The 221737-nt window shown below is 68.7% G+C and carries 225 protein-coding genes, 2 tRNA genes and 1 pseudogene (1 of these 228 cut by a window edge); 104 read left to right on the top strand and 124 right to left on the bottom strand.

Features of this window, described 5'->3' with window-relative positions:
* Positions 1 to 1195: DUF92 domain-containing protein (locus tag GRX01_RS00005; protein WP_321167834.1), on the bottom strand; the 1195-nt coding region annotated here is incomplete at its 3' end.
* A gap of 147 nt (positions 1196 to 1342) precedes the next feature.
* Here GRX01_RS00005 and GRX01_RS00010 point away from each other — a divergent pair.
* A complete protein-coding gene (locus tag GRX01_RS00010) occupies positions 1343 to 1951 on the top strand; it encodes an undecaprenyl diphosphate synthase family protein (RefSeq protein WP_321167835.1) in 609 nt (202 codons plus the stop codon).
* 36 nt (positions 1952 to 1987) lie between these two features.
* On the opposite strand, the gene uppS is transcribed toward GRX01_RS00010, so the two are convergent.
* The 3 genes from uppS to cofG form a co-directional block, all read right to left on the bottom strand.
* Complete coding sequence (gene uppS / locus GRX01_RS00015; protein WP_159663197.1) at positions 1988 to 2923, bottom strand: polyprenyl diphosphate synthase; 936 nt, start codon at positions 2921 to 2923, stop codon at positions 1988 to 1990.
* Between the two features lie 88 nt (positions 2924 to 3011).
* Positions 3012 to 3950 (bottom strand): mechanosensitive ion channel family protein, encoded by a 939-nt coding sequence (locus tag GRX01_RS00020; RefSeq protein WP_159662159.1) that lies wholly within the window; start codon positions 3948 to 3950, stop codon positions 3012 to 3014.
* A gap of 132 nt (positions 3951 to 4082) precedes the next feature.
* On the bottom strand, positions 4083 to 5228 hold the full coding sequence (gene cofG, locus GRX01_RS00025; RefSeq protein WP_321167836.1) for a 7,8-didemethyl-8-hydroxy-5-deazariboflavin synthase subunit CofG: 1146 nt from the start codon (positions 5226 to 5228) through the stop codon (positions 4083 to 4085).
* Positions 5229 to 5376: 148 nt separating this feature from the next.
* Here cofG and GRX01_RS00030 point away from each other — a divergent pair, with 148 nt between their 5' ends.
* Entirely contained in the window at positions 5377 to 6045 is a 669-nt protein-coding gene (locus GRX01_RS00030; protein WP_159662163.1) for an alpha/beta hydrolase, read from the top strand.
* Between the two features lie 60 nt (positions 6046 to 6105).
* On the opposite strand, the gene cofC is transcribed toward GRX01_RS00030, so the two are convergent.
* The 4 genes from cofC to GRX01_RS00050 all read right to left on the bottom strand — a co-directional run bounded on the left by cofC (position 6106) and on the right by GRX01_RS00050 (position 9995).
* Positions 6106 to 6756: a 2-phospho-L-lactate guanylyltransferase gene (gene cofC / locus GRX01_RS00035; protein ID WP_321167837.1), complete on the bottom strand. Its 651-nt coding sequence runs from the start codon at positions 6754 to 6756 to the stop codon at positions 6106 to 6108.
* Positions 6757 to 6776: 20 nt separating this feature from the next.
* Positions 6777 to 7568: a hypothetical protein gene (locus tag GRX01_RS00040; RefSeq protein ID WP_159662165.1), complete on the bottom strand. Its 792-nt coding sequence runs from the start codon at positions 7566 to 7568 to the stop codon at positions 6777 to 6779.
* Complete coding sequence (locus GRX01_RS00045) at positions 7537 to 8718, bottom strand: tubulin/FtsZ family protein (RefSeq protein WP_159662167.1); 1182 nt, start codon at positions 8716 to 8718, stop codon at positions 7537 to 7539. The genes GRX01_RS00040 and GRX01_RS00045 overlap by 32 nt, the downstream gene beginning before the upstream one ends.
* 341 nt (positions 8719 to 9059) lie before the next feature.
* The gene (locus GRX01_RS00050) at positions 9060 to 9995 is read right to left on the bottom strand and encodes a complex I NDUFA9 subunit family protein (protein WP_159662169.1); all 936 of its coding nucleotides are present in this window, start codon (positions 9993 to 9995) and stop codon (positions 9060 to 9062) included.
* A 269-nt stretch (positions 9996 to 10264) separates the two neighbouring features.
* Between GRX01_RS00050 and GRX01_RS00055 the strand changes: the two genes are divergently transcribed.
* The 5 genes from GRX01_RS00055 to GRX01_RS00075 all read left to right on the top strand — a co-directional run bounded on the left by GRX01_RS00055 (position 10265) and on the right by GRX01_RS00075 (position 15159).
* Positions 10265 to 11947 carry a CTP synthase gene (locus GRX01_RS00055; protein ID WP_159662171.1) on the top strand — a complete coding sequence of 561 codons (1683 nt, stop codon included), beginning with the start codon at positions 10265 to 10267 and terminating at the stop codon, positions 11945 to 11947.
* Positions 11947 to 12864, top strand: a complete 918-nt coding sequence (guaA, locus tag GRX01_RS00060; RefSeq protein WP_159662173.1) for a glutamine-hydrolyzing GMP synthase — start codon at positions 11947 to 11949, stop codon at positions 12862 to 12864. The genes GRX01_RS00055 and guaA overlap by 1 nt, the downstream gene beginning before the upstream one ends.
* Positions 12865 to 13037: 173 nt before the next feature.
* Positions 13038 to 13373 carry a DUF7126 family protein gene (locus GRX01_RS00065; RefSeq protein WP_159662175.1) on the top strand — a complete coding sequence of 112 codons (336 nt, stop codon included), beginning with the start codon at positions 13038 to 13040 and terminating at the stop codon, positions 13371 to 13373.
* A gap of 240 nt (positions 13374 to 13613) precedes the next feature.
* A complete protein-coding gene (locus tag GRX01_RS00070; protein ID WP_159662177.1) occupies positions 13614 to 14462 on the top strand; it encodes a hypothetical protein in 849 nt (282 codons plus the stop codon).
* A 361-nt stretch (positions 14463 to 14823) separates the two neighbouring features.
* Positions 14824 to 15159 carry a cupin domain-containing protein gene (locus tag GRX01_RS00075; RefSeq protein WP_159662179.1) on the top strand — a complete coding sequence of 112 codons (336 nt, stop codon included), beginning with the start codon at positions 14824 to 14826 and terminating at the stop codon, positions 15157 to 15159.
* 162 nt (positions 15160 to 15321) lie between these two features.
* Here GRX01_RS00075 and GRX01_RS00080 read toward each other — a convergent pair whose 3' ends face one another.
* From GRX01_RS00080 to GRX01_RS00090, 3 genes are all read right to left on the bottom strand, one after another.
* The gene (locus tag GRX01_RS00080) at positions 15322 to 15696 is read right to left on the bottom strand and encodes a 30S ribosomal protein S8e (protein ID WP_159662181.1); all 375 of its coding nucleotides are present in this window, start codon (positions 15694 to 15696) and stop codon (positions 15322 to 15324) included.
* 154 nt (positions 15697 to 15850) lie between these two features.
* On the bottom strand, positions 15851 to 16543 hold the full coding sequence (gene radB, locus GRX01_RS00085; protein ID WP_321167838.1) for a DNA repair and recombination protein RadB: 693 nt from the start codon (positions 16541 to 16543) through the stop codon (positions 15851 to 15853).
* Positions 16544 to 16599: 56 nt separating this feature from the next.
* A complete protein-coding gene (locus GRX01_RS00090) occupies positions 16600 to 19041 on the bottom strand; it encodes a methyl-accepting chemotaxis protein (protein ID WP_159662185.1) in 2442 nt (813 codons plus the stop codon).
* A 119-nt stretch (positions 19042 to 19160) separates the two neighbouring features.
* On the opposite strand from GRX01_RS00090, the gene GRX01_RS00095 reads away from it, so the two are divergent.
* Positions 19161 to 19901 carry a hypothetical protein gene (locus GRX01_RS00095; protein WP_159662187.1) on the top strand — a complete coding sequence of 247 codons (741 nt, stop codon included), beginning with the start codon at positions 19161 to 19163 and terminating at the stop codon, positions 19899 to 19901.
* 77 nt (positions 19902 to 19978) lie between these two features.
* Here GRX01_RS00095 and GRX01_RS00100 read toward each other — a convergent pair whose 3' ends face one another.
* Together GRX01_RS00100 and larC are read right to left on the bottom strand one after the other, a co-directional pair.
* Entirely contained in the window at positions 19979 to 20146 is a 168-nt protein-coding gene (locus tag GRX01_RS00100) for a hypothetical protein (RefSeq protein ID WP_159662189.1), read from the bottom strand.
* The gene (gene larC, locus GRX01_RS00105; protein ID WP_159662191.1) at positions 20143 to 21609 is read right to left on the bottom strand and encodes a nickel pincer cofactor biosynthesis protein LarC; all 1467 of its coding nucleotides are present in this window, start codon (positions 21607 to 21609) and stop codon (positions 20143 to 20145) included. The genes GRX01_RS00100 and larC overlap by 4 nt, the downstream gene beginning before the upstream one ends.
* 273 nt (positions 21610 to 21882) lie before the next feature.
* Between larC and GRX01_RS00110 the strand changes: the two genes are divergently transcribed.
* Positions 21883 to 24108 carry a CDC48 family AAA ATPase gene (locus GRX01_RS00110; protein ID WP_159662193.1) on the top strand — a complete coding sequence of 742 codons (2226 nt, stop codon included), beginning with the start codon at positions 21883 to 21885 and terminating at the stop codon, positions 24106 to 24108.
* Between the two features lie 120 nt (positions 24109 to 24228).
* Here GRX01_RS00110 and GRX01_RS00115 read toward each other — a convergent pair whose 3' ends face one another.
* The 6 genes from GRX01_RS00115 to phoU form a co-directional block, all read right to left on the bottom strand.
* Entirely contained in the window at positions 24229 to 24519 is a 291-nt protein-coding gene (locus GRX01_RS00115; protein ID WP_201289457.1) for a hypothetical protein, read from the bottom strand.
* Between the two features lie 12 nt (positions 24520 to 24531).
* The gene (locus GRX01_RS00120; protein ID WP_159662197.1) at positions 24532 to 24804 is read right to left on the bottom strand and encodes a winged helix-turn-helix domain-containing protein; all 273 of its coding nucleotides are present in this window, start codon (positions 24802 to 24804) and stop codon (positions 24532 to 24534) included.
* A 40-nt stretch (positions 24805 to 24844) separates the two neighbouring features.
* A complete protein-coding gene (locus GRX01_RS00125) occupies positions 24845 to 26332 on the bottom strand; it encodes a molybdopterin-dependent oxidoreductase (protein ID WP_159662199.1) in 1488 nt (495 codons plus the stop codon).
* A gap of 183 nt (positions 26333 to 26515) precedes the next feature.
* Entirely contained in the window at positions 26516 to 26875 is a 360-nt protein-coding gene (locus GRX01_RS00130) for a hypothetical protein (RefSeq protein WP_159662201.1), read from the bottom strand.
* Positions 26876 to 27078: 203 nt separating this feature from the next.
* Entirely contained in the window at positions 27079 to 27396 is a 318-nt protein-coding gene (locus GRX01_RS00135) for an RPA12/RPB9/RPC11 RNA polymerase family protein (protein WP_159662203.1), read from the bottom strand.
* A 183-nt stretch (positions 27397 to 27579) separates the two neighbouring features.
* Positions 27580 to 28251 (bottom strand): phosphate signaling complex protein PhoU, encoded by a 672-nt coding sequence (gene phoU, locus GRX01_RS00140; RefSeq protein ID WP_159662205.1) that lies wholly within the window; start codon positions 28249 to 28251, stop codon positions 27580 to 27582.
* Positions 28252 to 28398: 147 nt separating this feature from the next.
* On the opposite strand from phoU, the gene GRX01_RS00145 reads away from it, so the two are divergent.
* Complete coding sequence (locus GRX01_RS00145) at positions 28399 to 29484, top strand: hypothetical protein (protein WP_159662207.1); 1086 nt, start codon at positions 28399 to 28401, stop codon at positions 29482 to 29484.
* 99 nt (positions 29485 to 29583) lie between these two features.
* On the opposite strand, the gene pstB is transcribed toward GRX01_RS00145, so the two are convergent.
* The 4 genes from pstB to GRX01_RS00165 form a co-directional block, all read right to left on the bottom strand.
* A complete protein-coding gene (pstB, locus tag GRX01_RS00150) occupies positions 29584 to 30474 on the bottom strand; it encodes a phosphate ABC transporter ATP-binding protein PstB (protein ID WP_159662209.1) in 891 nt (296 codons plus the stop codon).
* 9 nt (positions 30475 to 30483) lie between these two features.
* Positions 30484 to 32139 carry a phosphate ABC transporter permease PstA gene (pstA, locus tag GRX01_RS00155; RefSeq protein ID WP_159662211.1) on the bottom strand — a complete coding sequence of 552 codons (1656 nt, stop codon included), beginning with the start codon at positions 32137 to 32139 and terminating at the stop codon, positions 30484 to 30486.
* 1 nt (position 32140) lies between these two features.
* The gene (gene pstC, locus GRX01_RS00160; RefSeq protein WP_159662213.1) at positions 32141 to 33100 is read right to left on the bottom strand and encodes a phosphate ABC transporter permease subunit PstC; all 960 of its coding nucleotides are present in this window, start codon (positions 33098 to 33100) and stop codon (positions 32141 to 32143) included.
* Positions 33101 to 33169: 69 nt separating this feature from the next.
* Positions 33170 to 34189, bottom strand: a complete 1020-nt coding sequence (locus GRX01_RS00165) for a PstS family phosphate ABC transporter substrate-binding protein (protein WP_159662215.1) — start codon at positions 34187 to 34189, stop codon at positions 33170 to 33172.
* A 283-nt stretch (positions 34190 to 34472) separates the two neighbouring features.
* On the opposite strand from GRX01_RS00165, the gene GRX01_RS00170 reads away from it, so the two are divergent.
* Positions 34473 to 35534: a phosphate uptake regulator PhoU gene (locus tag GRX01_RS00170; RefSeq protein WP_159662217.1), complete on the top strand. Its 1062-nt coding sequence runs from the start codon at positions 34473 to 34475 to the stop codon at positions 35532 to 35534.
* Between the two features lie 88 nt (positions 35535 to 35622).
* Here GRX01_RS00170 and GRX01_RS00175 read toward each other — a convergent pair whose 3' ends face one another.
* The 3 genes from GRX01_RS00175 to GRX01_RS00185 all read right to left on the bottom strand — a co-directional run bounded on the left by GRX01_RS00175 (position 35623) and on the right by GRX01_RS00185 (position 39257).
* Positions 35623 to 37590 carry a molybdopterin biosynthesis protein gene (locus tag GRX01_RS00175; RefSeq protein WP_159662219.1) on the bottom strand — a complete coding sequence of 656 codons (1968 nt, stop codon included), beginning with the start codon at positions 37588 to 37590 and terminating at the stop codon, positions 35623 to 35625.
* Entirely contained in the window at positions 37587 to 38876 is a 1290-nt protein-coding gene (locus GRX01_RS00180; protein WP_159662221.1) for a molybdopterin molybdotransferase MoeA, read from the bottom strand. The genes GRX01_RS00175 and GRX01_RS00180 overlap by 4 nt, the downstream gene beginning before the upstream one ends.
* A 135-nt stretch (positions 38877 to 39011) precedes the next feature.
* On the bottom strand, positions 39012 to 39257 hold the full coding sequence (locus GRX01_RS00185) for a hypothetical protein (RefSeq protein WP_159662223.1): 246 nt from the start codon (positions 39255 to 39257) through the stop codon (positions 39012 to 39014).
* 107 nt (positions 39258 to 39364) lie between these two features.
* On the opposite strand from GRX01_RS00185, the gene GRX01_RS00190 reads away from it, so the two are divergent.
* Together GRX01_RS00190 and GRX01_RS00195 are read left to right on the top strand one after the other, a co-directional pair.
* Positions 39365 to 39727: an Hsp20/alpha crystallin family protein gene (locus GRX01_RS00190; protein WP_159662225.1), complete on the top strand. Its 363-nt coding sequence runs from the start codon at positions 39365 to 39367 to the stop codon at positions 39725 to 39727.
* A 5-nt stretch (positions 39728 to 39732) separates the two neighbouring features.
* Positions 39733 to 41595: an ABC1 kinase family protein gene (locus tag GRX01_RS00195; protein WP_394351347.1), complete on the top strand. Its 1863-nt coding sequence runs from the start codon at positions 39733 to 39735 to the stop codon at positions 41593 to 41595.
* Positions 41596 to 41635: 40 nt separating this feature from the next.
* Here GRX01_RS00195 and GRX01_RS00200 read toward each other — a convergent pair whose 3' ends face one another.
* The 3 genes from GRX01_RS00200 to GRX01_RS00210 form a co-directional block, all read right to left on the bottom strand.
* Positions 41636 to 42538 (bottom strand): alpha/beta fold hydrolase, encoded by a 903-nt coding sequence (locus GRX01_RS00200; RefSeq protein ID WP_159662227.1) that lies wholly within the window; start codon positions 42536 to 42538, stop codon positions 41636 to 41638.
* Between the two features lie 126 nt (positions 42539 to 42664).
* A complete protein-coding gene (locus GRX01_RS00205) occupies positions 42665 to 43072 on the bottom strand; it encodes a hypothetical protein (RefSeq protein WP_159662229.1) in 408 nt (135 codons plus the stop codon).
* Positions 43062 to 44102, bottom strand: coding sequence for a zinc-binding dehydrogenase (locus GRX01_RS00210; RefSeq protein WP_159662231.1), 1041 nt, complete (start codon positions 44100 to 44102; stop codon positions 43062 to 43064). Before GRX01_RS00210 ends, GRX01_RS00205 begins: the two co-directional genes overlap by 11 nt.
* A gap of 141 nt (positions 44103 to 44243) precedes the next feature.
* Between GRX01_RS00210 and GRX01_RS00215 the strand changes: the two genes are divergently transcribed.
* From GRX01_RS00215 to GRX01_RS00280, 14 genes are all read left to right on the top strand, one after another.
* A complete protein-coding gene (locus GRX01_RS00215) occupies positions 44244 to 44645 on the top strand; it encodes a hypothetical protein (RefSeq protein WP_159662233.1) in 402 nt (133 codons plus the stop codon).
* Entirely contained in the window at positions 44642 to 45076 is a 435-nt protein-coding gene (locus GRX01_RS00220) for a DUF2178 domain-containing protein (protein ID WP_159662235.1), read from the top strand. Before GRX01_RS00215 ends, GRX01_RS00220 begins: the two co-directional genes overlap by 4 nt.
* Entirely contained in the window at positions 45073 to 45279 is a 207-nt protein-coding gene (locus GRX01_RS00225) for a helix-turn-helix transcriptional regulator (protein WP_159662237.1), read from the top strand. The genes GRX01_RS00220 and GRX01_RS00225 overlap by 4 nt, the downstream gene beginning before the upstream one ends.
* A 72-nt stretch (positions 45280 to 45351) precedes the next feature.
* A complete protein-coding gene (locus GRX01_RS00230; RefSeq protein ID WP_159662239.1) occupies positions 45352 to 45813 on the top strand; it encodes a hypothetical protein in 462 nt (153 codons plus the stop codon).
* Between the two features lie 45 nt (positions 45814 to 45858).
* The gene (locus tag GRX01_RS00235; RefSeq protein WP_159662241.1) at positions 45859 to 46494 is read left to right on the top strand and encodes a MogA/MoaB family molybdenum cofactor biosynthesis protein; all 636 of its coding nucleotides are present in this window, start codon (positions 45859 to 45861) and stop codon (positions 46492 to 46494) included.
* A gap of 399 nt (positions 46495 to 46893) precedes the next feature.
* Complete coding sequence (locus GRX01_RS00240) at positions 46894 to 47727, top strand: helix-turn-helix transcriptional regulator (protein WP_159662243.1); 834 nt, start codon at positions 46894 to 46896, stop codon at positions 47725 to 47727.
* A gap of 121 nt (positions 47728 to 47848) precedes the next feature.
* The gene (cmk, locus tag GRX01_RS00245) at positions 47849 to 48427 is read left to right on the top strand and encodes a (d)CMP kinase (protein WP_159662245.1); all 579 of its coding nucleotides are present in this window, start codon (positions 47849 to 47851) and stop codon (positions 48425 to 48427) included.
* Positions 48427 to 49329, top strand: coding sequence for an RNA-guided pseudouridylation complex pseudouridine synthase subunit Cbf5 (locus GRX01_RS00250; RefSeq protein WP_321167879.1), 903 nt, complete (start codon positions 48427 to 48429; stop codon positions 49327 to 49329). Before cmk ends, GRX01_RS00250 begins: the two co-directional genes overlap by 1 nt.
* A 103-nt stretch (positions 49330 to 49432) precedes the next feature.
* Positions 49433 to 50536: a succinylglutamate desuccinylase/aspartoacylase family protein gene (locus GRX01_RS00255; protein ID WP_321167839.1), complete on the top strand. Its 1104-nt coding sequence runs from the start codon at positions 49433 to 49435 to the stop codon at positions 50534 to 50536.
* A gap of 110 nt (positions 50537 to 50646) precedes the next feature.
* Positions 50647 to 50880 (top strand): hypothetical protein, encoded by a 234-nt coding sequence (locus GRX01_RS00260; RefSeq protein WP_159662249.1) that lies wholly within the window; start codon positions 50647 to 50649, stop codon positions 50878 to 50880.
* 66 nt (positions 50881 to 50946) lie between these two features.
* Positions 50947 to 51017 (top strand) — tRNA-Pro (locus GRX01_RS00265).
* Between the two features lie 147 nt (positions 51018 to 51164).
* Positions 51165 to 51347, top strand: coding sequence for a DUF7563 family protein (locus tag GRX01_RS19670; protein ID WP_449271445.1), 183 nt, complete (start codon positions 51165 to 51167; stop codon positions 51345 to 51347).
* The gene (locus tag GRX01_RS00275) at positions 51344 to 51484 is read left to right on the top strand and encodes a hypothetical protein (RefSeq protein WP_159662253.1); all 141 of its coding nucleotides are present in this window, start codon (positions 51344 to 51346) and stop codon (positions 51482 to 51484) included. The genes GRX01_RS19670 and GRX01_RS00275 overlap by 4 nt, the downstream gene beginning before the upstream one ends.
* A complete protein-coding gene (locus GRX01_RS00280) occupies positions 51481 to 53154 on the top strand; it encodes a helix-turn-helix domain-containing protein (protein WP_201289458.1) in 1674 nt (557 codons plus the stop codon). The genes GRX01_RS00275 and GRX01_RS00280 overlap by 4 nt, the downstream gene beginning before the upstream one ends.
* Before the next feature lie 417 nt (positions 53155 to 53571).
* Here the strand turns inward: GRX01_RS00280 and GRX01_RS00285 are convergent, their stop codons facing one another.
* On the bottom strand, positions 53572 to 53832 hold the full coding sequence (locus tag GRX01_RS00285) for a hypothetical protein (protein WP_159662255.1): 261 nt from the start codon (positions 53830 to 53832) through the stop codon (positions 53572 to 53574).
* A gap of 58 nt (positions 53833 to 53890) precedes the next feature.
* On the opposite strand from GRX01_RS00285, the gene GRX01_RS00290 reads away from it, so the two are divergent.
* The gene (locus GRX01_RS00290; protein ID WP_159662257.1) at positions 53891 to 54040 is read left to right on the top strand and encodes a hypothetical protein; all 150 of its coding nucleotides are present in this window, start codon (positions 53891 to 53893) and stop codon (positions 54038 to 54040) included.
* A 717-nt stretch (positions 54041 to 54757) separates the two neighbouring features.
* Here GRX01_RS00290 and GRX01_RS00295 read toward each other — a convergent pair.
* From GRX01_RS00295 to GRX01_RS00330, 8 genes are all read right to left on the bottom strand, one after another.
* Positions 54758 to 55138: a hypothetical protein gene (locus tag GRX01_RS00295; RefSeq protein ID WP_159662259.1), complete on the bottom strand. Its 381-nt coding sequence runs from the start codon at positions 55136 to 55138 to the stop codon at positions 54758 to 54760.
* 175 nt (positions 55139 to 55313) lie between these two features.
* Entirely contained in the window at positions 55314 to 56486 is a 1173-nt protein-coding gene (locus GRX01_RS00300; RefSeq protein WP_159662261.1) for a hypothetical protein, read from the bottom strand.
* On the bottom strand, positions 56483 to 57313 hold the full coding sequence (locus GRX01_RS00305; protein ID WP_159662263.1) for a hypothetical protein: 831 nt from the start codon (positions 57311 to 57313) through the stop codon (positions 56483 to 56485). The genes GRX01_RS00300 and GRX01_RS00305 overlap by 4 nt, the downstream gene beginning before the upstream one ends.
* 2 nt (positions 57314 to 57315) lie before the next feature.
* Positions 57316 to 57915 carry a hypothetical protein gene (locus GRX01_RS00310; RefSeq protein WP_159662265.1) on the bottom strand — a complete coding sequence of 200 codons (600 nt, stop codon included), beginning with the start codon at positions 57913 to 57915 and terminating at the stop codon, positions 57316 to 57318.
* Positions 57916 to 57946: 31 nt separating this feature from the next.
* On the bottom strand, positions 57947 to 59695 hold the full coding sequence (locus GRX01_RS00315) for a hypothetical protein (RefSeq protein ID WP_159662267.1): 1749 nt from the start codon (positions 59693 to 59695) through the stop codon (positions 57947 to 57949).
* A 4-nt stretch (positions 59696 to 59699) separates the two neighbouring features.
* Positions 59700 to 60215 carry a hypothetical protein gene (locus GRX01_RS00320; RefSeq protein ID WP_159662269.1) on the bottom strand — a complete coding sequence of 172 codons (516 nt, stop codon included), beginning with the start codon at positions 60213 to 60215 and terminating at the stop codon, positions 59700 to 59702.
* Positions 60212 to 60448 (bottom strand): DUF378 domain-containing protein, encoded by a 237-nt coding sequence (locus GRX01_RS00325; RefSeq protein WP_159662271.1) that lies wholly within the window; start codon positions 60446 to 60448, stop codon positions 60212 to 60214. Before GRX01_RS00325 ends, GRX01_RS00320 begins: the two co-directional genes overlap by 4 nt.
* Positions 60448 to 60861 (bottom strand): hypothetical protein, encoded by a 414-nt coding sequence (locus GRX01_RS00330; RefSeq protein WP_159662273.1) that lies wholly within the window; start codon positions 60859 to 60861, stop codon positions 60448 to 60450. The genes GRX01_RS00325 and GRX01_RS00330 overlap by 1 nt, the downstream gene beginning before the upstream one ends.
* Before the next feature lie 255 nt (positions 60862 to 61116).
* Between GRX01_RS00330 and GRX01_RS00335 the strand changes: the two genes are divergently transcribed.
* Positions 61117 to 61398: a hypothetical protein gene (locus GRX01_RS00335; protein WP_159662275.1), complete on the top strand. Its 282-nt coding sequence runs from the start codon at positions 61117 to 61119 to the stop codon at positions 61396 to 61398.
* A 417-nt stretch (positions 61399 to 61815) separates the two neighbouring features.
* Here GRX01_RS00335 and GRX01_RS00340 read toward each other — a convergent pair whose 3' ends face one another.
* On the bottom strand, positions 61816 to 63381 hold the full coding sequence (locus GRX01_RS00340; protein WP_159662277.1) for an outer membrane protein assembly factor BamB family protein: 1566 nt from the start codon (positions 63379 to 63381) through the stop codon (positions 61816 to 61818).
* Between the two features lie 354 nt (positions 63382 to 63735).
* On the bottom strand, positions 63736 to 63999 hold the full coding sequence (locus tag GRX01_RS00345; RefSeq protein WP_159662279.1) for a DUF7386 family protein: 264 nt from the start codon (positions 63997 to 63999) through the stop codon (positions 63736 to 63738).
* 381 nt (positions 64000 to 64380) lie between these two features.
* Here GRX01_RS00345 and GRX01_RS00350 point away from each other — a divergent pair, with 381 nt between their 5' ends.
* Both GRX01_RS00350 and GRX01_RS00355 read left to right on the top strand, forming a co-directional pair.
* Positions 64381 to 66273 carry an ATP-dependent nuclease gene (locus GRX01_RS00350; protein ID WP_159662281.1) on the top strand — a complete coding sequence of 631 codons (1893 nt, stop codon included), beginning with the start codon at positions 64381 to 64383 and terminating at the stop codon, positions 66271 to 66273.
* Positions 66273 to 68219 carry an ATP-binding protein gene (locus tag GRX01_RS00355; RefSeq protein ID WP_159662283.1) on the top strand — a complete coding sequence of 649 codons (1947 nt, stop codon included), beginning with the start codon at positions 66273 to 66275 and terminating at the stop codon, positions 68217 to 68219. Before GRX01_RS00350 ends, GRX01_RS00355 begins: the two co-directional genes overlap by 1 nt.
* On the opposite strand, the gene GRX01_RS00360 is transcribed toward GRX01_RS00355, so the two are convergent.
* Positions 68203 to 69465, bottom strand: coding sequence for a DNA cytosine methyltransferase (locus GRX01_RS00360; protein WP_159662285.1), 1263 nt, complete (start codon positions 69463 to 69465; stop codon positions 68203 to 68205). The two genes, GRX01_RS00355 and GRX01_RS00360, sit on opposite strands and share 17 nt — an antisense overlap.
* A 147-nt stretch (positions 69466 to 69612) precedes the next feature.
* Here GRX01_RS00360 and GRX01_RS00365 point away from each other — a divergent pair, with 147 nt between their 5' ends.
* Positions 69613 to 70077: a hypothetical protein gene (locus tag GRX01_RS00365; RefSeq protein ID WP_159662287.1), complete on the top strand. Its 465-nt coding sequence runs from the start codon at positions 69613 to 69615 to the stop codon at positions 70075 to 70077.
* A complete protein-coding gene (locus tag GRX01_RS00370) occupies positions 70062 to 71081 on the top strand; it encodes a Cdc6/Cdc18 family protein (protein WP_159662289.1) in 1020 nt (339 codons plus the stop codon). Before GRX01_RS00365 ends, GRX01_RS00370 begins: the two co-directional genes overlap by 16 nt.
* 49 nt (positions 71082 to 71130) lie before the next feature.
* Here the strand turns inward: GRX01_RS00370 and GRX01_RS00375 are convergent, their stop codons facing one another.
* Positions 71131 to 72036, bottom strand: coding sequence for an HNH endonuclease (locus GRX01_RS00375; protein WP_159662291.1), 906 nt, complete (start codon positions 72034 to 72036; stop codon positions 71131 to 71133).
* A gap of 290 nt (positions 72037 to 72326) precedes the next feature.
* Here GRX01_RS00375 and GRX01_RS00380 point away from each other — a divergent pair, with 290 nt between their 5' ends.
* Positions 72327 to 72578: a hypothetical protein gene (locus GRX01_RS00380; RefSeq protein WP_159662293.1), complete on the top strand. Its 252-nt coding sequence runs from the start codon at positions 72327 to 72329 to the stop codon at positions 72576 to 72578.
* Between the two features lie 108 nt (positions 72579 to 72686).
* Here the strand turns inward: GRX01_RS00380 and GRX01_RS00385 are convergent, their stop codons facing one another.
* Entirely contained in the window at positions 72687 to 72944 is a 258-nt protein-coding gene (locus GRX01_RS00385) for a winged-helix domain-containing protein (protein ID WP_159662295.1), read from the bottom strand.
* A 263-nt stretch (positions 72945 to 73207) separates the two neighbouring features.
* Here GRX01_RS00385 and GRX01_RS00390 point away from each other — a divergent pair, with 263 nt between their 5' ends.
* From GRX01_RS00390 to GRX01_RS00415, 6 genes are all read left to right on the top strand, one after another.
* Positions 73208 to 73453 (top strand): hypothetical protein, encoded by a 246-nt coding sequence (locus tag GRX01_RS00390; protein WP_159662297.1) that lies wholly within the window; start codon positions 73208 to 73210, stop codon positions 73451 to 73453.
* On the top strand, positions 73450 to 73995 hold the full coding sequence (locus GRX01_RS19020; protein WP_233740794.1) for a hypothetical protein: 546 nt from the start codon (positions 73450 to 73452) through the stop codon (positions 73993 to 73995). Before GRX01_RS00390 ends, GRX01_RS19020 begins: the two co-directional genes overlap by 4 nt.
* On the top strand, positions 73992 to 75035 hold the full coding sequence (locus GRX01_RS00400; protein ID WP_159662299.1) for a tyrosine-type recombinase/integrase: 1044 nt from the start codon (positions 73992 to 73994) through the stop codon (positions 75033 to 75035). The genes GRX01_RS19020 and GRX01_RS00400 overlap by 4 nt, the downstream gene beginning before the upstream one ends.
* 359 nt (positions 75036 to 75394) lie before the next feature.
* Entirely contained in the window at positions 75395 to 75799 is a 405-nt protein-coding gene (locus tag GRX01_RS00405) for a type IV pilin (protein WP_159662301.1), read from the top strand.
* A gap of 167 nt (positions 75800 to 75966) precedes the next feature.
* A complete protein-coding gene (locus tag GRX01_RS00410) occupies positions 75967 to 78480 on the top strand; it encodes a DUF262 domain-containing protein (protein ID WP_159662303.1) in 2514 nt (837 codons plus the stop codon).
* 67 nt (positions 78481 to 78547) lie between these two features.
* Positions 78548 to 79768 (top strand): lycopene cyclase domain-containing protein, encoded by a 1221-nt coding sequence (locus tag GRX01_RS00415; protein ID WP_159662305.1) that lies wholly within the window; start codon positions 78548 to 78550, stop codon positions 79766 to 79768.
* A gap of 48 nt (positions 79769 to 79816) precedes the next feature.
* On the opposite strand, the gene GRX01_RS00420 is transcribed toward GRX01_RS00415, so the two are convergent.
* Positions 79817 to 80689 (bottom strand): class I SAM-dependent methyltransferase, encoded by an 873-nt coding sequence (locus GRX01_RS00420; protein ID WP_159662307.1) that lies wholly within the window; start codon positions 80687 to 80689, stop codon positions 79817 to 79819.
* Positions 80690 to 80785: 96 nt separating this feature from the next.
* Positions 80786 to 82591, bottom strand: a complete 1806-nt coding sequence (ilvD, locus tag GRX01_RS00425) for a dihydroxy-acid dehydratase (protein ID WP_159662309.1) — start codon at positions 82589 to 82591, stop codon at positions 80786 to 80788.
* 258 nt (positions 82592 to 82849) lie between these two features.
* Between ilvD and GRX01_RS00430 the strand changes: the two genes are divergently transcribed.
* Positions 82850 to 84682, top strand: coding sequence for a histidine kinase N-terminal 7TM domain-containing protein (locus GRX01_RS00430; RefSeq protein ID WP_159662311.1), 1833 nt, complete (start codon positions 82850 to 82852; stop codon positions 84680 to 84682).
* A gap of 81 nt (positions 84683 to 84763) precedes the next feature.
* Here GRX01_RS00430 and GRX01_RS00435 read toward each other — a convergent pair whose 3' ends face one another.
* Both GRX01_RS00435 and GRX01_RS00440 read right to left on the bottom strand, forming a co-directional pair.
* Positions 84764 to 85660, bottom strand: a complete 897-nt coding sequence (locus tag GRX01_RS00435; RefSeq protein WP_159662313.1) for an alpha/beta fold hydrolase — start codon at positions 85658 to 85660, stop codon at positions 84764 to 84766.
* A 108-nt stretch (positions 85661 to 85768) separates the two neighbouring features.
* A complete protein-coding gene (locus tag GRX01_RS00440) occupies positions 85769 to 88942 on the bottom strand; it encodes an adenosylcobalamin-dependent ribonucleoside-diphosphate reductase (protein ID WP_159662315.1) in 3174 nt (1057 codons plus the stop codon).
* Positions 88943 to 89459: 517 nt separating this feature from the next.
* Between GRX01_RS00440 and GRX01_RS00445 the strand changes: the two genes are divergently transcribed.
* From GRX01_RS00445 to GRX01_RS00465, 5 genes are all read left to right on the top strand, one after another.
* Positions 89460 to 89669: a hypothetical protein gene (locus tag GRX01_RS00445; protein WP_159662317.1), complete on the top strand. Its 210-nt coding sequence runs from the start codon at positions 89460 to 89462 to the stop codon at positions 89667 to 89669.
* 121 nt (positions 89670 to 89790) lie between these two features.
* The gene (locus tag GRX01_RS00450; RefSeq protein ID WP_159662319.1) at positions 89791 to 91407 is read left to right on the top strand and encodes a sensor histidine kinase; all 1617 of its coding nucleotides are present in this window, start codon (positions 89791 to 89793) and stop codon (positions 91405 to 91407) included.
* Positions 91408 to 91493: 86 nt separating this feature from the next.
* Positions 91494 to 92108 (top strand): dTMP kinase, encoded by a 615-nt coding sequence (gene tmk / locus GRX01_RS00455; protein ID WP_159662321.1) that lies wholly within the window; start codon positions 91494 to 91496, stop codon positions 92106 to 92108.
* A 59-nt stretch (positions 92109 to 92167) separates the two neighbouring features.
* Positions 92168 to 93046, top strand: coding sequence for a DUF7537 family lipoprotein (locus GRX01_RS00460; RefSeq protein WP_159662323.1), 879 nt, complete (start codon positions 92168 to 92170; stop codon positions 93044 to 93046).
* A gap of 88 nt (positions 93047 to 93134) precedes the next feature.
* Positions 93135 to 93998 carry a DUF7537 family lipoprotein gene (locus tag GRX01_RS00465; protein ID WP_159662325.1) on the top strand — a complete coding sequence of 288 codons (864 nt, stop codon included), beginning with the start codon at positions 93135 to 93137 and terminating at the stop codon, positions 93996 to 93998.
* A gap of 79 nt (positions 93999 to 94077) precedes the next feature.
* Here GRX01_RS00465 and GRX01_RS00470 read toward each other — a convergent pair whose 3' ends face one another.
* A complete protein-coding gene (locus GRX01_RS00470; RefSeq protein ID WP_159662327.1) occupies positions 94078 to 94395 on the bottom strand; it encodes a hypothetical protein in 318 nt (105 codons plus the stop codon).
* 127 nt (positions 94396 to 94522) lie between these two features.
* Between GRX01_RS00470 and GRX01_RS00475 the strand changes: the two genes are divergently transcribed.
* Positions 94523 to 95572, top strand: a complete 1050-nt coding sequence (locus tag GRX01_RS00475) for a thiamine pyrophosphate-dependent enzyme (protein ID WP_321167880.1) — start codon at positions 94523 to 94525, stop codon at positions 95570 to 95572.
* Positions 95573 to 95662: 90 nt separating this feature from the next.
* Here the strand turns inward: GRX01_RS00475 and GRX01_RS00480 are convergent, their stop codons facing one another.
* The gene (locus GRX01_RS00480) at positions 95663 to 95899 is read right to left on the bottom strand and encodes an Lrp/AsnC family transcriptional regulator (RefSeq protein WP_159662331.1); all 237 of its coding nucleotides are present in this window, start codon (positions 95897 to 95899) and stop codon (positions 95663 to 95665) included.
* Between the two features lie 83 nt (positions 95900 to 95982).
* Between GRX01_RS00480 and GRX01_RS00485 the strand changes: the two genes are divergently transcribed.
* Complete coding sequence (locus GRX01_RS00485) at positions 95983 to 96687, top strand: potassium channel family protein (RefSeq protein ID WP_159662333.1); 705 nt, start codon at positions 95983 to 95985, stop codon at positions 96685 to 96687.
* The gene (locus GRX01_RS00490) at positions 96688 to 96918 is read left to right on the top strand and encodes an Lrp/AsnC family transcriptional regulator (protein WP_159662335.1); all 231 of its coding nucleotides are present in this window, start codon (positions 96688 to 96690) and stop codon (positions 96916 to 96918) included. It begins immediately after the preceding gene.
* Positions 96919 to 96972: 54 nt separating this feature from the next.
* On the opposite strand, the gene GRX01_RS00495 is transcribed toward GRX01_RS00490, so the two are convergent.
* Positions 96973 to 97497: a DUF5813 family protein gene (locus GRX01_RS00495; RefSeq protein ID WP_159662337.1), complete on the bottom strand. Its 525-nt coding sequence runs from the start codon at positions 97495 to 97497 to the stop codon at positions 96973 to 96975.
* A 191-nt stretch (positions 97498 to 97688) separates the two neighbouring features.
* On the opposite strand from GRX01_RS00495, the gene GRX01_RS00500 reads away from it, so the two are divergent.
* Complete coding sequence (locus GRX01_RS00500) at positions 97689 to 98942, top strand: carboxylate--amine ligase (RefSeq protein ID WP_159662339.1); 1254 nt, start codon at positions 97689 to 97691, stop codon at positions 98940 to 98942.
* A gap of 142 nt (positions 98943 to 99084) precedes the next feature.
* On the opposite strand, the gene GRX01_RS00505 is transcribed toward GRX01_RS00500, so the two are convergent.
* The 3 genes from GRX01_RS00505 to GRX01_RS00515 form a co-directional block, all read right to left on the bottom strand.
* Positions 99085 to 99441, bottom strand: coding sequence for a response regulator (locus GRX01_RS00505; protein WP_159662341.1), 357 nt, complete (start codon positions 99439 to 99441; stop codon positions 99085 to 99087).
* A 160-nt stretch (positions 99442 to 99601) separates the two neighbouring features.
* Positions 99602 to 100507, bottom strand: coding sequence for a Vms1/Ankzf1 family peptidyl-tRNA hydrolase (locus GRX01_RS00510; protein WP_159662343.1), 906 nt, complete (start codon positions 100505 to 100507; stop codon positions 99602 to 99604).
* An 85-nt stretch (positions 100508 to 100592) separates the two neighbouring features.
* Positions 100593 to 100967, bottom strand: a complete 375-nt coding sequence (locus GRX01_RS00515; RefSeq protein ID WP_159662345.1) for a DUF5802 family protein — start codon at positions 100965 to 100967, stop codon at positions 100593 to 100595.
* Between the two features lie 242 nt (positions 100968 to 101209).
* Here GRX01_RS00515 and GRX01_RS00520 point away from each other — a divergent pair, with 242 nt between their 5' ends.
* Complete coding sequence (locus GRX01_RS00520) at positions 101210 to 102016, top strand: aldo/keto reductase (RefSeq protein WP_159662347.1); 807 nt, start codon at positions 101210 to 101212, stop codon at positions 102014 to 102016.
* A 141-nt stretch (positions 102017 to 102157) separates the two neighbouring features.
* A complete protein-coding gene (locus GRX01_RS00525; protein ID WP_159662349.1) occupies positions 102158 to 102397 on the top strand; it encodes a hypothetical protein in 240 nt (79 codons plus the stop codon).
* A 37-nt stretch (positions 102398 to 102434) separates the two neighbouring features.
* On the opposite strand, the gene ppc is transcribed toward GRX01_RS00525, so the two are convergent.
* Positions 102435 to 105134, bottom strand: coding sequence for a phosphoenolpyruvate carboxylase (ppc, locus tag GRX01_RS00530; protein WP_159662351.1), 2700 nt, complete (start codon positions 105132 to 105134; stop codon positions 102435 to 102437).
* A gap of 440 nt (positions 105135 to 105574) precedes the next feature.
* Here ppc and GRX01_RS00535 point away from each other — a divergent pair, with 440 nt between their 5' ends.
* The 9 genes from GRX01_RS00535 (at position 105575) to GRX01_RS00575 (ending at position 116574) form a co-directional block, all read left to right on the top strand.
* Positions 105575 to 106465, top strand: coding sequence for a Rieske 2Fe-2S domain-containing protein (locus tag GRX01_RS00535; RefSeq protein WP_159662353.1), 891 nt, complete (start codon positions 105575 to 105577; stop codon positions 106463 to 106465).
* A gap of 126 nt (positions 106466 to 106591) precedes the next feature.
* A complete protein-coding gene (locus GRX01_RS00540) occupies positions 106592 to 106969 on the top strand; it encodes a hypothetical protein (protein ID WP_159662355.1) in 378 nt (125 codons plus the stop codon).
* Positions 106970 to 107128: 159 nt separating this feature from the next.
* Positions 107129 to 108121, top strand: coding sequence for an anthranilate phosphoribosyltransferase (trpD, locus tag GRX01_RS00545; protein ID WP_394351363.1), 993 nt, complete (start codon positions 107129 to 107131; stop codon positions 108119 to 108121).
* The gene (locus GRX01_RS00550) at positions 108121 to 108780 is read left to right on the top strand and encodes a phosphoribosylanthranilate isomerase (protein WP_159662359.1); all 660 of its coding nucleotides are present in this window, start codon (positions 108121 to 108123) and stop codon (positions 108778 to 108780) included. Before trpD ends, GRX01_RS00550 begins: the two co-directional genes overlap by 1 nt.
* Positions 108777 to 110573: an anthranilate synthase component I gene (trpE, locus tag GRX01_RS00555; RefSeq protein ID WP_321167840.1), complete on the top strand. Its 1797-nt coding sequence runs from the start codon at positions 108777 to 108779 to the stop codon at positions 110571 to 110573. The genes GRX01_RS00550 and trpE overlap by 4 nt, the downstream gene beginning before the upstream one ends.
* Positions 110570 to 111208 carry an anthranilate synthase component II gene (trpG, locus tag GRX01_RS00560; RefSeq protein WP_321167841.1) on the top strand — a complete coding sequence of 213 codons (639 nt, stop codon included), beginning with the start codon at positions 110570 to 110572 and terminating at the stop codon, positions 111206 to 111208. The genes trpE and trpG overlap by 4 nt, the downstream gene beginning before the upstream one ends.
* 175 nt (positions 111209 to 111383) lie before the next feature.
* Positions 111384 to 113867 (top strand): DUF5059 domain-containing protein, encoded by a 2484-nt coding sequence (locus tag GRX01_RS00565; RefSeq protein ID WP_159662361.1) that lies wholly within the window; start codon positions 111384 to 111386, stop codon positions 113865 to 113867.
* Positions 113868 to 113920: 53 nt separating this feature from the next.
* Positions 113921 to 115222 carry a hypothetical protein gene (locus tag GRX01_RS00570; RefSeq protein ID WP_159662363.1) on the top strand — a complete coding sequence of 434 codons (1302 nt, stop codon included), beginning with the start codon at positions 113921 to 113923 and terminating at the stop codon, positions 115220 to 115222.
* Between the two features lie 92 nt (positions 115223 to 115314).
* On the top strand, positions 115315 to 116574 hold the full coding sequence (locus GRX01_RS00575; protein ID WP_159662376.1) for a magnesium transporter: 1260 nt from the start codon (positions 115315 to 115317) through the stop codon (positions 116572 to 116574).
* A 108-nt stretch (positions 116575 to 116682) separates the two neighbouring features.
* Here the strand turns inward: GRX01_RS00575 and GRX01_RS00580 are convergent, their stop codons facing one another.
* Positions 116683 to 117234 carry a peptidylprolyl isomerase gene (locus tag GRX01_RS00580; protein WP_201289459.1) on the bottom strand — a complete coding sequence of 184 codons (552 nt, stop codon included), beginning with the start codon at positions 117232 to 117234 and terminating at the stop codon, positions 116683 to 116685.
* 150 nt (positions 117235 to 117384) lie between these two features.
* Between GRX01_RS00580 and GRX01_RS00585 the strand changes: the two genes are divergently transcribed.
* Positions 117385 to 118389 (top strand): succinylglutamate desuccinylase/aspartoacylase family protein, encoded by a 1005-nt coding sequence (locus GRX01_RS00585; protein WP_159662379.1) that lies wholly within the window; start codon positions 117385 to 117387, stop codon positions 118387 to 118389.
* Positions 118390 to 118438: 49 nt separating this feature from the next.
* On the opposite strand, the gene GRX01_RS00590 is transcribed toward GRX01_RS00585, so the two are convergent.
* On the bottom strand, positions 118439 to 118963 hold the full coding sequence (locus GRX01_RS00590; protein ID WP_159662381.1) for a hypothetical protein: 525 nt from the start codon (positions 118961 to 118963) through the stop codon (positions 118439 to 118441).
* A 200-nt stretch (positions 118964 to 119163) separates the two neighbouring features.
* Entirely contained in the window at positions 119164 to 120258 is a 1095-nt protein-coding gene (locus tag GRX01_RS00595) for an anthranilate phosphoribosyltransferase (protein WP_159662383.1), read from the bottom strand.
* Positions 120259 to 120364: 106 nt separating this feature from the next.
* Between GRX01_RS00595 and ahbB (GRX01_RS00600) the strand changes: the two genes are divergently transcribed.
* A complete protein-coding gene (gene ahbB / locus GRX01_RS00600; protein WP_159662385.1) occupies positions 120365 to 121441 on the top strand; it encodes a siroheme decarboxylase subunit beta in 1077 nt (358 codons plus the stop codon).
* Between the two features lie 18 nt (positions 121442 to 121459).
* On the opposite strand, the gene GRX01_RS00605 is transcribed toward ahbB (GRX01_RS00600), so the two are convergent.
* The 4 genes from GRX01_RS00605 to GRX01_RS19540 all read right to left on the bottom strand — a co-directional run bounded on the left by GRX01_RS00605 (position 121460) and on the right by GRX01_RS19540 (position 125035).
* On the bottom strand, positions 121460 to 122515 hold the full coding sequence (locus GRX01_RS00605) for a dipeptide epimerase (RefSeq protein WP_159662387.1): 1056 nt from the start codon (positions 122513 to 122515) through the stop codon (positions 121460 to 121462).
* Positions 122515 to 123537 (bottom strand): DUF1611 domain-containing protein, encoded by a 1023-nt coding sequence (locus GRX01_RS00610; protein ID WP_159662389.1) that lies wholly within the window; start codon positions 123535 to 123537, stop codon positions 122515 to 122517. Before GRX01_RS00610 ends, GRX01_RS00605 begins: the two co-directional genes overlap by 1 nt.
* 488 nt (positions 123538 to 124025) lie before the next feature.
* Complete coding sequence (locus GRX01_RS00615) at positions 124026 to 124295, bottom strand: HalOD1 output domain-containing protein (RefSeq protein WP_159662391.1); 270 nt, start codon at positions 124293 to 124295, stop codon at positions 124026 to 124028.
* A 446-nt stretch (positions 124296 to 124741) separates the two neighbouring features.
* Complete coding sequence (locus tag GRX01_RS19540; protein WP_159662393.1) at positions 124742 to 125035, bottom strand: UPF0058 family protein; 294 nt, start codon at positions 125033 to 125035, stop codon at positions 124742 to 124744.
* Between the two features lie 451 nt (positions 125036 to 125486).
* Between GRX01_RS19540 and GRX01_RS00625 the strand changes: the two genes are divergently transcribed.
* The gene (locus GRX01_RS00625; protein WP_159662395.1) at positions 125487 to 126839 is read left to right on the top strand and encodes an LLM class flavin-dependent oxidoreductase; all 1353 of its coding nucleotides are present in this window, start codon (positions 125487 to 125489) and stop codon (positions 126837 to 126839) included.
* A 319-nt stretch (positions 126840 to 127158) separates the two neighbouring features.
* Here the strand turns inward: GRX01_RS00625 and GRX01_RS00630 are convergent, their stop codons facing one another.
* Positions 127159 to 127347 (bottom strand): hypothetical protein, encoded by a 189-nt coding sequence (locus GRX01_RS00630; protein ID WP_159662397.1) that lies wholly within the window; start codon positions 127345 to 127347, stop codon positions 127159 to 127161.
* A gap of 68 nt (positions 127348 to 127415) precedes the next feature.
* Between GRX01_RS00630 and GRX01_RS00635 the strand changes: the two genes are divergently transcribed.
* The 3 genes from GRX01_RS00635 to GRX01_RS00645 all read left to right on the top strand — a co-directional run bounded on the left by GRX01_RS00635 (position 127416) and on the right by GRX01_RS00645 (position 129760).
* Positions 127416 to 127553: a hypothetical protein gene (locus tag GRX01_RS00635; protein ID WP_159662399.1), complete on the top strand. Its 138-nt coding sequence runs from the start codon at positions 127416 to 127418 to the stop codon at positions 127551 to 127553.
* 364 nt (positions 127554 to 127917) lie between these two features.
* Entirely contained in the window at positions 127918 to 129213 is a 1296-nt protein-coding gene (locus GRX01_RS00640) for a phosphoribosylamine--glycine ligase (RefSeq protein WP_159662401.1), read from the top strand.
* A 61-nt stretch (positions 129214 to 129274) separates the two neighbouring features.
* Positions 129275 to 129760, top strand: a complete 486-nt coding sequence (locus GRX01_RS00645; protein WP_159662403.1) for a hypothetical protein — start codon at positions 129275 to 129277, stop codon at positions 129758 to 129760.
* Between the two features lie 9 nt (positions 129761 to 129769).
* On the opposite strand, the gene GRX01_RS00650 is transcribed toward GRX01_RS00645, so the two are convergent.
* Complete coding sequence (locus GRX01_RS00650; protein WP_159662405.1) at positions 129770 to 131491, bottom strand: isocitrate/isopropylmalate family dehydrogenase; 1722 nt, start codon at positions 131489 to 131491, stop codon at positions 129770 to 129772.
* A gap of 295 nt (positions 131492 to 131786) precedes the next feature.
* Positions 131787 to 131871, bottom strand: a tRNA-Leu gene (locus GRX01_RS00655).
* A gap of 134 nt (positions 131872 to 132005) precedes the next feature.
* Here GRX01_RS00655 and GRX01_RS00660 point away from each other — a divergent pair.
* Positions 132006 to 133652, top strand: a complete 1647-nt coding sequence (locus tag GRX01_RS00660) for an ABC transporter substrate-binding protein (RefSeq protein ID WP_321167842.1) — start codon at positions 132006 to 132008, stop codon at positions 133650 to 133652.
* 6 nt (positions 133653 to 133658) lie between these two features.
* On the opposite strand, the gene GRX01_RS00665 is transcribed toward GRX01_RS00660, so the two are convergent.
* The 3 genes from GRX01_RS00665 to GRX01_RS00675 all read right to left on the bottom strand — a co-directional run bounded on the left by GRX01_RS00665 (position 133659) and on the right by GRX01_RS00675 (position 136083).
* Positions 133659 to 134000, bottom strand: a complete 342-nt coding sequence (locus GRX01_RS00665) for a ferredoxin (RefSeq protein WP_159662407.1) — start codon at positions 133998 to 134000, stop codon at positions 133659 to 133661.
* 60 nt (positions 134001 to 134060) lie between these two features.
* Positions 134061 to 135092, bottom strand: a complete 1032-nt coding sequence (locus GRX01_RS00670) for a hypothetical protein (RefSeq protein ID WP_159662409.1) — start codon at positions 135090 to 135092, stop codon at positions 134061 to 134063.
* A 160-nt stretch (positions 135093 to 135252) separates the two neighbouring features.
* Positions 135253 to 136083: a PspA/IM30 family protein gene (locus GRX01_RS00675; RefSeq protein ID WP_159662411.1), complete on the bottom strand. Its 831-nt coding sequence runs from the start codon at positions 136081 to 136083 to the stop codon at positions 135253 to 135255.
* Positions 136084 to 136173: 90 nt separating this feature from the next.
* Between GRX01_RS00675 and GRX01_RS00680 the strand changes: the two genes are divergently transcribed.
* Positions 136174 to 136800, top strand: coding sequence for a dienelactone hydrolase family protein (locus tag GRX01_RS00680; RefSeq protein WP_159662413.1), 627 nt, complete (start codon positions 136174 to 136176; stop codon positions 136798 to 136800).
* Here the strand turns inward: GRX01_RS00680 and GRX01_RS00685 are convergent.
* From GRX01_RS00685 to GRX01_RS00710, 6 genes are all read right to left on the bottom strand, one after another.
* Positions 136783 to 137199, bottom strand: coding sequence for a hypothetical protein (locus tag GRX01_RS00685; protein ID WP_159662415.1), 417 nt, complete (start codon positions 137197 to 137199; stop codon positions 136783 to 136785). The two genes, GRX01_RS00680 and GRX01_RS00685, sit on opposite strands and share 18 nt — an antisense overlap.
* Positions 137200 to 137235: 36 nt before the next feature.
* Positions 137236 to 137559, bottom strand: coding sequence for a transcription factor S (locus tag GRX01_RS00690; protein WP_159662417.1), 324 nt, complete (start codon positions 137557 to 137559; stop codon positions 137236 to 137238).
* A gap of 32 nt (positions 137560 to 137591) precedes the next feature.
* On the bottom strand, positions 137592 to 138347 hold the full coding sequence (locus GRX01_RS00695) for a hypothetical protein (protein WP_159662419.1): 756 nt from the start codon (positions 138345 to 138347) through the stop codon (positions 137592 to 137594).
* Positions 138340 to 139194 (bottom strand): CopG family transcriptional regulator, encoded by an 855-nt coding sequence (locus tag GRX01_RS00700; protein ID WP_159662421.1) that lies wholly within the window; start codon positions 139192 to 139194, stop codon positions 138340 to 138342. The genes GRX01_RS00695 and GRX01_RS00700 overlap by 8 nt, the downstream gene beginning before the upstream one ends.
* Before the next feature lie 102 nt (positions 139195 to 139296).
* Positions 139297 to 140133 (bottom strand): RAD55 family ATPase, encoded by an 837-nt coding sequence (locus tag GRX01_RS00705; RefSeq protein WP_159662423.1) that lies wholly within the window; start codon positions 140131 to 140133, stop codon positions 139297 to 139299.
* A 24-nt stretch (positions 140134 to 140157) separates the two neighbouring features.
* A complete protein-coding gene (locus GRX01_RS00710) occupies positions 140158 to 141180 on the bottom strand; it encodes a beta-ribofuranosylaminobenzene 5'-phosphate synthase family protein (protein WP_159662425.1) in 1023 nt (340 codons plus the stop codon).
* Between the two features lie 305 nt (positions 141181 to 141485).
* Here GRX01_RS00710 and GRX01_RS00715 point away from each other — a divergent pair, with 305 nt between their 5' ends.
* From GRX01_RS00715 to GRX01_RS00730, 4 genes are read left to right on the top strand one after another with little or no spacing between them, the layout of a single operon-like run.
* Positions 141486 to 142139: an HAD family hydrolase gene (locus GRX01_RS00715; protein WP_159662427.1), complete on the top strand. Its 654-nt coding sequence runs from the start codon at positions 141486 to 141488 to the stop codon at positions 142137 to 142139.
* A gap of 37 nt (positions 142140 to 142176) precedes the next feature.
* Entirely contained in the window at positions 142177 to 142974 is a 798-nt protein-coding gene (locus tag GRX01_RS00720; protein ID WP_321167843.1) for an aldo/keto reductase, read from the top strand.
* Positions 142975 to 143014: 40 nt separating this feature from the next.
* The gene (gene msrB, locus GRX01_RS00725; RefSeq protein WP_159662429.1) at positions 143015 to 143431 is read left to right on the top strand and encodes a peptide-methionine (R)-S-oxide reductase MsrB; all 417 of its coding nucleotides are present in this window, start codon (positions 143015 to 143017) and stop codon (positions 143429 to 143431) included.
* A gap of 48 nt (positions 143432 to 143479) precedes the next feature.
* Positions 143480 to 144451 (top strand): D-2-hydroxyacid dehydrogenase, encoded by a 972-nt coding sequence (locus GRX01_RS00730; RefSeq protein ID WP_159662431.1) that lies wholly within the window; start codon positions 143480 to 143482, stop codon positions 144449 to 144451.
* A 75-nt stretch (positions 144452 to 144526) separates the two neighbouring features.
* Here the strand turns inward: GRX01_RS00730 and GRX01_RS00735 are convergent, their stop codons facing one another.
* On the bottom strand, positions 144527 to 144772 hold the full coding sequence (locus tag GRX01_RS00735) for a DUF7385 family protein (protein WP_159662433.1): 246 nt from the start codon (positions 144770 to 144772) through the stop codon (positions 144527 to 144529).
* A 158-nt stretch (positions 144773 to 144930) separates the two neighbouring features.
* On the bottom strand, positions 144931 to 145545 hold the full coding sequence (locus GRX01_RS00740) for a translation initiation factor IF-2 subunit beta (RefSeq protein WP_159662435.1): 615 nt from the start codon (positions 145543 to 145545) through the stop codon (positions 144931 to 144933).
* A gap of 290 nt (positions 145546 to 145835) precedes the next feature.
* On the opposite strand from GRX01_RS00740, the gene GRX01_RS00745 reads away from it, so the two are divergent.
* The 3 genes from GRX01_RS00745 (at position 145836) to GRX01_RS00755 (ending at position 149636) form a co-directional block, all read left to right on the top strand.
* Complete coding sequence (locus GRX01_RS00745) at positions 145836 to 147035, top strand: redox-regulated ATPase YchF (protein WP_159662437.1); 1200 nt, start codon at positions 145836 to 145838, stop codon at positions 147033 to 147035.
* 229 nt (positions 147036 to 147264) lie between these two features.
* On the top strand, positions 147265 to 148380 hold the full coding sequence (locus GRX01_RS00750; RefSeq protein ID WP_159662439.1) for a DUF4397 domain-containing protein: 1116 nt from the start codon (positions 147265 to 147267) through the stop codon (positions 148378 to 148380).
* Between the two features lie 305 nt (positions 148381 to 148685).
* Positions 148686 to 149636, top strand: coding sequence for a DUF4397 domain-containing protein (locus GRX01_RS00755; protein ID WP_159662441.1), 951 nt, complete (start codon positions 148686 to 148688; stop codon positions 149634 to 149636).
* Positions 149637 to 149842: 206 nt separating this feature from the next.
* Here GRX01_RS00755 and GRX01_RS00760 read toward each other — a convergent pair whose 3' ends face one another.
* Complete coding sequence (locus tag GRX01_RS00760; protein ID WP_113275558.1) at positions 149843 to 150037, bottom strand: cold-shock protein; 195 nt, start codon at positions 150035 to 150037, stop codon at positions 149843 to 149845.
* Between the two features lie 342 nt (positions 150038 to 150379).
* Here GRX01_RS00760 and GRX01_RS00765 point away from each other — a divergent pair, with 342 nt between their 5' ends.
* The gene (locus tag GRX01_RS00765; protein WP_159662443.1) at positions 150380 to 151198 is read left to right on the top strand and encodes an enoyl-CoA hydratase/isomerase family protein; all 819 of its coding nucleotides are present in this window, start codon (positions 150380 to 150382) and stop codon (positions 151196 to 151198) included.
* Between the two features lie 95 nt (positions 151199 to 151293).
* Here the strand turns inward: GRX01_RS00765 and GRX01_RS00770 are convergent, their stop codons facing one another.
* The 3 genes from GRX01_RS00770 to GRX01_RS00780 all read right to left on the bottom strand — a co-directional run bounded on the left by GRX01_RS00770 (position 151294) and on the right by GRX01_RS00780 (position 153714).
* Complete coding sequence (locus GRX01_RS00770; RefSeq protein WP_159662444.1) at positions 151294 to 151956, bottom strand: glycerophosphodiester phosphodiesterase; 663 nt, start codon at positions 151954 to 151956, stop codon at positions 151294 to 151296.
* A 79-nt stretch (positions 151957 to 152035) separates the two neighbouring features.
* Positions 152036 to 152725 (bottom strand): NTP transferase domain-containing protein, encoded by a 690-nt coding sequence (locus GRX01_RS00775; RefSeq protein WP_159662446.1) that lies wholly within the window; start codon positions 152723 to 152725, stop codon positions 152036 to 152038.
* Positions 152713 to 153714 (bottom strand): CDP-glycerol glycerophosphotransferase family protein, encoded by a 1002-nt coding sequence (locus GRX01_RS00780; RefSeq protein WP_159662448.1) that lies wholly within the window; start codon positions 153712 to 153714, stop codon positions 152713 to 152715. Before GRX01_RS00780 ends, GRX01_RS00775 begins: the two co-directional genes overlap by 13 nt.
* A 671-nt stretch (positions 153715 to 154385) precedes the next feature.
* On the opposite strand from GRX01_RS00780, the gene GRX01_RS00785 reads away from it, so the two are divergent.
* Both GRX01_RS00785 and GRX01_RS00790 read left to right on the top strand, forming a co-directional pair.
* The gene (locus tag GRX01_RS00785; protein WP_159662450.1) at positions 154386 to 156137 is read left to right on the top strand and encodes a spermidine synthase; all 1752 of its coding nucleotides are present in this window, start codon (positions 154386 to 154388) and stop codon (positions 156135 to 156137) included.
* A 123-nt stretch (positions 156138 to 156260) separates the two neighbouring features.
* Positions 156261 to 157523, top strand: a complete 1263-nt coding sequence (locus tag GRX01_RS00790; RefSeq protein WP_201289460.1) for a carboxylate--amine ligase — start codon at positions 156261 to 156263, stop codon at positions 157521 to 157523.
* Between the two features lie 235 nt (positions 157524 to 157758).
* On the opposite strand, the gene GRX01_RS00795 is transcribed toward GRX01_RS00790, so the two are convergent.
* From GRX01_RS00795 to GRX01_RS00810, 4 genes are all read right to left on the bottom strand, one after another.
* Complete coding sequence (locus GRX01_RS00795; protein WP_159662452.1) at positions 157759 to 158823, bottom strand: deoxyhypusine synthase; 1065 nt, start codon at positions 158821 to 158823, stop codon at positions 157759 to 157761.
* Between the two features lie 119 nt (positions 158824 to 158942).
* The gene (locus GRX01_RS00800; RefSeq protein WP_159662464.1) at positions 158943 to 159710 is read right to left on the bottom strand and encodes a Nif3-like dinuclear metal center hexameric protein; all 768 of its coding nucleotides are present in this window, start codon (positions 159708 to 159710) and stop codon (positions 158943 to 158945) included.
* A gap of 99 nt (positions 159711 to 159809) precedes the next feature.
* Positions 159810 to 160700: an arginase family protein gene (locus GRX01_RS00805; RefSeq protein WP_159662466.1), complete on the bottom strand. Its 891-nt coding sequence runs from the start codon at positions 160698 to 160700 to the stop codon at positions 159810 to 159812.
* 4 nt (positions 160701 to 160704) lie between these two features.
* The gene (locus GRX01_RS00810; RefSeq protein WP_159662468.1) at positions 160705 to 161082 is read right to left on the bottom strand and encodes a translation initiation factor IF-5A; all 378 of its coding nucleotides are present in this window, start codon (positions 161080 to 161082) and stop codon (positions 160705 to 160707) included.
* 131 nt (positions 161083 to 161213) lie between these two features.
* Between GRX01_RS00810 and GRX01_RS00815 the strand changes: the two genes are divergently transcribed.
* Positions 161214 to 161663, top strand: a complete 450-nt coding sequence (locus tag GRX01_RS00815) for a hypothetical protein (protein ID WP_159662470.1) — start codon at positions 161214 to 161216, stop codon at positions 161661 to 161663.
* A 45-nt stretch (positions 161664 to 161708) separates the two neighbouring features.
* Here the strand turns inward: GRX01_RS00815 and GRX01_RS00820 are convergent, their stop codons facing one another.
* The 4 genes from GRX01_RS00820 to GRX01_RS00835 all read right to left on the bottom strand — a co-directional run bounded on the left by GRX01_RS00820 (position 161709) and on the right by GRX01_RS00835 (position 164634).
* Positions 161709 to 162479, bottom strand: coding sequence for an SDR family NAD(P)-dependent oxidoreductase (locus tag GRX01_RS00820; protein WP_159662472.1), 771 nt, complete (start codon positions 162477 to 162479; stop codon positions 161709 to 161711).
* A 23-nt stretch (positions 162480 to 162502) separates the two neighbouring features.
* Complete coding sequence (locus GRX01_RS00825; protein WP_159662474.1) at positions 162503 to 162970, bottom strand: desampylase; 468 nt, start codon at positions 162968 to 162970, stop codon at positions 162503 to 162505.
* 17 nt (positions 162971 to 162987) lie between these two features.
* Positions 162988 to 163581 (bottom strand): NUDIX hydrolase, encoded by a 594-nt coding sequence (locus GRX01_RS00830; protein ID WP_159662476.1) that lies wholly within the window; start codon positions 163579 to 163581, stop codon positions 162988 to 162990.
* A 102-nt stretch (positions 163582 to 163683) separates the two neighbouring features.
* Positions 163684 to 164634: a diacylglycerol/lipid kinase family protein gene (locus GRX01_RS00835; RefSeq protein ID WP_159662478.1), complete on the bottom strand. Its 951-nt coding sequence runs from the start codon at positions 164632 to 164634 to the stop codon at positions 163684 to 163686.
* Between the two features lie 13 nt (positions 164635 to 164647).
* On the opposite strand from GRX01_RS00835, the gene GRX01_RS00840 reads away from it, so the two are divergent.
* Positions 164648 to 165385 (top strand): PHP domain-containing protein, encoded by a 738-nt coding sequence (locus GRX01_RS00840; protein ID WP_321167844.1) that lies wholly within the window; start codon positions 164648 to 164650, stop codon positions 165383 to 165385.
* A gap of 52 nt (positions 165386 to 165437) precedes the next feature.
* On the opposite strand, the gene GRX01_RS00845 is transcribed toward GRX01_RS00840, so the two are convergent.
* On the bottom strand, positions 165438 to 165851 hold the full coding sequence (locus GRX01_RS00845; RefSeq protein ID WP_159662482.1) for an Lrp/AsnC family transcriptional regulator: 414 nt from the start codon (positions 165849 to 165851) through the stop codon (positions 165438 to 165440).
* Positions 165852 to 165948: 97 nt separating this feature from the next.
* Between GRX01_RS00845 and carA the strand changes: the two genes are divergently transcribed.
* Together carA and GRX01_RS00855 are read left to right on the top strand one after the other, a co-directional pair.
* Complete coding sequence (gene carA / locus GRX01_RS00850) at positions 165949 to 167016, top strand: glutamine-hydrolyzing carbamoyl-phosphate synthase small subunit (RefSeq protein WP_159662493.1); 1068 nt, start codon at positions 165949 to 165951, stop codon at positions 167014 to 167016.
* 90 nt (positions 167017 to 167106) lie between these two features.
* The gene (locus tag GRX01_RS00855) at positions 167107 to 168963 is read left to right on the top strand and encodes a Rieske (2Fe-2S) protein (RefSeq protein ID WP_159662495.1); all 1857 of its coding nucleotides are present in this window, start codon (positions 167107 to 167109) and stop codon (positions 168961 to 168963) included.
* A gap of 22 nt (positions 168964 to 168985) precedes the next feature.
* Here the strand turns inward: GRX01_RS00855 and GRX01_RS00860 are convergent, their stop codons facing one another.
* From GRX01_RS00860 to ahbB (GRX01_RS00890), 7 genes are all read right to left on the bottom strand, one after another.
* Entirely contained in the window at positions 168986 to 169717 is a 732-nt protein-coding gene (locus GRX01_RS00860) for an HAD family hydrolase (RefSeq protein WP_159662497.1), read from the bottom strand.
* A 69-nt stretch (positions 169718 to 169786) separates the two neighbouring features.
* A complete protein-coding gene (gene lwrS, locus GRX01_RS00865; protein WP_159662499.1) occupies positions 169787 to 170173 on the bottom strand; it encodes an LWR-salt protein in 387 nt (128 codons plus the stop codon).
* Positions 170174 to 170185: 12 nt separating this feature from the next.
* The gene (locus GRX01_RS00870) at positions 170186 to 170470 is read right to left on the bottom strand and encodes a 4a-hydroxytetrahydrobiopterin dehydratase (RefSeq protein ID WP_321167845.1); all 285 of its coding nucleotides are present in this window, start codon (positions 170468 to 170470) and stop codon (positions 170186 to 170188) included.
* A 190-nt stretch (positions 170471 to 170660) separates the two neighbouring features.
* Positions 170661 to 171578 (bottom strand): DUF7260 family protein, encoded by a 918-nt coding sequence (locus tag GRX01_RS00875; RefSeq protein WP_159662503.1) that lies wholly within the window; start codon positions 171576 to 171578, stop codon positions 170661 to 170663.
* A 97-nt stretch (positions 171579 to 171675) separates the two neighbouring features.
* Complete coding sequence (gene hemA, locus GRX01_RS00880) at positions 171676 to 173007, bottom strand: glutamyl-tRNA reductase (protein ID WP_159662505.1); 1332 nt, start codon at positions 173005 to 173007, stop codon at positions 171676 to 171678.
* Positions 173000 to 173638 (bottom strand): precorrin-2 dehydrogenase/sirohydrochlorin ferrochelatase family protein, encoded by a 639-nt coding sequence (locus GRX01_RS00885; protein ID WP_321167846.1) that lies wholly within the window; start codon positions 173636 to 173638, stop codon positions 173000 to 173002. Before GRX01_RS00885 ends, hemA begins: the two co-directional genes overlap by 8 nt.
* 172 nt (positions 173639 to 173810) lie before the next feature.
* A complete protein-coding gene (gene ahbB, locus GRX01_RS00890) occupies positions 173811 to 174905 on the bottom strand; it encodes a siroheme decarboxylase subunit beta (protein ID WP_159662507.1) in 1095 nt (364 codons plus the stop codon).
* A gap of 200 nt (positions 174906 to 175105) precedes the next feature.
* Between ahbB (GRX01_RS00890) and GRX01_RS00895 the strand changes: the two genes are divergently transcribed.
* Positions 175106 to 176452, top strand: coding sequence for a twin-arginine translocation signal domain-containing protein (locus GRX01_RS00895; RefSeq protein ID WP_159662509.1), 1347 nt, complete (start codon positions 175106 to 175108; stop codon positions 176450 to 176452).
* A 36-nt stretch (positions 176453 to 176488) separates the two neighbouring features.
* On the opposite strand, the gene GRX01_RS00900 is transcribed toward GRX01_RS00895, so the two are convergent.
* Positions 176489 to 176887: a DUF5778 family protein gene (locus GRX01_RS00900; protein WP_159662511.1), complete on the bottom strand. Its 399-nt coding sequence runs from the start codon at positions 176885 to 176887 to the stop codon at positions 176489 to 176491.
* Between the two features lie 215 nt (positions 176888 to 177102).
* Between GRX01_RS00900 and GRX01_RS00905 the strand changes: the two are divergent.
* The 5 genes and pseudogenes from GRX01_RS00905 to GRX01_RS00930 all read left to right on the top strand — a co-directional run.
* Positions 177103 to 177378: pseudogene (locus tag GRX01_RS00905) on the top strand (ubiquitin-like small modifier protein 1); the annotation flags it as partial.
* A gap of 308 nt (positions 177379 to 177686) precedes the next feature.
* Positions 177687 to 178208, top strand: a complete 522-nt coding sequence (locus GRX01_RS00915) for a hypothetical protein (RefSeq protein WP_201289461.1) — start codon at positions 177687 to 177689, stop codon at positions 178206 to 178208.
* A 114-nt stretch (positions 178209 to 178322) separates the two neighbouring features.
* Positions 178323 to 179084 (top strand): AzlC family ABC transporter permease, encoded by a 762-nt coding sequence (locus GRX01_RS00920; RefSeq protein WP_159662513.1) that lies wholly within the window; start codon positions 178323 to 178325, stop codon positions 179082 to 179084.
* Positions 179084 to 179419, top strand: coding sequence for an AzlD domain-containing protein (locus GRX01_RS00925; protein WP_159662515.1), 336 nt, complete (start codon positions 179084 to 179086; stop codon positions 179417 to 179419). The genes GRX01_RS00920 and GRX01_RS00925 overlap by 1 nt, the downstream gene beginning before the upstream one ends.
* Before the next feature lie 96 nt (positions 179420 to 179515).
* A complete protein-coding gene (locus GRX01_RS00930) occupies positions 179516 to 180793 on the top strand; it encodes an MFS transporter (protein ID WP_159662517.1) in 1278 nt (425 codons plus the stop codon).
* Here the strand turns inward: GRX01_RS00930 and GRX01_RS00935 are convergent.
* Together GRX01_RS00935 and GRX01_RS00940 are read right to left on the bottom strand one after the other, a co-directional pair.
* Positions 180740 to 181120 (bottom strand): hypothetical protein, encoded by a 381-nt coding sequence (locus GRX01_RS00935; protein ID WP_159662519.1) that lies wholly within the window; start codon positions 181118 to 181120, stop codon positions 180740 to 180742. The two genes, GRX01_RS00930 and GRX01_RS00935, sit on opposite strands and share 54 nt — an antisense overlap.
* Positions 181121 to 181509: 389 nt before the next feature.
* Positions 181510 to 183438, bottom strand: coding sequence for an aldehyde ferredoxin oxidoreductase family protein (locus GRX01_RS00940; protein WP_159662521.1), 1929 nt, complete (start codon positions 183436 to 183438; stop codon positions 181510 to 181512).
* 139 nt (positions 183439 to 183577) lie between these two features.
* On the opposite strand from GRX01_RS00940, the gene GRX01_RS00945 reads away from it, so the two are divergent.
* From GRX01_RS00945 to GRX01_RS00955, 3 genes are all read left to right on the top strand, one after another.
* On the top strand, positions 183578 to 184015 hold the full coding sequence (locus tag GRX01_RS00945) for a VanZ family protein (protein WP_159662523.1): 438 nt from the start codon (positions 183578 to 183580) through the stop codon (positions 184013 to 184015).
* A 38-nt stretch (positions 184016 to 184053) separates the two neighbouring features.
* Entirely contained in the window at positions 184054 to 185130 is a 1077-nt protein-coding gene (locus tag GRX01_RS00950; protein WP_159662525.1) for an archaeosine biosynthesis radical SAM protein RaSEA, read from the top strand.
* Between the two features lie 245 nt (positions 185131 to 185375).
* On the top strand, positions 185376 to 185555 hold the full coding sequence (locus tag GRX01_RS00955) for a hypothetical protein (RefSeq protein WP_159662527.1): 180 nt from the start codon (positions 185376 to 185378) through the stop codon (positions 185553 to 185555).
* 322 nt (positions 185556 to 185877) lie between these two features.
* On the opposite strand, the gene purQ is transcribed toward GRX01_RS00955, so the two are convergent.
* Both purQ and purS read right to left on the bottom strand, forming a co-directional pair.
* Entirely contained in the window at positions 185878 to 186555 is a 678-nt protein-coding gene (gene purQ, locus GRX01_RS00960; RefSeq protein ID WP_321167847.1) for a phosphoribosylformylglycinamidine synthase I, read from the bottom strand.
* Between the two features lie 58 nt (positions 186556 to 186613).
* Positions 186614 to 186868 (bottom strand): phosphoribosylformylglycinamidine synthase subunit PurS, encoded by a 255-nt coding sequence (purS, locus tag GRX01_RS00965; RefSeq protein WP_159662529.1) that lies wholly within the window; start codon positions 186866 to 186868, stop codon positions 186614 to 186616.
* 122 nt (positions 186869 to 186990) lie between these two features.
* Here purS and GRX01_RS00970 point away from each other — a divergent pair, with 122 nt between their 5' ends.
* Entirely contained in the window at positions 186991 to 187911 is a 921-nt protein-coding gene (locus GRX01_RS00970) for a formyltetrahydrofolate deformylase (protein WP_159662531.1), read from the top strand.
* 101 nt (positions 187912 to 188012) lie between these two features.
* Here GRX01_RS00970 and GRX01_RS00975 read toward each other — a convergent pair whose 3' ends face one another.
* Both GRX01_RS00975 and GRX01_RS00980 read right to left on the bottom strand, forming a co-directional pair.
* On the bottom strand, positions 188013 to 189032 hold the full coding sequence (locus GRX01_RS00975; protein ID WP_159662533.1) for a phosphoribosylaminoimidazolesuccinocarboxamide synthase: 1020 nt from the start codon (positions 189030 to 189032) through the stop codon (positions 188013 to 188015).
* A gap of 103 nt (positions 189033 to 189135) precedes the next feature.
* Complete coding sequence (locus GRX01_RS00980; RefSeq protein ID WP_159662535.1) at positions 189136 to 190551, bottom strand: FAD-binding oxidoreductase; 1416 nt, start codon at positions 190549 to 190551, stop codon at positions 189136 to 189138.
* 96 nt (positions 190552 to 190647) lie between these two features.
* Here GRX01_RS00980 and cofH point away from each other — a divergent pair, with 96 nt between their 5' ends.
* On the top strand, positions 190648 to 192054 hold the full coding sequence (gene cofH / locus GRX01_RS00985; RefSeq protein ID WP_159662537.1) for a 7,8-didemethyl-8-hydroxy-5-deazariboflavin synthase subunit CofH: 1407 nt from the start codon (positions 190648 to 190650) through the stop codon (positions 192052 to 192054).
* Positions 192055 to 192222: 168 nt separating this feature from the next.
* Here the strand turns inward: cofH and GRX01_RS00990 are convergent, their stop codons facing one another.
* The 3 genes from GRX01_RS00990 to GRX01_RS01000 form a co-directional block, all read right to left on the bottom strand.
* The gene (locus GRX01_RS00990) at positions 192223 to 192612 is read right to left on the bottom strand and encodes a hypothetical protein (RefSeq protein ID WP_159662539.1); all 390 of its coding nucleotides are present in this window, start codon (positions 192610 to 192612) and stop codon (positions 192223 to 192225) included.
* A 124-nt stretch (positions 192613 to 192736) separates the two neighbouring features.
* On the bottom strand, positions 192737 to 192895 hold the full coding sequence (locus tag GRX01_RS00995; RefSeq protein ID WP_159662541.1) for a hypothetical protein: 159 nt from the start codon (positions 192893 to 192895) through the stop codon (positions 192737 to 192739).
* Positions 192896 to 192933: 38 nt separating this feature from the next.
* Positions 192934 to 193119 carry a hypothetical protein gene (locus tag GRX01_RS01000; RefSeq protein ID WP_159662543.1) on the bottom strand — a complete coding sequence of 62 codons (186 nt, stop codon included), beginning with the start codon at positions 193117 to 193119 and terminating at the stop codon, positions 192934 to 192936.
* A gap of 130 nt (positions 193120 to 193249) precedes the next feature.
* On the opposite strand from GRX01_RS01000, the gene GRX01_RS01005 reads away from it, so the two are divergent.
* Positions 193250 to 193654: a hypothetical protein gene (locus GRX01_RS01005; protein ID WP_159662545.1), complete on the top strand. Its 405-nt coding sequence runs from the start codon at positions 193250 to 193252 to the stop codon at positions 193652 to 193654.
* Between the two features lie 242 nt (positions 193655 to 193896).
* On the opposite strand, the gene GRX01_RS01010 is transcribed toward GRX01_RS01005, so the two are convergent.
* Genes GRX01_RS01010 through GRX01_RS01025 form a run of 4 tightly spaced genes read right to left on the bottom strand, consistent with a single transcriptional unit; the run spans position 193897 to position 199303 of the window.
* Positions 193897 to 194904 carry a cytochrome b/b6 domain-containing protein gene (locus GRX01_RS01010; RefSeq protein WP_159662547.1) on the bottom strand — a complete coding sequence of 336 codons (1008 nt, stop codon included), beginning with the start codon at positions 194902 to 194904 and terminating at the stop codon, positions 193897 to 193899.
* A complete protein-coding gene (locus GRX01_RS01015) occupies positions 194901 to 195338 on the bottom strand; it encodes a hypothetical protein (RefSeq protein ID WP_201289462.1) in 438 nt (145 codons plus the stop codon). Before GRX01_RS01015 ends, GRX01_RS01010 begins: the two co-directional genes overlap by 4 nt.
* On the bottom strand, positions 195335 to 195997 hold the full coding sequence (locus tag GRX01_RS01020) for a 4Fe-4S dicluster domain-containing protein (RefSeq protein WP_159663219.1): 663 nt from the start codon (positions 195995 to 195997) through the stop codon (positions 195335 to 195337). Before GRX01_RS01020 ends, GRX01_RS01015 begins: the two co-directional genes overlap by 4 nt.
* Before the next feature lie 36 nt (positions 195998 to 196033).
* Positions 196034 to 199303 (bottom strand): formate dehydrogenase subunit alpha, encoded by a 3270-nt coding sequence (locus GRX01_RS01025; RefSeq protein ID WP_159662549.1) that lies wholly within the window; start codon positions 199301 to 199303, stop codon positions 196034 to 196036.
* A gap of 195 nt (positions 199304 to 199498) precedes the next feature.
* On the opposite strand from GRX01_RS01025, the gene GRX01_RS01030 reads away from it, so the two are divergent.
* Both GRX01_RS01030 and GRX01_RS01035 read left to right on the top strand, forming a co-directional pair.
* Entirely contained in the window at positions 199499 to 201649 is a 2151-nt protein-coding gene (locus tag GRX01_RS01030; protein ID WP_159662551.1) for a hydrogenase iron-sulfur subunit, read from the top strand.
* A 37-nt stretch (positions 201650 to 201686) separates the two neighbouring features.
* Positions 201687 to 202319 carry a TorD/DmsD family molecular chaperone gene (locus tag GRX01_RS01035; protein ID WP_159662553.1) on the top strand — a complete coding sequence of 211 codons (633 nt, stop codon included), beginning with the start codon at positions 201687 to 201689 and terminating at the stop codon, positions 202317 to 202319.
* A gap of 68 nt (positions 202320 to 202387) precedes the next feature.
* Here GRX01_RS01035 and GRX01_RS01040 read toward each other — a convergent pair whose 3' ends face one another.
* The 3 genes from GRX01_RS01040 to GRX01_RS01050 are packed head-to-tail and all read right to left on the bottom strand — an operon-like array spanning position 202388 to position 203136.
* Positions 202388 to 202690, bottom strand: a complete 303-nt coding sequence (locus tag GRX01_RS01040; protein ID WP_159662555.1) for a hypothetical protein — start codon at positions 202688 to 202690, stop codon at positions 202388 to 202390.
* Entirely contained in the window at positions 202683 to 203003 is a 321-nt protein-coding gene (locus GRX01_RS01045) for a hypothetical protein (RefSeq protein WP_201289464.1), read from the bottom strand. Before GRX01_RS01045 ends, GRX01_RS01040 begins: the two co-directional genes overlap by 8 nt.
* Positions 202996 to 203136 carry a hypothetical protein gene (locus GRX01_RS01050; protein WP_159662557.1) on the bottom strand — a complete coding sequence of 47 codons (141 nt, stop codon included), beginning with the start codon at positions 203134 to 203136 and terminating at the stop codon, positions 202996 to 202998. The genes GRX01_RS01045 and GRX01_RS01050 overlap by 8 nt, the downstream gene beginning before the upstream one ends.
* 128 nt (positions 203137 to 203264) lie before the next feature.
* Here GRX01_RS01050 and GRX01_RS01055 point away from each other — a divergent pair, with 128 nt between their 5' ends.
* Positions 203265 to 204458 (top strand): DUF7405 family protein, encoded by a 1194-nt coding sequence (locus tag GRX01_RS01055; RefSeq protein ID WP_159662559.1) that lies wholly within the window; start codon positions 203265 to 203267, stop codon positions 204456 to 204458.
* 61 nt (positions 204459 to 204519) lie between these two features.
* Here the strand turns inward: GRX01_RS01055 and GRX01_RS18705 are convergent, their stop codons facing one another.
* From GRX01_RS18705 to GRX01_RS01080, 7 genes are all read right to left on the bottom strand, one after another.
* Positions 204520 to 204675, bottom strand: a complete 156-nt coding sequence (locus GRX01_RS18705; RefSeq protein ID WP_201289465.1) for a hypothetical protein — start codon at positions 204673 to 204675, stop codon at positions 204520 to 204522.
* 107 nt (positions 204676 to 204782) lie between these two features.
* The gene (locus GRX01_RS01060; protein ID WP_159662561.1) at positions 204783 to 204950 is read right to left on the bottom strand and encodes a hypothetical protein; all 168 of its coding nucleotides are present in this window, start codon (positions 204948 to 204950) and stop codon (positions 204783 to 204785) included.
* Positions 204951 to 205075: 125 nt separating this feature from the next.
* A complete protein-coding gene (locus GRX01_RS01065; protein ID WP_159662563.1) occupies positions 205076 to 205423 on the bottom strand; it encodes a hypothetical protein in 348 nt (115 codons plus the stop codon).
* Entirely contained in the window at positions 205423 to 205560 is a 138-nt protein-coding gene (locus GRX01_RS18710) for a hypothetical protein (protein ID WP_201289466.1), read from the bottom strand. Before GRX01_RS18710 ends, GRX01_RS01065 begins: the two co-directional genes overlap by 1 nt.
* A gap of 75 nt (positions 205561 to 205635) precedes the next feature.
* The gene (locus GRX01_RS01070; RefSeq protein ID WP_159662565.1) at positions 205636 to 205902 is read right to left on the bottom strand and encodes a hypothetical protein; all 267 of its coding nucleotides are present in this window, start codon (positions 205900 to 205902) and stop codon (positions 205636 to 205638) included.
* A gap of 73 nt (positions 205903 to 205975) precedes the next feature.
* A complete protein-coding gene (locus GRX01_RS01075; protein ID WP_201289467.1) occupies positions 205976 to 206899 on the bottom strand; it encodes a DUF7124 domain-containing protein in 924 nt (307 codons plus the stop codon).
* Positions 206900 to 206910: 11 nt separating this feature from the next.
* Complete coding sequence (locus GRX01_RS01080) at positions 206911 to 208674, bottom strand: aldehyde ferredoxin oxidoreductase family protein (protein WP_159662567.1); 1764 nt, start codon at positions 208672 to 208674, stop codon at positions 206911 to 206913.
* A 110-nt stretch (positions 208675 to 208784) separates the two neighbouring features.
* Here GRX01_RS01080 and mobA point away from each other — a divergent pair, with 110 nt between their 5' ends.
* Complete coding sequence (mobA, locus tag GRX01_RS01085; RefSeq protein ID WP_159662569.1) at positions 208785 to 209504, top strand: molybdenum cofactor guanylyltransferase; 720 nt, start codon at positions 208785 to 208787, stop codon at positions 209502 to 209504.
* On the opposite strand, the gene yqeC is transcribed toward mobA, so the two are convergent.
* The 3 genes from yqeC to GRX01_RS01095 form a co-directional block, all read right to left on the bottom strand.
* Positions 209505 to 210254, bottom strand: a complete 750-nt coding sequence (gene yqeC / locus GRX01_RS01090; RefSeq protein WP_321167882.1) for a selenium cofactor biosynthesis protein YqeC — start codon at positions 210252 to 210254, stop codon at positions 209505 to 209507. It abuts the gene before it with no gap.
* An 11-nt stretch (positions 210255 to 210265) separates the two neighbouring features.
* On the bottom strand, positions 210266 to 210727 hold the full coding sequence (locus tag GRX01_RS18715) for a hypothetical protein (RefSeq protein ID WP_201289488.1): 462 nt from the start codon (positions 210725 to 210727) through the stop codon (positions 210266 to 210268).
* Positions 210728 to 210911: 184 nt separating this feature from the next.
* Positions 210912 to 211433, bottom strand: coding sequence for a redoxin domain-containing protein (locus GRX01_RS01095; protein ID WP_159662571.1), 522 nt, complete (start codon positions 211431 to 211433; stop codon positions 210912 to 210914).
* Between the two features lie 302 nt (positions 211434 to 211735).
* Here GRX01_RS01095 and GRX01_RS01100 point away from each other — a divergent pair, with 302 nt between their 5' ends.
* The gene (locus tag GRX01_RS01100) at positions 211736 to 212752 is read left to right on the top strand and encodes a sensor histidine kinase (RefSeq protein ID WP_159662573.1); all 1017 of its coding nucleotides are present in this window, start codon (positions 211736 to 211738) and stop codon (positions 212750 to 212752) included.
* 68 nt (positions 212753 to 212820) lie between these two features.
* Here GRX01_RS01100 and GRX01_RS01105 read toward each other — a convergent pair whose 3' ends face one another.
* A complete protein-coding gene (locus tag GRX01_RS01105; protein ID WP_159662575.1) occupies positions 212821 to 214617 on the bottom strand; it encodes a hydantoinase B/oxoprolinase family protein in 1797 nt (598 codons plus the stop codon).
* Complete coding sequence (locus GRX01_RS01110) at positions 214614 to 216677, bottom strand: hydantoinase/oxoprolinase family protein (RefSeq protein ID WP_159662577.1); 2064 nt, start codon at positions 216675 to 216677, stop codon at positions 214614 to 214616. The genes GRX01_RS01105 and GRX01_RS01110 overlap by 4 nt, the downstream gene beginning before the upstream one ends.
* A gap of 101 nt (positions 216678 to 216778) precedes the next feature.
* Here GRX01_RS01110 and GRX01_RS01115 point away from each other — a divergent pair, with 101 nt between their 5' ends.
* The 4 genes from GRX01_RS01115 to GRX01_RS01130 form a co-directional block, all read left to right on the top strand.
* Positions 216779 to 218200, top strand: a complete 1422-nt coding sequence (locus tag GRX01_RS01115) for an amidase (RefSeq protein ID WP_159662579.1) — start codon at positions 216779 to 216781, stop codon at positions 218198 to 218200.
* A 186-nt stretch (positions 218201 to 218386) separates the two neighbouring features.
* Positions 218387 to 219112 carry a DUF1028 domain-containing protein gene (locus tag GRX01_RS01120; RefSeq protein WP_159662581.1) on the top strand — a complete coding sequence of 242 codons (726 nt, stop codon included), beginning with the start codon at positions 218387 to 218389 and terminating at the stop codon, positions 219110 to 219112.
* Between the two features lie 13 nt (positions 219113 to 219125).
* Entirely contained in the window at positions 219126 to 220805 is a 1680-nt protein-coding gene (locus tag GRX01_RS01125; protein WP_159662583.1) for an ABC transporter substrate-binding protein, read from the top strand.
* A gap of 13 nt (positions 220806 to 220818) precedes the next feature.
* On the top strand, positions 220819 to 221737 hold the 5' portion of the coding sequence (locus GRX01_RS01130) for an ABC transporter permease (RefSeq protein ID WP_159662586.1). It continues 41 nt past the right edge of the window; 919 of the gene's 960 nt are visible here — the first part of the coding sequence; the start codon lies at positions 220819 to 220821; the stop codon falls past the right edge of the window.

The raw sequence follows: 221737 nt of genomic DNA on the forward strand, positions 1-221737 counted from the left end.
TGCCCGCGAGGCCGCCCGTCGCCGCCGACCCGCCGAACGGCATCGCCAGCGCCGCGAGCGCGGCCACCAGCCCGGCGCCGGCGACGCCCGCGACCTCGCCCTGCCACGTGATCGCCCCGTCGGTGCCGGGGTCGACCGGCCGCAGCGTCGTCACCAGCCGCGGCGCGTCGAACAGCCCGCCGAACTCCGATGAGAGCGTGTCGGCCATCGCCGCCGCGACCGACCCGGCGAACGCGAACGCGATCAGCGTCGGCGCGACGGTGTCCGGAACGACGGCCCTCGCGGCCGCGAACGCGACCACCGCGCACAGCGCGACCCCGGCGTTGCCGAGGACGTTGCCGGCGCCGCGGGCGCCGTCGTTGCCCTCGGCCACCCCGCGGGCGTCCTTCTCCTCGAAGCGGAACTTCGCGGCGAGCCCGCCGATGGCGAAAAAGGAGATGAGCACGACGAACCAGCCGAGCCCGCCGAGCACGACCGTCGCGAAGCCCAGCAGCACGCCCGTCAACATCCCCGAGACCGACGCGGTCTCGAGGACGTACGAGACGACGCCGAGCCCGACGGTGAGCGCGAGGCCGACGCCCACGAGCGTCGGCGTGACGACGCCGCCGGCGGCGACGAGCGCCGACAGCAGCCACAGGAGGAAGCCGACCGACACGATCACGATCGGGTCGTCTCGGGGGAACAGCACCGAGCGGAGGAGCGCTGCCACGAGCGCGGCGGTCGCCGCGAGGAACACGTACGTCGGGAGCGCCGCGACGGAGAACGAGTCGGCGGCGACGGCGACGGCGGCCTGCCCGAGCGTCGCAGCCGCGAACGCCGTGACCGTGAACGCGGTCGTCGTGGCGAACTCGTCGCTCGTGGACTCGCTGGCGAACTCGCGCCCGAGGACGCCGTACGCCAGCGCGAGGACGCTCGCGGCGTAGACGGTGACCGGCATCGGCGACTGCGGGAGCGCGGTCAACACGCCGAGGGCGGTCGCCGCGAGCGCGAACCCCGCGAGCCCGTTGAGCCGCCGGTCCTCGTAGTCGCCCGGACGGGCGAACAGTTCGAAGAACCGACCCTCCTCGACGACGAACGCCGCGAGGACGGCGACGGCGGCGAACGGCGCGGCGGCGGCCGGCCCCAGCGACGGCGCGGCCAACACCGCCGAGGCGACGACGGCGAACGCCCCGGCACGCCGGAGTCGGTGTCTCACGGCGGAGGCTACCCCCGACGCACACTTAACGGTCCCGGGACGGCGGCTCCCGCCGGTGGGACGGCGTCGACCCGTCGGTGGGACGGCATCGGCCCGGCGGCCAGAGCGGTAACGCTTTCGGGCGCCCGTCGGATCGCCGAACCAGCAGTGGGACTCTACGACGCGTACCTCGGCGTTCGCCACCGGCGCAACCCCGGCGACTCGCCCGCCCACGTCGCGCTCGTCATCACCGAGCGCGACCTGCTCGAACAGGGCGCATACGACACGCTGGAGTCGTTCCTCCGGTGGGCCTTCGAGTACGGGGCCGAGCGCGTCACCGTCTCGGTGTCCGTGCTCGACGAGGCCGTGGTCGACACGCTCGCGAGGGAACTGGCCGACGTCGACGCGCCCCGATCGATCGCGGTCCGCACGCCCGACGACACCGAGCGCGCGGACGCGCCGATCCGGGTGAACATCGGCCTCGGCGGCAAACGGGAGTTCGCCGCCGCCGTCCGCGAGGTCGCCGAGGCCGTCGAGGCCGGCGACCTCGACCCCGACGAGGTCGCGGGGGCGGACATCGAGGACCGCCTGATCTTCCCCGAGGAGCCGGACCTCGTCATCAAGACGGGCGCCGAGCGGCTCTCGGACTTCCTCATCTGGCAGTCGGTCTACTCGGAGCTGTACTTCACCGACGTGAACTGGCGCGACTTCCGGAAGCGGGACTACCTCCGGGCGGTGCTGGACTACCAGAACCGGCAGCGCCGGTTCGGGAAGTGAGGGGCCGTCGGTCGGGCCACGTCGGGAACGCCCCGGTCAGTCGGCCGCCTCGCCCGCGGCGCCGGTCTCCAGCGCCTCGGTCAGCTCCTCGTCGGTCGCCTCGCCCGGGAGCCGATCGCGCAGGCGCGCCGCCACCGCCTTCGCCTCGCCGAGTTCGACCGCCGCGAGCGACCGCACGAGCGCGGCCCCGCGCTCGACGCGTGTGCGTCGCCACGACTCCTCGCGCGCCTCGTAGGTGCGAATGGAGCGCAGGAAGTCCACCTTCGAGAACTCCGGCCAGTACGGCGAGCAGAAGTACGCCGCCGCCTCGTTGCCGTTGGCGTGCCACGGCAGGAAGTTCGAGGTCCGCTCGTCGCCCCCCGTCCTGATGATGAGGTCCACGTCGCGGACGGGGCGGCGGTACAGCCGCGACTCGACCTCGGCGACGCCGACGTCGTCGGCGGCGAGGTCGCCGTCGGCCACGTCGCGGGCGACCTCCCGGACCGCCCCGAGCAGTTCGTTGCGGCCGCCGTACGCCAGCGCGATGTTCAACGTGAACTCGTCGTAGCCGGCGGTGCGCGATTCGGCGTACTCGACGGCGTCCCGGACGCGCTCGGGGAGCCGCCCCACGTCGCCCAGCGCGCGGATACACACCCCCTGCTCGTGGACGCGGTCGGCGTCGGCGAACTCACGGAGCTTGTCCTCCAGCAGGTCGAACAGCGGGTCCAACTCGTCGTCCGGCCGGTCGAAGTTCTCCGTCGAGAAGGCGTACAGGGTGAGCTCCTCGACCCCGAGGTCGGCACACCAGTCGAGCACCCGCTCGGTCGTGTCGGCGCCCGCCCGGTGGCCGTCGGGCGCGTCGTCGCCGCGGCTGCGAGCGTACCGGCGATTCCCGTCCTGAATGATCGCGACGTGTTTCGGCCCGTCGCCGATCTCCCGGCGCAGCACGCGCTCGTAGGTGTCGTCGAACAGCGTTTCGAGGCGCGAGCGCAGAGTCACTATCGAGAGTGTGTCGGCCGAGGGATATGTGTCTTGCGAGGAGCGGGACGACGGACGGACGACGCGTGACCCACGCGCGTCGTCAGTCTCCGTCGCCCGTGCCGTCAGTCGCCGCCTGCGTGTCGACGGAGCCGGCCACGTCACCGGCGACCGACTCGAGCACCTCCACCTCGCCGGTGAGCTGGCGGTGGACGTACGGCATGTCGATCCCCTCCTCGTCGAAGCGCTCCTTCACCGCCTGCACGTACTCCGAGCGGACGCGGACGAAGTCCCCGCGGTCGGGCTCGTCGATCCAGAAGCGGCTCTGGAGGCCGACCGCCGAGTCGCCGAGCTCGGTGACGCGCACCGAGGGGGCCGGGTCCGAGAGGATCCCGTCGACCGCCTCGGCCTCCTCGAGGATGCAGTCGGTCGCGTGGTCGATGTCGTCGTCGTAGCCGATGCCGAAGACGAACTTCTGGCGGAGCGTGTCGTAGGCGACGGGGTTCGTGATCGCGTTGTTCGCGAGCTCCCCGTTCGGGACGGTGACGCGCTCGTTGTCGAAGGTTCGCACCCGCGAGACGCGCAGGTCGATGTCCTCGACGCGGCCCGCGTTGTCGTTCCACTCGATCCAGTCGCCCACCTCGAACGGCTTGTCCTTGATGATGAACACCCCGGCGACGAAGTTGCCGATGAGGTCCTGCGCGGCGAAGCCGATCGCCAGCGCGAACGCGCCGCCGAGCGTCGCCACCGCGGTGAGGAACCGCGGGAAGCCGGCCGCCATGAAGCCGATCGAGATCGCCAACACGACCACGAGCGCAGCGAGCACGCTGTCCGCGAGGCTCTGTACGGTTCGGTCGAAGCCGCGACGGTTCAGGACTCGGCGGGCGAGCGGGAGCAGGATCAGCTTGCCGAGGAGATAGGTGAGCACGAACCCGAGCACGAACCCGAGCACGTTCGTCGCGTACCCCCCCAGCCGGGCGACGACCGCCCCGGCGTCTATCTGCAGGGCGAGCGCAGCGACCGTCGATGTCACGGCGTACATGTACGCGATCGGGCTGGGCCGGACGGGGGAAGAATCTGCTGGCGTCGGTCGCTCCCGCGTGACTCCAGTCGCCGGCGTTCGCACCAGTTCCGTCGCCCGCTCCGGTCGGCCGCGTTCACTCCGGGGTGCGGCTCACACCGGCAGCGGTGCGTCCCGGCGGGCGACCCCGCGGAAGCGATCCCCGTGGACGCTCTCGTCGGCCAGCGCCTCGGGGATCCGGCCGTGGAGCCAGCGTCCCGGCGCGGGGTCGCCGTCGAAGCCGGCCCGTCGATACCGGGCCGGGAGGAACCGCTCGTGGGTCGGGAGCCGCTCGTGCAGCGGGACGCCGCCCGAGTTCGCGATCTCGCGGAGCTCGTCGAGGGCGGGCCACGCGTACTCCGGGTTGATGTAGTCGTCCGTCACCGGCGAGACGCCGCCGAGGTCGTCGACGCCACAGTCCAGCAGGTCACGCACCGGCGCGAGGTTCGGCGGCGACTGCACCGACACCCCGTCGGGCAGCGCGGCGCGGGCCATCGCCGTCACGCGCCGCATCGTCCCCGTCGTCGGTCCCTCGAAGTCGGAGCGCTCGTTCGGCGTCACCGGCTGGACGATCACCTCCTGCACGTGGCCGTATCGCTCGTGGAGCGCGCGGATCGAAAGCAGCGACTCGGCGCGGTCGCGCCAGCCCTCGCCGATGCCGACGAGGATGCCCGTCGTGAAGGGGACCCGGGCCTCCCCCGCGGCCCGGATCGTGTTCAGGCGCTGGCCGGGCGTCTTCCGCCTGCTCCCGGCGTGGGCGTCCACGTCGGCGGTCGTCTCCAGCATCACGCCCATCGAGGCGTTCACGTCGCGGAGGCGGCGGAACTCCGCCTCGGTCAGGTCGCCGGGGTTCGAGTGCGGAAGCAGGCCCTCCTCCAGCGCGATCTCGCAGGCGCGCTCGTGGTAGTCGACGATCGAGTCGTACCCCCACTCCGTCAACTGCTCGTGGATGCCCGTGTAGCGGTCGTCCGGCTTGTCGCCGAAGGTGAACAGCGCCTCCGTACAGCCGGCGTCGGCGCCGACGCGGCACCGCTCGCGCACCTCCTCCGGGGACAGCAGGCTCGCCTCGCCGGGCACGTCGTAGTAGGTGCAGTAGCTGCAGGTGTACCGGCAGGCGGTCGTCAGCGGGACGAACACGTTCCGGGCGAACGTGAGTTCCGGTGCCGCGTCGACGTCGTCGGGCGTGACCGACAGCAGTCGCTCGACCTCGCGCTCGGCGACCTCGATCTCGACGCCGTACTCCTCGGCCCCGGGGAACACGCCGTGAGGTCGCCGACCGAGGGGCAAAAACGAGTCGGTCGCGCTCGCCGGCTCACCGCGCCCGGCGCCAGCGGCCGGGGAGGGGTCCGTTCACCGCCGTGTTCCGGCACCGGAACCGATTCCCCCCTGGCGGACGCCATACCCGACGATGACCGACATCGACACCAGCGGGGTCGACGGCCCCCACGGCGGCCAGCCCGTTCGCCACGCCGGCGCCGACCTGGACGAGGCGACGGCGGCGGTCGTGATGGTTCACGGCCGCGGCGCGACCGCCCGCAGCATCCTCGGGATGGCCGGCGAGTTCGGCACCGACGACGTGGCGTACCTCGCCCCGTCGGCCAGCCGCAACACCTGGTACCCCCACTCGTTCATGGAGGAGACGACGAAGAATCAGCCGCACCTCGACTCCGCGCTCGCGTTCGTCGGCAGCGTCGTCGACGCGGCCGCCGACGCCGTCGGCCACGAGCGCGTGCTCCTGCTCGGCTTCTCCCAGGGCGCGTGCCTCTCCTCGGAGTGGGTCACGCGCAACGCCCGCCAGTACGGGGGTCTCGTCGGCTTCTCAGGCGGTCTGATCGGTCCCGAGGGGACGCCCCGCGAGTACGACGGCGACCTCGACGGGACGCCCGCCTTCCTCGGGTGCTCGGACGTCGATCCCCACATCCCGCTGGAGCGCGTGAAGGAGACGACCGAGGTGCTGGAGGAACTGGGCGCGGACGTGGACGAGCGCATCTACGAGGGGATGGGCCACGGCGTCAACGAGGACGAGATGGACGCCGCGAAGGCGATGGTGACGAGCCTCGAACTCGACGGCGAGTAGCGACTGGCGACCGACACCGGTTTCCCCCGCTCACCCGACCCCGAACCGATCGGTCGAACCCTATTCTCGCGTTCGTTCGACCGACACGCGTCCGTCGCCGGCGTCGAGCCGGAAGCCCGCGTCGCGAAGCCAGTCTCGGGCGGCGCCGTCGCCCGCGAGCAGCACCTCCGTCAGGTCGTCCCGCTCGTCGATGTCCGTGGCCAGTCGCCGCGAGTCCACCTCGCGAACGCTCGCGCCGACGCGGCGGGCGACCCGGAGGTGGTCGAGGTACGAGGCGCCGTGGTAGTCGACGCGGAACTCGGGGTGCCGAACGAGCAGGGCGTTCGTGCCGCCGCCGCGTCCCGGCGCGATGACGACGTCGCCGGCGTCGTCGCCGTCGCGGCGCAGGCGCGCGAACGCCCGCGGCGTCGCGAGCGCGAGATCCGACATCACGACCGCCAGCGGCGACTCGGGCGAGGGGTCGTGGTCGGCGAGAGCGGCGTTCACCGCCTCGGTGAGCGGGCGGTCGTCGACCGTCTCGGGAACGTCACGACCGGTCGCCTCGGTGGTGAGCAGCCGCGGGGAGAAGTCAGCCGCCCGCAGCGCCGCGAGCACGTCCGACAGCATCGCCCCGGCGAACTCCCGACGCTCGGCAGTGTCGAGGGCGTCCGAGAGCCGCGTCTTCGGGCGATCCGGAGCGAACGGAACGAGCGCGTCGACGGTGTCGGACACGGGAAAAGGAGCGGCCGGCGTCAGCCGAGCTTGTCGTAGCCGTCCCCGCGACTCCGCAGGAACAGCACGACGCCGCCCGCGAGGGCGCCGAGCACGACCAGTCCGGCGACGCCGTACAGGATCAGCTGGTTACGCTGCTGGCTGCTCTCGGCCTGGTTCGCCTCGGTCTCGGCGCGCTCGGCCAGCGTGATCGCGTTGTCGAAGTTGCCAGCCTCGTAGGCGTTAACGGCGCTGTCGAACGACTCCTCGGCGGTGTCGGGGTTGCCGGAGGCGTCGATCGCCGTCCGGGCCGACTCCATCGCCTCGCGCGCCTCACGGCTCTCGCTCGTGTAGTGGGTCGCCGACCGGTTCGCCAGCTCGTTCGACGTGCCGCCCTCCCGGGTCTGATCGAGCGCGAACAGCGTGAACGACTGCTGCGGGTCGTAGCTGTACGACTCGACGGCCGGCACCGTCCCGGTCACGCGAACGCGGACCTCGGAGGTGCCCTCGTCGATGTCGACCGTGGCGCCGGTGAAGTTCTGCCCGTCGTACGACTCCTGACGCACCTGGTTACCGGCCTGGTTCAGGAACGTCACCGTCCAGGTGACGTCCCGCAGTCCGGTGTCTCCGGCGAGCTGCCACGTCTCGTAGGTGTCGTACAGCTGCGTCAGCGTCACCGTCGCCGTCACCTGCGAGTCCACCTCGCCGCTGTCGGGCACGTCGGTCTCCTGCACGGACACCGCCGCCGCCGGTGCGACCGCCGCGAACAGGAGGGCGAGAACCGCGAGGACCGCAGTGAGCTCAGAACAGCGACTCAAGTTCGTCCTCGTCATCGCTGATGAGGGTGTCGAGGTTGTCCTGACTCTCCTGTTGGATGTCGTCGATGTTGTCCTGCGCCTCGATGGCGACCTGCTGGAGCTCCTTGATCCGCGGGACGTTCGTGACCCCCGACAGCAGGATCACGCTCGCGACGAACCCCGATCCGCTGACGGGGTAGTCGCCGCCGCGGACCTCCATCGATCCGGTCTCCTCCTCGAGCCACTTGCGACCGCGCTCGATCCCCTTGCGGTTGAGGTGCTCGGGCGGGCCGGCCATGACGAGCAGCGCGCGCTCGGTTCCGTCGATCTCACACGGGAGCGTGAGACGGCCCAGCGCCGCCTTGCGCACGAGCGAGGTGATCCGGTTGGTCGTGTGGGCCGTGTCGAGGTCGTCGTCGCCGTCGTCGCCGGTGAGCCGCGACAGCAGCCCGCCGCCGCCGGCCGTCTCCTCGACCTCCTCGCTGGCGTAGCCGACCGTCGAGACGCCCCCGCCCGCGAGCGTGTTGATGATCTCCGAGGAGTCGACGACGGACTCGGCGACCTCCTGCCCCTGGTCGACCTCCCCGGCGCCGAAGAGGATGCCGAACCGCTTGACGATCTCCTCGTTGATCTCGTCGTAGCCGCCGGAGACGGACTCTCCGGTCTTGCGCCACGCGTCGTTGTCGAACACCATGAGGTTGTCCACCTCACGGACGAACGTCTGGAACGAGCGTGCGGCGTTGAGCGTGTAGATCCCCCCCTCGTCGGAGCCGGGCAGCACGCCCAGCCCGTAGACGGGTTCGGTGTAGATCCGCTTCAGGTGCTTCGCGAGCACCGGCGCGCCGCCGGAGCCGGTCCCGCCGCCGAGCCCGGCGACGACGAGGAACGCGTCGACCTCGTGGACCGGGATCGAGTCGATGGCGCCCTGCACCTCGTCCATGTCCTCCTCGGCGATCTCCGCGCCGAGTTCGTTGTCGGCGCCGACCCCGTGGCCCTTGACTCGGGACTGCCCGATGAGCACCCGCTGGCTCTCCGGGATCTCCTCGAGCCCCATGAGGTCCGCCTTGGCCGTGTTGACCGCGATCGCCGCACGCACGATCTCGCTGCCCGTACGCTGGTCGTACTGGACGAACTTGTCCACGATCTTCCCCCCCGCCTGACCGAATCCGATGAGTGCCAGTTTCATACGTCTCCCCTCCTCATTACGCCAGATTCAGAGAGAGCGCGGTCATAAACCTTCTGATGGGGCTATCACTGCCGAGAGAGCGAGCGACGCTCGTTCGGCCGAAAATCGCGTGCAGGGCCGCGATCGACGGAGTATCGGATATCCGATACACCCGATATCGAGACGGTCGTATGACACGTTTATCCCGGCCTGTCGGACGGAGCCGAAGGGTGACAGCCCCGGTCGAACGACAGTCGAACGCCTCTCGTGCGTGGAGTTGACGGGCGGAGAGGTGGATCTCGGGTGGGCGTGGGTCGCGTGGCGATCCGCGGTATCGGGGCGATCGAACGGGGTCGAGTCGGTCAGGCGGCAGCAGTCCCGCCGGCGTCCTCCCCGGCGGCCACGCCGCGCAGGTACTCGTCGAACGGCTTCAGGTCCGCCTCGGCGACGCCGAACGCGCCGACGTCGTTCTCAGAGACGACGTTGTCGAGCTGTAGCGATCGGTACTGGTCGCGACCCATAGGGAAGCCGACCGATCCCAGTACGGAGAGGCCGACCTTCGCCAGCCCCATCGGGAGCGGGACCACCGTGATCGAGTTCCCCTCCGACTCGAACACCCTCTCCGATATCTCCCGGAGCGTCAGCACGTCCGGGCCGCCGAACTCGTACGTCCGGTCGGCGTGCTCGGCGTCGGCGACGGCGTCGGCGAGCATCGGAACCAGATCCCCGACCCAGATCGGCTGGAAGCGGTTCCGACCGCCGCCGGGGAGCGGGTACACCGGAACGCCGGGCGCGAAGATCTCCTTCAGTCGCTTCGTGAAGTAGACGAACTCGCCGCCGTCGCCGAAGACGACCGACGGGCGGGCGATCACGTGCTCGATCTCGCTCTCGCGGACGGCCTCCTCGGCGTGTCCCTTCGCACGGATGTAGTGGGTCGGCCCGTCCGGGTCCGCGCCGAGCGCGGACATCTGGACGAAGCGGTCGACGTCGGCGTCCTCGGCGACGGCGAGGAGGTTCTCGGTCCCCCGGAGGTGGATCCGCTCGTGCTGCTCGTCGCCGCCGTCGGGCTTGAACAGCGGCGACAGCGCGACGAGGTTCACGACCACGTCGGCGCCCTCCACGGCGTCCACGAGGGAGTCGCGGTCGGTCACGTCGCCCGCCTTGGTGACGACGCCGTCGGGGAGCCCCGCCCCGGTCGGATCGCGGGCGATCGTCACGACCTCGTGGCCGCGCTGGTCGAGTTCCGTACAGAGATGCGTCCCGATGAAGCCGGTGCCGCCGGCGACGACTACTCGCATGCACTGACACAGGGGCGGAACCAACCTAAAGGTGCGGTCACCGGCCGGCCGATCGGCGTCGGACGCCGCACGGCGCGCGGTCGGACTCGCCGACGACGCGCGACCGGATCCCTCACTGATCCCTCGTCGACGCCGACTCCGGGGCCGACACCGATCCCTCGCCGACGAGACGGTCGCGATCGACGGCCTCACGGGTCGAAACGACTCGTCGCGAGGACGGGTGATGGCGGCTCCGAAACGGTTTTCCACGGGCCTGCCGCACCCACACTATGCCGACTGAACAGACGGGGTATGACCCATCGCTGGGTCGCAAGTTCATTTTCGTCACGGGCGGGGTGATGTCCGGCCTTGGAAAGGGGATCACCGCCGCCTCGACGGGCCGGCTGTTGGCCAACGCCGGGTTCGACGTGACCGCCGTCAAGATCGACCCGTACCTGAACGTCGACGCGGGGACGATGAACCCGTACCAGCACGGGGAGGTGTACGTCCTGAAGGACGGGGGCGAGGTCGACCTCGACCTGGGGAACTACGAGCGGTTCCTCGGCGTGGACATGACCTCCGACCACAACGTCACGACCGGGAAGACGTACCAGCACGTCATCGAGAAGGAGCGCGCCGGCGACTACCTCGGCAAGACGGTGCAAGTCATTCCGCACGTCACCGACGACATCAAGCGGCGCATCCGCGAGGCCGCCGAGGGAAGCGACGTGTGTCTCGTCGAGATCGGCGGCACCGTCGGCGACATCGAGGGGATGCCGTATCTCGAAGCGTTGCGGCAGTTCGCCCACGAGGAGGACGACGAGGACATCCTCTTCACGCACGTCACGCTCGTCCCCTACTCGAAGAACGGCGAACAGAAGACCAAGCCGACGCAACACTCCGTGAAGGAACTGCGCTCGATCGGCCTCCAGCCCGACGTCCTCGTCGGTCGGTGTGACGACGAACTCGACGACTCGACGAAGGAGAAGATCGCGCTCTTCTGTGACGTGCCAACCGAGGCCGTCTTCTCGAACCCCGACGTGGACGACGTGTACCACGTCCCCCTCACCGTCGAGGAGGAGGGCCTCGATCAGCACGTGATGGAACGGCTGGAACTCGCCGAGGAGGCGCTCCCCGAGGACGAACGCGAGAACACCTGGCGCGACCTCGTCACGCGCGAGCGGACCGGCGAGATCGACATCGCCCTGGTCGGCAAGTACGACCTCGAGGACGCGTACATGAGCGTCCACGAGGCGCTCAAACACGCCGGACTGGAGCACGGCGTCGACGTGAACGTCGTCTGGGTCGCCGCCGACGAGGCCGACGGCGCCCACCGCGATCGGCTGGAGTCCGCCGACGGCGTCGTCGTCCCCGGCGGCTTCGGCTCCCGCGGCACCGAGGGGAAGGTCGAGGCCGTCCGCTACGCCCGGGAGCACGACGTTCCCTTCCTCGGCCTCTGTCTCGGCTTCCAGATGGCCGTCGTCGAGCACGCGCGCAACGTCCTCGGCTGGGAGGACGCCGACTCCGCGGAGTTCGAGCCGGAGACGCCGTACCCCGTCATCGACCTGCTGCCCGACCAGCACGACGAGGAGGACATGGGCGGCACGATGCGCCTCGGCGCCCACGAGACGGAGATCGACTCGGACACGCTCGCCGAGCGGATCTACGACGCCGACTCCTGTACGGAGCGCCACCGGCACCGCTACGAGGTGAACCCGAACTACATCGACGAACTGGAGACCGACGGACTCGTGTTCTCGGGACACGCCGGACCGCGTATGGAGATCCTCGAACGCGACGACCACCCGTACTTCGTCGGCACACAGTTCCACCCCGAGTTCCGCTCGCGACCCGATCGCGCGTCGCCGCCGTTCGTCGGCCTGCTCGATGCGGTGCTCGACGAGACGGATCCGCACGGGGACGAGTCGACCGGCGACCGCGACGCCGTCGCCGACGGGGAGGTGACCGCCTGATGGTGAACGTCGAGGAGTTCATCGACGAGGCGACGACCGAGATCCGCGAGGCCGTGGGCGACGCGAACGCGATCATCGCGCTGTCGGGCGGCGTCGACTCGTCGGTCGCGGCGGCGCTGGCGTACCGCGCGATCGGCGATCAGCTCACCCCGGTGTACGTCGACACCGGGCTGATGCGCAAGGGGGAGACGGACCAGATCCGCGAGACGTTCGCGTTCATGGACTCGCTGGAGGTCGTGGAGGCGCAGGGTCGCTTCCTGGACGCGCTCGCGGGCGTCACCGACCCCGAGGAGAAGCGCCACGTCATCGGCGAGCAGTTCATCCGCGAGTTCGAGCGCGAGGCCAGAGAGACGAACGCGGAGTACCTCGTGCAGGGCACCATCTACCCCGACCGCATCGAGAGCGAGGGGAACATCAAGTCCCACCACAACGTCGGCGGCCTGCCCGACGTGGTCGACTTCGAGGGCATCGTCGAGCCCGTTCGCGACCTCTACAAGGACGAGGTCCGCGAGGTCGCCCGCGCCCTCGATCTGGAGGCCGTCATCTCCGAGCGGATGCCGTTCCCCGGCCCGGGCCTCGCCGTCCGCATCATCGGCGAGGTCACCGAGGAGAAGCTGGCGGTGGCCCGCGACGCGAACCACGTCGTCGAGGAGGAGGTCGCGGAGCACGACCCGTGGCAGGCGTTCGCCGCCGTCATCGGCAAGGCGACGGGCGTGAAGGGCGACAACCGCGTCCACGGCTGGGTCGTCTCCGTGCGCTCGGTTGAGAGCCGCGACGGCATGACCGCCCGGGCGCAGAACCTCCCGTGGGAGACGCTCCAGCGGATCCAGTCGCGGATCACCGGCGAGAACGACGACGTGGCGCGCGTCGTGTACGACGTGACGCACAAGCCGCCCGCGACGATCGAGTACGAATAGCGGCGACCGAGTCCGAGTGACCGGATCGGCGTTCCGGACCCATCCGCCGGTTCGGCAGCCCCGGTACCCACGCACGCAGTCCCCTGTGTGTCCGTCCGGGATGGCTCGGCCAACGGGTCACCGCGGATCGGCGAGACACGAAGCTTATCCCGTCCAGCCGACTCGAACCGACAATGACAGACCTCTCCGCCGTCGTCGCCGGTCCCGATTCAGCGGGCCTCGGCGAGGAACTCGAGTCGCTCGACGTGACGGTTTCGCGAATCGACGGGCCCGTCACCGGCGGCACCCTCGACGACGCCGGCATCGACGACGCGGCGCTGTTCGTCATCACCGACACCGCGGAGGCGACGGGGATCGCCGTCGCGAAGGACCGGAACCCCGACGTGCGCGCGGTCGTCTACGCGACCGACTCGCTGCCGGAGTTCGCGAAGGGGCAGGCCGATCTGGCGGTCGATCCGGAACTGCTCTCGGCGGCAGTGGTCGCCGACGAGCTCGTCGCAGGCGCGTGAGCCGCGCCGTCGGTCTCCAGTGAGCCGCCGGTCGACCACGAGTCGCCGGTCGATCGACGCGTGCGCGCCGCCACGGGCGACGGTGCCTCCTCCGATCGCTCGATCCCGTCGGCGGCGACGCGGGCGCGCCGCGTTTCTCGGTTAATCGGACTTAATCCGGCTTTACAGGGCTTCAAATCCGGGAATTCGGGTTCGGAGTTTACCCCCTTCTTTACCACGGGGCGACAGGCGACAGTCGTGATGAACGCGACAAAGCTGCTCGCGGTCGCCCTGGCGTCGCTCCTCATGAGCGCCGGCGTGGGCGCAGCCGCGACGAGTACCGGAACAGGGGCGACGGTCGCCGCGACCGACGCGTCCGTCGACGAGTACGAGACTGACGCCGCGTACGACAACGGAACGGCGACGGTCACCGTGACCGCGAACGGGAGCGGCGTCGAGGGGCTGTCGATGGCCCGTAACGGCTCCCTCGTCGGCACCACCGACGCGGACGGCTCCGTCGCGTTCGACGTGAACGCCTCCGAGACCGGGGAGGTCGTGCTCGACGTGACCGGGGAGAACGTCTCCGGCGAGATCGTGCTCGCGTTCGAGAACGACTCCGTGAGCGTCGAGAGCGCCGAGTTCACGGCCGAGACCACCGAGGAGGAGACGAACGAGACCGACGAGAACGAGACCGACCGACGCGGTCCCCAGATCGGCCTGCCCGCCGACGCCTCCGAGAACGCGAAGGCCGTCGTCTCGGCCATCAACGCGTACATGAACGGCGATACGAACGCCAGCTCGCTCGGCGAGGCGGTCAGCTCCGTCGCCGGGAACGGTGCCGACGGCGAGCGCGGTCCGCCCGCGGACGTCGGTCCCGACGGTGACGACGAGAACGAGACCGACGACCGCGGCCCGCCCGAGGACGTCGGACCGAACGGCGACGACGAGAACGAGACCGACGACCGCGGTCCGCCCGAGGACGCCGGTCCGAACGACGACGCTGACGACGACGAGGAGGATGACGACGAAGAGGACGACGACGAGGACGATGACGACGAGGACGACGGCGCTCGCGGAAACAACGGCAACGGCAACGGCAACGGCCGATAAGCGAGCGGTAGTCTCCCGAGCACGCGACACATCGACGGACGCACCGACGCGCTGACGGGGGTTCCTTCGGGGACCGGCCGAGGCGCGATCGGGAACCCGCCGGCGACGTGCCGGCACCACTGACACACGCGACTGGGGGTCCCCGTACCCCCGGACCGAGGGTGAGAGAGGCACGACGGGACGGCCGACGACCGGGTCGACACCACCAGTCGGCCGCGGTCGGATCGCCGATCCGCGGCGGCGCCGCGCCGCCACCGAACCGGCCGGAACGGACCGGTTCCGCGCGAGCGCGGCGTCGCCCGGAGCGCTTCGCCACCATGCGCTCCAGATCGCTTTTACTGTCCGAACGAAACGACACCACATGGCACTCGATCTCCTCGCGGACGCGCTCGACGACCTCGACCCCGGCGACGGAGCCGTCGAGACCGCCGAGCTCGTCGTCGACGACGACGTGCTCGTGAAGCTGTTCGCGCTCGGCCCCGGCGCCGAACTGGACCCCCACGAGCACGCCGACAGCACGAACGTCTTCCACGTCCTCGACGGCGAGGTGACGGTCGTCCGCGACGACGAGGCGGAGGCGGTCGCCGCGCCGGGAGTCGTGCTCCACGAGCGCGGCGACGTGCACGGCGCGCGAAACGAGACCGACGAGGTCGCCGCGTTCACCGCGAGCCTCTGTCCGCTCCCCGGGAGCGGCTGATCGGTCGGAAGACCCGGTCACCGCTCGCGACCCTGGCGGTCGTCTTCGAGGGGACCGGAACACCCAGTCCTCCGAGTCGCCGTCGGATCCGCCGAACCCGGATAGCGCTGCGTGGAGCGGTCGCTACCGTGACAGAGAACACCGAGAACGGCGACGGCGACGTTACTCGACGAGAACGGCGTTGACCTGACCCGTCTGGCCCGGTCGCGAGGTGACGCGCGCCTCGCCCTCGCTGGTGGAGATGACCGCGCCCTTCGTGATGATGTTCCGGCGAACGTAGTTCACGTTCGAGGGGTTCTCCTCGACGTTCTCGATCTCGGCCTCGACGGTCTCCCCGCCGCTGGCGACCTGCGCGACGTTCGTCGAGAGCGCGCGGACCTTCTCGTTGGTGCCGCGCGAGTCGATGACGCGGAACCGCGGCTCGCCGACGGTCGTCTCGGCGGGCTCGCGGCCGAGCTCGTGTCGCTTCTTGTTGCTCGAGGGGCGTCGGAGACCGCCGGTCCGCTTTCGCTTCCTGCGTCCGCTCTGGTCTTTCATAGGAAACGAAACCCCGTGCGGCTACTTGAATCGCTCGAATCGCACCTCACGGGCCCTCGCGGCCGTCCGCGGCGACGACGGGTCCGTCGGTTCCTCGTCGTCCGTCCCGGTCCCCGCGCGCTATCGCCTCCTCGTCCGTCCCGGTCCCCGCGCGCTACCGCTCGTCGGCGTCCTCGACGCCGGTGTCGGTTATCCGAAAGCGTGCCGACTCGCCGGCCGGCTGCGAGCGGTGTTTCTCCAGCGTCGCCCGACGGTTGCCGCCGCGGAAGCGCTCCAGCCGGAGAACGACGCCCGTCCAGTGTTCGAGGGTGTTGCCGCCGAGCGGCCGGTCACGATCGGCGTCGGGGTCGGTGAACACCTGGTTCGTGATCACCACCGCGAGGTCGTGTTTGCGCGCCAGCGACAGGAGGTGGGTGACGTGGCGCGCGACCTCGCGAACGGACTCGCCGCCGCGGGAGTCCTCCGTGCGCTCCAGCCGGTAGAACCCCGTCGCGGAGTCGAGGACGATCAGGTCGACGCCGTCGGCCAGCTCCGAGGCGTCCTTCACCGCCTGCCCCTGTTCCTCGAAGCTCATGGCCTCGCTCACGACGAGTCGGCCAGCGACCTGCTCGACGGGTTCGTCGGACCGCGCCTCCGCGATGTCGCGAAACCGGGTCATCGAGAGGTCCTCGGTGTCGATGTAGAGGACCGAGCCGCCGGCGGCGGCGACCTCGACGGCCGCCGTCAGCGAGAGGTTCGTCTTCCCCGACGCCGGCGGGCCGTACAGTTGGGTGACGACGCCGCGCTCGATGCCGCCGCCCAGGAGGTCATCGACGGCGTCACTGCCGGTCGTGAGGAACTCGGACACGGGCGGTCGTGGGTCGTCACCACGCAAAAACCTCCCGAGTGCGGGGCGGACCGCGGTCAGTCGTCGCCGGCGGAGCCGCCGCGGTCGGCGACGTACTCGAAGCCGTCGCCGTCCGTCATCGCGACGCCGGAGTCGCCCGCGTCGCCGGCGCCACCGGCGGATTCGTCGATGCCGTCAGCGGGTTCGTCCGCGGAGGGGCCGACCGCAGTACCGTCGGCGGCCCCGCCGACAGCCCCGCCGTCGCCGTCCTCGGAGACCTCGAAGCGAGCGACGACCTCCCGGAGCTCCTCGACGCGGGCCGAAAGCGTCTCCGCGGACTCGCTCACCTCGGAGACCGCGGCCGTCTGCTCCTGTGCGGACGCGGCGGCGCTGTCGACGTCGGCGCTGGTGTCCTCGCCGATCTCCGCCACCTCCTCGGCCATCGCCACGACCTCCTCGGTGGTCGCCGCCTGGTCGTCGGTGGCCGCGTCGATCGACTCGACGCCGTCGTTGGCCTCCTCGATCCGGTCGCCGACCGTCTGCACGGCGTCGAGCGCCTCCTCGACGACCTCGACGCCGTCGTCGACGACCTCCTCGGTCGCCGCCATGTCGTCGGCGGCCGTCCGCGACGCCTCCCGGAGCGTCTCGATCCGGGCGGCGATCTCGTCGGTCGCGTCGCTCGTCTCCTCGGCGAGCGCCTTCACCTCGTCGGCGACGACGGCGAAGCCGTCGCCCTCCTCGCCGGCCCGTGCGGCCTCGATCGACGCGTTGAGCGCGAGCAGGTTGGTCTGCTCGGCGATCCCGTCGATCATGTCGACGACCTCGGTGATCTCGGCCATCTCCTCGGCGACCTGGTCCACCTCGTCGGCGGTCCGGTCGGTCCGGTCCGCGACCGCGGTGAACGCCTCGAGGGCGTCCTCGGCGGCGTCGCCGGCGTCGTCGGCGCTGTCGGCGGCCTCCGCCGAGAGTTCGGACACGTCCGCGGCGGTCGCAGCGATCTCCTCGACGGTCGCCGAGAGGCCGCTCATCTCGGCGCTGACCTCGCCGAGCCGCTCGGCCTGCTCGTCGCTGGCGCCGGCGACGTCGGTCATCGCGCGGCTGACGGACTCGGTCGCGTCCTCGATCTGGTCGGCGCCGGCGGCGACGGCAACGGTGCGGTCGTCGACCTCGTCGGCGAACGTGCTGACGGTGCCGACCGTGTCCTCGAGGTCGTCGACCATCCGGTTGAACGCGCCGGCGATCTCCTCGAGCGCCTCGTTGTCGGCGTCCTCGTCGAGCCTGACCGTGAGGTCGCCGTCGGCACACCGCGCCATCGCGTCGCCGTACTCGCTCGCGCGGCGCTCCAGCGTGTCGGCCAGCGCCTCCGCCTCCGCTCTCGCGTCGTCGGCCCGCTCGCGTTCGGTTCGGGCCTGCTCGATCCGGTCGGACAGGTCGTCGCGCATGTCGCCGAAGGAGCCGTACAGCGTGCCGATCTCGTCGATCCGACTCGTCGAGACGGACACGTCGAGGTCGCCGGAGCCGAGCGCCCGGGCGCGGTCGCTGAGGTCGTCGAGCGCGTCGCCGGTGGGCTTGGCGATGAGTACCCCCGCGAGCAGGAACCCGAGGAGGGCGGTGGCGACCAGCAGGAGGATGTTCTGTCGCACGCCGTCGGCGACCGCGTACGCGCCGTCGGCCGGGACGTGGACGGCCATCACCCACGGGACACCCGGAACGCGGGCGTACGAGACGACGAGCTCGCGGTTCAGCGCGTCCTCGATCGCCGCGTCCTCGGTCACCACGTCGTTGCCGTCGAGCGCGCGCTGGAAGTCGTCGCCGGTGGCGCCGAGGTACGATTGGCTGATCGCGTCAGGGTCGTCCGCCATCACCACGATTCCGTTGCGGTCGACGACGCGGACGAACCCGCCCTCGACGGGCGTGGAGAAGCCCTCGCCGATGGCCCGAGTGTCGGCGACGAGCACCACCGCGCGATCGGGGGCGGAGGGGACGGCGCTGACGAAGCCGATCATCGGCCCGTCGTTCGTTCGGTACACCGACGACGTGGCCGTCCGATCGGCGGAGGCGGGGGCCACCGCGGGCGTCCACGTCAAGGACGCCTCCGCGAGCGACGCGCCCTCGAGCTCCGAGTTGCTAGACGCGAGGACGGTCTCCTCGTCCGTGTCGACGTAGTGGATCGCGTGCACGTCGTTCGGGAGGGAGCGAAGTTCCGTGGTGAACACCGGCCGGAGCTTCGCAGTGTTCCCCTCGCGCACGTCCTGGTACTCCGATATCATTCGAACGGCTGTGCTCCGCTGGCTCATCCACTCGGAGAGTCCGTCGGCCTCCGAGGTCGTCACCGTCGTCAGGTCGCCCCTGACGTTCTCCTGAAGGTCCGCGGTCGTCGAGGAGACGGCGTACGCGCCGACGGCTCCCGTCGCGAGGATCAACACGAACAACACCGTCGCGAACTTGCGAACGATCCCGCGACGTATCACGTCCGGAACCAGCCGGGCACCCATCGACCGATCGGAACCGCTAGTCATTGTGTGCGACCTTCACGATCCCACGGTTAACAGTAGCCCCGCAGCTATCACTGCGGAGAATCAGTCCCCGGTGGCGACGGCAGAACCGTCAAGCCGCCGAGCGCCGTAGGGGGAGCGAGTTGATCGTAGTCGTCACCGACGATTTCGCCCTGTATCACGCCGCCGTCGCCGAGCTCCGCGAACGCGGCGCGACGTTCACCACCCGCGAGCCGAACGCCGACCTGCCCGAGCGCGCGGCGGTCGTCATCTCGGCACCCCACGACGAGCTGAGCTTCCGCGACGAGCCGGTCGACCACGTCACCACGACCGCCGACGCGGTCCGCGACGGCGTCGAGGAGGCGCTCGGCGGGCTCCGCGGGGGCGACGGTCGAACCGTCGTCGGCGTCGACCCGGGCGAGCAGCCGGGGATCGCGGTGCTGTCGGGCGACACCGTGGTCGCGGCGTACCACGTTCCGCTGGCCGACGCCGTCGACACCGTGCTCGCGGCGATCGACGACGAGCCGGACGCGCTTGTGCGCGTTGGCGACGGGGACCGCCTCCGGAGCGCGCGGATCGTGAACGAGTTGGAGGACGTCCCCGTCGAGCTCGTCGACGAGTCGGGGACGACGCCGACGCTCGGTCGCGGCGCCGGCGGGAAGGGAATGGCCGACGTGCTCGCCGCGGTCAACATCGCCCGCATGGAGGGGGAGCCGGTCGAGACGCGCACCGTCGAGCCGACGGCGGGGGAGATCCAACGGATCAAGAACGAGTCCCGCGACCGGTCGGCGGGCGATCTCACCGTGAGCGAGGAGCTGGCCCGCGAGGTCGCCCGCGGCGAGTTGACGATGGCGGAGGCCATCGCCGAACAGCGGGACGGCTGACCGTCGACGAAGGCGTTCCGGACGGCCGTCGGAGCGCCGTGCCGGCCGATTGTCGACCGGAGGAGGTTCGCCGTGGCTCAGTCCCGGCCGACGAACACGGTCTTCACCCGCGTCCCACACGTCGGGCAGCACAGCGTCTGCCACGTGTCCGGGTCGAGATCGCCGATCGTCTCGGCTCGCGTCGCCTCCGAGGACCGAAACACCGTCCCGCAGTCGTCGCAGGTGTAGCGGTTCCCGTCGCTCATCGCTCCGCGCTGTCGTCCGTCGAGCGAGCCACCCTTCCGTCCGTCGCGTCGTTCTCCAGCCGCTCGCGAACGATCGCCTCCGCTCGCCGGAGCGCCTCGCGCACCGGAACGCCGGCCTCCTGCGCGGCGGCCGCGGCGTCGTCGTACTCGGCGCTCACGTCGTACACGTCGCCGTCGGCGTCGCTGGCGATCTTCACAGGGATCTCGTGGACGACGCCGTCCTCTCCGAGGACGACTTCGGCCGTCTCGAAGCGTCGGTCGGCGATCCACCGGTGGCTCGCCCCGCCCTCGCGGACGCCGAGCGTGCCGGTCTCCTCGGCGAGGCGGCGGGCGACGCGGTCGGCGTCCTCGGGCCGGCAGATCACCTTCACGAGGTGGCCGGGGCGCGACTTCTTCATCGTCGTCGGGAGGATCGATACGTCGCGGGCGCCGGCGTCCACGAGCGTTTCCTGCAACCCGCCGAGCACCTCGGGCGCGGCGTCGTCGAGATTGGTCTCCAGCACGGCCACGTCGTCGCGGACGAGTCCGCCGCGCTCGGCCTCGCCGACGACCGCCCGGAGCACGTTCGGCCGATCGGGGAACGTCCACCCGCCGGCGCCGTACCCGGACGCCTCGATCCGAAGCGAGGGGAGCCGCTCGACCCCCTCGGCGAAGCGCGCGAGGATCGCCGCACCGGTCGGCGTGAGCAACTCGGCGTCGACGGGGCCGCCCCGCAGCGACCAGTCGGCGCGCTCGGCGATCTCGACGACGGCGGGCACCGGAACCGGGTAGACGCCGTGGCTGAAGTCGACCTCGCCGTCGCCCGTCGAAAGCGGGGTCGTCACGACGCGGTCGGCGTCGAGGTCGTCGAACAGCAGGCACGCGCCGACCACGTCCGCGATCGCGTCGTCTGCGCCGACCTCGTGGAAGTGCGTCCCCTCCAGATCCGTGCCGTGGACCGACGACTCCGCCTCCCCGAGGATCTCGAACGTCGCGAGCGCGTCGGTCCGGACCGACTCGGCGAGATCCATTCCCTCGACGACCTCGACGACCTCGGCGTAGGTGCGCTGGGGGCCCTTCCCCTCCGCGTTGTGGTTGTGGTCGTGGTCGTGACTCTGTCCGCCGTCGTCGTGATCGTGACTGTGGNCGTNGTCGTCGTGGGCGTCGTGATCGTGACTGTGGTCGTGGTCGTCGTGGGCGTCGTGATCGTGACTGTGGTCGTGGTCGTCGTGGGCGTCGTGATCGTGACTGTGGTCGTGGTCGTGACCGTCGCCGTCGTCGCGATCGTCGTCGCTACCGAGGTGTCGGACACGGGTGCGGGTGCTCGCGATGCCGTTCCGCTCGGTGGGGTCGAACTCGTATCGGATCGGCAGAGCGTCCTCCACCGGCGCGAGTACGTCGGGGTCGGCTCCGGCGGCGACGAGTGCGCCGAGGATCATGTCGCCGGCGGCGCCCATCCGGCCGTCGAAGGCGATCGTTCGCATGGTCGGTCGAAGGCCCCGCGGCGTGAAGTCGCTACCGCCACGCCGCCGCCGGCGACTCGAGGGTCGGGCCCTCGGTCCGACGATCGTTTCCCCTGGGTCGGTCGCTGTCGGCGGTGGTGTTTTCAGGCCGGGACCCGTATCGTGGGATAGATTAGCACATCTTGCGTCCCGACGCCGGCCCGGAATTCCCACGTTTCGGCGCCACGGCGCGCAGCGGAGGGCTTAACAGCCGTCCGGACGGACGTATCTCGAACGAACACCAGTCAATCCATCATGAATGAAGTCCAACTCGAAGTCGCGAAGGCGTACCCGAACGACTCCGGCAGGGGGATCGCCCGTCTCGACCCGGACACCCTGCTGCATCTGAAGCTCTCCCCGGGCGACATCATCGAGATCGAGGGAGCCGAGACCACCGCCGCGAAGGTGTGGCGCGCCGACCGGCAGGACTGGAACACCGACACCGTCCGCATCGACGGGTTCACGCGCCAGAACGCCGACGTCGGCATCGGCGAGCGCGTCACCATCCGGAAGGCCGAGGCGAAGAAGGCCGAGAAACTGACGCTCGCGCCGCCCGAGGAGGCGTCGGTGCAGTTCGGCTCCGACGCCGCCGGGATGGTGAAGCGGCAGATCCTCAAGCGCCCGGTCGTCGAACGCGACATCGTCCCCGTGATGTCGAGCACGAACCACCCGTTCATGCGCTCGCCCGGGCAGGCGATCCCGCTCATCGCCGTCGACACCGAGCCCGATGGCGTCTGTCTCATCACCGAGGACACCGAGGTCGAACTCCGCGAGGAGCCGATCTCCGGGTTCGAGAAGACCGGCGGCGGCATCACCTACGAGGACATCGGGGGGCTCCAGTCGGAGATCCAGCGCGTCCGCGAGATGGTCGAGCTGCCGATGAAGCACCCCCAGATATTCAAGAAACTGGGGATCGAGCCCCCGCAGGGTGTCCTGCTCCACGGCCCACCCGGCACCGGCAAGACCCTGCTGGCGAAGGCCGTCGCCAACGAGACCTCGGCGAGCTTCTTCTCCATCGCCGGCCCCGAGATCATCTCGAAGTACTACGGCGAGTCCGAGCAACAGCTCCGGGAGATCTTCGAGGACGCGAAGGACGAGAGCCCCAGCATCATCTTCATCGACGAGCTCGACTCGATCGCGCCCAAGCGCGAGGACGTGACCGGCGAGGTCGAGCGCCGGGTCGTCGCCCAGCTCCTCACGATGATGGACGGGCTGGAGACACGTGGACAGGTGATCGTCATCGCCGCGACGAACCGCGTCGACAGCGTCGACCCCGCCCTCCGGCGTCCCGGTCGCTTCGACCGGGAGATCGAGATCGGCGTCCCCGACGAGGTCGGCCGCAAGGAGATCCTCCAGATCCACACGCGCGGCATGCCGCTGTCGGACGACGTGGACCTCGACCGCCTGGCCGACGAGACGCACGGGTTCGTCGGCGCCGACATCGAGAGCCTCACGAAGGAGGCCGCGATGAAGGCGCTGCGGCGGTACCTCCCGGAGATCGACCTCGACGAGGAGGACATCCCGCCGAGCCTCATCGACCGGATGATCGTCAAGCGCGACGACTTCGGCGGCGCGCTCTCGGAGGTGGAGCCCTCGGCGATGCGGGAGGTGCTCGTCGAGCTCCCGAAGGTCACGTGGGAGGACGTCGGCGGTCTCGACGACGCACAACAGCAGGTGAAGGAGGCCGTCGAGTGGCCCCTGCGGACGCCCGAGAAGTTCGAGCGGATGGGCATCGAGGCCCCGAAGGGAGTGCTGCTGTACGGCCCGCCCGGCACCGGGAAGACCCTGATGGCGAAGGCCGTCGCCAACGAGACGAACGCGAACTTCATCTCGGTGCGCGGGCCGCAGCTGCTGTCGAAGTGGGTCGGGGAGTCGGAGAAGGCGATCCGCCAGACGTTCCGGAAGGCCCGGCAGGTGGCCCCGACGGTCATCTTCTTCGACGAGCTCGACTCGCTGGCCCCCAGTAGGGGACAGGAGATGGGGAACAACGTCTCCGAGCGCGTCGTCAACCAGCTCCTGACGGAGCTCGACGGGCTCGAGGAGATGGAGAACGTGATGGTGATCGGCGCGACGAACCGGCCGGACATGATCGACCCGGCGCTCATCCGTTCGGGGCGGTTCGACCGGCTCGTGATGATCGGCCAGCCCGACGAGGAGGGGCGCGAGCAGATCCTCAAGATCCACACCGCCGACACGCCGCTCAACGCCGACGTGAGCCTGCGCGAGTTGGCCGAGCGTACCGACGGCTACGTCGGCTCCGACCTGGAGTCCATCGCCCGCGAGGCCGGCATCCAGGCGCTGCGCGAGGACGACGACGCCGAGGACGTGAACATGCGGCACTTCGAGGACGCGATGGAGGCGGTCCGGCCGACGATCTCCGACGAGATCATGAGCTACTACGCCGACATCGAGGAGCAGTTCAAGGGCGGCGGCGCCGACAGCCTCCGCACCGACCGCGGCGGGCGGATCGGCTTCCAGTAGACCGGTCGTCGGGGCCCGCGCGCCCCCGAAAGGCTCGTTCGACTCGCCCTCTACGGTCTCGTTCGACCCGCTCGCTCGACGGGCTTCGGGGGATCCGCTATCGAAGGCACACGGGGCGGACTACTTCGCCGTGACGTACGTGAGGAACACCAACGCGACCGTCTGAAGCGCGCGGAGCGTCGCCACCGACTGCTGAACGCTCGGGGAGTCGACGTACAGCATCCCGCTGCTGAAGAAGAAGTAGATGGCGAGGAGGTTCTCGAGGATCATCGTGCCGCCGAACACGGCCAGCCCCGCGGTCATCTCCGATCCGAACGTCCGGTAGTTGCGGACCCAGATGACGGTCAACACCAGCAGAAGGGAGGCGTTCACGACCGAGAGGAGGGTCGCGACCAGTATCCAGGGCCCCATCGAACCGGCCATTCACATCGCCTCCAGAACGGTCTCGAACTCCTCGCGATGCTGTTCGAACCGATCGGTCAGGAAGTACAGTTTGCCGTACTCGTCGCCGCCGGCTTCGATGACGTCGTGTTCCCGTAGCATCTCGAGGTGGTGTCTCACTGTGTTGTAGTCGACGTCGAGGCACTCGGCGAGTCGATTGGCGTTCCGCGGACGCTCGTCGATCGCGGCGATGATCCGCGCGCGGTTCTCGCCGCCGCGGGTGCCGACGAGGAGATACCAGAGTGCCTTCTCCATCCGTACGTGCCCTCGTAACGATCGGATATCAGTTCGGTGGTCATCGACCGATCGTCTTCTCCACCCAGCCGGTCGCCCCGCTCGGGAACGACTCCGACCGGTTCTCGGGCTGGAGCGTCCCCTCGCCGTCGATCGCCCGCACGACGACGTCGTGGGTCCCGTCGGGATCGAACTCGTACCGCCATTGACGCCAGACGTCGTTCCCGGGAAGCGGGTCCGACAGCTCCGCGTCCCGCCAGGTGTCGCCCCCGTCGACGGAGACCTCGACCCGTTCGATGCCGCGCGTCCCGGCGTACGCGTGACCGGCGACCTCGATCCGTCCGTTCGCGAGGGTCGTGTCGCTCCAGAGCTTGGCCACGGTGTTCACCGGGCCGGTCCCGTGCCACCCCCGTTGTTCCCAGTAGCCGTCCGTCTCCTCGTCGAGCAGTTCGATCTCGGAGAGCCACTTGACGTTGGTCTCGCCCCAGTGTCCCGGAACCAACACGCGCACCGGATTTCCGTGGGCTCTCGGGAGCGACCGGCCGTTCATCCCCCACGCGAGGAAGCCGTCCTCGAGGGCCTCGACCGGGAACTGGACGAAGTAGTCGTCCTCGGCCCTGAGCATCACACAGCCGCACTCGCCCTCGGGATCGACCTCCTCGAGCAGCGGGGCGATCGGCGTCCCGGTCCACACCGCGGTGTCGAGTTTCCGCCCGTTCAGCCCCTCCCCGACGCACCGGAGCGTCACGAAGCGGTGCTCGGTCGGCATGTCCGTCAGGTCGTCGTACGTCACGGTCACGTCGCTGCCGACCTCGCCGGTGACGGTCATCGACCAACCGTCCGGGGAGAGATCCGGATCGAACTCCGCGATGTCGACGTTGTAGAACTCCTCGAACGAACTCACGAGTCCGGGGACGTCGCCGGAGATGTCGAGTGACTTCTCCTCGGCCTCCTGCATGAGCGTGGTGACCTCGGCGTCCCTCGTCGTCGTGCCGCCGGCGGCGGCGTCGGCGTCGCCGGTCGATCGACCGACAGCGAGCGACACGCCGGTGAAGGCCAGCGCACCCGCGCTCGCGAGGAGGCTGCGCCGTCGCGAGGGATCCGGATCGGCCGTGATGCCCGGTCCCGTACCGACGGCGGTCCACACCGCGACGGGGACGGCGGCACCCAGCGCGAGCACCGGCTGCGTCGTGATCGAGGCGGCGAGACCCCACGCGAGCGCTCCCGCCACGGCGGCACCCGCCACGGACCGACCGAACCGTCGACCGGCGGCCAGCCCGACGAGTGCGGTCGCCCCGAGCAGCCCGCTCGCGATGGCGAACGAGAGGACGATATGGAGGAGGTGGCCCTCCTCTCCGACGTTCTGGATCACGAACGCGACGATCTCGCCGGGCGTCATCCGGACGACCAGCGCGTCGATCGGCGCCACGACGAACCGCCTCGTGTTGCCCGCAACCGCGTACGAGCCCGCGACGCCGGTGAGTCCAGCGAGTGTGGCGAACAGCAGATCGCTGGGGGAGATCCCCCGACGCTTGAGAGCCTCGATCATGGTCGTTGTCCGCCTCGACGTGTGAAGCGTCTTTTGCGAACTCCGTCTAGATTCCGTTCACATTCGTCGGTCCGGAGGTCCCGTCCCCGCGGGTCTCGGTCTCCGAAGGCGAGCGACCGCCGCTCGCCCCCGTCGAGAGGAATGTGGATCGCAACCGAACGGCACTTCACCGGAAGTACGTCGTCAGCCATCGTCGTCCGTGGAGTTGTCCTCCATGGCACTCTCCGTGGTCGTCTCGTCCCCCATGGACTCGTCCTCCATAGAACCCTCCGTGGTCGTCTCGTCCCCCATGGACTCGTCCTCCATAGAACTCTCTGTGGTCGTCTCGTTCCCCATTGAACCCTCCTCCATGGAACTCTCCGTGGTCGTCTCGTTCCCCATGGAATCCTCTTCCATGGAACTCTCCGTGGTCGATTCACCCCCCATGGACTCGTCCTCCATTGAGTCCGTGTCGTCGTCCCCGAGGCCCGAGCAGCCGGCGAGGGCGACGACCGTCGTGCTACCTGCAACCGTCAGGAACCGTCGGCGTGAGGTATCTGCCATACCGTCTCGCTCGACGGCCGGGGGCGAAAAGTAGATTTTTCAACAAGACTCCGAACTCCGTTCCAACAGCGTTCGACTTCCGTCTAGATTCTCTTCGGTTTCCGGGGTGACGAACAGAGTGGGCGTGGAGGCTGTCGGTACCGACACGTCTCTGTGAACGCTACGTACAGTGAGCGGTGGAAGCGGCGGGGTCCGCGGCGCCGTCAGGACCCGCGCCACTTGTGGCCGCACTCGACGCAGGTGAACAGCCGAACCTCGTAGGAGCCGCCCGGCTTCGGTATCATCTCGTAGCGGGCTCGATCGGCCTCGCAGTCGTCCGCCGGACAGGCCTCCCGCATCGTCTCGGTGGACCCCTGGGTCGCGTCGGCCACGTCGGGTGCCCCGTCGTCCCGCTGTCCGTCCTGGGTCGTCATCGCCGATTCCGCTCGCGAGTCCCGGGGATCCTCGTTCTCACAGGAGCGACACGCCCACGCGTCGCCCTCCGTGTGCATCATCGAACCACACTCGTCACAGAATTTCATGTGAACGGGGATACTCGGTGTCGGATATATGTGTTAAGTTCCGGTCGCCGTGGAGTTCGGGCGACTGCTCCGCCGACCGTACTGAGGTATCGAAGCGGCAACGGGCGAGACGGCTCCGCCGTCTCTCGACCCACCGGCGGCTTTGCCGCCCCGGGAACATGTTCTCCCCCGCAACGGAGCCGGTCAGTAGATGAGTTCGTCGTCGTTCTCGACCATGTAGAGCGTCCGGGCGGCGATGTTGACCGCGTGGTCACCGACTCGCTCCAAGTCCCGGATCGTGAGCAGGAGTCGAGAGACGTCCGCCATCATGTCGTCGACGTCCTCCTCGGTGACGCCCTCGCGTTCGAGGAGTTCCCGCATGACCGCGGCGCTCGCGTCCTCGCACAGTTGGTCGACATCGTCGTCGGCCTCGGCGACCCCGTAGCAGGCGTCGGCGTCCTCCTCGGCGTAGGCGGTCATGGCGTCGTCGAGCATCTCCAGCGTCGCCTCGCCGATCCGCTGGGCGTCGACGTCGGGGAACACGTCGCGCTCGGCCTGGAGGCTGTACTCGCCGAGGTTGGTCGCGAGGTCGCCGATCCGCTCGAGGTCGGTGATGATCTTGAACGTCGCCGCGATGAACCGGAGGTCGCCCGCGACGGGCTGTTGGAGCGCGAGCAGGTCGACGCAGTCCTGCTCGAGTTCGAGGTACAGCTGGTTCACCTCGGCGTCCTCCTCGATGACGCGGCGGGCGAGCTCCTCGTCCTTCACGTCGAGCGCGTCCATTCCCATGCGCAGGCGCTCGGCGACGATCTCGCTCATGTAGAGCACGTCCTCCCGGAGCTCCTCGAGGCGTTCCTGATACTGTTTCCGTGGCATACGCACGACTCCTCGGCGCAGGTCGTAAGAGTTTGTGTTCGCGTGCTCGATCGTGTATGGAGCGGACCCCAACGCTCCCGAGCGGTCCCGAGCACGACCCGCTTCCCTCGCCGCCGCCGTTATGACCGTGTCGCACGTACGGATCCCGTGTTCCGCCGGTCGTTCATGCTCGGGGCCGTCGCGACGCTCGCCGGGTGTTCGTCCACGGGAGCCGACGACGACGGCCGGACGGTCAACCCCGGGCTCAGGGGGACGCCGACGGCCTCGCCGACGCCGACGCCCGAACCGACCGCCTACGGCGCCGGCGACGCCGACGCCCTCGGCCGACCGCGCTCGGTGGTCGTCTCGAACCGACTCGTCAGGTCGGAACGGGTCACGCTTCGGATCGAGGACGGCGAGACGGACGTGCTCTCCCGGACGGTCCGCGTTCCCCCGGCCGGGCGGACCGTCCTCCCCGACGTGTTGGGAGCCGCGCGCCCGTACACCGTCCACGTGCGCACCGCCGACAACCGCCGGCGAACGATCGAGTGGGCGCCCGGTCCCGGCGGCGACGACCTGGGGATCGACCTCGACGGCGGCGTGAGCGTCCGCGACGCCTACCCGGGGTCGGCGGCGCCGTCGTTCGTCGAGGGGTCGACCGGCGGCCTCCTCGCGTCCTCGGGCGGGGGCGCCGCGGCCGTGCTCGTCGTCGACGCGCCGGGCGACGGCGGGCGCGTCCGGATCGCCGCCTCCGACGGCGACGGCGCCGCGGGTCTCGATCTGCGCGTGCCGTCCGGGTCGCGCGTCCCGCTCCCGCTGTCGGTACCACAAGGGAAGGTAGCCGTCTCCGTCGAGACCGACGCGGGCGAGGACCGCCGCGGCTGGCGCCCGCTCGAGGACGGCCCGCTGTACTGTCTGCTCGCGGAACCGCCGCGGCTGGTGTGTGATCTCCTGGTTCGCGACGTGCTCGTCGAGAACGCGACCGACGCCGACGCCGCCGTCGACGTGGCCGTCGACGCGGACGGGGAGCGAGTTCTCGATCGGACCGTCTCCCCGGCGGCGAACGCGACCGTCCGGGTGCGGACGGCCGTCCCGCCCGCGGGGGCGGTCACCGTCACGGCGACTCGCGACGGCGGTGCGGAGACGGTTCGACGGTCGCTCGCGCGCTGCCCCGCCCGCGGGCCGCTCGTCGTCCGACTGCCGGAGGGCGGCGGCATCGAGGTGGGCTCGCGGGCCGTCGGCGACGACCGCTGACGGCGTCGGGATCGGAGCGACGGCGCGGACGGAGGAAGGCGGACGGAAAAGGACGGGAAAGGACGGACTGCGACCGTCGGGACGGAGCGGCGGGCGCCGCTATCCGAACTTCCCGGTGATGTAGTCCTCGACGCGCTCGGAGTCGGGATTCTCGAAGATCTTGTCGGTATCGTCGAACTCGACCAGCTCGCCGCCGGTGAGGAACACCGCGGTCTTGTCGGAGATCCGGGCCGCCTGCTGCATGTTGTGGGTGACGATGACGACCGTGTACTCCTCGGCGAGGTCGTCGATGAGGTCCTCGATCTTCGAGGTCGCCACCGGGTCCAACGCCGAGGCGGGCTCGTCCATCAGGATGACCTCCGGGTCGGGCGCGATCGCCCGGGCGATACAGAGGCGCTGCTGTTGGCCGCCCGAGAGGTCGAGCCCGGACTCGTCGAGTTGGTCCTTCACCTCGTCCCACAGCGCCGCGCGCTTGAGCGACTCCTCGACGATCTCGTCGTAGTCGCCGTCGGCGCCCTGGATCTCCAGGCCGTACGCGACGTTGTCGTAGATCGACTTGGGGAACGGGTTCGGCTTCTGGAACACCATCCCGACGCGACGGCGGAGCGCGACCGGGTCCACGTCGTCGTCGTAGACGTTCTTCCCGCGCAGGAGGAGGTCGCCCTCGACGCGCGCGGCGTCGATCATGTCGTTCATCCGGTTGATACACCGGAGGAACGTCGACTTGCCGCAGCCCGAGGGACCGATCATCGCGGTGACGCGGTTCTCCGGGATGTCCATCGTGATGTCGTTGAGCGCGCGGTCGTCGTTGTAGTAGACGCTCACGTCGCGCGCCTCGACGAGTGTCCCCGCCTCCCGCGTGTAGTCGCTGTCGTTCACGCTCTCGCTCACGTCCGTCTGTATGGCCATCTCCGTCGACGGGTCCTCCGTCGTCGCTTCCCCCCCGTCGGGCTCGATTCCGTCGTCCGCCTGTCCGTGTCCGTCAGTCATGATTGTGGATTACTGCTCACTCTGATACCTGTTTCGCAGGACGATCGCGATCGAGTTCATCGCCAACAGGACGCTCACGAGCACCACGACGCCCGCGGGGACGGCCTTGGTGTAGAAGTCCTCGCTGGCGAACAGGCTCGACCACGCGAACACCTGTAGCGGCATGGCGCTCACCTTCGAGGTGAAGCCGGTGGGCAGCGAGAACAGGACGCTCGGCGCCCCGATCATGATGAGCGGGGCGGTCTCGCCGATCGCCCGGCCGAGCGCGAGGATCGTCCCGGTGAGGATCCCCGGAAACGCCCGCGGGAGCACGACGCGCCGGACGGTCTGCCACTTCGTCGCCCCCATCCCGTAGGACGCCTGCCGCATCTCGTTGGGGACGCTCCGGATCGCCTCCCGCGAGGAGATGATGACGATCGGGAGGATGAGCAGCGCGAGCGTCGCGCCGCCGATGAGAACGGTCCCCGTCGACCGTCCGAGGTACGTGACGAACACGCCCAGGCCGAGCAGCCCGTACACGACCGAGGGCACGCCGGCGAGGTTGGAGATGTTCACGTCGATGATCCGCGTGAATCGGTTGTCGGGGGCGTACTCCTCGAGGTACACCGCCGCGCCGACGCCGAGCGGGAACGACAGGAGCGCGACCGTGACCATCAGTAGGATGGACCCGCCGATCGCAGGGTACAGTCCGGCGTCGACGGCGGTTCGGCTGTGCGCGCTCGTGAGGAACTGCCAGTCGACCCACGACTGCGGCCCGGCGAACCCGAGGGCGCCGACGGCGACCTCGCCGACGAGGGCCCCCCCGATGACGACCGCGGGGACGAGCAGCCCGATCCGTCGCTCCGGCCGCGAGACCGCGGTGCCCGCCGCGTACGTCGCCGTCGGAACGACGGCGACCGAGGCGAGCACCACCGCGGGGACCGAGGTGACGCCGAACGCGGGACCGACCGCGCCGGCGGCGCCGATCGCAGCCAGCGCGCCGACCCCCGCAAACAGTCCGGCACGCCGGTCCCGAACTCGGGCGGCGTACACGCCGACGAGGGCAGCGACGCCGAGTCCGAGCGTCGCGGTGAGGGACATCCAGCCCAGCGGAACCGTCGGGAGCGACTGGATCAACGCGGGCACTCCGGGCACGATCGTGGGAAGTCCCGCAACCGCGCCGACGGGGCCCGGGACGCCGAGCAGCGAGACGTAGAACGCGAGCGTCGTCGCGCCCGCCCGGGTGAAGAACGGGATCCGCCGTGCCCGCCGTTGCAGCGCGAGCACGAGGGCGAACGGCAGCGCCAGCGCGACCGCGTACGCGAGGAAGACGAACGGCGAGAGGATGTCGACGAAGATCATCCCGACGCCGCCGGCGAACATGAGCGTCACGACGGTCATCCCGACCGTCGTGGCCCCGAAGCGGAGCGCGTCCGTGTCGCGTCGATAGAGGTACGCGCCGACGCCGAGCGTCGGGAGGACGAGCGTGAGGAGGAACGTGAGGTGCCAGCCCGGGTCGGCGGTGAGCGGCTGGATGGCGTCGTTGGCGACGTACACCAGCAGGGCGCCGAGCACGACGATCCCGAACAGCGTCGCCGCCAGCAGGACGTATCGGAAGACCGTCCCGACGGTCTTGCTCACCGTTCCGAAGCTCTCGATGTCGCCGGAGCGTGTGTCGGTCGCCATCTCAGTACTCCTCGCGGTACCGCTGTGCGATCAGGTCGCTGATGACGTTCATGACGAGGGTGATGACGAACAGCGTCAGCCCGATGGCGAAGAGGCTCCGGTACGCGAGCCCGCCGCCCGTGATGTCGCCCAACAACAGTTGGACCATCGCCGCGGTCATCGGGAGCGCTCCCTCCTGATACGCCGTCGGATCGATGGGGTTCAGGAACTGCGCCTGCGACCCGGCGGCGATGGTGACGGCCATCGTCTCGCCGATGGCCCGCGAGAGCGCGAGGATGAACGACGAGAAGATGCCCGACAGCGCCGCCGGGACGACGATCCCGGTCGACACGTCGAACTTGGTCGCGCCCATCCCGTAGCCGGCCTGTCGGAGATCGTCGGGCACCGCGGACATCGCGTCCTCGCTGATCGACGCGACCATCGGGATGATCATGATGCCGACGACGATGCTGGCCGACAGGAGATTGAACGTCCCCGTCCCCGGGAGCACCGTCTGGATCACGGGGGTGATGTAGATGAGCGCGAAGAAGCCGTAGACGACCGTCGGGATGCCGGCCAGTACCTCCAGCGCCGGTTTCAGGAACGCCCGGTGGCGCGGCGCGGCGTACTCGCTGAGGTAGATGGCGGTCGCGACCCCCAGCGGGAGCGCGATGATCGCCGAGCCGATCGTGATCATCAGCGTCGCGGAGACGAGCGCGAGCACGCCGAAGCGACGATTGCCGATCTCCCAGGTCGTCCCGGTGAGGAAGTCCACGATCGAGGCCGTCGGCCCCTCGATGCCCATCAGCGGCGCGGTGATCGAGAAGAACTTGGCCGCCTCGGTGACGAGGAGGACGACGATGCTCACCGTGGTAACGATCGAGAGCACCGCACACACGAAGAAGAACGACCGCGTCAGGAGTTCTTCGGGGGAGTTCTGCGTGTCCCGGGTGAGGTCGTCCACGATGTCATCGGTGCTCATTCGAGTTGTGGGTTGTATGGGGTAGTGAAAAATTTCTCCGTTCGTGCGTCCGTGGCCTCGGTGACAGGTTTAGGCGTTGGCTTCCTCGATCGCCGTCTCCAGCTTCTCCATCTGCTCCGCCTGCTGGTCGTCGGTGAGCGGGACGTAGCCGACGTCGTTGGCGACGACCTCCTGATCGGTCGTGTTCTCGACGAAGTACCGGGCGAACTCCGCGACGTGCTCCTCGGCGAGCGAGGACTTCGCGGGATAGGTGAACAGCGGGCGCGCCAGCGGCGTGTACTCGCCGGACTTGGCCGTCTCCAGCGACGGCTCGACGGGGCCGTCGCCGTCGTCGATGGCGACCGCCTTCACCGAGTCGCTGTTCTGGCTGTAGTAGGCGAATCCGAGGTAGCCCATGGCGAACTCCGAGCCCTGGACGCCCTGCATGATGGTGCGGTCCTGCTCGGTCGCGGAGTAGTCCTGGCGGTGGCCCGGACCCTCCTCGCCGATGATCGCCTCGATGAAGTAGTCGTAGGTGCCCGAGGCGTCGGAGGGACCGTACAGCTCGATCTCCTCGTCGGGCCAGTCCGAGTTGACGTCGCTCCACGTCTCCGGCTGGGCCTCGGCCGACCAGATCGTCTGTAGCTCCTCGACGGTGATCGAGTCGAGGAAGTCGGCGTCGTTGTTGACGATGACCGTCAGGGCGTCGGTCGCGACCGTCAGTTCGACGGGCTCGACGCCGTTGTCCTCACACTGCTGCATCTCCTCCTCCTTGATCGGCCGGGAGGCGTTGTTGAAGTCCGTCTCGCCGGGACAGAAGAAGTTCGCGAACCCGCCACCCGACCCCGTCGACTGGACGTTGATGTTCACCTCGGAGTGTTCCTGCTGGAACGTCTCGGCGAACGCCGTCGCCAGCGGGAACACCGTCGAGGAGCCCGCGATGTCGACCGTTCCCGAGAGCTGGTCCGAGCCGCCGCCCGAACCGCCATCGGAGCCGCCGGAACCGCCCGAGTTCGGGTTGCTCGTACAGCCGGCCAGCCCGAGGACGCCCGCCGTTCCCGCAGCAGTCACGAACGCACGCCGCGTCGCGGATTCGGAGTTATCCGTCATCACCCGATCGGAACCGCGAGATACGTAAGTACCCTACTATGAGAAATATATAGAGATACTGTGAGAACGTGTGTGTAGCTCCTCGGGTCGGGAGAATATCCCTTGGAACCCATAAAGAGCCGCTCTGGTCGGCCAATTCGGATTAATAGTCAGACCCATATTCTATCGAGACCACGAATCAACGTCCCATAACCGCCGGGATCTGCCGGTGATCGGCGTGTGATTTCAACCAATATATAGAACACCGGTGGATTTAATTCGGCGACGGACCCACGCTCCCACGATGGTCGAGACACGGAAGGTGCAGGTGACCGGCGGGTCGACGTACACCGTGTCCATTCCGAAGGAGTGGGCGACGGACAACGGCGTGAGCGCGGGCACCGAGGTCGAGTTCTACCCGGAGGGCGACTCCCTGTTCCTCACCCCGGTGAGCGAGGAGGGGCGCACCGAGGGAACGCTCGACATCGGCGAACTGGAGGGAGACCAGCTCACGCGGGCGGTGATGACCATGTACGTCTCCGGCTTCGACATCATCGCGTTGGAGTCTCCCCGGATCACCAACGACCAGCGACGCACCATCCGCGACTCCGTCCAGAGCCTCGTCGGGCTGGAGGTACTGGAGGAGACGCGCGACCGCGTCGTCATCCGCGACCTGCTCGACTCCTCGGAGCTGTCGATCCACAACGCGGTGACGCGGATGCGGCTCATCGCCGTCTCCATGCTGGAGGACGCAGTGGACGCGCTCACCACCGGCGACGAGGACATGGCGATGGACGTGATCCAGCGCGACGACGACGTCGACCGCCTGTACATGGTCGTCTCGCGTATCTTCCGGTCGACGCTGCGGACCCCCAAGGCCGCCGAGGACATCGGCCTCTCGCGGGAGGTCTGCTTCGACTACCACTCCAGCGCGCGCCAGCTCGAGCGCGTCGCCGACCACGCGACGAAGATCGCTCACCTCACCCTGGAACTGCTCGGCAGCGAGGCGGCCGACGCCGTGGGCGGCGAGGTCCCCGCGCCGGAGAACGGCGTCGACGAGGTGCTCCCGGCGGAGTTCAAGGAGGCGCTGCAGACGCTCGACGAGGACGCGCGCGAGGTCGTCGACCGCGCGATGGAGGCGCTGTTCGCCGACGACAGCGTCGAGGCGACGGAGTTGGCGAACGAGGCTCGCGGCGCCGTGCTCGGCGTCGACCAGCGCGCCCGAGAGATCGACGAGCTACTCAGGGAGCTCGACCCCGCCCGGGCGCAGCTGCTCGGACTCATCGTCGACTCGGTGTCGCGGTCGGCCGACTACGGCGGCAACATCGCCGAGACCGCCCTCCAGAAGGCGGCGCCGACGCCGTAGCGCGGCGCACGTCGCCGTCGGCCAGCGCGGCCACGAGCGCGTCCCTTCCGTCACCGAACGGTTCCGCTCGTTCCCTCTCGACGCCCCGTTATCGCTCGTAGCCGGCGAGCGCGTCGAACACGTCGTCGCCGTCGGCGATCGCCTCGCGAAGCCCCCGCACGCCCGGCTTGTCGGCGCGCGCGGGGTTCGCGTGGACGCGAACCGGCTCGGTCCCCAGCGAGACGAAGCCCGTGTTCAGCCGCTCGGCCGTCGCTCGCAGCCCCAAGCCCACGTCCGCGTCGCCAGCGAGCACGCGCCGCGCGGGCGACTCGTGGGCGCGTACCGCGCGGTCGAAGCCGTCGATCGCCTCGGTCACCTCCCGGCGGGTCGTCCCGCGCTCGTCGGCCAGGTCCGCGAGCGCGTTCGAGAGCGTCGTCCGGAGGCCGGCGTTCGAGTCCCGGTTGACGAACCGGAGGTCCCGGTCCACCAGATCCGTCAGGCCCGTCACCTCGTCCGGGTTGCCGGCGGGGACGATCAGTCCCCACTCGCGGGTCCACTCGCCGACGGGTTCCGTCGGAACCGGGTCGTCGTCCCCGGTCGGGTCGGGCGACGCGACCGGATCGCGACCGGGCTCGCCGGCGACGACCGCGGCGTCGGGGACGCCGTCGCGGAGGCGACGCAGCCCCTCCCACGAGCCGAGCGCGAGGTGCCGCGGACGGTCGACGCGGTCGAGCAGCCGGGAGAGCGCGGGGTCGTCCTCGCCGACGGCGAACAGCGTCGGCGCGCGCACGTCCGGCGAGAACAGTTGCACCTCGACGGACTCGCCCGCGGCGAGGTACTCCGTGTCCGGGTCGACGACGACGACGCCGTCGGCCTCGACGAGGCTCGTCGTCGCGCCCGACCCCTTGTCGACGGGGTAGACGAGCGTCTCGCCGCCGGCTCCGCCGGGTTCACCGTCTCCGGTCGGGCGTGCCGGTCCGCTTTCCACGAGGCCGGCCGGCATGAGCCGCATCCGTCCCTCCGAGTAGCGCTCCTCGACGGCCATCCGGCCGCTCACGGTGGCGGTCCGCGGCTCCGGCTTCCCGGCCGCCTCGCGCACCGCGGGGGCGACGAAGGTGCGGAAGATCGTCAGCGCGGAGACGGGATATCCCGGGAGGCCGACGTAGGCGGAGTCGCCCACCCGACCCACGAGCATCGGCTTGCCGGGCTTGACCGAGACGCCGTGGAGCAGGAGGTCGCCACGCTCCTCGATCACCCGGTAGATCACGTCGACCGCCGAGGCGGAGGTCGAACCCGACGAGAGGACGAGGTCGCACTCCTCGCTGGCCTCGACGAGCAGGCGCTCCATCTCGTCGTAGTCGTCGCCGGCGTGGGGGTACAGCACGGCCTCGCCGCCGGCCTCCTCGACGCCCGCGGCGATCGTGTAGCTGTTCACGTCGTAGATCTGGCCGCGCTCGCTGTGCAGGTCGTCGCCGGGCCGGACGAGTTCGTCGCCGGTGGAGACGATGCCGACGGTCGGCGTTCCCCGGACGGGCACCTCGTCGACGCCCAGCGCGGACAGCAGGCCGATCTCGCGGGGCGTGATCTCCGTCCCCGGGCCGAGCGCGCGGCCGCCGGCGGCGATGTCCGCGCCGGCGAACATGACGTGGTCGCCGGGGGCGACGGACGTGCGGATCTCGATCGTGTCGCCGCCTTCGATCTCGGTGGTTCGCTCGACCATCACGACCGCGTCGGCGCCGTCGGGCATCACCGCGCCCGTGGAGATCTCCGCACAGGTGCCCGACTCGACGGTCACGTCGGGCTCGGCGCCGGCGTGGACCGCGCCGACCAGCTCCAGCGTGGCCGGGTCGGCCTCGTCGGCGCCGAAGGTGTCGCGCGCGCGGACCGCGTAGCCGTCCATCGATCCCCGGTCGAACCCCGGCACGTCCAACTCGGCGTCGATCCGCTCGGCGAGCACGCGGCCGCGCGCCTCCCGTAGCGGGACGGTTTCCGGCTCCGGCGACAGGTCCAGCGACTCGATGGCCTCGTGAGCCTCCTCGGGCTCCGCGAGGTCGCGGAACTCGCGTCGGTCGCTCATTCGTTCACCTCCCACAGCTGGACGTCGACGACCTCGCCGGCGTCGAGTCCCTCGCGGGACTCGGGGACGACGACCCACCCGTCGGCGAGCGCGACCGACGAGAGCATCCCGGAGCCGGACGCACGCGTCGGCGTCGCCTCGACGGCGGGCTCGTTGACGCCGTCCGCATCGTCGCCGCCACCGTGGCCGCCGTCCCCGTCACCGGCCCCCCCGCCGTCGTCGCCCGGCTGGTCCAGTTTCACCCGCGCGAACGTCCGCACGCCGGGCTCGGAGGAGACCTTCCGGGTCAGCGTCGCCCGACGCGTCGGGTGCGGATCGTGCGGGAGCGAGCCGATCTCGCGTATCACGGGGCGCAGGAACTGCACGGCGTTGACGATGCACGCGACGGGGTACCCGGGAAGCATGATCACCGGCGTCTCCTCGACGACCCCGAGCGCGACGGGGTGCCCCGGCTTGAGGGCGACGCCGTGGACCAGCACCTCGCCGATCTCGTCGATCACCTCGGGGATCAGGTCCCGCTCGCCGACGGAGGAGCCGCCGGTGGTGACGACCACGTCGTGGTCGAGGTCGCGCTCGACCGCCTCCCGGAGGGCGTCCTCGTCGTCGGTGACGATGTCGCGGTAGGTGGCGTCCGCCCCCCAGCGCTCGGCGAGCCGGGAGACGGTGAGGCCGTTCGTCTCGATCACCTCCCCGGGGTCAGGATCGGCCTGCACCAGCTCCTCGCCGGTCGGGATCACCGAGACGCGGGGGCGCGCCGCGACCGCCACCTCGTCGATGCCGACGGACTTCAGGAGGCCGAGATCGGACGGTCGGAGGCGATGCGGCGGCTCGTACAGCGTCTGCCCCTCGGCGACATCCTCGCCCGTCGGGCCGACGTTCTCGCCCTCGGCGACGGCGTCGAACACCTCGACTTCGTCGCCGATCTCGGTGACCTGCTCGATCTTGACCACCGCGTCCGCGCCCGGCGGCAACTCGCTCCCGGTGTGGACGCGGACCGCCCCCTCCGGGCCGACCTCCCCCTCCTCGGCGAACAGCACCGACGGCGAGCGGTCGGAGCCCCCGAACGTGTCCGCCGCGCGGACGGCCCACCCGTCCATCGCGGCGCGGTCGTACCCCGGTACCGGCGTCGGCGCCGTCGTCGCGTCCGCGACGGCCCGGCCGTCTGCGGCCGTCAGCGGCACCGTCTCCGTCCGGCCGTGCGGGGCGGCCGTCGCGAGCAGGCGCTCGCGCGCGTCGGCGACCCGGGTCCGGTCCTTGAACCCGGCGCGTGTCCGGTCGTGACTCATACGGGACCCTTGCGCGTCCGGAGTGAAAAGGCCGCCAGTCGACGGACCGTCCCCGGCGGCCGAGGGCGAGCCCTCTCCGCGTCGAGATGGGTGCTCGCGGACGGGCGAGATCGAGTTCCCGCGTCCGCGTCGCGATCAGTTCCCGCGTCCGCGTCGCGACCGGCCGCCGCGACGGGCGATCGCCCGCACGAGCCGGCCCCCGATCGCCCGGGCCGCCGCCACGGGACGGAACGTCACGGGCGTCTCCTCGCGGGGGTCCGGCGGCACCCGGGCATCGTGCGACACGACCGCCGCGTTCGGCTCGACGCGAACCCCGACCCCGACCGGCGCGTCGGTGGCCCTCGGCGATTCGCGGTCGGCGTCCGCCGCTCCCTCGGTCATACCCGAGCGAACCGGTTGAACACACAAAAGGGTCACGGGAGTCACTCACACGCACGGACGCCGTCGCCACCGCGGCATTTTTCGACGCGCCGCCCCTTGACCCGTCCATGTCGAAACTACGCGAGGCGCTCCGGGATCTCCCCGAGCCGGTGTTCGCCGACCTGTTGGAGAGCGAGGACGCGTACCTCCTCGTGATCGATCTGCCCGGTGCCAGCGCGGAGACCACCGACGTCAGCGTCGAGCGCGGCCGCCTCCACGTCGAGGCCCGCCGCGAGAAGGCGCCCGACCGCGAGTTCAGCTACGTCGAGGAGGACCGGCCGCTGTTCCTCGACGCCGAGATCCCCCTCCCGCCGGACGCGACCCACGAGGGGAGCGAGGCGGAGATGGACCGCGGGGTGCTCTCGGTTCGGCTGCCTAAGCGGGCCGCCGCTCCCGAACACGAGATCGCCGTCACGGACGCGGACGCGTAACCCGGGTGGTGACGCTGGTTTCACTGCGCGCGTACCGACGGTTCCCCCTCGTCATCTACCGGTTCCTGCCGCTGATCTGGGCGCTCCTTCGCGACCGGAAACGGTTCATCGTCTTGGGCGGGTCCCGGACGGTGACCCGAGAGATGCGGCTCCGTCGAGCGGAGGTGCTGTTGGACACGCTCCTCACGCTCGGGCCGACGTTCATCAAGCTCGGACAGATCCTCTCGACCCGGCCGGACGTGCTCCCCGCGTCGTACATCGAGGTGCTGTCCTCGCTGCAGGACGACGTGCCGCCGGCGCCGTGGGCGGAGTCCCGGCGCGTCATCGAGGACGAGCTCGGCCCCGTCGAGGAGGTGTTCGACGAGTTCGACACCGAGCCCATCTCGGGCGCCAGCCTCGGGCAGGTGTACGTCGCCACCTACGAGGGGCAGGAGGTCGCGGTGAAGGTCCGTCGGCCCGGGATCGAGGAGTTGGTCGAGGCCGACCTCCGGATCATCAAGTGGTCGGTGCCGCTGCTGACACGGTTCGTCGGGCAGGGGCAGGCGTTCTCGCTGGACAACCTGGCCGAGGAGTTCGACAAGACGATCCACCAGGAGATGAACTACACCCGCGAGCAGCGCGTGCTTCGGGAGATCCGGGCGAACTTCGATGACAGCGACCGGATCGTGATCCCCGAGCCCGTCGCCGCCGCGTCCGGACCGCGCGTGCTCACGATGGAGTACCTGCCGGGCACGAAGATCTCCGACACCGCAGCGCTCGATTCGATGGGGATCGACCGCACCGAGCTGGCGACGACGCTCCAGCGTGCGTACCTGCAGATGATCGCCGAGGACGGCGTCTTCCACGCCGATCCCCACCCGGGCAACCTCTCCGTGACGCCGGAGGGACAGATCATCTTCTACGACTTCGGGATGTCCGGCCGCGTCGACCCGTTCATCCAGGAGAAGATCATCGACTTCTACATCGCCGTCGCGAACCAGGACATCGACGGGATCCTCGACTCGCTCGTCGAGATGGGAACGCTGTCGCCGGAGGCCGACCGGAAGGTGATGGCCGACGTGATGGAGCTGGCCATCGCCGACGTGCGCGGGGAGGACATCGAGCAGTACCGCGTCCAGCAGGTGATCGAACAGGTCGAGTCGACGATATACGATTTCCCGCTGCGGCTGCCCCAGAACATGGCGCTCGTCCTCCGGGTGGCGACGGTCGTCGAGGGGGTCTGCGTCACGCTCGACCCGGACTTCGACTTCATCGAGGTCGCCACGGAGTACCTCTCCGAGGAGGGGTATCTGGAGGACACGGCCCGTCGGCTCGCGAGCGATGCGGCGACGCAGACACGGGACACGGCGCGCGCGCTGTTCACAGTGCCGCCGAAGCTCGATTCCGTGCTCGACACGGTCCAGCGCGAGGACCTCGCGGTCAACGTCACGCTGGAGGACGACAACCACGTCCTCGACCGGCTGGCCCAGCGGATCGCCTACTCCGTGCTCACCGCGGTGGGCGGCCTCTCGGCGGCGATCATCTACTCGTTCGGATCGACCATGCTCGACGTGTACCTCTCGATCGGGATCGTCGTGGCCACGCTGCCGATGGTGTTCTTCCTGTACCGCTCGTTCACGAAGGACAAGCGCGGGATCAGGGCCCAGCCCCAGTTCACCCGACAGAGCATGCGGGAACGCCAGTCCGCCGAGGCCGACGAGGGATCGGGCGCGGCCGGCGCGATGATGCCCGGCGCGGTGAATCAGGCCGGCGGCGAGGACGGCGACGCGACGGGGGACGGTCGCCGACGCGACGCCGCTCGCGACCGCCGTGGCTGGGACGACGACGGCGGCGTCGACATCGGCGTCGACGGCGAACGGACGGAGTAGTCGCCACGCCCGCCCGCCGTTCGCTCCCCGAGCGCCTCGTTCAGGAGAGTTCCTCGAGGATCGCGTCGGCGACCCTCGTCGGCTGTTCGTGTTGGACCCAGTGGGTCGCCTCGTGGACGTTCGTGATCCGGCCGTCCGCGCAGTGCTCGAGGGAGTCGGACGCCATGCGGTGTTTGAGGAACTGGTCGTGAACCCCCCATACCAGGCGGGTCGGGACCGTGACCTCGTCCGCCTCGGGCGTCGGCGGCCGCCGCGCGGCCGCCCGATACCAGTTCAGCATCGCGGTGAACGCGCCCTCGCGGCGCCAGGCCGCGCGGTAGCGGTCGAAGTCCCGCGTCGAGAACGTGCCCGGCATCGAGGACTCGCGCATCATCCGCACCGGGAGGCGCCAGTTCGCCGCTCGCGTCAGCGCCTCGGGCACCCTCGGCACCTGAAAGAACAGCGCGTAGCTCGACCGGAGGAGTTGGACCGGATCCCCGGACAGCGCCCGCCGGATCACGGTCGGGTGGGGCGCGTTGACGGCGACGAACGACGACAGCCGCCCGGGAGAGTGCAGCGCCGTCCACCAGCCGACGACGCCGCCCCAGTCGTGGCCGACGAGCGCGGCCGTCTCGCGGTCGTACGCGTCGATCAGGCCGGTCACGTCGGCCGAGAGCGCCTCGATCCGATAGTCGCGGACGCGACCGGGACGCTCGCTGCGGTTGTAGCCCCGCTGGTCCGGGACGACGACCCGGTAGCCCTCGTCGACGAGCGGACGGATCTGATCGCGCCAGCCGTACCAGAACTCGGGGAACCCGTGGAGCAGGAGGACGAGGTCGCCGTCGTCGGGACCGGCCTCGACGACGTGGAACGTCCGGCCGTTCGCCTCGACGAACGTCGACTCCCCCGGAACGTCCGGCGGGAGCCGGTCCGGGTCGCCGGCCGCGGTGAGCGAGGTCGTCATGTCGATCTGACGTACGCGCTCGTCGGCCAAAACGTACCGGCCGGACCGGGCTGCGATCCGGCTCGCTCGGCGGCGACCGCGCGGTCCGACCGGGTCAGCCGTTCGGCCGTGGGTCGGAGGCCGGAGTCACTCGCCGCCGGCGGCGAGGCTCCACACCGCCGTCACGCCCAACAGGAGCGCGGGGAGAAACGGCAGCACGAGCATCGCCGCGAGGAAGCGGAAGCCGAGCTCCCCCGGCACGGTCGGACGAACGTAGATGATCCCGGGGACGACGAGGAACGCGATGACGACGACGGCCACCAGCACCCAGCCGGCGCGCCCGAGGTCGTCGGCATCCGCGGGGGCGTCGCCTGCGGTGGTGGAGTCGGTTCCCGCGGGAGCGTCCGCGTCGTCGACGCGTTCGTAGCCGTCGCCGGTGTTGACGACCCGCGTGCGGTCGCCGTCGACGGTCGCGTCCGCGTCCGTGTCGGCGTCGGTATCCGCGTCGGCGTCGGTATCCGTGTCCGCGTTCGGGTCCGATCCCTCAGAGCTCACTGTCGGGTCTAACCACCACCTTGCCAAAGCCCTCTCGGTCCTCGATCATCTCGTGTGCGCGCGCCGCCTCGCTCATCGGCAGCGTCTCGCGGATCCGCGGCTCGAAGGTGCCGTCCCAGACGAGTTCGAGCACGTCGTCGACCTCGCCCGGCGTCGCCATCGTCGAGCCGATCACCTTCAGCTGGTTCCAGAAGATGCGGTTGATGTCCGTCTCCGGGCGCCCGCCGGTCGTCGCGCCGCAGGTGACGATCCGGCCGCCCTTCGCGAGGCTCTTGAGCGAGTCGTGCCACGTCGCCGCGCCGATGTGGTCGACGACCATGTCGACGCCGCGGCGGCCGGTGTGCTCGCGGATCTCCGCGGCGAAGTCGTCCTGCTCGTAGTTGATGACGTGGTCGGCGCCCAACTCCTCGGCGTAGCCGAGCTTCTCCTCGGTGGACGCGGTCGCGTACACCTCCGCGCCGACGTGGTCGGCGATCTGGACCGCCGCGTGGCCGACGCCGCCGGAGGCCCCGAGCACGAGCACCGACTCGCTCGGGCCGAGTTCGCCCTGCGAGAGGAGCATCCGCCAGGCGGTCTGGAACACGAGCGAGGAGGAGCCGGCGACCTCCCAGTCGACGTGCTCCGGGACGGGCACGAGGTTGTCCTGCGGGACGGCCGCGAGCTCCGAGTGGACGCCGCGCTGGTGCTCGCCGATGATCGAGAAGCGGACGCACTGGGACTCCTCGCCGTGTCGGCAGAACTCACACTCCCCGCAGGAGACGCCCGCCGAGACGGCGACGTGGTCGCCCTCCTCGAACCGGGTGACGCCCTCGCCGACCTCGTGGACGACGCCCGCGGCGTCGGAGCCGGGGATGTGCGGCATCTCGAGGTCGATCCCCGGCAGGCCCTTCCGGGTCCAGATGTCGAGGTGATTGAGCGCGCCCGCCTTCACGTCCACAATCACCTCTCCCCGAGCGGGCTCGGGATCCGGGAAATCGCCGTACTCGATCACGTCGCGGTCGCCGTGCTCCGAGAACTGAACCGCTTTCATGCGTGTCCACATCTGCCACGCCGGGGGACTAAACCCTACTCCCCGCGGCGAACCGCGACGGGTCGATGGGGCGATAGCTATAAGTCGCTGTGTAAAGTTTCCTTTACTGTAAAGCGAGCTTTACAGCTCGCGCTCGGATCCATGACGACGACACACGCCACTCACGACGGATCGGTCTCGAACCGCCTCGCGTACGTCGCGCTGTGGGCGGCGGCGACGCTCGCGTACGTCGGCCTGCTCGTGGTCGGACGCGAGATCGCCGCGGTCGGCTCGTTCGCCCTCCTCGCCGTCGTCGCCGTCGGCTACCGGCGCGTCGCCGACGTGCGCCTCGACGAGCGCGACACGGACGTGCTCGCCACGGCCTCCGGGCACGCGGTGCGGGTGTTCGGCCTCACCTCGGCGGTCGTGTTCCCGGCGCTCGCGCTCGCGAGCGGGCTCGGTCACTACACCTGGAGCGCGTTCGCCGCGGGCGCGGCCACCACGGTCACCGCGTTCTTCCTCGTGTGGGTCGCCGCGATCGCGGTCGTCCGGGGGCGACGATGACGGGCGAGCGCGTCGAGTCCGGGAGCGGCACGACCCGGACGCCGACCGTCTCCAGCCGTCGGCGCTACCGCCGGCTGCTGTTCGGCGCTGTCGGGGTCGGCGTGGTCGCGAATCTCGCGCTCAGGGCCCTCTCGTACCCCGTCGCGGCCGAGGCGGCCTACTGGGTCGGGATCGTCGCCTTCCTCGCGGTGTGGCAGTTCAGTCCCGTGAGGCTGTTCGACGAGCGCGACGCCGAACTGGAGCGCCGCGCGAGCACCCTCACGATGGTCGTCGCCGCGGTCGTCCTCGTGCTCGGCGCCTCCGGCGCGCGAACGCTCGCCGCGCTCAGGGTGTACGAGGCGCCGCCGTTCGTCAGTGGCGTGCTGTACGGCTACGTCGGGCTGTTCGTCGTGTTCGCCGTCGCGTACGGCTGGCTCAGTCGGCGCCGATGAACAACGAGGTCCGTGCCCGTCGCGAGGAACGCGGGCTCAGTCAGGCCGAGCTCGCGGAACGGGTGGACGTGACCCGCCAGACGATCAACAGCATCGAGCGCGGGCGTTACGACCCGTCGCTGGCGTTGGCGTTCGGCCTCGCAGACTTCTTCGACTGCCGGATCGAGGAGCTGTTCGATCCGGACGGCGACGACAGGACGTAGGGCGGCCGCCACGAGACCCCCGAGCGGGCGGCCACCACAAAGCCCATTCACGGCCGCCGACGATCGCCGGGAGTGAATCGGTCCACCGTCCTCGCCGCCCTCCGCGTCGGAACCGTCGCCGCCGGTCTCGTCTGCTTCGTCGCCGTCGCCGTGTTCGTGTTCGACCTCCCGCCGCCGCCCGAGACGGGAGACGGCGTCCCGTCGGGCTTCGCGTTCGCGTTCGCCCTGATCGGGACGGCCGTCGCGGGGGTCGTCACCGTCGTCGGCTACGGTCTCCCCGCGGGCGGCGGTCGCCTCAGTGTCGGTCCGCTCGCCGACCGGTCGAGCACGTATCGGCTCGCCGCCGGCGGGGCTGCCGCCGCGGTGCTCGGACTCGCCCTCGCGTTCGGCCTCGCGTTTCTCGCCGCCGGGATGGCCTCCGTCACGGCGTGGGTCGTCGGCGTCGGGCTCCTCGTGGGGGGTCTCGTCTCCGTCGCGCTCGCCGGGCTGGCCGTCGGCGTCCGGATCGTCGCCGACGCGGTCAGGGGGGAGTGACCCACGGACCCGGGGTTGAAGCGCTCGCGACCGGTAGGCGTCCCCATGAGCGACAGCCATCGTCACGAGGGAGCCGGCCACGACCACGGCGAGGACCACGACCACGGGGACGGCGACGACAGCGGCCACCGCCACGACCACGGCAAGGACCACGACGGAGGGGGTGGCCATGCTCACGACGACCACGAGCATCACGCCCACGACGTCGAACGGCTCGGATACGCGGTCGTCACGGTGTCGTCGACGCGCGGGTACGAGGACGATCCCGCGGGCGACGCGATCGAGTCGATCGTCGAGGGCGCCGGCGACGAGGTGGTCGTCCGGGAGGTCGTCAACGACGACTTCGACGGCGTACAGGGGACGGTCAACCGCCTCGTCGACCGCGACGACGTGGACTGCATCGTCACGACCGGCGGGACGGGCGTCACCCCCGACGACGTGACCGTCGAGGCGGTGACGCCACTGTTCGACAAGGAGCTCCCGGGGTTCGGCGAGCTGTTCCGGTCGATGAGCCGCGACGAGATCGGGACGATGGTCGTCGGGACGCGCGCGACCGCCGGCGTCGTCGGCGGCGTCCTCGTGTTCTGTCTCCCCGGCAGCGAGAACGCCGCGCGGCTCGGGAGCGGGGAGATCATCGTGGAGGAGGCGGGACACCTCGCGGGGTTGGCGAGACGGGAGTGAGGGAGCATCACGCCCACGACGTCGACCGTCTCGGAACGCGGCGGAGCGGTCTCCGTGCCGCTCCGCCCATACTAGCGAGCCGGGAGTAGCGAGGCCGACTGACGGGAGGCCTCGATGCGAACGGCGAACCGAGTGAGTCGTGAGTGGGGCGTCGCGACCGACCGAGCCTCTCGGACCCATCGCAGAGTGGAGGGGGAGAGTCGGGAGCGGCGGGTCACCCGGTGACGGGCCGATCCGATGTCACGGCGTGGAGGGCCGAGCAGTCGGGGACCGATATCGAGGGCAAGCGAACCTATTGGAGGCCTCGTCATTACTCCACCGTCCGGGCAGCTTCCCACCGTCCGGTCGGCCCACCGGTAAACGGAACACACATCAGCCGGCCGTCCGTTCCTCGGCCCAATGACGAGCGGTGACGCGGCGGAGATCGCAAACGTGCTCGCGAAGCGCCGCGACGTCCTCGCGGCCCTGTGCGACGGTCCCGTCCGGAAGCGGCGGCTCGTCGACGATCTGGGCGTGCCGCGAACGACGCTCGATCGCGGCGTCCGAGAGCTCGTCGACGCGGGGCTCGCCGAGCGTGTAGACGGGGGCGTGCGCGCGACTGCCGTCGGCGAGCGGGCCCTGTCCGAACGGGACCGCTATCGCGCGCGCCTCGACGGGCTCAGGCGGGGCGAGCCGCTGTTCGAGGCGCTCCCCGACGACACCGAGCTCGACGCCCGGTTCCTCGCCGGGGCGTCCGTGAGTCGGCCGGACCCGAGCCTCCCCGACGGCGTCGTCGAGCGGCTGTTCGAGTCGGTCCGCACCGCCGACGAGGTGTACGGCGTCGCGCCAGCCGCGCTGTCGGGCCACATCGACACGTTCGACGCGGAGGCGACCGCCGGCGGCGCGGTCCCGGAGATGGTCGTCACCCCCGCCGTGCTGGACCACCTGGTCGAACACCGACCCGAGCGGTTCGCCGCCGACCTCCGCGAGGGAACGGTCGAGTTCTTCCGCGCGTCCGTGGCGGTCGAGTTCGGCGTCTGGATCGCCGCACACGACGACTGCGAGGACGAGGCCGGGATCGTCGTCTACACGGACACCGGCGTCGGCGGCGTGGCGGTCAACGACGACCCGAGGGCCGTGAACTGGGCCCGCGAGCAGTTCGAGCGGGCCCGCTCGGGCGCCGAACGGGTGACGTCCGAGACGGTGCTCGACGAACGCGGAAGCCAAGCGGCCGGCCCCCGAGACGCCGATTGAGGCCGGCCGCCGGTCCGGCGCCACGATCGATCGGACCACGATCGATCGGAGACCCGCGCGAGCGCGCCACACACCGCGGGAACATGGACGCCTTTTTGCCCGCGACGAGCCGAGTGTGGTTATGTTGCTAACGGTCTCCGGCCCGCCGGGCAGCGGGAAGAGCACCACCGCCGCCGCGCTCGCGGAGGCGTTCGACCTCGAACACGTCTCCGGCGGCGACATCTTCCGGGAACTCGCCGCCGAGCGCGACATGACGCCCGTCGAGTTCAACGAGCTCGCCGAGGAGGACGACCAGATCGACCGCGACCTCGACCGTCGTCTGCGCGACGTCGCCGTCGAACGCGACGACGTACTGCTGGAGTCGCGCCTCTCCGGGTGGCTCTCCGGCAGTCACGCCGACCTGCGCATCTGGCTCGACGCCCCCCTCGACGTTCGTTGTGAACGGATCGTCGACCGGGAGGAGAAACCGCTCGACCAGGTCATCGAGGAGACGCGCCGTCGCGAGAGCAGCGAGGCGAAGCGCTACCGCGAGTACTACAACATCCACATCGACGACCTGAGCATCTACGACCTCGTGTACAACACGGCCCGCTGGTCGCCGGAGGGGATGCTCGGAATGCTCACGACCGCCGTGGACTCGTACGATCCCGACACCGACGAGGGGAAGATCCCCGTCGAGGGCGTCGACTACGACTTCTGATCATGCGCCCGGCGCCCGAGAAGCGATCGGTCGACGACCTCGCCGAGTTCGGCGTCGTCAACCTCGACAAGCCCGCGGGGCCGTCGGCCCATCAGGTCGCCGGCTGGGTTCGGGACGCTCTGGGCGTCGACCGCGCGGCCCACTCGGGCACGCTCGACCCGAAGGTGACCGGCTGTCTGCCCACGCTGACCGGCGATGCGACGCGGATGGCGCAGGTGTTCCTCGAAGGCGCCAAGGAGTACGTCGCTGTGCTGGAGCTCCACGGCACGGCCCCGACCGACCTCGACCGCGTCGTCGGCGAGTTCGAGAGCGAGGTGTACCAGAAGCCGCCACGCAAGTCCGCAGTCAAGCGGAAACTGCGTACCCGCGAGGTGTACGACCTCGACGTGCTCGATCGCACGGACCGGCAGGTGCTCCTCCGCGTCCGCTGTGAGTCGGGGACGTACATCCGGAAGCTGTGTCACGATATCGGCCTCGCGCTCGGCACCGGCGGCCACATGGGTCACCTCAGGCGTACCGCGACCGACCCGTTCGACGACCGGGACCTCCACACCCTGCACGACCTCGTCGACGGCGTCGCCCTCGCGGGTGGGGAGGACACCACGGACGGCGATCCCGACGAGTCACTGCTTCGAGAGGTGCTGCGCCCGGCGGAGGAGGCGCTGACAGGGCTGCCGTCGCTCACGGTCGCCGAGTCGGCGGCCCGCGAGATCGCCAACGGCGCGCCGGTGTACGCGCCCGGCGTGATCGCGAGCGGCGAGAACGGCGCCGGAGAACCCGCCGAGGGTGACCTGCTCGCGTGCTACGTGCCGAACGGGTCGGCTATTTGCCTCGGGACGCTCGTCGGCGACCCCGACGGGGAGTCCGGCGAGGTCGTCGAGTTGGAACGCGTGCTGGTCTGAGCGGGACAGTCATCTGCTGCCCCCGTCAGCAGACGGGACGCGGACGGGCGCACCGACTGCCGGTGCTCGGGGCTTTTTCGCCCGGGGGGAGCCAGACACGGGCGTGAACGACGTACTCGACGTCGGCTCCGCGAGCGCCGCCCCCGGCGAGCGCGCGGACGGCTGGATCCACGCGACCGACCTCCCGACCGGCGGGAGCGAACGACTCCCCGTCACCGTCATCAACGGCGCCGCCGACGGCCCCGTTCTCTGGGTCACCGGCGGCGTTCACGGCGACGAGGCGACCGGCGTCGCCGTCGCACAGGACGCGGCCGCGACGTTCGCTGACGCGGTCGGGGCGAAGAACCTCGCCGGCGCGGTCGTCGTCGTCCCCGTGGTCAACCCCGCGGGCCTGCGGCGCACCGAGCGCACCTCCTACTACGGCGGCGACGACCCGAACCGCTACTTCCCGGACGTCGAACGCGAGACCTCGCGTCCGCCCGAGACCCAGGAGCGCATCGACACCCGACTGTTCGAGGCGTTGACCGACTCCGCGGACCTGCTCGTCGACTGCCACACCGCGCAGGTCGGATCGATGCCGTTCACCATCCGCGACCGAGTGCTGTACGGCGAACAGCGTACCGAGGCGGAAGCGGAGGCACTGGCCGAGGATCTCGACCGCCTGGCGACCGCGCTCGGACTCCCGATCCTCACCGAGTACCCCGCCGAGGAGTACGTCGATCAGTCGCTTCAGCGCTCGACCGCCGGCGCGGCGCTCAACACCGCCGGCGTCCCCGCGGTCACCGCCGAGTTGGGCGGCCACAGCGTCGTCGAGGAGGACGCTCGCGCGGCCGGCGTCGCCGGCGTCGTCGCCGCCGCGGTCGAGTTCGGACTGCTCGATTCGACGCCCCCGGGGGTCGCGGAGGCGGGAGCCGGCGTCCCGGAGGCCCCCGTCGAGTTCCCCGTGCGGCGGTTCGTCGGCCCGCGCGCCGAGGAGGCCGGCCTGCTGCGTCACCGCGTCGCCGTCGGTGAGGCGGTGGAGGCTGGCGACGCCGTCGTCGACGTGGTGACTCCTCACGGCGAGACCGTCGAGACCGTCGAGAGCGATCACGACGGCTACGTGATCGGCCGTGCCGAGGGCCTGGCGGTCTACGAGGGAGATCCGGTCGCGAGCATGGCCGTCCGCGACGACGGGGAGCTGGTTGTGCCGAGGGATCGGGACGAGTGAGGTGAGATGAGGTGAGGTGAGGTGAGGTGAGGCGGACCCGTTGCCGGTGTCCGACGACGCCACAACGCCTACGATGTGGCGCCGACGACCGGTGGACGGTGGTCCCCGTGATGGACGCCCTCCGGGAACTCGCGGTACGTGTCGTCGACCTGCTGTCGGTGCTGGCTGGGTGGGTGTGGCGCCTTGTCGGCGCGCTCGTCGCGCTCGCGGCCGTCGTCGTCGCCGTCGGCATCGGCTGGCTCCTTGTCGTCGTTCGGCTCGCCCGCGCGGCGCCCCACCTCGGCGGTGACGACCAGGAGGGCGGGCGTGACACGACGTGGCTACCGCCCCGGCGCGGGACGTGATCGCGTGACGGGGAGAGGTCGACGAAACGAAGCGCTTAACCCCAACGCTCGTTTCTGACCGAGTGCGGGACCGTAGGGTAGTGGTATCCTCTGCGGATGGGGTCCGTAGGACCTGAGTTCGAATCTCGGCGGTCCCATAACCTTTCTGACAACAACTATACGCCACAGTGTAACTGCCACCGGACGGCGTCGGGGTGGGGGGTGTGACGGCCCGACTCGACGCGGGCGCGGGCAATCCGGAGTGCCAGTTCTGCGGCTGTCACGTTACCCGCCGATTCGCTCGAGTGTTCGGCGACGAGAACGACGTTGCTCACCGCTGTCTCGCATGTGACTCGACGTTCCGCGTACAGAATGGGAGTGCCGCCGGACTCGACGTCGGCCATCCCGACCCAGCGGAAAACCCGAACCGGAACCGCGGGCCCCGCGTAGGTGCACCGCTTCGCGCTGACGGTGGTGGCGACTCTTGAGCGACGGTGGATTCACTCGTCTTGATGGTCCCGAGTGCGTCGACTGCGAGCGATCGACGCCGACGACGGGCGAGCGCGTTCCGTACGACGTCATCCTCTGTCCGAGCTGCTACCTCGAGCGGGAGGGAGTCCAATGAGGGCCGTCACGCCAGCTTGGCACGAGTTCGCCATGCAGCTGAATTTCAGCGGCGGGCTCGCTCCCTACTTCGCGTGTCACGCCGTCGTCCGCTCGAGCGGTGGGTCGCGAGAAATTGAATTCACCCACGACGGTGAGCGTTGGCTCGCGAAGCTCTACTACCAGTCGTCAGGGATCGCGCATCCCGGCCGTCGCCTCCCCACCGGTACCGAATGGGATCTGGATACCGTTCGAGAGTTCCGGGTCAAGGTCATGCGCCACCCGTCGGAAGACGGTCCTGGGCAACAGTCGTTCAACGCGCACCTACGCCCGCGCTGGCAAGGAATGCAAGTCGAACGCTCCGACGGCGAGACACAGGAGCTCTCGCTCCCGCCGGGGATGACTGAGGGCGTGAACGTCCGCGTCAACGGGTCGAACATCCGGCCCACGCACTATCTCCCGCTGCTCCGCGACGCCGCCCGGGCGCTGGACGTGAACCCGGACTACTCCACCGATCCCGACACCTCGAGCACGGTCCGCGACGCCGAGCGGTACGTCCGGCTCCTCGAGGACGCGAGCGGCCCCGTCCACGCCCGCGACGGGCCGATCGCGAAGCTCGGCCACCTGCTCGAGAACGACCGGAGCGGCTACCGAAAGGTCGTCCAGAACGACACCGACGGGGAAGGAAACGACGTTCCAGGGTACTATCACACCGCCACGCTCGGTCCCGGCCGCGTCGCGGAAGCGTGGCCAAACCACGAACTCCCGAAAGAGATCAAGCACTACCGCGCCCGTCACGCCGACTCGCTCGATGAAGACAATCCGCTTCGACACCCGAAGGTCGGTGCGTCCTATCAGGTGAATCGGTGGGATGAATCGCTCGGAGTCACTGACGAAGATCTAGTGCAGTTGGAGCAAGAGCTAGACGAGGCGCTCCATTCGATCCTTCGCGATGCCGGTGTTCCGCTCGTTCCTCCTGGAGGCGACGGCGCGCCACCCTACCAGCCCGATCCCTACTTCCCGGCCGAGATCGGCGAGCACGTTGAGCCGCCGAAGCTGAACCTGACCGAGCTCGAGTCTGAGCAAGAGCACGTCGTCATTCGTGAGCTAGCGAAAACTGGCGGCGTTTCTCCCGTCGAAGGGGAAGTTATCGAGTATCTCCTCGCGGACGGCGGCACGGCGAGCGCCGCTGACATCGCCGAGGAACACGGCCGCCACGTCGGATCGGTCCGCCGCGCGCTTCGGCGCATGGACGACCTGATAGATCGCAAGTACGGCGAGGTTGCCCTCGCGTCTAATCACGTCGCCGAGATGCTACACAGCGCCGTCGCCGAACTCCGCGACGCGAGTACCCGCCTCTCGGAAGCGACCGGCGAGGCGCTCGTCTCTGCGACGCGCGGACTCGACGAGACGACGAGCGCGCTCCGTACGTGGCTCGCGAAGCACGACTGTGAAACCGAGTCGCGCGGCGAGGCGATCAAAAAACTGCGGCTCGGCGAGGTCGAGGCGCTCGGTCGGACTGGATACGCCGATGCTCAACGCAAACTCAAGAAGGGCCTGAGCTACTGGACCGACGCCGGCCGTGATCCGGCTTACTTCAAGAACGCTAAGGTTCTGTTCCGCCGGTCCGACCGCAGGAGTACGCAGGTGATGGACGCCGCCCGTCTCCTCGAACTCCGCGAGCACGTCTAGCCGACGATCGCCCCGACCGGGAGCCGATACGCGGCCCCGGTCGGGTAGTGACGACTCTCTCACACACCCCCGAATACCGCCGTTTTGAGCTCTATTCCCCCTGAAACCCCCGTTTCGTTTGGAATTTCAGAACAACGGAGCGGCCGTCACGATCGGAGTAGTTCGAGGCGAACCGAACCGGCCCCGTTGGGTTCGCCGTTAGGGGTGTGGCTAAGGCCACCCCACCAACAGACCACCGCATCCGCATCGCGGAGCACATGCGAAGCGCCCCACGGGGCGCGCGAAAAATTTCGGGACCTACGGTAAGAAGCAGCCGATAGGAAGGATCTGCGAGTTTAGCACCGTGTTGAACTATATCGAGGAATCGGGTGAGGGAACCGCCGAGGTGCTGCGGGACATCTGTCACTAAGATAAGAGTCAGTATCCATACGTTTCAGACATCTTTGCGCATCCATACCCGATGAAGTAGAGTGCTATGATAAGGACCAGAACAGGGAGGAAATTCTCAACAATTAGTGCCACAAGGTAGTGTTCGAACACTCCTGCGAGTCGAATCACGGAGGCAAGTATGAATAGAACGCCCACCACTATTGCCCCACCTCCGAAGAGCTCCGACAGTTCTTCAAGAGTATCTTTAGGACCCATTTCGGTTCCATTTGGATACGGTGACATGTCCATGTGATATGATGAGAGTACCGCCATTTCAATTTATGAGGTTGGTTGCACTGCTGAATGCATGAGCACCTTCGATCCGCCTAGGATCTTCGACGGGAACCACTGCCCGATCTGCGGTGACCCGGTCGATGTCAAGCAGCTCGACGACGGCCGCTGGACGTACACCTGTAGCGACGACGACCACACGTTCGGGCGGCTCGAGCCGGCGTGACCCAACGAGACGAACTTAGGAAGCTGAAAAAATGCGAGACGATGCCCTACTTAGGGCAGATGCGTGATCAAGTACAGACAGACGTATCCTCCGACGATGAGGATGAACGCAGTCTGGACCAGATCTAAGGCTGTGTCTTTCATTGTTGTGTTTTTGACGGACGTTCTGTTTTGGCTTGTACATTTTTAACCCCCTACTGAATCCTTCGTGTCCTTCGCTGCCGGGCATGCACCGAATTGTCTTTCAACAATCCGGCAAGTAAACTGACAAGATTTGATCCTATAATTCTGTCGGCAATTGATCACGACTCCACTCACACGCCCCGTGGAGCCGCACCCGAACCACCCTCAAATGAGTCATCGGCCGGGTTACCCCTCGACAAACAAATGCAATCCCGTGTTTGGGTCACCTCGTCCGCGACGGCAATGGAGAAAGTAGCGCACGTGCCTTTGGCATGGGCCCGTCGCGGTCACTTCTGTTTGTGCCGTTTATTCCGCGTGCGTCAGGGTGTACCGACCTGATAACAATCCGTGAGGCAGGGGTCTGTGGGAGTGGCTGCGGCGTGGTGTGCTGGACGAGTGCCCCTGACATCACCCGCCGTGGCCGTTCCGTGCTTTCGTTTATGCTGTGCGGGTCAGAAGAGAAAAGCCGTCTAACAGGATCTCAGTTCTTGACGATTCGACGCCAACCTATTGAGCAATACGCGCTCAGTATCTATCACTCGAAGATCCGCTTCGGTGTGACCTTGACCTGCTCCCCTTTCTGATGTGAGCCCGCTCCATAGAACCGCAACCGGAGCGACGACGCCCGGACCGTCCGCGTTTCGAGCACGCGAATCCCGCGGCCGACCGGCCGGTACGCCACGAACACGTACCCACCAGAGGCGCGCACAAGCCGCGTGTGCTGCTCCTTCCAGAGACGGAACCGGGGCGCCGTCCGCGTCATCATGCACGCCTTCACGTCCCACGGCCGCCCCTCATCGTCGCGCGCGTCGGTCCACGACGAGTGATCCACCTCGAGCCCGTACCGCTCGCGAGCGACCTTCTCCGCGAGCGCCCCGTACCGAGCTGCGTTTTGCGACCGATTCGCGTTCACCATGACGTCTTTTGACCCATGACCCCGCGACGATATCGATTCTTGACCGTGACCTCGATTTTCGACCACCGAGTCCCCCGGGATTCCACCCGGTGGTTCCACAGCCCCACCACGTAGTAAGTAGGTATATGACGGCCGGGGGGTGGGAAGCGGACGGAACGGACGGAACACTTCGCCATCATCCAGTTTCCCCTTCCTCCGGTTCCGGTACGTCCTCCAACTCGTTCCACTCGCCACGCTCCCACTCCTTCTTGCGGTCCGTCGCCCACGACGTGCCGTATCCAGCCTTCGCAGCCGCGTCCTTCTGCGAGATTCCCTCAGCGTCCGACCACGGTTTGCTATCCAGCAGGTACGACCGCACTCGCTCGCGACGCCGTATCTCCTCAGGGTCCGGCGCGTCGTCGCCGTCGTCCTGGTCGTCGCCGTCCGCGCCAACGATCGCGAACTCCGACGCCTCGTGTTCAGAGTAGGACTCTCGCGTGTCCGTGAGCCCCGTGAAGTCCGCACCGTCATCGAACGTGTCTTGCCCGCCTTCGGTTTCGAGCAGCCGCGCGAATCCCGGATCGTCGCGCTTGGGCTTCTCGATCGCGAACGTCGCGAGCCGCCGGAACGCAGCCGCCGTCCGCTTTCGCGTGTGGTTCACCATCAGCACCGAGCCGCGTTTCGCGTGCGGCCCGTGGCTTCCCTCCTTCTTCCGGATGAACGTCAGCGCGTTCGCGAACGTCTCAGCCTTCGGTCCGTCCTGCCCGTAGCCGCTCAATTCCTGCGCCGTCTCATCGATCACCGCGAGCACTTGCCCTTCTACCTCCGCCATCGCTTCGAGCATCTCACGGTCCGATCGGACGATCTGGTCGAATCCGTCCCACGAGGTATTCCCGATGATGTTCCCGCCGGTCCGCGCCGCCCACGTCCGCGCCACGTCCAGCGTCGTCGCCGTCTTTCCCGAGCCCGGCGGTCCGAGCACGAGCCCGATCGCGCCCTCGTTCTCTAGCTGTTCGGCGGCCGCCGTGAGTAGATCCTTCCCGTCTCGGCTCCGGTTCGTCAGGCCAACCATGCCTTGCATTTGAGAGACGTTCCCCTCAGTGAAGGCACGGTCCGCCATGCGCGTACTCGCCGACCGGATGATGTTTCGCGCTAGCGCCGATTCGAGAAACGGCCCATGTTCGTCGGGTACGAGCCCGCTTTCCCACAGACTCGCGTAGTAATTCAGCAGGTCGAGTGTCTCCGCGTCGTCGATCAGCCCCGCGAACTCGCGCACCCACTCGTTCGGCTTCTCCTCTAGCTCCCCACGGAGGAACTCGCGCCCCTGCGCCGCCGCGTATACCGACGAGTCAGACCCTGAGCGACTCATTCGACGGTCCCTCCGTCGTTCGCGATCGGCCCGGTCGGTTCGAGCGCCTCGTCATCCTCCAAGAGATCTAACGAGAACATCTCGCCGTCCCCCTCGTCGCCGAGATCGTCCTCGGTGCCGTCATCGTCAGGTGCGAGGTGCGACGGCAGCGACTCGGCCGGGAGTTCTTCGGCGATCACGTCGTCGATTGTCTCGTCTCCGAACGACGGCGACAAGTGCGGTTCGAGCGCCGCGTTCTGGTCGGTCGCCCGCCGCGCGTCAAGTCGCCGGAGGATCGACGGGATACGCCGCCGAAGCGCCCGCGCGTGCCGGGCGTCTTCCTCGTACTGGTTCCTCAGTTCGCCCACCATCGCCCGCACCGCCGACTCCTCGGTTTCCCCGAGCACGCGCGACGCGGGCGCTGCCTCGCGCCAGTTGGCTACCGCCGCGTTCGCCTCCGGATTGTAGATCCGCGCCTCGTAGGTACCCAGCGGCGAGTCCGTCCACGGATACAGCGTCCCTTCGTGAACGTCCAACTCCTCCCACGCCCGATCGTTCAACTCCCACGCTCCGAGCCCCATGTCCGTCGTCTCGTCCAGCGCGACGATGATGTGCCCCGGCGGGTCCGGTAGTAGGTCTGCGATCTTGTCTCCGACCATCCACGCGACCAGCAGCGTCCCCAAGAACGCGAGCGCCCCGAGCGTCCACCACTCGGGAAGCGACGGCACCGACGGGTATCCCGCGTCGATTATCTCAGTCTCGACGGCGAGCACGTATCCGCCACCGACCGCGATGATCGTCCGCAGGTTGTCTGAAACGAGATTGATCAGAGACTCCCTCGCGGTCATGGTCAAGCCACCCGGTCGATCTCCGGCTCGTCCGATTCCTCCAACTTCTCCCGCGAGCGCTTGAACGAGAGGTATCCAGTTCCCACGGCAGCGCTCGCCGTGAGTGCGCCCGCCGTCGAATACGCGACTGTGGGGCTACCAGCGTCCACCGAGTCCGTCCGCAACAGCGCCGCACCCTTCGCCGACGCGACCGTGATCGCATACGCCCCGTCGAACTCCACGGGCTCAAAGGTGATCCGCGTCGGCTCCGACTCGATCGAGTATCCCCGCGTCGGGATTCTCGTCGCGCTCGTCCCGTCGCCGGCCGTCATTGCGTCCATTATCGCCCCCGTGTCGGTGATCTTCACCGACGTGGGATAGTCCGCGACCAGCTCTAGCTCGAACCGGCCGTCCGTGTACTCCCACGATCGCACCGTCACCACTGGTCCGAGTTCTACGGCTATCTCCGGACCCTCCGGTGTGTCCGTGCTCGTCGTCGCGTTCGTCGCGTTCTCTTGTGCGCTCGCCGTGCCCGCACCGGCGGCCGTCGCCGCCGCGCCACCGAGCGCCGCGAGGACTGTCCTCCGCGTCGTTTCTGTCGCTTCTGCGTTCTCGTTTGTCATGGTCAAGGTCACAAAATGGGTGCGCCGAGATCTAGCTCGGCGTGGTCAGCTTGAAGTACAACAGCCCGGCGACCGCGATGATCGCCGCCGCCGCGCCGACGGATACTCCGAGCAACTGCGCGATGTACTCAAAGAATCCCTCGTTTGTCTCTGCGGTTCCGCTCGCCTTCGGCTCGCGACTCTCGATCTCCTCGCGGAGTTCGAGAATCCGGTTCATCTTGTCTAACTGCTCAGACGTGTTGCTCGTCTTGTAGACGACTTTCCGAGTCTCGACCCGCTCGATCTCAGAGCCGTCCTCGGCGGTGATCGAAGCGACGGAGAACTCGCCGTCAAGTTCGATCGTCTCGCCGCCGGTCGTCGCGAGCAACACCGGACCCGTGATATTCGACGTGTTGTACGTCGTCCCTGAATCCCACCCGCCGCTCGGTGCGTTCCGGGCGAGGATCAGGCCGTTGTACTCAGTATTTTGATACTGAACAACCATCGAGCCCGTCCCGTTCAATTCGGGCGACGCGAGCCCCATACTGCTGAGTGCGGCCGTCACGTCGTAGGTCGATTCCGAGCCGTTCAGCGCCGCGTTTCCATACCGGAACATCTGCGTGTTCCGCGAGAGCACGTCCGCCGAGTCGATCTCGCCCGACTCGTACGCTTCCCACGTGTTATTCACGAACACGTCGGCTTCCTCTTGCAGTGCGTCGTTTTGGGCTTCCATCCGGTCCCAACGGCTTGCGTAGTCGCTATATCGAACGTAGGTGTACGCATCATAATTGTCATTCGGCGGTTCAACCCGCATTCCGGTTATGTTGTAGGTGATGGTGTTACCGCCCTGAGCGTCCCACGAACCTGCTACGTAGTGATCCGTGATCGTTGCCGGGTGTGTTCGAGTGTTTCCGTTCCCACCCTCCCACGTCTCTGCGATAATCCGGCGAGCGCCCCATTCCGACCCGTTCACAAGAGTAACGCGCCCTTGTTTATCCACATCCTCGAACCTCTTTTCTGTGGGATTGTACGGGTCGTTTACCGACCCAGTAGCCGAGAATACGGCGTCTTGGTCTAACTCCGACTCATTCCGCGCGATCCGTGCGGAAGTATTCAGACTCTCAGCCGAAGCATTCCAATGCTCAATGAGGTTTACCTGTTTGACGGCGTAATATTTCGCTATGGCCTCTCTTGCCTTCGATTTGGCGACCGCCTTTGATGACCCGTTTTCGTATGCCTCTGCAATCGCCATCTCTGCCTGCATCCACGCCGCCGATTCGGTGTCATTCAGATAATTATCATAGACGGCGGTTTGAGTTCGCGTCTCTGCCCTCTGCTCAAGCGCCGCGTTGTAGATATCTAAGTGAGTCTGGTTTGCGTCCGACTCCTCCATATCCTCAATCGCCTGCGCTCGGTGGGAGTCGGTACACTCGCCCTTTCGGACGAGTTGATCCGCCGCGTAGCCCGTGAGCCCGAAGCTGAACGTAACGAGTTGCTCGGTTTTCGAGCATTCGTGTGTCGCTGCCGCCGGTTGTACCGGACCGCCAGCGAACGGCGCACCGAGCGCCGTCGTCACGAGCAGCAGCGCGACGACCGCCGCGCCGATCCGCTCGCGCCTCGGAGTGATCGAGGCGACGACCTCGCGAAGGTCGGCGTCGAGCCCGATCCGGACGCCGACGAGTCCGAGCGCTACGACCGACAGGATCGAGGGAGCGATCCACTCGCCCCGGAGTGTGAGGAACCCGGCCGCCGCGAGACTCGCGACGGCCGAGTATGTCAACGCGAGCCGTTCAAGACGCATGTATCTACTCGTCCCCCCGACCCATCAGCAGCACCGCGCCGACGAGGACGATCGCGACGAGCCCGCCCGTCCCGAGCGACCCGAGCGACGAACTGAGCCCGGAGCCACCGCCCGAACCGGCGACCATCTCGATCGTCCCGATCTCCGCCGAGACGTTCTCCGTCGCCGCCGTCTCGTTGTCCACGTGGACCTTGACCTTGACCTCAGAATACGCCGACGCGTTCACGTCGGTGTACTCCACCAGCGACGTGTTGCCCGAGTCCACGGTCGCGTTCCTAGTGTCCAGCGTCCCCGTCTCGTTGCCCTCGGAGTCGATCCCGACGAACTCCACCGTGAAGTTCGCCGAGCCCGAGACGTTCTCGGTCGCGTTCAGGTCCGCGTACACGCTCCGAGTGTCGCCGTCGACGGCGACCGTCTCGTTTGTCAGCTCCACGTCGGCGGCCGCGACCCCGCCGGTCGCCCCGACCAGCGCGGCGACCGCGACCAGCAGCGCCGCGAGCAGCCCGACCGAGCGCTTCATTCGTCACCTCCGAGCACGTCGAGCCCGAAGTTGCCCGCCAGCGACAGCCCCCCGGCGGCGCCGATCGCGATGTAGATCGCACCGGCCGCCCCCGTCCCGACCAACTCGGTAACGAGGTTCAGATCCGCTAGTTCCATCAGGCCCCAATTCAGCGCCCCGAGTCCGGCGAGCAGCCACACCGTGACCTTGACCGCCGACTCGTCGCTGTCGTAGGGATTCTGCACGTCGGCCATCAGCGCATCCACCCCAGTCCGACCTGTGCGACGGCGACGCCAGCGATGTAGAACACGCCCCACAGGTCCGTACTTTTGAAGAAGTCCGCGACCTCGGGGAACAACACCCACCCGACAAGTAGCGCCGCCGAGCCGACCACAGCATACGCGTACACGTCGTCCATGTCCTCGCGCATCTTGTCGAGCCCGTCCGCGCTCAGCAGGTCTGTATGGTCGTTGGTGACGACGACAGCCGCGAACGTCCCGACCGTCACCAGCCACGCAATTGTCGTCTCGATTCCTGCGATACTGAACCCGTCAGACATGGAGACGCCGAACGCGCTGACCTGTGCGATCCCGACCATCACCGCGGCCGAGAAGATCGCGAGCACGAGCGCCCCAATGTCCTCCGCGTCGAATTCTTGGTATGCCATGTTGTCAGTGAGAGTATTACTGAGTCGTCCGCTGCGTCGTCGGTCCAGTACTGTCCTCCGCGTCCGTTGTGGGGGCGTCAGCCCCGCCTTTGGCCTTCATAGGTACCTCGTCGGCCGACCACGGGCCGATACGGCCGCCGAACCCTCCCCCTCACAAATACCCTGACTTGAACAGCGGGCTTCCCTCGTGGCTTCCCCCCGGGCTACCCTCCCCTCGGGCGGGGTTTTATCACACCCCGAGGGTAGCGCCCGGATATGCCCCACAGACGGCTACGGAAGATCGGGACGGACTCGGTCGGGATCGTGCTGGAGCGTTCGGACTTTCTGGAGCGGGACGAAGTCCTCGACGAGAACGGAGACGTGCCGGACGGGACTACGGCGTTCACCGAGCGGCTGGGGGAGCGGACGTATCTCGTCCGGATCCCCGAGAACGGCCACGTGCCGGAGTTGCACGAGTGCGCGCCGATCCGGCGGGTCGCCGGACAGATCCTTCTTGAGAACGACGCGACGGCCGGTGCTGTTCCCCGGGCGGATTAATCGCTGAAACCGATTCTGCTGGATCCCATTATTTCGATATTTTGTAACTGGAACAGCCGATAGGAAGGACCTGCTTATGGGTCGAAGTGAATAGTACGCCTGAACTCGCTACGTGGTGTATTTCATCCGAACTCGATTGCCACAGTTACCGCAATCTTCTTTCTCTGAGACTCCTCTTCCGCCTCCTCCAATGTTCGTTACTTCCGCGTCATCTGGGATCGTGAATGACACCATATTGCCGCAGTCGGGACAGGCTATATTTTTTAGAGCCATACCTCTGATTGTGCTTCTCTTCATAAATATTCTGTCATAGTTTCAACCAGGCGCTCTACTCAACCCGCACCAGATTCCTCTCCAGGCGGGTCAAGAGAATTTCAGATAATTGGCTATTCGTACTAAACGGGAGAGAAACTCACTCTATCCATCAGCTGAAATGATGTCGCTCAGAGTGTACACATGCCTGTCAAGAGTTCCGACGTAGACTGCGCCGTCAGCCACTGCCGGCGATGATCTCACTCCGTCATCGGTTTCGAACCGCCACCGTTGGGTGCCATCCGCCACATCCAGCGCGTACACATGCCTGTCATCACTCCCGACGTAGACCGTGCCGTCAGCCACCGCTGGTGGTGATCTCACCCTGGAACCGGTTTCGAACTGCCACCGTTGGGTGCCATCCGCCACATCCAGCGCGTACACATGCTCGTCATCACTCCCGACGTAGACCGTGCCGTCAGCCACTGCCGGCGATGNGCTCACCCAGGAATCGGTTTCGAACCGCCACCGTTGGGTGCCATTGGCGGCGTCCAGCGCGTACACATACCCGTCATCACTCCCGACGTAGACCGTGCCGTCAGCCACTGCCGGCGATGATCTCACCCTGGAACCGGTTTCGAACCGCCACNGTATGATGCCATCCGCCACATCCAGTGCGTACACATGCCTGTCATCACTCCCGACGTAGACCGTGCCGTCAGCCACCGCTGGTGATGATCTCACCCTGGAACCGGTTTCGAACTGCCACCGTTGGGTGCCATCCGCCACATCCAGCGCGTACACATGCTCGTCATCACTCCCGACGTAGACCCTGCCGTCAGCCACTGCCGGCGATGATCTCACTCCGTCATCGGTTTCGAACCGCCACCGTTGGGTGCCATTGGCGGCGTCCAGCGCGTACACATGCCCGTCATCACTCCCGACGTAGACCGTGCCGTCAGCCACTGCCGGCGATGATCTCACCCGGGAATCGGTTTCGAACTGCCACCGTTGGGTGCCATCCGCCACATCCAGCGCGTACACATGCTCGTCATCACTCCCGACGTAGACCCTGCCGTCAGCCACTGCCGGCGATGATCTCACCCTGGAATCGGTTTCGAACTGCCACCGTATAGTGCCACGCTGTGGGCCAGTCGCGGTAGGGTGGTGGCCGGTCCGGCGTGGACCGCCACCGAGCATCGACCATGTCCCTGCAGTCTTCACCTCTTCTGAGTCTTCGTTCGACTCCGCCCATCGGTAAACTTCCTCAACACTCACCGTCACAAGGTCTTGATCCCCAAGCGACTCTGAAAGCGATTGCTGCATCTCCCGTAGTCGGTCGCGATCGACTGGAAGCGCTCCGATGTCGGAGAGATCTGCAGTCAAGAACGATATAGTGGACGAGAACCCTAATTGGTTCAGCAGGTTGGCAGACTGCTGGTCGAACATAGCCTCTAGTGAGGGGACAGGCTTGAATTCGGCTGTTGCGTCCACTTCGTCAATGAGGTATGACCGCTGTGTGTCAGGAGATGCGTTGATCAGGTTTCGCTCGATCGATGGATATCGTTCGCTCCCAAGAAGTAAGCCAGCATGGTCGGTCAACGGTGACCCCCTGGCCAGTGGGTCCGCCCATGAGATAGTGAGGTAAACAAAATCTCCTGGTTGGAGTGTTGTCGAATCGATATTTTCCTCGTCAAATGCTTCTTTTTGCGCCGATGGGTTGGGTACCATCAATCTCGCTCTAGGGAGAACTGAGATCACAAAAGTATTACGAGAATGGAATATCGGATTCCCATAGCAATGAAGCAAAAATTATTAAATGTGTGTGTCAGAGTCGTACGGACCTCAGTATTAGTAGACTTCAGTACGATACTCTACCGGAGTTCCTGACCGGGTATATAGGAAGGAATCCAACTTAGCAGCCAAACAGTCTATCGGAGAATTATCAAATATTCGAGTAAACACACCAGTTCCTGTCTTGGCTAGTCTGTACCTTCGCATGTTAGTTGTGAAACTACTTGTCATTTCTTCCGCAGTGCCACCTCATACCTCTGTATCTATCGACCTACCAAATCGAGACGAGTCTCACCGCCACCGACTTTCGATACTCGTCCGGTAGTATAGCCCGAGAACGTCAGTGTTCGCGATATCTTGGATCGTCCGCGGGTCGTAGTCCTCCCTCGCGTCCTCGACGTTCCGGGCCGACTGGACGAGGTGGGTAAGCGCCGCGTCGATCACGTCGGACCGCGGCGGATCGTCACCGTCGCCGGACGCGACGATCCCGGCCGCTTGGTCCAGTAGTCGTTTCCGTTCGTCCGAGAGGCGTAGGGTGGTTCGTTCGGTCCCCATATCCGGCGGCTGACCTCCCCTCTTTATAATCGTATGTATGAGCGGAGTCCGGATCGCGTGGATCTGGAGTTACTGGAGGGGTCGCGCATTATATACCCCCGTCCGCACGGCCGGCCGGAGCTGCGGAGTCGACGCGATCGGCCGGTCGGATGTATGCACGAGGACCCCCGCGCGGCGGGGGTGTGCATACGCTCGGTGTGCATACATCGAGGATCCCCGTGACATTGGCGCGCGACCCCACGGAGTCGGGCTGAGGTGTGTGAGGAGACGTGTGAGAAAAGGAAGATACGGAGGATTCCACAGTTCGTGTCGTTAGAACACGTATTGATAGGTACATTAATTACGGGACAGGTTATCTGATATTCACACTCAATTTCACCAATGGATCTCATTTCACTGGATATTCAAGGATACAAGTCGATAAGGGAGAACCAATCGATAGACATTGACAATTTCACCGTATTGTTCGGGGGAAACAATGTCGGCAAGTCTAGCGTTATCGATGCACTCAAAGACTACCGAGAAGTGTTCCCGGTCGCGAACCAGGTTGACTCAGGATGGGCCCACTCACTGAATACTAATAAGGAATTACAGGGTGAGATCAGGTTCAATTTGGAGTTTCTACTCGAAAGTCACGAACACGAGAAGTTCCTTGATGCCGTAAACGAGGAGACTGAAGTCAGAGACCGTGATGTGGATCGTTGGAAGCAATCGGACGACTTCCGTAAGGTTACTCACGAGCTCGTTCTTCGATCAGGCCAGAATCCTAGAGGAAACCTGCAGGGAACATCCGTCTTCTCTGCTGAAGTAGGGGATACTGAGGTTGACATTCGAAGGGGGGGCCTCTCGAACAATGACGCAAAGTATCTGAATTTTAATAAGATCGATGTGGAAGATCTTGATGAAGATCAGCCGGAATATCACTCCAAACGACGCGCATTCGGTCCTTTGCTCGAAATACTCGAGGATTCAATGAGTTCATGGACCTTCATCGAAGCGTTCAGAGAGCCCACCGATCGGTTGGAAGCGAGACGCCAAGAGTCGCTTCGAGGTGATGGAAATAATCTGACCCAGGTATTGTTGACTCTCTCCGGCGAAGGGAGCGACGAATTTGAGCGTGTGTCAAATGAATACGAGAACATCATGTCCGGAGTGGAGGGGATTCGGGCTAAACTCCCCACCGACGACAAGACCACAGTCGTCGTTGACGAATATGCGTACGACACTGCTTTCGAGCTATCAGAAATTTCTGCCGGCTCAAAAGAAATACTCACGCTTATCACCCAGATTATTCTTGCGCAGCGTGATGCTGATCTCCTACTGGTAGAAGAACCAGAATTGCACCTCCATCCGGGAGCTGAGCGCAAGATACTCGATCTTATTCGGAGGGTGATTGATCAATCATCGCAGAATCTCCAGGCAGTCGTGTCTACTCATTCAAATATATTCGTCCACCACTTAGATATTGATAATATATATCGGGTGGAACGAGACGGCAATACAGATATTACAAAGACGGCATCAAGTTCGGTTGGAGCCGACCTACGTGACCTTGGCTACGAGTACGCCGGAATGTTCCAGTCAGAAGGGGTCGTTGTCGTGGAGGGACTCACCGATCGAGTGGCTCTTAAGACAATCGGACGTCGATGTGGGTTTGACTTCGATGAGTACAACATCGGTGTTCTTGAGATGGGGTCTGGGTCCCAACTGGTGAAGCACTCTCGCCCGGTCGTCCGACTATTCAGGATGTTCAATATTCCGTACATGTTCATCTGCGATTCAGATATTGGTGAGGCACTAAAGAAAGATAACGAAGATACACCCCCAAGTACTCCTAATGCGATCGAGGGCCGCCTCGTCGGCCACCTGAATGGAGACAGTTCACGTCAGGACGAGTGGGGGAATGAACCGAACGAGAGAGTCCATGCGTGGAGAAATGAAGAGTTAGAGCACTACATCCTCCAAGACGAGGCAGCACTTGCGGACAATTTTCATCCACTCAATGAAGAGAAGGTATGCGAAATCCTCGAAGAGGCTCGAGAGGCTGATGATTCTCCGGATGATCAACTCAAAGCCATCTGTGACGAAGGGCGCCAAGACCTAGGAGACACGACCGAAACAATGGTAAAAAAGGCCGATGTTCAGGACATCTCTGAAAGAATCGACCTAGAAAGTATTCCAGACGAGTTTTTCGATGTGTTGGGACAGGTTGCGGGACTGGTCGATGCGGACCACATCATTAGGGAGGAGCGTCCCGATGGGGGGGCTGAGTGATGTCCGAGGACTCGTCTACCGATCTGGCAATGCGGTTCGACCTGAATGTACTCAAGCACCTCGGGCTCCGAATGTACACCAATCTCCCCGCTGTTGTCTCAGAGTACGTCGCCAATGCCTGGGACGCTTGGGCGACTGAGGTCTCAATCGAAATGCCACAGGACGAATCGATGTCTCCCGACTATCAGATCGTTGTTGAAGATGATGGGCAAGGGATGACCAGACAGGAGGTCAACAATGAGTTCCTTGTTGTCGGCCGCAACCGTCGGTCCGACGAGGACAAGGATTACGTCGAGCGAGATGACGGCAGCCGCCGAAAAGTGATGGGAAGGAAAGGCATCGGGAAACTCGCTGGTTTCGGAGTTGCGGATATCGTCCGAATCAGGACGGTCAAAGATGGTGAATTCGTCGAGTTCGTGCTTGACTACGGTGAAATGCAGAACCAGGCAAAACAAGGAGAGGATACCACAACCACGTATCACCCGAAAATTGTCGACGAAGGCGTGACAAACGAGGACAGCGGAACACGAGTTGTTCTGACCGAATTCGACCGCACTCAACGTCCGGTCGCTCGATACGTGCGAGAGCGACTCGCTAGGAAGTTCAGCGTCATTGGAGATGAGTTCGTAGTCCGAATAAACGAGGACGAAGTCACCGGTGACGAACGGAACCTGAAAGATCGGTGTGAGTTTAAGACAACCTTCGATGACGAGACGATCAACGACGAGGGACATCAAATATCGGGATGGATAGGTACACTCCCGAAGCCAACACCGGACGATATTGAGGGTGGTGTGGCTGTGATGGCACGGGGGAAGATCGCCCAGAAGCCGATCACATTCGGTGTGGCCGAAGGAGGGACCCGGGGACAGATGGCACTCCAATACCTCGTCGGCGAAATCCATGCCGACTTCCTCGACGATGAGGAGGACCTGATCGCCACTCACCGCAGCGAAGTGATGTGGAACAAGTATCCGGCCAATTCACTCCAAGAATTCATCGTAGCGGAGATCAAAGATATCTGTTCGCAGTGGCCGAAAAGACGTCGCGAAGAACAGATGGAAGAGCTTCGTTCTGAAGAGTCCTACAACAAGCACATAGATCCCTTAGACGATCGGGAGCGTGAGATCGCGGACGACTTCCTTGCAGAGTTGGCCGAGAAGGGTGATTACGAGGATGACACACTGGACGACATGGCTGCGTACGTCTCGAGTGGAGTCCAACAACGTTCTTTTCAGGAACTTCTCCGAGAGATCGAATCGTCTGATATTTCGAACACCGACAAACTGGTTAAGTTGTTCGACCAGTACGAGGTCCTCGACGCGATGAACTCCCTCCGAATCGTCCGTGGCCGGTTCCAAGCCATCCAAAAGTTCGAGGAGCTCATAGAAGAGAGCGACTCGAATCTCCAAGATCTCCACGGGTTCGTGAGTGACAACCCGTGGTTGATCGACCCGAGGTGGGACTACCTCGACGAAGAACTCGACATTCGAGAAGAGATTAAGCGGAATTATCCTAACGTCGATCGTGAGAGTCGGGTAGGGTTCATTAGTCTCGGAGACGCGGACACAATTCGATTGGTCGATATCCGCCAGACAGATCACACCATCGACAAGAACGATCTCGACGAGTTCAAGGATTATGTTGACTTCCTCCGTTCTATCCAAAACATGGACCCCGTCAACGGACGTGATATCGAAGGGTACATAGTCGCACAAGGGAGTGAGGAGACGCGTCAAGTAAACCAAGAGATTCGGCGGATGAAGATGGATGACATGCGACTCCGAACGTACGGTGACATCAAAGAGATTGCTCGTCGGTCACATCAGGCGTTCATCGATGTCTTCGAACGGAAGGCCAAGCGCACAGAGAGTCAGATGCTACAATCGTATCTCTCCGAGTCCGAACAGAGTGGCCTACACGATTTCGTCACCGGGCAGATTTAGATTCTGCGTGTAACATCGAAGGGAACGATTCCACGAGGGTTGTCGCAACCGCTCGAATCAACTGTGGCGGGACAGCGTTACCGATTACTCGCTCTGCTTTTTCATTGATCGACGGGAGCGAGAATGACTCCGGAAATCCCATGAGGAGTGCGGCTTCCCGGAAGGTAATCGCACGGTTCTCCCGTGGGTGAGTGAATCGTCCACTACTGACATTTGTGCAGCGTGTAGTAAGAGTTGGCGCTGGTTCATCCGCTGCCATGATCCCGTAGGCCGATGCTGCCCCAGTACTCAGATCTTGGTGACAATCCTTGATCTTATCCTCGTCGTCCGTTCCTCTCAGGTCTTTCCAGCTACCACCGTGTTTCCTGATCGCTTGGATCATTTGTACCGTACTATCATGGTGGCGGCGGGATCGGTGGGCAGGATCGTCTGGGAACCCATCGATTCCTGTCTGAGCATGACCAAGCTCCAGATCTTCTTTAAGATCGTCGCGGTTGATTCGCTCGTCAACCGTCACCCAGTCTTCTCTGTCTGTCGCAGCAATCGTGGGGTTCGCGTGTGTGGGGTCGGGGAGTGTGACCGAATCATCATCGACACCGTACACGAACGCACCGATGCTCCGACGTCGGCGTTGTGGAACGCCATAGTCTGCAGCATTCAGCACAGATAGTTCGCGTCCGTACCCACCTCGCCTCGAGTCATCCCGGTTGATTTCACCCATTCGACGGAGTAACCAGTCAACGTATGCTGTAGGAACATCGTCACCAGCATTGACGATATTACTCACGTTCTCGAAAAGGACAAGCGGGGGAACCTCTTCTTCGACGAATTCAACGAATGCACGAAGCAATTCGTCTTTCGGCTCCCCATCCGGCCATGGATCTGTGTCCCGGAGTGCACTGAAGTTCTGGCAGGGTGGACACCCACAGATGAGGTCTATTTCCCCCGTCTCAATACCGAAGTGGTCACGTATATCTGCGAACGTAACAGTTGGAATGGAATCGGCGGTATCGTAACCCGTGTAGTCCCGACTGAGGTCAGCTCGAAGTGGCTCATTGAACGTGACCTCGCCGGAAAAATCGAGCGAATTCGAACCACAGAGATTCTCTGAATACACGTCGAGTGCCGATTCATCGGCGTCAACCGCCCCGACGACTTCGAATCCGGCCTGAAGGAGCCCCATACTCGCTCCACCGGCCCCACAGAATAGATCCACAGCCTTCGGTTTAGCATCACTCGTCCCCATATACTATACAGTCACATCTGAATCCACAAAAGTCCGACGTCCTATTATCTGGTACTGACAGAGAGTCAACTTTTTTCGACGAGGTACAGTCAATGAGGATTCAATTCGATAAGCATCTACTCCCATCTGTTACAGGTGAAGTCTAACATGGATCAACTACACTTCCACCGGATAACCCCACCCGCATCCGGGTGCCTCTACTTACACTCTGCCCTTGGCTCGCTTCTAATACCGAACGGCGTTGGTAACGAGTTGATGTCAAAGTCGACTCCGAAACATAGCCTCTTTACCCACGTCAAAGAGAAACTTGCGTGGATAATCGCCGAACACCGCTCTCCCAGTGAAGCGATCACCCTCACTCGCCACCTCACGGACGCTGACGAAGGCCGATACGAACTGCTCGGGTTGGTCAACAACTGTGAGATCGCGCTCTACTGGGACTACTTCTGGAACCACGTCGTCGCCGTGAACTTCGACGAAAGCGGCGTCGACGATCTCGCCCGGGATGTCCCCGAAGATATCCGCTACGCCGGTCGGAAAGTGTACTTCGAGGATGTCGACCTCGACGACTGGAACTGGGTCCACCCACGGCACCAATGGCGCGCGGAGTGACCGCGTCGGTCCCGCGGGTCCTGGAACTCGACCGCGTCCCCGAACGGATGCCACATCGGGACGCCGCGCTCGGCCAGCTGGCGAACGCCCTCGACCCGCTCCGGTCGGACCGGCCGGCGTATCCGATCTGCATCTCCGGACCGACCGGTGCGGGAAAGACGGCCCTCTCGCGATTCGCCGTCACAGAACTTCGTCGGGAGACCGCGGTGAACACCGCTCATGTCGACTGTCTGCGGACACGCTCGCGTGCCGCTATCCTTGAAGAGGCATTAGTCGACGCCGACTTGAAGACGCGTTCATCGCCGAAAGCGAACGCCGCGTCGTCGTACCTCGCGCAAATAGAGGACGCCGACTCGCCGATCGTGCTGACCCTTGACGAGGCGGAACACATCGAGGACGAACACCTACCGCACGTCCTCTTTGAGACAGATGGCGTGACGCCGATCTTCGTCGTCCACGAGTACGAGCGATTCGCAGCGCGCTTAGACTCCGCGACCGCCTCGCGGCTCCGCACCGGCCCTCATATCGAACTTGATCGGTACAGCCAACGCGAACTGGTCGATATCCTCCAGGCGCGCGTTGACGCTGGCGATCTCTCCGGGATCACGGGCGGGACGCTGGAGGTGATCGCGGACACCGCCGCCGGGAACGCGCGGGAAGCGATATCGATCCTCCGAGAGGCCTACGTCGAGGGTGAGGCCCGCGACGAACGAGTCACGCCGGCGTTGATCGGCGACGTCCGCGAACCGGCGATGGAGTCGATCCGGCGGTACAATGTGGAGCGACTGGACACGCCGCATCGACTGTTGAAGCACATGATCGACGACGCGGGCAAGATTAGGGCGGGCGACCTCGCGGACCTCTTCGAGGTGGAGTACCCGGATGCGGACGGTCGCGACCGCCGCCGGTATTTGAACGTTCTCGTGCGGTACGGGTGTATCCGGAAACAGGGGAGCGGAAGGGGGACGCGGTATCTTTCGATCAGTGGTAGCGAAGATGCTTAGTTGAGGATAGATACCGCATGACGGGTACAGAAAGTGTGAGAGTCGGCGGTTATTCGAATCCGTGCAACTTTCGATGTTCTCGAAGGAAGAGTTCTCCTGGAGACTTATTTGCCTCACTAGGGACCTCAATGTTCTTCCCTTCGAATTCCAAAACCTCGTCTGGGGTTGCAATCTCCTCCGAATCTCCAACAATCACTTCGTAATCGTCAGAAATTGCAAACCACCCCACATCGAACGCCCAGTGGTGTAGTTTACACAGACCAATTCCATTCGACGCGACATCTCTTCCTCCCTTACTCTTCGGGTAGATATGAGCTGCTTCAATTTCCGGATTACCGATTGGTGACCGTCGCTCCGAACCGCAGATCGCACACGAGTAATCATATGCCGACCGGACTTTCCGCTTGAAAGCCGCCGAGCGTTTGAGTTGAGAAGAATCCTCTCGCTCAGGTTTCTCGATCAGTGGCTCCTCTGAGTCTTCCTTGACCTCGGTTGCAGCGGCGAGATACTCATCCCAAGTGGCTAAGCCCAGCTTTTGGAGGTCGAATTTGTATTTCATTCTGTCCTCCGACAATTCGTTTTCGTATCTTGCGTCGGTGACTTCCACTAATCCCTCATACTCGTATTCGTCGAGGCCGTCTTCACTCGTGAATAGGTAAATCGGAATCTCTTCGTGTTCTGCCTCGACCATCGCACGGTTGGCATTCGTGAGCATTTGGTCGCCTTTCTCAGGCTCGCCTTCGCCGTCGTAGGTGAGTTCCGTTTCCGAGGTAAATTCGTCTTTGTAGATAGCGCCCTCATTTGCATTTATAATCACATACCGACCAGCCGAGGGATTTCGATAGGTGATTCCCTTGAATTGGTATCCGAATTTGGTGTCGAACACCGATTCGACCTCTTCTTGAGTAAGGACTTCACCAATCGCCAGATCCCTGATAGGGCCTCTGGAACTCATTGTAGTCGTGAAAATCGGCTTAGGAATAGTAGTTCTGATGCCGCTGTTTCTGCTCTAAGGTAGCTACGTCGGCGGTGGAGGGTCGAAGTTGCTCGTATGGGCTCCTTGATTTGAGTTGCCGGAAGTAGCGAAATTCAAAATATCCGTGTCCGGAAGTGCCGCAAATTTGGGATATTTGTCCGGAAGTGGACCGGTGGGTCCGTTACGTATGGTGATTCTGTTCTCATCTCGTTGAAAATAGACGGCTTCTCTCACCAATTCAAACCCGAAACGCCACTCCGAACGGCTGGATGTCGACGAGAGATCGCGTCCTGTCCCCGCAGGACACCGACGACGATGGGTTAGAGATCCGGTTCAGCATCGACGAAGAGGCGTATCGGTCCGACGAGGTCGGGCTGACGCTCCGGCGTGGGAACGACCGCGAACGGTTCCGCGTGACCGACGAGGACGAAGCGATCTACGAGAGTGCCGGCGGTGTACCGACGTGGTGTGAAGCGACGATCCGCCGGCTGGGACTGCACCTCGACGTGATCACGGAGTGAGTCAGATGCTCGCGACTCAGTGCCAGAAGAGGACCAGCGCCAGCAGCGCGAACGTCCCGCCGAACACGAGGGCGATGAACAGCTTGGCAGAGAGTGGGTACCCGTATCTCATTCCTCGTCGTCTTCAAGATCGGAAGCATCGAGTTCATCGTCGAGCCAGAGGTGCCCCTTCTGACTTACCTCGTAATATCCAGAGTCTGCCTTCCTCAACAGCCCGTGTTCTTCCAGTGTGTTCAGCCGGAGACGGACTGTCGAGTACCCAATGTCGTGTCCATGGCGATTCAAGTTCACGTACACGGACTTCGGCGGAAGCTCAAGATCGTGCTCAGATAGGAACTCAAGCACGACGGAGTCGTTCAACGACATCCAATCCGGCCGGGGTCGCATTCGGCTACTACAGCCAGTTCTGTCCATTTATTACCGGAGGTTCGGGGGGCTCGGTGGCATATGTTCGATATTTCAATAGCAGATATGTGCTAAGAGTTAAGCACCCTCTGTTCTCACAGGGTTGTAACGAAGGCACTTCGCGGACCCGTCGCTCCCCGATGGGTCCCTACTCGCAGAAGTTTGCGGACCCGGCGCTTGGGACGCCGGCCCGCGCGGGCCTTCGTGAAGTAGGCACGAAAGCCATGTACGACGACGCTACGGGGGGCCATGAAACCCCCGAACGAGATGACGCACCGCTGTTCCTGAGAACCAACTGTCCCAACTGTGGACGCCCGCTTGCGGACCACGGACTGACAACGGCCGGTCCCGGACGGACGCGGCTCGCGCCGTGTGGCTACGACGTGGCTGGTGTGACGCTTCGCGAGGTCGCGTTCGTCCTCGACGGTGGCGCGCGCCGGGCCGCAGCCGACGGAGGTGAGACGGCGTGAGCGACATGGACGTTACCGCGCCCGTCGACTACGTGTGTCGCGTCTGCGGCCACGAACAGACGGTCCGCGTCTACCCGGTCGTTCGTGAGGGCGGCGCGACGCTGGACGTCCAGTCCCGTCACCGCCTCGTGCAAGCCGGGTGTCCGGAGTGCGACCGACGGCGGACGCACGTCGCGGCCGCGGCGTTGGTGGACCGATGCGACGGTGTCGTGACCGACGGGGGCCGCGAGACATCTCTGGACGTGGAGCGGTACACGGTCGGCCGCGCCGCGTCGATCGCCTACGGCCCGCTGGGGTCGGATCCGGAGCCGTGGACCCTCCGGTTCGAGACGGAGGGCGGCGAGCGCGTCGTCGTTCGGTTGGACAGGGACGCCATGTACGAACTCTGGACGGAGGTCCGGGGCGTCCCATGGCCGACGGTCCACCGCCACCCGGAGCGTCGCGAGCGCGACGAACTCGTTCGCGAGATCGTGGAGCGGGCGAACGTCGCGGGCGAGTCGGAACTGCGCGAGGCGCTGGACGCGCTGGGGGGACGAGAGTGAGCTTCGAGACCGAGCACGGCAACCGCGAGGATCTCCGGCCGATCACGCCGAGGCAGGCGATGGAGGAATGGCTGGACGTGATCGAGGCGGACACGTCGGGGAGTACGGCCGACTCGTACCGGCGGCGTGTCCGGCAGTTCATCCAGTGGCTCGAATCGCGGGGCGTGTTGAATCTGAACGTCGTTGACGGTCGCGATATCAAGGCGTACCGCGACCACCGGGCGAACTCGTTGAACAACACTTCGATGAAGAACGAGCTGCGGACAGTCCGGCAGTTCATGAGCTACGGGGTCGCGCTCGAAGCGGTCGAGCCGGCACTCGTCGAGAAGTTCTCGGCGCACATTCCGTCGCTCACGAAGGGTGAGGAGTCGAGTGACTTGATGATCAGCCGGGAGCGCGCCCACGCGATCCTCGATCACCTCGACAGGTTCCGGTACGCGACCCGGGACCACGCGATATTCATCACGATGTGGGATACCGGAGCGCGGATCTCCGGGCTCCGCGCGCTCGACCTCGGTGACTTCGATGCGGAGGACGGGACGGTTCGGTTCGTCAGTCGTGAGCAGTCCAAAACGCGGTTGAAGAACGGCGTCACGGGAGAGCGGCTGAACCTACTCGACGAGAAGACCGTCGAGGTACTCCGCGATTACGTTCGTGAGCACCGGAACGATCAGGAGGATGAGTTCGGCCGCTCACCGTTGTTCACGACGAGATTTGGTCGGCCGACGTCGTCGACGTTCCGGCGGACTTCGTACAACCTTACACACCCGTGTTTCCGCGGTGGCTGTCCGCACGACAAGAACCCGGACACCTGTCAGTACCGCGAACACGGCCACGAGAGCAAGTGTCCGTCGGCGCTGAGTCCGCATCCGATCCGGACGGGCCGGATCACGGATCTTCGGAACCGCGGTGTGCGGATTCCGAAGGTGGCCGCGCGGGTCGATGCGCTACCGGACACGATCAGAGCGTACTACGACAAACCGAATCTCGGCGAGGAACTCGACCGCCGTCGAGATGAAATTGCGGAAGCAGGACTATGAGCAATTCACCAGTTTCAGGCGTTGACGCAGGGGGTATTGCACTCGAAGGCAAGGGGTTCGCCGCTCGGCGGTCCCACTTCTCACACTGCCGTCTTCCGATGATCGACAAATGACGGCAGTGATTCTCCAGTATCGGGTGCGGTACCCCTATCCTCGAAATGACTCTCCTGGAGAGAAATACCTCTCGTCGAACAGCAGTTTCAATACATCTCGAAGACGTAAAATACGTCTATAACCTCCAGAAACGTTGGTATCTATTACGATAATTTGAACACTACATATATAGCTGTAGGTGACCAGATTACATCCATCACAGGGAGATAGGGAGCACCGAACGCTCGCTGTGTACGAGAGAAACCATGGACATCAAGAACCTATTCGACGACGACCGCGCCGTTTCCCCCGTTATCGGGGTCATCCTGATGGTCGCTATCACAGTGATCCTCGCGGCGGTTATCGGGTCGTTCGTCCTCGGCCTGGGGAACAGCGTGCAACAGACCGCGCCGAACGCGAACTTCCAGTTCGACTACAACAGTTCGGCGTCCCCGGTGGAGGTGACCGCGACTCACAGCGGCGGGGACACGATTCCCGACAGTGACACGCTGACCCTCAACACGACGACGGACAGCGCCACGTTCACCGGCCAGGTTAGTGCCGGGAGTTCGGCGACAGCAAACTACACCAGCGGCGACTCGGTTCGCGTGATTTGGACCTCGGAGACCGGAGAAACCTCACAGACGCTTGCCGAGGAGACTGCCCCGTAGAACTGGACCGTCGACTTCGTCGATCTTATTCACCGTCGTATTAGAGAACAGAGAGACGTGTTCGTGAGTGGTACGTCACCGTTGGGTCTCTGAACGGACCGAGAAGCCGAAAGCCCGGAGCCGGCCGTCGGCAGATTCATACTCGGGCACCGACTGGTAGGAGTCCGATGCCAAGCTTCGACGTGTCCTTCGGCACGCACCTCTTCGAGTTCGAGGAGGACGCCGGGGACGGAGTCATCAGGGGCTGGGACTGGGTCCAGCGCTCGGTCTGGAAGAACATCGACTTCGACCGGGCGATGCTGCTCGACCTGCTCGACAGCGGGACGCTCGAGATACCCGAGTACCAGCGGGGCTACGCGTGGGAGGAACAGCAGTGGGAGGACCTGTGGGTCGAGCTGGAGCCCGCGTTCGCGGAGTCGATCGCACGAAACGACCTGACAGAGGTGTTCTTCGGGTCGGTGTTCACCGCCGACGTCGACAACCGGACGGCCGAGGTCATCGACGGCCAACAACGCATCACCACGGTGTCGCTCGTTCTCAAGATCATCCAGGAGCTCCTCGGCGACCTCGACGGGATCGACCCCGGGACCGAGGACGACATCGCGTCGGTCGCGACCCGCCAGGAGACGCTCATCGAGACCCTGTTCCTGGAGAATCCGGGGTCGACGAACCCGCGAACGAAGCTCACCCTCAACGACCACAACAACGAGTTCTATCAGGCGCTGATGGGGGACACGGCGGACAGGCTGTCGTACATCACCGACCGGGAGAGCGTCCACGGGAACCGCAAGCGGAACGCGATCACGATCAGGCAGTACGCGAAGCGCTTCCGGATCGGGGACGACGAGTGGGAGGACATCGAGAACGACAACCGCTCGTTCGACGACTCCAACGACCGGCTGATCGAGGCGTACGACTACTTCCGAAGCAGGATCGAGCGGGAGATCGCCGAGACGTACGACGACGACGCCTCGCGGGCGCGCGCACTCATCAACCTGAAGGAGTACCTCCTTCACGCGTTCGTTGTCGGGCACTTCCACGTCTCCCAAGGGCATCCGTCGCTGCTGATGGACATCTTCCAGATCCTCAACGACCGCGGGATGGATCTCAATCAGGTCGACATCATCAGAGCGCGGATCGTGGCGCGGCTGCGCGAGGACGCGAAGCCGGCGATCGAGGCGGAGAACCTCCAGCGGTGGAAGGACATCGTCGACCTGTTCGACGGGGACTACGGCGACGTGAGCGACTTCCTCGTCGACACCATCTCGATCGTCGACGAGCGCGTCGACGGTCGGTCGGAGGTGTCCGATCACCTGCTGGAGGCGTTCGTGCTCGATCCCCGCGAGGACCAGACGCTGGAGAGCCAGCTGAAGACGCTCGCCAGCACCGAGGAGTTCCTCAAGACGCTGGAGCGGTACAGCACGTACTACCACAACATCGTCTACCCGTACGACGACGGACTGTACTTGGAGGACGACCGACGCCAGCGGACGTGTAACGACATCCTCCAGCGACTCCAGTCGCTTCGGACCAGCCAGTGGCGACCGCTCGTGTTGGCGGCGTACGCCGTCGCGCGGGAGAGCGACGCGACCGACCGGGCGGAGTCGGTGCTCCTCCGGACGATGCGGGCGGTGGAGAACGTCACCTTCCGACAGGTGCTCTCCAGCATCAACCCCAACCGGCTGGAGGGTATCTACGCCGACGTCGCTCACCGGTTCACCCGGGAGGACGACGTGCTCGACGTGAACGTCGAGGCGGAGCTGTACACCGAGTTCGAGAGCGTCTACCCCGGCGTCGTCGGGACCTCGTTCGTCGAGACGCTGGTGGAGACGTCGTCGGTGAACACCAGATACGCGAAGGCGCTGCTGTGGAAGCTCACCGACGAACACACCGAGACCGACGCGATGTGGCGACGGTCGCTCAACATCAGCGAGGTGCACCTGGAGCACGTCTTCCCGCAGTCCCCGTTCCTCGACAACATCGGATCGTTCGACCGGTACTACTGGTTCGAACGGTTCTTCGACGCGGACGACCCCGAGGATCCGCTCGCCGAGACGATCGCGGGGATCGTCGACGCCGGCGACGACGAGCTCCTGATGGACATCTGTGAGGAGTACTACATCTCAGATCTGGGGAACCTCGGCCTCCTGTGGAACCAAGACAACGTGACCGGACAGAACCACCCGCTGTCCCGGAAGCTCCCGGTGTACCAGCGTTCCGACTTCGACGAGGCGGTCGTCAACGAGTTCTTCGGCGCGGATCGGTTCAGCGAGGTGGCGGCCACCACCCTCCATCGCTGGGTGGAGCTCAACGCCGCGCGGGGGACGACCGAGAACTGGGAGTCGCGGGCGGACGCGCTCGGGCTGTCGTGTGCCGACGGGGACGAGTTCGCCGCCGAGGTCGAACGCGAGCTGGCTGCGCTCGAGGAGACCGAGTCCTTCGGGGAGGCCGTCGACGAGTACGACCGGTACTGGACGCGGGAGGCGCTCGCGACGCGGAAGGCGGAGCTGGTCGAGCTGGCGCTGGAGTCGCTCGCGTTCCGCTACGAGGACGCCGACGGCGAGCGCGTCGCCGAGTTCGCCGAGTGGGACCGCGACCAGCTCGAGACGGCCGTCCGCGACGAGATGGACTCACGGGCGCGCGTGATCGTCGCCGAGAACGACGGGTACCGCGACGACTGAACCCCCGATCCCGGCGGACGGAGCGGTCCGCCGGACAGTTTATCCGGGTTACTTGCTAACATACACTATGGCCATCGCCCGCCACGGGCGCGGCCCGACGGCCGTCGCGCGTGCCTACGCCTCACAGGTCCACCCGGTGTTCATGCTCCCGCCGGTAGCGACGGCGCTGTTCGGGGCGGCGCTGGCGGGCGCGTTCGACCCGGCGTTGGCGCTCGTTCACGCCGGCACGGCCTTCTTCGCGGTCTACACCGCCCACGTGAAGGACGGCTACGTCGACTTTCACCGCCGCGGCGAGGACGACGATCACCCGATGACGGAACGCGGCTGTCGTCTCGGCCTCGCGGGTGCGACCGTCGGCTTCCTCGCGTCCCTCGCCGGCGTGGCCGTCCTTGCGGAGCCGACGGCCGCACCCCTCGCGGTCGCGGTCGCCGCGCCGACGTGGGCGATCGGCTACCTCCACGCCCCGCAGTTCGACACCAACCCAGTCACGACGACGCTGGGCTATCCCGTCGGCGTCGGGCTGTGCCTGCTGGGCGGCTACGCGGCACAGACCGGGACGCTCGCGCGGCGGCCGGTCGCGGTGGCGGGGGTGCTCGTCGTCACGCTCGCGGGCGTGAAGGTGATCGACGACGCCCAGGACTACGGCTACGACCGCTCGATCGGCAAGCGGACCGTCGCCGTCGCACTGGGACCGTCGCGCGCCCGCTCCCTCGCGGTCGCGGCCCTCGGCGTCGGACTGTTCGCGGTCGTCCCGCTGGCGATCACGGGGGTACTGCCGCCGAGCGCGCCCGTCGCGAGCCTCGCGTTCGGCGCCGTCGCCGCCGTCGCCGTCCGTCGCGATCCGGAGACGGCGACGATGCTGCTCGTGCGCGGCGCGTACCTCTTCCTCGCGGGCCTGCTGGTCGCCGTGTTCTTCCGCCCGCTGGCGGGCGTCCCGCTCCCGAACGTCACCGTGCTCGGACCGTACACCTACCTCGCGACGGAGGCCGTCTTCGGCGCCGTCGCGCTCGCGCTGTTGGTCCGTCGGGGACGGGACGCGCTGTGGCGCGCCGGCCGGACGGTCGCGGCGCTATATCCCGTCGCGTACGTCTGGGACTGGTACACGCTGGAGGTGGGCGTGTTCTCGATCCCGATGCGGACCGGGGTCGAGCTCGTCGGGATCCCGATCGAGGAGCACGTATTCATGATCGTCGTGCCGGCGCTGGTGCTCGGCATCCACGAGACGTTGCACCCGCGGGAGGACGGCGACGAGGCGACCGAGTCGGGGGCCGGGACCGAACGGCTGTAGCGGCGTCGATCCGGCTCGGTCGTCCGCCGGCGATCGGTTCCCGCCGGCTCACTCGTCGGCGACCGACTCCCGTCGCGTCCCCGTCACCGTCACGAGCAGCGGGAGGTCGTGGTCCTCGAAGCGCCAGCGCCCCTCGCCGTCCTCGACCATCGCCTCGGACCGTCGGATCGGCGAGAACGGCTGTTCGTTGACGGACCGGAGGTCGATCCCGGCGTCGACGAGCGCCGTCAGGATCTCCCCCAGCCCGTGGGTCCATTTGTGGGTGTCGCCGTCGGGCACCGGGTCGTCGGTCGAGAAGTACGGGTGTTCCACCGAGATTTCGCCGGCGGCGCCACCTCCCAGATCGTCCGAGAGGGCGGTCGCGATCGGGTGGTGTTCCGCGAGGTGGAACGTCCCGCCCGGCGCCAGCGACTCGGCGACGACCTCGGCCCACCGGTCCAGGTCGGGCAGCCAACAGAGCACGCCGAAGTTGCTGACGACGGTGTCGTACCCGCCGTCGGGCGGTTCGGGGATCGCCTCGGGGAGGTCGTACACGTTCGCTCGGACGAACGTCGCGTCGTCCGCGAGGCCGGCCGCCGCCGCGAGTTCCCGAGCGACTCGGACGCTCTCGGCGGAGATGTCCACCCCGGTCACCGTCGCCCCCATCCGCGCCCACGACAACGTTCGGGTGCCGATCGAGCACTGCAGGTCCAGCAGGCTGTCGCCGGTCGCGTCGCCCACCTCCCGGCGCTGGACCGGAAGCAGCGCCGACTCGCCGTCGAGGAACGCCTCGATCTCGGCCGTGCCGTCGGCGACCGACACCGGCTCGACCATCTCCTCCCAGTGCTCGCGGTTCGCCTCGAACCGCGCCGACAGGTCCGCGGTCGAGACGCCGTCGCTGCCGGGCCCGCTGTCGCTCGTCTCGTCGCCGCCGTCGCTCATACCGCGGGAATGTCGCCGGCATGGTACTTGGGCGTTCCGCGAACGGCGCTGCCGTCGGTGTACCCGGACGCCGGCCGGACTCGCCGAGTCGCCGACTCAGTCCCGCTTCGCCTTCGGGTTCGTGACGGCGCCGTTGGCCGCGCTGCCGAAGTCGCGGGCGAACTTCGCGAACACGCCGCCGGCGTACTGCGGCTCCGGTGCCTCGTACGCGTCGGCCCGCGCATCCAGTTCCCCGTCGCTCAGATCGACCGACAGCTCCCGCTCGGGGATGTCCACGGTCACCGTGTCCCCGTCCTCGACGAGGCCGATCGGGCCGCCCTCGACGGCCTCGGGGGCGACGTGGCCGACCATCGGGCCGCGCGTCGCGCCCGAGAACCGGCCGTCCGTCAGGAGGGCCACGTCGTCCTCGTGGCCCGCGCCGACGACGGCGGCGGTGACGCCGAGCATCTCGCGCATGCCGGGCCCCCCGCGGGGCCCCTCGTTGCGGATGACGATCACGTCGCCCGACTCGATCTCGCCGGACTGAACGTACTCCATGGCGTCCTCCTCGGCCTCGAACACGCGGGCTGGGCCCTCGTGGTGGAACGCGTCGTCGCCGGTGACCTTCAGGACTGCCCCGTCGGGCGCGAGGTTCCCCGTCAGGACCTTGATGGCGCCCTCCTCGCTGTACGGCTCGTCCACCGTGTAGAGGAAATCCGCCTCGATGTCGTCGTCCGCGGGGAGGTGTCCCTCCGATTCGAGGCGGGCGATCTCCTCGGCCATCGTCCGGCCCGTCACGGTCATCGCGTCGCCGTGCATGTAGCCGCCCTCGATCAGGCGACGGACCACGACCGGGACGCCCCCGACCTCGTCGAGGTCCTGCATGACGCGCGTGCCGCCGGGCTGGAGGTTCGCGATCTTCGGCGTGCGCCGGGAGATCTCGTCGAACTCCGTGATGTCCAACTCGATGTCCGCCTCCGCCGCCAGCGCGAGCAGGTGGAGCACGGCGTTCGTCGACCCACCCATCGCCACCTGTATCGCGATCGCGTTCTCGAACGACTCCTTGCTCAGGATGTCGGAGGGACGGCGGTCCTGCTCGACGCACTCCAGCGCGAGTTCGCCCGCGCGCCGGGCGGTGTCGTATCGCTCCTCGGACTCGGCCATCGGCGACGCCGAGCCCAGCGGCGCCATCCCCAGCGCCTCCGAGATGGACGCCATCGTGTTCGCGGTGAACATCCCGCCACAGGAGCCCGCGCCGGGGCAGGCGTGACGCTCCATCTCGTCGAGTTCGTCGGCGCTCATGTCGCCCTCGGCGTAGGTACCGACGCCCTCGAAGACGTTCTGGACGGTGATGTCCCGGCCGCCGTGCTCGCCGGGCCTGATCGACCCGCCGTACAGGAACACGGAGGGGAGGTCCGTCCGGATCGACGCCATCAGCATGCCGGGGAGGTTCTTGTCGCAGCCGGCGATCGTCACCAGCGCGTCCATCCGCTCCCCGAACGAGACCAGCTCGACGGAGTCGGCGATCACCTCCCGGGAGACGAGGCTCGCCTTCATCCCCTCGGTTCCCATCGAGATGGCGTCGGAGATGGTGACCGTCCCGAACTCGATGGGCATCCCCTCGGCGTCCTCGATCCCCTCGCGGGCGGCGTCGGCCACGTCGTCGAGGTGGACGTTGCACGGGGTGATGTCGGCGGCGGGGTTGGGGATGCCGACCATCGGGGAGGAGAGGTCCTGGTCGTCGTAGCCCATGGCCCGGAACATCGCGCGGTGCGGGGCGCGCTCGGCGCCCGCCGTCACCTCGCGACTGCGGAGGGACTCGTCCTTCTCGCCGGCGAACGTGTCGGCGTCGCCCGTGTCGTCGCCGGCCGCACCGTCGGCGTCGCCGTCGCGGGTCGCCTCCGGCGGTTCCTGCTTGCTCATACCACGGAGTCGGCGTCCGCCCTGATAAACTGCCGCACACGAACAGATGTTGCTGTCGGCCCCGAACGTGATCGGGTTCCGTCGTCGTCGCGGCGAGGGGGAGCGACGGACGGCCCTCGATCGCGCGACAGGATCGGGGCACGGGCGTTATTCTTAAATTCGATACGTCAGTGAGAACGAATAGTAGTCCGGACCGCGCCGCGATGTATCCCCTCGGGGAGAGGGACGACTGCGGCCGGTCGGCGAGTCGAATCCACAATGTCAGTCGTCACCTACGCCGTTCCGTTCCTGGTGCTCGGGGGCGCCGCGTCCGTTGCCGTGCTCCTGTTCGTGCTGTGGCGACGCCCGGTCACCCTCGGCGGGCCCGAGGTCGTCGGCTTTCTCGGGCTTGCGGTGGGCGCGACGATGTGGTCGTGGTCGTACGCGCTCCAACTGCGGGCGTCGACGCTCCCCGAGATCCTCGCGTACAACAACCTCCTGTGGCTGGGGACGGGGATCGTCGGCGCGTCGTGGCCGATCTTCGCGTTCGCGGTCGCCGGCGACGATCACTGGCTCACGCGGCGGCGGATCCCGATCGTCTCGGGCGTCCCGCTCGCGTTCGCCCTGCTCGCGGTCTCGAACCCCGCACACGAACTGATCTACACCGACGTCGCCCTGACGACCGGCGAGGTCGTCCGGTCGACGGTGACGCCGGGGATCGGGTTCGGGGCCTTCCTCCTGTGGTCGTTCACGGTGGACATGTACGTCCTCTGGCGGCTCGCTCGCAGCGTCCGTCGCTCGAACGGGATCACGCGGTCGCGTCGGCTCGCGGTGTTCGGGGCCGGACTCCTGCCGATGATCGCCGGAATCGTGAGCATCGTCGCACTCAGCAGTGGGGGCCCGCCGATCGACTTCACGCCGGCGTTGTTCTCGGTGACGACGATCCTCACCGGCGTCGCGATCACCCGGTACCGGCTCCTCGACTCCATCGCCGTCGCGCAGGACCACATCGTCACCCACCTCTCGGATCCCGTCGTGGTCGTCGACGGCGACGAGACGATCCGCGCGAGGAACACGGCGGCCGCTCGACTGTTCGGCGGCGACGACCCGATCGGCCGACCGGTCGACGAAACGTTCGGCGATCAGCCGACACTCGTCGAGGCGATCCGGACGCGGCCGTCGACGGGGACGAGGACCGTCACCGTGACGGTCGAGTCCGAGGACGACGCCGGGAACCCGGGGGAGGGGAGCGCTCGGCGGGACGCCACCGTCGACCGGGGGTCGGATGGCGAGCCCCGCACCGACCCGGATCCGACGACCGTTCCCCGGACCTTCGAGGTCTCCGTCGGGTCGCTCGATCGGACCGACGCGACGGTGCTCGTGTTCAGGGACGTCACGGAGCGGCTGGCGGCCGAGCGACGCGCCGAGGTGCTCAACCGCGTCCTGCGGCACGACCTCCGGAACGACATCTCGGTGATCGACGGCTACCTGCGGCTCCTCGAGGAGGAGATCGGCGACTCGGGGTCGGACGCCACGAGGGAGGCGTTGAACGTGCTGTCGAGGCGGACCGACGGGATGCTCTCGGTCGTCGAGCAGGCCGCGCTCGCCGAGACGCTCGCCGACGGGCGTCCGGAGTTCAGACGGTTCGATCTGACCGACCTGGTCCGCGACCGCATCGATCAGGTCCGCACCGAACACCCGGAGGTGCGACTCGAGACGTCGCTTCCGGACGACACGGTGTCGGTCTCGGCCGTCGGGGTGTTCCCCTCGGTGGTCGACAACCTGATCGAGAACGCGATCGAGCACGCCGACGACGAGCGGTCCCGACTCGCCGTGGATCTCGACGTCGATCCGGCGACCTCGACCGTCGAGCTCCGGATCGAGGACGACGGCCCCGGGATCCCGCCCGACGATCTGGCGGTCCTCGTCGGCACCGAGTCGTCGCCGGAGAAGGCGAGCGGGCTCGGGCTGTGGCTGATCAATCGGATAACGACGATCTCGGGCGGCTCCGTCGACGCGACCGATCGGGACGGCGGCGGGACGACCGTCTCGGTGACGCTCCCGCTCGCGGAGGCCGAGTCGCCGGCGGCGGCGGCGGCGCCGACCGCCTGACGGGTCGACGGCAACCCGGGATCCGGTCGGTTGTGAACGTCGGCCGACTCCACGTCGGGGACCCACACGGAACGGTCGTGCTCACGCGTCGCCGACGCCGCTCGCCGGGTCCGGAGTTCCGGATCCGAACTCGATCCCCGACCCGGACCCCGCTCCGGAGTTCACCGTGTCGCCGTGCTCCAGAAGGCGGCGGATCTCGGCCGTGACGAACGCGGGCTGGTCGAGGGTCGACGCGTGTCCCACGTCGGGCACCTCCAGAACGGTCGCGTCGCGGATCAGCGCCCCGAGCGCCGCCGACTGTCGGCGGACGAATCCGGCGTCGTGCTCGCCGTACAACACGAGCGTCGGCGCCTCGATCGACGAGAGATCGACGCGGGTCCGGTCGAACGACGCCAGCGCGCGGATCACCTTCGCGAACTCCGCGGTCGACATCGCCGGCCCCGTCTCCCGGATCGCCTCGATCCGGTCGTAGTCGCCGCCGATCCCCGCTTCGGCGCGTTCCCGGAGCCACACCATCGCCCGCTCGACGCGTTCGTAGCCCACCACCCGTGCCGGCGGGATCGTCAGCCGGAGCGACGCGCGCTGGAGGCGCTCCCCGAGCGTGAGCGGGACGGGGCCGAACGTGTCCGCGAGCACGAGCGCCGAGAGCCCGTCCGGGTACCGCGCGGCGTACGTCATCGCGACGCACCCGCCCATCGACAGCCCGCAGACGACGGGACGATCGAGGTCGAGCGCGTCGATCAACGCCGCCAGATCCTCCGCGAACAGGCCGATACTGTATGCCTCCCGGTCGGAGCCGCCCGTCCGCCCGTGGCCGCGCACGTCGTAGGCGACGACGGTGTACTCGTCCGCGAGCGCGTCGAGCTGCGGCGCCCATTGCGTGTGGTCGACGATCGCGCCGTGGACGAACACGACGGGCGGGCCGTCGCCGCGGCGTTCGTAGTACGTCTCGACGTCGTTCGTCTCCACCGTGGGCATACCCGATCGGTACGCGCCGGACGAGGATAGCGGTTGCTCGGTCTCCAGCGGCGCACGAAAAACGGAAACCCGCGGTCGCGGTCGGTCGGCGCCGAGGTCAGTCTCGGCTCAGCACTCGGACCAGCCGCACGACTCGCAGGTCTTGCAGCCCTCCGAGTAGTACAGCGTCATGCTGCCGCAGTCGGGACACTCGGGCGACTCGCCGTTGGCGATGAGCTCGTCGACCGCGTCCGACTGTGCTTCCACGTCGCCCGCGTCCTCCGGACCGGGCGCCGTCGCGTCCGCGGGCGCTCCGGAGTCCGAGACCCCACCCCCGACGGCGGTGCCGCCGTCGGACTCGGGCGTCGCGGCGTCGGTCGGGGCGCCCCCACCGACCTCGTCGAGGCTCGTCTGCTCGGGGTACCCCTTCTCGACCTCGTCGTCGAGGTAGCGGCGCATCGCCGTGCCGATCGCGTCCGGGATGGACTGGATCTGCTCGCCCTTGTCCCAGGCGATCTTGGGACTCCGGGTGCCCTGCAGCTCGTCGACGATCTCCCGGGGGTCGACCCCCGAGCGCAGCGCCGTCGAGATGACCTTCGCCAGCGACTCCGTGAAGGAGTTGGTGAAGCCGCCGGAGTGGCCGATGTTGGCGAACAGCTCGAACGGCTCGCCCGACTCGGGGTCCTCGTTGATGGTGATGTACATCTTCCCGTAGCCGGTCTCGATGAGCTGGGTGACCCCGCGCAGCGAGTCCGGCCGGGCGCGCTTCTCGGTGTAGTCGATGTGAACCGTCCGCTCGTCCGCGGCCTTCAGCAGTTCGGAGACCTCCTCGTCGAGGGCGGCCTGCACGTCCTCGTTGTCGAGGAACGCCTCGAGGCCGCCGAACACCTCCGAGATCTGCTCGACGAGCGCCTCGGCGGCCTCGCTCTCGTCGGCGAACTCCGTGTTGTCGGCGCGGGTGGTGAGCACCTGCTTCGAGCGGGTGCCGTCGCGGTAGTAGGTGACGCCCTTGCCGCCGTGCTCGTAGATGTACTCGAAGACCTCCTGTGCGTCCTCGAGCGTCGAGTCGTTGGGCGCGTTCACCGTCTTCGAGATGGCCGAGTCCACGCCCGTCTGGCAGGCGACCTGCACGCCGGCGTGGTCCTTCGCGGTGAGGTCGCCCGTGACGACGAACAGCTCGCCGATGGCGTCCGGCACCGTCTCCAGGCCGTCGACGCCGTCGAACTCGTTGGTCGCCATCTGCTCCTGGGCCTCCTCCTTCACGGCGTCGACGTCGATGTCGTTCGCCTCCAGCGTGCGCAGGAAGTAGTCGTCGAACTCGACGAGCATCTCGTCGCCCTGCACGTCGTCGGAGACGTTCTTGTAGTAGGCGACGTTGTAGATGGGCTCGCAGCCGCCGGTGGTGTTACCCACCATCGACGTGGTGCCCGTCGGCGCGATCGTCGTCGTGTTGTGGTTGCGGATCGGGTAGCCGTCCTCCCAGTCGTGGGGGTCCTCGCCGACGTACTGCTCGAACCAGTCGGCGTAGCGGACGGGGTCGGCGTACTTCGAGTCCTCCCAGTCGTTGAAGCTACCGCGCTCCTCCGCCAGGTCGTGGCTGGCGGCCTTCGACCCGTGGTTGATGTGGGTCATCAGCTCCTCGGCGATCAGGTTGCCCGTCTCGGAGCCGTAGCGGACGCCGAGCTGGATGTACAGCTGCGCCAGCCCCATGACGCCGAGGCCGATCTTGCGCATGTCGCGGACCTTCTCCTCGATCTTCGGTACCGGGAAGTCCGACATGGTGACGACGTTCTCGAGGAAGCGCGTCCCCATCTCGATGCGGTAGTCGAACTCCTCCCAGTCGATCGCCTCCTCGAGGAACGCCTCGACGGCCGCGGACTCGGTGTCGTACTCGTCGCCGTGCTCCTCGGCCCACACCCGCCAGTCGGGCGCGTCGAGGTCCGCGAGCGTGGAGAGGTTGATGTGTCCGAGGTTGCACGCCTCGTACTCCTCCAGCGGCTGCTCGCCGCAGGGGTTCGTCGCGAGGATGCGGTGGTCAGGGTGCTCCTCCACGTCGAAGCTGTGGAGCTTGTTGATGCGTTCGAGGTAGACGACGCCCGGCTCGCCGTTCTCGTGGGCGCCCTCGACGATCTGGTCCCAGATCTCCTCGGCGGGCACCGACAGCACCTCGCCGACCTCGACGTACTCCCCGAGGCCGAACATGTCGTACAGCTCCTTCGTCTCGGGGGTGGCGACGTGGGGCTCCTCCGTGCGCGGGTTGGTGAAGGTGAACTCCTCGCCGGCGTCGAGCGCGTCCATGAAGTCGTCGGTGACGCCGACGGAGATGTTGAAGTTCGAGAGGTGGCCCTCGACGGCGTTGCGGAGGTGCTTGGGCACCTTGCCGTCGTCGTCGATGAGCTCGCGGGCCTCCTCCAGCGCGTCCGCGAACGACGTGTGCGTGAAGTCGTCGGGGTCGTTGAGCCGGAGCGTGTTCGCGAGGCTCACGTCCTTGTTCTTCGCGTGGAGGAACTGGATCACGTCGGGGTGCGAGACGCGCATGACGCCCATCTGGGCGCCGCGACGCGCGCCGCCCTGCGCGATCGTCTCGCACATCTGGTCGAACGTTCGCATGAACGTGATCGGCCCGGAGGCGATCCCGCCGGTCGAGCCGACCGCGTCGCCGTACGGCCGGAGCCGCCAGAAGGCGTACCCCATCCCGCCGCCGGACTGGAACACCTGCGCGGCCTCCTTGGCCGTCTGGTGGATGTCGTCGATGTCGTCCTCGGGGGAGTCGACGAAGCAGGCGGACAGCTGCTGGAGCTCGTCGCCGGCGTTCATCAGCGTCGGCGAGTTCGGCATGAACGAGAGCCGCTCCATCAGCTCCTGGAACTCGTCGGCCGTCTCCTCGACGTGCTGGCGGACGTCGTCGGGAAGCTCGGGGACGACCGTCTCGTAGGCGAACTTGTTGACGTTGTAGACGGTCAGCTCGGTCTCGGCGTCCTCGTCGTCGGCCGTGACCCCGGCACCGAATACTTCCTCGGCGAGCTCGTCGCGGCGCGGGTGATCGGGCTTGATCTGGTCGGGCGTGACCGTGACGGGCTCGTCGGCCCCGAAGACGGCCTCCGCGAGCGCGACGTTGTGACCGACGCGCTCGAACAGTTCCTCCTGCGTCTCGTCGGGGTTTCCGTCCGCGTCCTTGCGGAGGTAGCGGGCGGGCAGGATGTTGTCGTAGGCGTTGGACGTGAGTCGCTCTCGCAGCGTGTCCCCCTCGGTTCGTTTGATCGGCAGTTCGAGTTCGTCGGCGTCGAGATCGGCGCGACTCATTCGTCGCGCTCCCCCCGTTTCTCGCCGACAGATCGGCAGACGTCGGTGTGGATATCGTGGCGTTCCATTGTGGGTTCGGACGGACGTTCTGTACCGGACCCACGCTCATAAACGGCGTGGGTTCCGGTAGAGTTGTGTTAACTCAAACGAGCTTGACATAGGCGCGGCTTACGGTATGAGTCCAAGCCCGTCTGATCGGGTCCGTATGGGCGTTGTACGAGCGTCGGTATAAGGATGTTCAGAGCGGAGTGAAAGTGGTCAACGATCGGAACGATCAGGAGATCGGGAGACGCGAGTCGAGGCAGACGAGGGACCGGAGTCGAACGCGTGATCGACGGGGGTCGAAGGCGCGATCATTTCGTCACACCCCCGTATCCGTGGCCGCTCGTGAACCGATCGCCGCGGCGTTCGACGGCGTCGACCGGTTCGAGTCGTCGCCCAGTCTCCCGAAACACGTGTCATTCACGTGGGGGAAAGGGATACCACAGTCGGATGTGTAGGCGAGGTCGTGACCGCAATGAGCACCCTCGCGTTCGCCGCCTCCGCCGCACTGCTTCAGCTTCCCGGACCGCTCGACTCGACGCTCGGGACCGTCTTCCTCGCGCTGGTCGGGTTTCTGGTCGTCCTGCTCGTCGGTCGAGTCGTCCTCAGTATCGCCTGGCGGCTGGCGCTGATCGCGGCGTTCGCCGTCGGGGTGTTCCTCTTCGTGACGACGTTCCTGTTGTGACCGGCCAGCCGACCGCCTGACCGCCGCCAGCAGCTCCTCGCTCGGGAGCCGCGTCCACACTCGTGTCCGTCGAACGGAAGGAGGGGACGTGCTTATCCGTGTGACCCGCCTGAAGGCCGTAATGGCCAACCGATCGGAGGTCGCCGATGGCGACCCGGACCTCCGTGCGCTGCGTCGCGTCGGCCGGCGGATGGCACGCGCCGACGACGTCGACGCCGTCGCCGAGGCGTTCGTCGATACCTGTGTGGAGGAGCTGGGCATCACGCTCGCCGCCGTCCGCGTGTACGATCCCCGGCGGGACGCGCTCCACGTCATCGCCGCCGCGTCGGACGCGACCCCGTATCTCGACGGGTGGGACGACCACCGCCGCGGCGACGACCGGAGCCCGGCGTGGCGCGCGTACACGACAGGAAACAGGGAGTACGTCGAGCGCCCCCTGTCGGAAACGGACGCCGATCCCGTCTCGAACGCGCTGTATCTCCCACTCGGAACGCACGGCGTCGCCGCGGTGGCGACCTTGGACGATCGCGGCTTCGACGATCGGACCGAGTCGCTCCTCGGAACCCTCGTCTCCGATGCGACCGCCGCGCTCGACGCCGCCGCCGACCGACGCGGGCTTCGTGGGCTCCACGACGCGACACGGGCGATGCAGGCGGCGGACGATCCCGAGGCGATCGCCGGCGTCGTGGTCGACGCCACCGAGTCCGTGCTGGGTATCCCCTACAGCGGCGTCCGTCTGTGCGACGACGACGGGATCCCGCTGGCTGCGGTGTCGGACGCCGCGGCGCGGGACATCGGCGTGGGCGGGGACGCGGACGGCGAGCGACGCGCGCGCGAGGCGTTCGAGCGCGGCGAGCCGGTGGTGTTCGACGAGATCGACGACACGGTGACCGCCGAGGCGGCACCCGCGTTTTCGGAGGCCGCGGTGTACCCGCTGGGCGATCACGGGACCTTCGCCGTCGCGCTCCCCGAGGGGATGCCGCTCGACGGCCGGCGAAGAGAGCTCGCACGGGTGCTCGCGGACAACGCGACCGCCGCGCTCGACCGGGCGGAGCGGTCCGACCGCCTGCGAGAGCAGGCGTCGACCATCGCCGCGCAGGACGAGCGGCTGGAGGAGTTCGCGAACGTCGTCTCACACGACCTCCGGAACCCCCTCAACGTCGCACAGGGCCGCCTCCGGATGGCACGCGAGCGCACCGAGGACACGGCGGTCGCGGAGGACCTCGAGACCGTCGGCGACGCGCTCGACCGGATGGACGCGATCGTCGAGGACGCCCGCGGACTCGCGGTCGGCGAGACGGCCGACGACGCCCGGGAGCTGTCGGTCGCCACCGCCGCCGAGCGTGCGTGGGGCGCCGTCGAGACCGGCGACGCCGAGTTGATCGTCGAGGTGACCGGGACCGTCGAGGCGGACCCGGGACTGCTCGCGCAGCTGTTCGAGAACGTCTTCCGCAACGCGGTGGAACACGCGGGCGAGGCGCCGCGCGTGCTCGTGAGCGACGCCGACACCGAGGGTGATCCGGACGTGGACGGGGGTCGCGGCTTCGCGATCGAGGACGACGGCCCGGGCGTGCCCGAGGACGAGCGGGGCGCGGTGTTCCGCGTCGGCTACTCCGGCCGCGACGGCACCGGACTCGGCCTCGGGATCGTCGCGCGCGTCGCCGAGGCCCACGGGTGGAGCGTCCGCATCGAGGACGGTGACCGCCTCGGGGGCGCCCGGTTCGTCGTCGAGCCGTAGCTCGTCCCCTCGCCCGCCCGCGTGTCGGCGGTCGCGGACGACACGCAAGCGGTAAGCCCCCGGCGCGAGCACGACCGACACGACAGATGCTCCTCACGCTGGAAGGGCTCGACGGGAGCGGGAAGACCACCGCCTGGGAGGCCCTCAGACACGCCTATCCCGACGCGACGTTCACCCGCGAGCCGACCGACTCGTGGTACGGAGACGCCGTCTACCGGTCGCTCGGCGAGGACGACGCCGACCCGCTGGCCGAGCTGTTCCTCTACGTCGCCGACCACGCGGATCACCTCTCGCGGGTGGTCCGGCCGGCGCTGGCCGACGGCGATCTGGTGGTCTCCGACCGCTACACCGACTCGCGGTACGCCTATCAGGCCGCCAGCCTGGCGGACACCGACCTCCAGCGGCCGCTCGAATACATCCGCGGCATCCACGGCGCCTTCACCCGCGAGCCGGACGCGACGATCTACCTCGACGTCGACCCGGAGACTGCGGCCGCACGCGCCGGCGCGACCGACAAGTTCGAGCGCGCCTCGTTCCTCGCGGAGGTGCAGTCGAACTACGAGCGCCTGATCGACGCCGAGCCCGAGCGGTTCGTCCGCGTCGACGCCGCCCGCTCGCCCGAGGAGGTCCTCGACGCCGTGGAGGACGCCGTCGAACGGCTCGTCGAGGCACACGGCGACGGCGACAGCGACGACGGCTGAGACCACGGGAGCCGGACTCGCACCCGCTCGTTTTTGTCGGACCGGTCCGTGGTTCGGACATGTCGCGTCGCGACCGCGATCCGGTCGTCGGACGGCGCGAAGCCGCCGCCCTCCTGCTCGCGCTCCTCCTCGTGCTCGCCGGCTGTGCGGACGCGGTCGGCTCCGGCGACGACGCCGGCGGCCGGACGGTGAACCCCGCGCTCGCGGACACGCCGACGGCGACGCCGACGCCGCCGGGCGGGTTCCCGGCCGGCGTCGATCGCGGCGGCGTGACCGTCGAGCGCGTCGTCGACGCCCACCGCACGGCGCTGGCGAACGGCTCGTGGACCGTCACGTTCACGCGAACCGTCGCCGGGCCGAACGGCACGGTCGAGCGGAGTCGCGCGCGAACGCTGGTGAACGGCTCGCGGACCCTCTCGACGTTCGAACGCGTCCGCGGCGACGACCGCCTCGGGTCGGCCCACTGGAGCAACGCGACCGCCGGCGCGAGTCGACGGACGGACTGGGAGGGTGCCGTCAGTCTGGAGGGGCGGCCGGGGGATCCGGGGACCCCGACGGGGGTCGATCCGACGGGCGGCGCCTGGCTGTACGCGGCGTTCCTCGACACCGATCCCGAGTACGCGGGCACCGAGTCGACCGACGGCGGGACCGTGACCGTGCTTCGGGGGAAGGCAGGTCGGATCGAGCGGGCCGGACTCCCCGATCGAACGTCGGTCCGACTCCGTGCACGTATCGGCGCCGACGGCGTGGTCCGGTCGCTGACGCTCCGATACGAGGTGTTCCTCGGCGACGACCCCGGCGTCGTCAGGATCGAGATCCGGACGACTGCGGTCGGCTCGACGACCGTCCCCCGTCCCGAGTGGGTCGATCGCGCGCTGGCGAACGCGAGCGCCGAGGCGGGTGGACGCGGCGAGGCCGTCGACGAGACTGCCGAGTGACGCCGGGCGTCGGCCGCACCGAGCGCCCGTCGCATCCCCGACCGCCGGCACCATCCGAACTTATTCATCGCGGGCCCGTGGCGGCGGTATGCGACACGCCGCGGGCACGGTCGCGCTCGCCCTCCTCGTCCTCCTCGCAGGCTGCGGCGCCGGGGGCGGCGGCGACGGCGGCCGGACCGTGAACCCCGCGCTCGCGAGCACGCCGACCGCGTCACCGACGCCGACGCCCGAGCCGGGCTACCCGCCCGGCGTCTCGGCCGACGCCGTCGACGTGACGACGCTCGCGGCGAGTCACGACCGGGCGCTTCGCGACGTGAACTCGACCGTCCGGTTCCGGCGGACCGTCGTCGCGGCGAACGGGACCGTGCTGTCGACGCGCCACAGCGTCGTCGAGCGGGCGGGCGTCCGGCTCGGGGCGAGCTACGTCCGGAACGGAAGCGTGCCGGGGGAGGAGGGGCCGCCGATCCGCGCGTTCGCGTTCTGGACGAACCGCAGCGTCACCGCGCTGCGAACGGTCGGCGACGACGGCGGAGTCAGCTATCGGGCGGTCCCGGGTCAGCCGCCGACGGTCGCGAACGCCGACGACAGCGGGGAGGAGCAGGTTCGCTCCGCGTTCGAGGGGACGACCCCGCGGGTCGCCGACACCGTCGCCGTCGCCGGGGAGCGACTGTTCGTGGTCGTCGCCGAACACGACCGGCTCGACCGGGACGGAAACCGGGTGGAGGAGTTCAACGCCACGGCGTACGTCACCGACGACGGCATCGTCCGCGGATACGAGGTGCGCTACACCGCGACGTACGGGTCCGGGAACGAGTCGGTCACCGCGACCGTCGTCGAGCGCTTCCGCGTGACGACCGGCGACACCGACGCGGCGCCGCCGGCGTGGGTCGACGAGGCCCTCGAGGCGGGCGCGGAGGGGGAGACGAGAACGGAGAACGAGAGTACGCCCTGAACGGGAGCGGGAGAACCACCGGTGATGGACCAGTTACTCCGCGGGAACTCGGCCAGCTACTCCGCAGGTGACCAGCCGGCTACTCCGCCGCCGGGAGGTCGTACTCCTCGGGCGGCGGGACGTACAGCAGGTCGATGGTGAACCCGAGCGCGAGCGGAACCCCCACGAAGACCGCGAGGAACAGGCCGGCGGCCCCCTCGAACAGCGGGGACTGGATCACGACGCCCTGGATCAGCCCGAGCACGAGCAGGACGACCGGCGAGACGAGCATCGTGTACGTCACCCAGCCCCACTGCGTCTTCAGCCGGATCCGGAAGAAGCGCGAGAGCACCGCGACGACGAGCGTGTTCACCGCGAGCGCGACGACGGTGAGCACGAGCGCGAGCGCAGAGACCATACCCCGCCTTGGGGTCGGGCGCTCTTTGGCCTGTCGGGCCGGCGAGTCGCCGGCGGGCGAGCGAGCCGCCGCCGTCCCGCCGCAATTTATGCCGGATGCCGCGGCAGGTGGTGCCATGAGCGACGACGTGACGCGGATCGTCGGGGAACGCGACCTGGACGAGACGCGCTTCGACGCCGAGGACGCCCGCGCCGCCCTGCGCGACATCGTCCGCACCCGCCGGTTCGACGAGCGCGCGCTCGCCCTCCAGCGGCGCGGATGGATGAGCGGCTACCCGCCGTTCGAGGGGCAGGAGGCCGCGCAGGTCGGCGCCGCCCACGCGATGCGCGAGGAAGACCACCTCTTCCCGACCTACCGCTCGAACGCCCTCCAGATCGCCCGCGGCGTCCCGATGAGCGACATCCTCCTGTTCCGACGCGGGTTCCCGGAGTACCACTCCGACCACGACGTCCCCGTCTTCCCGCAGGCGGTGCCCATCGCCAGCCAGCTCCCGCACGCCGCCGGCGCGGGGATGGCGGCGAACTACGCGGACGAGGACTGGGCCAGTCTGGTCTGCTTCGGCGACGGCGCGACCTCGGAGGGCGACTTCCACGAGGGGCTGAACTTCGCGGGCGTGTTCGACGCCCCGACCGTGTTCTTCTGTGAGAACAACGGGTGGGCCATCTCGCTGCCCCGGGATCGCCAGACCGCCAGCGAGTCGATCGCGGTCAAGGCCGACGCCTACGGCATCGAGGGCGTCCGGGTCGACGGCAACGACCCGCTCGCGACGCGGGCGGTCGTCGAGGACGCGCTGGAGCGCGCCCGCGACGGCGACCCGGTGCTCGTGGAGGCGCTGACGTACCGTCGGGGCGCCCACACGACCGCCGACGACCCGAGCCAGTACCGCGACGGCGACCCGGACCTGCCCGAGTGGCGCGTTCGCGACCCGCTCGATCGCTTCGGCGAGTGGTGTCGCGAACAGGGGGTCGCCGACGACGAGTTCCTCGAGGCGGTCACCGACGAGGCGAACGACGAACTCGCCGACGCCGTCGAGACCGCCGAGGCGGTGCCGCGACCGGAGCCGGAGGAGATGTTCGACTCGCTGTCCGAGGACCTCCCCGCGGACGTGCGCCGACAGCGCGAGGCGGCGAGCTCGTTCGCGGAGGAGCACCCCGAGGCGTACGAGCTGGACCGGTAGCCCGCGTCTCCAGCTCGGGGGGCTCGCCACTCACCGGGTGCCCGCGGCGTTCGCTCGCCGGCCGGACCGTCCCGGCTGCGGCCCCGTCGGCTACTCCGTCATCGACACGTACGTCCGCGTGTCGGTGACGCCGTCGACGCCGCGGACCGCGTCGGCGACGGTGTCGAGCACGGTGTACATGTCGGGCGCGTCGACCTCCGCGACCACGTCGAAGTCGCCGGCGACGACGTGCGCCTCGGTCACGGTCTCGATCCCGGAGACCGCGTCGGCGACGCCGGACGTGTCCGCGTCCCCGCCCACCTTCACCATCACGAACGCGTGAACCATATCCGTGTGAACATGTACCACAGTAAAAAGCGTTCCTGCGAGCCGGAGATAGCGTTATGTTCTCGCGTGGTAATTGGTAGCACATGCGTTTCATTGTCATCGGATCGGGCCGTGTCGGACTTCGCACGGCTCGGGTGCTCCGGGAGGAGGGCCACGATGTGACGATCGTCGAGCGCGACGCCGACCGGGCCGATCGGGCCAGCGCGGACGGCTTCAGCGTCGTCGAGGGCGACGGCTCCCACGAGGACGTGCTGGCGAAGGCGGCCGTCGACCGCGCCGACGCCGTCGGGGCGCTGACGGGGGATCTGAACACGAACTTCGCGGCGTGCATGATCGCGAAGCACCACGGCTGCCGCACCGTCATGCGCATCGACGAGGACTACCGCGAGGAGATCTACCAGAAGTACGCCGACGAGGTCGACGAGATCATCTACCCCGAGCGGCTGGGCGCCATCGGCGCGAAGAACGCGCTGCTGGGCGGCAACATCCGGGCCATCGCCGACATCGCGGAACACCTCCAGGTGCTGCTGTTCACGATCACCGAGCGGTCGCCGATGCGGGGGTACACGCTGTCGGAGGTCGAGTTACCCGCGAACGCGCGGCTGCTGGCGTTCGGCAAGCGCGGCGAGTCGATGGGGATCCCGCTGCCCGACAACTCGCTGGAGTTGGGCGATCGGGTCGCCGTCCTCGCGGACTTCGGCGTGCTCGACGACGTCCGGCAACTGCTGGTCGGCGACGACGCCGGCGAGACGCTCGCCTCGGCCGCGAGCGCGGGGGGTGATGCCTGAATGGTTGTCGCGTACGTGATGGTGAAGGCCGCCTCCGGCGACGCCGACCGCATCCGCGGGGCGATCCGCGAGCTCGACGGCGTCGTCGAGGCACACATCGTCGCCGGCGACATGGACTTCGTCGTGAAGGTCGACGTGGACGAGCCGGCCGACGTGAAACGCGTCGCCGCCGACGGGATCCAGGACATCGCCGGCGTGGAGGACACCCGGACGTACATCGCGATGGGCTGATCGTCGAAAGTCGACCCGACGACCGCCTCGCCCCCGAACCGTCTCGGAATCGCCTCAGAACACGCCGTCGCCCTCGTCGCCGCCGGCCGCACGCGCGCTGCTGATGAGTCCCGTCACCGGCTCGCCGTACTCGTACCCCGGGATCACGCCCTGCACGTACGTCCCCTCGACGAAGTCGACGACGGCGACCGCGTCGTTCAGCCCGCGACGCTCGTTCACGTCCCGGATCGACTCCGTGACCGTCACCTCGTCCCCGTCGCGCTCGACGGTCGGATCGAGATCGTGGCCGGCGGCGGTCACGTCGCCGACGGCCGCGATCCGGCGCTCGAAGGTGTCGAGCCAGCCGTCCTCGACCACGTCCGCGACCTCGTCCTCGGCGACGGCCGAGAGGGTCGGCACGGAGACCGACACGTCGAACTCGATCCGACCGTCGTCCGCCTCGGCGACGGCGATCGCGGCGTCGAACGGGGTGGAGGTGACCGCGAGCGTGCCGTCCGGGCCGTCGTCGCTGACGGCGTCGTGATCGCGGGCGGCACGGCGGACGCGTCCTGGGAGGGCGGAGTCGTCGGTGTCGCTCATGCCCGTTCGGAGGGACGGCCGTCGGATAAGCGACGCGCTCGCGGCGTCGAACCGGCGCCGCCGCGTCGGCATCGGCACGTCGGAGCCGCCACGCCGGTCCCGCCCGGCCCCGTCGTCGGCGCCGGCAGTCGGCGCCGGCAGTCGGCGCCGGCGAACGGGAGCCTTTAGCCCGCCCAGTCGAAGCCGCGGGCATGGCCGACACGTTCCACGACACCGACGCGCTCGTCGCGGCGCTGGCGGACGCCGACTTCGACCGCCCGCCCGCACTCGTCGCCAACGCACACATCACCGGGGTGAGCGTCGCCCGCGCGCTCTCGGCGCACGACGTGCCCGTGATCGTGCTGGATCGCACCGACTCCGGGCTCGCGCCGCCCTCCGAGGCGGTGGACCACGCCGGGCAGGTCACCTACCCGCTGGACGACGCCGACGGCTTCCGCGCGGACGTCGAGCGGATCGCCGACGCCCTCGATCACGAGCCGGTCGCGTTCGCCTGCATGGACGAGTGGGTGCGCGGGTTCGCCGAGACGGAGCCCGCGGGCGTCCGCCTCCCGTTCTCGGATCTGGCGGGCGTCGAGCGCGTGCTCGACAAGTCGAACCTCTACGCGCTGTGTGAGGAGTTGGGCGTGCCGTACCCCGAGACGTACGAGGTGGGCGAGCACGGTATCGAGGCGGTCGTCGAGGCGCTCTCGTTCCCGTTCGTCGTCAAACCCGCACACAAGCGGAAGTTCGAGGAGGCGTTCGGGACGAACGTCATCGAGGTGGCCGACCGCGAGGAGTTCGCGGACGTGGTCGCCGAGGCCGAGGAGCACGGCGCGACGGTGCTCGCTCAGGAGAAGGTGAACACGGAGGCGGGCCGCGACACCTCGCTCGCGAGCTACATGCCGCCGGAGTCCGCCGACCGCGACCCCCTCGCCGTCGTCGGCAACGCCGCCGTTCGGTTCCCCGCGTTCGGCACCTCCTGTCTCGTCGAGCGCGTCGAGGAGCCCGCCGTCCGCGAGCACGCCCTCGCGGTGCTGGAGGAGACGGGATACCACGGCATCAGCGAGTCCGAGTTCGTGTACGACGCCGACCGGGGGGAGTACGTGCTGCTCGACGTGAACACGCGCCCGTGGAAGTGGATCTCGATGCCCGTCGCCGCCGGCGCGAACCTCCCGATGGCCGCCTACGCCGACGCCGTCGACGACGCGGAGTACGAGGCCGAAGCGGCGGTCGACGGCCCGCGGGACGCGCGCTGGACGTACCTCCCGGACTACGTTCAGCGGTGTCTCACCGACGAGGCGTTCTGGGACGTGCTCTCCGACGACGACTGGGCGAGCCTGTTCTCGGGCGACTTCGAGCGCGAGGGTGACCTGACGACCGGACTGTACCGCCCGAGCGACCCGGCGCCCGCGGTGAAGTACCTCACCGGCGAGTTCACCGACCGCGAGTACTACTGTTCCTGCTGAGGCGTCGGTGTGAGGAACGGGTCGGGTTCGAAAGCGATCGAGCCCGACATTCCATTTCTTTCAGGTATTCGGGTCGAAAACGCTGACAGGAAGGACTTGCGGACCGAATAACAGGTAGCCGAGAAAGCATCAGCTATGCCATTCATTCGCTCAGAGAATCGATCAGTTCTAGCACCTCTTCCTTCGAGTATGGTTTGATCAAGTATTCATCTGCGCCCGCTTCAATTGCTCGTTCAATCGATTGTTCGGACCTACGAGCAGTACTGATAATAACTTTGATGCTCGGATCGATAGATTTGATCTGTTTCGTCGCCTGAAGGCCGTCCTTCACGGGCATATTGAGATCCATTATGACAATGTCGGGGTTGTAGACGCTGGCAAACCACACCGCTTCATCCCCATCCTTCGCGCATCTGACCGAGATACGGGAGTCATTCAACAACCGCTGTATCAGACTCCGATGTACGGAATCGTCTTCTGCGAGAAGGATGTTTATCATACTATCATTAGTGGGGCTGCTCGACAGTAGCACCGAGTTGGTACTAATCGATTAGGTTTTCGACTATATCTATCAAACGCTGGGGTCCGCCGTCTGCGCTTCGATCCCGCCGTGTGAACTCGCCGCGACGCTCGCGATGCATCACGCCGGGGGCGACCCGTCAGATCAGTCGCAGTCGCGCCGTCCAGAACTCCGCGAACGCCTCCTCCAGCGCCGCCTCCGGCTTCCCGGTCGCGTCGCTCGCCGCGGTGTGGTCGGCGTACTCCGCCAGCCGCTTCACCACGCCGCGCTCGCCCACCAACACCACCCGATCCAGATCCGCGGGCAGTTCCGCCAGCGCCTCGCGGCACTCGTCGAGGTGCTCGTCGATCTGCTCCTCCCGCAGGCGCTCGTAGCGCGCCTGCGAGAAGCCGCCCTTGTCGTGCTCGTCCATCACGTCCGTCCGGACCGTCCGCAGTTCGACGCGCTCGTCGCCCTCGTACACCCCCAGCCCGAACGTGTCCGAGCGGAGGAGCCCGAACGCGAACCGGCCCGTCGGCCGGAACCAGGCGTCATCGACCCGGAAGGAGTCCGTCCACTCGCAGAACGGCTCGGGGTCGAGCGCCGGCGAGAGCGCACACGACACCAGCCCCGCGTCGTCGGCGTACACCAGCGTCGGCGCGGCCCGCCGCACGAGCGACGCGCGGTCGCCGAGCGCCCCCTCGACGGGGTCGGGCACGTCGCCGTCGTCGGCGACGAACGCCGAGAGCGCGCCCTCCGGCTCGGTTTCGAGGCTCCGGAGCCGCGCGAGCACCTCGTCGCGGCGGCCGGGGCGAAGCGTCTCGACGCGGCGGAAGTCGACGGACCGCTCGGCGTCCTCGGCGGCCGCGCGCTCCAGCCGGTCCTCCAGCTCCGTCACCCGCGTCTCCAGTTCGTTGACGCGCTTCTCGGCCGCCTGGCGCTTGCGTGCGGCCTCGCCGCGGCGCCGCTCCTCGGCCTCCATGCGCGCGACCGCGTCGTCGCGCTCCCCCTCCAACTCGGCGATGCGCTCCTTGAGGCGCCTCCTGCCGAGGAGTCGATCGATCATACGCGGGACGGCGCACGCCCGAGGCAAAAACGGTGCGGGGATCGGCCGGCGCCGCGATCGGCCGGCGACGCGGATCCGTGGTCGATCAGGCGTACTCCGCGGGGTCGCCGGTGTTCCCCTCCCACCCGGTGAACTGCATCAGGTCGCGGGCGCGTTCGGCGTTGGCGAGGAACACCTCGCTGCGGCCCGGCAGCCGGAACTCGAGGTCCTCGGGAACCGCGTCCTCGGGGAGCGCGAGCGTTCCGGAGGGGACGTCCTCGTCGCCGACCACCGAGAAGTGCTTGGTCCCGACCTTCATCACGAGCGGGTTGTCGAGGCGGGTGATCCCCTCCTCGTCGCCGTACAACTGCTCGTTCACGTGCTCGTGGTCCGCCCGCTTGATCGCCGCCGCCCCGTCGCTTCCGTCGGGCTGCACGTACATTTCGCCCAGGTAGTAGCCGTGTGAGAACCGTTCGAACATGCGGTACACCTGCTACGCGACCGCCCACCATGTTAAGAGTTAGCACGAGCCGTTAAGTCGGACCGCATTCCGAGGGGTCCCGATTCTCGTTCCGCGAAAATCGGGCGGGATACGGGCGTCCCGATCCGATCGGATCCACTCAGGTCCAGTTCGACCCAGTCCGATCCGTCCCGGTCCGCTGGGAAGCCCGAGGCACGAGCCGACACCGACGCCTTGAGGGACGCCCGCCCGAACCCTCCGGTATGTCCGACTTCCAGCGGTTCGGTCTCGGAACGTACCAGCTCACCGGCCCACAGTGCGTCGAGAGCGTCGCGACCGCCGTCGAGGCGGGCTACGACGCGATCGACACCGCGCAGGGCTATCAGAACGAGGCGCTCGTCCGGGAGGGGATCGAGGCCGCCGGGCGCGACCCCGAGGACCTCTTCGTCGCGACGAAGCTCAAGACGGACAACCTGAGCTACGACGACGCCTACGACACCGCCCACGAGTCCGCCGCGCGTCTCGGCGTCGACTCCATCGACCTGCTGTACGTCCACTGGCCGATCAACAGCTACGACGCCCCAGAGACGGCCCGCGCGCTGAACGACCTCGTCGCCGAGGGGACCGTCGAACGCGTCGGCCTCTCGAACTTCCGCCCCGACCAGTTGGACGAGGCACGCGAGCACCTCGACGTGGACGTCTTCGCCCACCAGGTCGAGTGCCACCCGAAGCTCCAGCAGGAGGAACTGCGGGAGTACGCCCGCGATGACGGCCACTGGCTCGTCGCCTACTGTCCGATCGCACGCAACCAGGTCGCCGACATCGACGAGATCGTCGAGATCGCCGGGGCCCACGACGCCACGCCCGCGCAGGTGTCGATCGCGTGGCTGCTCGCCCACGACGAGCTCGCGGCCATCCCGAAGGCGACCAGCGAGGAGCACATCCGCGACAACCTCGCGGCGACGGAGCTAGAGTTGACCGACGAGGAGGTCGCGACCATCGACGACCTCGATGAGGAGCACCGCATCGTCGACTTCGACGATGCGCCCTGGAATCAGGTCGAGGCCTGAACGGTCGCTCGGTCGCGCTCGTCGATCCGCGCTCGCCGGCTTCCGTTCGTCGTCAGGATACGGCCGGGTCCCAACCGTGCTTTACTTTCACTCCGGACAAGGCCGATAGTTAACTTCGAACGGCGCCACCGTTCGGACACGATGCGACGACCCCCCGAGGAGGACGACGCACGGGCCGAGCCGGTCGGCCCGGCGTCCCGACAGGTGTTGGCGGTCGCTGTGGTGTTCGCGGCGCTCGGCGGCGCGCTCGTCCGGTTCGCGACCGTCGAACCGTCGCCGGGCGTCGTCTGGGCGGCGCTGTCGGTGGTCGTCGTCGCCGCGGCGGTCGCGCTGTTCGGCGGCGACGCGGTGCGCACGGCGCTCGGCGTGTTGGAGCGATGAACGGATCGAACCGTGGATTCGGAGCCGCCCCTACCGTCTATCCCGTGTTCTTCATGCCCGCCGCGATCCCCTTCACCGTGAGCCGGAGCGCCCGCTCCTCGGCGTCGGTGAGGTGGGTACGCGAGAGCAGGTCCACCTGCAGGAGGTTCAGCGGGTCGACGTACGGGTTGCGTCGCTGGAGGCTCTCCGAGAGCCATTCGCGGCGGATCAGGTCGTCGTGGCCGGTTATCTCCCGAACCAACTCGACGGCGCGCTCGTACTCGGCCTCGATCCGCGGGAAGAACTCCTCGCGGAGGTGCTCGGGCGCGAGGTCGGCGTACTCGGCGGCGATCTCCAGCTCCGTGCGCGCCAGCGACAGCGCGACGTGATCGATCGTCGTCCGGAAGAACGGCCACTCCTCGTACATCTCCCGGAGCGTTTCGATGTCGCCGCCGTTCGAGAGGTACGCGTCCAGCCCCGAGGCCGACGAGTACCAGCCGGGGAGGATCGCGCGGCTCTGGGTCCACGAGAACACCCACGGGATCGCGCGGAGGTCCTCGACGGTGCGCTCGCCCGATCGGGAGGCCGGCCGCGAGCCCATGTTGAGGTCCTCGATGACGGTGATCGGCGTCGCGGTCTCGAAGAACTCGACGAAGCCGTCGGTCTCCAGCAGGTCCTGATACGCCTCGCGGGCGCCCTCGCCGGCGGCGTCCATCGCCGCCTCCCACTCCTCGTGGACCTCCTGTGCGTTCCCCTGAAGCGCGCGGAGACGGGCGCGGACCTGCGCGTCGAGCATCTGTTCCAGTTCGCGCTCGGCGACGCGTGGGTTGGCGAACTTCTCGGCGATGGCCTCGCCCTGCTCGGTGAACTTGATCTCGCCGGTCGCCGTCTCGGGCGGCAGCGCGAGCATCGCCTCGTTCATCGGGCCGCCGCCGCGGGAGATGGAGCCGCCCCGGCCGTGGAACAGCCGCAGCTCCACGCCGAGTTCGTCGGCGACCTCCGCGAGCCGCCGGGCGTTCCGATGGAGGTCCCACGCGGCCGCCAGCGGGCCGTTCTCCTTGTTGGAGTCGGAGTACCCGAGCATCACCTCCTGCACGTCGCCGCGGGCCGACAGCGCCGCGCCGTAGGCGTCGTTGTTCACGAGCGTCCCGAGGATGTCGCGGGCGTTCGCCAGCGCCGACGCCGTCTCCAACAGCGGAACCACGTCGAGCCCGCAGTGATCGGGCAGGTCGACGACGCCCGACAGGTCCGCGAGGTACAGCACCTCCAGCACGTGGGAGGGCTCCTCGGTCATCGAGATGCAGTAGGCGTCGATGGCCTCCTCCCCGTACTCGCGGTGCCACTCGGCCAGCGCCCGGAAGCGCTCGCAGACGCGCTCGCTCGTCTCCGAGAGGTCGTCGCCGCCGTCGGTGTCGAGGCTCCCGACCGAGTCGCCGACGACGGACTCGGTGAGCGTCTCGACGCGCTCGGCCTCGTCCATCTCGTGGTAGTCGATGCCCTCGCGGGCGAGCACGTCCCCGACCGCCTCCGTGTGGTTCTCGCGGTGGTCGCGCAGGTCGAGCGCCGCGAGCGAGAAGCCGAACGTCTCCACCCGGCGCACGAGCGGGTCGATCCGCTCCTCGGCGGTGGTGTGGTGACCGTTCGCCCGCAGGTCCTCCGCGAGCGCCCGCAGCGACTCGGCGAACGCCTCGGCGTCGTCGTAGCCGCCGGGGCGGAGGTCGTCGACCCGCTCGACGCGGGCGCGGATGGTCGTCGCGGCGCGGCGGTACGGCTCCGCGGGGTAGCGCTCGTCGGCCTCCTCGGCGACGCCCGGCACCGCCTCGCGGTCGGCGGCGACGCGCTCGCGGAACGCGGCGGTGTGGGTGAGGCGGTCGCCCTCGTGGCTGAGCGCGCCGTTCACGTCCGCAAGCGCGTCGAGATAGCGGTCGAGCACCGCCCCGCGCTGGGCGTCGAGCGTCTCGGTCGTCACCTCGGGCGTGACGAAGGGGTTGCCGTCGCGGTCGGAGCCGGCCCACGACCGGAAGTCGAGGGTGCTGCTCGCGTCGGCGGCGTCGAGTTCGGAATGGGCCTCCGTGACGCGCTCCGCGAGGGCGGCCTCGGCCTCGGCGGCCACGTCGAACAGCGTGTTCTCCAGATACCAGCGCACGTCGCGCGCCTCGTCGGTCGGGGTGGGACGCCGCGGGCGGACCTGCCGGGTCGACCACAGCGTCTCGACCTCCGACTCGAGATCGCGGTCCAGGCCGTCGAACTCGCCGTCGGTGAGGCGGCGCTCGTCCAGATCGCGGAGGATCTCCGCGATCCGCCGGAGCTTCGCCTTGACCGTCTTGCGGCGCGCCTCCGTCGGGTGGGCGGTGAACGTCGGGACGACACGGACGTCGTCCAGCACTTGACGGGCGGTGTCGGCGTCGACCTCGGCGAGCGCCTCGGCGGTCCGGTCGAGCCCGTCGCCGAGATCGCCCTCGTCGCGTCCCCGACGGACCGCCCGGACTCGCTCGCGCTCCTCGGCGACGTTCACCAGTTCGAAGTACGCCGCGTACGCCCGGGCGACCGTCCGCTTCGTCTCCGGATCCAGCCCCGAAAGGCGCTCTCGGACCGGATCTCGGGACGCAGCGTCGCCGCTGCGGTAGTCGATGGAGTCGCGGCGGACCTCCTCGACGGCGTCGAACGCGTCCCTCGACGTCTGCCGCTCGAGCACCTCGCCGAGCAGCGCGGCCAGCTCGCGGATGTCGCGACCGACATCCCGCGCATCGAATGACATACACCCTCATGCACGGGGCGATGAACAACCCTCCCGATAGGGGGCAATATTGCGAGAAGTTCCTTCACGATCGAGTAAATTGGCCGCCTCGACGCGGCCGACGCGCCGCTCGTCGGCGAACGAATCGAGGGTCCCGCCGGGCGTGGCTGTGGCGCCCGGCGGGACGTGGACACGGAACCGGCGACCCAGTCGGCGTGACGCGGCCGCCGGCGGATCCATGAGTCCGACGCGACAAGTATCCCGCTATGAGCGGTATAGAGCGCTCCCGACTGCTCCGTGTGCGTCGGTTCGGAGGCGAGGACGCCGGTACGGGTGCGGACCCGAGTCCGCGGCGGCTCGTCGGGGAGCTGATCCGGCGATCGCACGGAACAGAATCGACGGCAGACGGCTGGGTTCGCCCTTTCGTCAGGCTTTTGCGTGGCGCCTTCCGAGAGGGAGCTATGAGCGCAGACGACGACAAGTACCCAGGCGAGTCGGGCCGTCGCCGGTTCGTCAAGGGCGTCGTGGGCGGAGCGGCCCTCGCTGGCGTCGGGGCCACCGGGTCGGCCGCCGTTAACAGCCTCACCACCTCCCCGGGGGCCGGCGGGGGGGCGACCGAGGCGATGGCCATCGAGAACACCGCGGGTCCGGCGCCCCGCGGCATGCCGCAGGTCCCGATCGAGATCCAGAGCGACGGGACGATCAAGGGGGTCTGGCCGGAGGTGACCCAGCAGACGGTGCAGGGGCGGACCATCGACGTCGCCGAGATGGAACTCGGCGGCAAGACGTACTCCTCGGAGTGGTACCAGTTCTGCGGGGTCGAGACCTACGAGGGCATCCAGCCGAGCTACGAGTCTGACAACGTGTTCTACATCGGCGAGTCGCCCGGCTTCGAGTGGCAGAGCGAGTTCGACGCGGGCACCGCCATGAACATCGACATGTTCGAGAACTACGAGACGTGGGGCAACGGCGTCGGCGTCGACGGCCTCGGCAAGCCCGGGACCGGGAACTGGCGCTCGCAGGACACCGAGGACACGATCCCGATAAACGTCCTCCGCTCGCCGGTCATCGAGCAGCTCGCCGCCAACGGCGAGGCGCAGGCCCCCGACCAGGACGAGCCGTACACGGTCACGGACGACGTGCAGACGTGGCTTCAGGCGTCGACCTCCCAGGGCGTGATGGCCTGGCTCAACAAGTGTACCCACTTCTGTTGCGTCCCCGGGTTCAAGGCGGAGGGCGGCGCGAAGTTCAACGCGTCCAACGAGGTGTACTGTCCGTGTCACCAGTCGGTCTACGAGCCGTTCAGCATCGTCCCGACGCTGTTCACCGCGCGACCCCGCCCGGACGGATAGACCCGTTCGTTGCCCGCGCCGGTTCGGTCCCCGACGCGACCGTCCCTCCGACCCGCCTCCGCGACCACGCACCACCTCGACCGATCCCACCGACGGTTTTTCGGTTCGCTCCACCACTCGACAGTCATGAGCGAGGACTCCGACGATCCGACCGACCGAACCGACGACGGGACCGACGGGTCGCCCGCGGCGGCGACGACGAACGACGACGCCGCCTTCGAGCGGGAGTTGGCGAGGGCGCGGGCGCTGCTCGACGACGCCGACGACGACGAGATCACCGCGGTCCACGTCGGCGTTGTCCGCGGCGACCGGGTGAACTCGACGGCCGCCCGCCGCGGCGAGGGCGAACGGGCGGGACTGGAGACGCTGACGCTGCTGGCGTCGCACCTCCGTACCGTCGCCGACGAGGCCGGCGTCGACCACGACGTCGTCGCCGCCGACGCCGCCCGCCTCGCCGGCGAGGTCGAGACGCTTCCGCCGGACCGCCCGGACGCCGACGAGTAGCGCGGTCGCGGCGCCGACGCCCCGACCGTCCCCGGAGCACCACGACGGGGAGCGACCGCCACGTCGACACCCCGCCGGCGTCGCCCGCGACAGCCTTATTGCGATGCACACTTTCGTACATCGTACGACCAACACCGACAACGGTGATTTACAATGAGTATACAGGACCACATCGAGCGCGTGACCGAGGGGGGAGACCTGACCGTCGAGGAGGCGCGTGAGGCGTCGACGGCGGTGTTCGAGGGGGCGACCGAGGCGCAGATCGGCGCGTTGCTCGCGGCGCTTCGCGCGAAGGGCGAGACCGAGGCGGAGATCGCCGGGTTCGCGCAGGGGATGCGCGAGGCCGCCCGGACGATCGACCCCGACCGGGAACCGCTCGTCGACACCTGCGGCACCGGCGGCGACGATCACGACACGATCAACGTCTCGACCACGTCGGCGATCGTCGCCGCCGGCGCGGGCGTCACCGTCGCCAAGCACGGTAACTACTCCGTGTCATCGTCGTCGGGCTCCGCGGACGTGCTTGAGGTGGCGGGCGTCGACGTCGACGCCGAGCCGCCGGCGGTGGAGGCCGCCATCGAGCGCGACGGCATCGGCTTCATGCTCGCGACGGTGTTCCACCCCGCGATGAAGGCCGTCATCGGCCCGCGACAGGAGCTGGGCATGCGCACGATCTTCAACGTCCTCGGCCCGCTCACCAACCCGGCGGGCGCCGACGCGCAGGTCTTGGGAGTGTACGATCCGGACCTCGTGCCCGTGATCGCCGAGTCGCTCACACACATGGACGTGGAGCGCGCGCTGGTCGTCCACGGCGACGGGATGGACGAGATCGCTCTCCACGGGCCGACGACCGTTGCCGAGGTCGACAGCGGCGAGGTCACCGAGTTCACGCTCACGCCCGACGACCTCGGGCTCGACTCGGCGCCCGTCGCCGACATCGCCGGCGGCACGCCCGAGGAGAACGCCGAGGACCTGACGGGGATCGTCCGCGGCGACGTGACCGGCCCGAAGCGCGACGTGATCCTCGCGAACGCGGGCGCCGCGATCTACGTCGCCGGCCTCGCCGAGTCGATCGAGGAGGGCGTCGCCGTCGCCGCGAACGCGATCGACGAGGGCGACGCCGCGGAGACCTTCGAGGCGCTGCGGGGCTGATGGTCCGCGTGAAGATCTGCGGCGTCACCAACGGCGCCGACCTCCGCGCGGTCGCCGACGCCGGCGCCGACGCGGCCGGCGTCATCTCCGAGGTGTCGGTCGACACGCCGCGCGAGGTCGACCTCGCGCAGGCGGCGGAGCTGACCTCGACGGCGCCGCCGTTCCTCACGACGGTGCTCGTGACGATGCCCGAGACGCCCGAGGACGCCGTCGACGCCGTTCGAACCGTGACGCCGGACGTGGTCCAACTCCACGGGGAGTTCTCGCCGGACGAGATCGGCTACATCCGCGCGGAGACGGAGACGAAGGTGGTCACGGTCGTCGACTACGACGAGCCCGAACGGGCGCGGGAGCTCGACGAGGCCGCCGACGCGCTGCTGGTCGACTCCACCGGCGACGACGGCGGCGGCGGCACCGGGGAGACGGGCGACTGGAAGGCGGCCGCGGAACTGCGTCGCGACCTCGTCTCGCCCGTCGTCCTCGCCGGGGGGCTGACCCCCGAGAACGTCGCCGAGGCGGCCGCGACCGTCGAGCCGTTCGCCGTGGACGTGGCGAGCGGCGTCGAGCGCTCGCCCGGCGCGAAGGACCACGCCGCCGTCTCGCGGTTCGTGCGCAACGCCGGGCGCGCGCTCGGCGAGGCCGAGGAGGTGTACGAGTGACCCGCGAGGGCGGCGGCTCCCCGCTCTCGCGCTCGCGCGAGGCGTTCGTCGACCTCGTCGACGGCGCCGACGGCCCGGGTGTGGTCCACGCGACCGCCGAGTTGGACATCAACGTGGAGCCGCTGACCGCGTACGCCGCGCTCGCGGACCGGTCGGACCACTCGTTCCTGCTTGAGAGCGCCGAGAAGGTCGCATCCAGCGACCCCGACGGCGCGTTCGCGCCGAGTTCGCGCGGTCGCGGCGGGACCCGAAGCGACGCCGGCGACGCGGGGGGCGACGACGGCGACGCGAAACGCGACGGCGGCGGCGACGGCACCGCCGATCGCCACGCGCGCTACTCGTTCGTCGGCTACGACCCCGAGGCGGTGATCGCGGTCGACCCGGACGGCACGGACGTCGAACGGTTGGGACCGGCCGCCGACTACGTCGACGTGCGCGGGCCCGACACCGGCGACGCCGTCGACCGCGTCCGTGGCGCCCTCCCGGACGTGGAGCGCGTGGGGTTCCCCGACAACGACCGGCAGACGCTCGACGGCGGCCTCGTGGGCTTTCTCGCGTACGACGCGGTGTACGACCTCTGGCTGGAGGAGGTCGGCGTCGACCGCCCCGACCCCGTGGTGCCGGACGCCGAGTTCGTGCTCACGACGCGGACGCTCGCGTTCGACGACCGCGAGGGGAGCGTCTCGCTGGTGTTCACCCCGATCGTCGGCCCCGACGACGACCCCGGCGCGGTGTACGACCGTCTGGCCGACGAGGCCGCCGACGTGGCAGCGACGCTGCGGGACGCCGACCCGCCCGAGGCGGGCAGCGTCCGCGTCGACCGCGAGACCGCCGGCCCCCGCGAGGAGTACGAGGACGCCGTCCGCGAGACGAAGGAGGCCGTCCTCGACGGCGAGGTGTACCAGGGCGTCGTCTCCCGGACGCGGACGCTTTCGGGCGAGGTCGACGACCTCGGCCTGTACGAGTCGCTGCGGGCGGTGAACCCGTCGCCGTACATGTACCTGCTGCGCCACGGCGACCGCTCGGTGATCGGTGCCTCCCCGGAGACGCTCGTCTCCGTCGACGGCGACCGCGTCGTCTCCAACCCCATCGCGGGGACGATCCGCCGCGGCGCCTCGCCCGTCGAGGACCGCCGATTGGCGGGCGAACTGCTCGCGGACGGGAAGGAGCGCGCCGAGCACACCATGCTCGTCGACCTGGCGCGCAACGACGTGCGCCGGGTGAGCGGGGCCGGCAGCGTCCGCGTCGAGGAGTTCATGAACGTGCTGAAGTACAGTCACGTCCAGCACATCGAGTCGACGGTGACCGGGAGGCTCGCGAGCGACGCGGACGCCTTCGACGCGACGCGGGCGACGTTCCCCGCGGGCACCCTCACCGGAGCGCCGAAGGTGCGCGCGATGGAGATCATCGACGATCTGGAGTCGGAGCCACGAGGGGTGTACGGCGGCGGCGTCGGCTACTACTCGTGGACGGGGGACGCCGACTTCGCGATCGTGATCCGGACGGCGACTGTGGAGCACGGAGTGGCGCATCGCGCCACCCGGAGCGGGGAGGGAACCGACCCGCGGAGCACCGACGAGTTGACGGTCCGCGCCGGCGCCGGCGTCGTCGCCGACTCCGATCCCGCCGCCGAGTACGAGGAGACCGAACAGAAGATGGCCGGCGTGCTCGACGCCGTCGACCGGATCCGGGTCGACGGAGGCGCTCCGGAGGGCTCGGACGTCTCCCCGGACTGCTCCGATCCCGCCCCGGACGACCCGGACGCCGCCGACGCGCCGGAGGTGGAGGAGTGAACGTCACCGTCGTCGACAACTACGACTCGTTCACGTACAACCTCGTGGAGTACGTCTCCGACCTGCGGATCGGCGGCGAGTCGCCGGACATCTCGGTGCTGAAGAACGCCGCGACGCTGGAGGCGGTCCGCGACACTGACCCCGACGCGCTGCTCATCTCGCCGGGGCCGGGCCACCCGAGGAACGACCGCGACGTGGGCGTGACGATGCCGGTACTCCGGGAGCTGTCTCCCGAAGTTCCCACGCTCGGCGTCTGTCTCGGACTGGAGGCGGCCGTCTACGAGTACGGCGGCGCCGTGGGCCACGCGCCCGAGCCGATCCACGGGAAGGCGTTCCCCGTCGACCACGACGGGGAGGGCGTGTTCGCCGGACTGGAGCAGGGCTTCCGGGCGGGTCGCTACCACTCGCTGATCGCCACCGAGGTCCCAGACTGCTTCGCCGTCACGGCGACGACCGACCACGCCGTCTCCGGGTCACACGCGGAGGGACGCCGGACCGAGTCCGGCGAAAGCGAGGAGTTGGTGATGGGCGTGCGCCACCGCGAGCACCCCATCGAGGCGGTGCAGTTCCACCCCGAGTCGGTGCTGACGGCGGTCGGCCACGACGTGATCGAGAACTTCCTTCGCGGCGTCTGAATCGACGCCGCTCGCCGCCCCCGCCCGCGGCGACGCCGGCACGATAGGTCCTCGACCGCGTTCGTACCTCCAAACCCGAATATGTTCATAGAGCGCCCCTCGACGCCCATTTCGGCCACTTTCGGCCCGCCTAAAGATCGGATCGTTTTAGTTGTTTTAGGCCAGCCGAATCCATATGGCGCCGAACAGACGGCAGGTGTTGGCGGCGAGCGCGGCCGCACTCGCGGGCGGGCTCGCGGGCTGTGGTGCACAGGGCGAGACGCAGTCGAACACGACCGGCGAGGCGGGGACGGACGACGACACGACCGCGACCCCGGACGACGGATCGGACGCGGCGGCGTCGATCGACGTGGAGGCGGCGGTCGCCGCGGAGTGGAACGCGATGCGGGCGCGAGTGTGGGACGCCTACGCGCTCGGCGTCGCGGGCGCTCCCGGCGCCGGCGCGGCGGTCGCACAGTCGGTGTTCGCCCGCTTCGAGCGGTCCTCGGGCGAGTACGGCGCCCACGAGATGCTGGAGTCGACCGACGAGGCCGCCTACGAGGAGTTCGAGGAGGCGCTCGGCGAACTCCGTACGGCGGGGCTCGGTGCGGGAAACGTCGAGCGCGCCCGCGAGGAGGCCGTCATCGCCGACGAGCAGCTCGCGTCCGCACAGCGCGCGCTCGTCGGGGAACCGCTGGCGAACGCGCTCGACGCCCAACTGTTCGGCGTCGCCGCCGCCGACGCCGGGATGCTCGCCGCGGCGGGCGACAGTGAGGGCGCGACCACCGTCGCCGAGGACGTGCTCGTCCGGTTCGAGGAAGCCCCCGCCCACGGGGCACTGGAGTCCGCCGACGGCGACTCTTACGAGGCGTTTGAGGGCGCCTTGGAGGCCGCTGCCGGGGCGAGCGACGCCGACACCGTGAGCGAGGAGGCGACAGCCGCGCTGGAGGCCGCGCTGGCGGGCAGCTATGCGGTCGCCGGCGTCGAGCACGCCGCGGGCGCGGGCCACATGGCCGCGCTCCAGGCGCGCGGCTGGGACGCCGCGGCGCTGGCCGGCGCGGCCGGCCCGTCGACGGGGTACGCTCACGCCGCCTCGCTGACGCTGTACCGCGCACGAGCCTACGACGCACACTGGCTCGCGGCGCGCGGCGAGACGGACACGGCCGCGACGATGGCCGGCGACGTCTTCGCACACTTCGAGGGCGCGCGGGCCCACGAGGCGCTGGAGGAGGCCGACGCCGAGGCGTACGAGGGGTTCGAGGCGGGCCTGTCGGACCTTCGCGCCGCAATCGAGGACGGGAACTCGGCGGGCGTCGACGAGGCGGTCGCCGCGGTCGACGAGCACCTCGTGGCCGGGATCGAGGCGCTGGCGGGCGAGTACTCGGCGCTGCTCGAGGCGGGCTTCTTCCGCGCGCGCTTCGGAGACGCGCTGGAGCTGTACGAACGGGGTGAGAGCGACGCCGCCGCGAGTCTCGCGCAGTCGCTGTTCGGGCGGTTCGAGGCGAACGAGCTCGACCTCCACGAGTCGGTCGAGGAGACGAGCGAGGAGCTGTACGCCGACTTCGAGGAGGAGCACCTGAGCGGACTGGTCACGGCGTTCGAGGACGCCGACGACGACGGCGTCGACACGCACTACGAGGGCGTGCAGTCGACGCTGCTCTCCTTCGCGGAGCAGGCCGGCTCCGTGACGACGGTGAGCGGCGTCGAGGGGGGGTACATGGCCGCCCGCGGCTTCGACGCCGCCGCGGTCGACGCACTCGGAGACGACAACCGCGCACAGTCGATCGCACGGGGTGCCTTCGAGCACTTCGAGGCGGGCGCGGGCGGATTCCACGAGGCCGTCGAGGAGGCCGACGCGGAGACGTACGAGGCGTTCGAGGCCGCGCTCGGGGCGATCGCGACGGCCGCCGGGAACGGCGGGGACGTCTACCCGGAGAGCACGACGTTCAACGGGGAGGCGCTTTCGGCGATCTACGCCGTCGTCGGCGCCGGGGGCGGGGGTACCACGGAGGCCCCCGCGAGCGTTCTGCAGTCGACGTTCGCGCACTTCGAGAAGGCGCGCGTCCACGAACTGATCGAGGATGCCGACCACACTGCCTACGCGACGTTCGAGGCGCAGTTGGAGGCGGCCATCACGGCCGCGAGCGAGGGCGGCGACGTGGCGGCGGCGGTCGAGTCGTACGCGGACGCGACGCTGTGGACGCAGTTCGCGCTGGTCGACGCTGTCGAGGAGCTCCCGATCTCGCTTCGGCTGCCCGGCACGACGGGCGACGGCGGGGGCGGCGAGGGCGACTCGGGGGGCGGGTCGGACCTCTCGGGCGGACCCGACGTGGTCGAGGGCGTCCCCGAGGACGCCGACCACGTCGTCGACATGACCGCCGTCGCGTTCGATCCGGAGGAGCTCACCGTCTCGGCGGGCGACACGGTCGCGTTCGCCCATCGGGCGGGCGAACCGCACAACGTGGTCGCGTACGAGGACGAGATCCCGGGCGAGGCGGAGTACTGGTCCTCCGGCGGCTTCGACTCGGAATCGGCCGCACGCGAGGGCTGGGAGCACGGCGAGGGTGCCGTACAGTCCGGGCAGTCGTACGTTCACACGTTCGAGACGACCGGCGAGCACGGCTACTTCTGTACGCCCCACGAGGCCGCGGGGATGGTCGCCACGATCGTCGTGGAGTAGTCGCCACGTCGACACCCCAAGACCTATTCTGAACGGCGGGGGACTCCCGGTAGATGGTCCCCGACCTCCCCTCCCTGAGCAGGCGCGCCGTCCTCGCGGGCGCCGGGTTCACACTCGCCGGCGCGACCCTCGGCGTCGGCGCCGTCGCCCCGACCGCCCTCCCGGACCCCGTAACCGATCAGGCGTCGAAGTGGCTTCCCGACCCGACCGACCACCGCTGGCATCCGCCGGTGAGCGAGGCACACGCCCGCGACGCCGTCGAACGGCTGGCCGCCGAGGTCGAGCGCGGCCGGGACCTGTGGGACGAACTCGACACCGACGATCGGTTCACGGGGGACGGCGGCTGGCTGGAGGACGCCCGTCGGCACCTCCGCGAGGGACGCTACCGCGAGGCCACGTTCTACGCCACCGGCGGGATGCAGTTCGCCGCCGAGGACGTGGGGGTCGCGCTCGCGCGCCTCGATCGGCCGGAGGCCGATCCCGAACACCTCGCCGAGCGCGGCGCGGCGATCCGCGAGCGCGCGGACCGCGTCCTCGACGGGATCGACGGGTACCCCGTCGTCGATCCCGGCCGCGACCTCGGCTGGTACCACGATATCGAGCGACGGGTCCGACTCGTCCGGCTGGACGCCCACGAGCGCGATCCCGACCGCGACCGGGCGTACGACGCCCGCGACGTCGGGTCGATCCACGCCGGCAACCGACAGGCCGCCCAGCGCGTCCGCGACGCCGAACACTACCGCGAGCAACTCCGGGAACTCGTCGACGACGACAGCGGCGGCGACGGGGGCGAACCGTGGGCGGACCGCATCGAACGGCTCGACGAGGGGTTCCGCGGGGCGATCGCGGAGTTCCCGAGTCGGGAGGACGTGCGCGCAGAGATCGAGTCGATCGAGGAGGAACGCGGTCCCGGTCCGTACTACACCGCCCGCTGGAAGCTCTCGATGTGGTGTTACGACACCGACTACCTCGTCGCCGACTGGGACGAGGGGCTCGCGCTCGTGAACGCCGTCGAGGCCGCGCAGGCGCTCGCTCAGCGGCGCGCCCACGACCGCGCGGTCGACGCGCTGGTGATCGATCCGGACGACCGCGGCTTCGACTCGGGACACGTCGTCCGCGAGAAACGCGCGGCGATGAGGCGGTTCCGGCGGGTCGTCGGCGAGTCGCCGGCGCCGTTGCTGTCGATCCTGACCGAACGGGCCGGCGAGGACATCGACGTGGCGGAGGTGGGCTTCGCCGGGAGCTACGAGCGACCGATCTGGCGCGACCGCGTCGACGCCTACTGCTATGCGCTGATCGCTCGGATGAAGCTGAAGGAGTATCCGCGGGTGTACGAGCGGTTCGTCTCGGCGTGACCGTTCGAAGCCGCGCGTTACGTGCCGACGTACTCGCTCCGGCGGGCGTTCCCCTCGGATTGATTAGTGTCTGTGCAAAGGGGCGATACCGTATGCAAGACCGGATCGCCGAGGTCCAACAGACCATCGTCGCGTCCTCGGCGCCGTCGAGCGTGTTCGGGGATCTCTCGTGGAAGCGCCGACGCGAGGTGTTCTTCACGCTGCCGGAGACCGCCAAGGAGCGACTGGTGGCGGACATGGGTCGGAAACAGCTCAGGACGTTCGTCCGGCGACTCGACCCCGACGAGGCGACGGACGTTCTCGGGTACGCCGACGAGGACCTCCGCGAGGCCGTGATAGCCGACCTCGACGCCGACCGACGCGACAAGATCGAGTTCCTGCTGTCCTTCGATCCCGAGAGCGCGGCCGGGCTGATGGATCTCGATTACGTCACGGTCGGTGCCGACCGGCACCTCTCTCAGGCGGCCGAACGGGTCCAGCGCTTCGAGGAGCGGACCGACAGGGTGCCGACGATCCTGGTCACCGACGACGAGCGACTCCTCGGTGAACTCCCGGGGGCCGCCCTCTCCCTGGCCGACAGTGGTGCAGAGAGCGTCACCGACCACGTCAGGGAGATCCCGCAGGTCCGGTACGACCGCGACGACTCGGAGGTACTGGACGTGTTCAGGGAGAACCGCCAACGGACCGTCGCCGTCCTGAACGAGGAAGACGACGTTCTCGGCGTGATCCACGCCGACGACCTCCTGACGGTGATCGAGGAGAACGCCGGCGAGACGCTCTACGAGTTCACCGGCGTCGCAGAGGAGGAAAGCGCCCTCGACGGGCCGGGTGCGAAGGTCCGGAACCGCTACAAGTGGCTCATCGTCAACCTCGGGACGGCGTTTCTGGCCGCGGCGGTGGTCGGGCTCTTCGAGTCGACCATCGCCAGTATCGCCGTGCTGGCGGCGTACATGCCCGTCGTCGCCGGGATGGGCGGAAACGCCGGGACGCAGGCGATGGCGGTCACCGTTCGCGGGATCTCGTTGGGACAGGTGTCCCTCTCGACCGGGAGACGCGTCATCACGAACGAGGTCATCGCGGGGGCCGTCAACGGGATCATCACGGGGGCACTCGTCGCCGTCATCGCGATCGCGTTCTCGCTGGCCGAGTTCGGCGTGTTGCTCGGCGCCGTCATCGGCGTGTCGATGGTCGCCAACCTCGTCATCGCGGGCTTCTTCGGGGCGATCGTTCCGCTCGTGCTGGATCGCTTCGGTCAGGACCCCGCGACCTCCGCGACGATCTTCATCACGACCGCCACGGACGTCCTGGGGTTCTTCGTGTTCCTCGGCCTGGCCCGATCTGTCCTGCTGTGACCCCGTATCGAACGCGGGGGCGAGCGGCCCGTGATCGAGTACCGCGTCGAGTTCGGGGTCGGCCGCCCGCGTAGCCGTTCGGCGGTCTCCGTCGGGGCTCCTCGCGATCTAGCGGTCGACGGTGACGCCCTCGATCTTCACGTCCTCGCGGGGCTCGTCGTTGCGGCCGGTCGGCAGCGAGCCGATCTCCTCGACCACGTCCATCCCGTCGACGACCTTCCCGAAGACGGCGTGCTTGCCGTCGAGGTGGGGCTGGGCCGCCAGCGTGATGAAGAACTGCGAGCCGTTCGTGTTCGGGCCGGAGTTGGCCATCGAGAGGACGCCGGGGCCGTCGTGGGTGAGGTCGTCGTGGAACTCGTCGTCGAACTCGTAGCCGGGGCCGCCGCGGCCCGTGCCGGTCGGGTCGCCGCCCTGGATCATGAAGTCGGAGATGACCCGGTGGAAGACGACGCCCTCGAACAGCGAGTCGCCGCGGATCTCGCCGGTCTCGGGGTCCTCCCACGTCGCCGTTCCGACGGCCGGCTCCTCGCCGGCCGCGGGGTCGTGCTCCGCGAGGTTGAGGAAGTTCTCGACCGTCCGGGGCGCGCGATCGGCGTACAGTTCGATCTCGATGTCGCCGTGGGTCGTGTGCAGCGTGACGTGCGGCAGGTCGTCGCTCATACCATCCACCAGACCGCCGAGGGGGGAAAGTCGTTCGACTTCGGCGTCGGCGGTCGGCGCTGGATCCGTTCGCCGGCCGGCACTCCGATCGGCGGCGGTCCGTGCGGCCGCGGGCCACAGCTACAAGCCGCCGGCCGCGGAAGTCCCCCCATGGCCGACCACGAAGCCGAGCGCGTCACGCTCGCGCGCCTCCCGTCGGGCGTCGCCGTCGAGACGACCGTCCACACGTACACCCCCGAGGACGACCCCGTCGGCGACGACGCGCCGACCGTCTACGTGCAGGCGGCCCAGCACGGCCGGGAGATCAACGGCGCCGCGGTGTGTCGCCAGCTCCACGACGACCTCGTCGCCGCCGACCTCTCGGGGGTCGTCCACGTCGTCCCGGTCGCGGACCCGCTCACGTTCGACACCGTCTCCTACACCACGCCGGAGGCGTACGACTCGGTGAACCCGAACATGAACCGCTGCTGGCCCGGCGACGCCGACGGCACCCTCCACGAGCGCATGGCCGCGACGCTGTGGGAGTACGCCGGCGACGCGGACTTCATCGTCGACCTCCACACCGGAAGCCGGGACATGCTCACGCACACGGTCTATCTCCGCGGCGACGCCGAGTGTCGCGCTCTCGCGGAGGCGTTCGGCACGGACCTCCTGCTGGCGGAGACCGCGGGCGAGGACGCCGACGAGGAGTGGGCCAGTCGCAACTTCGGGGGGAAGCTCCGCGTCGCGGCGACCCGTGAGGGGATCCCGAGCGTCACGCCCGAACTCGCGCACAACAAGGAGCTCGTCGACGACGCGATCGAGACCGGCGTCGACGGCACGAAGCGTGCGCTTCGACACGCCGGGGCGCTGGCCGACGGCAGCGACGTGCCGGCGTGGGACGGAACCCGCGCTCGCAACCATCTCGGTCGCGTGACCGCTGACGCGTCCGGGCTGTTCCGCGCGGCCGCCGACCTCGCGATCGGCGACGAGATCGTCGAGGGGCGATACGTCGGCGAGGTGTACGACCCGACGACCTACGAGGTGCTGCAGGAGGCGACCGCCGACCGCTCGGGCGTCGTCTACTCGGTCGCCCGCGAGGCGACCGTCACCGCGGGCCAGACGCTCGTGGGGATCGCGATCCGACTCGACGACGAGGAGCGGGACGTCGAGTGAGACGCGGCTGGCGGTCGAAGCGATCCGAACGCCGTCGCCGACGGGCGACTCACCCGCCGACGGCGACGGGTGACGAGTCGTCGTCGCCGCGCCGGAGGAGGACGACCGTGAACCCGCCGGCGGCGACGCCGAGCAGCGTCATGTAGCCGAGGAAGCCGACGTACCACTCCACGCCCAGCAGGCCCGGCGTCCAGCCGATGAGCGCCGGCAGCGACGCGCCGGCCGCCTGCGTGACGAGCGCGACGACGAGCGCGACCATCCAGCCGCCGATCAGGAGGCGACACACCTCCCGCCACGGCGCCACGGACGCGCCCTTCGCGAGCAGGCCGCCGACGCCGACCGGGACGTACAGGAACGCGAACCCGAGCGCGAGCGGGAGCGTGGCGGCGTCCGGCGGCAGGCCGAAGCCCGCGCCGACGCCGGTGAAGATCGCGACCAGCGCCAGCATCGCGCCGAGCGCGCGGTCGTGGCCGATCAGCCTGCCGAGGACGTACGTCGACAGCGCGAGCAGGACGACCACGGCGCTGGCCGCGAGGAAGAACAGCTGGTACAGGCTCGCAGATCCCACGGACACGCGTGTCCGAGTGCGGGCGCGGTACAAAAGCGTGACCCGTCGCGTCTCAGCCGTGAGAACCGACGAGCGACGGTCGACGGCGGCGAGCGAGCGCGCGAACCGAGCGAGCGCGACCGCGCTCATTTCGTGGACGGAGCGGCACAGGACCGCTCCGTCGCCCTTCCGCGGTTGCGCTCACTTCGTTCGCGCAACCGCGCACCTCAGAACGCGCGGAGGTCCTCGAGCACCGCCGCGGCGGAGCCGTCGTCGATGGCGGCCCGAGCCGCCTCCAGCCCCTCGTCGATGCTGTCGACGTCGTCGCGCGCGTAGATCCGGAAGGCGGCGTTGAGCGCGACCGCGTCCGCCCAGTGGTCGTCGCGCTCGCCCGTGACGACCGCCTCGGTGAGCGTCGCGGAGTCGACGGCCACGTCGTCGACCTCCAGGTCCGCCTCCTCGAAGTCCATGCCGTACTCGGCCGTCTCGATCTCGAAGTCGGTGAACGAGTCGCTCTCGCTGCCGCCCTCGCCGGCGTTCCACTCGGCTACCTTGGTGTAGCCGGGGCGGATGTCGTCGTACCCCTCCATCCCCTGGAACATGATGACGCGGTCGAGGTCGTGGAAGTCGCTCTCGACGAACGTGTCGACGACCTTCTTCGCGAACGCGAGGTGGTAGAACGAGCCGAGGTGCGTCGAGGCGCCCGCGGGGTTGGCGAGCGTCTCGATCGTGTTGACGAACGACCGCACGCCCATCATGTCGCGACGCTCCCACAGGTCGTCGATCGCGGGGTTGAACGCCGGCTGGTAGTAGAAGCCGAAGCCGGTCTCGTCGACCATCTCGGCGGAGTCGCGGGGAGTCAGCTCGGTCGCGATCCCCAGCTCGTCGAGGACGTGCTTGTAGGCGTCCTGCTTCTGGGTGGGCACGCGGTCGCCCGAGTGGACGACGACGGGCGTGCCGGCGCCGGCGGCGACGATCCCCGCGGCGGCGCCGAGGATCGCCGTCTCGCCCTTGCCGTCGTAGTTGGCGCCGCAGTCGACGGGGTCGACCTCGGGCTCGGCGTACTCGACGCGCGAGCACATCTCGTCGACGTACGCGGCCAGTTCCTCCGAGTTGTTGCGCTTCCAGCGATTGGCCAGCCAGAACGCCCCCAGCGTCGTGTGGTCGGGCTCGCCCGCGAAGATGCGGCGCATCGCCTCGGTCGCCTGCGCGCGGGTCATGTCGTCTGCGGACTTCGGGCCGGAGCCACAGACCTCGGTCATCAGCCGCTTGAGCGGCCACTCGCCGAACGTCTCGTCCTCCTCGGTGGTCGCCTTCTCCATACCGGATCCGACGGGCGTTCGCCGCAAAAACCACCCGGTTGCCCGAAGGCCCCACGGGACGGCCGCGAGCGAAACCGGTAGGTGCCGCCGGTCCCTACGACGGCCAATGAGTGGCGCCGAGGGCGATGGCGCGGATGCGGACGCGAACACGAGCCCGGTCGACGACTGGCGCGCCGGCCTCGACGACGTCGACGCGCGACTGATCGACGACTACCAGAGCGGCTTCCCGGTCGAGGAGCGACCGTTCCGCGCCGTCGCCGCCGACCTCGGGATCGGCGAGGACGAGGCGCTCGAGCGGGTGACACGCCTGCGCGATCGCGGCGTGTTCCGGCGGTTCGGCGCGGTGCTCAACCCACCGGTCGTCGGCTCGTCGACGCTGGCGGCCGTCTCGGCGCCCGAGGGCCGCTTCGAGGAGGTCGCAGAGGTGATCAACGGCTACCGACAGGTGAACCACAACTACCGCCGCGACCACGAGTGGAACCAGTGGTTCGTCGTCACCGCCGCCAGCCGCGAGACGCGAGACCGGATCCTCGCGGAGATCGAGGAACGGACCGGCTGCGAGGTGCTGAACCTCCCGATGCTGACCGACTACTACATCGACCTGGAGTTCCCGGTCTGGAACGACGACGCGTTCGCGCGGGAATCGCTGGAGTCGACGGACGCCGGGGCGACCCGGATCTCCGAGAACGCGACCGGCGACCTCTCGGAGCTGGATCGGGCGCTCCTCGTGGAGATCCAGGACGGCTTCCCGCTGTCGGCGACGCCGTACCGCGACGTGGCCGAGGCCGTCGACGCCGACGTGTCGGACGTGCTCGCGGCGATCGAGCGCCTGCTGGCGGACGGCTGTATCAAGCGGATCGGCTGCGTCGTCAACCACATCGTCACCGGCTTCCGGAACAACTGCATGGTCGTGTGGAACGTGCCCGGCGACCGGCTGGACGAACTGGGTGAGTCCGTGGGCGAACTCCCGTACGTGACGCTCTGTTACCACCGGCCGCGCCGGCCCGAACAGGACTGGGGGTACAACCTCTTCACGATGGTTCACGGGCGCGAGGCCGACGCCGTCGACGCCAAGATCGACGAACTCGCCACGGAGCATCTCCCCTTCGACCACGAGCGGCTCTACTCGACGGCGACGCTGAAGCAGACGGGCGCGCAGTACGAGGAACTGGTCGGGGAGTAGTCGGGGACGGCGAGCCCGTTACCGTTCCGCCGCACCCGTCCCTGCGCGGTCGATCCCTTCGAGGTCGATCCGGCCCTCGGGCATCGGCACGCCCTCGAACGGGTCCGCGTCGTCCGCGAGCAGCAGGCTGCCGTCCAGGTCCGCGTAGTCGAGCAGCGGCCCGAGGTGACAGCCGGCGGCGATCGCGGCGTTCGACTCGACCATGCAGCCGAGCATCACCTCCAAGCCGTGCGCTCGGGCCGCGTGGACCATCCGCTTCGCCTCCAGCAGGCCGCCGCACTTCATCAGCTTCAGGTTCGCGATGTCGCAGCGGTCCGCGATACGCGGGATGTCCGCCAGCGTGACGCACGACTCGTCCGCGGCGATCGGCAGGACCGAGCGTTCGAAGGCGTCCCGCAGCCCCGCCGGGTCGCTCGCGGGGATCGGCTGTTCGATGAACTCGACGCCCAGGTCCGCCAGCCATTCGCTCTTGCGGGCGGTCTCGCGGGGCGTCCACGCCTCGTTGGCGTCGACGCGGAGGGTGGCGTCGGGCGCCTCCTCGCGGACCGCCTCCACGACCTCGCGGTCGCGGTCGGTGCCGAGTTTCAGCTTGAGGGTCGAGTAGCCCGCCTCGACGGCGGCCGCCGTCTTCTCCCGCATGGTCTCGGTGTCGTCGATCCCGATGGTGTAGGAGGTGTCCGGCGCGTCTCCCGGATCCAGCCCCCACAGTCGGTAGAGGGGGACGCCGAGTCGTTTCGCCGCCAGATCGTGGACCGCGATGCTCACCGCACAGCGGGCGGCGGGGTTGTCGGCGACGACCGCCTCCATGCGCTCCTCGATCTCCGCGATGGCGTGCGGGTCGCCGACGGTCTCGACCTCGGCGAGGAGATCCGGCAGTACCGCGACGACCGTGTCGGCGGTCTCGCCGTAGTGGGCGGAGGGTGCGGCGGCGCCGACGCCGGTCATGCCGCCCTCGTCCTCGACGCGGACGATCACGTTCTCGGCGGCGACGGTGGTCCCCCGAGAGATGGTGAAGTCGTGTTCCAGCGGGAGCGAGACGCGCTCGAAGGCGGTCGAGAGCGAGGAGGACGACATCACCGGATCGCCTCCACGACCTCGTCGGCCCCGAAGCGGATGAGGTCTGTCGCGGGCGCGTCGACCTCGTCGGCGAACTCCTCGACCGCCTCACGGGCCTCGTCGTCATCGTCGATGTCCGCGGTGTTGAGCGCGCCGGCGACGACCTCGGTCTCGTGGACGGGCGCCGCGAGCGACTCGTAGAGGTCGACGTACTCCTCGATCGGCGGGAGCGCGGTGTCCTCGTAGCCGTGGATCGCCTCGCGACCGGCGGCGTGACACAGGACCAGCTTGTCCGCCATCGCGCCGTGGAGGATGCCGCAGGTGACCGCCGAGTACGCCGGGTGGACGATGGTCCCCTGCCCCTCGACGACGAGCAGGTCGTGCTCGTCGCCCTTCTCGAGGATCATCTCCTCGACGGCGCCGGCCGTGAAGTCCGAGACCACGCGGTCGACGGGGTTGCCCCATCCCTCGATCATGATCCCGGTCTGGCCCGTGGGGATCGCACAGGCGTCGATCCCCGCATCGCGGGCGGCCTCGACGATCTCCATGGTCGCGGTCATCTTCCCCACCGAGCAGTCGGTGCCGACCGTGAGGACCACGTCGGCGCTCACCTCGTCCGAGCGTCCCTGTGCGACGGTGAGATCGTCGTGGGGCTTGCGCACGTCCCGGAGGTCGACGCCGTGTTCGGCGGCGAGTTCGGCGAACTCCTCGTCGTCGTTCAGGAAGTAGTGGAGGCCGGAGATCACGTCGCATCCGGCCTCGATCGCCCCACGCACGTCGGGACGCCACGACTCGTCGAAGCCGCCGCCGATGGGCGCGATCCCGACGATCAACGCGTCCACGTCGCCGGGGACGTCGGCGAACGACTCGACGATCGGCGCGTCGGGCACGTCCGGCAGGTGGTCGGCGACGCGCTCGCCGGGGCGGTCGCGGTCGAGCACCGCGGCGACCTCGTAGTCGGCGTACCGGAGCACGCCGTTGGCGGTCTTGGATCTGTCGGGGAACTTCTCGTGGGCGAGGACGGCGATGCGGTCGGTCATGGTGGAGCGTGAGCGGCCGCGGGTGATAAATCGGACCCACGCGGTCGGATCGGCCGGATACTGTGGATGAGCCGTATCCATCGGTGAGAACGGGTCAGCGGCGGCGACAGGCGCGGTGGCGACCGCGAAAGCCCCCGCGGCTATCGACTCGCGCGACTCGCTTCACTCGTTCCCTGTGTTCTCGTTCACTTCGTTCGCGGGAAATTCGTCGATAGCCGTGGTCCCGTTCAGTCCCACCCTGCGGGCGGACGGGCTGAGAATCAGCGCAGTCCGCATGGTGTGCACGATCCGCGGTGGCGCGCGCCGCCGCGACTTCCGTTCGCGGCGGACGCGCGCGAGTGACGAGCGAAGCGACCGCACCGCCCGCAGCAGCCCGGGGGCTTTCGAGGTCGTCTCAACGGTGGGAACGGGGATGTGAGTGAACGGTTCGCGATCGGTTGGTTTCAGCCGTGGCTCAATGACTTGCCCGTCAGAACGAGCCTGCGAACTTAGCGGTGTGATTCGATTCTGACACGCGGCTTTCCGCTCTCATCGGCAGTGATCGTAACCGTCGTTGAATCCGCCTCAAACTGGAGGGTCGTCTTGAGATTTCGTTTGTTGAACAGCCCGTCGAGTGCGTCCGTGTTGATGTCATCGCTGATGAGCCACTTTTGAGCGAGGACATCCTCATTGTGAGCCTCTGCGACCGCTGTGACGACTGCTGTGCTGAGCAGTTCATTCTCGTCTGGCTCGTAGTAGAACGCGTGTTGATTGCTCATGTGTATAATGTGGACAGTCAACACGAAACACGTTATTACCAATTAGCACAGTTTGGTGCATGCCTTTGCCAGTTCAGCGCGTCCCACAGGAGGCGAGACCGGAGAACGCAGTGATCAGTATATTCGTGGCGGACACGCCAGATTCAACTCGAAGATGGACAACACGGAGCTGAGTTTGTACTGGCTGCATTCTTTGCATTCGTCCCGAGTTTGGGCTTCTGACTGAGGAGGACGAGTATCAGAGACTATCACGTGCCCTGAGGGTGATGGGCTTCATAGAGGGGATGAGGAGAGTTGCGGGTTGTGGATGCTCGGGAAGTGTAGTCGGGGGGTGGACCCCCTCCCTCCCTGAATATCCATTCCCCGACTTCGGAACAGTTGTCGGGAGAAACCACGCCTCCCCTCACCGGAAATAGTGGGAAGGTCTTCTGCGTGTCTGTGCCGTGCTACTGTCGACGATGGGATCGACCTTCCGATCGTTCTACGCCTCGTGGCGAGGCGGGCCCTCCGGCGGAGGTGTCCGTGTCCGTCGAAGATTGCGCTGTGGAGTCCGTCGTCAGATCGTATGCGAGCGTACGGATGGCTTCGTTGTGTTTTTCCTTCACTTGAGCGATCGCGTGCGGGTGAGTCTCCAGTTGATCGTACTCCTCGCAGTCGATAGCGTGTCCGCGCTGCCGTTCGTACTCATCGCGAACCAGTAAGAGAAGTTCGTGGAGATGGACGAGTTCTATCTTTCTCATGTGTTGGAACCCATTCGCTGCTCGCAACTTGATCTGGTTCCCACAGATCGCTCCGTCCCCGTAGAACGGTCGTCGCTCCCTTTGTTATTCTCCACTCCTCAAAGCTGGGGGTCAGCTTACTGACAGGGTGTAAGGGCGTACCCGATCCGACCGATCTCCAAGCACCCGCACACATCAGCGAAAAAAGAACTGCTTACTCACCGAGCAACTGGTGGCCCAGAGCGATCCGTACGTACAGACCATCGCGTACTGTGCTCTGGATCGGCCGATTCACGGAGCGGTCAACGAGGTATATTGAACCGTTCTATGACACCCTCGTGAGAACGGAACCGACGCCATCGGTATCGACGTCACCAGCAACACCGTCGGCGACACCACTCACTGATCCGAGTAGGGGCACGCCCGGCCGACTCCACCCCGTTTACCACCCCACGACCACACACACGGATCAATGAGCGACGGTATCCACCTCAACCTCTTCACGATGAACTCCGTGGAGCACGTCTCTCCGGGATCGTGGACACACCCGGCGGACCGCTCCGCCGAGTACAGAGACAGGGAGTACTGGACGGACGTAGCGAGAACCGCCGAACGCGGCGGCTTCGCTGCGGTGTTCTTCGCCGACGTGCGCGGTATCTACGACGTGTACGGCGGCGACCGCGAGACCGCCATCGAGCACGCGGTGCAGACCCCCTCGAACGACCCCGGCTACCTCGTGCCCGCGATGGCCGAGGTGACCGACTCGCTCGGGTTCGCGGTCACGAAGTCGACCACCTACACCCACCCGTACCAGCTCGCGCGGGAGTTCTCGACGCTGGATCACCTCACCGACGGCCGGGTCGCGTTCAACGTCGTCACCTCCTACCTGGAGTCGGCGGCGGCGAACCTCGGCCTCGACGAGCGCATGGACAAGGAAACGCGGTACGACCGCGCCGACGAGTTCATGGACGTCTGTTACGCGCTGTGGGAGGACTCGTGGGACGACGACGCGGTCGTCCGCGATCGCGAGTCGGGCGTCTTCAGCGACCCGGCGAAGGTCCACGAGATCGACCACGAGGGCGAGTTCTTCGACGTGCCCGGACCCCACGGCTGTGAGCCGTCGCCGCAGCGCAGTCCCGTGATCTTCCAGGCGGGCTCCTCCGACCGCGGGCGCGACTTCGCCGCCGCCAACGCGGAGGCGGTGTTCTGTTCGCAGCCCACCGAGCACGGCGTCCGCGAGTACATGGAGGACCTGCGCGAGCGTGCCGCCGACCTCGGCAGGGATCCCGACGACCTCGCGTTCTTCCCGGGCGTCGTTCCCGTCGTCGCCGAGACGGAGGAGGCGGCGGAGGCGAAGTACGAGCGCCTGCTGGAGACGGTCGACGTGGAGGCGACGCTCGCGCTGCTGTCGGGCTTTCTCGACATGGACCTCTCGGAACTCGACCCCGATCAGCGGATCGAGCACATCGAGACCGACGCGATCCAGGGGACGATGAACGCCTTCACCAAGTCCGACCCGGACCGGGAGTGGACGGTCCGCGAGGTCGCGCAGTTCTCCGGCCTCGGTACCACCTCGCCGGTCGTCGTCGGCACGCCCGAACAGGTTGCCGACGAACTGCAGTACTGGTACGAGGAGGTGGGCGTCGACGGATTCAACGTGAAGGAGGTGCTCCGCACCGGGAGCCTCGACGACGTGGTCGACCTCCTCGTTCCGGAACTGCGCGCGCGAGACCTCCTCGCGGAACCGACCCCCGGGGAGACCCTCCGCGGGCGGCTCCTCGGCGACGGACCGCGGCTCGCTCCCTCGCATCCCGCACGCCAGTGAATAAATGAACGGCGTTCCGTTCGAAACGATCGCGACCGCCCTCGCCGAGGCGTACACGCAGTACGTCCGGCGGTTTCGATCAGGGACGGTACGGCCGGCGCCAACATCGTTAAGTACTCGCACCCGCTTGTCTCAGGTGACGCTTCGTCTGGAGGGCCGAAGCGTCAGCGGGGACCAATTCAGGGCGGAACGCGCGCCGCTCTTTTCACCGGCGCGCGTTCCTCCCACGTTTCACACCTGCGAGCGACCGCTGTGTGACTGCGAACGGTATCGTGTCCGAGAGCCGTCGGCTCAGCACCGTACCCGTCAGCGCAGGTAGTCACCCGTCGGTCGGCGGATTGCGGAACACGCCGTCGGCGATGGCGAGGCCGCCGACCACCGAACCCGCGGGCGCCGTCACCCGAAACGGCACGCCGAACGCCGTCGTCGCGAACACGGCCGCGAACAGGCTCGCGCCGATGAGCGCGAGGATCACGTCCGGACGCGACAGCCCGTCAGCCGGGAGCATGGTAATTACATCTCATTAGAGACGGAAATCCCTTGGGATCGTTTCGGACCCGCCGGAACAGGGAGGCGATGGCCGAACGACACCCGAACATGCCACAGCTCCAGTTCGGCACCGAGATCCGGCCGACGACCGACGAGAGGGACACGGTCGCGACGACGGAGTATCTGGTCGACGATCGAGACATCGTCGAATCGATCTCAAGGTGACGTTCACCGAGCACGCCGGCGCGGAGTTGATGGGATACGACCGCGTCGGCGGCGACTGGGAGGGATGAACTCGGAGTCGGTGCGACACACGTCTCGAACGATACCGACGCTAGCCGACCGTTCGGCCGTGTCCTCGTCCGCTTCGTTGTCCTTTCGACGGCCTCGGAGCGTACAGGCGTCGACGAGTTCGCGAGTAACCCGTCTCTTTGACCGATTTAGCTGAGAGTCCGCGGTACAGAAATTATTTCCCAACCAGCCGTGTACCTCGCTGCATGAGTTTTCAGTTGGGAGGAGGCAGGGCCACCACAGGGACTTCGTCTAGGGATCCGCTTGCGCTCCCGTCCTCTCACGGGGACAGAGGGCGATGACGGGGACGAATTTTCTGTTCGTTTCGCTGGACGGACTCATCGGAGATATCGCGTGGCGTGTGAAACAGCACGGAAACGACGTGAAGTACGCGATCACGGAGGACGAATTCTCACAGGACGTCTGCGATGGCCTCGTCCCGAAGACCGACGACTGGCGGGCCGAGCTCGAGTGGGCCGACGTTGTCGTGATGGACGACAGTTTCGGCCTCGGCCGTGAGGCTGAACGTCTCCGTGAGGAAGGGATTCCGGTCGTCGGCGGCACCGAGTTGACCGACCGACTCGAGGAGGACCGGGGGTTCGGACACGAGACGATGCGTGAGTTGGGACTGAACGTCATCGAGTCCCGGATCTTCGAGAGCCTCGACGCCGGCATCGAGTACGTCCGAAACAACCCAGCGCCCTACGTTCTGAAACCGAGCGGGGACACGCAGAACTTCAACGAACTTCTCTACGTCGGGCAATCAGAGGACGGCGCCGACGTCGTACAGATGCTCCAACGGTATCGGGACAAGTTGGACGGCGAGGTCGAGGAGTTCCAGTTACAGCTCCGGAAAACCGGCATCGAGATCTCCGTCTGCGGGTTCTTCGACGGAGAACAGTTCGTCGAGCCGATCAATTACACGTTCGAACACAAACGGCTGTTCCCGGGTGACCTCGGCCCGATGACCGGAGAGATGGGAACGGCGATGTTCTGGGGTCCCCCGAACCGGCTGTTTCACGGGACGATCGCACCGTTCGAGCCTCTCCTCCGTAAGGAAGGGTACGTCGGCGCGTTCGACATCAACTGTATCGTCAACGGCGACGGGATCTTCCCGCTTGAGATCACGTCTCGGTTCGGCTATCCACAGATCGCGATCCAGGAAGCCGCGATGGAGACACCGATCGACGACTTCCTGTACGGACTGGCGGCCGGGACCGACCCGGAACTCGAAACGCACGACGGCTTCCAAGTCGGGTTGCGGGTTTGCGTCCCGCCGTTCCCGGCCGACGACGTCGACTGGTTCGAGGAGCACTCGCGTGACCTGCAGATCGGGTTCCGCGAGGAGGGGCTTCCGGACGGCATTCATCTCGAGGACATGAAACACACGGACGGCGAGTTCCGCGTTGCGGGCGAGACGGGCGAAGTCCTCGTTGCGACCGGGCTGGGCGAGACGATGCAGGCTGCAAAGACCGAGGCCGAGGAACGTGCCGACGATGTCGTTCTCCCCAACAATTTTTACCGCACCGATATCGGTTCGAAGTGGCAAAAGGAGGCCGAGCAGTTGATCCGCTGGGGATACCTTCGCAACTAGTCGATCCCACCACAGCGCGTAAAGAAACACCTATCCTCGGCCTGCCGCATAGGGACCGTGAATGGAGCGTACCCAGATCGAGGAACGGACCGAACTCCACGACATCGTCACCGGAGTGTACGATCTCCTCTTTCCGGACGATCTGGACTCGGACGAGATCGACCTATACTACATCGACTCCGAGCACGTCGAGGCCGAGATCGAGTTTCCCTACATCGGCATCAACCGCGCGGACTGGGAGCGAGAGTGGACAGCCGAACGAAAACTCGAGGTGCTCCTCCACGAGTTCGCACACGTCGAGGAAGGCCCCGACGAGGCGGACCACGGACCGCGTTTCTACGATCGGCTCGCCGACTTGACGACCACTGCGGAGGCGAAACAGGAAGGGATCGAGGCGGTCTTCGGGACGTCCCTCGACTTCGAGCGGATCCATGGCCACATCATCGAATCCGTAAACGAGTACACGATCGAGACAGCTAGCGATACGATCGAGGGCAGGCGGCGGGTCCTCCGGCAAGAGCTGTCGGACCCCTCCACGACTCGGTAGCGGTCGCGTTCATCGGGGGAAGAACTGTTCACGGAGCCATCGTTTCCGTTCGTCGATGTCATCACAGTCCTCTTCGATCGTCTCCTCGTGGACGGATTCGATGATAGACCGACGGACGCCGTCGAAGTCGATGTCCTCGTCGAACGTCGCTTCGAGTTCCGGTTGCCAGTCGGCGGCGATCGCTGTGATCTCGAGGAGGCGCTCGTAGAACTCGTCGCCGTGGTCGCGCTCGTCCGGTTCCTCCTCGACGTGCGCGAGTTCGTGAAGTAACACCTCGAGGCGTCGCTCGACCGGCCACTGTCGCCAGTAGTGGAAGTTGATTCCGACCTCCGGAAGGTAGACGTCCGCCTCCTCGTCCTCGTGTAGAAGTTGATTTAATTCGATCTCGTCCGGGGAGATCGAGTCCTCAAAGACGACATTGTAGAGCGCAGCGATCGATCCCTTGATCGAGGCTCGTTCCTCGGGCGTGGTCACGACGCCCCCGGATCCCAGTTCGCCGTGAGGGGTTTCGATCCGAGCGACTGTTTCGTCGGCGAATTCGGCGGCTTCCACCGGCGTTCCACGAGCACGCTGTCGGAACAGATCTCGAGGGAGTACACCGTCCGCGAGCGTCCGTGAGATCGCGGATCGAACGAGACTCGCGGCGTCACTCCAGCCGAGATACTCGAACAACAGACGGCCGGCGAGCACCAGCGGGATCGGGTTCGTTCCGGGCGTCGCCGACTGCCTGTGCCCGGACGAGTGTGCGGTGACGAGAAGCGTTCCGTCGCCGAGTCCGAGATCTGCTGACTCGCTGGTTTGCCCGACTGCCGTGTTAGCCACAGTTGAGAGATACGTCCCGCCCAGAGCCGGGGCAAGGATCACGTCGTACTCGTCCGGATCGACCAGTAGGTCACGACAGAGTTCCTCAGTTCGACGTTCGAGGAGGACGAGTTCGTCCTCGGGGAACGCCTGATACTCCTCACGGAACGTCGCTTCGTCCACGACGCTGTCGCCGTACTCCGCATCGATGTACGCACGTGCCCACGATACGAACGAGCCCTCCGAGGCCGGCCGCAGGTCCCCTTGGTGGGAGATCGTGACCGTCCTCCGATCGTGTTCGAACGCGTATTCGAGTGCCACATCGACGAGCGCTTCGGTCCCGCTCTGTGAGATAGGGCTGACGCTATACCCGGTCGGATCGTCCGGGACTCGTTCGGCGCCGTCAGTTCGAAGCAGACAGTCGCGAAGCCTTCGTGCGTCACGTGTCCCCGGCCCGTACTCGAGTGAGGCGGCAACGTCCTCGGAGACATCCCTGAAGAGGGTGCTATCCAGATCACCGCCACGAATCGGTGAGGGATGCCGCGCGATGTCCGAACAGCGAGTCGTCGCGGTCACGATCTCGAGACGACTGCGGATCTCGTTCCCGAGCGCGAGCGCCTCTCGACGGTCTCCGGAAAGTGGTCCAAGGATCCCGAGACGAAACCGTCGGAACGCACGGATCGTCTCTTTCGGGAGGGGATCCCCGTACCGTTCTCGCGCTTCCTCACCGGTATAGACTCGCATCCAGTGAATTTCCCGCCCCGTCCGTTCGACAGCCGTGTCGAGTATCCGACGAGCCGCCGAGACGAGTTCCTCGTTGACACCCGGGGAAAACGGAACGATCGGTGCTTCAGGCGGGGTAAAGTCGCCTTCGTACGTGACCGCCGTTCCCCTTGGGGGAACGGATATCTGTTCGAAATCCCGAGTCATGAGGGAAATCCTATCGCCACCCCGGTGAATGTTCGCTCTGCTGTATCACTGTACCTGCCGTCACATCCCGGATCTATCACCACCCGAGGTTCAACAGAGCCGATTCAAACGGGTTCGGAACCGATACACGCCGTTCGCGTCCGTTCGATCCGAAATCCTTCTCGTCACGCACCGTTTCGCTCTTCGTGACTGCGAGAGAAGGGATTTGAACCACATCCGGACGTGCTCGCTGCGCTGCGCGTCCGGTCTGGTTCAACTCCTCCCGGAACGGTTCGGGGGCCTTCGGCCCCACTCATGCGAGGGAAGGGATTTGAACCCTCGAACCCCTGAGGGAGCGGATCTTAAGTCCGCCGCCTTTGGCCAAGCTCAGCCACCCTCGCGCGGACGCTCGTTTCGCCGGACGGTGCAAGTGGATTTCGGTCGCACGCCGGGGATGCTTGCTGCGGCTCCGGGATCGAGGACAGCCCTGCGGAGAGCGACGGATGAATACGTGTCCGGGGCCCTCGTTGTCGTCGTGAGCGACAACACTGACGACACGCTGGACGCGATCACGCGGCGGCGAGTCCTCGCCGGCGCCGGCACCGCGAGCGCGGTCGGCCTCGCCGGGTGTACCGGCGGGTCGGGAGGCGGCGGGTCCGAGACCGACGCGGCCGGGACGGGCGACGCCGAGTCGACCACCGCGACGACCGGCGGCGGGACGCTGAACTTCGCGCAGGCGAAGTCGCCGCTGGACTTCGACCCGCTGAAGGCCAACGACGTCCCGTCGCTGCAGGTCGTCGAACAGGTCTTCGACAGCCTCTACACGTACGGCGAGGGGACCGAGCTCGTTCCCCAGCTCGCCGCCGGCGAGCCGGAGGTCAACGACGACGCCACGCAGTACGTCGTCGAGCTCCGCGAGGGACTCACGTTCCACAACGGCGAGCCGATCACCGCCGAGGACGTGAAGTACTCCTTCCTCGCGCCGGGACGGGAGGAGACCTCCAACGGGTCGGAGTTCACGATGATCGACTCCATCACCGTCGTCGATGACCGGACGGTCCAGTTCGACCTGAAGTACGCCTTCGGACCGTTCCGCCACAAGCTCGCGTGGTCGCCGGTGCCGAAGGCCTACCGCGAGGAGAACAAGGAGTCGTTCAACCGCGACCCCGTCGGCTCCGGGCCGTTCACGCTGGAGTCGGCCACCGAGGGCGACGAGGTCGTCATGGAGCGCTGGGACGAGTACCACGGGGGCGCGCCGAGCATCGAGGAGGTGGTCTTCAGCCCCGTCGAGGAACCGACGACGCGGGTGACGACGCTCAAGAACGGCGAGTTCGACATCGTCCAGACGGTGCCGCCGAAGCTGTACTCGACCGTCGAGAGCCAGGAGGGCTCCTCCATCGCGGAGCGCCAAGGACTGGGCTACTACTACCTCGCGTTCAACTGCAACGAGGGCCCCACCGCGGACCCGAAGGTCCGTGAGGCCATCGACTACGCGGTGTCGATGGATCAGGCCGTCCAGAACTACATCGAGCCGGCGGGCACGCGCCTGACCGCGCCGATGCCCGACACGGTCACCGACGCCTGGGACTTCCCGACCGACGAGTGGAGCGACATCGCCCACGACAAGGACGTCGACATGGCCGCCCAACTGCTGGAGGAGGCCGGCGTCCCCGAGGACTACTCCTGGAAGATCATCGTCCCGCCGGACGACAAGCGCGAACAGATCGGCGTCTCGGTCGGCAACGGGCTCCAGGAGGCCGGCTGGAGCAACGTCGAGGTCCAGCGGCTGGACTGGGGGGCGTTCCTCGACAAGTACTCCACCGGCAACGAGGACGACTACAACATGTACACCCTCGGGTGGGTCGACGAGTTCGACCCCGACGGCTACCTCTACTACATGTTCCACCCCGAGGTGGAAAGCGAGACCAACGGCTGTTACTACCGCAACGAGGAGGTCGCCGACAAGCTGACGCAAGCACGGCAGTCGGCCGACCGCGAGGAGCGCAACCGGCTCTACACCGAGGCGACGACGACGATACTGGAGGACCGAGCGCACCTGCCCGCGTACAACCTCAAGAACAGCTTCGGCGTTCGGGACACCGTCGAAGGCTTCCGTCCCCACACCGTCGCCGGGATCAACCCGCGACTGGCCGGGGAAGACACCGTCAGCCTGAACGAGTAAGCGGCATCACCAGTCGACGCTGAGCGTCCCGTCGCCGTGCGGATCCGGCGCCAGCTCCTCGTCGGTGCGGCGGTCGACGACGTGGATACAGCCGACGTCCTTCTTGGCGGGGCAGACCTCCGCCGCGCGGAGGTTCTCCTCGAGGTCGTCCTCGCCGACGTAGTACGACTTCGGCCTCGCCATGCCGCTCGTGATGTCCATCTCCCAGTTGTCCGCGACCTCCGCGCACTTGCCCGCGCCGAAGCAGGCGTTGGCCTCGAAGATGATCTTGTACGGCTTCTCCTCCACCGGCGGCCCGTCGCCGCCGACGTCGCTCGCGGTCTGTACCTCCGCGTCGAGGTCGCTCATACCGGGCCTTCCGCCCGGGGCGACTTTCGTCTGTCGGTGGCGGGCGGACGCGTCGGCGGCTCAGTCCTCCCACTCGACCTCCGTCACCTCGTCCGTCTCCCGGAGGATGAACGGGCCGATCGACAGCGTGTGCTTCGTCACGGTCGCGATTCGGAGGACGTACGCGAGCAGCACGAGGAACGGGATCGTCGCGACGGTCGCGGCGACCGCGACGAGGGGAACAAGCGTCCCGACGCCGAACGGAGAATACGTGTACGCCTCCGCGTCGAAGAACGCGACCATGAACACCGACACCAGCAGCGCGGGGAGCGCCCACGCGAAGACGGCCCGCGAGAGGTCGATCAGCTCCCACTGGAAGTACAGCGTCTTGAAGTGCTCGCGCGCGGGGCCGAACAGCCCGAGCACCTCGGCGAGCCCGTCGAGCGCCTCCAGCCCCTCCTCGTCGAAGGCGTCGCCGTGCTCGGCGCGGATCCGGTTGGCGGTGAACAGCTTCCACGAGTAGTTGAAGTTCAGCGCCGAGGAGATCACGTCGAACTCGCCGAAGCGCGCACCGTCGAGTCCGGCCGACACCTCCTCGGCGTTGCCGACGAGGCTCCTCACGAGGCCCTCGACGTCCTCGAGTGCCTCGTCGTCGGCGGTGCGGTTCGCGGCCTCGCGCACGTCGCGGGCACGTTCGGCAGACACCTCCACGAGCGCACGAAGGAACTGCGCCGGCCGCGCGGGACTGACCGAGGCGTCGATCATGTCGGCGGCGTCCTCGCGGAACTCCATGGCCCCGCGCATCCGGTCGCGCTGGTCGCCGATGGCCCCCAGCTCCTGAGAGAGCACGAGTTGGTTCAGCGTGAGCACGAGGGTGACGCCGGTGATCGTCGCCGTCAGGAAGCCCTGAAAGAGCGTGTCGATCGAGTCCCCTGACCGGAGGGCCTCCTCGGCCGGCGGGTACAGCAGGCCGGAAGCGAGCAGCACGCCGAACACCCCGGTCACGAGCACGAGAACGACGAGCCGACGGTCCGCCTCGAGGAAGAGCCACAGCTTCCAGCGGCTCTCGGCGGCTCGCTCGCGCAGCCGGTTGCTCGGCTCGTCGTCGGTCATGACACCATCATCTCGACCGGCGATGAAAAGCGGGACGGCCGAGGACACACGGGTGGCAGCAGCGTGTGAGCGTGGACAGGGGCAGAGACGGGGCGAAGACGGGACGAAACGGGCAGTATCGAGGACGGACGGTACGGGAGGGTGGCGGGGGTCGACCGTCTCACTTCGAGGCGTCGGCGTCCTCCTCCTGTTGGAGCTCCTCCAGCTCCGCCTCGACCTCCTCGTCGACGAGGTCGTCGGACTCGGTCGCGGTGTCGGCCGCGTCGGCGTCGCCGTCGCCGTCGTCGGCGGAACCCTTCCCCAGTTCGGCACGCAGCGTCTCCAGCTCGGCGTCCACCTCGCGGTCGGTGCGGCCGGAGCTGAGTTCCCGGTCGATCTCGTCCTCGTCGGAGAGCGCGTCGTCGAACGCGCCGGTGTCCTGCAGCTCGTCCATCGCCTGCGAGCGCGCCTCCATCTCCTCGGTGCGCTCCTCGGCCCGCTCGATCGAGCGGGCCACGTCGCCCATCTCGTCGCCGACGCCGGACATCGCCTCCGAGACGCGGGTCGAGGCCTCCGCCGCCTCGTAGCGCGCCTTCATCGTCTCCTTCTTCGTGCGGAACTCCTCGATGCGGCCCTGAAGCTCGTCCTTCTTGTCTACCAGCCGGTCCTGGGTGTCCTGCAGCTCAGCGATCTGCGTCTCCAGGTCCTCGATCTGGTTCATCTTCGACTTCTTCTTCTCGAGCGCCTTGCGCGCGAGGTCGTCGCGGTCCTGCTGGACCGCCTCCCGCGCCTGTTCGTTGTGCTTCTCGACGTTCTCCTCAAGGCGACGCTTCTGGATCTCCAGGCGCTTCTTCTGGGTGGTGAGGTCGGCGATACCCTGTTTCACGTCCTGAAGCTCGTCGCGCATCTGCTCGTAGCTGTAGTCGAGCGACTCCGACGGGTCCTCCGCTCGGTTGAGGAGCGCGTTGACCTTCGAGCGGACGACGTAGGAGGCGCGAGAGAGGATTCCCATGCTCTCGGCTAGGACAACTGGCCGTATAAATCTCACCCGACCGAGAGGACGGTCGACGCCGTTTTGCGGGGCGCGACCGCAGCCGAACGCATGACCGACGTACTCGTGCCGGGCGGACGCGACGTGCGCGCCTCGCTCGACCGTGGGGCCGAGTCGGAGGCGACCCCGGCGGACGCGACCGCCGCCGGCGACGCCGACGCCTGCGTGGTCGCGTGTCCCCCGCATCCGCAGCACCGCGGCCACCGCGGCGACGAGCGCCTCCGGGCGGTCTCGTCGGTCCTGACCGCCGGCGGCGTCGACTGCCTCCGGTTCGACTACGGCGACTGGGACGAGGGATACGGCGAGCGCGCCGACGCCCGCAACGCCGTCGCGTGGGCGCGCGAGCGCTACGACCGCGTCGGCCTGTTCGGCTTCAGCTTCGGGGGCTGTCTGGCCCTGCTGGTCGGATCGGAGGGCGACGCGGACGCCGTCTCGGCGCTGGCGCCGACGGCGCGGCTCGCGTCCGACCTCGACGCCGTGGCCGCGATGGCGGACATCGACTGCCCCGCGCAGGTGGTGTACGCGACCCGCGACGACACCGCCGACTGGGAGCCGGTCGTCGAGCGCGCGCGGGAACTCGGGTTCGACCGCCGGGAGTTCTCGGCCGACCACTTCTTCGTCGGGCAGTCGGGGAAGGTCGGCGACGCCGTGGGTGAGTGGCTACTCGACGCGCTGTGAGGCGTCGGCGGCGTCGCTCTCGCGGTAGCCGACGGCGAGGTTGACCACGACCGCGGTGGCCGCGAGCGCGAGGACGAACACCCAGAACGCGGCGCTCGCGGCCCCGGCGAGGCTTCGGGTGAGAACGTACGCCGCCGCCGCCGCGATCCCGGCGAGCGCGAACGGCGCGAGGAACGGGGCGTCGCTCCAGGCGCCGCCCGCGTTGCGGTACTCGACGGCCGACGCCCAGACGTTGCCGACGGTGAACTGGAAGACGACCAGCCCGAACAGCCCGGAGAGCACCGCGACGAACGGCTCTGCACCCCCGGCGAGCTGGAGGGCGGTGCCGGCGAGGAAGACGACGAGCATGAGCGCGTGCCAGGGTCTGAGTCGATCGCGGACGCGATCGTGGAGGGCCATATCCGGGTCTCTCGCGACGGTGACAAAAGCCCGTCGTCAGTTGTACTCCCGCCAGCGATAGCCGCACTCCTTGCACTTGAAGAACCGTGTGGGCGGCTCGTCGGCGGCGCCGGTCTGTTTGATCGTGTACCACGCGACTGTGTGGCCGCACTCGTCGCAGATCACGTCCTCCGAGGTGGGCTTCCCCTCGAAGTTCGCGCCCTCCTCGGTCTCGATCACGTCGTCGTCGGTCTGGGCCTCGGTGGAGACGAACTCGGCGGCGCGCTCCTCGTCGCGCTCGGCGGTGGCGCCGCAGGCGGAACACACCATCACGCCGTCCTCGGTCCGCATCATCGACCCGCACTCGTCACAGAACTGCATTGGCGAGGCTTGCGCCCGCGACCCGGTATGCGTTACGCGTCGAAGTCGTCCGCGACGGGGCCGTCACCGTCGACTGCGTCTACCTCGTTGTTCGCCATCGAGGCCTCGCTTCGCTCGGCCTCGCCCGCGGTCGAGAACGCCGGTCTCCCCTCGTCGGTCACCATCGGGCACCCGCGGACGCGGAACCGGTCGGCGTCGACGACCTCCAGGATGTCGGTGCCGTCGTGCTCGCACGCCACCTCCGGCGGCGCCGTGAGGTACGGACACCGCTGGCAGTACTGGCGCTTGTCGAGCACGTGCTCGGGACGTGCGTCGCCGCCGTCGGCGCCGTCGACGGGAACGGCGTTCGGCTCCGCAACCGCCGAGGATCCGGCCGACACGTCCGCGCTCGGCCCCCCCGCGGCGGCCGTCTCCGCCCCGGATCCCTCGCCCGAGAGCGACGCCCAGAGCTCGTCCTCGTCGAGGTCGCCCACGTCGACCTCCTCGAACGGGTCATCGTCCGGATCGGGGTCGGAGTGGTCGTCCCCGCGGCGTCGCCGGCGGCTCACCTCCCGCGCGAGGTCGCCGAGGGGGGCGTCGCCGTCGACCTCCCTCCCGACGCCGTCGCCGTCGCCGTCGCTGTCGTCGTCGGAGGAGTCTCCCGTCGGGATGTCGGCGGCGGGGCCGTCCGCCGGAAACGGGTTCTCGACCGAGGGGACGTCGTCCGGATTCGTTTCGTCGCCGAACGGGTCGTGGGGTTCCCCGTCGCCGTCGTCCCTGCGGTCGCCCTCGGACGGCTCCTCAGCCATCCGCGTCCTCCTCGAAGAGGTCGCTCGGGTCCGTCTCCTCGACCGTCTCGCCCTCGATCGCGGGCCGATCGCCCACGGTGAGCGACGCCGACCCGAAGAACCCCGAGGCGGGTTCGACGGCGTCGAAGGTCGCCGCACAGTGGGGACACTCCGGCGCCGACAGCAGTCCGACCCGCACCGTCGACCCGCAGGAGTCGCACGCCGCCGCCGCGACGCCGTGGCGGTTCGCCTCCGCCTTCAGGTCGGCGGCGGCTCGACGGGTCGCCGCCTCCGCCTCCATCGTCGAGACGCGCGTCCGCAGGTCGGCGACCGCCCGCGCCAGCGCCGAGAGCTTCGCGTCGTGCTCGTCGGCGGCGTCGGTGAGGTACTCGAGCACGTCCTCGTAGTTGGCGAACCCCGCCTCGAACGTCCCTTCGAGGTCGTCGAGATCGTCACGCAGCGCCGCCACCTCCTCGTCGAGGTCGGCGTCCCCGGCCTCGGCCGCCTCGCGAAGCCCCGGGTGGTCGTGGTCGGCGTCGGCCTTCGCGTCCGCCTCGCGTTTGACCTGGACGACCCGCGAGCGGACGTCCGCTATCTTCTCGTCGAGGTCGGCGTCCAACTCGTCGACGCGGTCCTCGAGAAGGTCCAGTCGAGCCGCTTCGGGGGCGGTCCCGTCCGGTCCGACGGTTGACGCGTCGTCGGCGAGCGATCCCGGGTCGGGAAGCGACTCCTCGTGTTCGTCGAGGAGCCGCCACAGCGTGACCGCCCGAGCGAGCACCTCCTCGGGCGGACGGCCGGTCTCCTCGGCGTGGGAGAACACCCACTCGCGGAGGACTTCCGGGAGTCCCGTGATCTGCTCGCCAGCCATTCAGGAGGACGTAGCCGCCCGGCGTGTAAATACTACCGCCCCGGTTATCGGGGCGAGTATTCGGCGGCCGATCGGGGGACGGGACGGCGGCACTCGGGCCGGCTACCGGATCTTCCGCACGTCGCTGATGTCGAGGCCGCCGTCGTGGATCTCCGTCTCGAACCGGACGATGTTCTCCGACTCGAGCTGGGAGAGCACCCCCCGGAACTCCCGGACGACCATCGTCCGCGCGCGCTTCGAGCCGCCGGACTCCCAGCTGAACTGGAGCGTCCCGCTGCTGCCGTCGACGAGCTGGCCGAGCTGTCGGTCGGTGATCGTGTCGGTGTTGACGAGCGCGAGCAGCAGCCCACCCCACGAGTGGACCGCCTTCGCGAGCCCCCGGACGAGCATCGCCACGTCCTCCCACTCGACATCGCCGCCGGAGGCGCCGACGAGGTCGGTGATCGAGTCGATCACGACGAGGTTGCCGGCCGCGTTGTCCGTCAGGTACTCGCCGAACGCCGAGAGGACGCCGTCGCGGTTGCCGGCCCTCCCCAGGTCGTGGATGGTGCTGGTGGCGCCCATGTACCACTCGCGGGGAATGGACGACAGCTGGAAGTACTCCGGCGAGAGGTCGACGAAGTCGATCCCGTCGACGGCGGCGTCGACGATCTCGTCGGCCATCGTGTAGCGCAGTTCGCGCTCGATGTAGTCGGCGTCGGTGGTGAACGAGAGGTAGTGTACCTCCGGCGGAACCGTCGCGGCGTCGTCGAGGTCGCCGTAGTAGAGGTCGAACGTCTCCTCGTCGACGCAGGCGAGCGCGTTCATCGCGGCGCTCGTGTAGACGAACTCCCGGGCGCCGGCGCCGGACTCCCCGGCGACGAGCACGACGCTGCCCTCGGGGGCGCCGCCGCCCAGCACCGAGTCGAGCTGGGCGACGCCGAACGGGATCCGGTCCATGCGTCCCCTCGCTCGGGCGCGCGCTTAGGCGTTGTGCCGGTCGGCGCGTATCTCGGCCCCCCGGTTCCGCGGCTCGACGACTTGCACGTCGCCGTCGACGCCGGCGGCCGCGAGCGCGTCCTCCCCGGCGTCGCGCGCGTCCCCGGCCCGTCCGGCATTGGTGACGCCGTAGACGGTCGGTCCCCACGACGACTGCCCGGCGCCGTACACCGCCGGCGATCGCTTCAATTCGGCGACGACGTCGCCGACCGGCGGGCGGTAGACGCCGCCCTGCTCGTCGGCGAACCACGCGCCGTTGAGTCGGCCGACCTCCTCGACCGCGGCGCCGAAGCGCTCGGCCGACCCCTCCGCGACGGCGGGAAGCAGGCGTCGCTGGATCGTGCCGGCGACGCGGTCGGCGACGGCGGGGTCGGCGTCCTCGACCGCGCGCCGGATGGCCGAGTCCTCGTCGTCGCCGTCGCGGCCCGGGTCGGCGTCGGGGACGACGAGGAGGAAACGCCAGTCGTCGGGCACGCGATGGCGCGCGGCGACTGCGGGAACCCGCCAGTCGCCGTCGGCGGGCCGGTCGGCGGTGAACCGACCGGTCGGGTGGCCGGCGTCGAGGACGAAGCCGCCCCCCTCGAACGTCGCGACGCCGACGCCCGAGCGACCGCCCCGACCGAGCGCCGGGGCGCGCTCCCGCACCCTCGGGTCGCGTCCGTGGGCGCCGGCGACGCCCGCGAGCGTCGCGAGCGCGAGCTGGGTTCCGCTCCCCAGCCCCATGTGGCGCGGGAGCGCCGCCTCGACGGCGACGCGGGCGCCGTCGACCCCGAGGAGGTCGCACGCGCGCTCGGCGTAATCGCGGACGGCGTGGTGGTCGGTCTCGACGGCGTCGGCGGGCGCGACTCGCAGTCGTACCCGAGGCGCGTCGAGGCCGACGCCGACGGCGCCGTAGAGCCGCTCGTGCGCCAGCGAGAGGTTGACGAAGCCGAAGTGCAGGCGCGCGCCGGACTCGACCGTGACCGTCCCGGGAGCGTCGTCTCGTCGGGTGGCTGTCGGATCCGGCATCGCGTCTCGGGTCGGCCTTCGAGGAACGACGGGGTGTCGGTTTCGACAGCGGACAATACGGACGCCGTTCCCGAAGTCGCGGGCGGGGACGCCGCGTCGGTCGGCACGAACGCCCACGCCGGCCCGTCGACGTCGACGGCGCCGTCCTCGCCGGGGTCACGGAGCCCGCCCCGGTTCGCTCGGCGAGCGTTCTCACGTGGTCGGCGCCGTGGTCGTCGCGAGATCCGTCGCGCCGCCGCGAGGCCGGTCGAGTCCGCGGCCGTCCACGGTGAAACGCTTATGCGGGATGGCGCACCACTACCGCCATGTACGACGCGATCGTCTTCGACAACGACGGGGTGCTCGTGGGGCGCACCCACTACGACGTGCTCCACGAGGCCGCCTGGGACGCCTTCGAGGCGCTCTCGGTGGCCGATCCGGACCCCGAACACGTCGAGTCGATGGTGGTCGGCGTCTCGCCCGGGCAGGTCGAGGAGGTGTGCGACACCTACGACCTCACGCCGCGGGAGTTCTGGGCGATGCGCGACCGGACCGCGTTCGAGGCCCAGCGCCGCGAGGTCCGCGAGGGCAACAAGCGCCTGTACGACGACATCGACGTGTTACGCGACCTCTCGTCGCCGCTCGGCATCGTCTCCTCGAACCAGCACGAGACGGTGGAGTTCCTCCTCGATCACTTCGGCGTCGCCGACCTCTTCGACACCGCCTACGGCCGCGAGCCGACCGTCGAGAGCCTCCGCCACAAGAAGCCGAACAGCCACTACATCGACCGCGCGCTCGCGGACTTGGACGCCGAGACGGCCCTGTTCGTCGGCGACAACGAGTCCGACATCGAGGCGGCCGACAACGCCGGCATCGACTCGGCGTTCATCCGCCGCCCACACCGCGAGGACTGGACGCTCTCGGTGACGCCGACGTACGATATCGACGGGCTCGACGACCTCCAGGCGATCTGTACCTGATCGTCGACGCTTTCTCCCCGCCCCTCGACCGCCGCGTGTGAACACGGATCTCGATCTCCCGCCCGTCGGCCTCGGCACGATGGGCCTCGACGGCGACGAGGGCGCCGCCGCGGTCCGGACGGCGCTCGACGTGGGGTATCGGCATCTCGACACCGCGCAGGTGTACGAGAACGAGTCGTCCGTCGGCACGGGGCTCGCCGCGGCCGTCGAGGCGGACGTCGTCGCCCGCGAGGACGTGACCGTCGCGACGAAGACGTGGATCGACCGCCTCGCTCCCGACGAGGTCCGTCCGTCGACTGCGGCCAGTCTGGACCGCATCGGCGTCGACGCGGTAGACCTGCTGTACGTTCACCGACCGAAGGGCGGGTACGAACCCGCGGGCACGCTGGCGGCGTTCGACGCGCTCGTCGACGACGGCCTCGTCGGGCACGTCGGCGTCTCGAACTTCGAACGCGACGAGCTGGCGGAGGCGATCGATCTGCTCGACGCCCCGCTGGCCGCCCACCAGACCGAGTACCACCCGCTGTTCCGGCGTCCCGCGCTCCGCGAGCACGCCGTCGAGCACGGCTACCCGCTGGTCGCGTACTCGCCGCTCGCGGGCGGCCGGGTTCGGGAGGTCGAGGCGGTGCGCACGGTCGCCGAGAGACACGGCGCGACGCCGGAGGCGGTGAGCATCGCCTGGCTCGCCGACAAGGAGGGCGTCGTCACGATCCCGAAGGCGTCGAGCGAGGCGCACCTGCGCGCGAACCTCGCGGCGGCCGACCTCGACCTCGATCCCGAGGACCACGAGCGGATCGACGGGATCGAGCGCGAGGAGGAACTGTTCCCGGAGTAGTCGACCGTGGGTTCATGCGTCTCGACGCCCTCCCTCCGGTATGAGCGACTCAGCCGACGCGACTCCCGAGGAGATCCCCGACAGCGACGAGGAGTGGCGCGAGCGACTCACCGAGGAGGAGTACGAGATCCTCCGCGAGCGCGGCACGGAGGCGCGCTTCTCCGGCGAGCACGTCGACCGGAAGGACGACGGCGTCTACCGGTGTGCGGGCTGTGGCACCGTGATCTTCGAGTCCGAGACGAAGTACGACTCCGGCTGCGGCTGGCCCAGCTTCTACGCCGCCGACGAGGAGCGGGTGACGCTGGAGGACGACACCCGCCACGGGATGTCCCGCGTGGAGGTGAAGTGCGCCACCTGCGACGGCCACCTCGGCCACGTCTTCCAGGACGGACCGGAGCCGACGGGCGAGCGCTTCTGCATCAACTCCGTCGCGCTCGACTTCGAGCCCGAGGAGTAGGCGGACGGCACCGCGGACCTTTTCTCGCGACCGCCCGACGCGGTCGACATGACCGACGAGTCCATCGACGAACCCACCCTCCTGTTCGCCCACACCGTCGGCCCCGACCGTGGGGCCGACCTCCGCGACCGCCTCGTCGACGCCGGGATCCCGGCCGACCGTGTCCTCGCCGCGGCGACGCCCGCCGAGACCGACGAGCACCTCGCCGACGCCGACGGGCTCGTCGTCGGTCGACTCCCCGAGGACCTGCTCGACCGCGCCGACTCTCTGCGGTGGGTCCAGGCGCTGTCCTCGGGCGTCGACTACCTCCCGGTTGACGACCTCGTCGACCGCGGGATCGCGCTCACCAACGCCGCGGGCGTCCACGCCGAGCCGATCGGCGAACAGGTGCTCGGCTACATGCTGAACTTCGAGCGCGACCTCCACGCGCTCGCGCGCCAGCAGGCCGACTCGCGCTGGGAGCGCCGCGAGGGCGGCGAGTTGCGCGGCAAGGCCGTGGGGATCGTCGGCGTCGGCGCCATCGGCACCCGCGTCGCCGAACTCACGAGCGCGTTCGGGATGGACGTGTGGGGCGTGAAGCGCGACCTCGACTCGATGCCCGACGCGGTCGACGAACCGCGGTCCCCCGATGCCCTCCACGAGGTGTGTCTCGCGTCCGACTACCTCGTGCTCGCGTGCCCGCTCACCGACGAGACCGAGGGGCTGATCGGCGGCGACGAGTTGCGCCTCCTCGGAGAGGACGGCGTGCTCGTCAACGTCGCCCGCGGGGAGGTCTGCGATCAGGAGGCGCTCGTCGGGGCGTTGCGGTCGCACCTGATCCGCGGCGCCGCCCTCGACGTGTTCGAGGAGGAGCCGCTGCCGGCCGACTCGCGGCTGTGGGACCTCTCGAACGTCGTCGTGACGCCGCACATGGCCGGGAGCACCCCCCACAAGGCCGAACGGTGGACCGAGATCCTCGCGGAGAACTACCGACGCCTCGCCGAGGGCGACTCGGAGGGGATGCGCAACCGGGTGGTGTGAGGCGAGCCGAACGGGGGAGGGGGTGCGAGTGGACCGCGAGCGGAGCGGCGATCCGCCGGCTTCGCGGGCGCCCGCTCAGTGCGTCATGACGAGCAGTCGGTCGTCGGTGCGGGCGAGACAGATGGGGCCCTCGGGCGCCGACGAGAACGTCACCGTCTCGTCGTCGCTGACGAACAGCCGCTCGAACGGGTCGCCGCAGGCGGGACAGCCGAGTCCCTCGCGGTTCGCCAGCGACATCGACCCGGCGTCCTGTCGAAGGAGCTTCAGCTTGCTCCGATAGTCGTGTACGTCGAAGCCGTCGGAGACGTCGAGGCGCGCCATATCGCGGGGGCGTCGCCGCGAGGAAAGTAGGTTGCGCCCCGGCTGTCAGCGCTGAGAGCGCCGCGACGGACCGAACCGCGAGAGCCGCGAAAACGCGAGAACCGTAGCCGATGACGCGCCGTGCGTGTCGCCCGGGGCTGGCCCCGGTGGAGCGTCGCTTACGTCGGGCGGGCGAACGCGAGGTTGCCCGAGACGTTGTGGACGTACGCCTGCACCGTCTGGCCCTCCTGGGCGCCGGAGACGAACACGGTGAACTTCCCCTTCTCGGCGACGCCGTCGCCCTTGCGGCCGGTGCCGGTGATCTCCAGCTCGTACGTCTTGCCCTCCTCGATGTCGGGCGCCTGCGAGCGCTGACTGGAGGCGGACGAGCGCTTCTGGACCGGGCGGAACGCGCCGCACGCCTGACAGCGCAGCATCCGAACGCCGTCCTCGGTCTTGAGAACGGTGTCGGGGAGCCCGCACTCCGAGCAGGTGACGAACTCGGCGATGTAGTCGTCGATGGCGGCGTCGAAGTCGGCGATGGAGAACGACCCGTTGTAGCGGGCGACGCCGTCCTCGAACTGGCCGTTCGTCCCGAGCTGGCGCTGGATGGCGCTGTGGAGGTGCTCGGCGTCGCGCGAGAGCGCGTCGGCGATGTCCGAGACGTTCGTCAGCCGGGTGAACGCCCCGTCGGTCTGTCCCTCGGGGTCGGGGACCTGCAGCCGCTCGCCGGCGTCGGCGGGGCTGTCGGGCAACTCGTCGTAGGCTCTGTCGAGCGCGTCGGCGTAGTTCATAGGGCAAGGGAGGGCAGTTTCACGTATAGGGCTTCCGAGAGAGTCCGTGCCGTGGCTCCCGCGGGATCCGGCGATCGTGTCGCTCCGGCGACGACGACAGTTCCGCGGCTGTGACGGGTTGGCGGCCGCGGGGATCGACCAGCCCGTGCGGGTCGTGACCGGTGAAGCATCGACCAGCCCCTGCGAGTCGTGACAGCGACGGATCGCCCCGACGCGGATCCCATGTGAACGGGCGACACAGGCGCCCTCCGGTAGAAACGCGTTTCAGTCGGGACGGCCCAGCGAAGGTAATGAGTTACAAGATCGGTCTCGTCGGGAAGCCGTCCGTCGGGAAGTCGAGCTTCTTCAACGCGGCGACGATGAACGACGTGCCCGAGGGCGCGTACCCCTTCACGACGATCGACCCCAGCGTCGGCGAGGCGTACGTCGGCGTCGACTGCCCCGCCCCGGAGTTCGAGGAGACGTGCGAGCCCAACCACGGCTTCTGCCGCGAGGACACCCGGTTCGTCCCCGTCAAACTGGTCGACGTGGCGGGGCTCATCCCCGGCGCACACGAGGGCAAGGGGCTCGGCAACCAGTTCCTCTCGGACCTCAACGAGGCGGACGTGCTCGTCCACGTCGTCGACTTCTCCGGCGAGACGGACATCGAGGGCGAGCCCACCGAGGGCCACGACCCCCGCGAGGACATCGACTTCCTCGAGGCGGAGCTCGACCAGTGGTACCTCGACGTCCTCGGGAAGGGGATCGAGAAGTACGAGTCGATGTATCAGGGGCCGAACCCCGGCGACGAGGTCGGGGTCGAGGAGGTGCTCGCCGAGCAGATGAGCGCGTTCCGCACGAACAAGGACGAGATCAAGCAGGTCGTCCTGTCGCTCGATCTGGAACTCGACCCGGAGACGTGGGACGACGACGACCGGTTCGACCTCGCCCGGGAGATCCGCAAGCGCACGAAGCCGATGGTGATCGCGGCGAACAAGATGGACACCGCCGCCGCCCGCGAGAACTACGACGAGATCACGAGCGACCCCGAGTACGAACACCTCACCGTGGTGCCCGTCAGCGCCCACGCCGAGGGGTCGCTGAAGAAGGCCGACGAGGCCGGCGTCGTCGACTACACCCAGGGGGACTCGGACTTCGAGGTCGTTGGCGACGTGAGCGACGAGCAGGCGAAGGGGCTTGAGGCCATTCGCGAGTTCGTGACCGAGTACGGCGGTACGGGCGTCCAGTCGGTGATCGAGGCGGCGCTGTTCGACGAGCTCGACGCGAAGGCCGTCTTCCCCGGAAGCGCGAGCGGGAACTGGAGCAAGGGGCCCTTCCGCGACTGTTTCGTGCTTCCGGGGTACGCGACCGCCGAGGACTTCGCGTACACGCTTCACTCGGACATCGGCGACGGCTTCCTCCACGGGATCGACTGTCGGAGCGGCCGGCAGGTCGGCTCGGACGCCGTCCTCGACCACCGCGACGTGGTCGAGGTCGTCACGACCGGATAGGCTCGCTCACGGAACGGGTAGGCTCGTCAACGATCGCACGTACGGAGGACTTACGAACACCACCCGTCGATCGGCCGAGCGTCCCCCCGGGGGACGGCGGCCGCGCCGACAACGGGAGCGTACGAACGGGACGGGCAAGCCCCCGCGGCCGACGCCCGAACGTAATCCGACCGTGTGATCTCCCCCCCGACGCATAACAAAGCGACAGCGGTCGGACGGGAACACCCGCATGTCCCGACGAACCGTATCACGACGACAGCTCACAGCGGCACTCGGCGCGGCGGTCGGCGTCGGCCTCGCCGGCTGTGGAGGTGCGACGAACAACAGCACGAACGTGACCGACGAGACGGTCGGCACGGTCGAGGAGGTAACCGACGAGGAGACGCCGGTCGAAACGGAGGCGGAGACCGAGGGGTCGGCGGAGGCGGCCCCGGAGACGACCGACGATCCGGCGGCCGCGGTCGCCGACGGCATGACGGTCGTTCGCATCGCGCACCTCTCGCCGGACGCGCCGAACGTCGACGTCTCCATCGCCGGACAGGAGGTGCTCACGGACGTCGGCTACACGGACGTGAGTCAGTACTACGCGTTCGCGCCGGGCACGTACCCGGTGACGGTGACGGCGACGGGCGAGAGCGAGCCGGTGCTCGAACGCGAGATCGAGTTCCAGGTCGGCGCGTTCACCGTCGGGGCGTTCGGCGAGGTCTCCGGGAACAACCAGGAGCTCGCGATCAACGTCTTCGACGACGAGGTGGAGCCGCCCAGCGAGGGGACCTCGGCCCGAGTCGTCAACGCGGTACCCGACGCGTCCTCGATCTCCGTGACGGGAGAGGAGGCCGACGTCACCGTGGACGGCGTCGCGTTCGCGGAGGCGAGCGAGTACGTCGATGTGCAGGTAGGGGACTACGAGCTACAGGTCACAGCCACCGAGGGCGCCACGACCGGGACCGCGAACGCGACCGGAACCGCGACCGAGACCGCGAACGCGACCGGGACCGGGACGCCGATGGGCTCGCCGACGGAGACCGGGACGCCGATGGAGACGGAGACCCCGACGGGGACCAGCACCTCCGCGGCCGGTGAAGCCGTCGGCATGGCCGACGTGTCGTTCGAGGCGGGGGCCGTGATGACGCTGTTCGTCACCGGCTACGGCACCCCCGAAGGCGAGTCCGCGGACGCACCGCTCGAGGTCCTCGCCGTGGTCGACTCGGGCGCCGCCGAGACCGGCACGAGCACCCCGGTCGGTACGGGCACCGCCACTCCGGACGGTACGAGTACCGGCGGCGGCGAGGAGACCGGGACGCCGACCGAGGCCGCCGAGACGACGACGGATTCCGGCGCCTGAGTCGGACCCTCCGCTCGGCCGTCCACCGCTGTCGCCGGGGCGCCGTGGAGCGAACGGGAACGTTCGACGTACGCGAACACAACGTCCGATTTCTCTCCTGACGGCGACCTTACCGCCGGACGGGAGGCCGACCGCCTGAACGTGTCCGGACGACGAGCGACCGACGTACGGCGACGCTACGCGCCGACCGCGAACCCCGCCGGGACGGCGACGTCGTACGGGCCGGCTCATAACAAACCACCATGCAGACGTGTCAACCGAACGCGATGGAAGATCCACCCACCAAGACACTCGCAGTAGCGTTCGTGATACTTCTCGCCGGGAGCGTCGTCGTCAGCGGGGCGGCCCTCGGCGGGCCGGCCGGCGCGTCGCCGGCGGCGGCGTTGCAACAACAGGCCGACGGACCGTCGACGCAGGAGACGTCGTATCTCCGCGTCGTCCACGCCTCGGCTGATGCGCCCGCCGTCGACGTCGCGCTCGACAACGAGACGATCGTGAGCGGCGTCGAGCTCGGCGAGGCGTCCGACTATCTCGAGATCGGTGCCGGGGATCACAGACTGACGATCACCGCCGCGGAGTCCGGTGACGTCGTGTACGACGGAAACGTCAGCGTCGAGCCGCGGTCGGTGACGACGATCGCCGCCAGCGGCGAGGTGAGCGAGAACGCGAGCCAGCCGTTCGCGCCGCTGTTCATCCGCGACGACGCGCGCCAGCCCGCGGAGGGTGAGGCGGCCGTCGCCGTTGCGCACCTCTCGCCGGACGCGCCGACCGTCGACGTCACCGTCGAGGGCACCGGCACGGTCATCGCCGAGAACGTGTCCTACGCCGGCGTGTCCGACTACATGACGGTCCCCGCGGGCGACTACACGCTCGAGATCCGCGAGGCGACCGCCGAGAACGACGGGAGTGTCGTCACCACGGTCGACGTGTCGCTCGCGGACGGCTCGGCGTACACCGCGTACGCGGTCGGGTACCTCAACGCGGAGAACGCCAGTGACACGGAGAACGCCAGCGGACCGGGCTTCCAGCTCTCGCTCGCGGAGGACGCGACCACGTCGGTGACGCTCCCGAGCGACGCCGACGGTAACGAGACGGAGATGCCCGCGAACGAAACCGAGATGCCCGCGAACGAGACGGAGATGCCCGCGAACGAAACCGAGATGCCCGCGAACGAAACCGAGACGCCGATGACCACCGAACTGCCGAACGAAACCGAGACGGAGGCGTCGGCGAACGAGACCGAATCGCCGGCGTAAGCCGCGGGACGTTCGCGACGTCCGACGGCTCACATCGGGACGACCGAGCGTGGCCGCGGCGAGGAGCGAACGCCGCGGATCGGCTGCTCTCGGACACTCTCGCTTTTCGGGATCTGCGCGGGTCGGGAGCGTCGCTATCGGTCGGTTGCGTCGGTGAAGAAACGGATCACAGCGATGTCGCCGTCAGGCGACGGTGTGAGCCGGAATTATGCGCGGACGACGTTCGTCGCGCGCGGGCCCTTGGGGGCCTGTTCGATGTCGAACTCGATCTCGGTCCCTTCCGTCAGATCCTCGCCGCCGACATCCTCCATGTGGAAGAACACGTCGTCGTCGGAGTCCTCAGTCGCGATGAAACCGTAGCCGCCAGTGTCGTTGAAGAAATCGACCTTACCGTTTGCCATTGCGACTGAACGAACAGCCGTCGACCGCATAAGGGTTCCGCATTTGTGTTCCGAGCCGGATTCTTTCCGGACAAACATTCTGTCATGAGCTGATCCAGTAGTCATTCAGCCACGTACCGTCGGTTACGTGGGAACACGCCGACCGATCGGTCACAACGAGGCGAGAACCCTCGGGGTTCGGAGGTACCAGCTCCGAGTGTACCGCTGACGCCCGATGCGTGTATTCATACCACACCGATTCGATCTCGGGAACGTGGTCCGTGAGCCCGCGGCTCAGGGAGCCCACGGCGACGCTGGACAGTGCGAGCGAACTACTATGGGGGTGCTCACGGATCGCCCACCATGGTATCAGAGAGCGATCCACACGGAGACGGGACGTACGACACCGTCGAGGTCGACCGCGACGGCTACGTCGGCCGGATCACCCTCGATCGCCCGGAGGCGATGAACACGTTCAGCACCGAGTTGGCGATCGACCTCGACGACGCGTTACACGACCTCGACGAGCGCGACGACGTGCGGGCGGTCGTCGTCGACGGCGCGGGCGACGCCTTCTCCGCGGGCATCGACGTCTCCGAGCACGGCGACCACGACACGAAGGCCGAGTACGAGGAGTGGGTCGCGCGGATGGAGGACCCGTTCCACACGCTCGCGGAGATCGACACCCCCGTCGTCGCCGCGGCGCACGGCCACGCGGCCGCGAACGGGCTCGGGCTGGTTGCGGCGTGTGACCTCGCCGTGGCCGCCGAGGGAACGATGTTCGGGGCGACCGCGCCGAAGGTCGGGCTGTTCTGTATGGGACCGTCGGTCCCGTTGATGCGGACGCTCACGCGCAAGCGGTGTCTGGAGATGGTGCTCACCGGGGAGCTGATCGACGCGGAGACCGCCCAGGAGTGGGGAGTCGTCAACCGGGTCACCCCCCAGGGCGACCACGTCGACGGCGCCGTCGAGCTCGCAGAAACCATCGCCTCGAAGAGCCCCGAGGCCGTGCAGATGGGGAAGCGCGCGTACTACGAGATGGAGGAGCTCCCCTACCACGAGGCGCTGGACTACTCGAACGAGCGGTTCGCCGCACTGTGCACGACTGCGGACGCGAGCGAGGGGATCGAGGGGTTCCTCTCGGGCGAGCCGCTCTCGGCCGACGAGTGGCCCGGGGAGTGAGCGTGGAACCGTCGGGGAGCTGCCTTCCCTCCAGCTGACAGATATCCTCAGGGTCGGTCGTCGGCCGCGCCAGGTTCCGCCCCGGTCCGCACGCCCTACGCGATGTCCCAGCGGTCGGCGGTGACGCCGTCGGCTCCAGCGGCTCGGAGCGCCGCGACCTCGTCGCTCGTGCGGGCGGCCTTCCACGCGACGACCTCCATCCCCTCTGCGTGGGCGGCGTCGACGACGTCGGTCCGGAGACAGAGGTCGTAGTGGGGGTGCAGGGTATCACACCCGAGGCCGACTGCCGTGTTCAGGTTCCCCTCCGGGTCGTCCTCGAAGAGGTAACCAGTCCGCACGTCCCAATCGAGTTCGTTGACCTCCTCGATCGCCGCCGGACGGAACGACGAGACCGAGACATCGGGATTGGCTCCGGTGACGACCTCGCGGAGGTCGGCCGCCAACCCGCAGTCCTTGAGTTCGATCTGGGCGCGGACGCCGTCGGGGAAGACCGACAGCACCGACGAGAGCAGCGGTACCGTCTCTCCGGAGTCGAGCACTTCGAGCGACGACAGCTCCGCCCAGGTGAGGTCATCGATGCGACCGCTCGCCCCGGTCAGGCGGTCGACGGTCTCATCGTGGAAGACGACGAGTTCGCCGGACGCACATCGCCGGACGTCGACCTCGATAGCGTCGACGTACTCCGCGGAGCGTTTTACTGCGGTGACGGTATTCTCAGGATACTGATCGGCACACCCCCGATGCCCGATAATCTCCATTGTCACTGTCCAAGCGAAGCGTCTGATTAACTCCTTCGTCTCGGCGGAAGGACGGTTCGCACGAGAAGTAGCCCGCCGTTCAGGTCTGGAGATCGACCCCGTCGGCTGGGTCGAACGGGAGCTTATCCAGGGCCGCGACCTTGTCGCTGGGGGAGTTGATCTCGACGTGTCGACCCGCCGAGATCGGCATCATCTCCGTCTCGACGGCGGTGTAGATGCCGGGGTACCACTCGTGTCGGTTGGCGGCGAGGTACGCCCGCACGGTCGTCAGGTGCGAGCGGTCGACGATCCCCACGCCGGCATGGCGATGACCGCGGATCATCCCGTAGTCGGCGACGATGCCGCGGTCGTCACAGCGGATCGCCGTCGATCCGTCCTGCTTGCCGGGGATGGCGGCGACGAAGCTGCGACCGGGCGACACGGCGTGCCTGTCGACGAGGCGTTCAACGACCGACTCCGCGACGATCACGTCGCCGTTCAACACGAGCACGTCGTCGTCGACGGCCGCGGTCCCGCGTCGGAGCGACTCGGCGTTCTCGTAGTCGGCCCAGTCCTCCACGACGACCGTTCGCGCCGACGTGACCTCCCCGATCACGTTCTCTGCGGCGTAGCCAAGGACGACCGTCACCTCGTCGACGTGATCGACCAGGACATCCCGCTGGTACTCGTACAGCGTCTCGTCGCCGAGTTGCATGAACGCCTTCGGGATGTCGTCCGTGTGGGGCCCCATCCGGCTTCCCTCGCCGGCCGCCAGGATCACTGCGTGCATCCGACCACCTCCCGGGCGGCGCGCTCGCCGGCGTGGCCGTCCATCGGAATCCCGAGCGCGGCGAGCTGCTCGTCGACGCGGCGTTCGATGGTCGGTGGGTAGCCGTTCTCGTAGAGCCGGTCCATCGTTTCGAGGGTGAGCTCGTCGGTTGCGTAGCCCAGTTCGGGCACGTCGCTGCCGCTCGCCACCGCGGTCAACTGGACGAGCGGCCGCCCCGTGTGAAGCCACTCGGTGACGATGCCCGAGTAGTCGGAGACCAACAGATCGGCCGCGAGCATGCTCTCGCGGGGCGTGTCCGCCTCGTCGAAGACGACGTTGCGGAGGTCCGCGATGCGCTCCCGACACCGCTCGGTGACCGACGCGCCGGGTTCCTCGATTCGGTCCATCGGGTGCGGCCTGAACAGGAGTCGATAGTCGGTGTCGGCGAACGTGTCGAGGACGACCTCGGCCGTCTCGAGGTAGCACCCGCCGCCGTAGTTGTGGTTCGTCGGCGCGTAGAGCACGCACCGTTCGCGGGGTGGGTCGGTCCCGACGAGGTCGTCGGCCTCAGGGATCCCGACGACGGCGATGTCGACGCTCTCGGGAAACGCCTCGCGGTAGCGGGCGGCCCACCGCTCGCCCGGCGCCAGCGCGAGGTCGACGACATCGCCGAGATCACGCGTCGTGTTGTCGATCTCGCCCCGGCCGACGGACGCCCCGTGTCTGAGGTGGACGACCGGATACTCGTCGTGAAACGCGGGACGCTCGCCCAGGGCCGCCGCCTCGAACCGGTGGTTCTGGACGACGACGTCCGGGTCGGCCTCGTAGACGGCCGCGTCGAGGTCGGCCGCGCTCTCGATGGACGCCTCCAGTTCCGGAATCGACGACTGGTAGTTCGCCGCCTCCGGCCGCAGGGGTAGCGCCGCGGTCGTGACCGTGACGTGGCGGTCGACGGCCTCGAACGTCTTCCACATGAAACGCCTGTCGAACGTGTACAGTATTGTTACCATTTGTGTGAGCAGGTGGCGAGGGAGTATTCCGTATGCTTGCTGTTGGTTCACCGTCCGTCGCTATCGAATCGCCAAGCCATGATGAGTATGTGGGCGAAGTTTTTAATCTTGACGCGTGAAATATAGCATTACTTTTCAGTAAGGAGAATATAACTGAACAAACAGAGTCAAATCACCGCTCAAGATTCCGATTCCGGTATCAGGACTATCCAGTCGCAAGCGTCCGGATCGCTCGGCCGCAGCCGAGAATCGGGCCGGTGGAACGCGAACCACGTCGGTGGCCTGCGAGGACGGCGTTCGGACCCGCTGGAGCGCGCAGTCGGCGACACGACGCCGGCGGTCTCTGGCCGGGGGGCTGGTTTCGGGACTCAGAGTGTACTCTATTCGACCGGAAGTTACGGCCGTCCTCCCTCACCACGAAGGAGGCGGGATTGATCTACGTATGCCCGTTTTCCTCCTCGAAGATGTATGGGTAGAAAGCTGGCCTCGGCACTCATAGGGCTCCGCATCGCGCCGGTGCCACCCGGGCTCGGAGCGGTCACCTCGTCATCGGCCACTCGCCCCTTCCTCGCCGCGAGCCAAGTGCGTTTCTCCTCTCGGGCGACGGTTCGAACCCACGGCGACCTCCGGTTCGTCGAACAGTTATGACGCTCGGACCCGTGGCACCGACGATGAGTACGACCCGCCGGTTCGACGCCCTCCGACTGAGCAGGCCGGAGATCGCGGTGTTCATCTCCGGGGTCGCGAGCATGGGACTGGAGATCCTCGCCGGGCGGATGATCGCCCCGCAGTTCGGCAGCAGCATCTACACCTGGGGCACCATCATCGGCGTGTTCCTCGCGGCGCTCAGTTACGGCTACCACCGCGGCGGCAAGCAGGCCGCGGAACGCGCGACGAACGGCCGGATGGCCCGCGTGTTCCTCTTGACGGCCGCCTACGTCGCGGGACTGATCCTCGTCGGCGACGTGCTCCTGCGCGCCACGTCGGGGTTCCCCCTCCCGAGCCGGGTCGCGTCGCTGCCGGCGGTGACGCTGTTGTTCGGGCCGCCGACGTACCTCCTCGGCTACGTCAGCCCGTACGCCGCGGAGCTGTCGACGAAGGAGGGGACCGGCGAGGCGTCCGGGCACGTGTACATGCTCGGCACCGTCGGCAGCATCGTCGGGGCGTTCGCCACCACGTACCTCCTGATCCCGTCGCTCGGGATCGACCAGATCGCGTTGACCTTCGGGGCGCTCTCGATCGCGACCGCGGTCGCGATCAGTCGACCCATCGGCCGCGAGCGCGCGACCGTCACCGGCTTCGTCGCGCTGCTGCTCGTCGCCTCGGCCGCGACCGGGGCCGCGGGCTACACCGTCGAGGGCGAGGTCGTCCACGAGACGCAGACCCCGTACCAGAGCCTCCGAGTCGTCGACCTCGGCGACACCCGCACCCTCTATCTCGGCGGCCAGCGCCACAGCGCGATGGACCTGGACGAGCCGAACCGGCACGTGTTCGAGTACACGCGCTACTTCCATCTCCCGTATCTCTACGCGGACGATCCCGACGAGATCGACCGGGTGCTGTTCATCGGCGGTGGGGGGTTCACGGGCCCGAAGCGGTTCGTCCACGAGTACGACGACGTGACCGTCGACGTGGCCGAGATCGACCCGGCGGTGATCTCGACGGCGAAGGAGTACTTCCGCGTCGAGGAGTCCGAGCGACTGAACGTCCACAACGAGGGCGGCCGCCAGTTCCTCCGGGAGACGAACCGCACGTACGACCTGATCGTCCTCGACGCCTATCAGAAGGACAAGGTGCCGTTCGAGCTGACGACGCGGGAGTTCATGTCGCTGGCGAGCAGTCGACTCGACGATGACGGGATCCTCTTCGCGAACCTGATATCGGCGGCCAGCGGCCCGGCCTCGGAGTTCTACCGCGCGGAGTACCGGACCATGTCGCGGGAGTTCCCGCAGGTGTACAGCTTCCCGACCGTCGGCGGCGGCGTGGTGCAGAACATCGAGCTGATCGCCACGAAGAACGGGACCCGGCTCTCCGAGGAGGAGCTGCTCGCACGCAACGACCGACGCGACGTCGGCATCGATCTCGCCGCGGAGATCCGGACGTACGCCGAGGCGCCGCGGACGGACGACGTGCCGGTCCTGCGCGACGACCGGGCCCCCGTCGACAGCCTGCTGGACCCGATAGTCGGCCAGCGCTACGTGGTTCAGGAGTCGAGCGGAACCGAGTCCACTGCCGACGGATCGGACACGAGCGAGTCGATAGCCGACCGCGAACGGGAGCGTGAACGGTGGACCGATCCGGCGATCGGTCGAGACCTGAGCGTCCGCGCCGCACCGGAGCCGGCGGCTGCAACGACACCTCGCGGTCCCGACGCCCGTGTACCCGAGCCCGATCGGCCGACCGTACCGTCCTCGATGCCGTAGTCGAGATCCGATCCGATCGCGGCGTGTCGAATGAGGAGACGGCAGATCTGCCGGTTATTTTCACCGTACTCACGGATCGGCGCCGCATACTAATCGCGGGTCCCGCCCAACGTAGCGGAACGAATGGACTCCGCGAACGGGAGGCGCGAGCGCGCGCTGATCCCGACAGGGTACGACGGAGCGACGTGTGCGTGCGTCCGGTCGCTCGCACGGCAGGGAGTGGGCACGATCGTCGCATCGGAGAAGCCGGACGTCCCGGCGGCCGCGTCGCGCTACTGCGACGAGTCGGTCACGCTCCCGCCACCGCGAGCGGACCTGCTGACGTATCGGGACGCGCTCATGGCGCTGGCCGAACGCGACGACGTGCGGACGATCGTCCCGGTTCGCCCGGAGGACAGCTACGTGCTGTCGCGGTACGAGGCGTCGTTCGCCGAACACGTCTCCGTGGTCGTTCCCTCGATGCCGCAGTTGGAGCGCGTCTTCGACCGCCTCCAGCTCGCGGCGGCCGCGGAGGCGGCCGGCGTCCCGGTCCCCGAGACCCGGCGTCTCTCGGACGTCGACGACTGGACGCCGGAGTTGCTGATCAAGTCGCGATACAACGTCCTCACGGGTGCGTCCCTCGACGAACTGGGGCCGGCCGACGTGGACGTCGTGAAGGACATCCACCACGTCGGCCTCGGCGAGACGCCCGACGTGGCGAGGATCCGTGCCGAGATGGGTCACGACCCCATCGTGCAGGAGTTCGTCCACACCGACGGCGAGTTCATGTTCACCGGGCTGTACGACCACGGCGATCCGCTCGCGACGTTCCAACACCGCCAGATCCGCGGGAACTCCTACACCGGGGGCGGCGGCGTCTATCGCCGGTCGATCGCCGATCCCGAACTGGAGCAGGTCGGGCGGGCGCTGCTGGAGGAACTCGACTGGCACGGCCTCGCGTGCATCGAGTACATGCGCGACGCCGCGACCGGCGAGTACGTCCTGACCGAGATCAACCCGCGGATGTGGCAGTCGCTCCCGTCGACGGTCCGCGCGGGCGCCGACTTCCCCTGGTACTACTGGCTGGCGGCGACCGGACAGGCCGACGCGATCGACGACGGCTACGACGTCGGCGTCGGGACCCACATGCTCTACGGCGAGTTCGGCTACCTCATGAGCGTCCTGACGGACGACTCGCCACACGTCGAGCGACCCTCCGTCCCCGGCACACTCTGGGATATCGTCGCCTCGATCGTCCGTGAGCCTCACTTCGACTACCTCACGCTCGACGACCCCGGTCCGTTCGTCGCCGGAATCCGCAGAGCGCTCCCCGACGGCGTCGGCGACGGGCTCTCGCTGCTGCCGTGGCCCCGCCGCGCCGACGACCACGCGCCGCGACACTCCTGAGCGAGCCGGGACCGCGATCGGGACCGCCGCCGGTGTCAACGATCGAACCGGACGTGGCAACCGTTGTCACGAGCCGTCGGTTTCAAGGACGCCCCGAGGTATGCGACCGACACCCATGAGTCTCACCGGCTCCGACCGCGTCTTCTGCCACGACTGTGGCAGGGGATTCGACTCCGCAGCGGAACTCGAACGACACGTACGAGAGGAACGGATCGACGGGTAGCGGCTACCAGTCCTACTCGACCTCGACCCGCTCGCGCGCCGCCGCGACGAGCAGCGGGAGGAACACCGTCGCGTCGCCGTAGACGGAGGCGTTCTCCGCGTCCTTCTCCAGCTTCCCCCACGACCGCGCCTCCTCCAGCGTCGCCCCGGAGAGCCCGCCGGTCGCCTCCGGATCCATCGTGATCTGCACCGCGTAGTCGTACGCCCGCGGCGTCACGAGCATCGTCTGGAGCGTGAAGTTCTTCGGCACGCCGCCGCCGATCAGCAGGCAGCCGGCGTTGTCGGCCTCGAACGCCTGGTCCGTCAGCGGTGTCATGTCCGCCAGCGCGTCGAGCGTCAGGTCGGAGGTCTGGCTGTACATCCACGCCTGCAACCCGAGTACCGAATCCTGTACTGCAGGACAGTAGATCGGCACGTCGTGTTCGTAGGCCGCGGCGGCGACGCCGGGGCCCTCGTCGACGCCCTCGCGCTCGTTCACGGCGGCGTTCGCGCGGCCCAACTCGGCGGTCAACTCGGCGATGGAGACGGCGCCGTCGCGCTCGGCCAGCGGCGGGAACACCTCCTCGCGGAGGTGCGCCTCGAACTCCGCGAAGTGCTCCTGCGGGAGGTAGACGTTGTAGATCCGGTCGACCTCCTCGTCGCGGAGCTGCTCGTCGTGCTCGCGGAGGGTCTTCCCCTCCTGTCGTTCCTCGCCGTGGTGGTGCTTCCCGCCGATGGCCTCGATCGCGTCGTGGGTGAGGTTCGCCCCGGTCGTCACGAGCGCGTCGACGTAGCCGTCCCGGATGAGGTCGGCCACGATCCGTCGCATCCCGGTCGGCACCATCGCGCCCGCGAGCGAGACGAAGACGGTGCAGTCGTCGTCGGCCCACATCCCCGAGAGCACGTCCGCGGCGCCGTGGACCGACTCGGCGCCGATGCCGGCGTGCCCGTACTGCTCGACCAGTTCGGCGACGGTCATGCCGCCACGGACCCGCGCGTGCCCAAGCGGGTCGTGGTCGAACGCCTCGCGCTCGGGCCGGTGGTGGCCGCCGTCGCCGTGCTCGTGCTCGTCGCTCCCCTCGTGGCCCTCGTCGCTCATGTCCTGCCGTGCGGTCGGGGGGCGCTTGAACCGCGTGGTTCGCGGGGGCGCCTCGACGCCGGCGATCCCGACGACGCTGGCGGCCGGTTCCTCGCCGAGATGGTCGGCGAGCGTTCCCGCTACAGTCCCGTCGGGTGGTCGATGTAGTGCGTCTCCAGTCCCCAGTCGTCGGCGAGCGACTGCAGCGCGCGCACGCCGAACGTCTCGGTCGCGTAGTGGCCCGCGAGGAACACGGAGACGCCGGCCTCGCGCGCCTCGTGGTACGCCTTCCCCTTCCCCTCGCCGGTGACGAGCGCGTCGAGCCCCAGCTCCTCTGCCTCCCGCAGCCAGTCGCTCCCGCTGCCGGTGACGATCCCGACCGACTCGATCTCGTCGGGGCCGAACGCGAGCGTCTGTACGCCCTCCCCGCCGTGGTCCAACTCCGCCTCCAGCGTCGCCGCGAGCTCCTCGGCCGTGTAGCCCTCGGGCGCGACGCCGCGCTGGCCGACGTACTCCGGCCCGATCTCGCCGAACGGCTCGCGGTCGACGAGCCCGAGCACGTCCGCGACGCCGGCGCAGTTGCCCAGTTCCTGCTGGCCGTCGAGCGGGAGGTGCGAGACGTACAGGGACACGTCGTTCGCGACGAGCGGCTCGATGCGGTCGTACTCGCGGCCGGTCACGCGGTCCAGGCCGCCCCAGATCATCCCGTGGTGGGTGACGAGCGCGTCGGCGCCGAGGTCGACGGCGGCCTCGGCCGTCGCCTCGACCGCGTCGACCGCGAAGGCGACGGTCTCGACCTCGCCCGCGTCGCTCCCGACCTGCAGCCCGTTTGGGGAGGCGTCGAGGTCGGCGTACGCGTCGGTGTCCAGCTCATCGTCGAGTCGGTCGACGAACTCCGATCGCTGCATGGAGGGGCGTTCGACTGGCGGACGTTTGTAGCCACCGCGTCGGCGACGTGGACCGGTCACCGTGCCGGTGACGTGGACCGGTCCCGAACGCGGGAGAGTTCAGTTCGCGTCGGCGTGGGAGTACACCGCCTCCCGGAGCAGTTTCCCGGCCAGCGCGGCCGCCTGGCCGTCGTCGCGGTCGTTCACCTCCACCGCGTCGACGCCGACGCAGTGGGGCGCGACCGCGCGAACGGCGTCGCGCATCTCCCGCGGGGAGAGCCCGAACGGCTCCATCGTTCCGGTCCCCGGCGCGAACCCCGGGTCGGCGCCGTCGATGTCGATCGAGAGGTACGCGTCGCGGTCATCGAGGCCGTCGAACTCGCGCGTCCAGTCGGCCACGTCCTCGGGCGCGACGACGGTCACGTCGGGCGCGTCCGCGCGCTCCCACTCCTCCGGGGAGCCGGTGCGCGCGCCGAGGACCACGACCTCGTCGACCGTCGGGCGGTCGTCGGTGTCGGGGGCGTCCGCCTCGTCCGCCCCGTCAGCGTCGTCCGCGCCGTCGGCCGGGAGCCCGTCGAGGCAGCGGCGGACGACGCAGGCGTGGTTCAGCGGGTTGCCGTCGTACTCGTCGCGGAGGTCGAGGTGCGCGTCGAGCGTGACGAGCACGTCGGGGTCGGTCGCGCGGACGCCCCCCCAAGTGACGGTGTGCTCGCCGCCCAGGAGGAGGGGGACGGCGTCGTCGATGGCCGCCGCGCGAAGCTCGGCGCTCAGGTGATCGAGGTAGTCGTCGACCGCGTCCCACGCGGGCACGTCGCCCGCGTCGTGGACGCGGAGATCGGAGAAGAACGAGTCGGTTCGTCGGTCGTAGTCGTCGTAGGTCGAAGCGAACTTTCGGACCCTGTCGGGCCCGAAGCGGGTCCCCGGCTGGAACGTCGTCGTCGCGTCGAGCGGGGCGCCCGTGAGGACGTACGCCGCCTCGTCGCGATCGACGGACGCGCCGGGGAACCGCATGGAACTATCCGACGACTTTCCGCTGTCCCTCGTACTCGAGGTACTCGATGTTCTGGTCGGGCGTGAAGTCCTCGTCCTCGGGGACGCGCATCGTGAACGTCTCGTAGGTGTCGAGGTCCATGACCTGCGCGTCGTCGCCGGAGATGGAGACGACCTGCCCCTGCTTTCGCTGGATGATCGGGACCCAGACCTTCGCGTCGACGGGCTGGGAGAGCGAGCGTTTCCTGTCGTCGAACACGCCCTTGCCCTCGATGCGGGCCTTCGCGCTCCCGTGCTTTCCGGGCTTGGCGGTGCTGTAGGCGTTGATCTTGCAGGGGGAGTCGTCCATCATCACGTAGCTCCCCTCCTGCAGTTCGCGGACCTGCTTCTGCTCTCTCGGCATACCCCGCGATTCCCGTCGGACCGGTATAAACGGTTTGATAGCGCCGGAGCCGGGCGAGATCGGGCCCGCGGCTGTGACGAGCGAGCACGGCTCACTACGTGATTATGTCCCGTCAGGACGAAGGGGAGATCATGGCCGACGACACGGAGACACCGACCCACGCCGAGACACGACGCCAGGACGAGCCCCCGACTCACGACGAGGACGCCACATCCGAGAGCGACAACGGGCACACACGACCGGAGAGCGACGGCGAGGCGGCGCCGGCGACGCTCGGCGAGGAGAGCGGGACGGACGCCGACGCCCCTATCGCCGACGAGGCCTCGGTCGCCAAGGTGTACTACGAGGACGGCGAGCCGGTGGTGCTGGCGGCGGCGTTCGTCATCGAGGACTGGCCGTGGGTCGTCGGGTTCGACCAGATCGGCACGGACGGCTACGACTACGTCTCGATCCCGACCGAGCGGATCGTCGGCGTTCGCAGCCCGCGGTACGCCGTCTTCTCCCACAACGGCCACCGCGTCACCGCCTACGGCGTCATGGACGAGGAGATCCGGGAGTTCCGCGACCTCCTCCCGCTTTGAGACGCCGCGACGACGAGCGCGACGCCACCGCCGGCCGTGTCGACCTCACCAGTCGATGACCTCGCGGTCGCGCCAGAACCGCCCGCCGGGACCGTCACGGAAGCGCGCGAGCCACGTCGGGGTCTCGGCGCCCTCGGCGGGCGTTCGCGGCGCCTCCTCGCCGCCCATCTCGGTGTGGACCCAGCCGGGGCACACCGAGTTGGCGATGAGTCCCTCGTCGGCGTACTCGCCGTGGAGGTACTTCGTGAGTCCGTTGAGCCCCGTCTTGGTCACGCGGTAGGCGGGCGACCCGCCGGACTGTTCCTCCCCGAGCGCGCCCATCCCCGAGGAGACGTTGACGATCCGCGGCGTCTCCGTGTTCAGCATCGGCGGGATCGCGTACTTGCACAGCAGCATCGGCCCGCGGAGGTTCACCGAGATGGAGTGGTCGACGTGGTGGCTCCGCTCCTCGTGCAGCGCCGCGCCGAAGTGGCCGACGCCGGCGTTGTTGACGAGGACGTCGAGGCCGTCCTCGTCCTCGCCGATCCGGTTGAGCGCGTCCTGGATGTCGCCCTCCTGACTCACGTCGAGGGTGACGCGCTCGTACTCGTCGGGGAGGTCGTAGGTGACGCTGCGGACGCCCGCGTAGACTGTCGCGCCCAACTCGGCGAGGTTGCTCGCGATCTCGGCGCCGATGCCGCGGTTGGCTCCGGTCACGAAGGCTGCCTGTCCCGAGAGGTCGTCGTAGAGATCCGGCTCGGCGGGGCTGTCGCCGCGAGCGTGCGTGTCCACGTCGGGGGTGTCCGTGCCGCCCGCGTCGGCGTCGCTGTCGGTCATACCCGACGTTGACGGTCAGGGCATTACGGCGTTTCGACCCGGAGCGACCGGAACGACTCGCCGGTCCAGCGGTACGCGACGATCTCATCGGGCGCGACGATCGCGTAGACGGAGCCCGTCCACGTCGCCCGCCCGCGGTCGGTTTCGGAGGGCTCGGCCGGGCCGCGCGGGTGACTGTGATAGAAGCCGATCACGTCGCGGCCGTGGGCCTCGGCGTCCTCGATGGCGACGACCGTCTCCGCGGGGTCGAGTTCGTAGAAGCGCTCGGGATCGTCCGCGACGTTGGCGACGGGGACCGCCTCGGCGACGCGGTCGGCCGCGTCGGTTTCTACGACGCCGTCGCCCGCGCTGTCCGCGTCGCCCCCGCTGTCCACGTCACCACCGCGGTCGCCGACGAGCACGCCGCACACCTCCGCGGGCGCGCCCGCGGCCCGCCGCTCGTGGAGCGCGTCGCGGACGGTCGCCGGCAACAGGAGGCGATCGGCGGGCATGGGGTCGGTTCGTGGCGCTACTCGAAGTCGCGCCGCATGGCGATCTCGAACCACGGGCACAGGCGCAGTTGGCGATACCACTCGGGGTGCTCGTGGAGGTGCTCGTAGTCGACCCACAGTAGGCCCGCGATCTCCTCCTCGTCGGGGTCGAGCGCGTCGTCCTCCAGCGTGACCTTCAGGACCGCACAGACCTCCCACTCCAGCCCCGCGTTCTCGAAGTAGCGCTTGTACTCGAAGCGGTCGGTGAGCGCCACCTCGTCGTACTGGTCGGGAGTGATGCCGAGCTCCTCCTCCAGCCGCTGTCGGGTGGCCTCCTTCTGCGTCTGTCCCTCGACGGGGTGGGAGGCGACCGTGCCGTCCCAGTACGTCCCCCACAGGCGCTTGCCGGGCGCGCGTTGGCCCAGCAGGAGGCGACCGTTCGAGTCGAAGACGAGGCAGGTGAACGCGCGGTGGCGGATGCCGTCGCCGGTGTGGGCGTCCAGTCGGTTCACCGTGCCCTGCGGTTCGTCGTCGCTGTCGACGGCGATCACGTCCTGCATGGCGTTCTCGTGTTCCGGTTCCTCGGTCGCGGTCGCCGCGGCGTCGCTCGCGCCGGCGTCCTCAGTGCTCATGGCGCGTTCTGCGTCAGGCTGGACCATGACCGCTTCGGTCGACCGCGACGCGGCGGGGGTGGTCGGGTCGCGTCCGCGCGACCGGACGGGCGGCCCGAGGGGTCAGGAGACGTCCGGCGGGTTCTCCTCCGGGTGGGTGTCGTACGCCTCGCCGACGGCGAACCGCATGGCTCGGGGGCGGCAGCCGAACTCGACGTGGCGGCGTTCCACGAGCTCGCCGTCGAGCGAGAACTGCCGCGGCCTGGCGGCGTCGACGACGAGCGACGACGCCTTCACCCGCGTGAGGTGGGACGCGCCGCGCCGCAGGAACCGGTCGGCGGCGCCCCGGGCGAGGTAATCGATCGCAGGCGCGTCCTCGACCACGACGACGTTGAGCTTGCCGTCCTCCATGTTCGCCTGCCGGCGCTGCTCCCCCGGGAACCGTCGGCCGTTGCCGACGAGCAGCATCGCGGCCGTCCCCTCCCACGTCGGGTCGCGCTCGGACCCCACACGAACCTCCAGTTCCAGCCCCTCGAAGCCCCGCGTGTGCGCCATCGTCGTGAGAACGTACGCGAGCACGCCGAGTCGCCGCTTGGACGCCGGCTTCGTCCGCGCGCTCGACTCGGCGGTCAGCCCGCCGACACAGGAGTTGAGGAACGGTCGCGGCGGGAGCGCGTCGTCCCGGTCGATCTCCGGGTCCGCCGGGAGGTCGACGCTCCCCAGATCGATCCGGCGCCGCTCGCCGGATTCCAGCACCTCGAAGGCGTGGTCGACCCCGCGGATCCCGACGTTGTCGGCGAAGTCGTTGCCGGTGCCGGCGGGGACTACCCCGAGTTCGGTGTCGTCCAGGCGGTCGGCGTCGTCGACGCCGTGGACCACCTCGTTGAGCGTCCCGTCCCCGCCGCAGGCAGCGACGAGTTCGGCACCCCCGACGGCGGCCTCCCGGGCGAGGTCGTACGTCTCGCCGGCTCTCGTCGAGTCGCGGACGTCGAACCCGCGGTCGCGGGCGAGGTCGGCGGCGCGGGCGCTTCGCTTTCCGTCGCCGCTGTTGGGGTTCCTGACGAGGACGCGCATGGACGTGCTGTCGGTGCCACGGACAAAAGGCTCTACCGGCATCCGCAACACCGAAGCCCTCGGGGCGAGCATCGCCGCCGTGACCCGGTTCGCCGTCGACCTCCACAGCCACACCCGCTTCTTCCACGGCCGCGTCGGCCGCCCGACCGCCTACGACCCGGTCGGGCTGCGCCTCCAGACGGCGGCGGCCCGTCGACGCGGCCTCGACGCGCTCGCCGTGACGAACCACGACTACGCCTACTCCGCGGAGACCGCGTTCCCGACGGTGCCGGGGATCGAGGTGTCGACGACGCGGGGGCACGTGGTGATCGTCGGGGCGAACCCGCCGGCGCGGACGACGCCCGGAGAGCACACCCCCGAGGAGGCCGTCGCGCTCGCACACGAGCGGGGCTGTGCGGCGATCCTCGCGCACCCGTTCCGCGGGAGCATGGCCCGCAGGAGCGGTGCCGACTTCGACGCCGTGGAGATCAACGGAAAGAACCCCGAACACGAGTCGCGAACCCGCCGGCTCGCGGAGCGACTCGACCTCCCGCTGGTCGGCGGGAGCGACGCGCACTACCCGGTCGAGGTCGGGCGGGCGTACACGGTCGTCGATGTCGACGGCGACGAGCCCACGCCGCGGGCGGTCGCGGACGCGGTCCGCGCGGGTCGGACGGAGCCGGTGCTCCGGTTCGACGGCCTCCAGCGCGTCGTGGACCGCGCATATACCGCCATCCACGCTCGACGGTGGCGGGCCGGTCGGGAACGGTGAGGCGACCGGTACGGAACGGGGACGGGACGGGGACGACTCGTGCGGACCCGCGTCAGCCGAGCCGCTCGTCCAGAATGAGTCGCGTCTTCGTCCCCTCGATCTCGTCCAGCTCGCGGGCGCGCGAGATGAGCTCGTTGACCGCGCGGGTGTCGACGCAGTCGACGATGAGCACGATGTCCTCCTGTCCCGACACCTGCCACACGAAGTCCACCTCCTCCCAGTCGGCGAGCCGGTCGGAGACCGCGCTCGTGTCGACGTTCATGTCGACGGAGATCTCCACCATCGCCTTCACGTTCCCCGTGCGCGTGGTGACGGTGAACCGCTCGATCACCCCGTCGCTTGTCATCCGGTCGACGCGGTTGCGAACCGTCCCCTCGCTGGTGCCGACCTCCTCGGCGATCTCGGTGTACGGCGTTCGGGCGTCCCGTCGAAGGAGGTTGAGGATCCGCCGGTCCAGGTCGTCCATGCATGCCCTTTCCCGAGGCCCGGCAAAGAGATTACGAATTTCGTAACGAAGCTTCGAACGACGCACTTATGTTCCGCCCGACGCTGTGTATCTCGTAATGGCGGACGCCTACGTCGCCCTGGCCGACGGCCGTGTCTTCGAGGCACGCGCCCGCGCGCCGGGCCGGACACGTGGTGAACTGGTCTTCACGACCGCGTACACCGGGTACGAGGAGTCGCTCACGGACCCCTCCTACGAGGAGCAGGTCCTGACGTTCTCCTACCCGTTGATCGGCAACTACGGCGTCCGAGACGAGCGATTCGAGTCCGACCGCGTTCACCCGAACGCCGCGATCGCCCGCGAGTTCACCGACGACGTGGCCGAGTGGCTCGAGTCGGAGGGCGTGCCGGCGGTCGACCACCTCGACACCCGCGACATCGTCACGAGCGTGCGCGAGGAGGGCGCGATGGCCTGCGGCATCGCCGCCGGGCCGGACGCGACCCCGGAGGCGGCCAAGGAGGAACTGGAGGGGTGCGTCGAGATGTCCGACCACCTCGACATCGGCAAGCAGGTGTCGACGGACGAGCCGTACACCGTCGACGGCGGCGGCGAGTACGACGTGGCGCTCGTCGACTGCGGCATGAAGGGCTCCATCTCCTCCTCGCTGGCAGAGCGCGGCGCCGACGTGCACGTGCTGCCGTACGACGTGGACGCCGAGACGGTCACGGATCTGGACCCGGACGTGCTGTTCATCTCGAACGGCCCCGGCGACCCCGCGAACTTCGAGTCGGCGCAGGCCCTCGTCGAGAAACTCTCCGGCGAGATCCCGCTGGCGGGCATCTGTCTCGGCCAGCAGATCGTCGCCCGCGCGTTCGGCGGCGACACCGAGAAGATGGCGTTCGGACACCACGGCGTCAACCAGCCCGTTCGCGACCTCGAGACGGGGCAGGTCGTCATGACGACCCAGAACCACGGGTACTCGGTCGCCGACCCCGGCGACCTGCAGGTGACGCAGGTGAACGTGAACGACGACACCGCCGAGGGACTCGAGAGCGACGAGTGCGCCGTCGTCACCCGGCAGTACCACCCCGAGGCGAACCCCGGCCCGAACGACTCGCTGAGCTTCTTCGACGACGTGCTGGAGATGGCGGAGAACGGGTCGCGGACCCCGGCCACCGCCGACTGAAGCGAGGTCGAGCGCCCCCAGGAGTGTCCGGGTTCTTACAGAAACGACGTTCCGAGAACCTTCTTCGGGGTTCGTATCGTTCACTGACACATGGCAGTCGATGACACGAGTCACGGCGAGTTCCGCGAGGCGGTCGACCTCGCGGACCTCCGCGAGGAGGGGCGCGCGCTGACCGCCGTCGACGGGACGCCGATCGCGTTGTTCCACCACGAAGGCGAGGTCCGCGCGGTGAACAACCGCTGTCCACACATGGGCTTCCCGCTCACGGAGGGCAGCGTCGAGGAGGGCGTGCTCACCTGCCACTGGCACCACGCCCGGTTCGAGCTCTCCTGCGGCGACACCTTCGATCCGTGGGCCGACGACGTGGACACGTATCCGACCGAGATCCGGGACGCTGACGGGAACGTAGTGACTGTCAGCACGCTGGACGAGCGAGGCGAGTCCAGCGAAGGGACGGTGTACGTCTCCCCGGAGCCGCGACGCACGGAGCCGCCGGGGGTCCACTGGCGCGAGCGCCTCGACGACGGCCTCGAACAGAACCTCCGGCTCGTGCTCGCGAAGTCCGCCGTCGCGCTCCTCGACAGCGGAGTCGACCCCGCGGAGGTCGTCGAGCGCGGCGTCACGTTCGGCGTCCGAAACCGTGCCGACGGCTGGAGTTCCGGGCTCACGATCCTCACGGCGCTCTCGAACCGCCTCCCGGATCTCGACGAGCAGGACCGCAAGCGGGCGCTGTACCAGGGACTCACGGAGGTCGCCGGCGACTGCGACGGGGAGGCCCCGAAGTTCGATCAGGAGGCGTTCGCCGCCACGGACGTTCCCGTCGAGCGCCTGCGTTCGTGGTTCCGCGAGAACGTCGAGGTCCGCGACGCCGACGGCGCCGAGCGCGTGCTGCGCACCGCCGTCGCCGCCGGCCACGGCCGCGAGACGCTGACCGAGCTGCTCGTCACCGCGGCGACGGACCACCGCTACCTGAACACCGGTCACACCTTCGACTACGTGAACAAGGCGACCGAGGCGCTGGACCTGGTCGGTTGGGACGACGAGGAGCGGACCGCCGAGGTGCTCGCCTCGCTCGTGCGGGGGCTCGCGACCGCCGACCGCGCCGAGGAGACCTCGTCGTGGCGGCAGCCGGACGACCTCGCGACGATGTGCGAGGACACGTTCGCCCGCCTCGACGACCTCGTCGCCGCCGGGGAAGGGGAGACGTGGACCGAGCCGGACGACTTCACCGAGCGCCTGCACGCCGCCGACCCCGAGACGGTGTTCGACGCGCTGGAGGGGGCGATCGAGGACGGCGCGACCGTCGAGCAGCTCGCGAGCGCGGTGTCGTTTGCGGCGGCCAAGCGGGTGGCGCTGTTCGCCACCAGCAACGAGTTCAACGACTGGAACACGGTCCACCACACGTTCACGTTCGCGAACGCGGTCCACCGCGCGGCCGAGCGGACCGACGCGACGGCGCTGTACCGCGGCGTGTTCGACGCCGCCGTGAACGTGTATCTCGATCGGTTCCTCAACACGCCGCCGGCGCCGGAGGCGACGGGCGAGCCCGACGCCGACCCGGAGGCGGCGTTGGAGTCGCTGCGGATGGCGTTCGAACAGCAGGGGAAGGTGCAACGGGCGGGCGACGCGGTCGCGGACTACCTCGCCGCCGGCGGCGACCCCGACCGGCTGAAGGCGGAGCTGGGGAACGCGCTGCTGGTCGAGGACACGAACTTCCACACGTTTCAGGCGTACGAGGCGGCGTGTCGGCAGTTCGACGCCCGCGACGACCCCGACGAGCGTCGTGACTGCCTCGTCGCCGCCGCGCGCTACATGGCCGCCCACTACCCGACGCGCCGCTCGCGCGAGCAGACGTTCTCCATCGCCGCGCGACTGCTGCGCGGGGAGCGGATCGACGCCGCGGGGAACGCGGAGGGTTCGGGTTCCGGGGCGAACGCGGACGACTGACCGGGTCCCGTGACGCCCCCGATCAGTCGGTCACGTCGTCGTCGAGGCCGGAACCGTCCGCGCGAGCGGTCCCCGGTCCCGATTGCCACGCGGCGTCGTCGATCCCGGTCCGCGGCAGCTCGTCGAAGCTCCACACGCGGTGGTCCGCCCGGACGCAGCGCCCGCGCTGCTCGTGCCCGTGGCGCTCGACGTGGACGGCGTCCAGTCCCGCGTTCCACGCGGCGCCCACGTCGCTGTCGCCGTCTCCGAGGTAGACGCCGCGCTGGCTCGTCGGGTCGACGCCGATGTCGTCCATCGCGATCCGCAGCGGGTCGGGGGCGGGCTTCCACCCCGTCTCGTCCGAACACGAGAGGAACGTGTCGAATCGAGCGGTCAGGTCGAGCCGGTCGGTGACCGGGCGCGCGAGGAACTCCGCGCAGTGGGTGACGATCCCCATGGGAACGTCCCGCTCGTGGAGGTCGTCGAGCAGGCGCGCGGCGTCGTCGTGGAGGTACGATGCCTCGGCCCGCGCCCGGGGGTCCTCGACGGCGTGGAACGCCGGCCAGAACTCCCCCGGGTCGAGCCCCCACTCGCGAAGCAGCGGGTCGCGCGCGCCCGAGAGCCCGTGCCACAGCACCTCGGCCTGCCGGTCGGAGAACTCGTAGCCGATGCGGGATCCGACCCGGTCGAACACCTCGCGGGTGTACGACCACTCCGCGTCGACGAGCGTGCCGTCGAGGTCGAACAGCCAGAAGTCGTACGTGTCGGGGACCATCGAAGGGATACGGAGTAGGCCGTTCCCGCTGTTATATCTTCGCACCCTAACGGCCGGGTTTGCCGCCGCTTACCCGCCTTCCGCGGTCGAGTCCACTCGGATCGACGAGCCGAAGTACTTGTGCAGCGCCTCCCGGACCGAGTCGGCGCGGAACGCGGCCAGGTCCTCCCCGACGGCCGCCCGCAACGACTCGAGGTACGCCTCGTCGCTCTCGAACTCCGCGAACGTCGCCGACAGCACCTCGACGCCCTCGGGAAGGCGGTCGGCACAGAGCTGTCGCGCGTGCTCCTCGTCGTTCGCCTCCCCGTGCCACAGCGCGTCGCGAAACAGCAGCCATCCCTCCTCGCCCGGACGGGGCGCGGGGATCCGGAGCGCCGTCTCGAAGGCGTCCGGATCGATCCGCGCGCGCCGCGGCGAGAGGGTGAACCGGACCCGGAACACGTACGCCGCGTCCATCGCTCCCGCCCGTCACTCCGCGAGTTCGTTCAGCCGCTCGGCCAGGTCGATGTCCTTCCCGGTGACGCCGCCGGCGTCGTGGGTGGTCAGTCGAACCTCGACCTGGCGCCACTCGATCGTCATCGACGGGTGGTGGAACGCCTCCTCCGCGAGTCCGCCCGCGCCGGCCGCGAAGCCGACGCCCTCGAGGTACGAGTCGAACTCGAAGGTGCGGGCGATCTCGTCGGCGTCGGCGTCGTGGTGCCATCCGTCGGGCAGTTCCGCCGCGATCTCGTCGGCGTCGAGTACGTCGCTCACGCGTTCGCGGACGGTCGCCCGGGGCAAAAGCGTACCCCGGAGGGGCGACCCGTGGGAACGGCGGGCGAGCGGTCGGACGAGAACGGGCAGTCGGAACGGTCGAACGGCGACGGTCGGCCGGGACCGGTCGAGCGGAGGGTGTCGGTCGGAGGACGTCGAGCGGAGGGTGTCGAGACGCGTCCGGGGCCGGTCAGCGGTTGCACGCGGCCGACGCGAGCGCGGACTTCCCGTCGTCGATCAGCGAGAGCGTTTCCGCGCCCGCCGACAGCACCGGATACGGCGACGACAGCGAGCGGTAGAGGTAGTCGAACCAGCGACGACGGTCGTGCTCCTCGTCGTGGATCCGGGTCTGCCGGTCGGACAACAGCGACTCCACGCGTCCCTCGTGCCACTCCAGCCGTTCGTACGCCGCGACCAGGTCGGTGTAGGTCGCGTGCGACAGTTCGCGGTCGACGACGTCCTCCCCCGCGTCGACCGCCGGCGCGAGCGTCGACTCGGCCGTCTCGATCGACGACCGTTCGGTCTCCACCCGCGAGAGCAGGTCCGTCCGCTCCTCGCTCGCCCGCCGAGCGCCGCTCGCGAGCGTCGTCCGCAGGGACGGGGTCAGGGTTCCCCCCTCCTCGGCGAGCGCGCTCGCGACCGGGCCGGAGAACTCCTCGGCGACGTTCGTCGCGAGCGTCTCGTCGTACTCCTCCTCGTAGTGGGCCGTCGCCATCACGGTCTCGCGATAGGCCCGACGGGCGTCGACCAGTCCGTCGTCGACGGCGGCCCCGCCGGCCGGCACGGACAGGACGTTCGTCCCCCCGGCGGTCGGCGACGGACGCGTGCGTTCGGTGGGTTCCAGCCTCGCGACCCGGCGCCGGAACCGCTCGAACGCGTCCCGCTCGGCGCGCGTGCGGACCGCCTCCCGCGCGAGCGCATCGCGAGCGTCGTCGAGTCGCGTGAGCACCGCTCCCGCGGCGAGGACGAACACCGCGGTCAACCCCAGGACCGCGAGCGCGACGGCGACGTCCGGGTGCTCGCACGCCGCGGCCCGGCACACGGACTCCACGCCCAGTTCGACCCGTTCGGTCGAGAGCCGACCGACACCGTGGCTCGCTCCTTGCATGGGTCCACGTGTGACGGCATCGCACATCACAGTTTCCCCTACGACACGCGGCGAGAATGTTTCGTCCGAGGAATGCTGAAAACTCGCAGACAGCGGGTCACTCCTCGGAAAGCCGTTCGAGCACGCCGTCGGGGGCGTCGGCGCCGCCGTCGGGCGACCGAGCGCTCCCCGGCGTCGGCGGCGGCCCGTCGAACTCGGGGTCGAACAGCTGCATCGCCGTGTGGATCGTCGCCCAGTCGTCCTCGGCGGCCGCCTCGCGCAGGCTCTTCGTCGGCGCCGCGAGGAGCTGCCCGACGAGGGCGTCCGCGAGACCGGCGACGACCTCGCGCTGCTCGTCGGTGAGCTCGCCGTTCGCCTCCAGTTTCGCCATCGCCTCGCGCAGCTCGCGCTGTTTCGTCCGCTCGGCGGACTCGTACATCGCGGAGACCGCGTCGTCGGCGCGCTTTCGCTTGAACTCCTCGAGGAGCCGATCGAACTCCGCGTCGATCATGTCCTCCACGGCCCTCGCGGCGGCGGAGCGCCGCTCGCGCGCCTCGTCGGTGACGGTCTCGAGGTCGTCGATGTCGCGGACGGCGACGTCCGCACCCCCGGCGTCCGGGACGACATCGTGGGGCTGACCGAGGTCGATACACAGCGTCTCGCCGGCGTCGGCGACCGTCTCATCCCTGACGATCGGGTCCGCGGCGCCGGTCGCCGCGATGACGACGTCCGCGCGTTCGGTCGCCGCCGACAGGTCGTCGAGCCGGAGCGCCGCCGACTCGGTGTCGAGGTCCGCCGCGACGTGCTCGGCCGTCCGCTGCGTCCGGTTGGCGACGACGATCCGCGAGACCGGGGACGCGTCGAGCGCCCGCGCCGCGAGCAGTCCCATCTCGCCGGCGCCGACGACCAACGCCGAGGCGTCCGCGAGGTCGATCTCCCGGGTCGCGAGCTCGACGGCCGCCGACCCGAGCGACAGCGATCCCTCGTTGATCGCGGTCTCCGCGCGGGCGCGCTTGCCGACCTGATGGGCCTTCGAGAGGGCGTCGTCGAGCACGCCGCCCGACAGTCCGCCGACCTCGCGGGCCGCCTCGGCGGCGTCCTGAAGCTGCCCGAGGATCTGGTCCTCGCCGAGCACGAGCGACTCCAGCCCCGCCGCGACCCGCATGAGGTGCCGCAGGCTTTCCTCGTGGTCGAACTGGACGATGGCGCCCTCGCGGACGTCGGGAGAGAGCGCCTCCACCGCCGTCCGTGCGACCGCGGCGTCGTCGGCGGCGACGTACGCCTCCGCCCGGTTGCACGTCTGGATGGCGAACGCCTCCTCGATCCCCTCGCGCGAGATCAGATCCGACACGAGCGTCTCCGAGTCCACCGTCTGAGCGGACTCGATCTCCTCGACGGACGCGTTCGCGTGGCTGACGCTCACCCCCGCGATGACGCCGGTGTCAATCATGTATCTCCTCCATGACTCGGTCCGCTTCCTGCCGGCCGTTGGAGAGTCCCTCTTGTAAAGCCTTCCAAACCTCCGACGACCCGACCACCGCGCGAACCGCCTCCCGTCGGTCGGTCGGCGGGACGTCGGCCGCCTTCAGGTCGGCCCTGATCTCCGCCACCAGGTCCGCCATCGGCCCCGCCCCCTCGATCTCCGACTCGATCCGGCGGCGCAGTTCCTTCGAGAGCGCGGGCGCGGCGCCCCCGGTCGCCACTGCCGCGACGACGGACCCGTCGCGGACCGTCGCCGGGACGACGACGCTGCCGGCGTCGCGCCCCCCCGAGCGGTCCGCCCGGTTCACGAGCGCCCCGGCCTCGCGGGCGGCGCGCTCGGCCGCCCCGTTCACCGCGTCGTCGTCCGTCGCCGCGACGACGAGCGCCGGATCGAGGCGGTCGACCCAGTCGGCCACCTCCCCGGGCGCCGGCGCCGCCCGCACCAGCTCCGCGTCGCCGAAGTCGCGGTCGGCGAACGCCGGGCTCACGACGACCGTTCGCGCCTCGCGGGCGAACGAGCGGGCCTTGCGCGCGCCGACCGGTCCGCCGCCGACGACGAGCACGGCCTCCCCCTCGAAGTCGTGCAGCAGCGGGATCACGGGTCACGCTCCGCATCGTCGGGCGATTTCGCCCGGACTACATAAAGATCGATCCCCGGATCGCGAACCGTGGACCGCGGGCGAACCCGTTCGGGGCGAGCCGGCGACGGAACTCGTCGCACCACCGACGTGGACCGCGACCGTGGTCCGGTGAGCCGCGTTCCCCCCACGGTCACGCGTCCGTGGGCTCGCCGTCCTCGCTTCGCACCTGTGCGTCGGCGCGCTCGTCCAGCCGGATGCCCGTCTTCTTCAGGATCCGCGTCGAGAACAGCGAGTCCCACTCGTCGTCGTCGACGTCCCAGAACTCCGCCATCGTCTCGCGCACCTGCTCGATCCGGTGCTCGGACTCCGCCTCGTCGCGGCCGTGGGTCATCGCGAAGAAGTTGTACGGCCACACGCCCTCGTGGCGCGGGCGGTGATAGCAGTGGGTGACAAACCCGAGCGACGCGACCGCCGGACCGACCTCCGAGAGCAACTCGTCGGGCACGTCCCAGACGGTCATCCCGTTCTCGCTGTAGCCGAGCGCGTAGTGGTTGGGGATGACGCCGACGCGGCGCACCTTCCCCTCCTCGTTGAAGCGCTTGATCGTCCCGATCACCCACTCGACGGGCTGGTCGATCGCCTCGGCCACGTCCCCGTAGGGCGTCTCTGTGATCGGCAGGCCGCCCTGGATCTCGACGACGAGGTCGCGCTCGCGGGCGGTGATCCCGCGCTCCTCGGAGGGCTCGACCTCGGGGCCGAGCTGTGACAGGTCGAGGTCCCCGTCGCTCACGGGGCCGTCGAGCAGGAACTTCGCGCCGACGTGGAACTCCTCCCGTTTCGGGAGGTTATACGTCTCCTGTCCGGTGGCGTCCTCGACGTCCGCGAGCACGCGCTCGACCTCGTCCTCGCTCGCGACCGAAACGACGAACCACATGTTGAGGTGTGGGTGCTCGCGCTCGTAGTTGTGCGCTACCTCGCGGAAGCCGTTGACCGTCTCGGCCACCTCGTCGTAGCGCTCCTCGGGTGCGTGCATCGCCACGAGCGTCGCGGTGCCGCCGATCTCCTCGGCGTTCACGAGCGCGCCGAACCGTGAGAGCACGCCTCGCTCGTCCAGGTCGCGGACGGTCGCGAGCAGTTCGGCGGCGTCGACGTCGACGCCGCGCTCGGAGAGCGCCGCCGCGGCCGGCTCCCACGGGCGTTCGGTCACCGGGAAGCCGCCCTGGAAGGCGTTGACGACGGCACGTTCGAGCGTCGAGAGGTCGACGTCCGTCCCGACTTGGTCCATACCCGCGCTCGGGACGCCGCGAGCATAAGCACCGCGTTCGCGGGCGTCACGGATCCGGCCACGCGACGAGCGTCACAGGGTGCGCGACGAACGGGTACACGAGACGAGGACGATGGGGCGGCTGGTCCCGATCGCCCCGTGCCGCGTCGCATTTGGCAGTCGCTACTAATGTCCCTCGAGAGCGTACCGTCCACGGTATAATGGATCGACGACAGTTCCTGCGAACGACCGCGGCGACGGGGATCGCTGCGGTCATCGGTGGATGCGGAGGATCCGGAGCGGACTCCGACCAGCCACGGCCCTCCGAAACCGCCGCGACCCCCTTCGACACCCCCTCCACGTCGACCCCCGGACGGGCGACCGACACGGATCGATTCGACTCGGTCGTCGACCTCGCCGAGGCCGGCGCCGACGCAGACCGATCGCTCGTGCCGCACCTCGAACGACACCTTGCCGACGACACGATGGTGTACCTCCCCGCCGGCCGGTACCGCATGGACGACACCGTTCGCCTCCTGTCGTTCGACAACGTCGGTATCGTCGGCGACGGCGCCGTCATCGTTCCGCCCGACGGGTTCGACTCCACGCTCTTCGATCTCGGTCGGCCCGGCCGGGCGTCGAACCTGTTGTTCGAGGGGATCACGTTCGACTTCGGTGCGCCGGACACCGGGTCGCGCCCCGTCTCCGCGCTCGTCGACGACGGCCTCGTCATCCGCGACCTCGCGGTGGTCGGCAGGCAGGACGCCGGCAGAGCGATGCTTCGAGCCGACGTCACCGACGCGGACGGAACCGGCCTCGTCGAACGGCTCCGGCTCCCGGACGGCGCCGCGTACGAGACACAGTCGACCGCCTTTCTCGTCGGCGACCGTCACCGCGGCGAGCTTCGCTTCGAGGACTGTCGGATCGTCGGCTTTCCCGACAACGGACTGTACGCCGATCCCGATCACGGACGCGTCGAAGTCGTCGGCGGCTACTACGCGAACTGCGACATCTCGAACGTCCGCGTCGGCAACGACAGCGTCGTCCGCGGCGTTCACGTCAGGAACGACACCGCGTCGTCGGGGTACGAGAACATGCGCGGCATCCGAGCCACACACGGCGACGGCGTCCTGATCGAGGACTGCACCGTCGAGCTCGAGAGGGTTCCCGCGAGCGAGGGCGGACTCGTGATGAGCAGCCAGCTGACCGCCGGAACGGTCCGGAACACCCGGATCGAGGTCGACGCCGACGGGGTCAGCGCGATCAGAGCGAAGTCGCCCGACGACGCCTTGGCCGACGGGGAACTCGTGTTCGAGGACATCGCGGTTCGGGGGACCGCCGCGAACGGGGCGGCGATCGAGATGCTGAACCGAGAGGACTGTACGTTCGATCGGGCCACTGTCGTCCAGTCGGGAGCGTCCCGCGACGGGTTTCTGTTCGACTACGTCTCGAACGGGGTCATCCGGGACTCGCGCATCGACGTGACCGGCCGTCCGGTCGTGTCCGCCGACCGGGCGTCAGTCCAGGTGTCCGATTCGCACCCCCCAGAGGTGAACACCTCCCGGTAGGGAACTCGTACCGTCACCGCTCGGCGGCGCGAACGCTCAGGGAACGAGCGTCACGTCGTCGACGCCGTCGAGCGCGCGCACGTCCTCGCCGAGCGCCTCCTGGTCGACGCCGGCCTCGTAGTAGAACACGAGGTCGAACGTCCCCTCGCGGAGCAGCTGCTGACACTCCCAGACGAACTCCTCGTCCTCGAGAGTGAGCCCCTGGAACTGGTTCGATGAGAAGTCCGCGTCCTCGTTTCCGGCGTGGATGTACGACTCGCCCTTGCCGGCGTGCTCGGCGATGACCTCGTTGAGGTCGACGGTGAGTTCCTGCATCTCCAGGTCCTCTTGCCCGCCCAGCGACGTGTGCACGACCATACCGAGGAGTTCGATGTCGCCCGGCTCCAACAGCGCCTTCGTCCGCTCGTAGAGGTCCTGATCGATGGGGTCGGCCATGTCGCGTTGTCCGGTCACCGGAGGGATACCGATGACGGTTTCGCGTCGACCGGGTGCCCGCTCGCTGGGGATTCAGCCCGTTCGCCTCGTGGGGTCCCCCCGGTCGGCCGTGCACGTGCTCGCGGGTCGTTCCTCCCCGCTCGCCTCGCGGTCTCCCTTCGGTCGACCGCGCGCTCCCCGCGTAGCTTTTTGCCCGCCTCCCCCCACGTGTCCGTATGGAGCTCACGCTGAAGTTCTTCGCCACCTTTCGGGAGGCGGTCGGCTCGAAGATCGTCGACCGATCGTTCCCGGACGCGAGCACCGTCGGGGACGTGCTCGCGGCGCTGGAGGACGAGTACGACGGACTCGCGGGCGGCCTGCTCGAGGACGGGGACCTCAAGCCCCAGATCAACGTCCTGCTCAACGGCCGCGAGGTCCTCCACATGGACGGCGTCGAGACCGCGGTCTCGGACGGCGACACCATCGCCGTGTTCCCGCCGGTCGCCGGCGGCGACGTCGACCGCGCCCCTGCGGACGGGGAGTCCGACGGGACCGAAACCCGGACAGAGGCGTACCGCGGCATCTCCCGGCGCCTCGCGGTCCGCTACCTCCGGAACCTCGGCGGGGACCCCGACGGCCCCGACGAGGAGGCGACCGAGATCGCCGGCGACGGGTGGCGCGCGTCCGTCGCCGCCGAGAAGGTCGCCGCCGCGGGCGCCATCACGCTCACCGAGGTGACGGTCACCTTCGAGGGCGACCCCGGGGTGCTCGACGACCTGATCGACCGCTTCGGCCAGAAGGCGATGCGCGCCGGCGGGTGATGCCCGGTCGCGACGGCGGGGGCGAGGACGGAGAACGGACCGACGACAGCGATCCCGAAAACGGCGAACACGGAGCGGGGACCGACGACCCGGCCGACCCGTCCTACGACCCGGACACACGGGCGATGGGACACCCGATCGATCCCAACGCACTCATGATCGCGGCGGCGACCGCCAGCGTCGGCGCCGGACGGCTCCCCGAACTCCTCCGGACCGCCGACGAGCACCTCCGAACGCGACGCGAGGAGTACGAGCGGGCCTACGAGTGCGTCGACGACGACGGGGACGACGATGACGACGAGGACAACGGCGACGGCGGGGACGACGGCGCCTCGACCTACCTCGTTCCCGACGGTCACTGGAGCGAGGTGGGCGACGAACTCGGCGTGAACCGCCGGGAGGCCGACGCGCTCCGACGGGCCCACGAGCAGCACCTCCTGCGGCTCGGGACGAAACGGGGACGACGGCGGGAGTTCGAGTCGGCGCTGGAGCTTCGCGAGGCCGTCGTCATCAGGCGGTGACCGTCCGCGGACCGGCGGTCGCCGCGTTCCGTGGGCCTCCTCTCCGATCGCGTTCCATCCTCGTCCCCCTGCCGAGACCGGTGCCCCCTTGAGTGCGCGCGCCGCCGCACACACATGGACAGCCGCGTTCCCCCCGACCTCCGCGACGGGATCCGCGACACGCTCCCGCTGTTGCTCGGGATCGTGCCGTTCGCGCTCGTCGCCGGCGTCGCCGGCGTCGAGGCGGGGCTCACCCCGCTGCAGACGGTCGGCCTCTCGGTCGTCGTCTTCGCCGGCGCCTCCCAGCTCGCCGCGATCGATCTGCTCGGGCGCGACGCCGCCCTCGGCGTCGTCGTGCTCACCGTCGTCGTCGTGAACCTCCGAATGTTGATGTACTCCGCGTCGATCGCGCCGTACTTCCGCGACCTGTCGGCGCGCGTTCGCGCCGGCTGCGCGTACGTGCTCACCGACCAGGCGTACGCGCTGGCGCTGGCCCGCTACGTGGGCGACCGCGACCGCGGGACGTCGACCCGGCGCCCGTACTACTACCTCGGCGTCGCGCTCACGCTGTGGATCGTCTGGCAGGCGGGCACGGTCGTCGGCGTCGTCTTCGGCGCCGCCGTTCCCGATAGCTGGCGCCTCGGCTTCGCGGTCCCGCTCGTGTTCCTCGCGCTGCTCGTCCCCGCGGTCTCGGACGCGCCGAGCCTCGGGGCCGCCGTCGTCGCCGGCGCGGTCGCGGTGCTGGGCGCCGGACTCCCGTTCAACGCCGGGCTGATCGTCGGCGCCGTCGTCGGCGTCGCCACGGGGATCGCGCTCGATGAATCGGGCCTCGGGAACGGCGACGGGAGCGGTGGAGGCGGAGACGGGACCGATTCCGATCCCGCGGAGGGACACTGATGGCGACGAGTTACGGGCCGCTGTCGATCTGGGCGGTGATCGTCGCCGGCGGACTGGCGACGTTCGCGATCCGGCTGTCGTTCATCCACCTGTTCGGCCGCGTCGACGAGGTGCCCCCGTGGCTGGAGCGTGCGCTCGTGTACGTCCCCGCCGCGGTGTTGGCGGCGCTCGTCGCGCCGGACTTCGCGCCCGCGAGCGCGACCGTCGAGGCGGCGATCACGCCGGAACTGCTCGGGGGCGCCGCGGCGGTCGCCGCCGCCTGGAAGACGGAGGACGTGCTGTGGACGGTCGCCGCCGGAATGGTCGGCCTCCACGTCGCGCGCTTCCTCCTGTGAGCCTGTGACCCCGGAACCGACGACCGGCTCGGCCCGGAGACGGCGGCGATTGCCGGAGGGCCCGCGTACACCTCCCTCCCGACGGAACGCCCGCCGATGACCGAGTCGCTGCTGGCGGCCGCACGACGGGCGCCACGCGAGACGTGGGTGGTCGTCGGCGCCGTCTCCGCCTCGCAGTACCTCAACCACGCGTATCTCGTGTTGTTCCCGCCGATCCTCGCGGTCCTCTCGGGGGAGTTCACCGTCGGACTGGCGGCGCTGGGCGTCGCCCTCGGGGTACAGGGCGCGACCAACACGGCGTTTCAGCTCCCGTTCGGCCGCCTCGCGGACCGCTACGACCGGACGATCGCGCTCGGGCTCTCGTCCGTGCTCGGGGCGGTGGGGGTACTGGCGGCCGCCGCCGCGCCCACCTACGAGTGGCTGCTCGTCGCGCAGGCGGTCATCGGGATCGGCGTCGCGGGCCACCACCCGGCCCACTACCCGCTCATCTCCGATTCGACGCCCGAGGACCTGATGGGCCGGGCGTACAGCCTCTACGGCTTCGGCGGGTCGGTCGGCTTCGCCACCCCGCCCGTGCTCATCGCGGGCGTCGTCTCGGCGGGCTACTCCTGGCGCCTCGGTGTCGGGCTCATCGGCGCCGTCGGGCTCGCGTACGCCCTCGGAGTCACGTGGCTGTTCGCCGCCCGTGTCGACGACGCGGTCACCGCGCCGAACGTGCCCGACGACGGCGACGCGGACGACGCCGGTCCGACCGGCTCCCGATCGCGCGGCTCGTGGATCGCGCGAGCCCGGGCGTACCTCCGGGAGCTGGCGGCCGCCCCGGGCGTGCTCGCGCTGGCGCTGCTCGCGCTGGTCAGCTCCACCTCGAGCTGGGGGTTCACCAGCTACGTCGTCGTGTTCCTGCAGGACGGCTACGGGCTGTCGCTGTCGCGGGCGAACCTCGCGCTCACGGGGTCGTATCTCGTCGGCGCGCTCGCCGTCTTCGTCGGGGGCGACCTCTCGGACCGGATCAGCGCCGGGCCGGTGATGATCGCCAGCTTCGCCATCGTCGGCGTCCTCGTGGGCGTGTTCGCGCTCGGGACGGTCGGCCCGCTCGCTGCCGTCGGGCTCGTCCTCCTCGTCGGCGGCGCGCGCTCGATCGCCGGGCCGGCACGCTCGAAGCTGACCGACGCGCTCTCGCCGTCGGGGGCGACGGGGACGAGCTTCGCGATCACCACGATCGGGGTGATGCTCGGCAACGCCGTCGCGCCGCCGGCGTTCGGCTACCTCATCGAGACGGCCGGGCGTCGGGCGGCGTTCCTCGGCGTCGCCGGCGTCTCGCTACTCGCGGTCGTTCTCACTGTCTGGCTGATCGCCCGGTTCGGCGACGCCTGAGGCGGGGCGGTCCACGCCGTCGGCGTCCGTCGGCGCCGGGTCGTCGGTCGCGTCGACGCCGGCGGTCGACCGGTCCTCGTCGCCCGCGCGGTCGCCGCCGGCGACCGCGGCGCGGCGCTCCTGCGCGACCGCGATACGCTCGTGGGCGCGGACGAAGCGGTACAGCAGCCACAGGAGGAACGCGACGGATGCGAAGTAGACGACCGCAAGGATCTGCGACACGATGAGAACGGCGTAGAGGGTGACGAGGACGAACAGAACGACGACCGCGATCCCGGCTCGGGAACTCAGCGACTGTCGGAGGGTGGGCGGGGACTCGCTGGACACGAACCGCGATCCTCACGGGGAGGTGATAAATCGGGGCGGTAGGCGCGAATGGGAGGCGAGCGATGGGACGGTGATGTCACAACCACTGAGCACCAGCAGTTGTACCGCGAGCGAGCCAGCCGTCAGGCTGGCGAGCGAGCGGCCTTTTGGCATCATCAGACGCCTTCGGCGTCCGATCAGCAGCAGGAACGCGAAGCGTTCCTGCAGCATCGACGGGTTTTGGCGGGGTTCGACGAGCGAGCGCGGCGAGGCCGCGCGAGCGAGGAGGACCCCGTGAACGGAGGTCGTTCGTGGGCGGCTCGGGCCACGCGGCCTCACTCCGTTCGGCCGCGCACACCTCGCCGCCGGACAGCCGAGGTCTCGCTCGCTCCGCTCGCTTCGACCTCGCCTCAGTCGTCAGCGGGCGCGACGCCCGAATCGCCCGAGGAGACGCCCGTGCCCGGCCCGATGTCGATGCCGAGCTCGTCGAGCTTCTCGTCGGGGACGACGCCGTCGACCCAGCCGCGGACCTCGTAGTACTCCTCCTTCATCTCCGGCAGCTCGCAGTACTCGCCCTCGGAGGCGCCCTGCCCGGCGATGCCGCCCTCGAGGAACCGCGCCGGCAGCGAGTCGTCCGTGCCGTCGAAGCCGTTGAGGTTGTTGTAGTAGCGCTCGAGCGTGTAGATCCGCTCGCCCGCCTCGAGGAGGTCGTCCTCGGTCACGTCGCGGCCCGTCATGCCGTTGTACTGCGTGACGTACTCCTCGATCCCCTCGGCGAAGGCGTTGAACTTGCAGATGTCGAACGAGTCCGAGATGGCGTGCAGGTCCTGGAAGGTGACCGTCAGCTCGCCCTTGCCCTCGTGCTCGTAGGGGTCGACCTTCTGCGGGATGCCGAGGATCTCGGCGGCCGGCGTGTACGCGCGCAGGTGGCACGCGCCGCGGTTGGAGGTCGCGTACGCGATGCCCATGCCCTTCATGCAGCGCGGGTCGTACGCCGGGATCGTCTGGCCCTTGACCGCGAGGGAGTTGTCGTGGGCGTCGAAGCGCTCGGCGAGGCCGTTCGCGCCCTCCGCGAGCGCGTCGGGGAGCTCCCCCTCGCGGTGCGCCGTCTCGTCGATGAGGTCGATCATGCGCTCGGTGTCGCCCCAGTCGAGCTGCTCGTCGAGGCCGTCGAGCTTGCCCTCCTCGGACATCTCCATCGCCATGGCCATCATGTTGCCCATCTCGATGGTGTCGACGCCCATGTCGTTACAGCGCTCGATCATGACGGCGATCTCGTCGCGCTCGGTGTGCGCGGAGTTGGGACCCAGCGCGTACGCCGACTCGTACTCGTAGGACTCGGTGCGGACGTTCAGCTCCTCGCCCTTGTGGTCCACCGACACCTCGACCTCCTTCTTGCAGGCGACCGGGCAGGAGTGGCACGTCGGCTCGTCCACGAGGATGTTCTCGCGGACGTTCTCGCCGGAGACGCGCTCGGCGTCGATGTCGGCGCCCTCGGCGTCGCGCATCGCGGCCGTGGACGTGTACTTCCCGTTCTTCGTCGGGAGGCCGTCCATCTCCTCGCCCGCGTTCATCAGGACGTTCGTCCCGTACAGCGAGAGGCCGCCCTCGTTGGGCGCGGTCACGTCGGACTCCTGGATGACCTGCATCGCCTGCTGGTACCCCTCCTGGAACACGTCGGGCTTCTCCGGCTTGGGCATCTTCGTGCCCGACTTGACGACGACCGCCTTGAGGTTCTTCGAGCCCATCACGGCGCCGGTGCCGCCGCGGCCCGAGGCGCGGTCGTCCTCGTTGACGATGCAGGCGTACTTGACCTCGTTCTCGCCGCCGGGACCGATCGCCATCACGGAGACGTTGCGGCCGACCGAGCCGTCGACCTCCTCGCCGACCGTGTCGATGGTGTCGTGGACGCCCTCGCCCATGAGGTGGGAGGCGTCACGCAGCTCGACCTCGCCGTCCTCGACGACGGCGTACACCGGGTCGTCGCTGGCGCCGTCGAAGACGAGGCCGTCGAAGCCCGCCCACTTCAGGCGCGCGCCCGACCAGCCGCCGTGGTGGCTGTCGGTGACGGTCCCCGTCAGCGGCGACTTCGTCGTCACCGCGATCCGTCCGCTCATCACGGTCTGTGTCCCGGTGAGCGGACCGTTCATGAAGCACAGTCGGTTGTCCGGTCCCAGCGGGTCCACGTCCGGTCCCGCCTCGAAGACGTACTTCACGCCGAGGCCGCGCGCGCCGATGTACTTCTCCGCGTCCTCGTCGTCGATGCCCGCGTACGATACGTCGCCCGCCGAGAGGTCCACGTGTGCGACGTGGTCCCTGAATCCGCCCATATCTGTCATGGTTAATCTACACTAGTTATATGGGACTGGATTCTGTTAGCCGTTGTCACGCGGATGTAACGTATTTCGGTTTCGCCACGCGACTCCCGCCCGCGTCGGATTGGTGACGTTTTTGTCGTGCAGTCCCCGGATCCGCTCGATGGACACCCGCGATCGACGCCTCGCGATATTTGCCGCGGTGACGGCTATCGTCGTTACCTCGTCGCTCGTGCCGATGCCGGCGGCGCCCGGCCCGGCCGCCTCGGCCGATCCGGTGTCGCCGACGCCGGGGACGGACAAGCTGGTCCACGCGGTCGGCTACGCCGCCGTCGCGTACACGCTGGGTCGGGCGCTTCCGGCTCGGGTTCGACGCGGCGCGGACGGGCCGTCGGCCGCCGTCCTCCTCGGCGTCGTCGCCGTCGCGACGGCGATCGGCGCGGGCGTCGAGATCGCGCAGGGGGCCGTTCCCGGCCGGGATCCTTCGGCGCTCGACGGGGTCGCCAACGCCGTCGGCGCAGCCGTGGGGGTGCTGCTGTGGCGACGGCGCGGGGGCGACCGCCCGCGCCGCCGCACGGGTGACGGAGCCGACGACGCGTGAGCGAAGCGGTTTTCCGCGGCTGTCGCCCAGTCTCGACAATGAGTCAGCCGAGCCCCGAGGTCTACGAGCGCGACCGCGGGATGGACGCCCACAACGCGGTCATGCGCGACATCCGGTCCGAGCGCGACGAGACGTACGACGCCCACGAGCCCACCCGCGTGTGGCTCGACGAGGACAACACCCCCGACGGCGTCAAGACCAGCCTCACGATCATCCTCAACACCGGCGGGTGTCGCTGGGCCCGCGCCGGCGGCTGCACGATGTGCGGCTACGTCGCCGAGTCCGTCGAGGGGGGCAGCGTCTCCCACGAGGCGCTCATGGACCAGATCGACGTCTGTCTGGAGCACGAGGCGGAGAACGCGGACGAGCCCGCGGAGCTCATCAAGATCTACACCTCCGGCTCGTTCCTCGACGAGCGCGAGGTGCCCGCCGAGAGCCGCCGGGCCGTCGCCGAGACGTTCGCCGACCGCGAGCGCGTGGTCGTCGAGTCGCTCCCCGACTTCGTCTCCGCGGAGAAGCTCTCGGAGTTCACCGACCGCGGGCTCGAAACCGACGTGGCGGTCGGGCTCGAGACCGCCACCGACCGCGTGCGCCACGACTGCGTGAACAAGTACTTCGCCTTCTCGGACTTCGAGGACGCCTGCGCGGAGGCCGCGGAGGCGGGCGCGGGCGTGAAGGCGTACCTCCTGATGAAGCCGCCGTTCCTCGCGGAGTCGGAGGCGCTCGCGGACATGGTCTCCTCGGTCGAACGGTGCGCCGCGGTCGACAACTGCCACACCGTCTCGATGAACCCCTGCAACGTCCAGCGGTACACGATGGTCGACGAACTGCACTTCCGCGGCGGCTACCGCCCGCCGTGGCTGTGGTCGGTCGCCGCCGTGCTCGAACGGACCGCGGACGCCGACGCGATCGTCGTCTCGGACCCGGTCGGCGCCGGCTCCGACCGCGGCCCCCACAACTGCGGCGAGTGCGACGATCGCGTCCAGACGGCGATCAAGGACTTCGACCTCCGGCAGGACCCGTCGGTGTTCGAGCAGGTGTCCTGCGAGTGCGAGCGCACCTGGGAGCTGGTGCTGGAGGAGGAGACCGCGTTCAACCAGCCGCTGGCGCGCTGAGTCCGGAGCGGGCACCCTCCGGTCGGTCGGCAGACACCGTCGGGTCGAGGGACCGACTTCGGCGAGCCGGGGGCACCGTCGCCATCAGGTCGGCCACCCGGTCGGTTCGAACTCTCGGTTCACGCTCGTGATCGACCGAACACCCACGGGTTCGGAAGACCCGATCGTTAGGGTTCATGCGTCCGTTCCACCGTTGTCAGACGCGCGGCATACAATTATGTACCTTGACACCATATGACACGTTCATGGAGATAGTCGACCGAGCGATCTTCACTTGCGACGACTGTGGAACGTCGGCGCCGTCGTTCGGGATCGAGTACGACAGCCTCGGGTACCCGGTGTGTCCGGGGTGCGGGGCGGTCGTCGGTCCGCTCGAACGGAACCGTGCGGGCGCGGAGTCGACGGCGACCGAGCGGGTGCGATAAGCGGAGACGCGGGTCGACGCCCGCGACCGATCCCTCGAGTGGATACCTGCCCGGCGGGAGAGACAGGAGTGTCGCCTCTCCGTTGGCGTCCTCGAACACGACGTCGATCGGCGGCTCGTCAGGTCGGCACGGGTCGACGAGGTCGACCACGTCGTCGGCCGTCGTTCACGGGGAACACCCGGCCCGTATTCGCATTGTAATACAGCCGACAGTGTTGGTAAGCGGTTACTGACGCGGGGTCCCCGGGTGAGCGAGCGGTGGTGAGACGGATCGACGCGTTCGAGCGGTTCGGCCGGAAGTACGAACGTCCTCCCGCAGTCGGCTACTCCGCGAACGCGCGGAGGACGCCCTGCCCGTCCGTGCCGCCCACGTCGGGGAGGGTCGCGCGCTCGGGGTGCGGCATCATCACCGCGACCGTCTCGCGGGCGCCGAGCACGCCCGCGACGTTGGCGGTCGACCCGTTCGGGTTCGCCTCGTCGGTGACGGCGCCGTCGGCGTCGCAGTAGCGGAACAGGACGCGGTCGTCGGCCTCCAGCGTCTCGAGACGGTCCTCCCGGATCTCGAAGCGGCCCTCCCCGTGGGCGATCGGCACCTCGATCACGTCGCCCTCGTCGTAGGCCGCGGTCCAGGGGGTGTCCGCGCGCTCGACGCGCAGGTGGACGTGCTCACACTGGAACCGCGCCGAACGGTTCGTCGTGAACGCGCCGTCGGTGAGCCCGGCCTCACAGCCGATCTGGGCGCCGTTGCAGACGCCGAGCACGGGCGTTCCCGACTCGGCCGCCGCGCGGACCTCGGCCATGATCGGTTGCCGTGCGGCCATCGCGCCGGCGCGGAGGTAGTCGCCGTAGGAGAAGCCGCCGGGAACGACGATGCCGTCGGTGTCGTCCGGGAGGCCGTCCGCGTGCCAGACGCGCTCGGCGTCGACTCCGAGGTGCGTGAGCGCGCGGACGGCGTCGCGGTCGCAGTTCGAGCCGCCGAACTGGACGACTGCGACCGTCACGCCGTCTCACCTCGCCGGGAGCGGCCACTGACGGTCGCAGTCGGATGAGTCGAGACCGTCATTCGCGCTCCTCAACCGCCACCTCGTAGTCGTGGATGGTCGGGTTCGCGAGCAGCCGGTCGGCCATCTCGCCGGCGCGCTCGTCGGCCTCGTCGGCGTCGGCGGCCTCCAGGTCGATCTCGAAGCGGTCGGCCGAGCGCAGGTCCTCCAGCTCGAAGCCGAGCCGTTCGAGCGCCCGCTGTGTCGTCTCAGCCTCCGGGTCGAGCACGCCGTGCTTCAGGCGGACCGTCACCGTGGCGGTGTAGCCGGTCATCGTGCGACTCTGCGAGTTCATGCGCAAAATCCGTTTCGGGACGGATTCGATATCCACGTTCGTGTACGGCAGTCGTCGCGCGGAGCGACACCTGTTTACTCGCGGGAGAGGAAACGATCGACATGACCGCGGCCGACCGCCCGAATCCGAGACGCTGGGACACCGAGATCGTCGTCGTCGGGGACGACGCGACGGGACTGGTCGCCCGCGTCACCTCGCTGCTGTTCGAGCGCGGGTGCAACATCGAGGACCTCGATCAGGACGTTCGCGACGGCGTGTTCCGGATGCGCCTGCACGCCGACACCGACGGGATGGTGTGCAAGCCGGCGACGCTGGAGGAGGACCTGCAGGACCTCGGAACCGAACTCGGCGTCGACATTCGGGTTCGCCTCGCGGACGCCGAGGCGGCGCGCAAGGCCGCGCTGCTCGTGACGAAGGAGGACCACGCCCCCCGCGCCGTGCTGGAGGCGTGCGAGGACGGAACCCTCGACGCGGAGGTGCCGGTGATGATCGGCAACCACGGCACCCTCCGGTCGCTCGCCGACGAGTACGGCGTGCCCTTCGTCGACGTGGGCGACGACGGCGGCTCCCACGACGAGCGCGAGCTGCTGCGGGTGCTCGACGAGTACGACGTCGACTGTCTGGTGCTCGCGCGGTTCATGCGCATCCTCTCGCCGGAGGTCGTCTTCCGCTACGAGGGGCGCATCATCAACGTCCATCCCTCGCTGCTGCCGGCGTACCCCGGCGCGGAGGCGTACCGGCAGGCCGTCGAGGGCGGCGCGCGCGTCCACGGCGCCACCGCCCACTACGTGACGACGGACCTCGATCAGGGGCCGATCATCGCCCAGCGGGCGTTCCCGGTCGAGCCGGACGACGGCCCCGAGGACCTGAAGGAGCGCGGGCAGCCGTTGGAGGCGGAGGCGCTCGTCGCCGGGCTCCGGGCGCACCTCGACGACGCCGTCGTCGTCCGACGCGGGCGCACCCACTTCCGCGAGGGCGTCGACCCGGACGCCTACGATCTGGGCGGCGTCACCGCGGAGTAGCCGTCACCTCGGCCACTATCGCTCCGGGTGGCATCACCTGACCACCGTCGCTCCGGGTGCCGTCGCCCGGGAACCATCGTCCCGGACGCCGTCCCCGCGCCTCAGAGGTCGCGGACGGCGTCGACCGCCTCGGCGACGGGCGGGGCGTCGAACCAGTCGGTGCCGGTGTAGGCGTTCGTGCCGGCGGCGTACATGTCCGCGACGCGCTCGATCACGTCAGGATCGAGCGCCTGAGGTTCGACGGCACACAGCGGCCGCCAGTCGGCGACGGCCTCGTCGTCGGCACGTGCCTTCGCCTCGCTCACGGCCTCGACCCACTCGGGCGCGATCCGCTTGTAGTGCTGTCGGACGACCTCCTTGGACACCTCCTGCCCGTCGTACGCGAAGCGGTTCTCGTCGAACGTGCCGACCACGTCGGCGACGCGCACCTCGCCGTCGGCGTACACGCACTCGATCTTGCCGTCCTCGTGGACGAAGCCCGCCTCCGCGGCGCGCTCGGTGACCAGGTCGTTCACCTCGCGGGCGACCGACTCCAGCTCCGTCAGCGGCGCCGCGCCGGCGACCGCGTCGGCCTCGTCGGCGCCGAGGTAGCGGTCCTGCTCCTCGTACTTCGTTGAGAACTCCACGACCGGCTCCGGCAGATCGACGGGGCCGGCGGGCCACTCGTCGCGGTCGAGCCCCACGTCGCGCGGCGAGGTGCGCGAGCGGAGGCTCGAACCGACCGGGACGGCGTTGCGGAAGACGACCTCGAGGGGGACGACGTAGCCCGCCGCCTCGCGGGCCTCCTCGTGGAACGTGTCGTAGTCGTACGCGCCGTCGACGAAGGGCAGGTCCGGCACCGTCGCCAGTTCGATAGCGAGTTCGCGGGGCGGCTCGTCGACGGTCGACAGCGGCTCGGCGTCGGGGCCGACGCCGCGGTAGTGGGTGGGGACGCCGGCGTCCTCCAGCAGTTCGAAGTTGTACGCGCCCATGGTGCACAGGGACCTCCCCTTCCCCGGGATCGGGTCGGGCATCTTCCCCCAGTCGAAGACGGAGTAGTCGTCGGTGAAGGCGAACCGGCCGGCGCCGAGGCCGTCTGCGGTCGGCTCGCGCTCGACGACGAACTCCTTGACGCTCGTCATGGTCGGTGGGGCGGGCGCGGGGGGCAAGAATCCTTCCACTCTCGTGCGTATCTCGGCGGAGGCAGAGAGGTATGTATCCACGTTTGTGGATTCGGCGCGGCCGCTACTCCTCGGGCACGATCTTTCCGGGATTGAGCGTCCCGTTCGGGTCGAGCGCCGCCTTGACCGCCCGCATCGCCCCGACCGCGGCGGGGCCGTGCTCCCGTTCCAGGTACTTCCGTTTGCCCGCGCCGATGCCGTGTTCGCCGGTGGCGGTGCCGCCCAGCTCCAGCGCGCGCTCGACCAACTCGCCGTAGGCGGCCTCCGCGCGCGCGACCTCGTCCGGGTCGTCCGGGTTCTGCAGGACGAAGTAGTGGAGGTTGCCGTCCCCGGCGTGGCCGAAGCACGGGACGAACAGGTCGTACTCGTCGGCGACGTCCTTCACCGCCCGGATCATCTCCGGATACGAGCCGATGGGGACGGTCACGTCGCCGGGCTGTCCCATCTCGCGGTCGGAGTCGTACGCCTCCGCCGCGTAGGTGATGTCCTTGCGCGCCTGCCACAGCTCCTCCATGCGCTCGCCGCTGGCTATCTCGAACTCCTCGACGCCGTGGGCCTCGAAGACGGCGCGGCAGAAGTCGATCTCCTCGTCGATCCCGTGGTTCGCGTGGAACTCCACGAACACCATCGGGCGCTCGGGGAGGGCGGCGTCGCTGTAGGCGTTGGCGAGCATCGCCGTCTCGGCGTCGAACAGCTCGATCTTCGCCACGTCGACGCCGGCGGTGACGGCGTCGGAGATGGCGGCGGTCGCGTCGTCGAGCGTCGGGAAGGTGGCCCGACCGCCCCTGACCTGTTCAGGCCTGCCCGCGAGCTCGAGCGTGGCGCGCGTGACGATCCCGAGGGTGCCCTCACTGCCGATCAGCAGCTCCTTCAGGTTGTACCCGGAGGACGACTTCGCGGCCTTCGACCCCACGGTCGTCACCGACCCGTCCGCGAGGACGACCTCCAGTTCGAGCACCCAGTCGGCCACCTCGCCGTACTTGACCGTCTGCATCCCCGACGCGTCGGTCGCGATCATCCCGCCGATCGTGGAGATGTCGCCCGAGGAGGGCAGCGGCGGGAAGAACAGGCCGTGTCTCGCGACCGCCTCGTCCACGTCGGCACCGATGGCTCCCGGGCCCACGTCGACCTGGAGGTCGTCCGGCCGGATCTCGTGGACCTCGTCCATCCGGGTCATGTCGAGACTGATCCCCGCGTGTGCCGGGACCGCGCCGTCCTCCAAGCCGGTTCCCGCGGCGTACGCCGTCACGGGGACGCCGCGCTCGTCCGCGCCGGCGACGACGGCCGACACGTCCGCGGTCGACTCCGGGTACACGACCGCGTCGGGGCGAACCGCGTCGGCGTCGGCGGTCGTGTAGTCGGTCGCGTGCTCGTCGCGGTCGCCGTCCCCGAGGCTCACCTCCCCCTCCAGTTCGAGGTCCGCGAGGAAGCCCACGTCGTGGCGTGGTGGCCTCGCCGACGCATCTTCCGTGGTTGTCATTAGCTCACAATACCGGCGGGTCCACAATCAACACACCGATCGGCGGGGTGGCCGCGACCGGCCCGTTTTTCACGCCGTGCCGACACCGGTACGACGATGACGCGACCGTCAGCGGCCGACCTCGACCCCGACGACCTCGGGTTCGAGCACGTTCCCGAGACCGACCAGTCGTTCGAGAACGCGCTGGCGAAGGCGCGCGACGGGACCCGCCTGACGGTCGACGACGCGGTCGAACTGCTGACGACCGGCAGCGACGCCACCGGTATCGACCGCGAGCGAAAGGAGGCGGTGCTGGAGGCGGCCGACTGCCGACGGGCGGAGGTCGTCGGCGACGAGGTGACGTTCGTCGCGAACCTCAACAACAACGTCACCACCGCCTGCAACACGGGCTGTCTGTTCTGCAACTTCAAGGACACCGCCCACCAGTTCGAGGCCGACCACGACGGCCAGCACGCCGGCTTCACGAAGACGCCGGCGGAGTCGCGCGCGGCGGTCCGGGCGGCCGTCGAGCGCGGCGTCTACGAGGTCACGTCCGTCTCGGGACTCCACCCGGCGTTCGCGCTGAACGACGAGCATCACGAGGTCCTGCGCGGCGTCGACGACGCGGCGCGCGCGGTCAACTACAAGCCGCCGGAGGCGTACGACACCGATCCGGGCACCTACGTCGAACAGATGGACGCGATGAGCGTCGACGGCGTCCACCTCCACTCGATGACCCCCGAGGAGGCGTACCACGCCCGCCGCGGCACCGACTGGAGCTACGAGGAGGTGTACCGGACGCTCGCCGAGGCCGGCCTCGACTCGGCGCCCGGGACGGCCGCGGAGATCCTCGTCGACGAGGTACGCGACGTGATCTGCCCCGGCAAGATCGACACCGAAGGCTGGATCGACGCGATGGAGGGCGCGATGGCCGCCGGGCTCGACACCACGGCAACGATCATGTACGGTCACGTCGACAACGAGATGCATCGCGCGATGCACCTGAAGCGGGTGCGCGACCTGCAGGACCGCACCGGCGGGATCACGGAGTTCGTCCCGCTCTCCTTTGTCCACGAGCGCACGCCGCTGTACGAGCACGGCGTCGTCGACGGCGGCGCGAGCGACGCCGAGGACGAGCTCCTCATCGCCGTCTCGCGACTGTTCCTCGACAACGTCGAGAACGTCCAGACCTCGTGGGTGAAGTACGGCGACGAGAAGGCGTTGAAGACGCTCTCCTGTGGCGCGAACGACTTCATGGGCACCATCCTCTCCGAGGAGATCACCAAGCGCGCGGGCGGCTCGTTCGGCGAGTTCCGCAGCTTCGACGACTACGTCGAGTTGATCACCTCGGTCGGTCGGGTCCCCGTCGAACGGTCGACGGACTACCGCGACCGTCGCCGGATCGACCCCGACGAGGGTCCGCCGTTCGGGCCGACGCTCGGCCCGAAGGCCGACGGGACGCCCCTACTCAGCGGCCCCGAGCGCGCGGAGCGCGCGGGCGACGCGGCGGCCGCGGACGACTAGGTCGGTTCGACGACGAACGACTGGCCGCGGCTGTTCACGAGTCGGTCCGTTTGCGACGAGAGCCTGTCCGAGCCACCGGTCGGAGTGAAGCGTGCCGCCGTCTCGCGGTCGGCCCCTCGCCGTCGCTGGCGGGATCGGATCGCCACGAGAACGCCCGACGAACCCCGATCAGTCCTTCCCGAACCGGATCCCGTCGTCCACGAGCCGATAGTTCCGTTCGCGGTCGATGCGCTCGGCGAGCCAGTCGACCTCGTACACCTGCGCGGCCAGTTCGATGTAGAGATCGCGCCACGCGATCGCGTAGATGGGCGACTGCCCCCACGCGCGCAGTTCGGGGACGAACTCGTCGTAGATCTCCGCGCGCTCCTCGGCGTACTCGAGGAAGTCGACCGCGACCGCGGCGGCCTCCGACTCGTCGTCCGCGTCGCCGAAGCCGTCCTCCAGGGCCTGTCTGTAGCCCGCGACGGCGCGGCGGATGTCCTGCTCGGCGGCGCCGTCGTCGTCGGGGAGCGATTCGAGCACGCCGCGAGGGATCGCGAGATCCAGATCCACGTCCATGTCCCGGAGTTCGGCGGACGCGGGTAAAGGCTTCCGTCGGGCGAACCGGCCGCCGTCGTCTCGGCTCCGACCGCCTCAGCCGGCCCCGCATCGGGCGGGACGGCTTCCGACCGACCGAACGTCGTCACTCCCCGTCGAGAAACCGCGACAGCGACCCCGCACACGACACACACAACAGGGCACGAACGGCGCCCTCGGGAGCGATCCCGTCGATCGCGGCGTACTCGTCGCCGGGCCGGATCGTCTCCCCGCACCGGTCGCACTCGTGGGCGTTTCGGAGCATCGCTTACCCCCCCGGACGCGTCCCGGCCGACGGCGGGATCAGATGTACCCCAGGGTGCTGGCGACGAGTCCGATGACGAACAGCGCCACCGCCACCGCAGTCAACTCCATGCGCGTCGACCCTTCCCCGCCCGTGCCGCCAATGCGCAGGACGATCGCCAACCCGACGAGCGCCACGACGAGCACCACGACGCTGTACACAGTATTGAGGAGTGCCGAGACCATGATCCGCGGGTGTCTCCGACGCCTAATAAAACTCCGTACCGACCCACGGCCGTTCCGGGGACGGCGACGTGTCCCGGGTGCCGGTGCCGCGGGGCGAATATATATCCGGGCGGGCCGCCGACGCCGGGGTATGCGAATGGAACTGCGCGTCTGCAAGCACTGCCTCGCCGGGGAGCACGGCAACCCGTCGAAGACCGAGGTGTCGAACGACATGGTTGAGTGCGCCGAGACCGTCCGCGAGTACAAGGACCTCATCGGACTGGACAACATCTACATCACGAAGGTGACCGAGGGCGACAGCGGCGCCGCCCAGGCGCTGCCGGCGGTCGTCGCCAGCATCGAGGGGAACCAGATCCAGCTGTCGGACACCCAGCTCGTGATGGAGGACAACGACGGCAACATGCTCGTGTACCCCGAGCCGAAGGACATCCTCGAGGTGCTCACGCGCAACGTCGAGCAGATCAACACCCACACCAGCAACGACGTGACCGTCGACCTGAGCGAGGAGGCGCTGCGTCTCGGCGTCGACGCCTGACCGGATCGCACGTCACACGCGTCGGCCGTTCCCGATCGGTCGCTCGAACGGGATCCGACACTCCCCCTTCTTGAGCCAGTACTCGCCAGCCGCGAGCGTCGCGCCCGTCGCCTCCGGGGGCGGACGCGACGACCGGGGCGTGGGCACTCAGTCCGCTCTCGACGTCGGAGGAAGAAAGCGGAAGAGGAAGTGGAAGAGGAGAGGAGGAGGAAGAGTCCGTGCGGCGCGGGCCGATGCCCGCCTCAGTCGTCGGACTCGACGTGTCCGCCGTCGGCGGCGGTCGTCGGCTCCGACGCCTCCTGCTCCAGCTGCTTCTGCCAGCGGACGCGCAGGAGGTTGCCGTACATCTGCAGGACGAGTCCGAGCAGCAGCACGAACATGCCCATGTTGATGCCGACGGTCAGCAGGATGTCGGTCGGGCCCCCGCCGATGGCGATCTCACGCGGCACGGGGTACCCCTCGTCGAACAGGCTGCCGAGCAGAACCGATACGATGCCGATCACGGTCATCGCGCCGACGACCGTCGACGCCATGTTCCAGGAGGGAGCGAGCTCGAGCAGCTCGATGCCCGTTCCCTCGGTGTCGTCGTCGTGGTCCTCGGGGATCATCGACTTCGGGATGAACGCCTTCACCTCGACCGGGTACAGCGCCGGGTGGAAGCCGTGTTCGAAGATGTGGAACATGACCCCCATCAGCATGATGACGCCCAGCAGGCCGTGGAACGTGACGAACGCCGCGGCGGCGGTCTTCGTCGCCATGATCTCCATCACGCCCGTCTTCGACCAGATGAGGATCCCCGAGATGGTCAGCAGCGTCAGTTCGATCGCGAAGATGAACACGACGCCCTTGCCGATGTAGGTGAGCAGCGGGATCTCGTCGGCCGTGCCGCCCGCGAACTGGCGGGCGTTCGGGTGGCGCTCGTCGGCGTTCCCCAGGAGGAACTGCACGTCCTGGATGAACGCGTCGAAGTCGCCCTTCGACGGCAGGATCTCCCGGAAGTTGCCGCGACCGGTGTCGGTCGTCAGCATCATCAGCATCCAGAAGACGATGAGCGCGAGCAGTCCGCCGCCCGCGATGCGGTGGACGGCGGAGACCCCCTGGGCGCCGCCCATGAGGTTCACCATCCACCACAGCTCGTCGTTGAACATGAGGCTGTAGCCCGAGAAGAACAGCACGAACACGTCCAGCGCCAGCAGCGTGTGGAACGTGGTCGTCATCTTGCTGAACTTCCCGTGGTCGAGTTGCGTCATCGGCTCTCACCTCCGTCGGTCGCGGCGGAGTCGTCGTCCGCCGCGTCGTCGGCCACGCGCCCGCCGTCCGCGGCGACGGCGCTGGAGTCCGAGTCCCCCGGCTGGCGCATCCGGCCGGCGAGCCGGCGGAACGCGCCCCAGTGGAGGAACACCATGAACAGGATGAACACGCCCATGATCACGTCGGCCGCGTGCGTGATCGCGATCAGGAAGTCGAGCCAGGCGATCTGGTTCCCGGAGGTCCAGTCGGACCCGACGCCGGCGTTGGCGCCCTCGGCGACGGGCTGGATGCGGAACAGCTCCTCGTAGAACACCGCGAAGTCCGCGGCCCACCACAGGATCAGCGCCGTCACCGCGAGCGCGACGACCGCGTTGATCGCGATCGCCGTCCGCGGGTAGCCCTTGGTCTCCGGAAGGTGCTCTCGGTAGCTCATGCGTTGCTCCCCTCGAACTCGTCGGCGTCCTCGCCGAAGATGATCTCCATCGCGACGTCGTTGAAGAACGAGTCGGAGCCGCGCCGGTCGAGCTCGTTGGAGATCTCCTCGGCGTCACCCACGAGCAGCGCGTCGGTCGCGCACTCCTCGGCGCAGGCGGGCCCCTTGCCGACGTCCTGACGCTCCTCGCACATCGTACACTTGTCCATCGTGCCGCCGTTGCCGAACAGCCGCGCGGCACCCTCGTCGGAGCCGGGGAACTGCGGCGCGCCGAACGGACACGCGGACAGGCAGTACTGGCAGCCGACACAGAGGTTGTCGCGCACGTCGACGAACCCGTTGTCCTTCTTGATCAACGAGTCCGTCGGGCACACGGAGACGCACGGCGCCTCCTCGCAGTGGTAGCACTGCATCGGGATCGCCGTCTCGCCGGGCGAGGCGTCCTCCTGCCCGAGCGCGCCCCCGCTGTTGGTGTTGTACCGCTCCATCGGCTCCGCCGGCTGTCCCTCCAGCATCGTCGAGATGCTGATGCGCTGTTCGTCCCTGGGCACGTCCCACGTGCGCTTGCACGCGACGACGCACCCGCCGCAGTCGATGCAGGCTTCCACGTCCGGGAAGATCCGAGCATCGTCGCCGGTGCTCATCACCCCCTGACCCATCACCTGCTTGCTGGTTTCGTTAGTTGCCATTGGGAATCACTGCACCGTGCTGCTGTCGCGGACGTCGAAGTCCTTCTGCCGGCCGAAGCCGTCCCGGTCCTGCGGGAACTCGTAGGACTCGATGTCGACGACGTTGTCGGCGAGGCCGTCCTCCTCGACGGGCCGCATCGACAGCTCCTCGACCACCGAGGGCGTCGCCTTCTGGATCCGTACCATCGACGCCTTCGTCTCCTGCATCTGCGTCTCCACGTCGTAGCCGCGGGAGGTGATCGCGTTCACCGACTCCCCGATGGCGTACGGTACGGTGCCGTCGGGATAGCGGTCCTCCAGCGACTCGCCCTTGAACATCCCGCCCCAGTGGAACGGGAAGAACGTCTCGCTGTCGTTCGGACGGTGGGTGACGCGCGCCTTCAGCAGGATCGAGCCGCGGTCGGTCGTCGAGGCGACGACGAGGTCGCCGCCGTCGATGCCCAGCCGCTCGGCCATGTCGGGGTTGATCTCCACGTACATGTGCGGCTGGAGGTCGGCGGTGTGTTTGTTCGAACGCGTCTCGGAGCCGCCGCCCTGATGTTCGACCTGGCGACCGCTCGTGAGGATCGTCCACTCGGCGTCGCCCGACTGCTCGTCGAAGGCGCCGGCGTCGGTGAGCCGCTGCATGGACTCCTCCTGGACCGTCGAGTTGTTCTGGTCCAGCCGGTAGAAGTTCCGCTGCTGGCCGTTCGACGGCCACTGCTCGACGAGGTCCGGCCGCGGGCTCTCGATCGGCTCGCGGTGGACGGGCGTCGTGTCGAGGAAGCTCCAGACGACGCCGCGGGCGCGGCCGCGCCCGGTCGGCGCGTCCGGCTGCGGGTTGTCGAACTGGCCGTAGAAGTCCATGTCGTAGTCGGCCCAGTCGTACTTCTGGTTCATCGCCTCGGCGGTGTCGGCGACCGACGTGTCCTCGCGGAGCGCGTACTCGTACGGGAGCGTCAGCGCGTCCGCGTTGTGCGGGTCGTCCGGCATCGTCGTCGCGAAGCCGGGGTACTGCGGAACGCCCTCGATCGTGCCGTCCCACCACTCCGGTTCGTAGGAGTCACGCAGCAGGCTGAGGCCCTCCTCGCCCTGCTGGTCGTACGTCGTCTGCATCGGGTACGGCTCGTCGGTCGCCATCTCCTCCCACTCCTCGGGGGTGGGCGCCTGCACGCCCCACCGGGTGCGGAAGTCCTGTCCCCCGTCGCGGGGGTCCATGTCGTCGTTCCAGAGGATCGGCGTGCCCGGGTGCCCCTCGCCCCAGCACGGCCACGGGAGCATCCAGTACTCGCCGTCGACGGGCGTGCCGGGCGCGTCCGCCTTCGTGTCCTCGGTGGAGAAGGCGTAGTCGTACTCCAGGTGCTGCTGGAGGCGCTCGGGGTCCTGGCAGTAGCCGATGGTCCGCATGCCGAGGTTGAACTCTCGGATGACCGACTCGTACGTCGACTTGCCGTTGTACAGCGCCGGACCCGAGCCCCAGTCGAAGTGCTCGCCCATGCCGAGGTGACCCGCCAGCTCCTGCATGATCCGCAGGTCCGGACGGGAGTTGTGACCCGGCGAGCGAACCGGCTCGGACCACTGGGTCGCGCGGTGGGAGTTCGTCAGCGAGCGGTAGTGCTCGTACTGGCTGGATGCCGCGAGCAGGACGACCTCCGTGTCGGACTGGTCCACGTCGGCGAGCACCGACGCCACCGACGGGAACACGTCCACCACGACCAGCAGGTCGAGGTTCTCGATCGCCTTCCGCTGTTTCTCCATCTCGGAGATGGAGTTCAGCGAGTGTCCCCACACGACCGCCGCCTTCAGCTCGTTCGGCTGGTAGATCGGCGTCTCGTTCAGCCGCTCCTCCTGGGGGAGCGCGGCGTCGAACCAGCGGGCCACCGTCAGGCCCTTCTGGAACATCATCGAGTTCTCCGCCGGGAACGACTCGTCGATCTCGTCGGCGTTCTCGGTGTTCGTGGACTGCCGGACGTACTTCTCCGCCGGCATCTCGCCGTACTCCTCGTACAGGTCGTCGAACTCGATGGTGCCCGAGGTCTGTGGCGTGCGCGACCAGACGTCACACCAGTACTGCCACGAGCCGGGCGAACCGACCGAGTAGTAGCCCGGCAGGATGTGGCTCGCGACCGCCAGGTCCGTCGCACCCTGGACGTTCGCGTGCCCGCGCATGACCTGCAGGCCGCCGCCGGACTGGGCCGCCGCGCCGGCGCCCAGCGAGAGCATCGCGTACGAGCGGATGTTCTGGGTCCCGTTGTTGTGCTGGGTCCCGCCCATCGCCCACTCGATCTGCATCTTCGGCTGGTTCTCGACGATGAGGTCCGTCAGCTCCTCGATCTCGTCGGTCGAGAGCCACGTGATGTCCGACACCGTCTCGAGGTCGTAGTCGTCGAGGTCGTCCTCGACGTCCGGCCACGCCTGCACGCGGCCCTCGAGCATGTCGTCGTCCAGCTCGCCGCGGTCGCGGAGCTGCTTGATGACCCCCATCATGAGGGCCACGTCCGTGCCGGGACGGAGGCGGTAGAAGTAGTCGGCGTGGGCCGCGGTCTTGGTGAACCGCGGCTCGACGACGACGATGTCCCCGCCGCGCTTCTGGCCCTCGAGGATGTGCTGCATCGCGATCGGGTGGGCCTCCGCGGGGTTCTGCCCGATTATCAGGTTCATATCGAAGTTCCGATAATCGTTGATCGAGTTCGTCATCGCCCCGTAGCCCCACGTGTTCGCGAGGCCGGCGACCGTCGTCGAGTGGCAGATCCGCGCCTGGTGGTCGACGTTGTTCGTGCCCCACAGCGACGCGAGCTTCCGGAACGCGTACGCCTCCTCGTTGGAGTGGTGCGCGCTCCCGAGCCACATCGTGCTGTCGGCGCCGTACTCGTCTTTGATCCGGGTCAGCTCGTCGGCGACCGTGGAGTACGCCTCGTCCCACGAGAGCTTCTCCCAGCCGCCGTCGACCTTCCGCATCGGCGACTTCAGCCGCCGCTCGGAGTGCTCCGTCTCGTAGATGCCGGCGCCCTTCGAGCAGAGCGATCCGTTGTTGACCGGGTGCTCCTCCCACGGCTCCATGCCGACGAACGCGTCGCCCTTCTTCTCGCCGTGGAAGCCGCAGCCGACCGAGCAGTAGTTGCAGATCGTCTTCGTCAGCTCGTTGTGATCTGTGTCCGTTCCGTCCTCTTCCCCGTCGTCGCTCTGCGCCAGCGCCTGTCCGGCGCCGCCGCCACCGAGGGCGACCGCGCCGGCCAACGCGCTCGCCTTCATGAACGACCGTCTGTCTAGGTCCAGTGAGACCGGTTCCGTGCTCATTGTGTTATGTTGACATTCACCACTGGTTGGTGGGCTATCGTCACGGTGCACGTAATCGACCTCCTTTAATCTTCGCTACGATCGTGACTGGATTTTTTCGGCCCTCCTAAAATAACCGGAAAGATCACCCGGAACACGGCTGTCCCACGATCCCCCTGCGCAAGGTATATAGGCGCCACCCCGTTGGCTCCGACGATGAACGTCGGGGCATTCGTCTGTTCGTGCGGGGGGACCTGCGACGTGGACCTGGAGTCGGTCCGCGACGGGGTCCGCGATGTCGACGTGGTCGCGTCATCGGAGCAGCTGTGCCGGGACGCGCTTCCGGCCGTCGACGGACTGATCGACGAGTACGACCTCGACCAGTTGATCGTTGGCGCCTGCGACGACGGCTGTAAGTCGAAGTTCGACGACCTGGTCGAGCGCAACGGACTCCACCCGGACGCGGCCGCCTACGTCGACCACCGCGAGCGGGCCGGGTGGGTCCACGAGCGCGACGACGCCACCGACAAGACCGCGCGACTGATCAACGCCCGCAGAACCGGCATCGAGTACGAGGCAGCCACGCGCACCGTCTCGCGGGAGGCCGGCGAGCAGGTGCTCGTCGTCGGCGACGCCGAGACCGCGGCCGCGCTCTCCGATTCCGCCGAGGTGACACTTCTCGCGGACGGCGCGGAGTACGCTGACGCCGACGCGGATCTCTCGGACGTTAGCGTCGAGCGTGGCCGCCTCGTCGCCGTCGATGGGGGGTTCGGTGAGTTCGAGGTGCAGGTCGAGGCGCGCGTCACCGACGACTGTATCTCCTGTATGAAGTGCGTGAGGGAGGGCCCGGACGGGATGGTGACGCGCCGCCCCGTCGACATCCACCCGGACGCCCCGGAGGGCGAGTGGACCGACTGCTGTCCGACCGACGCGATCGATCTGTCGGGCGTCACGGACACCCTCGACGCGGACCAAGTCGTCGACCCGGCGGGTACGTCGACCGCGCGGGCTGGCCGCATCGGCTACTACACGGGCCCGGTCGACGCCGGAACGATCGCCTCCGTGGAGTCGCTGTTGGGCGGGGTCGAGAAGCCGAAGTACCTCGATCTGCAGATGGACGTGTGCGCCGCGGGCGACTCCGGCCAGCAGGGCTGTACCGCCTGCGTCGACGCCTGTCCGCACGACGCCGTCGACCGGCCGGCGGTCGACGAGGTCGAGTTCGACCTGACCGCCTGCGAGAACTGCGGCGCGTGCACCTCCTCGTGCCCGACGGGCGCGACGTCGCTGCGGGAGCCGTCGAACGAGCGGATCGCCCGCGAGGTCGAGGCGCTGCTCAGCCGCGAGACCGACGAGGGCGGCATCTGGCCGTTCACCGGGAGCGACGACGGCATCGAGACCCCCGTCGTCGCGTTCACCTGCGACGAGCGCGCCGCCGCGGCCCTCGACGAGTACGGCCGGCGCGCGGCCGCCGGCGAGGACATCACCTACCCGCCGGTCCTTCCGGTGGAGGTGAACTGCACCGACACCGTCGGCGAGGGACACGTCATGCACGCGCTCGCCGCGGGCGCGGCCGGCGTCGCCATCGTCGGCTGCGGGGGCTCGTGTCTCCACTCCGGCCCGGACCCGAAGGCGGAACTCGTCGAGCGGCTCAACCGCGCGACGAGCGATCTCGGGCTGGGCGAGCGCGTCGGGTTCTTCGCGCCCGACCCGCACGAACCCGGCGCGTTCGCCGAGGAGCTGGGTCGCTTCACGGAGCTGACGCTGGACCCGACGCCCGTCCCCGAGGGCGAGCACCGCGCGACGGGCGTCGTCCGCGAGGACAAGCCCAACCCCGCGTTCAACAGCCACGACTGGACGCTCGAGTCGGTGCGACGGATCCTGGAGTTCGCCGAGCCCGAGCGCGAGACCATCCGCGGACTGAAGGACTTCGGCGTGATGTCCGTCTCCGACGCCTGCAACCTCACGCCGACGTGTTCGACGCTGTGCCCGACGGACGCCATCCGGCGGACCGACGACGGGAACCTCCAGTTCAACCACGAGGACTGCGTCAACTGCGAGCTCTGTGAGGAGGGCTGCCCCGAGACCGCGATCACGATGGAGCAGGGATTGGACCTCTCGCGCCTCCCCGAGAACCGGACGGCCGGCGAGGGCGCCGTCGCCGACGACGACCCGCGCTGGGAGACGGTTCACGACGGCGAGATGCTGGAGTGCGCCCGCTGCGGCGACCCGTTCACCTCGGCGGCCTCCGCCGAACACATCCAGTCGGAGGTCGGCGGCCTCGTCGAGGGGATCGCGCCCGACTCCGATCACAGCGTCTTCGAGTACTGCGGCGACTGCCGCGCGCAGTTGCTGTTCGACAACCGTTGAGGGCCGACCGCCCACTCCCCCACCCCACACAGACACCATGAGCACCGACGAACTCGCCGTCTACGACGCCCGGATCGAACTGATCGACTTCTGTATCGAGGTGTTCCACGACGCGCCGACCGAGGAGTTCCTCTCGCATCTCCTCTCGGGCGACATGCGAACCCCCGAGGACAGCGTCAACGACCACCTCGACGCCGGGTTCGAACACGTCCGGGCGTTCGTCGACGCCCACGAGGGCGACGACGTCGAGGAGCTCCACACCGAGCTTCGCCGGAAGTACACCGAGGTGTTCGTCGGCCCGCGCCCGCCGGTCCTGCTGCACGAGACGAACTACCGCGAGGACACGGAGTTCATCGGCGAGGGGCTCGCGGAGGTCGAGGCCAGCTACGGCGCCGCCGGGTGGACGCCGCCCGAGGAGTACCCCGAGGAGAACGACTTCGTCGCCGTCGAGCTCGCGTTCCTGCGGTGGCTCGTCACCAAGCAGCGCGAGGGACGGGACGAGACGTTCGGCTACGAGCGCGTGTTCCTCGACAACCACCTCATGACGTGGGTCGACGACGCCGTCGCCGAGGTTCACGAGGAGACGGACGAACCCCTGTTCCTGGCGGCCGCGGAGATCCTCGCGGGGCTCGTGGAGTTCGAGGACGAGATCGTCGCACAGATGGCGTAAGAGCGATCGGATTCGACGCGCGACGCGGTTCTCGGTTCTCGGTTCTCCGATCGTGTGCCCGCGACGCCTCAGTCGTCCGACGGGCGTCCCGCCGACGCGCCGTCGGAGACGCCCGTCGTGTACACGACCGCGAACCCGCCCAGCACCGACAGCCCCGCGAAGACGACGACGACGGGGGTGCCGATCGCCATCGCCCGCTCCATCGCGAAGTACGCGCCCCAGGTCTTCCGCCCGATCGACTCGGCGGCGATCGCCATCGCCGCGACGCCCGCGACCGAGAGGACGAGTCCGAGCACCGACAGCCCCGCGAACGCCCGCGCGAGCCACGCGCCGGAGAGCCGATCGGCCCCGCCGAGGAGGCGGTCAGACATCGTACACCACCCGCGCGGTCAGCGAGACGAGGAGCAGCGGGACCAACAGCGCGAGCAGTCCCCCCATCAGGATGCCCATGTAGCTGATCGTCGACTCGAGGTGGATCGCCCAGTGCCAGGTTCCCTTGACCTCCGCGATGACGGCCACGGTGCCCACCATGAGCAACGAGAGCGCGAGCAGCGACGCGAGCGTGTACGCGCCGACCCGCACCCAGTACAGCGCGCCGGCGAGTCGACCGCGGTCGTCGCCCGCGCCGTCGGCGACCTCCCCCGAACGGGCGCCGCCCTCGGCGGGCGCGGTCGGGCTACTCATCGACGCCACCCCCCGCCGCGTCGTACGATCGGTACGCGTCGTACGTCGCCAGCGCGAGGACGAGGACGCCGACGCCGAGGACGACGAACGCGGGGCCGAGCGCGAGCGGGAGGTTCGCGTGTGTTCCGCCCATGATGAGAGATCGCTCGGTCCGCGGACTCAAAGCGTTTGTGTCGGGACCGACGGCCGCCGACGCCGCCCGTTGCCCGAGTCCGTGGCGACCGAACGCTTTTGCCCGCGTGAGCCGTGACACGTCATAGAATGCCGTCACGACGGAGCATGCTGGGGAAGCTCGCGGTCGCGGCCGGGATCGGCGTCGCCGGCTGCACGACCGGCGCGCCGCCCGGACTCCCGCTCGACGCCAACCCGCACTCGGTCCCGAGCAGACAGTTCGCACAGAACGACGTACTCCGTCGCGACGCCGACGGCAACGAGCTGCAGGCGCGCCACCGACGAATCCTCCTGTTGGACTTGAAGCGCGAGCCCTCCGAGGAGGCCGCCGAGGCCGTCGAGCGCGCGCTCCGGACCGTCGAGTCGGCGTACGACTGGGCACCCGACGGGCTGTTTCACGCGCTCGCGTGGGGGTCGACGTACTTCGACGACAACGGCGCGCTCGGCCGCGTGCCCATCGAACACCCCGAAGTGCTCACCCGCACCGACGACGAGGCGCTCCAACGGTTCGACGCGATGCTCGTCCTCGAATCGGACGTGCAGTCGCACCTCCCGGCGGCCGAGAGCGCGCTGTTCGGCTCGCGCGACGAGCTGAACGGCGAGCCGGTCGAGCACACCCTCGACGGCGTGTTCCGTCGCCGTGACCGGCGGACCGGCTTCCTCGGCGAGGGACTGCCCGCCGAGCACGTGGACGTGGAAGGGCTGGAGGCGGACGCGCCGATGTTCTCGGGCTTCTTCTCGGGCCGGGAGGGATCGCAGGCGAGCGAGGACCGCGTCGCCATCGAGGACGGCCCGCTGGCCGGCGGCACCACCGCCCACCTCTCGCACATCACGTTCGACCTCCCGTCGTGGTTCTCCTTCGACCAGGGGAGCCGGATCGGGAAGATGTTCTCGCCCGACTTCACCGGCGAGGACGTGGCGGACCTCGGGACGGACGTGCCGTTCGCCGACGCGGTGCGCGAGCACGCTCGCGACCACGGCAGCGTCGGGCACCACGAGAAGGTCGCGCGCGTCCGACGTGACGGCGAGCCGCTGGTGCTCCGTCGGGACTTCAACACCGTCGACGACGGACGCACGGGCGTCCACTTCCTCAGCTACCAGCGCGAGCTCGAGCACTTCCGGCGGACGCGGAAGTCGATGAACGGTTGGTACCTCCGGGACGACCACCCCGACATCACGGACCGCGAGAACAACGGGATCCTCGAGTTCATCAGCACCGAGTCGCGGGCCAACTTCGTCGTCCCGCCGCGGGAGAAGCGGGCGTTCCCGCTCACGATCACCTGATCCGCGGAGAGAACGTGCAAGCAGCGCGGCGGGACGACCGGAGGCGCCGGTCCTTCGGCGGCTACTCGTCGTCGGCGACGGCGCCGTCGACCTCGACCTCGCCCTCGCTCTCGCGGCGGTTCTCCTCGTGGGGGCCGCTCTCGTACTCCCAGACCTTGTGGCCCTTGTACTCCTCCAGTCCGCCCTTCGGTCGCCAGCCGGTGTCCTCCGTTGCCATGTATCCCGGATCAGGATTCGAGAAGTTAACTGTTGTCCCGTCGCGGCCCGACGTCGCGCGGACGTGTCGATACGCGAACGTCTCGCCCGGTCACGCGCCGATCGAGGTCACAGCAGCGCCGGAAGCACCCCCGCGAGGAACGTGAGCGCGGCGATGCCGAGCGCGACGTGGCCGGCGATCCCCGCCGCGAGGAGGGCGACGACGATCGCCTCCGTCTCGGTTCCGATCCGGTCCAATCGAGCGAGCGGGTCGGTCGCAGTCGTGGTTGCCGGCATCAGTCTTCACCCACGTGAGTCTATGGGCGGCAGTGAAAAACCGGGGCGGGCTGGTTCCCGACGACCGGGAACCGACGGAGGCGTCAGCACGCTCGCACGACTCGTGAACGCGCGGTGTCTGGCCGCTACTCGGTCGGCGGCGCGTTCGGCGGGCGCTCGGCGTCCTCGTCGAGGAACACGTTCGAGAACAGGTCGACATGGAGTCTCAGCAGCCGCTCGACCGGCAGCCCGGACTCCTCGGACTGGCGCTCGAGGAACGTCTCGAGGTCGTCGCTCGGGGAGAACCGAACACGCTCGCCCCCGTCCTCGAGTTCGAAGGTGACCTCCGTGGCGCCGGAGACGAGGTGTTCGATCTCCAACAGCGCCTGTTCGACCTTCACCTCCAGCGCTCGGTCGTCCTCCATCATGCGCTGGTCGGCCCACTCGCCCGCGGCCTCGAGGAGCCGGTCGCTCGGCTCGAAGGAGACGGCCATCAGAACGACACCCCCTGTCCCTCGAAGGCCGGTTCCCACAGCGTCACCGTCTCACACACCGGACACTCCCGGCGGACCTCCTCCTCGGGGGAGCCGACGCGCGTCATCGTGCCGCAGTCGACGCACTCGTACTGCATGAACGAACGAACGGAATCCGACGTGTTAGCCTTGTCCCTCGAACGATCGGCTCCGCCGACAGTCGCGGCGCGGCGCTACTCCTCGGGCGGCCACGCCCGCGGCGCGGGGTCGGACTCGCCGAGTTCGCCGAGGTAGACGAACAGCAGCGCGACGATCGCGGCCAACACCAGGACGCCCGCGAGCCCGCCGACGACGTTCGTTCCGACGTACGAGCCGGAGAACGCCCAGAAGTTCTCGATCGTGGCGAAGGTCTGGACGGCGATGTACGCGCACCACAGCCCGATCCCGGTGACCATCGCGGTCAGCACCCAGCTCTGCGAGACCGCGTTTCGGAGTCCCATAGCGATAGCGTCGCACGTGGATCGCAAAAAGTGTACCTCCGTTCGCCGGCGAAGAACCCCGGGGGCGCTCCGCTCACCCCGGGTCGGTGTCGTCGCCGCCGTCGACAGCGTCCGCGTCGCCGACGGTGTCGTCGCCGGTGGCGTCCACGTCGCCGTCGACCGCCCAACCCGACGCCTCTGCGGCCTCCGCGAGCGGGACGAACTCCCAGCCGGCGCGCTCGGCCCACGCGCGCTCGCCCGCCGACTCGACGCCGACCAGCACCATCCGTTCGGCGTGGAACATCGAGTTCGGGCCGACCTCCTCGAGGCGCTCGCTCGGGCCGGTGCCGGTGCCGTTGAAGAAGTCCAGATCCAGCCGGTTGTCCCGCTGGTACTTGTTGATGACGTGGGCGTCCACGTCGCCGACGATGCCGACGTAGTCGGTCCACGTCTCGGCGTCCGCGAGCGCGGCGTGGAGGTTCGACAGCGACCGGATCGCCCGGTACGACAGCGCCATCGTCATCTCGCTCTTCGTCTCGCCGTGGGGGCCCGTCGCCTCGGGCTGTTCCTGGGTCTCCTCGTCGCGCGCGTCGGCCGGGACGCCGCCGCCGCCCCCGCCCTCGCGGGGAATGCCGACGGGCTTGTCGTCGTCCGCGTACGGCACTCGCGGCGTCGACGACTCCAGATCCGCGCCGAGGTCGTCGTCGTACTCCGTCGGCTCCGGCTCGTTCGCGCCTAACTCGTCCGCGCGAGCGGCGCCCGAGCGCCACCCGTCGGTCGAGTCCGCCGTGTCGGCGCCGTCGTTCGGAGCGGAGCCGGCGGCGGCGTCGCCGGCGGACCCGGCGTCGTCGTCGGTCGCGTCTCCGTCGTCGGTCGCGGCCGGATCGGCTCCCTCGTCCGCGTCGGCTCCCCCGGCCGGGTCGCCGCCGTCGTCGTCCCAGAACCAGTCGCCGCGGTTGGGTCGCTCGTCGTCGTCGGGCTGTACGTCGAGTTCGTCGAGGTCGATCTTGTCTGGCATCGCTGGTGGAGTCAGTCGTCCGCTCGCGGGCGGTCGGTGCATCGGTCGAGCGCGTCGCTCGGGAGCTCCAGCGCCTCGCAGCGTTCGGCCGTCGGGATCCCCCGGTCGTTCCACCCGCGGGCGGCGTAGTAGGCGTCGAGCAGCCGCTCGAACGCCTCGCCGTCGACGGCGCGGCCGGCCGCGGGCGCGTCCCCGGCCGGGAGCGGCTCGGCGAACTGGGGCGGGAGGGTGTCGTCGCCGCGGTCGAACCCCTCGCGGGCGTTGAACAGCCGAACGAGCGTCCACACGCGGTCGCCGACGCGGCGGAGGTCGTCGTGCGGGACGCCGAGCGCGTCGAGCCACTCCGCGCCCAGATCGTCCCACAGCGTCTCGCCGGCGAAGTCGTCGACGACGAGGCTCCACAGCACCGCGCGGGCGTTCTGGGCGCCGACGACCGCCTCGACGCGGCGGGCGGTGTCCCAGTCCTCCCGGAACACCTCCTCCTCGATGGGTCGCGCGCGGCGGTGACAGCCGCCGCGGTCGGCGGTCGCGTACGCCAGCGCCATCCCGAGCGCGCCCCGGGGGTCGTAGGCGGGGAGCTCCATCGACTTCACCGTGGGCACGTACTCGTCGCCGCCGTATCGCTCGGCGGCAGCGTCGACGCCCTCCGCGAGCGCGTCGGCGAGGTCGTCGCCGTCGTCACGGCGAGCGATCCGTTCGATGAGGTCGCGCGCGCCCGCCTCGTCGCCGAAGTCGAAGTCCGCCTCGCCGGCGCGCACCGCCCACGCGACGGCGTTGCCGGCGGTGATCACGTCGACGCCGAGGCGGTCGCACGCCTCGCCCAGCGCCGCGACGGCGTCGAAGTCGTCCATCCCCAGCCCCGCCCCGAGCGTCATCGGGGCGGCGCCGCGGGGAACCGTCTCGCCGTCGTCGGTCTCGACGCGGAAGCCGCCGGGCACGTCCTCCTCGGGATGCTCGCGGCCGGCGGCCGCCTCGGTGGCCGCCTCGATCCCGATCCCGTCGACCTCGTTGGCGGTGTCGCGCCAGCCGTTCGCGGGCAGCACGCCCACCTCGGCCGCGAAGTCGATCGACTCCAGCGTCTCGCCCGCGGTCTGCCACTTGCCGGCGTCGTCGGCCGCGAACGCGTCGGCGTACGTCTCGCGCAGCGCCGCGAGCTCGTCGGGCACGTCCGGCGGGTCGCCGCGGGCGACGACCGCCTTGAGGTTCTTCGAGCCCATCACCGCGCCAGCGCCGCCGCGACCCGCGTGGTGGTCGCCGGCGTCGGACGCGATCGTCGCGTACGCGACCTCGCTCTCGCCGGCGGGGCCGACGCACGCGACCGCCGCGTCGGGATACGCCTCCGCGGTGACGACCGTGTCCGCGCCCGCGAGGTCGCCCGCCGGTTCGAGCCGGGGCTCGCCGTCGCCGACGACGAGCGCGGTCGGCTCCTCGGCCGCGCCCGTCACCAACACGCCGAGACAGTCGGGCAGCGACCCCGCGAGCCGGTCGGGGAACGTTCCCCCGGAATAGGAGTCGAGGAACGCGCCCGTCAGCGGCGACTTCGTCACCGCGGCGTAGCGCGACTCGCCCGGGAGCGCGCCCGACAGCGGGCCGAGCACGAACCCGAGGAGGTTCTCGGGACCGCGGGGGTCGGCCCCGGGAGACAGCTCCTCGTACAGGTATCGCGCGCCGAGCCCCTTGCCGCCGAGGTAGCGGCGTCGCCACTCCGCGGGCACCGGCTCGAACCCGACGGTCCCGGCCGAGAGGTCGACGCGAAGCACCCGGGTCCGTGTCATCGTCACCCCGGAAACGGTCGACGCCGATAAGGGTTTGCCAGTGGGCGAGCCGCGCTGGATCGAGCGGCGCGCCCGCAGGCGTTTTCACACGGCGCCGCCCACCTCCGGGCATGTCACGGTACGCCGTCGTCGTCGCCGGCGGGCGCTCGACCCGCTTCGGCGACCGCGACAAGGCCGTCGCCGATCTGGCCGGCACGCCGATGATCCGCCGCGTCGCCGACCGGGTCGCCGACGCGACCGACCGACTGGTCGTCAACTGCCGGAGCGACCAGCGCGAGGCCATCGAGGACGCGATGGCCGGATATCCGAACCCAGTCCGCTACGCCGAAGACCCCGAGCCGGACGAGGGACCGACCGCCGGCATCCGTACCGGCCTCCGGGCGGCGGAGGCGTGGGCGGACGACGACGGCACGGCCGACGGACGCGACGCTGCCGCGTTCGTCGTCGCCTGCGACATGCCGTTCGTCGACCCCGCCCTCGTGGCGGCGCTGTTCGACCGCCTCGACGGGGACGGCGAGGGCGACGCGGGGGACGACGAGGGCGACCAAGGAGACGACGGGGGCGACTCGCCCGACGCTGTCGTCCCCCGCGTCGACGACGAGTGGTTCCAGACCACCCACGCGGTGTACCGCGCCGGGGCGATGGCCGACGCCTGCGACGACGCGCTCGCGCGCGGCGACCGCAAGGTGATCGCGCCGCTGTTCGAGTTAGAGTACGAGACGGTCGGCGCCGACGACCTCGCGGCGCTGGGCGTCGACGACCGGAGCTTCGAGAACCTCAACACCCGCGAGGAGTTCGAGGCGGCCGCCGAGGCGTTCGCCCGACGGTAGCTACGCCTCGATCACGTCGACGATCCGCCCCTCGCCGAGCGCCGCGAGCACCACGCGGTCGAGCCGACCCGCCCCGTCGGCCTCGAACGCCGCAGCGGCGACCTCCCGTGCGACGGCCTCGTCGTCGGCGTCGTCCACCTTGTTCACCAGCGCGACGACCTCAGCGTCCGGTGGGACGTCCTTCAATCCGCCCTCGGGGGAGGCGAGCACGCGGCCGACCGCCTCGGGGGTGATCCGCTCGCCCTCGTCGATCCCTGCGATCGATGCCACGCGCTCGGGACGGTGGACGCGTTCCTCGGTCAGCGGTTCGCCGACCGCGTGGGCGGAGGCGATCGGCACGACCGCGTCGGCGCTCGCGGGCACCTGCGGCTCGCGGTCGTCGGGCGCCTTGAACTCGCGCATCCGCGCGCCGTCGGCCTTCACGAGCACCGGGCCGTCGTGGGCGGCCGCGAGGTCGTCGACGACGTCGACCTCGTAGCCGAGGTAGCGGTCGTCGCGCTCCCGCTCGGGGACGAGCCCGAGCGGCCAGTCGGCGGCGTCGCCGTCGCGGTCGACGGCCGCCAGCGCGTCCACCGGGTCCTCGGTCACCGCGACGCGCGCGACGTGGTCGTCGAAGATGGGGATGCGGACCGTCGCGGTGACGACCGCGCGGTCGAGGCGGTTCGCGAGCGTGTACAGGGTCGTCTTCTTGCCGCCGGCGCCGACGACGCAGACGAGCCCCTCGGTCGGGAGGGCGTCCTCCGGTTCGATGGTCACGTCCGTCAGTTCGGGTCGGCGGCCGAGTAGCTTGCGCCACGGGCCAGCGAGAGCGCGGCGCCCGCGACGCCGCCGGCGACGAACGGGACCGTCCGCTCGGCGACGCCCGCGGCCGCCACCAGCGGCGGGCCGGTCGTCGTGTCCGAGCCGAGGAGGCCGAACGCGACGGTGGCGCCGGCGAAGGCGAGCACCGCCACGCCGGCGAACACGGCGGCGGTCCGCAGGACCGTTCCGGTCCCGGTGTCGCCCATTCCGGCGGCGTAGCCCGCGGCGCCGCCCGCGACCGCGCTCGCCAGCGCCGACAGCGCGGCGGCGGCGGTGAGCAGCCAGACGGTGTCGCGGGAGAGGTCGATCAGCGTCGTGGCGAGTCCCTGTCCGACGGCGAACAGGCCCGCGACGACACCGGCCGCGAGCGCCAGCACGATCTGTCTGTCGAGACGTCCGTATCCGCGCGTGGTGGAGGGCATCGTCCGCGGGTACTCGGGCCCCGAAAACAAATCTTTCGCCCGTCGCCGCCGCGGTCACGGCTGCGCCGGGGTTGGGCAGGGTGGGCCGGATTCGAGGAGGGAACGGCGCGGCAGGGGTGAGAGCGCCGAGGGCGGCGGGAGCGAGAGCGGCGCCGGGGAGAACCGGATCCGCGACGACGGACGGCTACTTCGTCCCGGCCGCCTCCGCGACCGCCGCCTCGACCTCGTCGGTGTCGGGGAACGTCAGCGGCTCCGTCGCCTTCCAGGTGTACGTCACGGTGCCGTCGGGCGCGACGACGAACACCGCGCGGTTCGCGATGCCCCGCATGATCGAGTCCTCGCGGCGCACGCCGAAGTCGTCGATCACGTCGTTGTTGAACCCCGAGACGAGCGGGTACTGGAGGTCGTACTCGTCGATGAACGCCAGCAACGACCACGGCGAGTCGACGCTGACGCCGTACAGCGGCGCGTCCAGGTCCGCGAGGTCCGCCTTCCAGTCGCGCAGTTCACACAGCTCCCGCGTACAGGTGCGGGAGAACACGCCCGGATAGAACGCGAGGACGACCGGACCGTCCTCGAGGGGGTCCGACAGCGAGAACTCCCGCACGTCGTCGCCGGTGTAGGAGCCGCGGTCGGTCTCCCGTGCGGCCTCGGGCGTCGCCATCGGTGCGGTCACGTCGGGGGCGTCGTCGCCTATTTCGAGCATATCGGTGTGGTGTGTGGCCGGCGGCTAAACCTTTCGTGCCGTGGTGGTTCGGTCGGCCGTGTCGGTGCCGCCGGCGTGCTCGAACGGGAACCGATCCCGGAAGTCCGGCGAACGGGCTCGTTCCGGTCCGACGTCGCGTGCCGCCGTTCGACGGTGCGGTACGGGCGCTCACCGCTCGTCGACGGGGAGCCCGGCCGTGGGATCACCCGACTACACCGGGCGTTCGCGGGTGTCAATTCGTGTCAGAAGGGGCAGTAGTTGCTGGATCAAGACTTTATCGGCAGATCGCGTATCCGGACAGTATGACATCCGATGCCCCGGCGGATCTCTCGCCCGAGTTCCTCGCCGAGTTGGTCGAATCCGTCGGCGTGGGCGTCGGGGTCTACGGACGGGACGGACGATACGTCTACGTCAACCAGTCGTACGCCGATCTGTTCGGCGTCGAACCGGCGGAACTGGTCGGAACGTCGCTGTGGGAGGTCGTTCCGGGGATCGAGGCGAGCAAGTTCGACTCGTACTGGACCTCGTTCGCCGACGACGAGACGCGGACGGACGAGACGATACACGCGTACAACGACAGCGAGGTCCCCGTCGCGACGGTCACGACGCGGCGGTCGATCGACGGCACCGCCTACCACTTCGGGACGATCAAGGACATCTCGGAGCGGAGGGACAGGGAACGCGAGGTCGCACGCCAGAACGAACGGCTCGAGGACTTCGCGAGCGTCGTCTCTCACGACCTCCGGAACCCGTTGAACGTCGCGCAGGGGTATCTCGACCTCCTCCGCGAGGACGTCGACCGGGACGAGTTGCGGCTCGTCGACAACGCGCTCGACCGGATGGCCGTGCTGATCTCCGAACTGTTGGAACTCGCACAGAGCGACAGCGAGGTGGGCGAGACGGCGCCGGTTTCGATAGGGGCTGTCGCGGAGGAGGCGTGGCGCAACGTGGACACCCCGGAGGCGGTTCTGGACACGCCCGACGGGAACCCTCGGCTCGTGGCCGACGAGTCGCGCCTCCTGCAGCTGTTCGAGAACCTCTTCCGGAACGCGATCGAACACGCCGGGCCAGACACCCACGTGACTGTCGGTGTCGGTTCGGACGGGTTCCACGTGGCCGACACCGGACCGGGAATTCCGCCGGGCAAGCGCGATCGCGTCTTCGAGACGGGATACACCACCGACGAGCGGGGAACCGGGTTCGGGCTGAGTATCGTCCAACAGATCGTCACCGGACACGGGTGGACGATACGGGTCACGGAGGGTTCCGACGGCGGCGCACGATTCGATATCGACGGGGTCGAGTTCGTCGCCGAATAGGACCCCGATGGGAGGCAGTTCGCTCTCGGCCTCCGAGCCGTCGAGGAGGTCGATGGCGCCCCGGAAAGTCAGTCGTCGGCGGCGTCGATGGCGTCATCGCCGTCGGTGGCGTCGTCGTCGTCGACGGCGTCCACACCCGTCCCGTAGCCGTACTCCTCGTGGGCCGTTTCGGGCGTGAGCTTCCCGAGTCGCAGGTCGCGTTCGATGGCCTCGTCGGGGCGGTCGGCCGGGTCGCCGTGGCCGCCGCCGCCCGGCGTGCGAACGCTGACGACGGTCCCCGCGGGGAGATCGCGGGTGTGCTTCGCGGGCAGTTTCTCCAGTTCGTCGCCCGAGCCGTCCACGAGATACGCCGCGCCGTTGGCCCCCTCGCCGCCCCCGTTCAGGCCGTACGGGTGTGACTCGTGGCGCTCGGCGAGCAGGCTGAATCGGGCGGTGTGCCCGCGGACACGGATGTCCCGGCGGAGGCCCAGTCCGCCGCGGTGCTCCCCCGCGCCGCCGGAGTCCGGCCGGAGTTCGTACCGCTCGATCCGGAGCGGGTACGCGGTCTCGAGGACCTCCGCGGGCGTGTTCAGCGTGTTGCTCATGTGGACGTGGACGCCGTCCATCCCGTCGCCGCCCGCGCGGCCGCCGAAGCCGCCGCCCTGGGTCTCGTAGAACGCGTACGGCGTCGGCTCGTCGCCCCGGGAGTCCGTCCCGCCGAGCGTGACGTTGTTCATCGTCCCCTGCCCGGCGGCGGCGACGGCCTCGGGTGCCGCCCCCGCGAGCGCGCCGAGCACCACGTCGGTGACGCGCTGGCTCGTCTCCAGGTTCCCGCCGACGACGGCCGCCGGCGGTCGCGGGTTCACGATCGTCCCGTCGGGCGCGACGACCTCGATCGGGCGGTAGCAGCCGTGGTTCGGCGGGATGTCCGGGTCCGTCACACAGCGGACGGCGTAGTACGTCGCCGAGGCGGTCACCGCGAGCACGGCGTTGATCGGTCCCTCGGTCTGATCTGCGGTCCCGGTGAAGTCGACGGTCACCTCGTCGCCGTCGACCGTCAGCGCCACCTCGACCGCGAGGTCCTCGTTGCCGCGGCCGTCGTCGTCGAGCGCGTCCGCGAACTCGTAGGTTCCGTCGGGCAGATCCGCGATCTCGGCGCGCATCCGCCGCTCGGAGTAGTCCTTGATCTCCTCCAGCGCCGGCGCCAGATCCGCGCCGTGCTCGGCGGCGAGATCGCGGAAGCGTCGCCGGCCGGTGGCGTTCGCGGCCACCTGCGCGCGGAGGTCGCCGCGGCGCTCCTCGGGCGTGCGAACGTTCGCGAGGATCATCGAGAGCACGTCCTCGCGCACCTCGCCCTCGGGCGTGCCGTCGGCGGCGACCTCGCCGGTCCCGCGCTCGAACTTCACCGGCGGGATGCGCAGGCCCTCCTGATAGATCTCGGTCGAGTCGGCAGCGACCGAGCCCGCCGTGGAGCCGCCGATGTCGGCGTGATGGGCGCGGTTGGCCGCGAACGCGATCACCTCCTCCCCGGCGTCGTCGTGGATCGGGGTGACGAGCGTCAGGTCCGGGAGGTGCGCGCCGCCCCGGAACGGGTCGTTCAGGAGGACCGAGTCGCCCGGCGAGAGCGACTCGGGCGGGAAGGCATCGACCGCCGCGGCGACGGAGTACGGCATCGCCCCGAGGTGGACCGGCATCGTCTCCGCCTGCGCGATCATCTCGCCGTCGGCGTCGAACAGCGCCGTCGAGCAGTCCCGCCGCTCCTTGATGTTCGGGGAGTAGCCCGTCCGGACGAGCGTCGCGTTCATCTCCTCGGCGACCGCCTCGCAGCCGTTGCGGATCACCTCCAGCGTCACCGAGTCGACGCCGGCGGGAGAGGGGTCGCTCATTCGCCGCCACCTCCGGTCTCGACGACCAGGTTCGCGTCGCCGTCGACTCGGGCGCGCTGGCCCGGGTGGACGACGACGGTGCTCTCGCTCCCCTCGACCACCGCGGGGCCGTCGAACGCCGCGTCCGTCGGCAGGCGTGTTCGGTCGTACACCGGCGTGTCGCGGTCGCCGTCGGCGAACCCGACACGGCGTGACCGCGTGATCGCGTCGTCGGGGTCGCCGTCGCGCTCCTCGGCCGTGAGGTCGGGCGGCTCCACGAGCCCGCGGGCCCGCAGGCGGACGGTCACGAGTTCCACCGGCTCCCCGGGCGAGGCGTGGCCGTACCGGCGCTCGTGGGCCGCGTGGAAGCGCTCCTCGACGGCGGCGAGCTCGTCCGCATCGAGGTCGCCCTCGACCGGGACCGACAGGTCGAACGACTGCCCGGCGTAGCGCAGGTCGAGCGTCCGCTCGAACGCCACCTCGTCGGCCGCGCGGCCGGCGTCACGGAGTTCCGCGCGCCCCTCCGCCTCGAACGACTCGTAGGCGTCCCGGAGGGCCGCCGGGTCGACGTCGTCCCAGCGGCGCACCATCGAGGTGGAGTAGTCGTACACCACGTCGCTGATGAGCAGTCCCAGCGCGGAGAGGACGCCGGCGGCCCGCGGGACGATCACCTCGGGGATGTCGAGGCCGTCAGCCAGCGCGGTCGCGTGCAGGGGGCCGGCGCCGCCGAACGCGACGAGGGCGAACTCGCGGGGGTCGTAGCCGCGCTCGACGCTGACGACGCGGAGCGCGCGGCGCATGTTCGCGTTCGCCACGTCGAGCAGGCCGCGGGCGGCGGCCTCGGTCGCGTCGGGGTCGCCGGCGACGGCCTCCGCCAGCGGGGCGAAGGCGTCGCGGACGCGGTCGTCGTCGCGGCCGAGCGCGTCCGGGAGGAACGCCGAGGGGTCGATCCGGCCGAGCACGAGGTGGGCGTCGGTGACGGTCGGCTCGGTCCCGCCGCGGTTGTAGCAGACCGGGCCGGGCTGGGCGCCCGCCGACCGCGGGCCGACGCGCAGTGCGCCGCCCGTGTCGACGTAGCCGATGGAGCCGCCGCCGGCGCCGACGGTGTGGATGTCGACCGTCGGCACCGAGACGGGGTACTCGCCCACCTCGGTGTCGGTCGTCACGAGCGGCTCGCCATCGCGCACGAGGCTCACGTCGCAGGAGGTGCCGCCCATGTCCATCGTGATCAGGTCGTCGACGCCGCGGCGGCCGGCGACGTGGGTCGCGCCGCGGACGCCCGCCGCCGGCCCCGAGAGGAGGGTGTTGACGGGGCGCTCGCGGGACGCCTCCGCGGCCATCAGTCCGCCGTTCGACCCCATCACGCGCAGGGGCGCGTCGATCCCGAGGTCGCCGACGGCGTCGGCCAGCGATCCGAGGTACGCGTCCATGACGGGCTTGAGCGCGGCGTTCATCGCGGTCGTCAGGGTGCGCTCGTACTCGCGGATCTCGGGGAGCACGTCCGAGGACAGCGAGACGCTGGCGTCGATTCCCTCCTCACGCAGGATCTCCCGGACGCGACGCTCGTGCTCCGGGTGTTCGAAGGAGAACAGCAGGGAGACGGCGACGCTGTCGATCCCCGACTCCCGGAGGTCGCCGGCGCGGTCGCGGACGGCGGCCTCGTCCAGTTCGCGGAGCACGTCGCCGCGTTCGTCCACCCGTTCCGGAACCTCGAATCGGCGGTCCCGAGGGACGACCGGGTCGGGCTTCGTCGCCTCGAAGTCGTAGATGTCGGGGCGGGTCTGTCGGCCGATCTCGACGGCGTCGCGGAAGCCCTCGGTCGTGAGCAGGGCGGTGTCGGCCCACTCGCCCTCCAGCACGGCGTTGGTCGCGACGGTCGTACCGTGACCGAGAAACGATACCGAGGGGAGCGACGCGTCCAGTTCCCGAAGGCCGGTCACGACACCCTCGTCGGGCGATCCCGGGGTCGATGGTGTCTTGTCGACGCGGATCCGCCCGTCCCGGACCGTCACGAGGTCCGTGAACGTACCGCCCACATCGACGCCGACGCGCGTGCCCGCCGGCGCGTGATCGTCGGTCATACACGAGGGTACGGCGGCTGGGTTGTATGCGTTCGCCTCGCGGACATCGCCAGCCGTCGAGGGAACAGTCATGTTGCGTGAGGTGCATGCCCACACATCGCATGGTTGAGGAACACCACGTCGAAACCGCGGTTGACCGACTCGGCGTCGCGCTCGATCCGATCGAGATCGAGCGGTACGCCGCCGACGCGACCGAGGCCGCCGCGATGACGGCGGCGTTCGAGCCGACGACGGACGGGCGCGATCCCCGGGAGTACGAACCGGGAGACGACGAGTACAACGCCTTCCGGTACCGGGTCGAGGAACGGGGCGGCAACGGCGCCTTGGAGGGACTCCGTGTCGCGGTAAAGGACAACATGGCCGTGGCAGGGGTGCCGATGACGTGCGGGTCCGCCGGCGTCGACTTCGTCCCGCAGTACGACGCGACCGTCGTCGAGCGACTCGAGACGGCGGGCGCACGGCTCCTCGGCACCACAAACATGGACGAGTTCGCGTTGACGACGACCGGGGAGACCTGTGCGCACGGACCGACCCGGAATCCGGCGACCGACGACGGCGTCCCCGGCGGCTCCTCCAGCGGGAGCGGAGCGGCCGTCGCCGCCGACCTCGTCGACGCGGCGCTGGGGAGCGACACGGGCGGCAGCGTTCGGATCCCCGCCTCCTACTGCGGCGTCGTCGGACTCAAGCCGACCCACCGGACCGTCCCCCGGTTCGGGTTCGGCGACCTCGCGCCGTCGCTGGACCACGTCGGGCCGCTGGCGTCGTCGGTGTCGACCGCGTTTCGCGTGTACGACGCCATCGCGGGGCCGGACCGTCGCGACCTCTCCTCTCGCGCGGCCCGTCCCGCCCGGAACACGCACGCGGCGGTCGGCGACTCCGTCGACGGGACGACCGTCGGCGTCGTGCGGGAGGCGATGGACGTGGCCGATCCCGAGGTGCGCGAGGCGGTGGGAGCCGCCCTGACCGACCTCGAGGCGGTCGGCGTCGAGACGAGGGCGGTGTCGCTGCCGCGGTTCGAGGAGATGGCGTCGGCGGTCGTCGTGATCGCGAACACCGAGTTCGCCTCGTTGCTCGCGGATCGGGGACTCGTTCGCGGGAGCGGCACCGGGTACGCGGACCCGTGGCGCTCGGCCGCGGCGGACCTCGACTGGGACGCGCTCGGCGACGGTGTCGTCGACAGCGCCGTCACGTTCGAGGCCCTGTTCGAGGCGACCGAGGGCCGTGCCTACGTCGGGGCACAGAACGTACGCGAGCGGTTCACGGCGTCGGTCGACGCCGCGCTGGAGGACGTCGACGCGCTGGCGCTGCCGACGACGCCGACGACCGCGCCGGAGTTCGGCGAGGTGACGACCACCGCCGACGTGATCGGGACGATCACGAACACGAGCCCGTTCGACCTGACCGGCACCCCCGCGCTGTCGGTTCCGGCGGGAACGGCCGACGGGCGGCCGGTGGGGCTCCAACTCGTCGCCGACTGGTTCGACGAGCCGACGCTCGCGCGCCTCGGGTCCGCCGTCGAGTAGCGACGGACCGAACACCGGGGACTATTTCAACTCGACGACGGATATATTCGGTAAGCTGTGTGAAACAACCGGACGATCAGGAGACGATCCGGATACTAATTCGATGATCACGAACGGATCCGGAAAGATAGTTCCGGACCCCATAGCTTATCCTCCTCGGGCATCCTTACCATGCTGTGACGACACATGGGAAAAGGTAACAAGAAGGAGGACGAACCGGGGGGGTTCGTCCCGGGGACGTTCTCGATCGCGGCACGCGATCCCGACGCCGACGAGTTCGGCGTCGCCGTCAGCACCGCGCTGGTCGGCGTCGGGGCGCTGTGTCCGTTCGTGAGCGAGAACGCCGCCGTGGCGACCCAGTCGTTCGTCAAGGTGTCCCACGGCGCCAACGCCGTCGACCTCGCCGACCGCGGCGTGAGCGTGCCGACGGCGTGTGACGCGTTGCTCGAGGACGACGAACACGCGAGCTACCGGCAGCTCCACGGCATCGACGGCGACGGCCGGACGTTCGCCTTCAGCGGCGACGACTGCGTCGACTGGAACGGACACCTCGAACGGGACGACCACACGGTCGCTGGCAACATGCTCTCGAACGGCGACGTGATCGAGGACATCAGCGAGACGTTCCGGGAGACCGAGGGGGAACTCGCCGAGCGGCTCATGACCGCCCTCGAGGCCGGCCAAGGGGCCGGCGGCGACAAACGTGGGAAGATCAGCGCGGCGTTGCTCGTCCACTCGCCCGACCCCAAACTGTACCACAACCTCCGCATCGACAACTCGGAGGATCCGGTCGACGACCTCCGCGAGGCGTTCGAACTGGGCAAGCAGACGGAGACGGATCTGCCCGCGTCGACCGACGAGATGCTCGGGGAGTACCCCGACGAGATACTCGACTTCGGACTGAAGTACTGACGAGACCCAACACATGACTGACGACAACCACTTCGACCCGACAGACGTCGATCGTCGCCGCTTCCTGAAGGCAACCGGCCTCGCGGGCGCCGGCGGCATGACCGCGATGGCCGGCTGCGCCGGCGGCGGTGACGACACCGAGGAACCGACCGACACCACCGGTGGCGGCGACGGCAACGGCGACGCCACGCCGGCAGAGACCGAGGAGCCCGGCGAGATCCAGGAGGGCGGGACGCTCATCTGGGGACACAGCGAGGTGACACAGAACCTCGACATCCACCAGACCGCGACCGCCAGCACCGGTCGCTTCCTCAACAGCGTCTACGACGCCCTCGTCGGACTGACGAGCGACCTCGAACTGTCCACGGACCCCGACATCGCGAGTCCGGGCCTCGCGACCGACTGGGAGGTCAGCGACGACCTCATGACGTACACGTTCTCGCTCCGGGAGGGCGTGACGTTCCACGACGGGACCGAGCTCACCGCCGAGGACGTGAAGTACAGCTACGACCGGATCGCGAATCCGGATACCGGCGCGATCATGCAGTTCGTCTTCGGCTCGACTGAATCCGTCGAGGTCGAGGACGACTACACCGTCGTCGTCAACCAGTCCGAGCGGTACCAGCCGTTCCTGCGCCAGCTGGCGTTCTCGGGGACGTCCATCGTGCCGGCGGACTCGGGCGACACGATCGGCGACGAGCCGATCGGCACCGGCCCCTTCGAGTTCGTCATGCGCCAGCAGGGCAACCGCGCCGAGCTGGAGGCGTTCGACGACTACTGGGGCGAGGGCCCGTACCTCGACGCCGTCGAGGAGCGGACCGTCACCGACCCGGACAGCCGCCTCACCGGGATCGAGGAGGGGGACTTCGACCTCATCAACGACATCCCGCTCGACGACATCAACGACGTCGTCGGGAACGAGGACGACGACCTCAAGACACGGACGTGGTCGCCGCTGTCGTGGGCGTTCCTCAACATGAACAACACCGAGCCGCCGTTCGACGACCCGGACTTCCGGAAGGCCGTCGACTTCTGCATCGACAAACAGGCGCTCGTCGAGGGCGCGCTGTTCGGCAACGGCGAGCCGACCGCGAGCCCGAGCTTCCCGAACAGCGCCTTCCGCAATTCCGACATCTCCCCGCGCCAACAGGACTTCGATCGGGCCGCCGAGCTGTTCGAGCAGTCGGAGTACGACGTCGACGAGTTCGACCTCACGTTCAAGGTCACGACGAACTACCCGTGGCACGTCGACGCGGCGACGATCATGCAGCAGTTCTTCCAGCAAGCGGGGCTGAACGTGGAGATCCAACAGCTCCAGTGGAGCGACTGGCTCTCGCAGGTGTTCGCGAACCAGGACTTCACCCTCTCGATGGTGAACTTCTTCACCTTCTGGGAGCCGGCGTACCTGTACACCTCGCTGTGGACCTCCGACGGCTCGTTCAACTTCCGCGGCTACGCCAGCGACGAGTACGACCAGGCCGTCGCGGACGCCGCCGCGGCGGACGGTCGGGAGGAGGCGATCCCCCTGTACCAGGAGGCGCAGTCGATCATCCACGAGGACGTGCCCGACGTGATGCTGTGGTTCCGCGACGGGACGGTCGCCGCGAAGAACAACGTCTACGGGCTGGACACGGTCCTCTCGCCGAACAACAGCGAACTCAACTTCGGCCGGATGTGGATGGACCAGTCATGACCGCGACCGGGATATGAGCCTCGCACGCTACGCGGTCCGTCGAGTCGTCTTCCTCGTCGGGACGCTGTTCGGCGCGTCGGTCATCACGTTCGCGCTCGTGAACGTCCTCCCGGGAGACGTGGCGGTGATGATCCTAGGGACGAGCGGGAGCCAAGAACAGGTAGAGGTGCTCCGCCAGCAACTCGGCTTGAATCAGCCGGTGTACATCAGGTACCTCGACTGGATCGCCGGCGTGCTCCAGGGAGACATGGGCACGTCGCTGCGCTTCGGCGACCCGGTCGCGACGCTCATCGCACAGCGGTTCCCCGCGAGCGCGTTCCTCGCGTTCTCGGCGCTGACGATCGCCGTCCTCGTCGCGATCCCGATGGGGATCGTCGCCGCGGTCGAACAGAACACCTGGAAGGACTTCCTGACGAGTGTCGCCGCCTTCACCGGCATCAGCCTCCCGAACTTCTTCTGGGGGATGGTGTTGATCCTGCTCATCGCGAGCTACGCCTCGTTGCTTCCGCCGTCGGGGTACGTCAGTCCGACCGAGGACCTCGGGTCGGCGTTCGCGCACGTCCTGTTGCCCGCCGGCGCGCTCGGATTCAGCCTGATGGCACACATCACGCGGATGACCCGGTCGTCGCTCATCGAAGAGCTCCGCTCGGGGTACATCGAGCTCGCGAAGATGAAGGGGCTGACGAACCGGCGGATCGTCCTCCGGCACGCGCTCCGGAACGCGTTCCTCCCGGTGTTGACCGTGATCGGCTTCCAGCTCGGCTTCCTGTTCGGCGGGATCATCATCATCGAGCAGCTGTTCGCGTACCCCGGACTCGGCCGGCTCGCGTTCAACGCGCTGCTCAACCGCGACGCCCCGCTCATCCAGGGGTCGGTGCTCACGATCGCCGTCGTGTTCATGACGAGTAACCTCGTCGTCGACCTCCTGTACG

Source organism: Halobaculum saliterrae, assembly GCF_009831625.1.
GTDB classification, from domain to species: Archaea; Halobacteriota; Halobacteria; order Halobacteriales; family Haloferacaceae; genus Halobaculum; species Halobaculum saliterrae.

What these genes read in the sequence shown, in the direction of transcription:
- GRX01_RS00775 (WP_159662446.1), bottom strand. Translation starts at nt 152,725, where the DNA reads ATGCACGCAGTGATCCTGGCGGCCGGCGAGGGAAGCCGGATGGGGCCC.
- GRX01_RS00685 (WP_159662415.1), bottom strand. Translation starts at nt 137,199, where the DNA reads ATGGCCCTCCACGATCGCGTCCGCGATCGACTCAGACCCTGGCACGCG.
- GRX01_RS00515 (WP_159662345.1), bottom strand. Translation starts at nt 100,967, where the DNA reads ATGTTCGAACGGTTCTCACACGGCTACTACCTGGGCGAAATGTACGTG.
- GRX01_RS00220 (WP_159662235.1), top strand. Translation starts at nt 44,642, where the DNA reads ATGACGGGCGAGCGCGTCGAGTCCGGGAGCGGCACGACCCGGACGCCG.
- GRX01_RS00750 (WP_159662439.1), top strand. Translation starts at nt 147,265, where the DNA reads ATGTCCCGACGAACCGTATCACGACGACAGCTCACAGCGGCACTCGGC.
- GRX01_RS00405 (WP_159662301.1), top strand. Translation starts at nt 75,395, where the DNA reads ATGGACATCAAGAACCTATTCGACGACGACCGCGCCGTTTCCCCCGTT.
- GRX01_RS00075 (WP_159662179.1), top strand. Translation starts at nt 14,824, where the DNA reads ATGGCACTCGATCTCCTCGCGGACGCGCTCGACGACCTCGACCCCGGC.
- GRX01_RS00915 (WP_201289461.1), top strand. Translation starts at nt 177,687, where the DNA reads ATGCCCGGTCGCGACGGCGGGGGCGAGGACGGAGAACGGACCGACGAC.
- GRX01_RS00225 (WP_159662237.1), top strand. Translation starts at nt 45,073, where the DNA reads ATGAACAACGAGGTCCGTGCCCGTCGCGAGGAACGCGGGCTCAGTCAG.
- GRX01_RS00510 (WP_159662343.1), bottom strand. Translation starts at nt 100,507, where the DNA reads ATGATCGATCGACTCCTCGGCAGGAGGCGCCTCAAGGAGCGCATCGCC.
- hemA (WP_159662505.1), bottom strand. Translation starts at nt 173,007, where the DNA reads ATGATTGACACCGGCGTCATCGCGGGGGTGAGCGTCAGCCACGCGAAC.
- GRX01_RS00310 (WP_159662265.1), bottom strand. Translation starts at nt 57,915, where the DNA reads ATGACAAACGAGAACGCAGAAGCGACAGAAACGACGCGGAGGACAGTC.
- GRX01_RS01035 (WP_159662553.1), top strand. Translation starts at nt 201,687, where the DNA reads ATGAGCACCGACGAACTCGCCGTCTACGACGCCCGGATCGAACTGATC.
- msrB (WP_159662429.1), top strand. Translation starts at nt 143,015, where the DNA reads ATGAGCGACTCAGCCGACGCGACTCCCGAGGAGATCCCCGACAGCGAC.
- GRX01_RS00615 (WP_159662391.1), bottom strand. Translation starts at nt 124,295, where the DNA reads ATGAGCAATCAACACGCGTTCTACTACGAGCCAGACGAGAATGAACTG.
- GRX01_RS00335 (WP_159662275.1), top strand. Translation starts at nt 61,117, where the DNA reads ATGCCCCACAGACGGCTACGGAAGATCGGGACGGACTCGGTCGGGATC.
- GRX01_RS00710 (WP_159662425.1), bottom strand. Translation starts at nt 141,180, where the DNA reads ATGCCGGATCCGACAGCCACCCGACGAGACGACGCTCCCGGGACGGTC.
- lwrS (WP_159662499.1), bottom strand. Translation starts at nt 170,173, where the DNA reads ATGGACGCGGCGTACGTGTTCCGGGTCCGGTTCACCCTCTCGCCGCGG.
- GRX01_RS18715 (WP_201289488.1), bottom strand. Translation starts at nt 210,727, where the DNA reads ATGCCCTCCACCACGCGCGGATACGGACGTCTCGACAGACAGATCGTG.
- GRX01_RS00630 (WP_159662397.1), bottom strand. Translation starts at nt 127,347, where the DNA reads ATGCTCCCGGCTGACGGGCTGTCGCGTCCGGACGTGATCCTCGCGCTC.
- GRX01_RS00135 (WP_159662203.1), bottom strand. Translation starts at nt 27,396, where the DNA reads ATGAAATTCTGTGACGAGTGTGGTTCGATGATGCACACGGAGGGCGAC.
- GRX01_RS00740 (WP_159662435.1), bottom strand. Translation starts at nt 145,545, where the DNA reads ATGAACTACGCCGACGCGCTCGACAGAGCCTACGACGAGTTGCCCGAC.
- GRX01_RS00920 (WP_159662513.1), top strand. Translation starts at nt 178,323, where the DNA reads ATGGACAGCCGCGTTCCCCCCGACCTCCGCGACGGGATCCGCGACACG.
- GRX01_RS00175 (WP_159662219.1), bottom strand. Translation starts at nt 37,590, where the DNA reads ATGAGCGACCGACGCGAGTTCCGCGACCTCGCGGAGCCCGAGGAGGCT.
- GRX01_RS00410 (WP_159662303.1), top strand. Translation starts at nt 75,967, where the DNA reads ATGCCAAGCTTCGACGTGTCCTTCGGCACGCACCTCTTCGAGTTCGAG.
- GRX01_RS00525 (WP_159662349.1), top strand. Translation starts at nt 102,158, where the DNA reads ATGCGACGACCCCCCGAGGAGGACGACGCACGGGCCGAGCCGGTCGGC.
- GRX01_RS00415 (WP_159662305.1), top strand. Translation starts at nt 78,548, where the DNA reads ATGGCCATCGCCCGCCACGGGCGCGGCCCGACGGCCGTCGCGCGTGCC.
- GRX01_RS01000 (WP_159662543.1), bottom strand. Translation starts at nt 193,119, where the DNA reads ATGGTCTCGGCACTCCTCAATACTGTGTACAGCGTCGTGGTGCTCGTC.
- GRX01_RS00070 (WP_159662177.1), top strand. Translation starts at nt 13,614, where the DNA reads ATGAACGCGACAAAGCTGCTCGCGGTCGCCCTGGCGTCGCTCCTCATG.
- GRX01_RS00715 (WP_159662427.1), top strand. Translation starts at nt 141,486, where the DNA reads ATGTACGACGCGATCGTCTTCGACAACGACGGGGTGCTCGTGGGGCGC.
- GRX01_RS00495 (WP_159662337.1), bottom strand. Translation starts at nt 97,497, where the DNA reads ATGAGCGACACCGACGACTCCGCCCTCCCAGGACGCGTCCGCCGTGCC.
- GRX01_RS00325 (WP_159662271.1), bottom strand. Translation starts at nt 60,448, where the DNA reads ATGGCCGACGTGCAGAATCCCTACGACAGCGACGAGTCGGCGGTCAAG.
- GRX01_RS00900 (WP_159662511.1), bottom strand. Translation starts at nt 176,887, where the DNA reads ATGGCCGACCCCATCGATCAGGACCTCTACGAGCGGACGAAGGCGCTG.
- GRX01_RS00520 (WP_159662347.1), top strand. Translation starts at nt 101,210, where the DNA reads ATGTCCGACTTCCAGCGGTTCGGTCTCGGAACGTACCAGCTCACCGGC.
- GRX01_RS00565 (WP_159662361.1), top strand. Translation starts at nt 111,384, where the DNA reads ATGGCGCCGAACAGACGGCAGGTGTTGGCGGCGAGCGCGGCCGCACTC.
- GRX01_RS00835 (WP_159662478.1), bottom strand. Translation starts at nt 164,634, where the DNA reads ATGCGCGTCCTCGTCAGGAACCCCAACAGCGGCGACGGAAAGCGAAGC.
- GRX01_RS00950 (WP_159662525.1), top strand. Translation starts at nt 184,054, where the DNA reads ATGAGTCAGCCGAGCCCCGAGGTCTACGAGCGCGACCGCGGGATGGAC.
- GRX01_RS00815 (WP_159662470.1), top strand. Translation starts at nt 161,214, where the DNA reads ATGGCCGACGACACGGAGACACCGACCCACGCCGAGACACGACGCCAG.
- GRX01_RS00945 (WP_159662523.1), top strand. Translation starts at nt 183,578, where the DNA reads ATGGACACCCGCGATCGACGCCTCGCGATATTTGCCGCGGTGACGGCT.
- GRX01_RS00635 (WP_159662399.1), top strand. Translation starts at nt 127,416, where the DNA reads ATGGCCGAACGACACCCGAACATGCCACAGCTCCAGTTCGGCACCGAG.
- GRX01_RS00800 (WP_159662464.1), bottom strand. Translation starts at nt 159,710, where the DNA reads ATGCAGCGATCGGAGTTCGTCGACCGACTCGACGATGAGCTGGACACC.
- GRX01_RS00485 (WP_159662333.1), top strand. Translation starts at nt 95,983, where the DNA reads ATGCGTTTCATTGTCATCGGATCGGGCCGTGTCGGACTTCGCACGGCT.
- GRX01_RS00605 (WP_159662387.1), bottom strand. Translation starts at nt 122,515, where the DNA reads ATGTCGTCCTCCTCGCTCTCGACCGCCTTCGAGCGCGTCTCGCTCCCG.
- GRX01_RS00125 (WP_159662199.1), bottom strand. Translation starts at nt 26,332, where the DNA reads ATGATCGAGGCTCTCAAGCGTCGGGGGATCTCCCCCAGCGATCTGCTG.
- GRX01_RS01030 (WP_159662551.1), top strand. Translation starts at nt 199,499, where the DNA reads ATGAACGTCGGGGCATTCGTCTGTTCGTGCGGGGGGACCTGCGACGTG.
- GRX01_RS00330 (WP_159662273.1), bottom strand. Translation starts at nt 60,861, where the DNA reads ATGGCATACCAAGAATTCGACGCGGAGGACATTGGGGCGCTCGTGCTC.
- GRX01_RS00460 (WP_159662323.1), top strand. Translation starts at nt 92,168, where the DNA reads ATGTCGCGTCGCGACCGCGATCCGGTCGTCGGACGGCGCGAAGCCGCC.
- GRX01_RS00235 (WP_159662241.1), top strand. Translation starts at nt 45,859, where the DNA reads ATGAGCGACAGCCATCGTCACGAGGGAGCCGGCCACGACCACGGCGAG.
- GRX01_RS00445 (WP_159662317.1), top strand. Translation starts at nt 89,460, where the DNA reads ATGAGCACCCTCGCGTTCGCCGCCTCCGCCGCACTGCTTCAGCTTCCC.
- GRX01_RS00345 (WP_159662279.1), bottom strand. Translation starts at nt 63,999, where the DNA reads ATGGGGACCGAACGAACCACCCTACGCCTCTCGGACGAACGGAAACGA.
- GRX01_RS00680 (WP_159662413.1), top strand. Translation starts at nt 136,174, where the DNA reads ATGACCGACGTACTCGTGCCGGGCGGACGCGACGTGCGCGCCTCGCTC.
- GRX01_RS00500 (WP_159662339.1), top strand. Translation starts at nt 97,689, where the DNA reads ATGGCCGACACGTTCCACGACACCGACGCGCTCGTCGCGGCGCTGGCG.
- GRX01_RS01070 (WP_159662565.1), bottom strand. Translation starts at nt 205,902, where the DNA reads ATGGGACTCCGAAACGCGGTCTCGCAGAGCTGGGTGCTGACCGCGATG.
- GRX01_RS00165 (WP_159662215.1), bottom strand. Translation starts at nt 34,189, where the DNA reads ATGACGGATAACTCCGAATCCGCGACGCGGCGTGCGTTCGTGACTGCT.
- phoU (WP_159662205.1), bottom strand. Translation starts at nt 28,251, where the DNA reads ATGCCACGGAAACAGTATCAGGAACGCCTCGAGGAGCTCCGGGAGGAC.
- pstC (WP_159662213.1), bottom strand. Translation starts at nt 33,100, where the DNA reads ATGAGCACCGATGACATCGTGGACGACCTCACCCGGGACACGCAGAAC.
- GRX01_RS00375 (WP_159662291.1), bottom strand. Translation starts at nt 72,036, where the DNA reads ATGAGTTCCAGAGGCCCTATCAGGGATCTGGCGATTGGTGAAGTCCTT.
- GRX01_RS00350 (WP_159662281.1), top strand. Translation starts at nt 64,381, where the DNA reads ATGGATCTCATTTCACTGGATATTCAAGGATACAAGTCGATAAGGGAG.
- GRX01_RS01125 (WP_159662583.1), top strand. Translation starts at nt 219,126, where the DNA reads ATGACTGACGACAACCACTTCGACCCGACAGACGTCGATCGTCGCCGC.
- GRX01_RS01110 (WP_159662577.1), bottom strand. Translation starts at nt 216,677, where the DNA reads ATGACCGACGATCACGCGCCGGCGGGCACGCGCGTCGGCGTCGATGTG.
- ahbB (WP_159662385.1), top strand. Translation starts at nt 120,365, where the DNA reads ATGAGTGGCGCCGAGGGCGATGGCGCGGATGCGGACGCGAACACGAGC.
- ilvD (WP_159662309.1), bottom strand. Translation starts at nt 82,591, where the DNA reads ATGAGCAAGCAGGAACCGCCGGAGGCGACCCGCGACGGCGACGCCGAC.
- GRX01_RS00055 (WP_159662171.1), top strand. Translation starts at nt 10,265, where the DNA reads ATGCCGACTGAACAGACGGGGTATGACCCATCGCTGGGTCGCAAGTTC.
- GRX01_RS00785 (WP_159662450.1), top strand. Translation starts at nt 154,386, where the DNA reads ATGAGTACGACCCGCCGGTTCGACGCCCTCCGACTGAGCAGGCCGGAG.
- GRX01_RS00665 (WP_159662407.1), bottom strand. Translation starts at nt 134,000, where the DNA reads ATGAGCGACCTCGACGCGGAGGTACAGACCGCGAGCGACGTCGGCGGC.
- GRX01_RS00770 (WP_159662444.1), bottom strand. Translation starts at nt 151,956, where the DNA reads ATGGAGATTATCGGGCATCGGGGGTGTGCCGATCAGTATCCTGAGAAT.
- GRX01_RS00610 (WP_159662389.1), bottom strand. Translation starts at nt 123,537, where the DNA reads ATGACCGACCGCATCGCCGTCCTCGCCCACGAGAAGTTCCCCGACAGA.
- GRX01_RS00115 (WP_201289457.1), bottom strand. Translation starts at nt 24,519, where the DNA reads ATGGGGCCCTGGATACTGGTCGCGACCCTCCTCTCGGTCGTGAACGCC.
- GRX01_RS00240 (WP_159662243.1), top strand. Translation starts at nt 46,894, where the DNA reads ATGACGAGCGGTGACGCGGCGGAGATCGCAAACGTGCTCGCGAAGCGC.
- GRX01_RS00320 (WP_159662269.1), bottom strand. Translation starts at nt 60,215, where the DNA reads ATGAAGCGCTCGGTCGGGCTGCTCGCGGCGCTGCTGGTCGCGGTCGCC.
- GRX01_RS00170 (WP_159662217.1), top strand. Translation starts at nt 34,473, where the DNA reads ATGGTCGAGACACGGAAGGTGCAGGTGACCGGCGGGTCGACGTACACC.
- GRX01_RS01015 (WP_201289462.1), bottom strand. Translation starts at nt 195,338, where the DNA reads ATGAGCTACCGAGAGCACCTTCCGGAGACCAAGGGCTACCCGCGGACG.
- GRX01_RS00050 (WP_159662169.1), bottom strand. Translation starts at nt 9,995, where the DNA reads ATGCGAGTAGTCGTCGCCGGCGGCACCGGCTTCATCGGGACGCATCTC.
- GRX01_RS01010 (WP_159662547.1), bottom strand. Translation starts at nt 194,904, where the DNA reads ATGACGCAACTCGACCACGGGAAGTTCAGCAAGATGACGACCACGTTC.
- GRX01_RS00895 (WP_159662509.1), top strand. Translation starts at nt 175,106, where the DNA reads ATGGATCGACGACAGTTCCTGCGAACGACCGCGGCGACGGGGATCGCT.
- GRX01_RS00875 (WP_159662503.1), bottom strand. Translation starts at nt 171,578, where the DNA reads ATGCAAGGAGCGAGCCACGGTGTCGGTCGGCTCTCGACCGAACGGGTC.
- GRX01_RS00940 (WP_159662521.1), bottom strand. Translation starts at nt 183,438, where the DNA reads ATGACAGATATGGGCGGATTCAGGGACCACGTCGCACACGTGGACCTC.
- GRX01_RS00465 (WP_159662325.1), top strand. Translation starts at nt 93,135, where the DNA reads ATGCGACACGCCGCGGGCACGGTCGCGCTCGCCCTCCTCGTCCTCCTC.
- GRX01_RS00805 (WP_159662466.1), bottom strand. Translation starts at nt 160,700, where the DNA reads ATGCGGTTCCCCGGCGCGTCCGTCGATCGCGACGAGGCGGCGTACGTC.
- GRX01_RS00955 (WP_159662527.1), top strand. Translation starts at nt 185,376, where the DNA reads ATGGAGATAGTCGACCGAGCGATCTTCACTTGCGACGACTGTGGAACG.
- GRX01_RS00280 (WP_201289458.1), top strand. Translation starts at nt 51,481, where the DNA reads ATGAGGGCCGTCACGCCAGCTTGGCACGAGTTCGCCATGCAGCTGAAT.
- GRX01_RS18710 (WP_201289466.1), bottom strand. Translation starts at nt 205,560, where the DNA reads ATGCAGTACGAGTGCGTCGACTGCGGCACGATGACGCGCGTCGGCTCC.
- GRX01_RS00285 (WP_159662255.1), bottom strand. Translation starts at nt 53,832, where the DNA reads ATGGACATGTCACCGTATCCAAATGGAACCGAAATGGGTCCTAAAGAT.
- GRX01_RS00810 (WP_159662468.1), bottom strand. Translation starts at nt 161,082, where the DNA reads ATGCCGAGAGAGCAGAAGCAGGTCCGCGAACTGCAGGAGGGGAGCTAC.
- GRX01_RS00305 (WP_159662263.1), bottom strand. Translation starts at nt 57,313, where the DNA reads ATGACCGCGAGGGAGTCTCTGATCAATCTCGTTTCAGACAACCTGCGG.
- GRX01_RS00995 (WP_159662541.1), bottom strand. Translation starts at nt 192,895, where the DNA reads ATGCTCCGAAACGCCCACGAGTGCGACCGGTGCGGGGAGACGATCCGG.
- GRX01_RS00020 (WP_159662159.1), bottom strand. Translation starts at nt 3,950, where the DNA reads ATGTACGCCGTGACATCGACGGTCGCTGCGCTCGCCCTGCAGATAGAC.
- GRX01_RS00470 (WP_159662327.1), bottom strand. Translation starts at nt 94,395, where the DNA reads ATGGTCTCTGCGCTCGCGCTCGTGCTCACCGTCGTCGCGCTCGCGGTG.
- guaA (WP_159662173.1), top strand. Translation starts at nt 11,947, where the DNA reads ATGGTGAACGTCGAGGAGTTCATCGACGAGGCGACGACCGAGATCCGC.
- GRX01_RS00705 (WP_159662423.1), bottom strand. Translation starts at nt 140,133, where the DNA reads ATGGACCGGATCCCGTTCGGCGTCGCCCAGCTCGACTCGGTGCTGGGC.
- GRX01_RS00990 (WP_159662539.1), bottom strand. Translation starts at nt 192,612, where the DNA reads ATGGACGTGGATCTGGATCTCGCGATCCCTCGCGGCGTGCTCGAATCG.
- GRX01_RS00675 (WP_159662411.1), bottom strand. Translation starts at nt 136,083, where the DNA reads ATGGGAATCCTCTCTCGCGCCTCCTACGTCGTCCGCTCGAAGGTCAAC.
- GRX01_RS00190 (WP_159662225.1), top strand. Translation starts at nt 39,365, where the DNA reads ATGTCGAAACTACGCGAGGCGCTCCGGGATCTCCCCGAGCCGGTGTTC.
- GRX01_RS00435 (WP_159662313.1), bottom strand. Translation starts at nt 85,660, where the DNA reads ATGCCCACGGTGGAGACGAACGACGTCGAGACGTACTACGAACGCCGC.
- GRX01_RS00315 (WP_159662267.1), bottom strand. Translation starts at nt 59,695, where the DNA reads ATGCGTCTTGAACGGCTCGCGTTGACATACTCGGCCGTCGCGAGTCTC.
- GRX01_RS00845 (WP_159662482.1), bottom strand. Translation starts at nt 165,851, where the DNA reads ATGGACGACCTGGACCGGCGGATCCTCAACCTCCTTCGACGGGACGCC.
- ahbB (WP_159662507.1), bottom strand. Translation starts at nt 174,905, where the DNA reads ATGGACCAAGTCGGGACGGACGTCGACCTCTCGACGCTCGAACGTGCC.
- GRX01_RS00690 (WP_159662417.1), bottom strand. Translation starts at nt 137,559, where the DNA reads ATGCAGTTCTGTGACGAGTGCGGGTCGATGATGCGGACCGAGGACGGC.
- GRX01_RS01025 (WP_159662549.1), bottom strand. Translation starts at nt 199,303, where the DNA reads ATGAGCACGGAACCGGTCTCACTGGACCTAGACAGACGGTCGTTCATG.
- carA (WP_159662493.1), top strand. Translation starts at nt 165,949, where the DNA reads ATGGCGGACGCCTACGTCGCCCTGGCCGACGGCCGTGTCTTCGAGGCA.
- GRX01_RS00200 (WP_159662227.1), bottom strand. Translation starts at nt 42,538, where the DNA reads ATGACGACCTCGCTCACCGCGGCCGGCGACCCGGACCGGCTCCCGCCG.
- GRX01_RS01050 (WP_159662557.1), bottom strand. Translation starts at nt 203,136, where the DNA reads ATGGGCGGAACACACGCGAACCTCCCGCTCGCGCTCGGCCCCGCGTTC.
- GRX01_RS01115 (WP_159662579.1), top strand. Translation starts at nt 216,779, where the DNA reads ATGGTTGAGGAACACCACGTCGAAACCGCGGTTGACCGACTCGGCGTC.
- GRX01_RS00030 (WP_159662163.1), top strand. Translation starts at nt 5,377, where the DNA reads ATGACCGACATCGACACCAGCGGGGTCGACGGCCCCCACGGCGGCCAG.
- GRX01_RS00975 (WP_159662533.1), bottom strand. Translation starts at nt 189,032, where the DNA reads ATGACGAGCGTCAAGGAGTTCGTCGTCGAGCGCGAGCCGACCGCAGAC.
- GRX01_RS00365 (WP_159662287.1), top strand. Translation starts at nt 69,613, where the DNA reads ATGGATCAACTACACTTCCACCGGATAACCCCACCCGCATCCGGGTGC.
- GRX01_RS00370 (WP_159662289.1), top strand. Translation starts at nt 70,062, where the DNA reads ATGGCGCGCGGAGTGACCGCGTCGGTCCCGCGGGTCCTGGAACTCGAC.
- GRX01_RS00130 (WP_159662201.1), bottom strand. Translation starts at nt 26,875, where the DNA reads ATGGCAGATACCTCACGCCGACGGTTCCTGACGGTTGCAGGTAGCACG.
- GRX01_RS18705 (WP_201289465.1), bottom strand. Translation starts at nt 204,675, where the DNA reads ATGGCAACGGAGGACACCGGCTGGCGACCGAAGGGCGGACTGGAGGAG.
- mobA (WP_159662569.1), top strand. Translation starts at nt 208,785, where the DNA reads ATGTCACGGTACGCCGTCGTCGTCGCCGGCGGGCGCTCGACCCGCTTC.
- GRX01_RS01045 (WP_201289464.1), bottom strand. Translation starts at nt 203,003, where the DNA reads ATGAGTAGCCCGACCGCGCCCGCCGAGGGCGGCGCCCGTTCGGGGGAG.
- GRX01_RS00300 (WP_159662261.1), bottom strand. Translation starts at nt 56,486, where the DNA reads ATGAGTCGCTCAGGGTCTGACTCGTCGGTATACGCGGCGGCGCAGGGG.
- GRX01_RS00505 (WP_159662341.1), bottom strand. Translation starts at nt 99,441, where the DNA reads ATGATAAACATCCTTCTCGCAGAAGACGATTCCGTACATCGGAGTCTG.
- GRX01_RS00260 (WP_159662249.1), top strand. Translation starts at nt 50,647, where the DNA reads ATGGACGCCCTCCGGGAACTCGCGGTACGTGTCGTCGACCTGCTGTCG.
- GRX01_RS00930 (WP_159662517.1), top strand. Translation starts at nt 179,516, where the DNA reads ATGACCGAGTCGCTGCTGGCGGCCGCACGACGGGCGCCACGCGAGACG.
- pstB (WP_159662209.1), bottom strand. Translation starts at nt 30,474, where the DNA reads ATGACTGACGGACACGGACAGGCGGACGACGGAATCGAGCCCGACGGG.
- GRX01_RS19540 (WP_159662393.1), bottom strand. Translation starts at nt 125,035, where the DNA reads ATGAGAAAGATAGAACTCGTCCATCTCCACGAACTTCTCTTACTGGTT.
- GRX01_RS00735 (WP_159662433.1), bottom strand. Translation starts at nt 144,772, where the DNA reads ATGGCGCGCCTCGACGTCTCCGACGGCTTCGACGTACACGACTATCGG.
- GRX01_RS01105 (WP_159662575.1), bottom strand. Translation starts at nt 214,617, where the DNA reads ATGAGCGACCCCTCTCCCGCCGGCGTCGACTCGGTGACGCTGGAGGTG.
- GRX01_RS00790 (WP_201289460.1), top strand. Translation starts at nt 156,261, where the DNA reads ATGGACTCCGCGAACGGGAGGCGCGAGCGCGCGCTGATCCCGACAGGG.
- GRX01_RS00650 (WP_159662405.1), bottom strand. Translation starts at nt 131,491, where the DNA reads ATGACTCGGGATTTCGAACAGATATCCGTTCCCCCAAGGGGAACGGCG.
- GRX01_RS00380 (WP_159662293.1), top strand. Translation starts at nt 72,327, where the DNA reads ATGTCGACGAGAGATCGCGTCCTGTCCCCGCAGGACACCGACGACGAT.
- GRX01_RS00695 (WP_159662419.1), bottom strand. Translation starts at nt 138,347, where the DNA reads ATGGCTGAGGAGCCGTCCGAGGGCGACCGCAGGGACGACGGCGACGGG.
- GRX01_RS00825 (WP_159662474.1), bottom strand. Translation starts at nt 162,970, where the DNA reads ATGCCCGCCGATCGCCTCCTGTTGCCGGCGACCGTCCGCGACGCGCTC.
- GRX01_RS00120 (WP_159662197.1), bottom strand. Translation starts at nt 24,804, where the DNA reads ATGGAGAAGGCACTCTGGTATCTCCTCGTCGGCACCCGCGGCGGCGAG.
- GRX01_RS00855 (WP_159662495.1), top strand. Translation starts at nt 167,107, where the DNA reads ATGGCAGTCGATGACACGAGTCACGGCGAGTTCCGCGAGGCGGTCGAC.
- ppc (WP_159662351.1), bottom strand. Translation starts at nt 105,134, where the DNA reads ATGTCATTCGATGCGCGGGATGTCGGTCGCGACATCCGCGAGCTGGCC.
- GRX01_RS01075 (WP_201289467.1), bottom strand. Translation starts at nt 206,899, where the DNA reads ATGCCAGACAAGATCGACCTCGACGAACTCGACGTACAGCCCGACGAC.
- GRX01_RS00490 (WP_159662335.1), top strand. Translation starts at nt 96,688, where the DNA reads ATGGTTGTCGCGTACGTGATGGTGAAGGCCGCCTCCGGCGACGCCGAC.
- GRX01_RS00700 (WP_159662421.1), bottom strand. Translation starts at nt 139,194, where the DNA reads ATGGCTGGCGAGCAGATCACGGGACTCCCGGAAGTCCTCCGCGAGTGG.
- GRX01_RS00550 (WP_159662359.1), top strand. Translation starts at nt 108,121, where the DNA reads ATGGTCCGCGTGAAGATCTGCGGCGTCACCAACGGCGCCGACCTCCGC.
- GRX01_RS00745 (WP_159662437.1), top strand. Translation starts at nt 145,836, where the DNA reads ATGAGTTACAAGATCGGTCTCGTCGGGAAGCCGTCCGTCGGGAAGTCG.
- GRX01_RS00065 (WP_159662175.1), top strand. Translation starts at nt 13,038, where the DNA reads ATGACAGACCTCTCCGCCGTCGTCGCCGGTCCCGATTCAGCGGGCCTC.
- GRX01_RS00765 (WP_159662443.1), top strand. Translation starts at nt 150,380, where the DNA reads ATGGTATCAGAGAGCGATCCACACGGAGACGGGACGTACGACACCGTC.
- GRX01_RS00100 (WP_159662189.1), bottom strand. Translation starts at nt 20,146, where the DNA reads ATGAGCGACGGGAACCGCTACACCTGCGACGACTGCGGGACGGTGTTT.
- GRX01_RS01060 (WP_159662561.1), bottom strand. Translation starts at nt 204,950, where the DNA reads ATGCCGGCAACCACGACTGCGACCGACCCGCTCGCTCGATTGGACCGG.
- GRX01_RS00480 (WP_159662331.1), bottom strand. Translation starts at nt 95,899, where the DNA reads ATGGTTCACGCGTTCGTGATGGTGAAGGTGGGCGGGGACGCGGACACG.
- GRX01_RS01040 (WP_159662555.1), bottom strand. Translation starts at nt 202,690, where the DNA reads ATGTCTGACCGCCTCCTCGGCGGGGCCGATCGGCTCTCCGGCGCGTGG.
- GRX01_RS00535 (WP_159662353.1), top strand. Translation starts at nt 105,575, where the DNA reads ATGAGCGCAGACGACGACAAGTACCCAGGCGAGTCGGGCCGTCGCCGG.
- GRX01_RS00045 (WP_159662167.1), bottom strand. Translation starts at nt 8,718, where the DNA reads ATGAAACTGGCACTCATCGGATTCGGTCAGGCGGGGGGGAAGATCGTG.
- GRX01_RS00080 (WP_159662181.1), bottom strand. Translation starts at nt 15,696, where the DNA reads ATGAAAGACCAGAGCGGACGCAGGAAGCGAAAGCGGACCGGCGGTCTC.
- GRX01_RS00585 (WP_159662379.1), top strand. Translation starts at nt 117,385, where the DNA reads ATGGCCGACCACGAAGCCGAGCGCGTCACGCTCGCGCGCCTCCCGTCG.
- cmk (WP_159662245.1), top strand. Translation starts at nt 47,849, where the DNA reads ATGTTGCTAACGGTCTCCGGCCCGCCGGGCAGCGGGAAGAGCACCACC.
- GRX01_RS00575 (WP_159662376.1), top strand. Translation starts at nt 115,315, where the DNA reads ATGCAAGACCGGATCGCCGAGGTCCAACAGACCATCGTCGCGTCCTCG.
- GRX01_RS00290 (WP_159662257.1), top strand. Translation starts at nt 53,891, where the DNA reads ATGAGCACCTTCGATCCGCCTAGGATCTTCGACGGGAACCACTGCCCG.
- GRX01_RS00180 (WP_159662221.1), bottom strand. Translation starts at nt 38,876, where the DNA reads ATGAGTCACGACCGGACACGCGCCGGGTTCAAGGACCGGACCCGGGTC.
- GRX01_RS00090 (WP_159662185.1), bottom strand. Translation starts at nt 19,041, where the DNA reads ATGACTAGCGGTTCCGATCGGTCGATGGGTGCCCGGCTGGTTCCGGAC.
- purS (WP_159662529.1), bottom strand. Translation starts at nt 186,868, where the DNA reads ATGACCGGCTACACCGCCACGGTGACGGTCCGCCTGAAGCACGGCGTG.
- GRX01_RS00820 (WP_159662472.1), bottom strand. Translation starts at nt 162,479, where the DNA reads ATGACCGACAGCGACGCCGACGCGGGCGGCACGGACACCCCCGACGTG.
- GRX01_RS00385 (WP_159662295.1), bottom strand. Translation starts at nt 72,944, where the DNA reads ATGTCGTTGAACGACTCCGTCGTGCTTGAGTTCCTATCTGAGCACGAT.
- GRX01_RS00730 (WP_159662431.1), top strand. Translation starts at nt 143,480, where the DNA reads ATGACCGACGAGTCCATCGACGAACCCACCCTCCTGTTCGCCCACACC.
- GRX01_RS00670 (WP_159662409.1), bottom strand. Translation starts at nt 135,092, where the DNA reads ATGACCGACGACGAGCCGAGCAACCGGCTGCGCGAGCGAGCCGCCGAG.
- GRX01_RS01065 (WP_159662563.1), bottom strand. Translation starts at nt 205,423, where the DNA reads ATGGCCGTCTCCTTCGAGCCGAGCGACCGGCTCCTCGAGGCCGCGGGC.
- GRX01_RS00780 (WP_159662448.1), bottom strand. Translation starts at nt 153,714, where the DNA reads ATGGTAACAATACTGTACACGTTCGACAGGCGTTTCATGTGGAAGACG.
- GRX01_RS00645 (WP_159662403.1), top strand. Translation starts at nt 129,275, where the DNA reads ATGGAGCGTACCCAGATCGAGGAACGGACCGAACTCCACGACATCGTC.
- GRX01_RS00760 (WP_113275558.1), bottom strand. Translation starts at nt 150,037, where the DNA reads ATGGCAAACGGTAAGGTCGATTTCTTCAACGACACTGGCGGCTACGGT.
- GRX01_RS00110 (WP_159662193.1), top strand. Translation starts at nt 21,883, where the DNA reads ATGAATGAAGTCCAACTCGAAGTCGCGAAGGCGTACCCGAACGACTCC.
- GRX01_RS00580 (WP_201289459.1), bottom strand. Translation starts at nt 117,234, where the DNA reads ATGAGCGACGACCTGCCGCACGTCACGCTGCACACGACCCACGGCGAC.
- cofH (WP_159662537.1), top strand. Translation starts at nt 190,648, where the DNA reads ATGACGCGACCGTCAGCGGCCGACCTCGACCCCGACGACCTCGGGTTC.
- GRX01_RS00925 (WP_159662515.1), top strand. Translation starts at nt 179,084, where the DNA reads ATGGCGACGAGTTACGGGCCGCTGTCGATCTGGGCGGTGATCGTCGCC.
- GRX01_RS00795 (WP_159662452.1), bottom strand. Translation starts at nt 158,823, where the DNA reads ATGAGCGACGAGGGCCACGAGGGGAGCGACGAGCACGAGCACGGCGAC.
- GRX01_RS00355 (WP_159662283.1), top strand. Translation starts at nt 66,273, where the DNA reads ATGTCCGAGGACTCGTCTACCGATCTGGCAATGCGGTTCGACCTGAAT.
- GRX01_RS01080 (WP_159662567.1), bottom strand. Translation starts at nt 208,674, where the DNA reads ATGACACGGACCCGGGTGCTTCGCGTCGACCTCTCGGCCGGGACCGTC.
- GRX01_RS00640 (WP_159662401.1), top strand. Translation starts at nt 127,918, where the DNA reads ATGACGGGGACGAATTTTCTGTTCGTTTCGCTGGACGGACTCATCGGA.
- GRX01_RS00420 (WP_159662307.1), bottom strand. Translation starts at nt 80,689, where the DNA reads ATGAGCGACGGCGGCGACGAGACGAGCGACAGCGGGCCCGGCAGCGAC.
- GRX01_RS00215 (WP_159662233.1), top strand. Translation starts at nt 44,244, where the DNA reads ATGACGACGACACACGCCACTCACGACGGATCGGTCTCGAACCGCCTC.
- GRX01_RS01055 (WP_159662559.1), top strand. Translation starts at nt 203,265, where the DNA reads ATGCCGTCACGACGGAGCATGCTGGGGAAGCTCGCGGTCGCGGCCGGG.
- GRX01_RS00360 (WP_159662285.1), bottom strand. Translation starts at nt 69,465, where the DNA reads ATGGGGACGAGTGATGCTAAACCGAAGGCTGTGGATCTATTCTGTGGG.
- GRX01_RS00450 (WP_159662319.1), top strand. Translation starts at nt 89,791, where the DNA reads ATGGCCAACCGATCGGAGGTCGCCGATGGCGACCCGGACCTCCGTGCG.
- GRX01_RS00830 (WP_159662476.1), bottom strand. Translation starts at nt 163,581, where the DNA reads ATGAGCACTGAGGACGCCGGCGCGAGCGACGCCGCGGCGACCGCGACC.
- GRX01_RS01020 (WP_159663219.1), bottom strand. Translation starts at nt 195,997, where the DNA reads ATGGGTCAGGGGGTGATGAGCACCGGCGACGATGCTCGGATCTTCCCG.
- GRX01_RS00430 (WP_159662311.1), top strand. Translation starts at nt 82,850, where the DNA reads ATGTCAGTCGTCACCTACGCCGTTCCGTTCCTGGTGCTCGGGGGCGCC.
- GRX01_RS00595 (WP_159662383.1), bottom strand. Translation starts at nt 120,258, where the DNA reads ATGGAGAAGGCGACCACCGAGGAGGACGAGACGTTCGGCGAGTGGCCG.
- GRX01_RS00040 (WP_159662165.1), bottom strand. Translation starts at nt 7,568, where the DNA reads ATGACGAGGACGAACTTGAGTCGCTGTTCTGAGCTCACTGCGGTCCTC.
- GRX01_RS00295 (WP_159662259.1), bottom strand. Translation starts at nt 55,138, where the DNA reads ATGGTGAACGCGAATCGGTCGCAAAACGCAGCTCGGTACGGGGCGCTC.
- GRX01_RS01005 (WP_159662545.1), top strand. Translation starts at nt 193,250, where the DNA reads ATGCGAATGGAACTGCGCGTCTGCAAGCACTGCCTCGCCGGGGAGCAC.
- GRX01_RS00970 (WP_159662531.1), top strand. Translation starts at nt 186,991, where the DNA reads ATGACCGCGGCCGACCGCCCGAATCCGAGACGCTGGGACACCGAGATC.
- GRX01_RS00210 (WP_159662231.1), bottom strand. Translation starts at nt 44,102, where the DNA reads ATGAAAGCGGTTCAGTTCTCGGAGCACGGCGACCGCGACGTGATCGAG.
- GRX01_RS01100 (WP_159662573.1), top strand. Translation starts at nt 211,736, where the DNA reads ATGACATCCGATGCCCCGGCGGATCTCTCGCCCGAGTTCCTCGCCGAG.
- GRX01_RS00625 (WP_159662395.1), top strand. Translation starts at nt 125,487, where the DNA reads ATGAGCGACGGTATCCACCTCAACCTCTTCACGATGAACTCCGTGGAG.
- GRX01_RS00390 (WP_159662297.1), top strand. Translation starts at nt 73,208, where the DNA reads ATGTACGACGACGCTACGGGGGGCCATGAAACCCCCGAACGAGATGAC.
- GRX01_RS00860 (WP_159662497.1), bottom strand. Translation starts at nt 169,717, where the DNA reads ATGGTCCCCGACACGTACGACTTCTGGCTGTTCGACCTCGACGGCACG.
- GRX01_RS00540 (WP_159662355.1), top strand. Translation starts at nt 106,592, where the DNA reads ATGAGCGAGGACTCCGACGATCCGACCGACCGAACCGACGACGGGACC.
- GRX01_RS01095 (WP_159662571.1), bottom strand. Translation starts at nt 211,433, where the DNA reads ATGCTCGAAATAGGCGACGACGCCCCCGACGTGACCGCACCGATGGCG.
- GRX01_RS01120 (WP_159662581.1), top strand. Translation starts at nt 218,387, where the DNA reads ATGGGAAAAGGTAACAAGAAGGAGGACGAACCGGGGGGGTTCGTCCCG.
- GRX01_RS00185 (WP_159662223.1), bottom strand. Translation starts at nt 39,257, where the DNA reads ATGACCGAGGGAGCGGCGGACGCCGACCGCGAATCGCCGAGGGCCACC.
- pstA (WP_159662211.1), bottom strand. Translation starts at nt 32,139, where the DNA reads ATGGCGACCGACACACGCTCCGGCGACATCGAGAGCTTCGGAACGGTG.
- GRX01_RS00570 (WP_159662363.1), top strand. Translation starts at nt 113,921, where the DNA reads ATGGTCCCCGACCTCCCCTCCCTGAGCAGGCGCGCCGTCCTCGCGGGC.
- tmk (WP_159662321.1), top strand. Translation starts at nt 91,494, where the DNA reads ATGCTCCTCACGCTGGAAGGGCTCGACGGGAGCGGGAAGACCACCGCC.
- GRX01_RS00440 (WP_159662315.1), bottom strand. Translation starts at nt 88,942, where the DNA reads ATGAGTCGCGCCGATCTCGACGCCGACGAACTCGAACTGCCGATCAAA.
- GRX01_RS00980 (WP_159662535.1), bottom strand. Translation starts at nt 190,551, where the DNA reads ATGACAACCACGGAAGATGCGTCGGCGAGGCCACCACGCCACGACGTG.